The sequence below is a fragment of the Bradyrhizobium sp. I1.14.4 genome, assembly GCF_050435825.1.
GTDB lineage: Bacteria > Pseudomonadota > Alphaproteobacteria > Rhizobiales > Xanthobacteraceae > Bradyrhizobium.
On the sequence record NZ_JBNDLA010000001.1, the window covers coordinates 489,039 to 714,381 of the forward strand.

The 225,343-nt window shown below is 65.2% G+C and carries 208 protein-coding genes and 3 pseudogenes (1 of these 211 running past the window's edge); 115 read left to right on the forward strand and 96 right to left on the reverse strand.

Going from position 1 to position 225,343, the window contains the following annotated elements; all coding sequences use genetic code 11:
• The 3 genes from ABIB78_RS02295 to ABIB78_RS02305 all read left to right on the forward strand — a co-directional run.
• Positions 1–95: the end of an aldo/keto reductase gene (locus ABIB78_RS02295; protein ID WP_429020950.1), read on the forward strand. 955 nt of this gene lie to the left of the window's left edge; the window shows 95 of its 1,050 coding nt (coding positions 956–1,050); its start codon lies off the left edge, out of view; its stop codon occupies positions 93–95.
• The gene (locus ABIB78_RS02300; RefSeq protein WP_429020952.1) at positions 92–946 is read left to right on the forward strand and encodes an amidohydrolase family protein; all 855 of its coding nucleotides are present in this window, start codon (positions 92–94) and stop codon (positions 944–946) included. Before ABIB78_RS02295 ends, ABIB78_RS02300 begins: the two co-directional genes overlap by 4 nt.
• Positions 947–1,156: 210 nt before the next feature.
• On the forward strand, positions 1,157–3,496 hold the full coding sequence (locus tag ABIB78_RS02305; protein WP_429020954.1) for a Tex family protein: 2,340 nt from the start codon (positions 1,157–1,159) through the stop codon (positions 3,494–3,496).
• Positions 3,497–3,541: 45 nt separating this feature from the next.
• Here ABIB78_RS02305 and ABIB78_RS02310 read toward each other — a convergent pair whose 3' ends face one another.
• Positions 3,542–5,005: a catalase gene (locus tag ABIB78_RS02310; protein ID WP_429020956.1), complete on the reverse strand. Its 1,464-nt coding sequence runs from the start codon at positions 5,003–5,005 to the stop codon at positions 3,542–3,544.
• A 434-nt stretch (positions 5,006–5,439) separates the two neighbouring features.
• Here ABIB78_RS02310 and ABIB78_RS02315 point away from each other — a divergent pair, with 434 nt between their 5' ends.
• The 3 genes and pseudogenes from ABIB78_RS02315 to ABIB78_RS02325 form a co-directional block, all read left to right on the forward strand.
• Complete coding sequence (locus ABIB78_RS02315; RefSeq protein WP_429020959.1) at positions 5,440–5,964, forward strand: hypothetical protein; 525 nt, start codon at positions 5,440–5,442, stop codon at positions 5,962–5,964.
• Positions 5,965–6,093: 129 nt separating this feature from the next.
• Entirely contained in the window at positions 6,094–6,786 is a 693-nt protein-coding gene (locus ABIB78_RS02320; protein WP_429020962.1) for a response regulator transcription factor, read from the forward strand.
• A 424-nt stretch (positions 6,787–7,210) separates the two neighbouring features.
• Positions 7,211–8,146, forward strand: a pseudogene (locus ABIB78_RS02325) (sensor histidine kinase); the annotation flags it as partial.
• Positions 8,147–8,683: 537 nt separating this feature from the next.
• Here the strand turns inward: ABIB78_RS02325 and ABIB78_RS02330 are convergent.
• From ABIB78_RS02330 to ABIB78_RS02445, 24 genes are all read right to left on the reverse strand, one after another.
• Positions 8,684–9,310 carry an FMN-dependent NADH-azoreductase gene (locus ABIB78_RS02330; RefSeq protein WP_429020964.1) on the reverse strand — a complete coding sequence of 209 codons (627 nt, stop codon included), beginning with the start codon at positions 9,308–9,310 and terminating at the stop codon, positions 8,684–8,686.
• Positions 9,311–9,319: 9 nt separating this feature from the next.
• A complete protein-coding gene (locus ABIB78_RS02335; RefSeq protein ID WP_429020966.1) occupies positions 9,320–10,891 on the reverse strand; it encodes an isochorismatase family protein in 1,572 nt (523 codons plus the stop codon).
• 17 nt (positions 10,892–10,908) lie between these two features.
• Complete coding sequence (locus ABIB78_RS02340) at positions 10,909–11,757, reverse strand: MBL fold metallo-hydrolase (RefSeq protein WP_429020969.1); 849 nt, start codon at positions 11,755–11,757, stop codon at positions 10,909–10,911.
• A gap of 48 nt (positions 11,758–11,805) precedes the next feature.
• Positions 11,806–12,696, reverse strand: a complete 891-nt coding sequence (locus ABIB78_RS02345) for an amidohydrolase family protein (protein WP_429020970.1) — start codon at positions 12,694–12,696, stop codon at positions 11,806–11,808.
• The gene (locus tag ABIB78_RS02350; RefSeq protein ID WP_429020973.1) at positions 12,693–13,811 is read right to left on the reverse strand and encodes a vWA domain-containing protein; all 1,119 of its coding nucleotides are present in this window, start codon (positions 13,809–13,811) and stop codon (positions 12,693–12,695) included. Before ABIB78_RS02350 ends, ABIB78_RS02345 begins: the two co-directional genes overlap by 4 nt.
• Positions 13,808–14,689 (reverse strand): AAA family ATPase, encoded by an 882-nt coding sequence (locus tag ABIB78_RS02355; protein WP_429020975.1) that lies wholly within the window; start codon positions 14,687–14,689, stop codon positions 13,808–13,810. Before ABIB78_RS02355 ends, ABIB78_RS02350 begins: the two co-directional genes overlap by 4 nt.
• A 9-nt stretch (positions 14,690–14,698) precedes the next feature.
• The gene (locus tag ABIB78_RS02360; protein ID WP_429020977.1) at positions 14,699–15,721 is read right to left on the reverse strand and encodes a xanthine dehydrogenase family protein molybdopterin-binding subunit; all 1,023 of its coding nucleotides are present in this window, start codon (positions 15,719–15,721) and stop codon (positions 14,699–14,701) included.
• A 2-nt stretch (positions 15,722–15,723) separates the two neighbouring features.
• A complete protein-coding gene (locus ABIB78_RS02365; RefSeq protein ID WP_429020978.1) occupies positions 15,724–17,316 on the reverse strand; it encodes a xanthine dehydrogenase family protein molybdopterin-binding subunit in 1,593 nt (530 codons plus the stop codon).
• Between the two features lie 12 nt (positions 17,317–17,328).
• Complete coding sequence (locus ABIB78_RS02370; RefSeq protein WP_029082752.1) at positions 17,329–17,808, reverse strand: (2Fe-2S)-binding protein; 480 nt, start codon at positions 17,806–17,808, stop codon at positions 17,329–17,331.
• A 6-nt stretch (positions 17,809–17,814) separates the two neighbouring features.
• Positions 17,815–18,633: an FAD binding domain-containing protein gene (locus tag ABIB78_RS02375; protein ID WP_429020980.1), complete on the reverse strand. Its 819-nt coding sequence runs from the start codon at positions 18,631–18,633 to the stop codon at positions 17,815–17,817.
• Between the two features lie 15 nt (positions 18,634–18,648).
• A complete protein-coding gene (locus tag ABIB78_RS02380; RefSeq protein WP_429020982.1) occupies positions 18,649–19,092 on the reverse strand; it encodes an SRPBCC family protein in 444 nt (147 codons plus the stop codon).
• Positions 19,093–19,095: 3 nt separating this feature from the next.
• Positions 19,096–19,533 carry an SRPBCC family protein gene (locus ABIB78_RS02385; protein ID WP_028338488.1) on the reverse strand — a complete coding sequence of 146 codons (438 nt, stop codon included), beginning with the start codon at positions 19,531–19,533 and terminating at the stop codon, positions 19,096–19,098.
• A gap of 9 nt (positions 19,534–19,542) precedes the next feature.
• Positions 19,543–22,434, reverse strand: a complete 2,892-nt coding sequence (locus tag ABIB78_RS02390) for a flotillin domain-containing protein (protein ID WP_429020986.1) — start codon at positions 22,432–22,434, stop codon at positions 19,543–19,545.
• Positions 22,435–22,460: 26 nt separating this feature from the next.
• Positions 22,461–23,294: a phosphoenolpyruvate hydrolase family protein gene (locus ABIB78_RS02395; protein ID WP_429020988.1), complete on the reverse strand. Its 834-nt coding sequence runs from the start codon at positions 23,292–23,294 to the stop codon at positions 22,461–22,463.
• A gap of 3 nt (positions 23,295–23,297) precedes the next feature.
• Positions 23,298–25,508 carry an ABC transporter permease gene (locus ABIB78_RS02400; protein WP_429020989.1) on the reverse strand — a complete coding sequence of 737 codons (2,211 nt, stop codon included), beginning with the start codon at positions 25,506–25,508 and terminating at the stop codon, positions 23,298–23,300.
• Positions 25,501–26,283, reverse strand: coding sequence for an ABC transporter ATP-binding protein (locus ABIB78_RS02405; RefSeq protein ID WP_429020991.1), 783 nt, complete (start codon positions 26,281–26,283; stop codon positions 25,501–25,503). The genes ABIB78_RS02400 and ABIB78_RS02405 overlap by 8 nt, the downstream gene beginning before the upstream one ends.
• Positions 26,276–27,361: a branched-chain amino acid ABC transporter permease gene (locus tag ABIB78_RS02410; protein WP_429020993.1), complete on the reverse strand. Its 1,086-nt coding sequence runs from the start codon at positions 27,359–27,361 to the stop codon at positions 26,276–26,278. The genes ABIB78_RS02405 and ABIB78_RS02410 overlap by 8 nt, the downstream gene beginning before the upstream one ends.
• Position 27,362: 1 nt before the next feature.
• Positions 27,363–28,373 (reverse strand): branched-chain amino acid ABC transporter permease, encoded by a 1,011-nt coding sequence (locus ABIB78_RS02415; protein WP_429020995.1) that lies wholly within the window; start codon positions 28,371–28,373, stop codon positions 27,363–27,365.
• A 130-nt stretch (positions 28,374–28,503) separates the two neighbouring features.
• The gene (locus tag ABIB78_RS02420; RefSeq protein WP_429020998.1) at positions 28,504–29,322 is read right to left on the reverse strand and encodes a helix-turn-helix transcriptional regulator; all 819 of its coding nucleotides are present in this window, start codon (positions 29,320–29,322) and stop codon (positions 28,504–28,506) included.
• Positions 29,323–29,459: 137 nt separating this feature from the next.
• The gene (locus tag ABIB78_RS02425) at positions 29,460–30,710 is read right to left on the reverse strand and encodes an ABC transporter substrate-binding protein (protein ID WP_429021000.1); all 1,251 of its coding nucleotides are present in this window, start codon (positions 30,708–30,710) and stop codon (positions 29,460–29,462) included.
• A gap of 600 nt (positions 30,711–31,310) precedes the next feature.
• Positions 31,311–32,030 (reverse strand): SDR family NAD(P)-dependent oxidoreductase, encoded by a 720-nt coding sequence (locus ABIB78_RS02430; RefSeq protein WP_429021001.1) that lies wholly within the window; start codon positions 32,028–32,030, stop codon positions 31,311–31,313.
• A 26-nt stretch (positions 32,031–32,056) separates the two neighbouring features.
• Positions 32,057–33,301 (reverse strand): acyl-CoA dehydrogenase family protein, encoded by a 1,245-nt coding sequence (locus tag ABIB78_RS02435; RefSeq protein WP_429021003.1) that lies wholly within the window; start codon positions 33,299–33,301, stop codon positions 32,057–32,059.
• Between the two features lie 118 nt (positions 33,302–33,419).
• Positions 33,420–34,349: a helix-turn-helix domain-containing protein gene (locus tag ABIB78_RS02440; protein WP_429021005.1), complete on the reverse strand. Its 930-nt coding sequence runs from the start codon at positions 34,347–34,349 to the stop codon at positions 33,420–33,422.
• A gap of 136 nt (positions 34,350–34,485) precedes the next feature.
• On the reverse strand, positions 34,486–35,259 hold the full coding sequence (locus ABIB78_RS02445) for an SDR family oxidoreductase (protein WP_429021007.1): 774 nt from the start codon (positions 35,257–35,259) through the stop codon (positions 34,486–34,488).
• 136 nt (positions 35,260–35,395) lie between these two features.
• On the opposite strand from ABIB78_RS02445, the gene ABIB78_RS02450 reads away from it, so the two are divergent.
• From ABIB78_RS02450 to ABIB78_RS02460, 3 genes are all read left to right on the forward strand, one after another.
• Positions 35,396–36,304, forward strand: a complete 909-nt coding sequence (locus tag ABIB78_RS02450; protein WP_429021010.1) for a LysR family transcriptional regulator — start codon at positions 35,396–35,398, stop codon at positions 36,302–36,304.
• A gap of 47 nt (positions 36,305–36,351) precedes the next feature.
• Positions 36,352–36,966, forward strand: coding sequence for a TetR/AcrR family transcriptional regulator (locus ABIB78_RS02455; RefSeq protein ID WP_429021013.1), 615 nt, complete (start codon positions 36,352–36,354; stop codon positions 36,964–36,966).
• 70 nt (positions 36,967–37,036) lie between these two features.
• Positions 37,037–37,897: a DMT family transporter gene (locus ABIB78_RS02460; protein ID WP_429021015.1), complete on the forward strand. Its 861-nt coding sequence runs from the start codon at positions 37,037–37,039 to the stop codon at positions 37,895–37,897.
• Positions 37,898–37,945: 48 nt separating this feature from the next.
• On the opposite strand, the gene ABIB78_RS02465 is transcribed toward ABIB78_RS02460, so the two are convergent.
• Both ABIB78_RS02465 and ABIB78_RS02470 read right to left on the reverse strand, forming a co-directional pair.
• Entirely contained in the window at positions 37,946–40,219 is a 2,274-nt protein-coding gene (locus tag ABIB78_RS02465; RefSeq protein WP_429021017.1) for a TonB-dependent receptor, read from the reverse strand.
• Positions 40,220–40,367: 148 nt separating this feature from the next.
• The gene (locus ABIB78_RS02470; RefSeq protein WP_429021020.1) at positions 40,368–40,850 is read right to left on the reverse strand and encodes a DUF2946 family protein; all 483 of its coding nucleotides are present in this window, start codon (positions 40,848–40,850) and stop codon (positions 40,368–40,370) included.
• Between the two features lie 345 nt (positions 40,851–41,195).
• On the opposite strand from ABIB78_RS02470, the gene ABIB78_RS02475 reads away from it, so the two are divergent.
• Positions 41,196–41,819, forward strand: coding sequence for a hypothetical protein (locus ABIB78_RS02475; RefSeq protein WP_429021022.1), 624 nt, complete (start codon positions 41,196–41,198; stop codon positions 41,817–41,819).
• A gap of 124 nt (positions 41,820–41,943) precedes the next feature.
• Positions 41,944–42,717, forward strand: coding sequence for an SDR family NAD(P)-dependent oxidoreductase (locus ABIB78_RS02480; protein WP_429021024.1), 774 nt, complete (start codon positions 41,944–41,946; stop codon positions 42,715–42,717).
• Positions 42,718–42,881: 164 nt separating this feature from the next.
• Here ABIB78_RS02480 and ABIB78_RS02485 read toward each other — a convergent pair whose 3' ends face one another.
• The 4 genes from ABIB78_RS02485 to ABIB78_RS02500 form a co-directional block, all read right to left on the reverse strand.
• A complete protein-coding gene (locus ABIB78_RS02485) occupies positions 42,882–45,356 on the reverse strand; it encodes a TonB-dependent receptor (protein ID WP_429021026.1) in 2,475 nt (824 codons plus the stop codon).
• Positions 45,357–45,677: 321 nt separating this feature from the next.
• Positions 45,678–46,352, reverse strand: coding sequence for an RraA family protein (locus ABIB78_RS02490; protein ID WP_429021028.1), 675 nt, complete (start codon positions 46,350–46,352; stop codon positions 45,678–45,680).
• Positions 46,353–46,386: 34 nt separating this feature from the next.
• On the reverse strand, positions 46,387–47,412 hold the full coding sequence (locus ABIB78_RS02495) for an amidohydrolase family protein (protein ID WP_429021029.1): 1,026 nt from the start codon (positions 47,410–47,412) through the stop codon (positions 46,387–46,389).
• Between the two features lie 32 nt (positions 47,413–47,444).
• A complete protein-coding gene (locus ABIB78_RS02500) occupies positions 47,445–48,773 on the reverse strand; it encodes an MFS transporter (RefSeq protein WP_429021032.1) in 1,329 nt (442 codons plus the stop codon).
• Between the two features lie 236 nt (positions 48,774–49,009).
• Between ABIB78_RS02500 and ABIB78_RS02505 the strand changes: the two genes are divergently transcribed.
• Positions 49,010–49,945, forward strand: coding sequence for a LysR substrate-binding domain-containing protein (locus ABIB78_RS02505; protein WP_429021035.1), 936 nt, complete (start codon positions 49,010–49,012; stop codon positions 49,943–49,945).
• 250 nt (positions 49,946–50,195) lie between these two features.
• A complete protein-coding gene (locus ABIB78_RS02510; protein ID WP_429021038.1) occupies positions 50,196–50,546 on the forward strand; it encodes a hypothetical protein in 351 nt (116 codons plus the stop codon).
• Positions 50,547–50,568: 22 nt separating this feature from the next.
• On the opposite strand, the gene ABIB78_RS02515 is transcribed toward ABIB78_RS02510, so the two are convergent.
• Positions 50,569–51,462 carry a LysR family transcriptional regulator gene (locus ABIB78_RS02515; protein ID WP_429021041.1) on the reverse strand — a complete coding sequence of 298 codons (894 nt, stop codon included), beginning with the start codon at positions 51,460–51,462 and terminating at the stop codon, positions 50,569–50,571.
• A 116-nt stretch (positions 51,463–51,578) separates the two neighbouring features.
• On the opposite strand from ABIB78_RS02515, the gene ABIB78_RS02520 reads away from it, so the two are divergent.
• Positions 51,579–52,457, forward strand: a complete 879-nt coding sequence (locus ABIB78_RS02520; protein WP_429021044.1) for an NmrA/HSCARG family protein — start codon at positions 51,579–51,581, stop codon at positions 52,455–52,457.
• Here the strand turns inward: ABIB78_RS02520 and ABIB78_RS02525 are convergent.
• Together ABIB78_RS02525 and ABIB78_RS02530 are read right to left on the reverse strand one after the other, a co-directional pair.
• A complete protein-coding gene (locus tag ABIB78_RS02525) occupies positions 52,454–53,164 on the reverse strand; it encodes a type 1 glutamine amidotransferase (protein WP_429021047.1) in 711 nt (236 codons plus the stop codon). The genes ABIB78_RS02520 and ABIB78_RS02525 overlap by 4 nt on opposite strands.
• A gap of 84 nt (positions 53,165–53,248) precedes the next feature.
• Positions 53,249–54,202, reverse strand: a complete 954-nt coding sequence (locus tag ABIB78_RS02530; protein WP_429021527.1) for a hypothetical protein — start codon at positions 54,200–54,202, stop codon at positions 53,249–53,251.
• A 278-nt stretch (positions 54,203–54,480) separates the two neighbouring features.
• Here ABIB78_RS02530 and ABIB78_RS02535 point away from each other — a divergent pair.
• Positions 54,481–55,041 (forward strand): annotated as a pseudogene (locus ABIB78_RS02535) (cytochrome b).
• A 15-nt stretch (positions 55,042–55,056) separates the two neighbouring features.
• On the opposite strand, the gene ABIB78_RS02540 reads toward ABIB78_RS02535, so the two are convergent.
• Positions 55,057–55,545 (reverse strand): Lrp/AsnC family transcriptional regulator, encoded by a 489-nt coding sequence (locus ABIB78_RS02540; RefSeq protein ID WP_429021050.1) that lies wholly within the window; start codon positions 55,543–55,545, stop codon positions 55,057–55,059.
• A 126-nt stretch (positions 55,546–55,671) separates the two neighbouring features.
• Here ABIB78_RS02540 and ald point away from each other — a divergent pair, with 126 nt between their 5' ends.
• From ald to ABIB78_RS02575, 7 genes are all read left to right on the forward strand, one after another.
• A complete protein-coding gene (gene ald / locus ABIB78_RS02545) occupies positions 55,672–56,787 on the forward strand; it encodes an alanine dehydrogenase (protein WP_429021052.1) in 1,116 nt (371 codons plus the stop codon).
• Positions 56,788–57,140: 353 nt separating this feature from the next.
• On the forward strand, positions 57,141–58,532 hold the full coding sequence (gene leuC, locus ABIB78_RS02550) for a 3-isopropylmalate dehydratase large subunit (RefSeq protein ID WP_429021529.1): 1,392 nt from the start codon (positions 57,141–57,143) through the stop codon (positions 58,530–58,532).
• Positions 58,532–59,182, forward strand: coding sequence for a 3-isopropylmalate dehydratase small subunit (leuD, locus tag ABIB78_RS02555; protein WP_429021053.1), 651 nt, complete (start codon positions 58,532–58,534; stop codon positions 59,180–59,182). Before leuC ends, leuD begins: the two co-directional genes overlap by 1 nt.
• The gene (leuB, locus tag ABIB78_RS02560; RefSeq protein ID WP_429021055.1) at positions 59,179–60,327 is read left to right on the forward strand and encodes a 3-isopropylmalate dehydrogenase; all 1,149 of its coding nucleotides are present in this window, start codon (positions 59,179–59,181) and stop codon (positions 60,325–60,327) included. Before leuD ends, leuB begins: the two co-directional genes overlap by 4 nt.
• Positions 60,327–61,388 (forward strand): ABC transporter substrate-binding protein, encoded by a 1,062-nt coding sequence (locus ABIB78_RS02565; RefSeq protein ID WP_429021057.1) that lies wholly within the window; start codon positions 60,327–60,329, stop codon positions 61,386–61,388. Before leuB ends, ABIB78_RS02565 begins: the two co-directional genes overlap by 1 nt.
• Positions 61,385–62,218: an ABC transporter ATP-binding protein gene (locus tag ABIB78_RS02570; RefSeq protein ID WP_429021059.1), complete on the forward strand. Its 834-nt coding sequence runs from the start codon at positions 61,385–61,387 to the stop codon at positions 62,216–62,218. The genes ABIB78_RS02565 and ABIB78_RS02570 overlap by 4 nt, the downstream gene beginning before the upstream one ends.
• A complete protein-coding gene (locus ABIB78_RS02575; RefSeq protein ID WP_429021061.1) occupies positions 62,215–63,087 on the forward strand; it encodes an ABC transporter permease in 873 nt (290 codons plus the stop codon). The genes ABIB78_RS02570 and ABIB78_RS02575 overlap by 4 nt, the downstream gene beginning before the upstream one ends.
• Positions 63,088–63,137: 50 nt before the next feature.
• Here ABIB78_RS02575 and ABIB78_RS02580 read toward each other — a convergent pair whose 3' ends face one another.
• Entirely contained in the window at positions 63,138–63,314 is a 177-nt protein-coding gene (locus ABIB78_RS02580; RefSeq protein ID WP_429021063.1) for a hypothetical protein, read from the reverse strand.
• Between the two features lie 389 nt (positions 63,315–63,703).
• Here ABIB78_RS02580 and ABIB78_RS02585 point away from each other — a divergent pair, with 389 nt between their 5' ends.
• Positions 63,704–65,209 (forward strand): CHAD domain-containing protein, encoded by a 1,506-nt coding sequence (locus ABIB78_RS02585; protein WP_429021066.1) that lies wholly within the window; start codon positions 63,704–63,706, stop codon positions 65,207–65,209.
• A gap of 45 nt (positions 65,210–65,254) precedes the next feature.
• Here the strand turns inward: ABIB78_RS02585 and ABIB78_RS02590 are convergent, their stop codons facing one another.
• From ABIB78_RS02590 to ABIB78_RS02620, 7 genes are all read right to left on the reverse strand, one after another.
• Positions 65,255–65,434, reverse strand: a complete 180-nt coding sequence (locus tag ABIB78_RS02590) for a hypothetical protein (protein ID WP_429021068.1) — start codon at positions 65,432–65,434, stop codon at positions 65,255–65,257.
• A 98-nt stretch (positions 65,435–65,532) separates the two neighbouring features.
• A complete protein-coding gene (garD, locus tag ABIB78_RS02595) occupies positions 65,533–67,074 on the reverse strand; it encodes a galactarate dehydratase (protein ID WP_429021070.1) in 1,542 nt (513 codons plus the stop codon).
• 173 nt (positions 67,075–67,247) lie between these two features.
• Complete coding sequence (locus ABIB78_RS02600) at positions 67,248–68,696, reverse strand: aldehyde dehydrogenase family protein (protein WP_429021072.1); 1,449 nt, start codon at positions 68,694–68,696, stop codon at positions 67,248–67,250.
• 20 nt (positions 68,697–68,716) lie between these two features.
• Positions 68,717–70,072 (reverse strand): glucarate dehydratase, encoded by a 1,356-nt coding sequence (gene gudD / locus ABIB78_RS02605; RefSeq protein ID WP_429021074.1) that lies wholly within the window; start codon positions 70,070–70,072, stop codon positions 68,717–68,719.
• 44 nt (positions 70,073–70,116) lie between these two features.
• Positions 70,117–71,058 carry a 5-dehydro-4-deoxyglucarate dehydratase gene (gene kdgD, locus ABIB78_RS02610; RefSeq protein WP_429021077.1) on the reverse strand — a complete coding sequence of 314 codons (942 nt, stop codon included), beginning with the start codon at positions 71,056–71,058 and terminating at the stop codon, positions 70,117–70,119.
• 129 nt (positions 71,059–71,187) lie between these two features.
• Positions 71,188–72,093 carry a LysR substrate-binding domain-containing protein gene (locus tag ABIB78_RS02615; protein WP_429021079.1) on the reverse strand — a complete coding sequence of 302 codons (906 nt, stop codon included), beginning with the start codon at positions 72,091–72,093 and terminating at the stop codon, positions 71,188–71,190.
• Between the two features lie 247 nt (positions 72,094–72,340).
• Positions 72,341–73,678, reverse strand: coding sequence for an MFS transporter (locus ABIB78_RS02620; protein WP_429021081.1), 1,338 nt, complete (start codon positions 73,676–73,678; stop codon positions 72,341–72,343).
• 213 nt (positions 73,679–73,891) lie between these two features.
• On the opposite strand from ABIB78_RS02620, the gene ABIB78_RS02625 reads away from it, so the two are divergent.
• Complete coding sequence (locus ABIB78_RS02625) at positions 73,892–74,923, forward strand: alpha/beta fold hydrolase (protein WP_429021084.1); 1,032 nt, start codon at positions 73,892–73,894, stop codon at positions 74,921–74,923.
• Positions 74,924–74,937: 14 nt separating this feature from the next.
• Positions 74,938–75,888, forward strand: a complete 951-nt coding sequence (locus ABIB78_RS02630; protein WP_429021086.1) for a fatty acid desaturase — start codon at positions 74,938–74,940, stop codon at positions 75,886–75,888.
• On the opposite strand, the gene ABIB78_RS02635 is transcribed toward ABIB78_RS02630, so the two are convergent.
• On the reverse strand, positions 75,885–76,496 hold the full coding sequence (locus tag ABIB78_RS02635) for a TetR/AcrR family transcriptional regulator (protein ID WP_429021088.1): 612 nt from the start codon (positions 76,494–76,496) through the stop codon (positions 75,885–75,887). The two genes, ABIB78_RS02630 and ABIB78_RS02635, sit on opposite strands and share 4 nt — an antisense overlap.
• A gap of 245 nt (positions 76,497–76,741) precedes the next feature.
• Here ABIB78_RS02635 and ABIB78_RS02640 point away from each other — a divergent pair, with 245 nt between their 5' ends.
• The 6 genes from ABIB78_RS02640 to ABIB78_RS02665 all read left to right on the forward strand — a co-directional run bounded on the left by ABIB78_RS02640 (position 76,742) and on the right by ABIB78_RS02665 (position 82,215).
• The gene (locus ABIB78_RS02640) at positions 76,742–77,812 is read left to right on the forward strand and encodes an aldose epimerase family protein (RefSeq protein ID WP_429021090.1); all 1,071 of its coding nucleotides are present in this window, start codon (positions 76,742–76,744) and stop codon (positions 77,810–77,812) included.
• Positions 77,813–77,847: 35 nt separating this feature from the next.
• Positions 77,848–78,726 (forward strand): SMP-30/gluconolactonase/LRE family protein, encoded by an 879-nt coding sequence (locus ABIB78_RS02645; protein ID WP_429021531.1) that lies wholly within the window; start codon positions 77,848–77,850, stop codon positions 78,724–78,726.
• Positions 78,727–78,785: 59 nt separating this feature from the next.
• Positions 78,786–79,535 carry a TetR/AcrR family transcriptional regulator gene (locus ABIB78_RS02650; protein WP_429021092.1) on the forward strand — a complete coding sequence of 250 codons (750 nt, stop codon included), beginning with the start codon at positions 78,786–78,788 and terminating at the stop codon, positions 79,533–79,535.
• A 19-nt stretch (positions 79,536–79,554) separates the two neighbouring features.
• Positions 79,555–80,424, forward strand: a complete 870-nt coding sequence (locus tag ABIB78_RS02655) for an ABC transporter substrate-binding protein (RefSeq protein ID WP_429021094.1) — start codon at positions 79,555–79,557, stop codon at positions 80,422–80,424.
• 5 nt (positions 80,425–80,429) lie between these two features.
• Positions 80,430–81,347: a DUF1932 domain-containing protein gene (locus ABIB78_RS02660; protein ID WP_429021534.1), complete on the forward strand. Its 918-nt coding sequence runs from the start codon at positions 80,430–80,432 to the stop codon at positions 81,345–81,347.
• A gap of 85 nt (positions 81,348–81,432) precedes the next feature.
• Complete coding sequence (locus ABIB78_RS02665; protein WP_429021096.1) at positions 81,433–82,215, forward strand: SDR family NAD(P)-dependent oxidoreductase; 783 nt, start codon at positions 81,433–81,435, stop codon at positions 82,213–82,215.
• Between the two features lie 278 nt (positions 82,216–82,493).
• Here ABIB78_RS02665 and ABIB78_RS02670 read toward each other — a convergent pair whose 3' ends face one another.
• The gene (locus tag ABIB78_RS02670; protein WP_429021098.1) at positions 82,494–83,306 is read right to left on the reverse strand and encodes an enoyl-CoA hydratase; all 813 of its coding nucleotides are present in this window, start codon (positions 83,304–83,306) and stop codon (positions 82,494–82,496) included.
• Positions 83,307–83,736: 430 nt separating this feature from the next.
• Here ABIB78_RS02670 and ABIB78_RS02675 point away from each other — a divergent pair, with 430 nt between their 5' ends.
• Complete coding sequence (locus ABIB78_RS02675) at positions 83,737–84,390, forward strand: PilZ domain-containing protein (RefSeq protein ID WP_429021101.1); 654 nt, start codon at positions 83,737–83,739, stop codon at positions 84,388–84,390.
• 22 nt (positions 84,391–84,412) lie between these two features.
• On the opposite strand, the gene ABIB78_RS02680 is transcribed toward ABIB78_RS02675, so the two are convergent.
• Positions 84,413–85,117, reverse strand: a complete 705-nt coding sequence (locus ABIB78_RS02680; protein WP_429021103.1) for a hypothetical protein — start codon at positions 85,115–85,117, stop codon at positions 84,413–84,415.
• 185 nt (positions 85,118–85,302) lie between these two features.
• Here ABIB78_RS02680 and ABIB78_RS02685 point away from each other — a divergent pair, with 185 nt between their 5' ends.
• The 7 genes from ABIB78_RS02685 to ABIB78_RS02715 all read left to right on the forward strand — a co-directional run bounded on the left by ABIB78_RS02685 (position 85,303) and on the right by ABIB78_RS02715 (position 93,197).
• Positions 85,303–85,923, forward strand: coding sequence for a class I SAM-dependent methyltransferase (locus tag ABIB78_RS02685; RefSeq protein ID WP_429021106.1), 621 nt, complete (start codon positions 85,303–85,305; stop codon positions 85,921–85,923).
• 23 nt (positions 85,924–85,946) lie between these two features.
• Positions 85,947–86,357: a DOPA 4,5-dioxygenase family protein gene (locus ABIB78_RS02690; protein WP_429021109.1), complete on the forward strand. Its 411-nt coding sequence runs from the start codon at positions 85,947–85,949 to the stop codon at positions 86,355–86,357.
• A gap of 148 nt (positions 86,358–86,505) precedes the next feature.
• Entirely contained in the window at positions 86,506–88,887 is a 2,382-nt protein-coding gene (locus ABIB78_RS02695) for a putative bifunctional diguanylate cyclase/phosphodiesterase (RefSeq protein WP_429021112.1), read from the forward strand.
• A gap of 262 nt (positions 88,888–89,149) precedes the next feature.
• Positions 89,150–90,133: a DUF2778 domain-containing protein gene (locus tag ABIB78_RS02700; RefSeq protein WP_429021114.1), complete on the forward strand. Its 984-nt coding sequence runs from the start codon at positions 89,150–89,152 to the stop codon at positions 90,131–90,133.
• A 242-nt stretch (positions 90,134–90,375) separates the two neighbouring features.
• Complete coding sequence (locus ABIB78_RS02705) at positions 90,376–91,425, forward strand: Rieske 2Fe-2S domain-containing protein (RefSeq protein ID WP_429021116.1); 1,050 nt, start codon at positions 90,376–90,378, stop codon at positions 91,423–91,425.
• 14 nt (positions 91,426–91,439) lie between these two features.
• Entirely contained in the window at positions 91,440–92,192 is a 753-nt protein-coding gene (locus tag ABIB78_RS02710; RefSeq protein ID WP_429021118.1) for a GntR family transcriptional regulator, read from the forward strand.
• A 12-nt stretch (positions 92,193–92,204) separates the two neighbouring features.
• Positions 92,205–93,197, forward strand: a complete 993-nt coding sequence (locus ABIB78_RS02715) for a PDR/VanB family oxidoreductase (protein ID WP_429021120.1) — start codon at positions 92,205–92,207, stop codon at positions 93,195–93,197.
• A gap of 34 nt (positions 93,198–93,231) precedes the next feature.
• Here ABIB78_RS02715 and ABIB78_RS02720 read toward each other — a convergent pair whose 3' ends face one another.
• Positions 93,232–95,193 (reverse strand): putative bifunctional diguanylate cyclase/phosphodiesterase, encoded by a 1,962-nt coding sequence (locus tag ABIB78_RS02720; protein WP_429021122.1) that lies wholly within the window; start codon positions 95,191–95,193, stop codon positions 93,232–93,234.
• Positions 95,194–95,471: 278 nt separating this feature from the next.
• Here ABIB78_RS02720 and ABIB78_RS02725 point away from each other — a divergent pair, with 278 nt between their 5' ends.
• The 3 genes from ABIB78_RS02725 (at position 95,472) to ABIB78_RS02735 (ending at position 99,767) form a co-directional block, all read left to right on the forward strand.
• Positions 95,472–96,467 (forward strand): VOC family protein, encoded by a 996-nt coding sequence (locus ABIB78_RS02725; protein WP_429021124.1) that lies wholly within the window; start codon positions 95,472–95,474, stop codon positions 96,465–96,467.
• Between the two features lies 1 nt (position 96,468).
• Positions 96,469–98,082 carry a bifunctional 3-(3-hydroxy-phenyl)propionate/3-hydroxycinnamic acid hydroxylase gene (locus tag ABIB78_RS02730; RefSeq protein ID WP_429021126.1) on the forward strand — a complete coding sequence of 538 codons (1,614 nt, stop codon included), beginning with the start codon at positions 96,469–96,471 and terminating at the stop codon, positions 98,080–98,082.
• A 74-nt stretch (positions 98,083–98,156) separates the two neighbouring features.
• Positions 98,157–99,767 carry a GMC family oxidoreductase gene (locus ABIB78_RS02735; RefSeq protein ID WP_429021128.1) on the forward strand — a complete coding sequence of 537 codons (1,611 nt, stop codon included), beginning with the start codon at positions 98,157–98,159 and terminating at the stop codon, positions 99,765–99,767.
• Between the two features lie 186 nt (positions 99,768–99,953).
• Here the strand turns inward: ABIB78_RS02735 and hemE are convergent, their stop codons facing one another.
• Entirely contained in the window at positions 99,954–101,000 is a 1,047-nt protein-coding gene (gene hemE, locus ABIB78_RS02740; protein WP_429021131.1) for a uroporphyrinogen decarboxylase, read from the reverse strand.
• 120 nt (positions 101,001–101,120) lie between these two features.
• Between hemE and ABIB78_RS02745 the strand changes: the two genes are divergently transcribed.
• Positions 101,121–101,306 (forward strand): hypothetical protein, encoded by a 186-nt coding sequence (locus ABIB78_RS02745; protein WP_429021134.1) that lies wholly within the window; start codon positions 101,121–101,123, stop codon positions 101,304–101,306.
• 177 nt (positions 101,307–101,483) lie between these two features.
• Here the strand turns inward: ABIB78_RS02745 and ABIB78_RS02750 are convergent, their stop codons facing one another.
• From ABIB78_RS02750 to ABIB78_RS02760, 3 genes are read right to left on the reverse strand one after another with little or no spacing between them, the layout of a single operon-like run.
• Complete coding sequence (locus ABIB78_RS02750; RefSeq protein ID WP_429021136.1) at positions 101,484–101,774, reverse strand: PilZ domain-containing protein; 291 nt, start codon at positions 101,772–101,774, stop codon at positions 101,484–101,486.
• 45 nt (positions 101,775–101,819) lie between these two features.
• A complete protein-coding gene (locus tag ABIB78_RS02755) occupies positions 101,820–103,490 on the reverse strand; it encodes a pilus assembly protein TadG-related protein (RefSeq protein ID WP_429021138.1) in 1,671 nt (556 codons plus the stop codon).
• Between the two features lies 1 nt (position 103,491).
• The gene (locus ABIB78_RS02760) at positions 103,492–103,905 is read right to left on the reverse strand and encodes a TadE/TadG family type IV pilus assembly protein (protein WP_429021139.1); all 414 of its coding nucleotides are present in this window, start codon (positions 103,903–103,905) and stop codon (positions 103,492–103,494) included.
• Between the two features lie 397 nt (positions 103,906–104,302).
• Here ABIB78_RS02760 and ABIB78_RS02765 point away from each other — a divergent pair.
• Positions 104,303–104,452: pseudogene (locus tag ABIB78_RS02765) on the forward strand (helix-turn-helix domain-containing protein); the annotation flags it as partial.
• On the opposite strand, the gene ABIB78_RS02770 reads toward ABIB78_RS02765, so the two are convergent.
• Complete coding sequence (locus tag ABIB78_RS02770) at positions 104,381–104,584, reverse strand: hypothetical protein (RefSeq protein ID WP_429021565.1); 204 nt, start codon at positions 104,582–104,584, stop codon at positions 104,381–104,383. The pseudogene ABIB78_RS02765 and the gene ABIB78_RS02770 sit on opposite strands and share 72 nt — an antisense overlap.
• Before the next feature lie 15 nt (positions 104,585–104,599).
• Here ABIB78_RS02770 and ABIB78_RS02775 point away from each other — a divergent pair, with 15 nt between their 5' ends.
• Positions 104,600–105,190 (forward strand): LysR substrate-binding domain-containing protein, encoded by a 591-nt coding sequence (locus tag ABIB78_RS02775; protein WP_429021536.1) that lies wholly within the window; start codon positions 104,600–104,602, stop codon positions 105,188–105,190.
• Positions 105,191–105,220: 30 nt separating this feature from the next.
• On the opposite strand, the gene ABIB78_RS02780 is transcribed toward ABIB78_RS02775, so the two are convergent.
• Complete coding sequence (locus ABIB78_RS02780; RefSeq protein ID WP_429021141.1) at positions 105,221–105,436, reverse strand: SlyX family protein; 216 nt, start codon at positions 105,434–105,436, stop codon at positions 105,221–105,223.
• A complete protein-coding gene (locus ABIB78_RS02785; RefSeq protein ID WP_429021143.1) occupies positions 105,429–106,220 on the reverse strand; it encodes a rhodanese-related sulfurtransferase in 792 nt (263 codons plus the stop codon). The genes ABIB78_RS02780 and ABIB78_RS02785 overlap by 8 nt, the downstream gene beginning before the upstream one ends.
• Positions 106,221–106,403: 183 nt before the next feature.
• Between ABIB78_RS02785 and ggt the strand changes: the two genes are divergently transcribed.
• The 3 genes from ggt (at position 106,404) to ABIB78_RS02800 (ending at position 109,538) form a co-directional block, all read left to right on the forward strand.
• On the forward strand, positions 106,404–107,990 hold the full coding sequence (gene ggt, locus ABIB78_RS02790) for a gamma-glutamyltransferase (RefSeq protein ID WP_429021144.1): 1,587 nt from the start codon (positions 106,404–106,406) through the stop codon (positions 107,988–107,990).
• Between the two features lie 98 nt (positions 107,991–108,088).
• Positions 108,089–108,484 (forward strand): FKBP-type peptidyl-prolyl cis-trans isomerase, encoded by a 396-nt coding sequence (locus ABIB78_RS02795; RefSeq protein ID WP_429021538.1) that lies wholly within the window; start codon positions 108,089–108,091, stop codon positions 108,482–108,484.
• A 46-nt stretch (positions 108,485–108,530) separates the two neighbouring features.
• Positions 108,531–109,538, forward strand: coding sequence for a D-2-hydroxyacid dehydrogenase family protein (locus ABIB78_RS02800; protein WP_429021147.1), 1,008 nt, complete (start codon positions 108,531–108,533; stop codon positions 109,536–109,538).
• A gap of 57 nt (positions 109,539–109,595) precedes the next feature.
• On the opposite strand, the gene ABIB78_RS02805 is transcribed toward ABIB78_RS02800, so the two are convergent.
• Positions 109,596–109,811: a CsbD family protein gene (locus ABIB78_RS02805; RefSeq protein ID WP_429021150.1), complete on the reverse strand. Its 216-nt coding sequence runs from the start codon at positions 109,809–109,811 to the stop codon at positions 109,596–109,598.
• Between the two features lie 141 nt (positions 109,812–109,952).
• Here ABIB78_RS02805 and ABIB78_RS02810 point away from each other — a divergent pair, with 141 nt between their 5' ends.
• Positions 109,953–110,471 carry a cupin domain-containing protein gene (locus tag ABIB78_RS02810; RefSeq protein WP_429021152.1) on the forward strand — a complete coding sequence of 173 codons (519 nt, stop codon included), beginning with the start codon at positions 109,953–109,955 and terminating at the stop codon, positions 110,469–110,471.
• Positions 110,472–110,521: 50 nt separating this feature from the next.
• A complete protein-coding gene (locus ABIB78_RS02815; protein ID WP_429021155.1) occupies positions 110,522–111,259 on the forward strand; it encodes an enoyl-CoA hydratase/isomerase family protein in 738 nt (245 codons plus the stop codon).
• Positions 111,260–111,364: 105 nt separating this feature from the next.
• On the opposite strand, the gene ABIB78_RS02820 is transcribed toward ABIB78_RS02815, so the two are convergent.
• Positions 111,365–112,891 carry an amidohydrolase family protein gene (locus ABIB78_RS02820; RefSeq protein ID WP_429021158.1) on the reverse strand — a complete coding sequence of 509 codons (1,527 nt, stop codon included), beginning with the start codon at positions 112,889–112,891 and terminating at the stop codon, positions 111,365–111,367.
• 218 nt (positions 112,892–113,109) lie between these two features.
• Between ABIB78_RS02820 and ABIB78_RS02825 the strand changes: the two genes are divergently transcribed.
• From ABIB78_RS02825 to ABIB78_RS02840, 4 genes are all read left to right on the forward strand, one after another.
• Positions 113,110–114,126: an alpha/beta hydrolase gene (locus tag ABIB78_RS02825; RefSeq protein WP_429021161.1), complete on the forward strand. Its 1,017-nt coding sequence runs from the start codon at positions 113,110–113,112 to the stop codon at positions 114,124–114,126.
• Between the two features lie 103 nt (positions 114,127–114,229).
• Positions 114,230–114,667, forward strand: coding sequence for a VOC family protein (locus tag ABIB78_RS02830; protein ID WP_429021164.1), 438 nt, complete (start codon positions 114,230–114,232; stop codon positions 114,665–114,667).
• A 25-nt stretch (positions 114,668–114,692) separates the two neighbouring features.
• Positions 114,693–115,181 (forward strand): VOC family protein, encoded by a 489-nt coding sequence (locus tag ABIB78_RS02835; protein ID WP_429021167.1) that lies wholly within the window; start codon positions 114,693–114,695, stop codon positions 115,179–115,181.
• A 484-nt stretch (positions 115,182–115,665) separates the two neighbouring features.
• Entirely contained in the window at positions 115,666–116,871 is a 1,206-nt protein-coding gene (locus tag ABIB78_RS02840; RefSeq protein ID WP_429021541.1) for a phospholipid carrier-dependent glycosyltransferase, read from the forward strand.
• 61 nt (positions 116,872–116,932) lie between these two features.
• Here the strand turns inward: ABIB78_RS02840 and ABIB78_RS02845 are convergent, their stop codons facing one another.
• Entirely contained in the window at positions 116,933–117,565 is a 633-nt protein-coding gene (locus tag ABIB78_RS02845) for an OmpA family protein (RefSeq protein ID WP_429021170.1), read from the reverse strand.
• A gap of 160 nt (positions 117,566–117,725) precedes the next feature.
• Between ABIB78_RS02845 and ABIB78_RS02850 the strand changes: the two genes are divergently transcribed.
• From ABIB78_RS02850 to ABIB78_RS02965, 24 genes are all read left to right on the forward strand, one after another.
• Positions 117,726–117,968, forward strand: a complete 243-nt coding sequence (locus ABIB78_RS02850) for a hypothetical protein (RefSeq protein ID WP_429021173.1) — start codon at positions 117,726–117,728, stop codon at positions 117,966–117,968.
• A 104-nt stretch (positions 117,969–118,072) separates the two neighbouring features.
• Positions 118,073–119,236: a winged helix-turn-helix domain-containing protein gene (locus ABIB78_RS02855; protein ID WP_429021176.1), complete on the forward strand. Its 1,164-nt coding sequence runs from the start codon at positions 118,073–118,075 to the stop codon at positions 119,234–119,236.
• 277 nt (positions 119,237–119,513) lie between these two features.
• Positions 119,514–120,839, forward strand: a complete 1,326-nt coding sequence (locus ABIB78_RS02860; protein WP_429021179.1) for an MFS transporter — start codon at positions 119,514–119,516, stop codon at positions 120,837–120,839.
• 233 nt (positions 120,840–121,072) lie between these two features.
• On the forward strand, positions 121,073–122,179 hold the full coding sequence (locus ABIB78_RS02865; RefSeq protein WP_429021180.1) for an efflux RND transporter periplasmic adaptor subunit: 1,107 nt from the start codon (positions 121,073–121,075) through the stop codon (positions 122,177–122,179).
• A gap of 45 nt (positions 122,180–122,224) precedes the next feature.
• Positions 122,225–125,362, forward strand: a complete 3,138-nt coding sequence (locus ABIB78_RS02870) for an efflux RND transporter permease subunit (protein ID WP_429021183.1) — start codon at positions 122,225–122,227, stop codon at positions 125,360–125,362.
• A gap of 21 nt (positions 125,363–125,383) precedes the next feature.
• Positions 125,384–125,992, forward strand: coding sequence for a TetR/AcrR family transcriptional regulator (locus ABIB78_RS02875; RefSeq protein WP_429021186.1), 609 nt, complete (start codon positions 125,384–125,386; stop codon positions 125,990–125,992).
• 157 nt (positions 125,993–126,149) lie between these two features.
• Positions 126,150–126,773: a flavin reductase family protein gene (locus ABIB78_RS02880; protein ID WP_429021188.1), complete on the forward strand. Its 624-nt coding sequence runs from the start codon at positions 126,150–126,152 to the stop codon at positions 126,771–126,773.
• Between the two features lie 397 nt (positions 126,774–127,170).
• The gene (locus ABIB78_RS02885) at positions 127,171–128,412 is read left to right on the forward strand and encodes an SMP-30/gluconolactonase/LRE family protein (RefSeq protein WP_429021191.1); all 1,242 of its coding nucleotides are present in this window, start codon (positions 127,171–127,173) and stop codon (positions 128,410–128,412) included.
• Between the two features lie 215 nt (positions 128,413–128,627).
• A complete protein-coding gene (locus tag ABIB78_RS02890) occupies positions 128,628–130,895 on the forward strand; it encodes an acyl-CoA dehydrogenase (RefSeq protein ID WP_429021193.1) in 2,268 nt (755 codons plus the stop codon).
• A complete protein-coding gene (locus ABIB78_RS02895) occupies positions 130,873–132,171 on the forward strand; it encodes an acetyl-CoA C-acetyltransferase (RefSeq protein ID WP_429021195.1) in 1,299 nt (432 codons plus the stop codon). The genes ABIB78_RS02890 and ABIB78_RS02895 overlap by 23 nt, the downstream gene beginning before the upstream one ends.
• A 2-nt stretch (positions 132,172–132,173) precedes the next feature.
• A complete protein-coding gene (locus ABIB78_RS02900; RefSeq protein ID WP_429021197.1) occupies positions 132,174–134,270 on the forward strand; it encodes a 3-hydroxyacyl-CoA dehydrogenase NAD-binding domain-containing protein in 2,097 nt (698 codons plus the stop codon).
• The gene (locus ABIB78_RS02905; protein WP_429021199.1) at positions 134,267–134,713 is read left to right on the forward strand and encodes an acyl-CoA thioesterase; all 447 of its coding nucleotides are present in this window, start codon (positions 134,267–134,269) and stop codon (positions 134,711–134,713) included. Before ABIB78_RS02900 ends, ABIB78_RS02905 begins: the two co-directional genes overlap by 4 nt.
• Before the next feature lie 165 nt (positions 134,714–134,878).
• Complete coding sequence (locus ABIB78_RS02910; RefSeq protein ID WP_429021200.1) at positions 134,879–135,073, forward strand: hypothetical protein; 195 nt, start codon at positions 134,879–134,881, stop codon at positions 135,071–135,073.
• 81 nt (positions 135,074–135,154) lie between these two features.
• Positions 135,155–135,829: an HAD family hydrolase gene (locus ABIB78_RS02915; RefSeq protein WP_429021201.1), complete on the forward strand. Its 675-nt coding sequence runs from the start codon at positions 135,155–135,157 to the stop codon at positions 135,827–135,829.
• Positions 135,830–136,056: 227 nt separating this feature from the next.
• Entirely contained in the window at positions 136,057–136,887 is an 831-nt protein-coding gene (locus ABIB78_RS02920) for a DeoR/GlpR family DNA-binding transcription regulator (protein ID WP_163161530.1), read from the forward strand.
• Positions 136,888–136,993: 106 nt separating this feature from the next.
• The gene (locus ABIB78_RS02925) at positions 136,994–137,443 is read left to right on the forward strand and encodes a hypothetical protein (protein WP_429021566.1); all 450 of its coding nucleotides are present in this window, start codon (positions 136,994–136,996) and stop codon (positions 137,441–137,443) included.
• Entirely contained in the window at positions 137,338–138,882 is a 1,545-nt protein-coding gene (gene glpD / locus ABIB78_RS02930; protein WP_429021203.1) for a glycerol-3-phosphate dehydrogenase, read from the forward strand. The genes ABIB78_RS02925 and glpD overlap by 106 nt, the downstream gene beginning before the upstream one ends.
• A complete protein-coding gene (locus tag ABIB78_RS02935) occupies positions 138,879–140,018 on the forward strand; it encodes an ABC transporter ATP-binding protein (protein ID WP_429021205.1) in 1,140 nt (379 codons plus the stop codon). The genes glpD and ABIB78_RS02935 overlap by 4 nt, the downstream gene beginning before the upstream one ends.
• 12 nt (positions 140,019–140,030) lie before the next feature.
• Positions 140,031–141,116, forward strand: a complete 1,086-nt coding sequence (locus ABIB78_RS02940) for an ABC transporter ATP-binding protein (RefSeq protein WP_429021207.1) — start codon at positions 140,031–140,033, stop codon at positions 141,114–141,116.
• A complete protein-coding gene (locus ABIB78_RS02945) occupies positions 141,116–142,018 on the forward strand; it encodes a carbohydrate ABC transporter permease (RefSeq protein WP_429021208.1) in 903 nt (300 codons plus the stop codon). The genes ABIB78_RS02940 and ABIB78_RS02945 overlap by 1 nt, the downstream gene beginning before the upstream one ends.
• Entirely contained in the window at positions 142,018–142,824 is an 807-nt protein-coding gene (locus ABIB78_RS02950) for a carbohydrate ABC transporter permease (protein WP_021075985.1), read from the forward strand. The genes ABIB78_RS02945 and ABIB78_RS02950 overlap by 1 nt, the downstream gene beginning before the upstream one ends.
• A gap of 9 nt (positions 142,825–142,833) precedes the next feature.
• Positions 142,834–143,160 (forward strand): DUF2160 domain-containing protein, encoded by a 327-nt coding sequence (locus tag ABIB78_RS02955; protein ID WP_429021213.1) that lies wholly within the window; start codon positions 142,834–142,836, stop codon positions 143,158–143,160.
• Between the two features lie 109 nt (positions 143,161–143,269).
• Positions 143,270–145,012, forward strand: a complete 1,743-nt coding sequence (locus tag ABIB78_RS02960; protein WP_429021542.1) for an ABC transporter substrate-binding protein — start codon at positions 143,270–143,272, stop codon at positions 145,010–145,012.
• A gap of 171 nt (positions 145,013–145,183) precedes the next feature.
• Positions 145,184–145,894 (forward strand): hypothetical protein, encoded by a 711-nt coding sequence (locus ABIB78_RS02965; protein ID WP_429021215.1) that lies wholly within the window; start codon positions 145,184–145,186, stop codon positions 145,892–145,894.
• Here the strand turns inward: ABIB78_RS02965 and ABIB78_RS02970 are convergent.
• The 5 genes from ABIB78_RS02970 to ABIB78_RS02990 form a co-directional block, all read right to left on the reverse strand.
• Complete coding sequence (locus ABIB78_RS02970; protein WP_429021217.1) at positions 145,883–146,668, reverse strand: tetratricopeptide repeat protein; 786 nt, start codon at positions 146,666–146,668, stop codon at positions 145,883–145,885. The two genes, ABIB78_RS02965 and ABIB78_RS02970, sit on opposite strands and share 12 nt — an antisense overlap.
• A 105-nt stretch (positions 146,669–146,773) precedes the next feature.
• Positions 146,774–147,877 carry an alkene reductase gene (locus ABIB78_RS02975; protein ID WP_429021218.1) on the reverse strand — a complete coding sequence of 368 codons (1,104 nt, stop codon included), beginning with the start codon at positions 147,875–147,877 and terminating at the stop codon, positions 146,774–146,776.
• A gap of 88 nt (positions 147,878–147,965) precedes the next feature.
• Complete coding sequence (locus tag ABIB78_RS02980) at positions 147,966–148,826, reverse strand: SDR family NAD(P)-dependent oxidoreductase (RefSeq protein WP_429021220.1); 861 nt, start codon at positions 148,824–148,826, stop codon at positions 147,966–147,968.
• Between the two features lie 98 nt (positions 148,827–148,924).
• On the reverse strand, positions 148,925–149,428 hold the full coding sequence (locus tag ABIB78_RS02985) for a DUF1993 domain-containing protein (RefSeq protein WP_429021223.1): 504 nt from the start codon (positions 149,426–149,428) through the stop codon (positions 148,925–148,927).
• Positions 149,429–149,573: 145 nt separating this feature from the next.
• Positions 149,574–150,929: a lytic murein transglycosylase gene (locus ABIB78_RS02990; protein ID WP_429021224.1), complete on the reverse strand. Its 1,356-nt coding sequence runs from the start codon at positions 150,927–150,929 to the stop codon at positions 149,574–149,576.
• A gap of 184 nt (positions 150,930–151,113) precedes the next feature.
• Here ABIB78_RS02990 and ABIB78_RS02995 point away from each other — a divergent pair, with 184 nt between their 5' ends.
• Both ABIB78_RS02995 and htpX read left to right on the forward strand, forming a co-directional pair.
• Complete coding sequence (locus ABIB78_RS02995) at positions 151,114–152,772, forward strand: ATP-binding protein (protein ID WP_429021226.1); 1,659 nt, start codon at positions 151,114–151,116, stop codon at positions 152,770–152,772.
• Between the two features lie 250 nt (positions 152,773–153,022).
• Entirely contained in the window at positions 153,023–153,955 is a 933-nt protein-coding gene (htpX, locus tag ABIB78_RS03000) for a zinc metalloprotease HtpX (RefSeq protein WP_429021228.1), read from the forward strand.
• 207 nt (positions 153,956–154,162) lie between these two features.
• On the opposite strand, the gene ABIB78_RS03005 is transcribed toward htpX, so the two are convergent.
• Positions 154,163–155,113, reverse strand: a complete 951-nt coding sequence (locus tag ABIB78_RS03005; protein ID WP_429021230.1) for an aldo/keto reductase — start codon at positions 155,111–155,113, stop codon at positions 154,163–154,165.
• Between the two features lie 285 nt (positions 155,114–155,398).
• On the opposite strand from ABIB78_RS03005, the gene ABIB78_RS03010 reads away from it, so the two are divergent.
• The 3 genes from ABIB78_RS03010 (at position 155,399) to ABIB78_RS03020 (ending at position 157,633) form a co-directional block, all read left to right on the forward strand.
• Positions 155,399–155,857, forward strand: a complete 459-nt coding sequence (locus ABIB78_RS03010) for a GYD domain-containing protein (RefSeq protein WP_429021232.1) — start codon at positions 155,399–155,401, stop codon at positions 155,855–155,857.
• Positions 155,858–156,052: 195 nt separating this feature from the next.
• Positions 156,053–157,003 carry a S1 family peptidase gene (locus tag ABIB78_RS03015; RefSeq protein ID WP_429021234.1) on the forward strand — a complete coding sequence of 317 codons (951 nt, stop codon included), beginning with the start codon at positions 156,053–156,055 and terminating at the stop codon, positions 157,001–157,003.
• Positions 157,004–157,057: 54 nt separating this feature from the next.
• On the forward strand, positions 157,058–157,633 hold the full coding sequence (locus tag ABIB78_RS03020) for a hypothetical protein (protein WP_429021544.1): 576 nt from the start codon (positions 157,058–157,060) through the stop codon (positions 157,631–157,633).
• A gap of 5 nt (positions 157,634–157,638) precedes the next feature.
• On the opposite strand, the gene ABIB78_RS03025 is transcribed toward ABIB78_RS03020, so the two are convergent.
• The gene (locus ABIB78_RS03025; RefSeq protein ID WP_429021236.1) at positions 157,639–157,857 is read right to left on the reverse strand and encodes a hypothetical protein; all 219 of its coding nucleotides are present in this window, start codon (positions 157,855–157,857) and stop codon (positions 157,639–157,641) included.
• Between the two features lie 763 nt (positions 157,858–158,620).
• Between ABIB78_RS03025 and ABIB78_RS03030 the strand changes: the two genes are divergently transcribed.
• Positions 158,621–158,878: a high-potential iron-sulfur protein gene (locus ABIB78_RS03030; protein WP_429021238.1), complete on the forward strand. Its 258-nt coding sequence runs from the start codon at positions 158,621–158,623 to the stop codon at positions 158,876–158,878.
• Positions 158,879–158,910: 32 nt separating this feature from the next.
• Here the strand turns inward: ABIB78_RS03030 and ABIB78_RS03035 are convergent, their stop codons facing one another.
• Positions 158,911–160,353 (reverse strand): helix-turn-helix domain-containing protein, encoded by a 1,443-nt coding sequence (locus ABIB78_RS03035; RefSeq protein ID WP_429021240.1) that lies wholly within the window; start codon positions 160,351–160,353, stop codon positions 158,911–158,913.
• Between the two features lie 266 nt (positions 160,354–160,619).
• Between ABIB78_RS03035 and ABIB78_RS03040 the strand changes: the two genes are divergently transcribed.
• The 3 genes from ABIB78_RS03040 to ABIB78_RS03050 all read left to right on the forward strand — a co-directional run bounded on the left by ABIB78_RS03040 (position 160,620) and on the right by ABIB78_RS03050 (position 162,400).
• Positions 160,620–160,829 (forward strand): DUF4170 domain-containing protein, encoded by a 210-nt coding sequence (locus tag ABIB78_RS03040; RefSeq protein ID WP_429021546.1) that lies wholly within the window; start codon positions 160,620–160,622, stop codon positions 160,827–160,829.
• Positions 160,830–161,029: 200 nt separating this feature from the next.
• Positions 161,030–161,605 carry a hypothetical protein gene (locus ABIB78_RS03045; protein WP_429021242.1) on the forward strand — a complete coding sequence of 192 codons (576 nt, stop codon included), beginning with the start codon at positions 161,030–161,032 and terminating at the stop codon, positions 161,603–161,605.
• Positions 161,606–161,626: 21 nt separating this feature from the next.
• Positions 161,627–162,400 (forward strand): glycine-rich domain-containing protein, encoded by a 774-nt coding sequence (locus tag ABIB78_RS03050; RefSeq protein WP_429021243.1) that lies wholly within the window; start codon positions 161,627–161,629, stop codon positions 162,398–162,400.
• Here the strand turns inward: ABIB78_RS03050 and ABIB78_RS03055 are convergent.
• Positions 162,397–163,284, reverse strand: coding sequence for a metallophosphoesterase family protein (locus ABIB78_RS03055; protein WP_429021245.1), 888 nt, complete (start codon positions 163,282–163,284; stop codon positions 162,397–162,399). The two genes, ABIB78_RS03050 and ABIB78_RS03055, sit on opposite strands and share 4 nt — an antisense overlap.
• 147 nt (positions 163,285–163,431) lie before the next feature.
• Here ABIB78_RS03055 and ABIB78_RS03060 point away from each other — a divergent pair, with 147 nt between their 5' ends.
• The 3 genes from ABIB78_RS03060 to ABIB78_RS03070 all read left to right on the forward strand — a co-directional run bounded on the left by ABIB78_RS03060 (position 163,432) and on the right by ABIB78_RS03070 (position 164,903).
• On the forward strand, positions 163,432–163,920 hold the full coding sequence (locus ABIB78_RS03060) for an NUDIX domain-containing protein (RefSeq protein ID WP_429021247.1): 489 nt from the start codon (positions 163,432–163,434) through the stop codon (positions 163,918–163,920).
• A gap of 39 nt (positions 163,921–163,959) precedes the next feature.
• Entirely contained in the window at positions 163,960–164,472 is a 513-nt protein-coding gene (locus ABIB78_RS03065; protein ID WP_429021249.1) for a GNAT family N-acetyltransferase, read from the forward strand.
• A 113-nt stretch (positions 164,473–164,585) separates the two neighbouring features.
• Positions 164,586–164,903 carry an EthD family reductase gene (locus ABIB78_RS03070; RefSeq protein ID WP_429021250.1) on the forward strand — a complete coding sequence of 106 codons (318 nt, stop codon included), beginning with the start codon at positions 164,586–164,588 and terminating at the stop codon, positions 164,901–164,903.
• 61 nt (positions 164,904–164,964) lie between these two features.
• Here ABIB78_RS03070 and ABIB78_RS03075 read toward each other — a convergent pair whose 3' ends face one another.
• From ABIB78_RS03075 to ABIB78_RS03100, 6 genes are all read right to left on the reverse strand, one after another.
• A complete protein-coding gene (locus ABIB78_RS03075; protein ID WP_429021252.1) occupies positions 164,965–167,343 on the reverse strand; it encodes a TonB-dependent receptor in 2,379 nt (792 codons plus the stop codon).
• Positions 167,344–167,454: 111 nt separating this feature from the next.
• Positions 167,455–167,877: a DUF2946 family protein gene (locus ABIB78_RS03080; protein ID WP_429021254.1), complete on the reverse strand. Its 423-nt coding sequence runs from the start codon at positions 167,875–167,877 to the stop codon at positions 167,455–167,457.
• Positions 167,878–168,042: 165 nt separating this feature from the next.
• A complete protein-coding gene (locus ABIB78_RS03085) occupies positions 168,043–170,106 on the reverse strand; it encodes a hypothetical protein (RefSeq protein WP_429021257.1) in 2,064 nt (687 codons plus the stop codon).
• A 178-nt stretch (positions 170,107–170,284) separates the two neighbouring features.
• Positions 170,285–173,092 carry a DUF4159 domain-containing protein gene (locus ABIB78_RS03090; RefSeq protein ID WP_429021549.1) on the reverse strand — a complete coding sequence of 936 codons (2,808 nt, stop codon included), beginning with the start codon at positions 173,090–173,092 and terminating at the stop codon, positions 170,285–170,287.
• Positions 173,092–174,033: a DUF58 domain-containing protein gene (locus ABIB78_RS03095; protein WP_429021259.1), complete on the reverse strand. Its 942-nt coding sequence runs from the start codon at positions 174,031–174,033 to the stop codon at positions 173,092–173,094. The genes ABIB78_RS03090 and ABIB78_RS03095 overlap by 1 nt, the downstream gene beginning before the upstream one ends.
• Positions 174,033–175,037, reverse strand: coding sequence for an AAA family ATPase (locus tag ABIB78_RS03100; RefSeq protein WP_429021261.1), 1,005 nt, complete (start codon positions 175,035–175,037; stop codon positions 174,033–174,035). Before ABIB78_RS03100 ends, ABIB78_RS03095 begins: the two co-directional genes overlap by 1 nt.
• Before the next feature lie 285 nt (positions 175,038–175,322).
• Here ABIB78_RS03100 and ABIB78_RS03105 point away from each other — a divergent pair, with 285 nt between their 5' ends.
• The 5 genes from ABIB78_RS03105 to ABIB78_RS03125 are packed head-to-tail and all read left to right on the forward strand — an operon-like array spanning position 175,323 to position 178,921.
• Positions 175,323–175,979: a DUF1285 domain-containing protein gene (locus ABIB78_RS03105; protein ID WP_429021263.1), complete on the forward strand. Its 657-nt coding sequence runs from the start codon at positions 175,323–175,325 to the stop codon at positions 175,977–175,979.
• Positions 175,980–176,020: 41 nt separating this feature from the next.
• Complete coding sequence (locus ABIB78_RS03110; protein ID WP_429021551.1) at positions 176,021–176,647, forward strand: CoA pyrophosphatase; 627 nt, start codon at positions 176,021–176,023, stop codon at positions 176,645–176,647.
• Entirely contained in the window at positions 176,644–176,907 is a 264-nt protein-coding gene (locus ABIB78_RS03115) for a DUF6111 family protein (protein WP_429021265.1), read from the forward strand. Before ABIB78_RS03110 ends, ABIB78_RS03115 begins: the two co-directional genes overlap by 4 nt.
• Positions 176,904–178,160 (forward strand): CCA tRNA nucleotidyltransferase, encoded by a 1,257-nt coding sequence (locus ABIB78_RS03120; RefSeq protein ID WP_429021267.1) that lies wholly within the window; start codon positions 176,904–176,906, stop codon positions 178,158–178,160. Before ABIB78_RS03115 ends, ABIB78_RS03120 begins: the two co-directional genes overlap by 4 nt.
• Positions 178,157–178,921 carry a TSUP family transporter gene (locus ABIB78_RS03125; RefSeq protein WP_429021269.1) on the forward strand — a complete coding sequence of 255 codons (765 nt, stop codon included), beginning with the start codon at positions 178,157–178,159 and terminating at the stop codon, positions 178,919–178,921. Before ABIB78_RS03120 ends, ABIB78_RS03125 begins: the two co-directional genes overlap by 4 nt.
• 50 nt (positions 178,922–178,971) lie before the next feature.
• On the opposite strand, the gene ABIB78_RS03130 is transcribed toward ABIB78_RS03125, so the two are convergent.
• The 6 genes from ABIB78_RS03130 to ABIB78_RS03155 form a co-directional block, all read right to left on the reverse strand.
• Positions 178,972–179,232 (reverse strand): YodC family protein, encoded by a 261-nt coding sequence (locus ABIB78_RS03130; RefSeq protein WP_429021272.1) that lies wholly within the window; start codon positions 179,230–179,232, stop codon positions 178,972–178,974.
• Between the two features lie 114 nt (positions 179,233–179,346).
• Positions 179,347–180,087: an HAD family hydrolase gene (locus tag ABIB78_RS03135; protein ID WP_429021275.1), complete on the reverse strand. Its 741-nt coding sequence runs from the start codon at positions 180,085–180,087 to the stop codon at positions 179,347–179,349.
• Positions 180,078–180,974, reverse strand: coding sequence for an oxygen-dependent coproporphyrinogen oxidase (gene hemF, locus ABIB78_RS03140; protein WP_429021278.1), 897 nt, complete (start codon positions 180,972–180,974; stop codon positions 180,078–180,080). Before hemF ends, ABIB78_RS03135 begins: the two co-directional genes overlap by 10 nt.
• 2 nt (positions 180,975–180,976) lie before the next feature.
• Positions 180,977–181,342 (reverse strand): 6-pyruvoyl trahydropterin synthase family protein, encoded by a 366-nt coding sequence (locus ABIB78_RS03145; protein ID WP_429021552.1) that lies wholly within the window; start codon positions 181,340–181,342, stop codon positions 180,977–180,979.
• Positions 181,343–181,370: 28 nt separating this feature from the next.
• Positions 181,371–182,003 carry a 7-carboxy-7-deazaguanine synthase gene (gene queE, locus ABIB78_RS03150; protein ID WP_429021280.1) on the reverse strand — a complete coding sequence of 211 codons (633 nt, stop codon included), beginning with the start codon at positions 182,001–182,003 and terminating at the stop codon, positions 181,371–181,373.
• Positions 182,004–182,013: 10 nt separating this feature from the next.
• Positions 182,014–182,484 carry a tRNA (cytidine(34)-2'-O)-methyltransferase gene (locus ABIB78_RS03155; protein ID WP_429021282.1) on the reverse strand — a complete coding sequence of 157 codons (471 nt, stop codon included), beginning with the start codon at positions 182,482–182,484 and terminating at the stop codon, positions 182,014–182,016.
• Between the two features lie 278 nt (positions 182,485–182,762).
• Between ABIB78_RS03155 and petA the strand changes: the two genes are divergently transcribed.
• The 3 genes from petA to ABIB78_RS03170 all read left to right on the forward strand — a co-directional run bounded on the left by petA (position 182,763) and on the right by ABIB78_RS03170 (position 186,313).
• Entirely contained in the window at positions 182,763–183,293 is a 531-nt protein-coding gene (gene petA, locus ABIB78_RS03160) for a ubiquinol-cytochrome c reductase iron-sulfur subunit (RefSeq protein ID WP_429021284.1), read from the forward strand.
• A 71-nt stretch (positions 183,294–183,364) separates the two neighbouring features.
• Entirely contained in the window at positions 183,365–185,437 is a 2,073-nt protein-coding gene (locus tag ABIB78_RS03165) for a cytochrome c1 (RefSeq protein WP_429021286.1), read from the forward strand.
• 201 nt (positions 185,438–185,638) lie between these two features.
• Entirely contained in the window at positions 185,639–186,313 is a 675-nt protein-coding gene (locus tag ABIB78_RS03170; protein ID WP_429021289.1) for a dienelactone hydrolase family protein, read from the forward strand.
• A 131-nt stretch (positions 186,314–186,444) separates the two neighbouring features.
• Here the strand turns inward: ABIB78_RS03170 and ABIB78_RS03175 are convergent, their stop codons facing one another.
• Entirely contained in the window at positions 186,445–187,440 is a 996-nt protein-coding gene (locus ABIB78_RS03175; protein WP_429021291.1) for a VOC family protein, read from the reverse strand.
• 356 nt (positions 187,441–187,796) lie between these two features.
• Between ABIB78_RS03175 and ABIB78_RS03180 the strand changes: the two genes are divergently transcribed.
• Together ABIB78_RS03180 and ABIB78_RS03185 are read left to right on the forward strand one after the other, a co-directional pair.
• Positions 187,797–189,962: an anthranilate synthase component I gene (locus ABIB78_RS03180; protein WP_429021293.1), complete on the forward strand. Its 2,166-nt coding sequence runs from the start codon at positions 187,797–187,799 to the stop codon at positions 189,960–189,962.
• Positions 189,963–190,077: 115 nt separating this feature from the next.
• On the forward strand, positions 190,078–190,617 hold the full coding sequence (locus tag ABIB78_RS03185) for an adenine phosphoribosyltransferase (RefSeq protein WP_429021295.1): 540 nt from the start codon (positions 190,078–190,080) through the stop codon (positions 190,615–190,617).
• Between the two features lie 236 nt (positions 190,618–190,853).
• Here ABIB78_RS03185 and ABIB78_RS03190 read toward each other — a convergent pair whose 3' ends face one another.
• The 8 genes from ABIB78_RS03190 to ABIB78_RS03225 all read right to left on the reverse strand — a co-directional run bounded on the left by ABIB78_RS03190 (position 190,854) and on the right by ABIB78_RS03225 (position 200,768).
• Positions 190,854–191,522 carry a hypothetical protein gene (locus tag ABIB78_RS03190; RefSeq protein ID WP_429021298.1) on the reverse strand — a complete coding sequence of 223 codons (669 nt, stop codon included), beginning with the start codon at positions 191,520–191,522 and terminating at the stop codon, positions 190,854–190,856.
• Positions 191,523–191,629: 107 nt separating this feature from the next.
• Positions 191,630–192,373 (reverse strand): hypothetical protein, encoded by a 744-nt coding sequence (locus ABIB78_RS03195; RefSeq protein ID WP_429021300.1) that lies wholly within the window; start codon positions 192,371–192,373, stop codon positions 191,630–191,632.
• A 239-nt stretch (positions 192,374–192,612) separates the two neighbouring features.
• Complete coding sequence (locus tag ABIB78_RS03200; RefSeq protein WP_429021302.1) at positions 192,613–193,875, reverse strand: M48 family metallopeptidase; 1,263 nt, start codon at positions 193,873–193,875, stop codon at positions 192,613–192,615.
• Positions 193,876–193,909: 34 nt separating this feature from the next.
• Positions 193,910–194,470: a LemA family protein gene (locus tag ABIB78_RS03205; protein ID WP_092124555.1), complete on the reverse strand. Its 561-nt coding sequence runs from the start codon at positions 194,468–194,470 to the stop codon at positions 193,910–193,912.
• A gap of 165 nt (positions 194,471–194,635) precedes the next feature.
• Positions 194,636–195,601 (reverse strand): small ribosomal subunit Rsm22 family protein, encoded by a 966-nt coding sequence (locus ABIB78_RS03210; protein WP_429021304.1) that lies wholly within the window; start codon positions 195,599–195,601, stop codon positions 194,636–194,638.
• A 108-nt stretch (positions 195,602–195,709) separates the two neighbouring features.
• On the reverse strand, positions 195,710–199,174 hold the full coding sequence (gene smc / locus ABIB78_RS03215; RefSeq protein ID WP_429021306.1) for a chromosome segregation protein SMC: 3,465 nt from the start codon (positions 199,172–199,174) through the stop codon (positions 195,710–195,712).
• A gap of 335 nt (positions 199,175–199,509) precedes the next feature.
• Positions 199,510–200,166 carry a DsbA family protein gene (locus ABIB78_RS03220; RefSeq protein ID WP_429021308.1) on the reverse strand — a complete coding sequence of 219 codons (657 nt, stop codon included), beginning with the start codon at positions 200,164–200,166 and terminating at the stop codon, positions 199,510–199,512.
• 122 nt (positions 200,167–200,288) lie between these two features.
• On the reverse strand, positions 200,289–200,768 hold the full coding sequence (locus ABIB78_RS03225) for a DUF721 domain-containing protein (protein ID WP_429021310.1): 480 nt from the start codon (positions 200,766–200,768) through the stop codon (positions 200,289–200,291).
• 141 nt (positions 200,769–200,909) lie between these two features.
• Between ABIB78_RS03225 and mutY the strand changes: the two genes are divergently transcribed.
• Both mutY and ABIB78_RS03235 read left to right on the forward strand, forming a co-directional pair.
• Positions 200,910–202,022, forward strand: coding sequence for an A/G-specific adenine glycosylase (gene mutY, locus ABIB78_RS03230; RefSeq protein ID WP_429021312.1), 1,113 nt, complete (start codon positions 200,910–200,912; stop codon positions 202,020–202,022).
• A gap of 71 nt (positions 202,023–202,093) precedes the next feature.
• Positions 202,094–202,513: a PaaI family thioesterase gene (locus tag ABIB78_RS03235; protein ID WP_429021314.1), complete on the forward strand. Its 420-nt coding sequence runs from the start codon at positions 202,094–202,096 to the stop codon at positions 202,511–202,513.
• A 1-nt stretch (position 202,514) separates the two neighbouring features.
• Here ABIB78_RS03235 and ABIB78_RS03240 read toward each other — a convergent pair whose 3' ends face one another.
• Positions 202,515–203,786 (reverse strand): flavin-dependent oxidoreductase, encoded by a 1,272-nt coding sequence (locus ABIB78_RS03240; protein WP_429021316.1) that lies wholly within the window; start codon positions 203,784–203,786, stop codon positions 202,515–202,517.
• Positions 203,787–203,956: 170 nt separating this feature from the next.
• Here ABIB78_RS03240 and ABIB78_RS03245 point away from each other — a divergent pair, with 170 nt between their 5' ends.
• Positions 203,957–204,577, forward strand: a complete 621-nt coding sequence (locus tag ABIB78_RS03245) for a glutathione S-transferase family protein (RefSeq protein WP_429021319.1) — start codon at positions 203,957–203,959, stop codon at positions 204,575–204,577.
• A gap of 53 nt (positions 204,578–204,630) precedes the next feature.
• Here ABIB78_RS03245 and ABIB78_RS03250 read toward each other — a convergent pair whose 3' ends face one another.
• Positions 204,631–205,545 (reverse strand): LysR family transcriptional regulator, encoded by a 915-nt coding sequence (locus tag ABIB78_RS03250; protein ID WP_429021321.1) that lies wholly within the window; start codon positions 205,543–205,545, stop codon positions 204,631–204,633.
• 152 nt (positions 205,546–205,697) lie between these two features.
• Between ABIB78_RS03250 and ABIB78_RS03255 the strand changes: the two genes are divergently transcribed.
• Together ABIB78_RS03255 and ABIB78_RS03260 are read left to right on the forward strand one after the other, a co-directional pair.
• Entirely contained in the window at positions 205,698–206,141 is a 444-nt protein-coding gene (locus tag ABIB78_RS03255) for a nuclear transport factor 2 family protein (RefSeq protein WP_429021324.1), read from the forward strand.
• A 28-nt stretch (positions 206,142–206,169) separates the two neighbouring features.
• On the forward strand, positions 206,170–206,322 hold the full coding sequence (locus tag ABIB78_RS03260) for a DUF1127 domain-containing protein (RefSeq protein ID WP_429021554.1): 153 nt from the start codon (positions 206,170–206,172) through the stop codon (positions 206,320–206,322).
• 71 nt (positions 206,323–206,393) lie between these two features.
• On the opposite strand, the gene ABIB78_RS03265 is transcribed toward ABIB78_RS03260, so the two are convergent.
• The 3 genes from ABIB78_RS03265 to ABIB78_RS03275 form a co-directional block, all read right to left on the reverse strand.
• Positions 206,394–207,080, reverse strand: a complete 687-nt coding sequence (locus tag ABIB78_RS03265) for a glutathione S-transferase family protein (protein WP_429021326.1) — start codon at positions 207,078–207,080, stop codon at positions 206,394–206,396.
• A gap of 134 nt (positions 207,081–207,214) precedes the next feature.
• On the reverse strand, positions 207,215–207,541 hold the full coding sequence (locus ABIB78_RS03270) for a hypothetical protein (RefSeq protein WP_429021327.1): 327 nt from the start codon (positions 207,539–207,541) through the stop codon (positions 207,215–207,217).
• A gap of 166 nt (positions 207,542–207,707) precedes the next feature.
• Positions 207,708–208,841: a site-specific DNA-methyltransferase gene (locus ABIB78_RS03275; RefSeq protein WP_429021329.1), complete on the reverse strand. Its 1,134-nt coding sequence runs from the start codon at positions 208,839–208,841 to the stop codon at positions 207,708–207,710.
• Between the two features lie 383 nt (positions 208,842–209,224).
• Here ABIB78_RS03275 and ypfJ point away from each other — a divergent pair, with 383 nt between their 5' ends.
• Both ypfJ and moaB read left to right on the forward strand, forming a co-directional pair.
• On the forward strand, positions 209,225–210,160 hold the full coding sequence (gene ypfJ, locus ABIB78_RS03280) for a KPN_02809 family neutral zinc metallopeptidase (RefSeq protein ID WP_429021331.1): 936 nt from the start codon (positions 209,225–209,227) through the stop codon (positions 210,158–210,160).
• 178 nt (positions 210,161–210,338) lie between these two features.
• Positions 210,339–210,902: a molybdenum cofactor biosynthesis protein B gene (moaB, locus tag ABIB78_RS03285; RefSeq protein ID WP_429021333.1), complete on the forward strand. Its 564-nt coding sequence runs from the start codon at positions 210,339–210,341 to the stop codon at positions 210,900–210,902.
• 88 nt (positions 210,903–210,990) lie between these two features.
• Here the strand turns inward: moaB and ABIB78_RS03290 are convergent, their stop codons facing one another.
• Positions 210,991–211,932 carry a bifunctional helix-turn-helix transcriptional regulator/GNAT family N-acetyltransferase gene (locus ABIB78_RS03290; protein WP_429021334.1) on the reverse strand — a complete coding sequence of 314 codons (942 nt, stop codon included), beginning with the start codon at positions 211,930–211,932 and terminating at the stop codon, positions 210,991–210,993.
• A 66-nt stretch (positions 211,933–211,998) separates the two neighbouring features.
• A complete protein-coding gene (locus ABIB78_RS03295) occupies positions 211,999–212,568 on the reverse strand; it encodes a glycosyl transferase (RefSeq protein ID WP_429021336.1) in 570 nt (189 codons plus the stop codon).
• A 163-nt stretch (positions 212,569–212,731) separates the two neighbouring features.
• Between ABIB78_RS03295 and ABIB78_RS03300 the strand changes: the two genes are divergently transcribed.
• From ABIB78_RS03300 to ABIB78_RS03315, 4 genes are all read left to right on the forward strand, one after another.
• Positions 212,732–213,898, forward strand: a complete 1,167-nt coding sequence (locus ABIB78_RS03300) for a PA0069 family radical SAM protein (RefSeq protein ID WP_429021338.1) — start codon at positions 212,732–212,734, stop codon at positions 213,896–213,898.
• A gap of 155 nt (positions 213,899–214,053) precedes the next feature.
• Positions 214,054–214,500, forward strand: a complete 447-nt coding sequence (locus tag ABIB78_RS03305) for a VOC family protein (RefSeq protein WP_429021341.1) — start codon at positions 214,054–214,056, stop codon at positions 214,498–214,500.
• Between the two features lie 78 nt (positions 214,501–214,578).
• Entirely contained in the window at positions 214,579–215,331 is a 753-nt protein-coding gene (locus ABIB78_RS03310) for a ribonuclease HII (RefSeq protein WP_429021342.1), read from the forward strand.
• A gap of 249 nt (positions 215,332–215,580) precedes the next feature.
• Complete coding sequence (locus ABIB78_RS03315) at positions 215,581–217,089, forward strand: glycosyltransferase family 39 protein (protein ID WP_429021343.1); 1,509 nt, start codon at positions 215,581–215,583, stop codon at positions 217,087–217,089.
• 100 nt (positions 217,090–217,189) lie between these two features.
• Here the strand turns inward: ABIB78_RS03315 and ABIB78_RS03320 are convergent, their stop codons facing one another.
• Positions 217,190–218,014, reverse strand: a complete 825-nt coding sequence (locus tag ABIB78_RS03320) for a uracil-DNA glycosylase (protein ID WP_429021556.1) — start codon at positions 218,012–218,014, stop codon at positions 217,190–217,192.
• Positions 218,015–218,032: 18 nt separating this feature from the next.
• Positions 218,033–218,212 (reverse strand): hypothetical protein, encoded by a 180-nt coding sequence (locus tag ABIB78_RS03325; protein ID WP_429021346.1) that lies wholly within the window; start codon positions 218,210–218,212, stop codon positions 218,033–218,035.
• Positions 218,213–218,308: 96 nt separating this feature from the next.
• On the opposite strand from ABIB78_RS03325, the gene ABIB78_RS03330 reads away from it, so the two are divergent.
• The 4 genes from ABIB78_RS03330 (at position 218,309) to ABIB78_RS03345 (ending at position 225,215) form a co-directional block, all read left to right on the forward strand.
• Positions 218,309–219,970 carry an electron transfer flavoprotein-ubiquinone oxidoreductase gene (locus tag ABIB78_RS03330; protein WP_429021348.1) on the forward strand — a complete coding sequence of 554 codons (1,662 nt, stop codon included), beginning with the start codon at positions 218,309–218,311 and terminating at the stop codon, positions 219,968–219,970.
• 448 nt (positions 219,971–220,418) lie between these two features.
• The gene (locus tag ABIB78_RS03335) at positions 220,419–222,215 is read left to right on the forward strand and encodes a tetratricopeptide repeat protein (protein WP_429021349.1); all 1,797 of its coding nucleotides are present in this window, start codon (positions 220,419–220,421) and stop codon (positions 222,213–222,215) included.
• A 209-nt stretch (positions 222,216–222,424) separates the two neighbouring features.
• Positions 222,425–223,312 (forward strand): 4-(cytidine 5'-diphospho)-2-C-methyl-D-erythritol kinase, encoded by an 888-nt coding sequence (locus ABIB78_RS03340; RefSeq protein ID WP_429021351.1) that lies wholly within the window; start codon positions 222,425–222,427, stop codon positions 223,310–223,312.
• 976 nt (positions 223,313–224,288) lie between these two features.
• Positions 224,289–225,215, forward strand: a complete 927-nt coding sequence (locus tag ABIB78_RS03345; RefSeq protein ID WP_429021353.1) for an SMP-30/gluconolactonase/LRE family protein — start codon at positions 224,289–224,291, stop codon at positions 225,213–225,215.
• Positions 225,216–225,343: the final 128 nt, after the last annotated feature.

Consider the following 225,343-nt stretch of genomic DNA (forward strand, 5'->3'; position numbering starts at 1 on the left):
ACGTCGCTGCCTTGGCTACGCCTGTTCCGGCCGCGCTGTGGCGTGATTTGAAAGCCGAGGGGCTGCTCGATCAGCACGCGCCGGTGCCGGCATGATGCGGATCGACGCTCACCACCATGTGTGGACCTTGGCGCGCGCCGATTACGGTTGGCTGACGCCCGAGCGCGGGCCGATCTATCGCGACTTCGGCCTGGCCGATCTCGCGCCACATCTCGCCGCAGCCGGGATCGAAGGCACCATTCTGGTGCAGGCCGCACCAACCGAAGCCGAGACCGCTTTCCTGCTCGATATCGCCAAGGGAGCCGAGCAGGTCCGCGGCGTCGTCGGCTGGATCGACTTCGATGCCGGCGATGCCGTGGCGCGCATCGATGCGATCGCCGCGCGCGAGCTGCTGGTCGGCCTGCGGCCGATGGTGCAGGACATCGCCGACGACGACTGGCTGCTGCGGCCGGAACTGGCGGCAGCGCTCGAGGCCGTGGCGCGGCACGATCTTGTATTCGACGCGCTGGCGCTGCCGCGCCATTTGCCGCGGCTCGTCCAGGTGGTCGATCGTCATCCGGACCTGCAATTCGTGCTCGATCATTTCGGCAAGCCGCGGCTCGCAACCGGCGACATCGCGGCGTGGAAGGACGATATTGCAAGCCTGGCCGCACGGTCCAACGTCGTCTGCAAGCTGTCCGGCTTGGCGACGGAGGCGGCGCCGAACTGGCAGGTCGCTGACTTGCGCGAGGCCGTGGATCATGCACTGGCATGTTTCGGACCGCAGCGGATGCTGTGGGGGAGCGACTGGCCCGTCGTCAATCTCGCCGGCGGTTATGCGCATTGGCTTGCAGCCGCGGAGAGCCTGCTTGCCGATTTGTCAAGTGAGGCGAGAGCTGCGATTTTCGGCGGCAATGCGGCGCGGGTCTATTTGTCAAGCCGCGGACGGCCAACATCCCAGAAATAGAATATGATCCGGAAAAGTGCGAAGCGGTTTTCCGAAAAGATCATGCTTAAACAAGGCGCTAAAGCGCGGATTCAAATTCATCGAGCTTTGGCGCACGCGGCGCGCCAAATTTGATCCACAGCGCGCCTTGATGAATCATTCCGGGATGGTCCATAAGCGGCGTCCGCGTCACCATTGGACAGGCGGCGCAATGGGGCTAGAGAGACGAGCGTGGCAAAGATTCATCATCAGATTGCGCAGGAGCTGGGGGTTCGCGACGAGCAGGTCGAGGCGGCGGTGACGCTGCTCGACGGCGGCGCCACGGTGCCGTTCATCGCTCGCTACCGCAAGGAGCTCACCGGCGCGCTCGATGACGCGCAGCTGCGCACGTTGGAAGAGCGGCTGACCTATCTGCGCGAGCTCGAGGAGCGCCGCACCGCGGTGCTCAATTCGATCCGCGAGCAGGGCAAGCTCGATGCCGCGCTCGAGGCCCAGATCATGGCCGCCGACAGCAAGGGCCGGCTCGAGGACATCTATCTGCCGTACAAGCCAAAGCGCCGCACCAAGGCCGAGATCGCCAAGGAGGCCGGGCTCGAGCCGCTCGCCGATCTTTTGCTGACACAGCCCGAGAGCGACCCGAACGAGGCCGCCGTTCCCTTCGTCGATGCCGAGAAGCAGGTCGCCGACGTCGCGGCAGCGCTGGACGGCGCGCGCGCGATCCTGGTCGAGCGTTTCGCCGAGGATGCCGATTTGATCGGTGCGCTGCGCGAGGAGATGTGGTCGAACGGCATCATGGCCTCGACCGTCCGCACCGGCAAGAAGACCGAAGGCGAGAAGTTCAAGGACTATTTCGATTTCTCTGAGCCGCTGCCGAAGCTGCCGTCGCACCGCATCCTGGCGCTGTTCCGCGGCGAGAAGGAGGAGATCCTCGACCTCGCGATCAAGCCGGAGGCCGAGGCACCGGCCGTCGGCGTGCCCGGCCTCTACGAGCTCAAGATCATGAATCGCTTTGCGATCTCCAGCCAGGGCCGCAAGGGCGACAAGTGGCTGACGGAGACGGTGCGCTGGGCCTGGCGCACCAAGATCCAGATCCATCTCAATATCGACCTGCGGATGCGGCTGTGGGCCGCGGCCGAGACCGAGGCGGTGCGCGTGTTCGCCTCGAATTTGCGCGATCTCTTGCTTGCCGCGCCGGCCGGCGCGCGCGCCACCATGGGGCTCGACCCCGGCTATCGCACCGGCGTCAAGGTCGCGGTCATCGATGCGACGGGCAAGGTCGTGGCGCATACGGCGGTCTTCCCGCACGAGCCGCAGCGGCGCTGGGACGAGGCGCTCGCCATTCTCGGCAAGCTCGCGATCGAGCACGGCGTCGAGCTGATCGCGATCGGCAACGGCACCGCCTCGCGCGAGACCGACAAGCTCGCCGCCGAGCTCGTGAAGCGGCTGCCCGAGCGCAAGATGACCAAGATCGTGGTCTCCGAGGCCGGCGCGTCGGTCTATTCGGCCTCGGCTTTCGCCTCGAACGAATTGCCCGACCTCGACGTCACCATTCGCGGCGCGGTCTCGATCGCGCGGCGCCTGCAGGATCCCTTGGCCGAACTCGTCAAGATCGATCCCAAGGCGATCGGCGTCGGCCAGTACCAGCACGATCTCGGCGAGGCCAAGCTCGCGCGCTCGCTCGATGCCGTGGTGGAAGACTGCGTGAACGCGGTCGGCGTCGATGCCAATACCGCCTCGGTGCCGCTTCTCTCGCGTGTGTCGGGCATCGGGCAGGGGCTGGCGCAGAGCATCGTGCAGCATCGCGACGCCAACGGCCCGTTCAAGTCGCGCAAGGCGCTGAAGGAGGTGCCGCGGCTCGGGCCGAAGGCGTTCGAGCAATGCGCCGGCTTCCTGCGCATCAGCAACGGCGAGGACCCGCTCGATTCATCCGGTGTGCATCCGGAAGCCTATCCGGTGGTGCGGCGCATCCTCGAGGCCACCAAGAGCGACATCAAGGCGCTGATCGGCAACGCCGACATGGTGCGCGGGCTGAGGCCGCAATCCTTCGTCGACGACACTTTTGGTTTGCCGACCGTCACCGACATTCTGCGCGAACTGGAGAAGCCCGGCCGCGACCCGCGTCCGGCGTTCAAGGCGGCGGTGTTCAAGGACGGCGTCGAGGAGGTCAAGCACCTCAAGAAGGGCATGATCCTCGAAGGTACCGTGACCAACGTCGCGGCCTTCGGCGCCTTCGTCGACATCGGCGTGCACCAGGACGGCCTGGTGCACATCTCGGCGATGTCGCGGAATTTCATCAAGGACCCGCGCGAGGTGGTGAAGCCGGGTGACATCGTCAAGGTGAAGGTCCTGGACGTCGAGGTCGCGCGCAAGCGCATCGCGCTGACGCTGCGGCTCGATGACGAGATCGGACCGAAGAAGGACAATGCCGGATCGTCGCGCGATTTCTCGCGCGGCTCCGGCAAGATGACGTCGTCCGCGCCGCGTCGTGCGCAGGAGCAGTCCGGCGGCGGCGCCCTCGCGGAGGCGCTGCGCCGCGCCGCCGAGAAGAACGGCCGCGGCAAGCCGACCTGAGCCGCAAAGGAGGGCGGCAAGCCGAGCTCGCCGCCCTCATCTTCGTTACAGCTTGCCGGCCGCGAACCTGGCTAGCGCGTCGGCGACGCCCTTGCCGTAGGCCGGGTCGGCCTTGCTGCAATTCGCGACGTGCCGTTCCTGGATGTGCTTCGACGCATTGCCGACCTGGCGGGCGGTGTTGTCGAACAGCGCCTGCTTTTGTGCGGCGCCCATCTTGCGGAACAGATCGCCGGGCTGCTGCCAGTGGTCGTCATCCACGCGGTGGTCCCAATGCGCGGCCGCGCCTGACAGCTCCAGCGGCGGCTCGTTCAGCTGCGGCTGGTCGGTCCACTCGTCATGGCTGTTCGGCCAGTAGGTCAGTGTGCCGCCCAGATTGCCGTCGGTGCGCATCGCGCCGTCGCGGTGATAGCTGTGGAACGGGCATTTCGGCGCGTTGACCGGGATCTGGTGGTGGTTGACGCCGAGCCGGTAGCGCTGCGCGTCGCCATAGGAGAACAGGCGGGCCTGCAGCATCTTGTCCGGCGAATAGCCGATGCCGGGCACCACATTCGCGGGCGCGAACGCCGCCTGCTCGACCTCGGCGAAAAAATTCTCCGGATTTCGGTTGAGCTCAAAAGTGCCGGCCTCGATCAGGGGATAATCGCCTTTCGGCCATACCTTGGTCAGGTCGAACGGGTTGAACGGGAATGCATTGGCCTGCGCATCCGTCATCACCTGGATGAACAGTGTCCAGCGCGGGAAATCGCCACACTCGATGCTGTTGAACAGGTCGCGCTGGTGGCTCTCGCGGTCCTTTCCGACCAGCGCCTCCGCCTCGGCGTCGGTCAGGTTCTGGACACCTTGCTGGGTGCGGAAATGGAATTTCACCCAGACGCGCTCATTGTCGGCGTTGATCATGCTGTAGGTGTGGCTGCCGAAGCCGTGCTGGTGACGGAAGCTCTTGGGGATGCCGCGCTCGCTCATGACGATGGTGACCTGGTGCAGCGCTTCCGGCAGCAGCGTCCAGAAATCCCAGTTCATGTCGGGGTCACGCACGCCTGTGCGCGGATGCCGTTTGATCGCGTGGTTGAGGTCGATGAAGCGCAGGGGATCGCGGAAGAAGAACACCGGCGTGTTGTTGCCCACCACGTCCCAATTGCCTTGATCGGTGTAGAATTTCAGCGCAAAGCCGCGGATGTCGCGCTCGGCATCGGCCGCGCCGCGCTCGCCGGCGACAGTCGAGAACCGCGCGAACATCGGCGTCTGCTTGCCGATCTCGGAGAAGATGCTGGCCTTGGTGTAGCGCGTGATGTCGTGGGTGACGGTGAAGGTGCCGTGCGCGCCGGCGCCCTTGGCGTGCATGCGCCGTTCCGGGATCACTTCGCGGTGAAAGTGCGCCAGCTTCTCGATCAGCCAGACGTCCTGCAGCAGCGCCGGCCCGCGCGGCCCCGCAGTCATGATGTTCACATTGTCGGCAACGGGGGCGCCGGAAGCGTGGGTCAGAAACGGTCTTTTTATCTCGTCGCTCATCGAAAGCTCCTTGCTGGAAGTCAGCGCTGGTCGACCCGGCTCTGCAGAGAGGTCAGGTAACGGGCGATTGCATCGCGGATCGGGTTACGGCCGGCGCGGAGGGAAGGCCCGGTGATCGACAAATTGTGAGCCGGATCTACGATCTCGCCACGACGACGTCGCTTCTTGGATAGGCCGAGAATTAAGAAACCAGGTGCGTCGATTCAACGCGCGCTATCCGCTGATTCCAGCCAAATCTCCGTCGATCTCGGCCAGCCTGGTCGTGGCGTCCGATCCAGGCATTTGCTGCGCGTGCTGGCTCGCTCGCCAATCCTAAATCCGGTGTCAGAATCTGGCGCATTTGTCAGTTGAAGTTGGGCGTCGGCTTGCGTCTTCTGATCATCCTCTGCGTGCGGCGATACGAGGTCGCCGCGGTCCCAATCAGGGAGGATCTCATGAAGAACAGGCTTCTCACGTGTTTCACGGCGGCGACGCTCGCTGTCAGCGTTGCGCTCGCACCCGCTGCCCTCGCCAGAGGCGGCGGAGGCGGAGGCGGTGGCGGCGGACATGGCGGCGGCGGTGGCTTCGGTGGCGGCCACGGCGGTGGCTTTGCTGGCGCCATGGGTGGCGGCATGCATGGTGGCGCCTTTGGCGGCGGCATGCATGGCGGTGGTTTCGGCGGCGGCATGCGTGGTGGAGGCGCGGCGTTCGCGGCCATGGGCGGTGGCGGGCATTTTGCCGGCGGGCACTTCGGCGGCCCCCGCTTCGTCGGTGCACCGGCTATTGGCCCGCGGTTTGCCGGCGCCGGATTCCACGGCTCGCGCTTCTTCCATCACGGCGGCTTCTTCCGCCACCACCGCTTCCATCGCTTCGCGTTCTTCGGCGCGCCCTATCTCTATGCCGGCTATGACTACGGCTGCTGGCGCCGGGTATGGACGTCCTACGGCCTGCAATGGGTCAATGTGTGCGGGGACTATTGATCGCCCAACCAACCGCACCGTTGTCGCGGTCGTCGCCAGGCGTTCCATCCCGCCCCGGAATGGGATAGTCTGGCGGCGATCGTCGCGGGGCGCTCGGAGAGTTCAAGACGCCTCGGAGAGTTCAAGAATATGACCGGAGCTCACCGCCGCATTCTCGTCGTCGAGGATGATCCTGAAACCGCGGGTCAGCTCGTCGAGGAGCTCACCACCAGCGGCTATGACGTGGATCTGGCTGCGAACGGCCGCGAGGCGCTGAGCCAGGGCGCGGCGCGCGACTATGCCGTGATCACGATCGATCGCATGCTGCCCGACATCGACGGCATCGCGGTGATGCGTCAGATGCGCGACGACGGCATCGCGGTGCCGTTCCTGATCATCAGCGCGCTCGGCGAGGTCGACGATCGCGTGCGGGGTCTGCGTGCCGGTGGCGACGACTATCTGGTCAAGCCGTTCTCCTTTGTCGAACTGTTGGCGCGGCTGGAGGCGCTCGGCCGCCGCAGCGAGACCGTTGCCAAGGAGACCATCCTGCGGGTCGGCGATCTCGCGGTCGATCTGATCGCGCGGACGGCGAGCCGCCGCGGCCGGAAGATTCCGCTGCTGCCGAAGGAATTCCAGCTGCTCGAATATCTCGCGCGCAGCGAGGGCCGCGTGGTGTCGCGCGCCATGCTGCTGCAGCACGTGTGGGACCTGCATTTCGATCCCTCGACCAACATCATCGACGTCTATGTCGGTCGGGTGCGCCGCAAGGTCGACGATCAGCAGGCCTATCCGCTGATCCACACGATCCGCGGCATCGGATACTGCCTCCGTGCTCCTGGCTAAAACCCTCAAGTCGTCGACGTTCCGCCTGGCGTTGATCGCCATCGGCGTTTTCGGCCTGATCGTGTCGGCGATCTTCGCTTATGTGTACTGGTCGACGCTGTCCTATGTGCGGGACAGGTCCGATCGCACGATCATGACCGAGCAAGCGAGCCTGGATGATGCCTATGCGCGCTCCGGCCGCGATGGCCTGAGCGCGTTGATCGCGCAACGGATCGCGGACAAGGGCTTTGCCGATCATGTTTACCTCCTGCTTGGCCCCGGGTCGGCGGTGCTCGCCGGAAATCTCGGGCAGTGGCCGGAGAGCGCCGCGAAGCAGGGATGGGTCGAACTTCGCGCGCCGTTGCCGCGTTCTCCGTCGGCAGCGTCGCTGGTGCGAGGCGTGACGGAGACCTTATCAAACGGCGATCGGTTGCTGGTCGGCCGCGATATCAGCGATCTCGACGGCTTCATGGCGCAGATCAGGGCCGCGGGCATTGCCGTTGTCGTGCTGATCATCGTGCTTGCGGCTGCTGCCAGCATCGGCGTCACGCGGCGAACGGTCGGCCGGATCGAGTCGATCAATGCGACCAGTCGCGCCATCATGCTCTCCGGCCTCGACCAGCGCATCCCGCTCCATGGCAGCCACGATGAATGGGATCGGGTCGCGGAAAATCTCAATCTGATGCTGGATCGCATCCAGACCCTGATGGGGGACGTCAAGCAGGTCGGCGAAAATATTGCCCACGACCTGCGCACGCCGCTGACCCGGATGCGCGGCCGGCTCGAGAAGGCCTATCACGCCCCGCGCAGCGGCGAGGGCGATGCCGCGCTGATCGGCGACACCATCGCCGATCTCGATGCGGTGCTCGGGATGTTCGCGTCGATCACGCGGATTTCCGAGATCGAGACGCGTGCCCGCAAGGATGCATTCCGGATCGTCAATCTCGTCGAGATCGCGGGCGAGGTGGTCGAGCTCTACGACGCCGCCGCCGAAGAAGTCACCACCCGACTCGATCTAGCCGGCGACGCCGAGGTGCTTGTGACGGGCGATCGCGACCTGCTGTTCGACGCCATTGCCAATCTCGTCGACAACGCCATCAAGCATGGTCGCCCGGGCGGACGGGTGACCGTGACGTGCGACAACGACGAGGGTGGTGCGGTGATTTCGGTCGCTGATGACGGCCCCGGCATTCCCGCCGAGCAGCACGACCGCGTCTTCAAGCGCTTCTACCGGCTCGAGCAGAGCCGCTACACGCCCGGAAACGGCCTCGGCCTCAGCCTGGTCGCGGCGGTCGCGAGCCTGCACGGCGCGCGGATCGAATTGCACGACAACGCACCGGGTTTGTTGTGCAGGCTCGTCTTTCCGCCGATGGAAACGTAGGAACGTAGGGTGGGTTGGTCCAATGGGTCCGCGCGTAGCGCGGCCCGATGACAAGCTTCGGCGTAACCAACCGATTCCTTCGCGGCACTTCGGCGGGTTGCTCCCTCTGCCTTCTTTCGCCCGACGTAAGTGCGCTCCGCCAAAATATCGAAAACAACCCCATGCAAAGGAGCTGGCGGCTGCCGGTGTTCGACTAGACTAGGCAACTTGACACGTCGGGCAAATCAGGGGTAATTTTCCAATATTCCGAAATCGTGCAAGCGCCGCCGTGTAAGCGCGCAAGCGGGTCCAGCGCGTTGCGAGACTGCGGAAGCACGAGTCAGAGGCCGTGCAACACATTCGATGTCGTCCTGACGAAAGCCAGGACCCATTACCCCGAAAGCTCGTTGCTGTGCGAAGCTGGGACCACGATCCGTTTCGCAGCAAACGCCTGTGGTTATGGGTCCTGGCTTTCGCCAGGACGACGAACGGCGGGGCCCGCCTAACATCCGCCGGAGTCCCTGCTTTCGCAGGGACGACGGCGGAGAGCTGCGAGCGTCAAAACCTCGCCGCCATCTCCGCGAGTCTCCGGTGCGCGGCCTCGCGCGCGGCGCGGATCGGCTCAGTGGGTCCGGTGGTCGGACCGATCGGCACGAAGCGCACGTCGCTGAGGCCGATGAAGCGCAGCGCCTCGCGCAGATAGGGCGTCGCCATGTCGATGCGGCCGCGGTTCATGCCGGTGACGAAATCGCTGCCGCTCGCCAGGATCACGATGGTCGGCCGGTCCCTGAGCAGCGGCAGATAGCCCTGCGCCGGATCGAACCGGAAGGTCAGCCCAGGCTGGATGATGACGTCGAGCCACTGCTTGAGCTTGTAGGGAATGCCAAAATTCCACATCGGGGTCGAGATCAGCACGCGGTCCGCCAGCGACAGCCGCAGCGCGAGGCGTTCCGCGGTTGCGAAAGCATCGTGCTGCGAATTGGTGAAGGCCTTGCCACCGATCCGGGCGTATTTGGCTTCAAGCAGATACCCCTCGAACTCCGGCAACGGATCGTGCCACAGGTTCATCGCGTCGATCTCCCAGTCCGGCCGCGCCTGGCGGAAGCGGTCGAGAAAGACGCGCGCACCGGCCGCCGATTCCGAATCGGCGCGAGGAGAGCAGGCGAGATGCAGCAGCTTCGGCACCGCGCCTCCTTAGCCGAGCGCCTTGATGACGGTGTCGGCGTTGGTCACGACGGAGACGTTCTGCAGCGCGAAATTGATCGCGGCGTTGTGCCAGCCGGCGTTCATGGTCGAGCAGCAATCCTCCGGCACGATCATGAAATAGCCCTTGTCGGCGCCGGTGCGCGCGGTGTGCTCGACCGACATGTTGGTCCAGGCGCCGGTGTTGATGATCATGTCGCGGCCGGTGGCCTTCAGGATGGTCTCGAGCCGGGTGCCCTCCCAGGCGCTCATGCGCATCTTCTCGACCACGAAGTCGCCCGGGCGCGGCTCGAGCCCGGAGACCGGCGCCGCGCCCCAGCTGCCGCGCACCATCGCTTTGCTGTCGACCAGCCCCTCGAACAGCGGTGCGTTCAAGGTTACGCCGGGCGCGCCCGGCTCGACGACGAACCAGACATGGATGATGGCGACGCCGCGCGCACGGGCGGCTTTGGCCACACGGCGAATATTCTCGACGACGTGCTGCTGGCGCGCATGCGCGGGCGCGCCGGAATCGGCGAACGCGCCGCCATCCATGATGACATCGTTCTGCATGTCCTGGATGATCATCGCGCAGCGCTGCGGATCGAGCTGCATCTCGCCGGCGGTCAGGTTCGGCGCGGGCGCAGACGTCGCGGCACTCGCCCCGCCGCGCTTGCCGCTCATATAGGGTTCATGGCGCGGCCCGACCTTGGTCGGGATCGCGTAGACCGAATGGGTTGCAGTCAGATAGAGCGTGCGGAGATCGGCGCCGCCCCAGGCGAGATTGGCGACGAGCTCGGGCAGGCGGACCTTGCCGAGCAGGTCGCCACCTTGCGAATAGACCCAGACGCCGCCGGGCGCGGTGACCCAGACATTGCCGCGCTGGTCGCATTTCATGCCGTCGGGAAGGCCGGGCTCGAGCTCGGAGCGAATGCCGGAGGCGAAAACACGCGGATTGCCGAGCGCGCCGTCGGCGGTGACGTCGAAGGCGCGGATCAGCGCCTGCATGGTGTCGTTGACATAGAGGATGCGCTCGTCAGGCGAAAAACACAGCCCGTTCGGCTGCTCGAACAGATAGCGGTCGACCAGCAGCTTCGGCGCGCCGCCCCCGGGCGGGACACGGTAGACACCCTGGAAGCCGAGCTGGCGCGGCCGTTCGACGCCATAGACCGGCATCCGGCCGTACCAGGGATCGGAGAAATAGATCGCGCCCGAGGAATGGACGCAGACGTCGTTCGGACTGTTGAGCTCCTGGTTCTCGTAATGCGAGGCCAGCACCTCGCGCCGCCCGTCGGGCCATTCGCGGATCAGCGAGGATGTCGCGTGCTCGCAGACGATCAGGTTGAGGTCGGCGTCATAGGTCATGCCGTTGCACTTGTTCGACGGACGCTTGACCTCGACCACGCCGCGCCGCGCATCCCAGCGCCGTCGCACATCGCCCGGCATGTCGGAGAACAGCAGGAAGTGATCGACCGGGTGCCAGATCGGTCCTTCCGTGAAATCGAAGCCCGTCCCGACCTGGCCGACCGGCGCATAGGGGTCGATCAGGTCTTCGAACTCAGGCCGCAGCGTGACATGCGTCATCGCGTTCGTCCTCGCTGTTATGCCGGGAACCAGTTGCGTTGCGGCATGCTCTGCACGACCGGCCCGGGCACCTGGTCGTGCAGCCGGCCGACCACCATGCCGCCCTCGATCTTGGCCGGACGATCATGCACCGGCAGCAGGTAGCGCGAGCTGGAGAGCAGCTTCTTGATCGCGGCCTTCTCGGCGCGCTTGCTGGTGCCGTGGTTGCCGGTGGTGCGCGGCTCCCAATCATGGATCTCGTTGAAGGGGGTGACGATCTGATCGTTGATATCGTAGATCACGTCGCCGCAGATCGTCGCGATGCCGTCGGCGGTGTGGACGTGGATGTTCATCGAGCCTTCGGTATGGGCGTTGGCGGCGTCGCAATAGACGCCCGGCATCAGCTCGACTGGTCCCGTGATTTCGAGGTCGAGGAAGCGCAGTGCGCTCTTGGTGTGCAACCGGTCGATCAGGTGCTTGATGTCGGGCGCGGGATATTGCGGGTGCATCAGGCCGGACACGGAGTATTCCAGCTCCTTGCGGTTGAGCACGACGGTCGTGTTCATCGGAAACAGATCGTCCTTGCCGGCATGATCGATGTGCAGATGGGTGTGGCAGACGAAACGGACATCGCCCATGCGCACGCCGTGGCGGGCGAGCTGGTTCTCGATCATGTTCTCGTGGAACTGGAGACCGCGCATGCCGAGCGTCTCCATGATCTGGTTGGAGCGGTAGCCGGTATCGACCAGCACGGGGTAGGGGCCGCCGAGGATCAGGAAACCGAGCGTCAGCACGCGGCGGGTGCGGCCGCAATTGTGCCCGAGCACGAGGAAGCTCGATTCCAGCTCGATATCGCCATAGTCCAGGATCTTGATCTCCAACGGCATCGCTCTCCCTCCCGATTCGTATTCGTTGTCGTATTCGTCGCCGCGTGGCTAGGGCCCCAGCCGATAGACCCGTGCCGCTGTCGCGCCGAAGATCGCCTCGCGCTGTTCAGCGCTGAGCTTTGCTGTGCCCGTCTTGAAGGCGTCGATCAGATCGCGATAGCTGGTCCACAGCTTCTCGATCGGAAAGTTCGAGCCGAACAGGCAGCGTTCCGCGCCGAAGATCGCGACCGTATCGGTCACGACGCCGGTGATATGCTCGGCATCGTTGCGGTGGATGAAGGTGCCGAGCCCGGACAGTTTCGACACCACATTGGGGCATTGTGCGAGCCGCGCCATGCCGGCGCGCCAGGCAGCGCGGCCTTGCGGCGACAGATCCTCGAGCATGCCGGCATGCTGCAGGATGAAGGTCACGCCGGGACAGGCTGCAGCGAGACCGGCGGCATCGGCCATCTGCGGCGCGAACACCTGCAGGTCGAAGCTCCAGCCATAGTCGGCCAGGCGGCCGACATTGCGCCGGATCACGGGATCGGCGCAAAGGTCCGGACGCGCCGCGTAGCGATAGAGCGGGTTTTCGTGCCAGTGCAGCTGCATGCGCACCCCGCGCACCAGCGGGTAACGCTTCAACCGATCGAGCTGTGGCCGGACGTCGTCGACGGAGAAATCGGCATAGGCAACGAGTGCGTGCGGCCAGCCGTGCTGGTCGGCGGTCTGCTGCACCCAGGCTGCCTCATCCTCGAACTTGCCGCTCGGCCAGTTGGTCTGGACATAGACCGAGCGGGTGACACCGGTGTCCTTGAGGTCCTCGAGATATTCCTGGATCGGATAGTCGCGGCGGATCGGCTCGTAGGGGCCGAAAATGCGCGGCTGCATCGGGCCGGACAGCCAGGCGAGATCGGCCTGACGCCAGATGTGATGATGTCCGTCGACAATACCAGTCACGCAGCTCTCCTTGTTCCAAGCGACAGCAGATGCGCGACCATTGCCGCGCTCGATCCGCCGTCCACGAGATCATCGACAAAGCGCTGGATCGCGATCAGCGCCTCGGTTTGCGGCTTGAAGCCGGGCGCGGTTGCCAGCGGCGTCAGCCAGCTCACGCGCCAGGCCCGGCGCGACAGCTTTGCAACGGCATCGCGGAGCGCGGCCGGATCGCCGCGCTCGAGACCATCGGAGACGATCACCACCGCAGCGCCGCGGGCATATCCGCCGAACCGCGGCACGGCCAGGAAGGCCTGCAGCGCATCGCCGATGCGGGTACCGCCGTCCCAGTCGCTGACCAGGAACGAGGCGGCGTTGAGCGCCTGCTCGCGGCGTTTCAGCCGCAGCGCCGGGGTGACGCGGGTCAGCCGCGTGCCGAAGGTGAACACCTCGACATTGCCGGCCGACTGCATCAGTACATGCGCGAGCCTCATGTTCTCCTCGGTGCGCGCCTTCATCGAGCCGGAGACGTCGATCAGGAACAGGATCTTGCGCGGCCGCTGGCGTCGGCGCATCCGTCCGAGCCGCAGCACTTCGCCGTCATTGCGCACGCTGTCGCGCAAGGTGCGGCGGAGATCGGCGAATGGGCCGCTCTTCGCGCGGCGCCGTCGGTGGCCACGCCGTCGCGGCAATCGCCGGGCCGCCTCGCGCGACAATTGCCGTAGCGGATCGCTGGTTGCAGTCTGCGCAAATCTTCGCTCGACCAGCGCCTCGGCCCGCGCCGCGGCGAGGCCGGATTCATTGGCCTCGTCGGCGAGCGGCGGCTCGTCCTTGCCGCGGCCTTCCTCCTGCATACGGACGGTCTCCTCGTCCTCGCCGTCGGCCTGCTCGATCGCTTCAGAGCCGCGGAAATGGATGTCGAACAACCGATCATAGGTCGCGCGGCGCTCCGGCGGCGGCGCCAGCGTCGCAAGCCCGGCCTGGCGGATGTGCTCCAAACTCCGCGGGCCGAGCAGCTCGATCGCAGCCAGAAAGCTGGTCGTCTGGTCCGGCGCGACCGAGAATCCGTTGGCGCGCAGCAGCGCGACAAAGGACACGAATATCTGCGCGGCGCGCGGCAGCTTGAGATCGTCGCTCACGCGGCTGCCTCCGCGATGATCGCATCGAGCCGCGGCGAGATGAAATGAAGGTCCTCCTCGTCCTTCAGCGCGACGCCGATCGAGCGCTTGAAGGCGTCCGGCCAGCGCGCGCCGCCCTTGTGCAGCAAGGTCGCGGCCTCCGCCCAGTCGACCGCCTCGGCAATGCCCGGCGCCTTGCTCAGTGGCTCGCGGCGCAGCCGGCCGACGGCGGCGACGACGGCGCGGGCGGTGGCTTCGGCGACGCTGGAGGCGCGCATCATCACGATGCGGGCCTCGCGCTCGGCATTCGGATAGTCGATCCAGTGATAGACGCAGCGTCGCCGCAGCGCCTCGTGCAGGTCGCGCGTGCGGTTCGAGGTCAGCACGACAACGGGGTGCTCGGCGGCGCGCACGGTGCCGCGCTCGGGGATCGAGATCTGGAAGTCGGAGAGGAATTCGAGCAGAAAGGCTTCGAACTCCTGGTCGGCGCGGTCGATTTCGTCGATCAGCAGCACGGTCGCGTCCGGCGCGCGCAGCGCGGCCAGCATGGGGCGCTCGATCAGGAACGACTCGCCATAGATGTCGATGCTCTCTTCGCCGGCCTGCCGGATCGCCAGCATCTGGCGCGGATAGTTCCACTCATAGAGCGCCGCCGAAGCGTCGATGCCTTCATAGCATTGCAGCCGGATCAGCCTGCGGCCGAGCACGGCGGCGATCGCCTTCGCAGCCTCGGTCTTGCCGACGCCCGGCGCGCCCTCGAGCAGCAGCGGCTTGCCCAGCGCGAGCGAGAGATAGGCGGCGGTCGCGATGCCGTCGTCGGCGAGGTAATAGGCCGCGCGCAGCGCCTTCTCCAGCGCCTCGGGGCTGTCGATGCCGACGATGTTGCTGCGGACCGGCATGGAAAGACCTCAGCGCCGCGGCTGCGGCCGCGCGCCGCCCTGCGCCTTGATCGCGCGCAACACTTTCTCCGGCGTGATCGGCAGGTCGTCGATCCGGACGCCGACGGCATTGAAGATCGCGTTGGCGACGGCAGGCAGCACCGGATTGGCGCACATCTCGCCCGGTCCCTTGGCGCCGAACGGGCCGTCGGGCGCCGGGCGTTCCAGCACCGCGATGTCGTGCGGGCAGATGTCGCCCGGTCCGGGCATCAGATATTCGACGAAATCGCGCGGTCCGTGCACCGGGTCCGGATAATAAGGCTCCGGCGTCTCGTAGAGCGCGTGGCTCACGCCCATCCAGGCGCCGCCGACCAATTGCTGCTCGACCAGCCTGGGATTGAGCGCGCGGCCGAGCTCGTAGGCAGAGTCCATCCTGACCATGTCGACCTCGCCGGTCTCGTCGTCGACCTCGACCTCGGCGACCAGGCAGGCATGCGCGTAGCATGTCGCCGGCGACATCTCGCCGGTTTCCGGATCGACGTCGGACAGCGGCACCAGGAAGATGCCGCGGCCGGAAATCGTCTTGCCTTGCTTGAACTGCGCGGCGATCGCGACGTCCTTGGTCGAGATCGAGCGATGCGGCGCGCCCTTGACGTGGATGTTGCCGCGGCCGTCGGTTTCGAGATCGGCGGCGTTCACTTCCAGCTCCTCGGCGGCGGCTTCCATCATCACGCCGCGGGCCTCGTGCGCAGCCGCCATCACGGCGTTGCCGACGCGATGCGTGCCGCGCGAGGCAAACGAGCCCATGCAGTGCGGGCCGGTGTCGGAATCCGCGGTGTCGACATAGACGTCCTCGACCGGCACGCCGAGCGTCTCGGCGCAGATCTGCCGCGTCACCGACTTCATGCCCTGGCCGAGATCGATCGAGGACAGCGCCACGGTGAACTTGCCGCTCGGGTTGGAGTGCACCAGTGCCTGGCTCGGGTCGCCGCCGAGATTCATGCCGATGGGATAATTGACCGACGCGATGCCGCGTCCGCGATGCCGGGTCATGGTCAGCGCCTCCTGGTGCCGAAGACGGAAGAGAAGCGGGCGGCGCCATGCGACGGCGCGTTCGGACGTGATGGCGGAGGTGACGGTGGCGGCGAAGAGGGCGGCGGTGGCGGCGGCTCGCGGGTCGCGGCCGGCGCGCGGTCATACGTCGTGCGCTGCTGCGACGGTGCGGCCAGCGGCGCATGCGATTCTCGCGGCGTCAGCGTCACGGCGGCGCGCGCGCCGCCACCATCCTTGCGCGACGACATCCGCTTGAAATCCTCGCGGATCGGCCATTTGGCTTTTTCCGCGGCAACCTGCACGCATTCGATCAGTGCCGTGTTCTTGGCCTCGCGCCGATGCGCCTTCATGTCGCCGTCGCGATACGCGTTGAGGATCCGGAACTCCATGGGATCCATGCCGACGAGATGAGCAAGCTTGTCCATCTGGCATTCGATGGCGAAATCCATCGCCGTGACGCCGAAGCCGCGCATCGCGGTCGCGGGCGTCCGGTTGGTGAAGACGCAGTAGACGTCGCCATGGACGTTCGGGATCGTGTAGGGGCCGGGCAGGTGCGCGGCGCATTTCACCGCCGCATAGCTCGACAGCCGCGTATAGGCGCCGCTGTCGAAATAGGCACGCACCTTGCGGGCGACGACGCGGCCGTCGCGCATCACGCCGTCCTTGATGTAGATGCGCTCGGCGCCGCGCGGCGGGCCGTACTGCATCTCCTCCTCGCGCCCGAACACGTAGCGCACCGGGCGTCCGGTCAGCATCGCGCCGAGAATGCAAAGCGGTTCGGTCAGCGTATCGACCTTGCCGCCGAAGCCGCCGCCGACCGTGCCGCCGATGAAATGGAAGGTGTTGGAGGGCACGTCGAGGATCTTGGCGCAGGTGTCGACCGAGAAGAACAGCGCCTGCGTCGAAGTGTAGACGATGTAGCGGCCGTTGGTGTCGGGCGCTGCGATCGAGCCGTTGGTCTCGGTCGGCGCGTGCTCGATCGGCGACATCTGGTAGCGCTGCTCCAGCACATGATCGGCCGTGGCGAGCACCCGGTCGGCGTCGCCGAAGCGCAGCTGCTGGCGATCGTAGGTCTCGTGATAGGTGAAGGTGTTCTTAGGATAGACCTCGTTGACCACGGGTGCACCCGGCTTCAGCGCCTCCTCGACATCGAACACCGCCGGCAGCGGCTCATAGTCGATCTTGACCTTGGCAATGGCCTCATAGGCCTCGCGTGGACTGTCGGCGACGATGGCAACGATCGGTTCGCCCTTGTAGCGCACCTTGTCGACCGCCAGCGATGGCTCGTCATCCTTGCCGAAATTGATCAGGCTGAGCAGCGTGTTCAGGTTACGCGGCACGTCGGAGGCGCGGATCACGCGCCGCACGCCCTGCGATCGCTCCGCTTCGGAGGTGTCGATGCGCCGGAGTCTTGCATGAGAATGGGCGCTGCGGATCACCTTCAGGTGCAGCATGCCCTGCAGCTTGTGGTCGTCGAAATAGGGCGAGGTGCCGGTGACATGGCCGAGCATGTCCTGGCGCTGCGTGCCCTTGCCGATTTCCTTGAGATTGTCGTCGCGCTCGTCGGCGAAGAGATCCTTGCGCAATTCCAGCATGACACTGTTCCTTTACGCGCGCGCCCGGCCGCCGGAAGCGGCAGCCAGCACGGCGTTGATGATCGGCTCATAACCGGTGCAGCGGCAGATATTGCCGGAGATCGCCTCGACCACTTCGGCGCGGCTCGGCTGCGGATTGCGGTCGAGCAGCGCCTTCGCGGCCATCAGCATACCCGGCGTGCAGTAGCCGCACTGCGCGGCGAAATTGTCGGCGAAGGCGCGCTGCAGCGGGTGCAGATTGGGACCGTCCTTGATGCCGTCGAGCGTCTCGACGGAGCGGCCGGCGACCGTTTCGGCGAGCGTTAGGCAGGAGAGATGCAGTTCGCCGTCGATCAGCACACTGCAGGTGCCGCAGCCACCCTGGCCGCAGCCGAATTTCGGCGTCATGTCACCGATCAGCTCGCGCAGCGCGACCAAAAGGTTGGTGCCGCCATCGACGAAGATCGCGACGTCACGGCCGTTGTGCTGAAATTGGAGAGGGGTCTTGGCCATGGCGATCTATTCCTGACCGGACAACAGGCGCCTGAGATGCACGCCGACGATCTCGCGGCGATACCAGGCGCTGGCGAGCGCATTGTCGCCGGGCGAAGCTCCTTCGACGGCCGCCGCGGCAGCTGCATTGATCGTGGACGTGTCGAGCGCGCGGCCTTCCAGCGCGCGCTCGGCGGCCCGCGCACGGATTGGCGTCGGCGCCATCGAGCCGAGTGCGACGCGGGCGCCGATGATGCGGCTGCCGTTGACCGGCAGATGCGCCGCAAGCGTCATCACCGCGCCGCCCTTCGGCTTGATCCGCGCGATCTTGCGGTAGCGGAAGGCATCGGCGCTGCCGGGTTTGGCAAAGGAGATCGCCAGCACCAGCACGCCGGTCTGCCGGTCGCGCGACTGCAAAAACTCCTCGATCGGGATGTCGCGGCCGCCGAGGCCGCCTTGCACCGATACCATGGCGTCGAGCGCGAGCATCGCGACTGTGAAGTCGCCATACGGCACTGGCGCGAAGAGGTTGCCGCCGACCGTGCCCATGTTGCGGACCGCCGGTCCGCCGATCGAGCGGGCAGGGGCATGCAGGAAAGCGAGATCGCGCTCGGCCAGGATACGCGCGAAGGTGACGCCGGCGCCGAGCGTGATGCGCGAGCCGGTGGCGTCGATCCGCGTCATGGCATGGTCGCTGGCGCGGATAACGGTCGAAATCGAGATGTCGCCCTCGTTCAGTGCCCGCATCACCAGCGTGCCGCCGCCGAGATAGCGGGCGCTGCGATCCGACGACAGCGCTGCCGCCGCGTCATGGGTGTTGGTGAAGGTCTTCACCGTGACTGGCATGATGTTCTTTCCCGCTTACGCGGCCTCCTTCAGATGCCGGCGAACGGCTTCGAAGCCGGCCTGGTAGATGTCTTCCGAAACCATCTGCGTGATGCGGTCCTTGTCCTCGGTCCGGGTCGTGAAGCGCGACTCCCAGTGCCAGAAGGTGCGGTCGCCGTCGGTGACCGGCAGCAGGCGGACATGCGCCACGTAATTGAACATCGGGATCGGCGTATCGAGCAGGCAGTAGCTGAACGATTGTTCGAGATCGGACAGCGCCAGCAGCTGCTCGCGCAGTTCGGCGCCGTCCTTCAGCTTGAAACGCCTGACGCAGCCGATCTTGTCGGAGGGCTGCGCCCGCTCGATGCCGCTGGTCGCGACCGCCGGGTGCCAGCGGTCATGGCCGTTGAAATCGCGCAGCACGGCCCACACTGCATCGGTCGGTGCATCCAGGATCGTGCTTTTGACGATATGCGGCACGGCCTATCCTCCGAACGCCCGCTTCAGCGCGTCGAATCCGCCCTGGAATACGCCGCCGCCGATATTGTTGACGAGCTCCGTCTCGCGCTCCGGCGCGCAATCAAATTCGGCGGTCCATTCCAGGAAGGTCTGGTCGCCATCGGTGACCGGCGTGAGCCGCAGGGTCGCGACGTAGTTCTCGACGCCCATCGGCGATTCAAGGATCGAGTAGGTGCAGAACATGTCATAGTCGGACAACCCGAGCAGCTTCTCGCGGATGCGATCGCCATTGCGCAGACGAAAATCCCTGACGCAGCCGATCTTGTCGGAGGGTTCACCGCCCTCGATCCGGCTTTCCGCGATCGCGGGATGCCAGTTCGGCAACCCGTTGAAGTCGCGCACGCGGGCCCAGACCCGGTCGTTGCGGGCGTTGACGACGGTGGAGACGTAAACCCGTGCCATGGCGTGAGCTCAGTCCTTCTTGCGCGGCGTGCGCTCGGGGCGCGGCTCGCCACCGCCCTCGGGCGGTGCCGGCTTGGCGTCGCCGCCGCTCTTGCGCGCGGAGTCCTTGATGCCCTGCATGTCTCGCGCCTCGCGGATCAGGCCGGGCATCTTGGCGAGACTCCCGCCCTCGACGCCGATGTCCGAGAGGATCGAGTCGATCAGCGGCGCCTGCACGCGGTAGCGCAGCGCCGAGTCGATCACCTCGTCGGTGGCGCTGCGGCCGGAACCACTGCCATTGCCATTTCCGTTGAGACCGTCGACTTGAAGGATGCGAATGCCCTCGATCTTCTCCATCGGCTTGACGCTCTCGCGCACGATGCCCTCGATCCGGTCGAGCAGCTTGCGACGGAACAGCGAGTAGCGGGCCTGGTCGGTCAGCACGTTCTCGGCCTCGTTGAGCAGGCGCTGCGCCTCGGCCTCGACCGTCGCACGCACCCGTTCGGCCCCGGCGGCGATCCTGGTCTCCTCGGCCTGCTTCTCGGCGAGCAGCACCTCGACGGTCTTGCGCCGCTTGGCGATTTCGCTCTCGCGCGCGGTGACGACGCGCTCGGCAGCCTCAGTGGCGTGGACCCTCGCGTCCTCGGCAGCGGCGCGCGCCGCCGATTCCTCCAGCGACTTCTGGTGCAGCGCGATGGCCTTCTCCATCAAGGCGGTTTCGACGTCCCTCTCCCTGTTCACCTCGAGCTTGCGCAGCTCGCGCTCACGGCCGATCCGGGCCTCGTCGAGGCCGCGGTCTGACGAAATGCGCGCGCGCTCGACCTCCTCGCGCGCAGCGATCTCGGCTTCCTGCAGCGATTGGTTGCGGGCGACCTCGAGCTGCTCGATCGAGCGGCGCCGTGCGATCCGCGCAGCCTCCAGCGCCTGCTCGCGGGTTACGTCCGTGGTCTCGACTTCCTTGCGCGCGATGATTTCGGCCTGCTTGACCTGCCGGTCGGCATCGATGCGTTCCGAACGCTTGGCGGCGAGTGCGATCACGCGCTCCTCGTCGGCGAGCTCGATCGCCCGCTTCTGGTCGATGTTGAGCACCTCGCGGGTCTTGGAGGAGCTGATCCGCTCGCTCTCCAGCGCCAGCTCGACATCGATCCGCTGCCGCTCGACGGCGTCGCGGCGCTTCAGCTCGGCGGCCTCGATTGCCCCGGTGCGCTCGATCTCGAGCGCGCGCGTCTCGCGTTCGGCACGGATGCGCTGCGCGGCGACCGACTTCTCCTGCGAAATGCGCGCCGCCTCGATCGATTCGCGCGAGGCGATGTCCGCTTCCTCGATCGCACGGGTGCGCGCGATCTCGAGTGCCCGGACGTGCTCCTCCTGGGCGATCCGCGACGCCTCCGTGGCCTCGCGCGCGGTGATTCCGGCGATCTCGATCGCCTGGTTGCGCTCGATCTCGAGCTTGCGGGTGGCGTGGTCGGCGGCGATGCGCTCGGCCGCAAGGGTCTTCTCGCGGGCGATGCGGGCGGCTTCGACCGCCCTCTGCGCTTCGATCTCGGCCTCCTGGATGGTGCAGATCTGCTGGATCTCCAGCGCGCGGGTCCGCTCATCCGAGGAGATGCGCTCGACATTGACCGCCATGGTCTGGGCGATGCGGGCCTTTTCGGTGGCCTCGCGGGCCGCGATCTCGGCCTCGTCGACCGCCCGGGTGCGCTCGATCTCGCGCCGGCGGGTCTCTTCCTCATTGGCGATGCGGGCATCGGTGACGACGCGGTCCTGCTGGATGCGGGCCTTCTCGATCGCCTCGCGGGCGGCGATCTCGGCTTCCTCGACGGTACGCATCCGCTCGATCTCGCGCTGGCGGACCTCGCGCTCGGAGGCGATGCGCGTGGTGTCGACCGAGCGCTGGTTGGCAATACGCGCCTTCTCGATCTCCTCACGCGCCAGCAACTCCCTTTCTTCCACCGCGCGGGTACGTTCGATCTCCCGGTGCCGGGTCTCGCGCTCGGAGGCGATCCGGGCTTCGGTGATGGCCTGCTCATTGGCGATGCGGGCCTTTTCGATGGCTTCGCGTGCCGCGATCTGAGCCTGCTCGGACTCGGTCTCGCGCAAGGCACGTTCACGCGCCACTTCGGTGCGCTGCTGGGCGCGGCGCATCTCGATGTCGCGCTCCTGCTCGAGGCGGGCGGTCTCGCTCTCGCGCTCGATGTCCAGTGCCTGCCGCTCGGCTTCGAGGTTGCGGGAACGGATCTTGATCATCGAGTCCTGCTCGATGTCGTTGCGCAACTTGCGCTTGGACTCGATGTCCTCCATCAGGCGGGTCAGGCCTTCGGCGTCGAAGCGGTTCGACGGGTTGAAATATTCGAGGTCGGTCTGATCGAGATCGGTGATCGCGACCGATTCCAGTTCGAGGCCGTTTTGCGCCAGCGCTTCCGCTGCATTGGCCTTGACGCGGGCGACATATTCGCCGCGCTGCTCGTGCATCTGCTCCATCGTCATCTCGGAAGCAACGGAGCGGATTGCGGAGATGAACTTGCCGGAGAGCAGGGTGTGCAGCTGTTCGGGTTCCATAGTGCGGCGGCCGAGCGTGGCGGCGGCGATCGAGACGGCCTCGCGGGTCGCCTGCACCCGGACGTAGAAATCGGCCTCGATGTCGACGCGCATGCGGTCGCGGGTGATGACGGCATCCTGCCGGGAGCGCACGATCCCCATCGGCAGCACGTTCATGTTGACCGGCGTGTAGTCGTGGATGAAGGGCAGCACGAAGGCACCGCCGTTGATCACCACGCGTTCTCCGAGGAAGCCGGTGCGGACGAAGGAGGTTTCCTTCGATGAGCGGTGGTAGAGCCAGTTCACCACGTAGACGATGATGACGATCGCGACGATCGCGACGATGAGCCAGAGGATCAATTCACCGACCAGCATCCCCGACATCTCTTCCTCCCTTGGTCACGGCGGCTCTAGCGCGCGCCGATCGCCTTGAACTTGCGAACCTGATCCGTCAGCGCCCGCTCGACCGGCAAGCGCTCCATCGAGGAGGCGCCATAGAAGCCGTGGCAGTTGCGGGTCTGCTTCATGATGAAATCGGCATCCGCGGGGTCCGCGATCGGACCGCCATGCGCGAGCACGATGATGTTCGAATTGACGCTGAGCGCGGCCTCGGCCCAGACTTCGATCCGGGCAGGGCAGTCCGCAAGCTTCAGGGCGGTGTGCGCGCCGATCGTGCCGCCGGTGGTCAGCCCCATATGGCAGACGATGATGTCCGCGCCCGCAATCGCCATCGCGGTCGCTTCCTGCTCGCTGAACACATAGGGCGTGGTCAGCATGTTCTTGTCGTGCGCCTTCGCGATCATGTCGATCTCGAGCGCGTAGGACATTCCGGTCTCTTCGAGATTGGCGCGAAAGGTCCCGTCGATCAGTCCGACGGTCGGGAAATTCTGCACCCCGGAGAAGCCGAGCGCCTTGAGCTGGTCGAGGAACACCTCCATGTCGCGGAATGGATCGGTGCCGTTGACGCCGGCGAGCACCGGCGTCTTGGTCACGACCGGCAGCACCTCGCCGGCCATCTCGACGACGATGGCGTTGGCATCGCCATAGGGCATCAGTCCGGCGAGCGAGCCGCGGCCGGCCATGCGGTAGCGGCCAGAATTGTAGATCACGATCAGGTCGACGCCGCCGGCTTCCTCGCATTTCGCCGACAGCCCGGTGCCGGCGCCGCCGCCGACGATCGGCTCGCCGCGCGCGATCATGGCGTGAAACTTCTTCAACAGCGCCGCGCGTTCAAACCTGGGCATGGGTCACCTCGCCATCCTTCGCCGGCCACCGGCGCGTCCGAGCAGCGGACGGAACGCGCTGACGATGGCGGCGGTGAACTCGGGATCGTTGATGTTGCGCTTGATGCGGATGATCTGCCGGTTGCCGGTCTGACGCACGGTGTGCTCCAGCGCGCGAAACAGCGCAGCGTCAGCATCCGGGTCCCAGAACGGCTGGCCGGGTGCATCGAGCGCGGAGACGCCGCCTTCGGCCAGGAAGAAGCGCACCGGCCCGTCCATCTGGTTGAGACGTTCGCCGATCCAGCGGCCGATCCGCTCGTTCTCTTCCGGCGTGGTCCGCATCAAGGTGACCTGCGGATTGTGGACATGGAATTTGCGCTGCCGGTAGCGCTCCGGAATCGTGTCGGGCGCGTCGAAGTTCACCATATCCAGCGCGCCGACCGAGCCGACATAGGGCACGCGGCTGCGGATGATGGCGCCGAAACGATCCTCGGTCGCCGGGAACACGCCGCCCATCAGGAGGTCGCAGACCTCGGTGGTGGTGAGGTCGATGACCCCGGCGAGCTGTCCGGACTCGACCAGCTTCTCCATCGAGCGGCCGCCGACGCCGGTGGCGTGGAAGACGAGGCACTCGAAATCTTCACGGAGATCGGCTGCAATCTTCTGCACGGCCGGCGTGGTGACGCCGAACATGGTGATGCCGATGGCGGGAAGATGAGCGCTCGTATCGCGTTGTTTGCTGGCCTGTTCGTCGAGCCGCGCCTTGACCATGCCGACCAGGGCATGGGCGCCGTTGCCGAGCACCGTGCGCGAGATCGAGTTGAGGCCCTGCACGTCGGTCACCGAATACATCATGGTGATATCTGCGGGCCCGACATAAGGACCGACGTCGCCGGAGGCGACCGACGAGATGATGAGTTTTGGCACGCCGACCGGAAGCGCGCGCATCCCGGGGGCGACCAGCGACGCGCCGCCGGAGCCGCCGGCCGAAATGATGCCGGCGATGTTGCCCTGGCGGCGCAGCCATCGCTCGAATGCTTCCGCCATCGCCGTCACCGAGGCGCCGCGATCGGCGCCGAACACGCTTGCGCCGCCGCGGCCGTGGTTCAGCGCGATCTCCTGCGCGGTCACGTCGCAGCTCGCCGCCTTGCCGCTGGTCGAGACGTCGACAAGCCGGGTGCGCAGGCCGCTGCCGGCAAGGATGTCGCGAATGAAGCGCAGCTCCGCACCCTTGGTGTCGAGCGTGCCAACGACCAGCACCACGGGAGGCCCGGATGTTCTCGACGTTGCCGGTTCGCGCCGCGTGCGGGTTGCCTCTTCGAGACGCCTGACGGCGGCGGACTGCGTCCGTGCGGCGGCCTCGATACGGGCGATCGGCACCGGTTGCGACCAGCGCGTCGGCAGCACGGGATTGGAGACGTAGATGCGGGCCGGCCCTTTGCGTTCCGGCTGCGGCGTGGCGGCCGCTTCGACCTTTGCCGGCGCGGTCTCGGCGTCGGTCCCGTCAGCGCCATGAGTGCCGACGCCGAGCAACCGCTGCTGCAGCTCGCGGTCGGTCGCGAGGCGGGCGGAGTCGATGATGCGGTTGATCCGGCCATTGACCATGATGGCGACGTTTTGGGAGACCGCCGTCGCCACGCCGATATTCTGTTCGATGACCAGGACGGAGATGCCGCCCTCATCGCCGAGGCGCAGCAGCATGTCCTCGACCTGGGCGACGATCACAGGCGCGAGGCCTTCGGTCGGCTCGTCCATGATCAGCAGCTGCGGGTTGGTCAGCAGGGCGCGCGAGATCGCGAGCATCTGCTGCTCGCCGCCGGAGAGCTGGTTGCCGCCGTTGTTCTTGCGCTCGGCGAGGCGAGGGAAGGTGTCGTAGATCCGCTCGATGGTCCAGGCGCCGCGCCGCAGTCCACCGGCAAGCGCAAGGTGTTCGTCGACGGTCAGCGAGCGCCACAGGCGCCGGCCCTGCGGTACGTAGCCGACGCCGAGCCGGGCGATGCGCGCCGGGTTCAGTCGGGTGACCTCCTCGCCGCGAATCCGGATCGAGCCGCCGCTGACGCGCACCAGGCCCATGATCGCCTTGCACAGTGTGGTCTTGCCCATGCCGTTGCGGCCGACCACCGAGAACACGCCGGAATCGAGCGTGAGGTCGACGCCTTGCAGCGCATGCGAATGGCCGTAATAGACGTCGAGGCCCTTCACCTCGAGCGCGGGGGCGGCGCGGCGGTCACTCATGGCCGGCTCCAAGATAGAGCTCCTGCACCTCGGGATCGGACTCGATCTCGCGCGGCAGGCCTTCCTTGAAGATGCGGCCGTTGTGCATCATCGTCACGCTCTCGACCACGCGCAGCGCAACATCCATGTCGTGCTCGATGATGATGTAGCCGATATGCGCCGGCAGCGAGGTCAGGATCTCGATCAGCTCGCGCCGCTCGGTTGGCGACAGTCCCGCCGCCGGCTCGTCGAACAGGATGAAGCGCGGCGCGCCGGCCAGCGCCAGCGCGATCTCGAGCTGACGCTGCTGGCCATGCGCCAGCTCGGCGACGCGCTGGTCCTTGACGCCGGCAAGGTGTACGGCCTGCACCAGCGTTTCGGTCGCGTGCATCAGTGCATCGTTCTGCCCCGGGCGCAGAAACGAGAAGCGGCCGCGCGAGACGCCGCGGCAGGCGAGATAGACGTTGTCCTGCACCGTGAGGCCGGGGAATAGCGCCGAGATCTGGTAGGTGCGGCGCAGGCCCCTGCGGATGCGCTCATAGGGCGGGAATTGGGTGATGTCCTCGCCGAAGAAGCGGATCGTGCCGGAGGAGGGCGGGAAGTCGCCGGTGATGCAGTTGAACAGCGTCGTTTTGCCGGCGCCATTCGAGCCGAGCACCGCGCGCCGCTCGCCGGGACGCACGGTGATGGTGACGTCGGTCAGTGCCGCCAGCGCGCCGAACAGCCGGGTGACGCCGCGCAGCTCCAGGGCCGCGCCGGCGCCGACCACAGACAGTCGCTGCGCGACGCTATCCATGGCGGCCTCCGCCTGAACGTTGTGTCGAGGATGTGTTGCTGCGCCGCCAGCGGTCCCAGAGGCCGATCACGCCGTCGGACGACCAGAACACGATGGCGAGGAAGCCGAGCCCGATCAAGAGCCGGAAGCGGTTGCCGTCGAGCCCGAACTTGATCAACACGTCGAGCGCGAAAGTGCGCAGCAGGACGAAGATCAGCGCGCCGATGAACGGGCCGATCGGCCGCGTGATGCCGCCGACTATGGCGATGATCAAGACGTCGATGCAGGCGCCGACGCTGACCGAGCCGGGCGAGATCTGCCGGTAGTTCCAGACTTGCAGCACGCCGCCGAGCGCCGCGATGAAGGCGGCGAAGGCGTAGGCCGCGATGCGGTGCGCATTGGGGTTGAAGCCCAGCGCCGCCATGCGGCGGGAATTGTCGCGGACGCCCTGCAGCGCGAGGCCGAACGGCGCGCGCGAGACATATTGGACGACGAAATAGCAGATCGCTGCGACGCCGAGTGTCACGTAGTAGAAGGCGATATCGCCGCGCCAGTCGACGCCCAAGAAATGCGGCGTCGCGACGGTGTTGATGCCGGTATGGCCGTTGAAGATCGCCCAGTTCTGGTTGGTGAAATAGTAGAAGGCTGCACCGATCGCGAGCGTGATCATGATGGTGTAGATGCCCTCGGTGCGGACCGCGAGCGCGCCGCCGAGCGTGCCGAACAGCGTCGCCAGCGCCAACGCCATCGGGGTTGCGAGCCACCACGGCCAGCCGAGGCTGATATTGGCGTTGCCGCTGACCCCGAACACCGCGACCATGTAGCCGGCGAAGCCCGCGATCGTGAGCTGCATCAAGCTGACCATGCCGCCATAGCCGGCAAGGAACATCAGGCTGAGCGCGATGATGCCGAGGATCAGCGTGGTAGCGAAGATCTCGATCAGGAAGAAGCCGTTGGCGATCAGCGGCATGATCACCAGGATCAGCGCGACCAGCCAGGCCACCGGATTCTGGAATTCCGGCCAGGCGCGGATCAGGGCGCCGCGGGTCGCGTTGGCAGACGGGTCGGGACGAAGCTGGGTGCTCTGGAGCAACGACATCTCATCGCCTCGCGAGCAGGCCCTGCGGCCGCAGCGCCAGCACCAGCACCATGATCAGGAAGGTGACGACGATGGCGTAGGTCGGGATGTAGACCGAGCCGAGCTGCTCGGCGAGCCCGATGATGACGGCGCCAAGCGCGGCCCCCGGGATCGAGCCCATGCCGCCGACGATCACGACGACGAGGGAGGCGAGCAGGAAGCGCGTGTCCTCGCCCGGCGACAGCGACTGGAAGGTGCCGCCGACCACGCCGGCGATGCCGGCGAGCCCTGCGCCGAGCGCGAACACCAGCACGAACACGAGCTGGATCCGCACCCCGGTCGCGGCCAGAATGTCGCGGTCGTCGACCCCGGCGCGCACGATCATGCCGATCCGCGTGCGGTTGAGTGCCAGCCACATCGCAATCCCGATCACGACGGAGGCCAGGAAGATCACGAGCCGGACCAGCGGATACTGCAGATAGACCGGCTCGCCCGATGATTTCACCGCGGTCAGCAGCGGCAGCTGCACTGGGCCGATCAGCCAGCTCGGGGTCTGGACCTGGTAGAAGTCGCCGCCGAACACCCACAGCATCAAATCGGCGAACACGATCGAGAGCCCGATCGTCACCATGGTCTGCCGCAGGTCCTGTCCCTCCATGCGGCGGAACACGGCAAGTTGCAGGATCACGCCGACCAGCGCCACCGCGATGAAGGCTATGATGAAGCTGAGCAGCCAGGACCCGGTCCAGGTGCTGATCGCATAGCCGACATAGCCGCCGAACAGATAGAGCGAGCCGTGCGCAAGGTTGACATTTCGCATCAGGCCGAAGATCAGCGTGAAGCCGCTGGCCACCAGGAAATACAGCCCGCCGAGCGTGATGCCGTTCAAGACAGCGTTGAGGAACACCCGCTTGCGGCCGATCGCGGCTTCCAGCCCCGGCGGCCAGATCGCGAACACCAGCCACAGCAGCACCGCGACCGCGATGATCACGATCAGCGCCCAGGCCGGATGGCGTTCGATGAACCTGGCCATCTCCGTCGCGTTCCCTCCGTCGGTCGCGACCGTCTGCCGGGTCGCGTGTCCTGCATCCTACCGAGAGCGAAGGCGTCGGATTTGATCGAGAGTATCTTTTATCGCTGCTCCATCGTTGTGCGGAACTTCTTTACGGCCGCAACACCTTGGCGGCGCGGCGATAGTCGGTCGGGGCCATGCCGACATTGGCGGCGAAGAAACGGGTGAAGCCGCTCTGCGAGGAGAAGCCCAGATCGAAGCCGATATCGGCGATCGGCGTTTCGGTCGCCACCAGCGCATCCAGCGCCTGCTCCATGATCAGCGTGTTCATGTAGAGGTGAGGGGTGACGCCGGTCTGGGTTCGGAACAGCCGGTAGAAATGCGGCCGCGACAACCCCGCCTCCCGCGCGATCGCATCGAGCTCGATTTCGGCGCCGGGGCTTTCCGACATCAGCTTGATCGATTTGCGGACCCGGAAATCGGTCACGGCGGCGGCCGCGCGCGCATCCTGCGCGGCCTGCCAGCTCTCCTCGTAGCAGGAGTCGATCAACTGCCGGAGCTCGCTATCGAGGCTGCGCAGCGACGGCGCGCCGCATACCAGTGCTGCGGTGCGGCGGATCAGCCGGTCGAGCGCCTCCGTGCGCGGAAAGAAGGTGCGGCCGAACCGCAGGCCCTGTGTGCTGGCGGGCTGCGGCGTGAACCATTCGGCGTTGACATAGAGCACGAAGAAGATCGCGCCGTGGTCCATGTCGGTCGGCAGAAAATTGTGCGGCTCCCACGGGTTGACCGCGACCACGGTGTCGTCCTTGAGCAGCAGGCGCTGCTCGGAGACGTCGATCTGGGCCGGCGTGCCGCCGACATGAAAGATCAGGTGCCCTTCGCGGTGCGCATGCACGTTGAAGGGACGGTTCAACTGATAGACCGTCGCGCGACCGAACCGGCCGTGGAAGACGGCAAGCGCCCTGCTCATGCCTCCCCTCCCGCGGGATGTTCTTGTCTTTTCGACAAGCGTTCAACATCCGCCCGCGGAAAGCAAGGGCGAGCAGGGCTCTCGATGCAACCGCGCGCCTTGGTCACGGCTGGCTTGCCTGCACTGCAACAAATACGTCAGTACTTCTTGCACTCCGGAACCGTGCGGCCCGGCAGGCCGATCTTGGCGAACACCGCCGGATCGTAGCCCAGCGTCTGGTTGACGTTCGGGATCACCTTGACGACCTTGCTGAACAGCGCGCCCTTGCCGTCATCGACCACCTCGGTGACGAAATTGGTGCCGATTGCCTGGCGGTTGGCGTCGAGCTTGATCTTGCCGTTCGGCGCGTCGATCTCGATCTTCGCCAGCGCGTCCTTGAGCTTGGCCTGGTTGTTGGAGAGGTCGCCGTTGACCTGCCGCAGCGCCAGGATCAGCGCCATCGTCGAACCATAGTAGTTGGTGGCGAGCAGCGACGGGCTCGGGAAGCGTTTGCTCTCCGGGAAGGAGTCCTGATAGGCCTTGACGAATTTCTGCCAGCCCGGATCCTCCCAGGTATCGGCCTGGCCGCTCGCCGCGATGGTGCCGACCAGCGCGTTCTTGGCGCTGCCCTTCGACGACAGGATGGTCTGGTCGATCATGATCGAGCCGCCCATCAGATGCGCCTTGCCGCCGGCCTGCTGATACTGGTTGAGGAAGTTGACGGCGTCGGCGCCGCCGAGGCCGAGATAGATTGCATCGACATCGTCAGGCAGCGCGGCGATCACGGACGCGAAGTCCTTGGTGCCGAGCGGCACCCATTGCCGGTTGGTGACCTGGCCGCCGGCGCCGCAGAACTCGAGCACCAGGCCGAACACCTGGGTGTAGATGAAGGAGTAGTCCTCGCCGACGGTCGCGATCTTGCGATAGCCCTTGGTCTCATAGGCGTATTTGCCGAGGCCGACCTGCCACTGCGCGCCGTCCATGTTGTAGCGGAAGAAGTTCGGCGCCGGATCGACATAGGTCGTCTCCTGGGCGCCGGAGGCGGCGTTGACGAAGGTCAGTTCCGGATGCGTCTTGGCAAAGTTCTTCACCGCGATGCCTTCGTCGCCGGACAGCGGCGACAGCAGGATCTGCACCTTGTCCTGCTCGATCAGCTTGCGCACCGCGCGCACCGCGGAGTCCGGCGTCGCGTCGGTCGAGGCGACGACGAATTCGAGCTCCTTGTCGCCGATCTTCTTGCCCAGCACGTTGAGCGCGGTCTGGAAGCCGCGCATGCCGTCCTCGCCGAGCACCGTGTAGGTGCCTTCGAGCGTTGCGGTGACGCCGACCTTGATCTTCTCCTGAGCGAACGCCGTGCCCGAAAGCAACAGGCTGCCCAACGCAATCAGTCCCAAACTGCCTTTCAACATCGCGCTCCTCCCTGGTGTTGTCGCCGGCGTCCACATGGCCTGACGAAGGCTGATGGGCGTCCGGTTGTTGCTGATAAAGCTAGCCGAAGGCAGGCGCGGCGCGGATGTCGTCGACGCGGGGTAGCTTAACGGGCAGTCTCATTTTGATTGTTGCGCCGCAACGAGGTTCGCGGCGCAATGTCGCGGTCGCGTGTTCGGTGTCATCACCCGCGCATGCGGGTGATCCGGTATTCCAGGCGTTCGTGCTTAAGCTGAGAGGCTGCGGCGTACTGGATCGCCCGGTCGAGCCGGGCGATGACGGTGTGGGTGAGGCTTTGCCTATCCTGGAGTCCGATGCAGCGCCGCATACGCAATCGTCGTCCCGGCGAAGGCCGGGACCCATACGCCGCAGCGGATCTGTGAACGGGACTCGTCGTTCCAGCATCGCGCAACAAGCAGTATTTGGGGTTATGAGTCCCGGTCTTCGCCGGGACGACACTAAACTTGTTGCGCCACTTATGAGTCACACATCCGCATTCCCGCGACATGATTTGTCCGAACTAGCGCTGCCGCGACGCCCGAAGCAGCGCGGAGCGGCAACACGGTCCGGGCATCGCTTTGCTACGGCATGTGGTGGCCGGCAGCCTGTCCGCCGTCGACGTGGAGCACTTCTCCGGTCACAAATCCTGCGCCATCGAGGTAGAGCACCGCGTCGACAATGTCGGAGATCTCTCCCATCCTGCCGACCGGGTGAAGTGCCGCCAGCGCCTGATGCGCCTCCGCCGGGTGCATCGGGGTCTTGATGATTCCGGGCGACACCGCGTTGACGCGGATTCCACTCCTTGCGTATTCGATGGCGAGCGCGCGAGTTGCGGCGCTCAAGGCTCCCTTTGTCAGCGAGGTGAGGGCGGCCGGGACGCTGCTCATCGGCTGGTCGACGAGACTCGTCGTGATCGTGACGATGTGACCGTTGCCCTGCTTGCTCATCAGCTCCAGCGCGCGCCGGGTCATGTTGAAAAAGCCGGTCACGTTGGTCGAGATGTAGCTGGCGTAGTCATCCTGGGTGTAAGCCGTGAACGGTTTCGCCATGAACATGCCGGCGTTGTTGACCAGCGTGTCGACGCGGCCGAAGCGCTCCAGCGCCGTTTTGAACACGTCCTCCGCCGTGTCAGGCGCGCCGACGTCGCCCGCCACCGTGACGATATCCGCATCGGCGGCCGGCTTGATCGAGCGTGACGTCGCAACGACCCGGTAGTTGCGATCCCTGAAGGCCTGAACGATACCGGCGCCGATCCCCTGAGATGCGCCGGTGACGACTGCCACTTTCCGCTCTGTGCTCATGATTGTGCCCTCTAAAAACTCCGCGCTTATGCCGCTCCGCTTGCGGCGAGCGGGCTGTAGTCGCGGCTCTTGAACATCGTGTGCAGCTGCCGGCGCCGGATGCCAAGATTGCCGCCGTCGAAAATCGGCAGCGCGAGCGCGTCCTGGAGCAGGCCACCGAACGGAGCTTCATGGTCGTAGCTGTCGATGCCGACCACCCGCATCAGATCGGTGATGACGCGCACGGCAGCCTCGGAGCCGAAGATCTTGGCCTGCACCGCAAGCTCCTCGGCCGCCGGCGACTGGGTGTCCAGGGCATGGCAGGCACGCCAGCTGAGAGTGCGCGCCGCTTCGATCGTGGTCTTGGCATCGGCGAGCGCGTATCCGACCGCCTGATGCTCGATAATGGGGTGAACGCCGCCGCGCTTTTCGCTGCGGGCAAAATCAAGCGCGAACGCGAAGGCCGCCCGCATCAGCGCGACGCCGAAGATTCCGACCAGTGCCGCCGTGCCGGTGAACGCCGCCGCCGTCAGCGCGAGACCTGAGCCCGGCTGTCCGAGCAGATTGTGGTGCGGTGCCGAGACATTCTGAAAACCAAACTGCGGGACGAGGTGCGCGCGATGACCGATGCTGTCGATTGCGCGTTCGAACACAAGGCCGGTCACCGGACCTTGCACGGCAATGATCGAGATGGCGGTGTCCGCTGTTGCCACCGGATCGGTCCGGCACACAATGGTCAGAAGATCGGCACCCTCGCGATTCCAGCCGGTGGCCGAGGACACCCATTTCTTGCGGCCGTTGATCAGCCAGTTGTCGCCCTCTCGCCGGGCGGTGGTGCGGACGCCCTCGCCGGGCGGCGGTGAGGCGGCGTTGGCGCTGCCGCCCGGTTCGCTGGAGCAGAAGGCGGCGAGCGGCGCGCCGCTGGTCTTCAGAAAGGGCGGAAGCAGCCGCTGGCATTGCTCCGGCGTGCCGCCGAGCAGCAGCGGCAGCAGGCCGAGCACGCTGCCAAGCATGGTGAGCGTCACGCTGGGGTTCACGCTGTAGAATTCCTCGGCCAGGATCGCCATATCGATCATACCGGCATTGTCGCCGCCCGCCGGCGCCGGAATGCACTTGCGCAAATAGCCTGCCGCCACCATCGCCTCGTACGTCGGCTTGGTGGCGAGAAAGCGCTGCTCCGGCGTTGCCAGCTTTTCGGCGGCTCTGGCTTCGGCCAGCAGCGCCCTGGCAAATTTGCGGGAGGCGAGTTGCAGCTCGCGCTGCTGCGCCGTGAGCGTGAAATCGATCGCCATGCCGATGCCCTCCGTGTCGGGCTTATCGCTATCGCGTCATGGTCAGGAAATCTTGGACGGCAGTGCCCGATTTCTTGGCGCGGACTGAACCGGGTCGTGAACCCGGTCTCGTCGCGCTTCAGTGCGCGGCGGCGCGGCGGAACTCGCGCGGGGCGAGGCCATTGTGGCGCTTGAACCGGCGGTTGAAATGCGAGATGTCGCGGAAGCCCGCGGCAAAGGCGATCTCGGCAATCGTCCTGTGGGCAGAGGTGAGCAGGGCGCGCGTGCAAGAGGCGATCCGCTGCTCGTTGACATGTTCGCCCACGGAGCGGCCGGTGGTTGCAAACAGGCGGTGCACGTAGCGCTCGGAGCAGCGGAATTTCGTGGCCAGCGCCGGTGCACCGAGCTCGGGGTCGTCGCTGTGACGCGCGATATGGTCAAGCATCATCGACAGCAGCACCGGCGTATGCACGCGCTCTGCCGCCGTGTCGGCGAGGATGTCGGGGGCGTGCGCGATCAGCTCGGCGATATGCGTGCCGAGCATCGCCGAGGTTGTTGCGAGTTGACCGCCGCTCAGGCAGAGCTCGGCGTAGCTCGCGAGCGTCCGCGAGAGCGCGCGGCCGGTTTCGGTCGCAGACAGGCCGAGCCGCGGGTGGTCGAACAGCGCATCCGGCAACAGACGCCGGGGCACGGCAAAGCAGAACAGCTTGAAATTATGCCGGTGGGCGATCTCGAACGGCTGCGTCGTATCGGCAACCGCGAGATCGCCGGGGGCGCTGATCTGCTCGTGGCCGCGCTGCGAGGTGCGTCCTAGCCCTTCGAGCTGGAGGTTGACGAAGCAAAGGTCGTCGGTGCTCGCAGCGATGTGCGAGGCGAGCCGGTGCACGATGTGCCCGCTCGCCGTGACCCGCGATATCTGCAGCGGCGCGGCGTCGACCTTGCAGATCGCGCCCGCAAACGATTCCTCGGCAATCCTGCGCGGTTCCAGTCGCACGAAGGCAGCTGCGAGGTCGTCTGCCCAACTGCCGAAGGGTTGATCCGGACGGGCCGGCCTGGTCGACCATTCCATGTGCGCCTCGAATAGACCGTCACTGCGAAGGGCCCAGCAGGGCGAAAGATATCGCCGGCCAAACCGGCGGTCAAATTCCGCCGGCGGCCTGTTTTCCGCTGCAAAGCACGGCGCGTGCACGCAGAGAACGGCGATCTCACTTCGTGGTGTAGCCGCCGTTGACGAGGATGGTCTGGCCGGTCATCCACCAGCCGTCCGACACCAGGAGGCGAATCCAGGGCACGATGTCCTTGATGTCGGTGAGACCGGTCTTCGAGAAGCCGGACAGCGCCGCTGCCGATTTGTGATAGGCGACCGCATCCGTACCCTCGGCCGGATAGAAGAACGGCGTGTCCATCGGGCCGGGGCCAATCGCGGTAACCGAGATGCCGCGTGCGCCGAACTCCTTAGAGGCCGCGCGCGTAAAGTGCTCGACCGGCGCCTTGGTGCCGGCATAGGCCGCATAGAACGGGGTGTAGGCGCCGAGCAGCGACGTCACCAGCGTGCAGATCTTGCCGTTGTCGTTCACATGGCGACCGGCTTCCTTGAGGAAGAAGAACGCCGACTTGGTGTTGACCGCGCTCATCGCGTCGTATTCGGCCTCCGAGATCTCGACCATCGGCTTCTTCAACACTTTGCCGACGGTGTTGATCGCGACGTCGGGACGGCCGATCGCGGCGACGGCGTCGGTGAACAGCTTCTCCATCGCGCCCGATGTCGTGAGGTTGGCCTGAAAAGCGACCGCGTTGGCGCCGGCCGCCTTGATCGCAGCGACGGTCGCGTCGGCGTCGGCTTTGGTCGCGGCGCTGTTGTAGTGGATCGCGATCGCCTTCGCGCCGTGGGCCGCGAGATCGCGTGCGATCAGGCCGCCTAGGTTCTTGGCGCCGCCGGCGATGATGACGGTTTTGCCCTTGATGCTGTGGTCGGTCATGGCGTTTGCCTCTCCGGATCATGCGGCCGCGCGTGCGGCCGCTTCCTGGAGGCAACGATATCGTCTAGGATTTGCCGATAAAGCCATGCATTCTGACCTCACTTGTCAGAAATAGCGAACAATCGGGGCGTTAGTCGTGGACCGCATCGATCTCTTCCGCGTTTTCGCCCGCGTCGTCGAGTGCGCGAGCTTTACGCGGGCGGCCGACACGCTCGGGCTGCCGCGCTCGTCGGCGTCCTCGGCGGTCGCGGAGCTGGAGCAGCGCATCGGCGCCCGGCTACTGCACCGGACGACGCGAAAAGTGTCGCTGACCCATGATGGCGCGGCCTTCTACGAACGGTGCCTGCGCGTCGTCGCCGATGTCGAGGAGGCCGAGACCCTGTTCCGCCATGCCGCCGCCGAGCCGTCTGGTCGACTCAGGGTCGACGTGCCCGGGCGGATCGGACGCCTGATTATCGCGCCGGCGCTGCCCGCGTTCCTCGACCGCTACCCGCAGATCGACATCGATCTCGGCGTCACCGATCGCGCCATCAATCTGATCGCGGACTCCGCCGATTGCGTCGTGCGCGTTGGCCCGCTCGGTGATTCCGGTCTGATCGCGCGGCCGCTCTGCAATCTGACGCTGATCAATGTCGCGAGCGCGGGATATCTCGCGCGCCACGGCACGCCGCAGACGCCGGACGATCTCGGCGCGCATTGGGCGGTCAACTACGCCTCGCCCTCCACCGGCCGCATCGCGGAATGGGAATGGCGCGAGCAGGGCGCGGCGCGCACCATCGCGATGCGCGGCCGCGTCACCGTCAACAGCGCCGAGGCCTATATCGCCTGCTGCCTCGCCGGCCTCGGCCTGATCCAGATTCCTGCTTACGACGTGAAGCGGCACCTCGATGCGGGCGAACTCGTCGAGGTGATGCCGCGGCATCGCGCGACGCCGATGCCGATGACCTTGCTCTATCCGCACCGCCAGCACCTGTCGCGGCGGCTGCAGGTGTTTGCCGATTGGCTGGCGGACCTGTTGAAAGGACACCTGCTCATCGCACTTTAGGGCGCGGACTGGCTTGATATATGGACCGAATGGTCTATATATGACCTATGCGCCACCAGACCCCCGTGCAGTTGCCCCGTGGCCGCCCCCGAAGTTTCGACACGGAGGCCGCCGTCGAGCGCGCGATGGATGTGTTCTGGTCGCGCGGCTACCACGCGACTGCGCTTCCGGACCTGCTTCGTGCGACAAAGCTCTCGCGTGGCAGCCTTTACGCCGCATTCGGTGACAAGCACTCGCTCTTCCTGCGTGCGCTTGACCGCTACATTGCCGATGCCCTGACACGGATGGATATCGAACTCGCCCCCGGCAGAGAGCCGGTCGACGGCCTGCGGGCCTACCTTGCCGGCTACGTTGATCGCACCAGCGGCGCCAATGGCCGGCGCGGATGCCTGCTGGTGGCCACCGTCATGGAACTGGCCGGCCATGATGCTGAAGTTGATCGTCGCATCGCGAGCTTTTTCAAAGCCATGGAGGCCAGGGTGGCGGATGCGCTTTCCGGTGCAAGGGCGGCGGGCAAGCTAGCAGACGGTGTTGAGCCTTCAAGTGCCGCGCGAATTCTCGTCTGTTTCCTTTGGGGGCTGCGAGTGGTCGCCAAAACGGCACCGACACGGATCACGTCGCAAGCTACCGTTGACGCTCTTCTCGACCGCTTCATCAGGTAAACAACCCATGGACGCCTCCGCTGTTGGCGCACCTATATCTGGACCAAATGGTCTTGAAAGGAAGGATGCCATGTCTGCCATCCAGATCGTCTGCGCGGTGGCCGTTCCCTTGCTCTGGGGTTATCAGTTCGTGGCCATCAAAGTGGGCGTCACGGAGTTTCCGCCGCTCTTCTTCCTCGCACTGCGGTTCATGGCCATCGCACTGCTGCTTGTTCCGTTCGTCAAAAAGCCCACGCGTCAGCAGTTCGGCCCCGTCGCCGCTATTTCGATTTTCCTTGGTGGACTGAACTTCGGGCTCTTCTACGTTGGCCTTGGGCTCGGCTCGGGAAGCATGTCGGCCGTCGCCTATCAACTCGCGCCGCCCTTCACCGTCCTGTTGGCTTGGCCGCTGCTCGCGGAGAGGCCGTCTCTCACCACGTCCGCCGGAGTGGTGATTGCATTCGTCGGCGTGGTCGTGGTGGCAGCAGGGCCCGGCCTGTCGGCAAATGCACTTCCGCTGCTGCTTGTGGTCGGGGCAGCATTCGCGTTCGCGGTGTCCAGCGTCTTGACGAAGCGCTACGGCCCTTTTGATCCTTTGATGTTGATGGGGTGGTCGTCGCTGCTCACGGTGCCGCAGGTCTTGTTGATGTCATTGCTCCTTGAATATGGACAACTGACGAGCCTTGCCACGGCGGACGGACGTGGTTGGCTGGCACTTGCCTACACGATTTTCATCGGAGGAATTGTCGGGTTTGGCCTTTGGTTCTGGCTGATCGCCCGATGCTCCCTGAACCGCGTCGCACCATTCGGCCTGCTGATTCCGCTGTTTGCCTTGATTTCGAGCGTGTTGTTCCTCGGCGACCGCATGACCCCGAAGTTGATGGTCGGTGGGCTGCTTGCGATCTCCGGCGTCGCCATTACACAAGTAAGACCGAGCGCTCGATCAATTTGAATCCGGAAGTCACGCCCTGGCGACTTCCGGATTTGGCCTTATGTCTCGCTAGAATTTCTGCGTGATGCCCGCATAGACGCCGCGGCGCGGGCCGTATTGCGGGGCGAATACGCCGATGCCGGAGCCGTCGCGGATCTGGTAGACGGTGTCGAACAGGTTGACGACGTCGAGGCGCAGCGTGGTGGGTTTGTTCGGCGCGACAATGTTGAAGTCGTGCGAGACGCCGAGGTTGACCTGCGTATAGGGCGGCACCGTGCCGGTATTGGCAAAGCCGTCGCGCAAGCCTGAGCCGTAGATCAGCGAGGCGCTGAACTTGGTGTCGCGCCACTGGTACCAGCCGCCCACCGACGCGGTCAGCGTCTGGGCATGGTCGGTGTTGACGTAATTGTTGGCGATGTAGGCCAGTTCGTCCGGATCGAACAGATACTGGTTCGAGACGACGGTGGTCGCGACCTGCTTCGCGATGGCGACATTGCCGTAGAGATGCAAATTGTCGTGGTCGTATCGCGCCGTCAGCTCGACGCCTTCGTTGGTGCCTTTCGCGTAGTTGAAGGCGGTCAGGACGTAGGCCTGGCCGAACTGGCCGTCGTCGAGCAGGTCGGTCGCGATCTTGTAATAGGCGTCCATGCCGACTTCGAGGCCCTGGATCGCATCAACCTTTTGGGTGACGCCGACGTCGAACACGTGCGAGCGCTCCGGCAGCACGGGGTCATTGGCAGTGGTCGCAGGCTGCGCCGTCGTGTTCTGTACCAGCGCAAGGTTGGTCGGTGCCGCCAGCACCTGCTCGGGCGGCGTGAAGTTGCGGGCATAGCCGGCATGGAAGGTCGTGCCGTCATAGGGCTTCCATGTCAGGCTGATCCGCGGGCTCAGCTGGTTGGCGTCGACATATTGCCACATCTGGTCGAAGCGCAGACCGGCGTTGAGCGTAAGCTGGTTCGTGATCTTCCACTCGTCGGCGATGTAGGTCGAGAACAGGTATCCGGTCTTGGCGCTGGAGTCGAACACGGAGAGCGGCGCATCGATCGGGTTGCCGGCGTCGTCCAGCGGCAGCACGGTCGAGCCGTTGTTGACGAGCGAGCGCTCGGCGCTGAACGCGACGCCGAACTTCAGCGTGTGCGCGAAGCCCAGCCTGTAGGACGTATCCTCCTGGATCCCGTTGATGGTGCTCTGACGATACACGTCCGAAGCAACGCCGTTGAACACGAGATCGCCGACCGGATCGGGCATGAAGTGCAGCTGGCTGTAGCGGTTGAAATAGGCGATCTGGTAGTCGAATCCGTCGCCCGATTTCTGATAGGCCACGACGTTGAACTGGTTGAACTCCTGCTGCCGCTCGGCCAATAGCGCGGAATCGAAATTCGAGACGCCGAAGGCAGTGAAGGCCGGAGTCTGGCCGGGATTGTTGGGGATCTGATAGGCGCCGTTGGAGACGCCGCCGATATAGGTCAGCCGGCTGGTCGGATCGATTGCCGTCGAGACATAGGCAAAGCCCTTCTCCTGATCCGTCCTGTCGTGGATGGCATTGTAGGCCGGCGTCGGGTTCTCGATGCCGACATCGCTGCCGAAATAGCGTCCTGAGACGTAATACTGGGTCTGTCCGATCGTGCCGCCATAGTCGACGCTGGTCGTGAACATGCCGTGGCTGCCGCCATAGACGCCGATACTGCCGGAATTGTTGAAGGCGTCGGCCTTGGTCTGGATGTCGAGCACGCCGGCGGTGCGCAGGCCGTACTGCGCGGGCAGCGCGCCGGTGATCAGCGCCATGCTGCCGACGATGCCGGTGTCGATGATCTGGCCGAAGGCGCCGACGCCGTCCGGCAGCATGATCCCGTTGATGCGGTATTGCAGGTTGGCGTGCTCGTTCCGCACGTGCAGTTCGCCGCTTGCGGCCGAGTCCTGCGAAACCCCGGGCGCCTGCAGCAGTGCCTTGTCCAGGGTGGTGTTGGTCCCCTGTGGAAGTGACTCGAGGCGCTGCTGGCTCATCTGGTAGGTGTTGGCGCCGGTCGGCGCCAGCAGGGCGGCGCGGGCCTGGTCGAGCCGCGCATTCTGGCCTGCTATTCCCCGAGCCTCGCTCTGTTCGGCGGATTCGGGCGCCGTCGATACCGCACCGGCTCTTCGCGCGCGTCGACCGCTTCCGGTCGCAATGCGCGTCTTCGGCTTTTTCGGCCCGGACGGCGCGGTGTGGCGCTGCGGCGCCGTCACCGTGACGTCCGGAAGCTCGGTGGTCGGCGCGGCGGTCTGCGCCAGTCCCGCGCCATTCATCCCGCAGAACAAGAGAGATGCCGCACCGGCGGCGGCGTATCGTCTGATATTTCCTGACATGTTGGTTCCCGATCCCGTGAGGCCGCGATCCGGATCCTTCCGAACAGGACGCGGTCGAGCCCGCCGTCGAGGCGCGACGGCGACATTCCCCATTGATCAAACGGCAGCCGGCATGTGGCTGCGTTCGCAGTTCAGTTGTGCTGGGATGTCAGGAGATCGGAGGCGCGCGCGGCTGATAGTGAAGCCGGCTGATGTCGACCGGGGCCGCATAATTGTCGATGTGCCAGGAAAGCAGACCGGCGGCATCCGGCAGCTGTAGCGGCGGCAGCGCCGGCATTGCCGCGTTGACCATCGCCACGACGGCGCAGATGGCGCAAAGATCTGCGGCCTGATCGGAGTCAGGATTCGAACGCGGCTCGTCGCGCGATGTGTTCTCGACATGCACCGCGAGCGACGCGAGGGCGGCTTCGATCGAAGCTTGCGACCGCTGCAACGACGAGTTGGCCGTCGCCTGTGCCGGCGCAATGGCATGAAAATGGCCGAACGACAGCACGAACTGGACCGCCAGCGCCAAAAGCGCCAGCCGAGTCCCGTGCCTGATGTTCGAACGAAACCACTTCATGACGACGCCATTCCGCGCCGAGAGGGTCACAAGACCGACGGAGGGCGCCTGCGACGCGGTGTCGCACATTTTCGAAAACGTGCCGGCCTGTCAATCCGCATTGCCGAGCGATGCGATCGATTTCCGGCCGTCCGGACGATCTTGCAACACTGCGATGTCGGCGGCGACATCGGTCCACGACCGGGTCTCGGTGTGATCGAGCGATGTGTCAGATGATCGTCAGGTTCACGATGATGACTGAGGTGCTCTGGCCTCGTCTGGCAAAGCCAAATGCTTCCCTGGTGCTCGGCCGTTCGCCGGCGCGGCTTCGGTGTTCCTTGTGACCGGGCCAGACGAGCTACTTCTGACCGGGCGGCACCGCTGGCATTGCCAGCGCCCGAAGGGTATAGTTTGCGGGCACGTGACGGTAACCTGATGTCCTCTTTCGCAAGCAAGCTCGGCCTCGCAATCCCATTATTGGCGCTGTTCCTGAGCAGCCCGCAGGCCAACGCCCAGGCCGGACCCGTACGCTACTGGACGCCGGGCTCGCTGTTCGGCTTCGGCGGCAGCCTGGCCGATGGCCAGAAGGTGGACACTTACGGAAACTTTCCGGGTTTTGACGCCGCCGGCGCGCAGGGTGGCGACTTCTCGTATCTGAACGGCAATCAGCCGGACGGCTGGTTTGTCGGCAGTGAAGGCGGCCGCGTCGGCTGGAACACGCTCGGCCAATCGGCCGCGTTCGGCTCGCTCGAATATCAGGGCGCGCAGTTCGGCTACAATTTCAAGGGCGTCGGCGGATCGCCCGTGACCTTCTTCGCCGGTTTCGACACCTTGAAATACAATCCGCCCGGCGCCGGCGGGCCGCTGGCGCCGTTCAGCGGCAATCCCGCCGTCAACGCTGGATATGCGGCGCGTGCAGGACTTGAGTTTCGCCCGAGTTCGAATGTCAGCCTGTCGTTCGGGGTTGGCTTCGCTCAGCAGGGGGCCGAGCGCATGGACAGCGACATTCATTCGCAGTTGCTGCCCGGCCAGTCTCCGGTTCTGTTCGGCGGCCGCTAGCGCGACGCAAGCGGCGTGAAGATAGCGCGTCAGCGCAAGACGGCAGAGCTGCGGTCCTGATTCAACCAGACCTTCAACCAGAACCAAGAAGGCTCGGGGTCACGAGCACAGTCAGGATCGAAACATGGACATGCAGGGCAAGATCGCACTCGTCACCGCCGCGGCGTCGGGCGCCGGCCGAGCCGGGGCGCTCATCCTCGCGCGCGAGGGCGCGGCGGTCGCGGTCGTCGATCAGAACGAGCCCGGCGCGAAGGCGGTGGTCGAGGAGATCAAAAAGGGCGGCGGACGCGCGCTGGCGCTGACCGGCGATCTCCGCGACGACGGTTTTTCGCGCGATATCGTAACAGCGACCGTCAAGGAGTTCGGCGCGCTGGACTGCGTGTGGAATCATCTCGGCATTCCCGGTCCGTCCGTGATCGACGATCTGGAGGGCTGGGATCTCAGCGTCGATCTCAATCTGCGCTCGCAGCTGATCACCACCAATGCGGCGCTCGGACAGATGACGGCGCGGCGCAAGGGCAGCATCCTGTTCACCGCATCGACCTCGGGCCTGGTCGGCTCACCGTGGAGCCCGACCTATTCGGCGGCCAAGGCCGGCGTGATCGGCCTGGCGCGGGCGCTCGCCAAGCGCCACGCCAAGGATGGCGTGCGCGTCAATGCGATCTGCCCCGGCGCGATCGACACGCCGATGCTGCGGGTGTTCGTCAACCGGCCGGACCAGCCCGGTCACAATGAGGCCGATCCCGAGGAGCTGATCAAGGCCGCGGTCACCCGCAATCCGATGGGCCGCGCCGCGCGCCCGGAGGAGATCGCGGAGGTCGCGGTGTTCCTGCTGTCGGACAAGGCGTCGTTCGTCACCGGCATCGCGATGCCGGTCGACGGCGGGACGGTGGCGTAGGATCCAGCATCGTCATGGCCGGGCTTGTCACGGCCATCCACGTCTTTGCCTGCTCAAGCGGAGAAAAAAAGGCGTGGATGCCCGGCACAAGGCCGGGCATGACGAGTTTCGTGGAAAGCCAGGCTCGTCGGCTGCCCTCTGAGCCAGACTCTCAGGACACTCGCCTAGAATTTCGCCCTGATGCCGGCATAGGCGGCGAGCGGCATGCCGGGCACGAAGGTGCGGGGATCGGAGAGTTGCGCCATCAGGTTGGTGACGCTCGGTGTGGCGCTGGCAAAGCCGCCGGTCTGGAAGAACGCACCGCTCAGATAGTAGTGCTGGTTGAACACATTGTTGATCAGGCCGAACACCTCGATGTTCTTCGTGAGCTGGTATGACGTGTGCAAATTGACGACGGCATACGCCGGGATTTTCGGGCTCTCGTTGGTGTAGTCATGGATGATCCACTGGCTGCCCACGACGTTGACGTCGGCGCCGACCTTCCACGCTTCGGTGACGTTGTAGTCCACGCCGGCCTTGAAGCGGTGCGCGGGAATGCCCGGGATGTGGTCGCCCGGCTTGACGTTGACGAATTCGGCGCCGGCGTCGTTGGTCAGGGCGTTCGGATTGTTCGGCGACGACAACGTAATCGCGCTCTGGTAGGTGGCGTCGACATAGGTGTAGTTGGCGTAGGCGTTCCAGCGATCGTAGCGGTAGTCGAGCTTGGCCTCGATGCCCTGCCGCAGGGTCTGCCCGGCATTCTGGAAGAAGCCGAAATTGTTGACGCCGAGCGGGCTTGCCACCTGGATGATGTCGTCGTCGGATAAGGTGCGGAACGCGCCCAGGCCCCAGGTCAGCACGCCGGTCCTGGCGTCGCGGCCCCAGCCGCCCCGCAGGCCGGCCTCGACGGTGTGTGCCACCACCTGCTTGAGCGGCGGATCGGCCACCAGGAAGCTGTCGATCATGCAGGGATGGTTGGGATCGGAGCAGCCGAGCTCCAGCGGTGTCGGTGCGCGGTTGGCTTCCGAATAGCCGGCATAGGCGGTGAGGTTCGCCGTGATCTTGTAGGTACCGCCGATCACCGGGTTCAAGCGCTGGAAGCGGTTGCTGCTGTTGAGCAGGTCGTTTGTCCCGGTCTGGTCCTGCAGGTCGATCTGAGCATAGTTGAAACGTCCACCGGCAGTGACCGAGAACCTGTTCGTCACATCGAATGTATCGGTGAGGTAGACGCCGGTGTAGGTGTTGGTGGCGCGCAGATCGACCGGGCTGAGGCCGGCGTCGGGCTGGTTGATGAAGATGCCGGTGCCCGTCACGAACAGGTTATTCGGATCGATCGTTCCGAGTTCGCTGGTCGCCGTGAATTTTGTGTTGCCGTGGTCGACGCTGACGCCCATCACGATGTGGTTGTCGTGCCCGAACAACTTGTCCGAGTTGGTCAATTGGGCTGTGCCGCCGTAGCTGTTGGTTGCGGCGCTGTTACGGTCGACTTCGCCGAGAAAAGCGTTGCCCAACGTGTTCGGAACCGACGGACCTCCAGCCGGACCGAAAATCGGAAGGCCGTCGCCGATGCACAGACTATCCCCCCCATCGCATGGCTGTACATTGGTGCCATTGCCGTCGACATGGGACTGCCGGAAGCCACGGAAATAGGCGTTGCCCTGGAACGACCAGGTGTCCGAGAAATTGTGGTTCAGTGTCGCGTTGACGAAGGCGAGCTGCAGCAGCGTCGACTGCGGCCAGGTGTAGACGCTCGACCAGCGCTGATTGAGCATCTGGACCGGCGTTGCCACGACATTGCCGAGCAGATTGCTGGCGCCGGTGAAATTGACGTGGAATTCGGTCTGATCGTTGCGCGCGCCGACGTCGACATACATGCGGTTGATGTGCGACGAATTCGCGTAGTCGCGCCAGCCGCGGTCATAGGCGGATTCGAACGCCGCGTAGGCGGAGACGTTGTCCTTCTGGCCGCCGGCCTGCACGCTGCCTTGCACGCGGCCATAGGAGCCGCCGAACGCTTCAGCCTCGACGCCCTGATAGGTGAAGCCGTTCTTCATCTGGATGCTGAGCGCGCCGCCGATCGCGTTGAGGCCGAACACTGGGTTGTTGGGAAACAATGCAACGCTGTCGATGGCCTTTTCCGGGATGAAGTCCCAGTTGACCACGTCGCCCCAGGATTCGTTGACGCGGACGCCGTTCTGATAGACCGCGATGCCCTGTGGCGTTCCTTGAACCGGCGAGGCGACGAAGCCGCGGTAGTCGAGATTGCGCTGGAACGGATTGCCGGTCTGATCCGTGAGGGTGACGCCGGGCAGCTTGCGATTCGCCGAGTCCAGAAAATTGGTCGAGTAGTTGCGGCTGAAATCCGCCGAGGTGAGCACCTCGGTGTTGGACGGGACCTTGTCGCGATCGATCAGGCTCGCGTCGCGGTCGGAGGGGCCGGGGACCCCGGCGCCGCCCTCAGGCGCGGCGGCGGTCTGGGCCGGCGCGGCCCGTGGCCTTGTGGTTCGCGAGGTCCGCACCGCCGGCCGTGCCGCGGGCTTGATGCTCCGCGTGCCTGAAAGCGGCGAGGGGGCAATCACATTGACGGGCGGCAGCTCGGTCGGGGCAGGGGTCTGGGCGCCCGCGGTCAGCGGCGCTGCGGCTCCGATGGCGGTGAGCATGGCCGCAGCGCTGCGCGTATAGACCGAACAAGACAAAAATCGTGTTGCCGTACGCAACAACGCACCGGCCATGACGCCCACCCCTAAGTCGCGGTTCGACTTTTTCCCCGACGAACCTTGGCTTTGAGACTGCGGGAGCGCTGCGGGTTTGGCAAACAAGATCGGTCCCGGCGGGCCGGGATTCTTTTCCATCTGTAATCGGGAAAAATTCCCGATGCCGGGGCCGAATGCGCAAACCCGACGCCAGGCGGTGTCTCCGGTCGGTTTTGCGCAGGTTTATGCCTAAGAGGTGGCATCCCCACCCTCTTAGGCGGTGGCACGTCAGTCCTTGAACTCGCAGCCGAGCCGCTGCAGGGCCTCATCGACCCAGCGGCGGTCGCTGGTGCCGGCGAGGATCTGCTGGATGGCCTTTTCCTCGGTTGCCTTCTTGGCCTCGGTCAGCTTGCAGACAGCCTCGGCGTCGTCATGCGGCACGCAGAGCACGCCGTCGTCGTCGGCCAGGATGAGATCGCCGGGCTCGACGATCATGCCGTCGACCGAGATGGTGCAATTGATCTCGCCCGGGCCGTCCTTGTAGGGGCCGCGATGGGCGACGCCGGCGGCGAACACCGGGAACGATCCGACGCGGATCGCGCCGGCATCGCGGATCGAGCCGTCGATCACGAAGCCCGCCACGCCCTTCTTTTCGGCCAGCGTCGACATGATCTCGCCGATGATGGCGTTGACCAGGACACCGCCGGCGTCGACCACGATCACGTCGCCCGGCTGGGCCAGGTCGATCGCCTTGTGAACCATCAGATTGTCGCCGGGCCGGGTCTTCACCGTCAGCGCCGGGCCGCCGAGCCAGCCGCCCGCATGCATCGGCCGCAGCCGGTTGGTGCCCGCGATCCGCGACATCACATCGCTGATATTGGCGACTGGCAGGGTGCGGTAGCGCGCGACCAGGTCGGGCGACACTTTGCGCTTCGCCTTGTGAATTGCAAATCCTATGGCCATCGGTTTTCTCCGGGATTGTTGTTGGCGTGGTCGCCTAGTGCGCGCGGCGGTCGAGATGGGTGTTGAGGCGGGGATAGACGCGGCGGGCATTTCCTTCAAAGATCCTGGCCTTGTCCTCCGCGCTCAACGGCAGCGCGTCGACGTAGCGGCGGGTGTCGTCGAAGTGATGGCCGGTCTCGGGATCGATGCCGCGCACCGCGCCGACCATCTCGGACGCGAACAGGATGTTCTCGATCGGGATCACCCTGGTCAGCAGCTCGATGCCGGGCAGGTGGTAGACGCAGGTGTCGAAGAACACGTTCTTCAACAGATGCTCCGACAGCGGCGGCAGCTTCATGTCCTGCGCGAGGCCACGGTAGCGGCCCCAGTGATAGGGCACCGCGCCGCCGCCATGCGGGATGATGAATCGCAGGGTCGGGAAGCGCTTGAACAGGTCCGAGGTCAGGAACTGCATGAAGGCGGTGGTGTCGCCGTTGAGGTAATGCGCGCCGGTGCCGTGGAAGCACGGATTGCAGGACGAGCTGACGTGGACCATCGCCGGCACATCGAGCTCGACCATCTTCTCATACAGCGGATACCACCATTCGTCGGTCAGCGGCGGATCGCACCAATAGCCGCCGGCGGGATCGGGGTTGAGGTTGCAGCCGACGAAACCGAGCTGCGTCACGCAGCGCTCCAGCTCCTCGATGCAGTTCGCAGGCTTGACGCCCGGGCTCTGCGGCAACTGGCACACGGGGACGAAGTTCTGCGGGAACAGCGTGCAGACGCGGTGCACGAGGTCGTTGCAGATCGTGGTCCATTCGCGGCTGGTCGCTTCCTTGCCGACATGATGCGCCATGCCGGCGGCGCGCGGCGAGAAGATCGTGACGTCGGTGCCGCGCTCCTTCTGCAGGCGAAGCTGCGCGCCTTCGACGCTAGTACGGATCTCGTCGTCGGTGATGCCGAGATTGGTGGTGAGTGGCCGGCGCGATCTGTCGGCGAGGCCGGCGAGCTGCTTGTCGCGAAAGATTTGCAGCTTGGCGGGCTCGGTGGTGTAGTGGCCGTGACAATCGATGATCATGGTTGCTTCCTGTTGCTCCCTTGGCAGGGTTGTCAGTGGGCGACGGATGACGGGATCGCTCCCGCAAGCTCCGTCTCGCGCGGTTTGACGCGCATGGTGGCGGCGATGGCGGATGCGACGAGCAGGAAGCCGGCGATGCCGACCAGCGCCCAGGAGAAGCTTCCGGTGGAGTCCTTGATCAGGCCGATGCACCACGGCCCGATCAGCCCGCCGAACTGCGCCAGCGTATTGACCATGGCGATCGAGGCGGCGCCGGCCGCGCCCGTCAGCAGCGAGGCGTTGATGCTCCAGAACAGCGGGTTGCCGGCATTCAGGCTGAAGCCGACGATGCAGAGGAACACGAACGCCAGCACCGGGCTCGAGACATAGGCACTGCCGAGCATCGCGATGGCGGCGAGCAGATAGACGGCTGCGAGATGAAACTTGCGATCGCCGGTCTTGTCCGAACTGCGGCTGACCACGATGGTGCCGATGACGCCGAGCAGTGGCGGGATCGCCGAGAGGAAGCCGACCTCGATGTTGCTGAGATTGCCCATGCCCTTGATGATCTGCGGCAGCCACAACAGCAGGCCATAGATGCCGACCAGCGCGCAGCCGAACAGCGCCGCCAGCAGCCAGACCCTGATATCGAGGACGCATTCGATCAACCTGTGCTGTCCCTGTTGTTCGATCTCGGCCCGCTCGGCGGCGAGCTCGCCCTCCAGCCAGGCGGCCTGCTCCTTGGTCAGCCAGCTCGCCTTGGCCGGGCGGTCGGTGAGATAATAGAGCGTGAAGAGGCCGAGCAGAATGGTCGGGACGCCCTCGGCGAGGAACATCCATTGCCAGCCATGCAGGCCAGCGGCGCCGTCGAACCAGGTCATGATGCTGGTCGAGATCGGTCCGCCGAGCACCGCCGAGAACGAGCCGGCGATGATGTAGCCAGCCACAGCGCGGGCGCGATAGCGCGAGGGGAACCAGTAGGTGAGGTAGAGCACCACGCCGGGCATGAAGCCGGCTTCCGCGATGCCGAGGCCGAACCGCATGACATAGAGACTGAGCGGATTCCAGACAAAGGCGGTGAGCGTGGCGACGAGGCCCCAGGTGATCAGGATCCGCGCCAGCCAGATCCGGGCCCCGAGCCAGTGCAGCATCAGGTTGCTCGGCACCTCGAGCACCATATAGCCGAGGAAGAAGATGCTGGCGGCAAAGCCGAAGATCGCGGGGCTAAGGCCGAGATCCTTGTTCATCGTCAGCCCGGCATAGCCGAGATTGATGCGATCGAGATAGTTGAAGAACATCATGACGAACAGGATCGGGATCAGCCGCCAATAGACGCGGCGGATGGTTTGGCTCTCCAGTTCGCGTGCGGCCGGTTGGGCCATTGGAATCCTCCCTGTCATGCCTTCTTGTCTTATTTCTCGGATGTTCCGAGCGGAGCGTCGGCCGCGATATCGCATGGCAGACCGGCCATGCGCGCTACGCCGCAAAGCCCGATCGTGATGCATAATCTCGCGGGACTTCTCTTGGAGCACCGGCATTTTGGCGCCAAGATCGGGAAACGGCTCGATGAGGTCAAATACCTTGTTGAACCCTCACTTATAGGGAATCGGAATAAGCGATGGATTACAGGCAGCTTCGCTACTTCATCGCTGTTGCCGAGGAGCTCAGCTTCAGCCGCGCCGCGAAGCGGCTGCATGTCAGCCAGCCGCCGCTGAGCACGCAGATCAAGGCGATGGAGGAGGAGCTCGGCACCCAGCTCCTGTCGCGGACGCGCCGTGCCGTCGAGCTCACCCAGGCCGGGCAATTGCTGCTGGAACATGCGCGGCGCGCTGTCAGCGAACTCGACCTCGCGTCGGAAACCGTGCGCCGCGCAGCACGCGGCGAAGCCGGTGCGGTCCGTGTCGGCTTTACCGACTCGGTGCCGATGCTCGACATGTTTGCCGAACTGTTCCGCAGTTTCCGCGCCAGCTATCCGCGGGTGAAGATAGAACTCAGGCACATGTCGACTGCAAAGCAGCTCCAGGCGCTTGCCGACGCCGAGCTCGATGTCGCGATCATGCGGCCTCCGCTCGATTTCCGGCCGGCGGCCGATCTGCAGGCGCATGTTGTCTGGCGCGACCGGCTGATGGTGTTTCTGCCGGTCGATCATCCGCTCGCCGCCGCGCCCGGCAAACTGAACGTCGCCGATCTTGCCGAGCATGAATTCGTCGGCATGGTCGAGAGCGGTTGCGGCGTCGGCGACCAGGCCGCGATGCTGTGCCGGCGGGCCGGCTTTGCCCCGCGCATCGCGCAGGAGGCGCATGAACTGCGCACGGTGCTCAGCCTTGTCGCGGCGGGCATCGGCCTTTCGATCCTGCCGTCGTGCTACCAGCAGGCCGGCGTCATGAACGTCGTCGCGAAGACGCTGGACACACCGGACGCGGAAAGCCGCATGCTGGTGGCGATGCGCTCGACCGCCTCGCTGCTGCCGCGCCGGTTCGTCGAATGCGCGCTGCAGGCGGCGTCGCGCAGTGCGCCGGCGCTCGTTCCCGACGTTGCGGCGGTGGGCGGTTGATTGAGCTGCGAAGAGAGCGCGCCTCTTCGCACGCGAGGCAGGGGCGTGTCGCGAACGGTACGTGACGGCGTGCGTACCCCAACTTTCGTCGGCAGTAATCTCCCGGAAGCCAGTCTGGCGCTCTCCTTGCATACGTGAATGCCAGGTGCTGGGGCGTCGATGTGTCGTGTCCTCGTCTGCCGCGGCAACGCGGCGGATGGACGATGACGCGCGTGCCCGCGGCCGGATCGAGACTTATGGAGACGACAACATGCACGCCATTACGCGTGCGGCACTGCTGCTTGGGACGATGTGGCTGACATCGCCGACCCTGGCGCGCGACGACGGCCGCTACGCCAATTCACCGCTCAAACCATGGTTCGAAAGCCTGCACAGCGGCTACGGACAATGTTGTTCAGACGCCGACGGCTATGTGGTCGCCGATCCCGATTGGGAGTCGGATCGCGGGCACTATCGCGTGCACATCGACGACGAATGGGTGGTGGTGCCGAACGAGGCCGTGATCACCGAGCCGAACAAGATCGGGCGAACCATGGTGTGGAAGCACTATATCGACGGCCATCCGCGCGTGCGCTGCTTCATGCCGGGCAGCATGACCTGAGGCGCGCCGTCCGGGCTGCAACTCAGGCGGGCGGGACGAAGACCCGGTTCGGGAACGCCTGCTCGACGACGTCGAGAAACGCGCGAACCTTTGCACCGACCAGTCGTCGCGAGCTCTGTAGTGCCCAGATCTCGACCGCAGGTCTGGCATCCGTTCCCCAACAGGCAAGCCGGCCCGCGGCAATATCGTCGTCGACGAGCAGCTTGGGCAGCAGGGCGGCGCCTGCGCCCGCCAGCACTGCATCACGTATCATCTGCATCGATGAAAGACGCAACACCGGCCGCGGCCTGAGCGCGATCTCATCGTGCTTCCGGATGCGCCAGATCGTGTCTGGAGCCGTTGGCGACATGACAACGGCATCGACCGTGATGTCGCCTGCACCGCGAGCGGCGGTCATCGGTTGTGGCAAATCGGGATGCGCCACGACCAGCAGCTCATCGCGGAGGAAGCGGCGGCCGACGAGACGTTCGTCCGGTGACGGATTGATGCGGATGACGAGGTCGTAGCCGTCCTCCACCGGATCGACTACGCGATCCTCGGCGACGATCTCAAGCTGCACCTCGGGGAACGCGCGCGCAAAACGCGCGCCGATCCGGCCGAACGCGACATGGGCGAGCAAAACCGGCGCGCTGACCCGCAACCGGCCACGTGGCGTCGACGCGCCGAGCACCACGGCTTCGCCGGCTTCGGCGATGTCGGACAATGGACCGCTGGTGCGCTCGTGCAGCGCGCGGCCTTCGTCCGTTAATCGAAGACTCTGCGAACCCCGCTCGATCAAGCGGACGCCAAGACTCTGTTCGAGTTCGGCGACGCGGCGGGACAGCGTTGCCTTCGCCCGCCCGGAAGCGCGACTGGCGCGGCCGAACCCGCCATGCGCGGCAACCAGATTGAAATCGGTGAGCGCCTGAAGGTCCATCGAGACTGTTCCATATTCGAGACGGTGTGTCCAATTACTGGCATCTCCAAAGCAAAATTGGAACGGATAGTTTCTCCCCAACGGCAGACGGTCTGCCCCAAAGAGGAGAATCCAACATGACTATTCTGGTAACAGGCAGCACGGGCACCATCGGCACCCAGGTTCTGAACCATCTCGCCGGTCACGGCGTCGAGATTCGCGCCCTGACGCGCTCGCCCGGCAAGGCTCAGTTCCCGCAGCACGTGACGCCGGTTCGCGGCGATCTGGCCGACGCAGATTCGGTCCGCGCGGCGCTCGACGGCGTCAGCACGCTTTTCCTGCTGGTGCCGAACGTCGCCGACGAACTGACGCAGGCGATGCTGACGCTGACCGCCGCGCGCGAGGCCGGCGTCAAAGGCATCGTCTATCTCTCGGTGTTCAAGGGCGAGGCCTATGCCGACGTGCCGCATTTCGCCGGCAAGCACACGGTCGAGCGGATGATCGAAGCGCTCGATCTTCCCGCGACCATCCTGCGTCCCGCCTATTTCATTCAGAACGATCTTCGGCTGAAGGAGCCGCTGCTCAATTTCGGCGTCTATGGCATGCCGATCGGCGCGAAGGGCATTTCGATGGTCGATATCCGAGACATCGGTGAGGGCGCCGCGATCGAACTGGTGCGCCGCGAGCGCGCGTCCGCACCGCTGGCCCGCGAAACCTACGCGCTGGTCGGGCCCGATCCCCTGACCGGTGAAGACATCGCCACGATTTGGCGCGATGCGCTTGGCCGTGCCGTCAGCTATGGTGGCGACGATCTCGTGGTGATGGAAGAGCGTCTCAAGGCCGCGATACCGGCCTGGCTCGCGCTCGATATGCGTCTGATGATGGGCCGGTACCAGAGCGACGGCGCCGTCGCGACGGCCGATGAGGTGGCGCGTCTGACGCGGCTGCTTGGCCGCTCGCCGCGGGCCTATCGCAACTTTGCCCGCGATGCTGCCGCGCAGTGGCGCAAGGGTTAAGTGCGGCGGCTTGTGAGGAAGCGCGTGACCACGCCGCCGAGTGTGGCGTGGTCGAGCGGCTCGGCGAGCGATGCCTTGGCGGTTTCGACCACGGCATCGGGCGCGAGGCTGCGGCGCAGGTCGCAAAGTGCGTCGGCATAGTCGGCGGTGAATTCCGGATGCGGCTGCACCGACAGCGTGGTGCCGGTGGCATAGAGCAGCCCGGCATGCGGCGTGAAGTCGGACGACATGATGGTGCGTGCGGACGCGGGCGGGGTGATCACCTGGTCCTGATGCGAGCAGGCGGCGGCGATCGCCTCGCCCTCGATCAGCCCGTTGTCCGGCGCTATCTGATAGACGTGGCGGCCGATGCCCCAGCCTTTCTCGGATTTGCGCACCGTGCCGCCGAGCGCCTGCGCGATCAACTGGTGGCCGAAGCAGACGCCGACCATCGGAATGCGCTGGTCATGGGCCGCGCGCACGAAGGTTTCGAGCGGCGCGATCCAGCCGACATCGTCGTAGACGCCGGCCGGTGATCCCGTGATCAGGATCGCGTCCAATGTCGTGGGATCCGGAAGTGCCTCGCCCTTGGCGACGCTCACGACGTCGCAGGCAACGGACGGATCGGCTGTGGCCAGCATCCGCTGAAACATCTGCGGATAGCTGCCGTGGCGCTCGCGGAATTGCGGGCTGACGAGCCCGGTTTCGATGATGGTGATGCGGGGCATGGGACGCGCTGAGGGATGAGCGAGGATGACCCAGCCTTACTCCGAAAGCGCTGACGGCCACAAGCCGCGCGTGGCGGCCCTCGATCAATTCTGCGACGGTGCCGCCGCCTCGATGGTTGCGGTGTGCTGTGCCGCCGGCGTCGCGGTTGTGATCGCAGGCGTGGTCGCGGCGATCGCCGGTTCGGTGCGGTAGCGCGGCAGCTGATCCTCGAGCGAATAGCCGACGCAGAGCGCGAGGCTCGACCACACCGCCATGCTGAAATACAGCGACATCCAGGCGATCTCCTCGCGCCACTCGGCGATGTCGTGGGTCACGACCCAGCGCCTGCTGACGTCGCGCAGGCCCTCGAGCGGATGCAGCAGCGTGCCGCCGGCGGCGAGGTTGGCGCGCCAGCGGTTCAGGTACATCGGGACGTCGACGGTCATCAGGAAGGCGAGGAAGCCGGCGATGCCGAGGATCGCGACGACGAAGGCCCAGCGCACCGGGCCTTGAAACTCCGGCAGCAGCCGGCAGAGCGCAATCCCGACCAGGAAGAACACCACGGCCCAGATCGAGTTCTCGATCGCGTTGCACAGATAATGAGTGGTCAGCACCGCATACCAGGAGAAGCATTCCGCGATCACGATCAGCGGCACGATGATCCAGGCGATGGTTACGGTGGTCTCGGCGCCGGTCATGGTGCCGAGCTGATGCAGAATGATCGCCCATTGCGCGGCGAAGCAGACCTCGGCGACGGTGGCGACGGTGCGGCCGACCACGACGCTCGACAGCCAGGTGTCGAACAGGCAGATGCGCTGCACGTCGGCGCGCGGCAGCACCGAGCGGAAGGCACAGCCGAACACATAGGCGGCGCAAAGCAGCAGCATCAGGCCGATGCCGGACGTGTTGCTGAAGCTGCCATTGGCCTGTTCATGGAACTGACGGTAGAGCGCGAACCAGACCGCGATGTTGGCTGCGCTGACGAGGCTCAGGAAGCCCCACCACCGGACCACTGGATTCGACCAAGCCAGCGAAACCGGCCGCGCCCGCCACTCCATGCTCATTCACCGCTCCGCGTGTAACCGAATTGATATTGAATTGTAGTAATTCTGTCATAGAAGACGGCGAATCACGACTAAAAAATACGTGTGGCGCGGGCGGCTCCGATTGTGACAGTGCGCGCCCCGGAATGACGAGGGGCGCCAGGCCTCGGCCTTCGCGATCGTGATCGAAGGTGAGGCCCGCGCCGGTAGGCAGGCTCCGCGCCATCATCTATTGGACGGGCTTCCTTTTTCGGGCCGTACCCGCTCGGGCTGGCTTCAAGCGAAGGCACCTCGTGACGACGGACAAGACGGTCAGCTACGATCCGCTGCTGCGCAGAATCCACTGGGCGACGGCGGTGCTGTTCATCGCGGCCATGCTGATCGGGCTTTATTGCGGGCTGCAGCCGGCGGGGACGTCGCCGCGGCGCGAACTGCTCGAGGTGCACAAGTCGCTCGGCATCACGCTGTTCCTGCTGGCGATCCTGCGGCTGATCGTGCGGGCCGCAACCACGGCGCCGCCGCAGCCGGGCTCCTTCTCGCCGCTGGTCAGGATCGCCGCGCGGCTCAATCACTGGGCGCTCTACGCCATCCTCTTCGTGATGCCGGTGACGGGATATGTGTTCTCGTCGGCGGGTGGCTATTCGCTGCGCTATTTCTGAACTTTCAGCTGGCCGCGCCTGTTCACCGACAACAAGGCGGTCGCGCAGGCCGGCGAGCTTGCGCATGGCGCGCTCGCCTACCTGGTTTATGCCGTGGTCGCGCTGCACATCGCCGCGACGCTCTGGCATGTCGTCGTCAAGAAGGACGAGACGCTGGCGCGGATGTGGCCGCGCGCGAGCCGCAATCCATCCTGACGCAGCGTTGGGCCGTCAGCCGCGCAGCGCGGTTTCCGGAATGGTGCGGCGGACCACCTCGCGCATCGCGAAGCTCGAGTGAATGCGGGCGACGCCCGGCATCCGCGACAGATGCTGCTTGTGGATGCGCTCGAAGTCGGCGATGTCGCGGGCGATCACCTGCAAATGATAGTCGTCGCTGCCCGACATCAGATGGCAGGACACGACGTCGGGGCAGCGCGCGATCGCGGCCTCGAAGGCTGCGAGATAATCCTCGCTCTGCCTCTCCAGCGTGATGGTGACGACGACGGTTGTGACGAGGCCGAGCGCGGTCGGTTCGAGGTCGACGCGGTAGCCGCGGATCACGCCGACCTCCTCGAGATGACGGATGCGCCGCGCGCACGCGGTCGGTGACAGCCCGACCTTCTCGGCAAGCTCGATCTGGCTCGCGCGGGCATCGGTGACCAGCTCGGCGAGGATTCTGAGATCGATACGATCGAGACCGTCCACGCAGTTTTCCTTCAAAGGCTGAGCCGGTAGCGAAGGATATGGGCGCTTTTGGCTGTGAGCAAGCCGGAAATCGCTGAGAAACGCCGTGTGACGGGGAATAGCCTTGGGTCTGGCGGAAGCGAATCTTTCAAGGAGCGGACCATGCGCATCGGCGTGCCCAAGGAGATCAAGGTCGAGGAATATCGGGTCGGGCTGACGCCCGCCTCGGTGCGGGAATATGTGGCGCACGGGCACGAAGTCGTGGTCCAGCGCGGCGCCGGTGACGGCATCGGTGCCGGCGATGACGTCTACACCCAGGCCGGCGCACGGATTGCCGACACCGCTGAAGAGGTGTTCTCCGTCGCCGAGATGATTGTGAAGGTGAAGGAGCCGCAGCCGTCCGAATGGATCAGGCTGCGCGAGGGACAGATCCTCTTCACGTATTTGCATCTCGCGCCCGACGTTCCCCAGACCGCGGGGTTGATCGCCTCCGGCTGCACCGCGGTCGCCTATGAGACCGTGACCGATGCGCATGGCGGGCTGCCGCTGCTGGCGCCGATGAGCGAAGTCGCCGGCCGGCTTGCGATCGAGGCTGCGGGAGCCGCGCTGCGCAAATCCGCCGACGGCATGGGCAAACTGCTCGGCGGCGTGCCGGGGGTTCCGCCGGCGCGCGTCGCGATCATTGGCGGCGGCGTGGTTGGTACTCATGCGGCGCGGATGGCGGCCGGGCTCGGCAGCGACGTCACGATCCTCGACCGCTCATTGCCGCGGCTCCGCGCGCTCGACGATCTGTTCCTCGGCCGCGTTCGCACGCGCTACGCGACCTTGGAGGCGATCGAGCAGGAAATCGTCGCCGCCGATGTCGTGATCGGCGCGGTGCTGGTCCCGGGCGCCAGCGCTCCGAAACTGGTCTCGCGCGCGCAGCTTGCCAGCATGAAGCGCCGCGCGGTGCTGGTCGACGTCGCGATCGACCAGGGCGGCTGCTTCGAGACCTCGAAGCCGACCACCCATCAGGCGCCGACCTATCTGGTCGACGACATCGTGCATTACTGCGTCGCCAACATGCCGGGCGCGGTGCCGGTCACCTCGAGCCACGCGCTCAACCACGCCACGCTGCCGTTCGGTCTTGCGCTGGCGTCGAAGGGGCTGCGCGCGCTGGTCGAGGATCCGCATCTGCGCGCCGGCCTTAATGTGCATCGCGGCCGCATCACCAACCGCGCCGTCGCCGAGAGCCAGCATCTGTCCGCCGTGATGCCGGAGGAGGCGCTGGCGTCGTGAGGCGGTTGAAGCCACGCTCGTCCATCTAGCGCCGTCATCCCCGGCCTCGTGCCGGGCATCCACGTCTTTGCTTCCATGCACCAGAAAGACGTGGATGGCCGGGACAAGCCCGGCCATGACGATATTGAGACGCGTTCGTCGAACTGCGCGCTTCGGACCGTCGTCCGATCTTGTCAAGCCGCGCAAGCGCAGCCCTCCTTCCAGATCATATCGGTCACTCGGCTCTGGCCGGGCGGTCGCCTGCGTGATTTGATGCGCGCAACGCAAGCCGTGCAAAGCGGCGATCAGCGGCGCGCGCCGCTGGCCTCAAGAAGCCCAAAGGGAGGACTGTCTTGGAAAAGACCGGTCGTACGATGCTGGCCAAGATCTGGGACCAGCATGTCATTGCCCGCCTCAGCGAGGACACCGATCTCCTTCATATCGACCGCCATCTGCTGCACGATCTCGGCGGCTCGCGCGGCCTGCTCGATCTCAAGAGCCGTGGCCTCAAGGTTCACAATCCCGAACTGACGTTCGCGACGCCGGATCACGCGATTTCAACGGCGCCCGGCCGCGTCGGAACCAGCAAGATCGGAACGGAATTGCTGGCGGCGCTTCGGGTCGAAACGTCGGCGAGCGGCATCACGCTGTTCGATGTCGATCAACCCGGCCAGGGCATCGTCCACGTCATCGGACCGGAACTCGGCTTGAGCCTGCCGGGCGCCACGATCGTCTGCGGCGACAGCCACACCTGCACCCATGGCGGCCTCGGCGCGCTCGCCTTCGGCATCGGGTCGAGCGAGCTCACTCATGTGCTGGCGACGCAGGCGCTGATCCAGCGCCGTCCGAAGACGTTGCGCGCGCGTTTCGAGGGCAAGCTGCCGCTCGGCGTCACCGCCAAGGACATGATCTTGGCGCTGATCGGACATATCGGCGCCGCCGGCGGCACCGGCTGTGCCGTCGAATATGCCGGCAGCGCGATCCGCGCGCTGCCGATCGAAGGCCGGCTCACGATCTGCAACCTCTCGATCGAGCTCGGCGCCAAGATCGGCATGGTGGCGCCGGACGAAAAGACATTCGAATTCCTGCGCGGCCGTCCCTATGCGCCGCAAGGCGAGATGTGGGATCTCGCGGTCAAGGCATGGCGCGACCTGCCGAGCGATCCGGACGCGGTGTTCGACCGCGAGGTCGTGATCGATGTCGAAAAGATCATCCCGCAGGTGACCTGGGGCATCAGCCCCGAGCATGTCGTGGGCGTCGATGGCGTCATTCCCGATCCAAAGTGGGTCGACGATCCGGCACGGCGCGCCGCGATCGAGACCGCGCTTGAGTATATGGGTCTGCAAGGCGGTGCGCCGATTGCCGGCACACCGGTCGATTGGGTGTTCATCGGCTCCTGCACCAACAGCCGGCTGAGCGATCTCCGCGCCGCGGCCGAGGTCGCGCGCGGCCGCAAGGTCGCGGCCGGGGTCCGCGCATGGGTGGTGCCGGGATCGGAGAACGTCAAGCGCGAGGCGGTCGCCGAAGGGCTCGACAAGATCTTCATCGATGCCGGCTTCGAGTGGCGCGAGCCGGGCTGCTCGATGTGCCTTGCCGCCAATGGCGAGGTGGTGGCGCCCGGGCAGCGCTCGGTCTCGACCTCGAACCGCAATTTTGTCGGCCGGCAAGGGCCGCGGGCACGAACGCATCTGGCGAGCCCCGCGAGTGCCGCAGCATCGGCGATTGCCGGCGCGATCGCCGATGTCAGGATGATGGGACGCCAGTGATGCCAAAACCGTTCGACAAGCTCACCGCGACCGCTGCGCCGATCATGCGCAGCAATATCGATACCGACGTGATCATCCGCATCGAGCGCCTGGTCGGCAACTCGATCCGCGGCACGCTCGGCAAATGGGCATTCGGCTCGCTGCGCTATCTGGCCGACGGCTCGGAGAACCCGGATTTCATCCTCAACCGCGAGCCGTTCCGCGAGGCCGAGATCCTGGTGACGGGGCCGAATTTCGGCTGCGGCTCGTCGCGCGAGGGCGCGGTGTGGTCGCTGCAGGAGAGGGGGATCCGCGCCATCATCGGCTCGGGCTTCGGCGACATCTTCTTCGCCAACTGCTTCCAGAACGGAATCCTGCCCGTCATCGTCGACAAGGCGGTGGTCGATTCTCTCGCCGCCGATATCGAGGCGACGCAGGGGGCGGGCAAGGTCTCGATCGATCTCGAGGCGCAGGCCATCGTCTCGCCGTCAGGCGCGCGCCATTCCTTCGAGATCGATCCACGTCGGCGCGAGGGGCTTCTGCAGGGGCTCGATGAGGTCGCGCTGACGCTGCAGCGCGACGACGAGATCCACACCTTCCAGGCTTCCGATCGCGCGGCGCGGCCCTGGATTCATTTTGCAAGGACACCGGCTTCAAGGACACCCGCATGAGCACGCAATCCAACATGGTCCAATCCAACATGGTCAAGGTTGCCGTCGTCGGCGGCGAGGGCATCGGTCCCGAGGTCACCGCGCAGTCGCGCCGCGTGCTCGACTGGTTCGCGGCGAAACGTAACGTGCCGATGACGCTGCGTGAGGCGCAGTACGGCCTGATCCCGTATCTGGCGACCGGCAAGGTGCTGCCCAAGGACACCGCCGAAGCGATGGACGAGGCCGACGCGATCCTGTGGGGCGCGACCGGCGGTCCGGAGACCACCGAAGTGCCGGCAGCGGCGCGCAAGGCCGGCAGCCTGCTCGGCCTGCGCAGCAAATACGATCTCTACGCCAACCTAAGGCCGATCGTGGCGAGCCCGGCGCTGTCGGCCTCCGCGCCGCTCAAGCCCGAGGTGCTCGACGGCGTCGACTTCGTCATCATCCGCGAACTGACCAGCGGCATCTATTTCGGCGAGCCGCGCGGCATCGAGACATTGCCCGATGGCCAGCGCCGCGGCTTCAACACCGAGCAGTACACCACCAACCAGATTCGCCGCGTCGCGCGCTCGGCCTTCGAGCTGGCGCGGACACGGCGCAACCAGGTCTGCTCGGTCGACAAGGCCAATGTGCTGGAGACCAGCGTGGTCTGGCGCGAGGAAGTGATCAAGCTGCACAAGGAAGAGTTCTCCGACGTCGAGCTGACCCATCTCTATGTCGATAACGCCGCGATGCAGATCGTGCGCGAGCCGCGGCAGTTCGACGTGATGGTAACGGGCAATATCTTCGGCGACATCCTGTCCGACTGCGCGGCGATGGCCTCGGGTTCGCTCGGCATGCTGCCGTCGGCCTCGCTCGGTCCGGTGGATCGCTTCGGCCGGCGCAAGGCGCTCTATGAGCCGGTGCATGGCAGCGCGCCCGATATTGCCGGCAAGGGCATAGCCAATCCGCTCGGCTCGATCCTCAGCGTCGCGATGCTGCTGCGCCTGACGCTGAACCGCCCTGAGGATGCCGACCTGCTGGAGCAGGCGGTGCACGCCGCGCTGGCGTCCGGCGCGCGCACGGCGGATATCGCGGAAGCCGGGGCGAAAAGGCTCTCGACCGTTGAAATGGGCGATGCGGTGCTGCGTGCGCTCGACAAGGTTTCCGCCAAGGAGCACGCGTGATGGCTGATGTCGCCATGCCCCATGTTTCAAGGCGATCGGCACTGACGGTGATCGCCGCCGGTGGCGCGGCACTGGCGACCGGGCGTGGATGGGCGCAGGCGACCACGGGCCGGGTGATCTATCCGGTCGCGGTGCCGGTCTATCAGACGCAATTCGTCGCGGACCGCAACGGCTACTTCAAGGAAGCCGGCCTCGACTGCAAGCTGCTGCAGGGCGGTAGCGGCGTGAAGACCCGCGAGATCATCGCCTCGTCGCAGGGCGATATCGGCATCGGCGATGTCACCCATCCGATGCAACTCACTAATCACGGCCGTGCCGCACGCGTGCTGTTGCCGGTCGACACAAGATCGAACTCGGTGATGTTCATCCTCCGCAAGGACCTGAAGGACCAGGGCATCAACACGCTGGAGGCGTTCACGCAATGGAAGCGGCCCGACGGCCGCAAGCCGATCGTCTCGGTCTCCTCGCTCGGCGGCACCAACCATGTCTGGGCGTCCTACTACATGGAAACCATGGGGCTCGACGACAAGGTGACCTGGATCGGCACCGGCAATGTCGACACCATGCTGGGATCATTGAAGTCGAAGCAGGTCGATATCCTCGTCAGCTCGCTGTCGCTGTTGAACGAGGCGCAGCAACAGGGCTGGGGCGAACTGCTGTTCGACGGCACCGACGAGGCGATCTGGAACGAGCACATCGGCGGCAAGGTGCCGGTGACGGCGCATTTCACGCTGCAGGCCACCATCGACAAGGATCCGGCCAAGATGCAGGCCTTCGTCACCGCGCTGTGGCGCGCGTCACAATGGATCAAGACGCACAAGCCGACAGAGGTCTACGACGCCATCGAGCCCTACGTCGGCAGTACCTCCCGCGAGGCCAATCTGCTCGAGATCACGGCTATTCAGAAGGTCGCGGATTATGAGGGCATCATCGACGCGGCGAGCTTCGCGCGCGGCGAGAAGGTCTGGTTCCGCGAGATGACCGGCATCAAGCCGCTCAAGATCACTGATATGGTGAGCCCCAATTTCATCGACGCGGCGCGAAAGGCCTATCCGGGTTGAGCGCGCTCGAGACAAGCGCAACCTTGTCGCCGCGCGCCTCGGCCGACCGACGCGTCGAGGTCAAGGGCCTGAGCAAGTCGTTCCAGCTTGCCAGGACCACGATCGAGGCCGTCCGCGACGTCACCTTCGACGTGCGCCGTGGCGAGTTCGTCGCGCTGCTCGGGCCGTCGGGCTCCGGCAAGAGCACCGTGCTCAACATGATCGCCTCGCTGATCCGGCCGACCGGCGGCGAGATCCTGATCGACGGCAAGCGTGTCGTGCCCGGCAAGGCGACGCCCAATGTCGGCTATGTCTTCCAGCGCGACACGCTGTTTCCCTGGCGGACCGTCGCCGACAATATCGGCTATGGGCTGGAGCTATCAGGCGTGCCGGCGTCGGAGCGGAAGGAGCGCATCGCGGAATGCGTCGCGCAGGCCGGCCTGAAGGGATTCGAGCACGCCTACCCGTCGGCTCTGTCGGGCGGCATGCGGCAGCGCGCGGCGCTGATGCGGACCCTGATCGTCGAGCCGCAGATCCTGCTGATGGACGAGCCGTTCGGCGCGCTCGATACCCACACCAAGATCGACATGCACGAGGTGCTGCTCAGGATCTGGGAGCGCGAGCAGCAGACTGTGCTGTTCGTGACCCACGATCTCGGCGAGGCGCTGACGCTGGCCGACCGCATCATCCTGTTCTCGGCCCGGCCGGGCCGCATCAAGGACATGTTCGAGGTCGATTTCGCGCGCCCACGCGATGCGGTGAAGGTGCGCGAGACCACGCATTATTCCGAGCTGTTCCAGCACATCTGGCACTCGCTCGGCGAGGAATTCGTCAAAGGCCGCGGCGCATGAGAAGGTACGGCACGCTCAGCACGGTCGGCTGGCAGGTCCTGATCTGCGCCGTCGTGCTGTCGGTGTGGCAGTGGGGCTACGACCTCCGCGCCAAACTGCCGTGGCTGGTGCCCGACCTGCTCGATCCCTACTTCATCTCGAAGCCGTCGATGATCTTCGACAACTTCCTGATCCAGAGCTGCCTGACCTCGAAGCTCGGCGCATTCAACAGCTGGTTCAACGGCGACTTCGCAAAGTGCCTGGCGCGCAACGAGAACAATCTCTGGGCCGCGACCGCCGTCACGCTGAAGAACACCTTTTTCGGTTTCGTCACCGGCGTGGTCAGCGGCTTCGTCGCGGGACTGATCCTCGGGCGATCCGACCGCCTCAGCGCGATATTCCAGCCCTTCATCACCGCGGTCAATTCGATCCCGCGGATCGCGTTGGCGCCGATCATCGTGCTGGCGTTCGGGATCGGCGACATGTCGAAGATCGTGACCTCCTGGATCGTCGTCGTCTTCCTGGTGTTCTTCAACACGTTCGAGGGCGCACGCTCGATCGACGAAGGCTTTACCCATGCCGCGCGGCTGCTCGGCGCCAGCGAGTGGCAGATCACCCGGACGGTGGTGATCCCCTCGACCATGGCCTGGGTGTTCGCTTCGCTGACCCCTGCGATCTCCTTCGCCCTGATCGGCGTCATCGTCGGCGAGTTCATCGGCGCCGAGCGGGGCATCGGCCGTCTCATCATCGAGTCGGAGGCACGGGGCGAGGCCTCGGGCATGATGGTTGCCGTCGTGGTGCTGATGCTGGTCGGCGTCGTCCTGTCGGCGATCATCTGGCGGCTGCAGGCCTATCTCTTGCGCTGGCAGCGGCAGCGCAGCGCCGAATAGAAGGCGGCCCGCGGCGACATTCAGATGTTGCGCACGGGCCACCTTCGAGCTCACGCAGCGTTTTCCGACGGCGAGGTCTCGCCGTCGAGCCAATCCTGCTCCTTTGCCAGCGCGCGCCAGGCCGCTTCCATTCGCTTGTAGCGATTGTAGGCCGGCTCGTCGTCAGCGCGCTCGGCAAGCTGCGCGCAGTTCTCCGCATTGTCGAGAAAATGCTGCGATTGCTTCATGGAACGTCCTCCTGTTGATAAGGACGTGGGACATCAATTTAGGCCATTCAACATGCGAAATATGAGCATTTCGCCACACAGGTGAATGCCTGTTCAGCAAGTTCCGCAACGCGAGAGCGTTTTGAGCACGTGCAGCACAGTTGCTGTGGGAACCGTTTGTCGTACCCGACGTTCCTCCGACAACACGTCGTCAACCACCAATCAGGGAGCGCGAGGCTGACGAAACCATCGTGATCAAGAAGCAAGACGAATTCTGCAATCGCAGCAAGTCCATCATTCATCACGACGACGACCAGCGGTTGAATGGCCGTGCGATCTATAGTCCGCCGGAGTCCGGTCGCGGCAGATTTTTGCTCGTCTGATCCCGAGGCGTTATTCGTGGAGAGGCAATGGCCGCCGAGACAGAGCTCAAATTTCGTGTTCCCGGGCGCAAGCTGAAGGCGCTGGAAAAGCCGCGGATCGCGGGCGCCAAGAGCGGTGAACCGTCTGCGAGCGATCTCGTCTCGACCTATTTTGATATCGCGAAGCACAAGCTGAAGCGGCATGGGCTCACGCTGCGCGTGCGCCGGGACGGCCGCGACTATGTTCAGACGATCAAGTCCGGGGCGGGTCCACAGTTTGAGCGGGGTGAATGGGAGACCGAACTCGAGGATGACGGGCTCGACCTCGACAAGGCCGAAGGTACACCGCTCGAGGAGCTCGCGTCCGGCAAGCTGCGCCGCAAGCTGAAGCCCGTGTTCGAGACGTCGGTGCGGCGCATCACGGTGCCGCTACGCATGAAGCGGAGTGAAATCGAGCTCGCCATCGATCGCGGACACACAACAGCCGGCCATCGGTCCCGTCCGATCCAGGAGATCGAGCTCGAACTGAAGGCCGGGCGGGTGCTCGATCTGTTCCGCATTGCCAGGGCGCTGGAGCGGCGGTCGGGCGCCGAACTCGATCTCTGTTCGAAGGCCGAGCGTGGGTATGAACTCGCCGGCAATGATGAGCATGGCATCGTCTCCGCCGAAAAGGTCGTGCTTGATTCCGAGTTCACGGCGGGCGCGGCGTTTCGGGTGATCGCGCGCGCCGCGCTTCGTCACTTCTCATCGAATGCCGACGCCGTCCGCGAGGGCGAGGCGGAGGGCATTCACCAAATGCGGGTCGGCTTGCGGCGGCTGCGCGCCGCGATCTCGCTGTTCTCGAAGATCCTGACCGTGGCCTCGACGGAAGACATCAAGACGCAGCTGAAGTGGCTCACCAATGCGCTCGCGCCGGCTCGCGAGCTTGATGTATTCGTCAAGGAGGATATCGAGCCTGCATCGCATGACGCGCTGCTGCGGCGAAGCGGCAAAGCGATCCGGCAGGAATTTTCCGGCCGCCGTGATCGGGCCTTCGCGCGGGCGCGGCACGCGGTCAGTTCGCAGCGCTACCGGTCCATGCTGATCGATACGTTGCAGTGGATCGAGGCAAAGCAGACGATTGCCGCGGAGGACGAAGGCGGCCCGATCGGAAAATTCGCCAGCGCGCTGCTGCATCGGCGTATCAAGAAGCTACGCAAGGATGGCCGGCGTCTCGACGAGCTGTCAGCCCGCGAGCGGCACAAGGTGCGCATCAGGGCCAAGAAGATCAGATACGCGATCGACTTCTTCGAAAGTCTGTTTCCGGGCAGGCACGAACGGAAGCGGCTCGCGCGGCTGTCCCGGCATCTGAAGCAGGTCCAGGACGCGCTTGGCTCGCTCAATGATTTCGTCGCGCACCGCAAGCTGGCCGTTGACGCGGCGCTGAAGGCCCCGCATCGAAAGGAGCGCGCTCGTGCCTTTACTTCGGGCGTTGTGCTTGGCCGCGAGGAGCAGGCGGTCAAGCCGTTGATCCAGGTCGCCGCGAAGGAAGTGCGGGGACTGCGGCCGTTTTGATGCATGTGCCGCCGTGTGCCGGCAAGCTTTTCGCACGACAGGAACTTACGCGGTGTGCGAGGTGGCGAAGGGCCTGTCGCATCCGTTATCGGCCGCCGCAATTTGCCTGCGGCACTCCTCGGCGAACGTGCGCAGGCGCTCGATCGTCAGCGGATCCAAACCGGTGCGTGCCAGCCGCTCAGCGCGGTCGGCCTCGTCCTTGAGATCGTTGATTGTCCGGCTCATGGCTGCCTCCATGTCCAGACAATTTGAATCGAACTGCGACGTTCCACGGTCAGTGGAGGCGTGGCTAACGGGCGGTTAAGCCGCAATGTGAGCGTGCTTTAGGTCACCGGCGCCGGGTTGAACAACGTGAGATCGTTGTGGATGCCCCAACGGTCCGACCACGGCTTGGTCCGCCCGCTTGCGACGTCGAGGATCAGGCGGAACAGGTCCCAGCCGGTCTCCTCGATCGTCTTTTCGCCGGTTGCGATGCAGCCGGCGTCGAAATCGATCAGGTCCTTCCAGCGCCGTGCCAGTTCGCTGCGGGTCGCGACCTTGATGACGGGGGCAGCGGCCAGGCCGTAGGGCGTGCCGCGGCCGGTGGTGAACACCTGCAGCGTCATGCCGGAAGCGAGCTGCAGCGTGCCGCAGATGAAGTCGCTGGCAGGAGTAGCCGCAAACAGCATGCCCTTCTGCCGCGCCTTCTCGCCCGGCGACAGCACGCCGGCGATCGGGCCGGAGCCCGACTTGACGATCGAGCCGAGCGATTTCTCGACGATGTTGGCGAGCCCGCCCTTCTTGTTGCCCGGCGTGGTGTTGGCGCTGCGGTCGGCGCCGCCGCGGGCGAGATAGGCGTCATACCATGCCATCTCGCGGATCAGCGCGCGGCCGACATCCTCGTTGACGGCGCGGCGGGTCAGGAGCTGGATCGCATCGCGCACCTCGGTCACTTCCGAGAACATCACGGTCGCGCCGGCGCGCACCAGCAGGTCCGCGGCGAAGCCGACCGCGGGGTTGGCCGTGACGCCGGAGAACGCATCGCTGCCGCCGCATTGCAGGCCGATCACGAGATCGCCGGCCGGGCAGGTCTCGCGCGTGCGGGCGTTGAGCACCTTCAGCCGGGCCTCGGCCTGGCTTATGATCGCCTCGACGATGGCGCCGAAGCCGTCAAAGGCTTCGTCCTGCATGCGCACGATGGCGTCACTGATACCTTCCGGAACCAGCCGCTCGGGCGCGAGCTTCTCGCAGCCGAGCCCGATGACCAGGATCTCGCCGCCGAAATTCGGATTGAGCGCCAGGTTCTGCAGGGTGCGGATCGGCACCACGGCGTCGGGCGCTGATATCGCGACGCCGCAGCCATAGGCGTGCGTCAGCGGCACGACGTCATCGACATTGGGATATTTCGGCAGCAGCTCGGCGCGAATCCGCTTGACTGCGTATTCCATCGTGCCCTTGACGCATTGCACCGACGAAGAGATGCCGAGGATGTTCTTGGTGCCGACCGAGCCGTCGGGATTGCGGTAGCCTTCGAAGGTGAATCCTTCGAGCGGCGGCAGCGCCGGCGGCACCGCGGTCGCGATCTCGAGCTGATCGAGCGGCGGCGCGTCGGGCATGCGGATGCGGGCCTCATCGACCCATTCGCCAGCCAGGATCGGCGACAGCGCATGGCCGATCACCTCGCCATAGCGGAGGATCGGCGCGCCCTCGGCGATGTCGTCCAGCGCGGTCTTGTGGCCCTGCGGCACGAAGGCGCGCAGCGTCAGGCCGCAGGCAAAGCGGGAGCCGGCGGGCAGGCCGAAATCATTCACGACGATCGCGACATTGTCGCGCTCGTTGAGCTTGATGTAGCGGGGCTGCTCCTTCGTACCGATCGACTGGTCCATGCCGCATTCCTCCTGGCTTGGCTTCACCTCTCCCGCTTGCGGGGGAGGTCGGATCGCATCGAATGATGCGATCCGGGTGGGGGCTCTTTCCACAGTATGACTCTTGGAGAGAGCCCCCACCCCAACCCTCCCCCGCAAGCGGGAGAGGTGGCGCACGTCCCGTGCGGTAAGTCTCAACCCGGGAAGGTGTAAGCCGTCTTCACCATGGTGTAGAACTCGCGGGCATAGGCGCCCTGTTCGCGCGCGCCGTAGCTCGAGCCTTTGCGGCCGCCGAACGGCACGTGGTAATCGACGCCGGCGGTCGGCAGATTGACCATCACCATGCCGGCCTCGCTGTTGCGCTTGTAATGCGAGGCGTATTTGAGGCTGGTGGTGCAGATGCCCGAGGCGAGGCCGAACTCGGTGTCGTTGGAGATCGCCAGCGCTTCTTCATAATCCTTGGCGCGGATCACGCAGGCGACCGGGCCGAAGATCTCCTCGCGGGCGATCCGCATCTGGTTGGTCGCTTCGGTGAACAATGCCGGTTGCAGGTAGAAGCCGGGCGTCTCGCGGTTCAACAACTCGCCGCCCCAGTGCAGGCGGGCGCCTTCGTCCTGGCCGATCTTGAGGTAGCGGAGATCCTGGTCGAGCTGGCTCTGGTCGACCACAGGGCCGACATGCACGCCGCTCTTCAGGGCGTCGTCCACCGAAAGTCCCTTCATCCGCTCGGTCATCGCGTCGACGAAGCGATCGTGAATTCCCGCCGTGACGATCAGGCGCGACGACGCTGTGCAGCGCTGGCCGGTCGAGAAATAGGCGCCATTGACGGCGACCTCGACCGCGACCTTGAGGTCGGCGTCGTCGAGCACGACCAGCGGGTTTTTGCCGCCCATCTCGAGCTGGAACTTCTTCATGGGATTGGAGAGCACACAGGCCTGGGCGATCTTGCGGCCGGTCTGAACCGAGCCGGTGAAGGAGATCGCGGCGACGTCGGGATGTTCGAGCAGGGTCTGGCCGACCACCGAGCCCGAGCCGACCACGAGGTTGAAGACCCCTGCGGGAATCCCGGAGCGGGCGATGATTTCGGACAGCGCATGCGCGGAGCCCGGCACCAGTTCGGCCGGCTTGAACACCACGGTGTTGCCGTAGCAGAGCGCCGGGGCGATCTTCCAGGCCGGGATCGCGATCGGGAAATTCCACGGTGTGATCAGGCCGACGACGCCGACCGGCTCGCGGGTGATCTCGACGTCGAGGCCCGGGCGAACCGATGCACCCTTCTCGCCCATCAGCCGAAGCGCTTCGCCGGCGAAGAATGCAAAGATCTGCCCGGCGCGCGCCACCTCGCCGATGCCTTCCGGCAGCGTCTTGCCTTCCTCGCGCGCGAGCAGGCGTCCGAACTCCTCCTTGCGGGCGAGGATTTCGACCGAGATCTTGTTCAGCGCGTCAAAACGCTCCTGCGGCGTCGAGCGCGCCCAGGCCGGGAAGGCGGCCTTCGCCGCGGCGATCGCCTTTTCGGTCTGCGCCTTGTCGGCCTTGGCGTATTCGCCGACCACGTCGGTCGTGTTGGAGGGGTTGATGTCACGCGTGATGCTTGTTCCGTCGACCCATTCGCCGGCGATGAAGTTCTTCTGGTGAGCGGTCATGTTTTCCAACCTTTCTTTTTTTAGCGCACGAGGCAGGGACGCTTGTCGTCGAAGCTCCAGCCGGGGATCAGGAACTGCATGGCCAGCGCGTCGTCGCGGGCGCCGAGGCCATGCTGCTTGTATAGCGCGTTCGCCGCCTCGATGGCACCGCGATCGAGCTCGATGCCGAGGCCCGGCCGATCCGGAATTGCGATCTTGCCGCCCTTGATCTGCAGCGGCTGGCGGGTCAACGCCTGGCCGTCCTGCCAGATCCAGTGGGTGTCGATCGCGGTCACCTTGCCGGGCGCGGCGGCGCCGACATGGGTGAACATCGCCAGCGAAATGTCGAAATGGTTGTTGGAGTGCGAGCCCCAGGTCAGGCCGTTGTCGCGGCAGGTCTGTGCCACCCGCACCGAGCCCTGCATGGTCCAGAAATGCGGATCGGCCAGCGGGATGTCGACGGCTCCTAACCGCAGCGCGTGGGAGAGCTGGCGCCAGTCGGTCGCGATCATGTTGGTTGCGGTCGGCAGCCCGGTGGCGCGGCGGAACTCGGCCATGATCTCGCGGCCGGAGAAACCGGCCTCCGCGCCGCAGGGGTCCTCGGCATAGGCGAGCACGCCATGCATGTTGCTGCAAAGGTGGATCGCCTCATCGAGCGACCATGCGCCGTTCGGGTCGAGCGTGACGCGCGCGTTCGGAAAGCGCCTGGCGATCGCGGTGACGGCCTCGATCTCCTGCTCGCCCTTGAGCACGCCGCCCTTGAGCTTGAAATCGGCAAAGCCGTAATGCGCCTGCGTCGCTTCGGCGAGGCGCACGATCGCGTCCGGCGTCATCGCAACCTGATGGCGCAGGTTGAACCAGTCGGGCTTGCCGCTCTCGCCCTCGACATAGGGCAGGCTAGTCTTCCTGCGGTCGCCGACGAAGAAGAGATAGCCGAGCGTCTCGACACTGGCGCGCTGCTGGCCTTCACCGAGCAGCGCTGCGACCGGAAGATTGAGATGCTGGCCGAGCAAATCGAGTAGCGCGGCTTCCACGGCTGTCACCGCATGGATGGTGACGCGCAGGTCAAATGTCTGCTTGCCGCGGCCGCCGGCGTCGCGGTCGGCAAACGTCCGGCGCATCGACGCCAGGATGTTGTTGCACCCACCGATGGTCTGGCCGACGACGAGGTCGCGGGCGTCCTCGAGCGTCTTTCGGATCTTCTCGCCGCCCGGCACCTCGCCGACGCCGGTGTGGCCGGAATTGTCTGACAGGATGACGAGGTTGCGGGTGAAGAACGGCGCATGCGCGCCGCTCAGATTGAGGAGCATGCCGTCGCGGCCGGCAACCGGGATCACCTCCATCGCCGTGACGACGGGGGCGCCGGCAAAGCCGGTGCGGATCGTGTCTTGAATCATCTGCTGCTCCCTTGGTCGTTCGCCGTTTTCTTGCGCCGTTCGGTTTATTCGGCCGCCTGCCGGGTCGCCGCCTGCGGCAGCTTCGCCACCAGTGCCGCGAGCTCGGCGATCTCCTGCTCGGTGAGATCGGTGAGTGGGGGCCGCACCGGGCCGGAATCGCGGCCGATCACCTTCATGCCGGCCTTGATGATCGATACCGCGTAACCCTTCTTGCGGTTGCGTATCGCGATCAGCGGCAGGATGAAATCCTTCAGACCTGCATGGATGGTCTGATGATCGCGCCGGCGCACCGCGGCATAGAAATTGGTGGCGAATTCCGGCACGAAGTTGAACACCGCTGACGAATAGGTGGTCACGCCCATGTCGAGATAGGGCAGCGCAAAGGTTTCCGCCGTGGGGAGCCCGCCGATATAGGTCAGGCGGTCGCCGAGCCTGGTGTAGACGCGGGTCATCAGCTCGATGTCGCCGATGCCGTCCTTGTAGCCGACCAGGTTCGGGCAGCGCTCACAGAGCCGCGCCAGCGTATCGGGCTGCAGGATCGCATTGTCGCGGTTGTAGACGATGACGCCGATCTTCACCGACGCGCATACCGCCTCGACATGCGCGGCAAGGCCGTCCTGCTCGGCATGCGTGAGATAGGGCGGCAGCAGCAGCAGGCCGTCGGCGCCGGCCTTCTCGGCGCCGATCGCGATCTCGCGCGCGATCGCGGTGCCGTAGCCTGTGCCGGCCAGCACGGGAACGCGGCCCTTGGTCTCGTCGACCGCGATCTTCACGACGTGGGGAACTTCAGCCGGCGTCAGCGAAAAGAACTCGCCGGTGCCGCCGGCGGCGAACAGACCGGCGACGTCATAGCCGCACAGCCAGTCCATGTTGGCGCGATAGGTCGCCTCGTCGAACGAATAGTCCGCCTTGAACGGGGTCACGGGGAAGGACAGGAGGCCGCCACCGATTCTCGCGGCCATCTCCTGAGGGGTCATCTTGCTCATGGCGCCACTCCTTGAATGTTGCTGGGGGAACGGGATGCGCGAGCAGCGCGCGTCCATGGCGGGATTATCTAAGGAATGGTTCGATACGCGTCCAAGCCAAACGCGGTATCGAGCGATGCACAATCTGCATCAATCGCCGCGCAGATGCGGCGCTGCGATTTCGGTTGCGATCTCGATCAAGGACGGCAGCAACTGGTTCTCGTGGTCGCGCCGCCACACCATGAACAATTCGACCGGCACCGGCGCGCGCAGCTTCAGCGGCTTCAGCCGGACATCGGCGATCTTCAGGCTGGCGGCGGCCTCCGGCACGATCGCGATGCCGAGCCCGGCGCGCACCATGGCGAGGATCGAGTGGATCTGGCTGAGATGCTGCACGTAGCGCGGCAGCACGTCGGCGCGGGTGAACATCGACACCAGGAGGTCGTGGAAGTAGCGCGCCTCATAAGGCGAATACATCACGAAGGGCTGGTCGTCGAAATCCTTGATGCCGACGGTCTCGGCCGCGGCCAGCGGATGCTTCTTCGGGATCGCGGCGAGCAGCGGCTCGGCCACGACGCGCCGGCTGGCGAATTCGGGCCGCGCGATCGGCGGGCGCAGCAGGCCGGCATCGATCTGGCCGGTGGTCAGCGCCTCGAACTGGTCGCCGGACACCATCTCCTTCAGGGAAAAATCGACCTCGGGCAGGCGGGAACGGGCGGCTGCGATCAAGTCGGGCAGGAAGCCATAGGCAGCCGCGGCCGTGAAGCCGATCTTGAGCGAGCCGGTCTTGCCGAGTGCGATGCGGCGGGCGACTTGCGAAGCGGATTCCGCGAGCTTGAGGATGCGCCGCGCCTCGGGCAGGAAGCTGCGTCCTGCCGGGGTCAGCCGCACCGAACGGCTGGTGCGCTCCAGCAGCGGCGCGTCGATGATGTGCTCGAGCACCTGGATTTGCCGGCTCAGCGGCGGCTGCGTCATGTTGAGCCGCGCCGCTGCACGGCCGAAGTGCAATTCCTCGGCCACCGTGACGAAGCAGCGGAGCTGGTTCAGGTCGAACATTGATGCTAGCCCGGAATGGATCGCGCGAGGATTTGTACGTTCTAGCATCGATGCCTCCCACTGGCCAAGAAGACAAAGACGGCGGCCGAAGCCGCCGTTTGAGTTCGTTTGCTACCCCCTCATGGTGAGGAGCGCGGAACGCGCGTCTCGAACCATGAAGGCCCGGTCTGTGGCCTGCATCCTTCGAGACGCCCGCTGCGCGGGCTCCTCGAGATGAGGGGATAGTATCTCCGTATGACCTGCCAACTCAGACCGCCTTCAGCTGCACCCGCTTGATTTCGCCGACGATGAACAAATAGGCGATCGCCGCGACCAGCGCATTGGCGCCGACGAACACCAGCGCGCCGTTGAACGAGCCGGTGGCGGCGAGGATGTAGCCGATGATGATCGGCGTGGTGATCGAGGACAAATTTCCGAAGGTGTTGAACAACCCGCCGGAGACGCCGCCGGCCTCCTTCGGCGAGGTGTCCGAGACGACAGCCCAGCCGAGTGCGCCGATACCCTTGCCGAAGAAGGCGAGCGCCATGAAGCCGACCACCAGCGCCTGGCTGTCGACATAGTTGCAAGCGATGATCGCCATCGACAGCAGCATGCCGCCGACGATCGGGATCTTGCGCGCCATGGTCAGCGAGCCGGTGCGGCGCAGGAGATAGTCCGAGATCACGCCGCCGAGCACGCCGCCGATGAAGCCGCACAGCGCCGGCAACGTCGCGACGAAGCCGGCCTGCAGGATCGAGAGCCCGCGTTCCTTCACGAGGTAGACCGGGAACCAGGTCAGGAAGAAGTAAGTCAGCGTGTTGATGCAGTACTGGCCGATATAGACGCCGAGCATCATGCGATTGGCGAGCAACTGCCGGATATGATCCCAGGTGGGGCCGCTGTCGTGTGTCTTGCCAGCCTTCGCCGCATCCATGTCGACCAGCGCGCCACCCTGCTTGATGTAGTCGAACTCGGTCTCGTTGATCGCGGGATGGTCCTTCGGCTCATAGATCGTCTTGATCCAGGCGATCCCCATGACGATGCCGAGCCCGCCCATCACGTAGAACACGTGGCGCCAGCCGTACTCGTGCGCGATCCAGCCCATCAGCGGCGCGAAGATCACGGTCGCGAAATACTGTCCGGAGTTGAAGAACGCCGACGCGGTGCCGCGCTCATTGCCAGGGAACCAGGCCGCGACGATCCGGGCATTGGCCGGGAACGACGGCGCCTCGGCGAAGCCGACCAGGAAGCGCAGCCCGAACAGTAGGACCACGGCCGCGCCCGCGGAGAGGAACCCGACCAGGCCCTGCATCGCGGTGAAGATCGACCAGACGGTGATGCTGATCGCATAGACCCATTTGGAGCCGTAGCGGTCGAGCAGCCAGCCGCACGGCACCTGGGCAATCACATAGGACCAGCCGAAGGCCGAGAACACGTAACCCATCGCGACGGGATCGAGATGCAGTTCCTTGGAAAGGGCGGGGCCGGCGATCGAGAGCGTGGCGCGATCGGCGTAGTTCACGGTGGTGACGAGAAACAGCATCGTCACGATCAACAGCCGGACGCGGGATCGCCGCGCGTCCGTGGCGGACACAATTGCGCTCATTCGCGCCTCCTCGAAATTTTCCTCGGGGTCTGTCCTAGAGAGATGACGACAATGGGTCCAAGCCGAAACGGGTATTGATCCATACCGATTTTGAATGGATCGGCCTGGTGTCATGCCACCTTCGCCGCTGTTGCCTCGGTTCCTTAATTAGTGTACGTATAGTACAGTTATTGAGGGCGCAGCGTCGCGCCCTCCGTTCGAGGTCGAATGCGCATGACCACGTCACGCGACTATGAGGTGTTCGAGGCAGGCAGGGTGAGCCTGCAGGGCGGTGGCGTGTTTCCGGAGCTCAGGCTCGCCTACCAGACCTATGGCACGCTGAACGCCGCCAGGGACAACGTCATTCTCTATCAGACGTCGTTCGCCGCACAGCACTCTGACATCGAATGGCTGGTGCAGCCGGGCGGCGCGCTCGATCCCGATCGCTACTTCATCATCATCGTGAACCTGTTCGGCAACGGCCTGTCATCCTCGCCCTCGAATTCGAGCGAGTTGCTCGGCGGTGCGCCGTTTCCTGCCTTCACCTGCCATGACGCGATTGCAGTCCAGCGGCGGCTGCTGGCCGAGCGGTTCGGCGTGACCAAGCTCGCGCTGGTCTATGGCTGGTCGATGGGCGGCATGCAGGCCTATCACTGGGCCGCGCGCTACCCCGACATGGTGGAGCGCGCGGCGGTGGTCTGCGGCAGCGCGCGATGCTCGCCGTATAATCATGTCTTCCTCGAAGGCGTGAAGGCCGCGCTGACCGCCGACCCGGCCTACCGGGATGGCCGCTTCGTCGCCAAGCCTGCAGCGGGCCTTCGCGCGATGGGGCGCGTCTATGCCGGCTGGGCGATGTCGCATGAATTCTACCGCGAGGAAATCTGGCGCGCGGCCGGCTTCAACTCGTTGGAAGACTACCTCGCGGGATCGTGGGACGGTGCCTTCGCGCGGCGCGATGCGAATGATCTGCTGGCGCAAGTCGCGATCTGGCAGGCCGGCGACATCAGCCGCTGCGATGAGTTCGGCGGCGACTTCGACCGGGCGATGGGCGCGATCAAGGCACACGTCCTGCTGATGCCGGGGCGTACCGACCGCTATTTCGACCCGCGCGACAACGAGGATGAACTCGGCCGCCTGGTCAATGCGCGCTCGGCGGCGCTGCACGCGATCCCCTCGATCCATGGGCACCGGGCCGGCAATCCGGTCAACAACGCCGAAGACCGCGCCTTCATCAACGCCGAAATCTCGGCGCTCCTGCAACGCTGACAGGTGAGACGACGATGAGCACCGCCGAGACCAGTGACGCCGGACCTCGCCTGAAGCCGCTCAGCCCGCTGACCTTGCGCGACCTGTCGACCAAGTCGAACCTTGCCGGCGCGGTGCGCGCGGCAAGCCATTACGGGATGATCGTTGTTGTCGGCGCGCTGATCTTCTCGATCTCATCGCGCTATGGTCTCGCGTGGGCGCTGCCGCTGATTGCCATCCAGGGGTATTTCGTCGCGTTCCTGTTCATGGTGGTGCACGAGACCGCGCACAAGACGGCGTTCCGCAGTCACGTGCTCAATCTTGTCGTCGGCAATCTGTCCGCTTTCATGATCGGATTGCCTTACCAATATTACTGCCTGTTTCACTGGGACCATCATCGCTACACCCAGGATCCGGAGAAGGATCCGGAGCTGATCGTCGGTCCCAAGCCGGCGTCGGACGCCCAGCTCGCGATCGCCTATTCGGGACTGCTGCAGGTACTGGTCCGGATCCGGCTGATGTTTCGGCATGCGCTCACCGGACATGTGATCGTGCCGTGGATTCCGGAGCACAGGCGCCCGTCGATCGTGCTGGAAGCAAGGCTCTATCTCGCCGGCTACCTGCTGTTGCTGGTGGTGTCGGTCGCGCTGCATAGCGCGATCCTGCTCTGGGCGTGGATCGTGCCGCTGCTGGCCGGTCAGCTCATCCTGCGTCCGTATCTCTATGCCGAGCACACCGGTTGCGAGCGGACCCGAAGTGCATTCGAGAACACGCGCACCACGATGACCGGCCGGATCATGAAATGGTTCGCCTGGAACATGCCGTACCATGTCGAGCACCATGCCTATCCGACGGTGCCGTTCCATGCGTTGACGAAGCTGAATGCCATCGTCGATGGCCACATTGTCTACCGTGGTCGTAGCTACCGCGCGGTGACGCGCGAGACCTGGGCCTGGTTTCGCCGTCAGCGGCAGCGCTCGGCCTAAGTGTCGGCGCGGGGCCGTAGCGCCAGGTTGACGAGATTGCGGGCGTAGGCTGGTGTCAGCGGCTTGATGCCGAAGACATAGCGATAGAACAGGCTGCCATAGATCACGTCATAGATGTCGCCGGGTACGCCCGGTGCGCCGATGCTGCCGTCCTTCTGGCCGGCCGTGATGATCTCAAGCATCTTGCTGCGGCGCAGGCCAAGGTAACGCTCGTAGAACAATTCCGCGGTGCCGGTCTTTGAGATGCATTCCGAGATCACTGCGAGTTGCACCCGCCCGAACTCGCCCTGCAGCGCCTCGACATAGGTCGCGACATGGCGGCGGATGCGGGCCACCGGATTGCCCGCCTCAGGCAGCGGCACGGCACGAGAGGCCTGGTCGAGGAAGGCGTCGATCAGCAAGGCCTCGCGCGACGGCCACCATTTGTAGATCGTCATCTTCGAGACGTTGGAGTGTCTGGCGATCGCGTCGATGGTGGTGGCGGCGAGGTCGGTGGTCGCCATCAGCGTATAGGCGCTTTGCAGGATCGCGGCCGTGGTCGCGGCGGAGCGCGGCCGGCCGCGCCGCCCGGTTGCCGCATCCTCCGTCTCCGCCTTGCCGCTCGCCATGGTCGGAATTCGCTTGCCTGCGTGCCTGAATCATTGCTTGGCGCCGGGCTTAGCACGGAATCGGACTCCGTTTGAGACCATTGCCGGCGATCCAGCGAAGTGCTGACCGGTTCGTGCGAAGAAATTGCGTCAGAACAACACCCCGGAGCATTGGACTCCGACGTCGACCTCACGCCCTTGCGGCTCGTCGCCGATAGCTTCATGCTGGGGCGAGGGCGCCTCGTCGGGGCGTTCGAGGACTGGAGATGACATCAGCCAGAATTGGTCGCGCCCCCTTCGGCACGTTGCACGACGGCACCGTCGTCGAGCGCGTGACGCTGTGCGGCGCGCACGGCTTTGAGGCTGCCATCCTTCCCTTCGGCGCCACGCTGCAAGCGCTGCTCACGCCCGATCGTGACGGGCAATGCGACGACATCGTGCTCGGCCATGATGAGTTCGATGGCTATCTTGCGCAGCGCAAATTCTTCGGCGCGACGATCGGGCGCTACGCCAACCGGATTGCCGACGCGCGCTTCGTGCTCGATGGGGAGACGATGAAGCTGGACGCCAACAACGGTCCCAACGCGCTGCATGGCGGCGCGCAGGGCTTTGATCGCAAGCTGTGGCGGATCGTCGAACTATCAGATGATCCGGGGCCGACGCTGGTTCTGGAGCGCGAGAGCCCGCATGGCGAGGAGGGCTATCCGGGCAATCTCGCGACGCGCGTGACCTATCGCGTGCGCAGTCCGATGGAACTCGCGGTCACCTACGAGGCGACGACCGATCGGTCGACATACCTCAACCTCACCAATCACAGCTTCTTCAATCTCGAGGGCGCGCGCGCCGGCACGCAGATCCTCGATCATCGTTTGACGATCGCCTCGGACCATTTCCTCGCGGTGGACGCCACCGCGATCCCGCTACAGGGCCCGCCGCGGCCGGTCGACGGCACGCCGTTCGACTTCCGCAAGCCGACGGCCGTCGGCGCGCGGATCAGGATGAATGACGAGCAGCTGCGGCTCGGGCGCGGCTATGACCACAATTTCTGTCTGGCCAAAGGGACAGCCCTTCGCCTGGCCGCGCGCCTCGAGGCGCCGCACAGCGGCCGGGTGATGGAGCTGTTCACCGATCAGCCGGGACTGCAGTTCTATTCCGGCAATTTCCTCGACGGTTCGATCGCCGGCAAGGGCGATCGGCTGTACCGGCAATCCGACGCGCTCTGTCTCGAGCCGCATGCCTGGCCGGATACGCCGAACCGGCCGGACTTTCCGTCGGCGCGGCTCGATCCCGGGCAGATCTATCGGCGCAGCATCGTCTACCGCTTTTCAACCGTGTGAGTGACGCAATGACGTACCGTGCCGCCCAGTCGCCGATCGAAGAGGTGCCGACATCCGTGCTGTCGGCCGAGCGCTGTCATCTCGGCGAGGGCCCGACCTACGACGCGGCGACCGACACCGCCTGGTGGTTCGATATCCGCGAGCGGCGTCTGTTCGAGCATCGCTTTGCAAGCGGCCGCACTGTCATTCACGAGTTGCCGAAAATGGCGAGCGCATTGGCGCGGATCGACGGCGAGCGGCAGCTGATCCTAGCCGAGGATGGGCTTTACGTCCGGCAGGTCACCGGCGGCCGCCTGGAGCTGTTCGCCGCGCTGGAGGCCGACAATCCGTTGACGCGCTCCAATGATGCGCGCGTGCATCCGTCCGGCGCCTTCTGGCTCGGGACGATGGGACGCCATGCCGAGCAGGGCGCCGGCGCGATCTACGCACTGCATCAGGGCCGCATCACGCGGCTCTATCGCGGGATCACGATCCCGAATGCGATCTGCTTTTCGCCCGCGGGCGATATCGGCTATTTCGCCGATACCGCGACCAACGTCCTGCATCGCGTGCCGCTCGATCCATCAACGGGACTGCCGGTTGGCGAGCCCACCGTATTGATCAGACATCAGGGCGCCGGCGGGCTCGACGGCGCGATCGTCGATGCCGACGGGATGATCTGGAACGCGCGCTGGGGCGGCGGCTGCGTCGATATCTACGATCCTGCCGGCCGACACCTGCGTTCGCTTCTTGTGCCGGCGAAGCAGTCGAGTTGCCCGGCCTTTGTCGGCCGCGGTTTCTCGCGCGTGCTGGTTACCTCGGCCTGGCAGGACATGGATGAGGCGCAACGCGCTGCCGATCCCGGGCACGGCCAAACCTTTCTGCTCGATGCTGCGGCGCGCGGGCGTGGCGAGCCTGACGTCAAACTATCCTGACCGTTCAGCCTGCCGTCGCCTTGTTGACGCGACCTGATTATTTGGACGATAGTACAAATATGGTCCGCAAACCTGCCAAGGCCGACGTGAATGCCGACGTGAAGGCCGCCGCCAGCACCCGCAAGCCGAACATGCGCGAGGCGATCCTCGTTGCGGCGGAGGAGTTGTTCTCGACCAACGGCTTCAATGCCGTCTCGGTGCGTGACATCGCGCAGGCCGCCGGCGCCAATCCCGGCAGCGTGACCTATCACTTCAAGACCAAGGATGGCCTGCTACTCGAGATCTATCGGCGCCATTGCGGCCCGATGAACCGGCGGCGCTCGGAGCTTTTGGCGGCGGCCCGGCGGGTGCGCGACCTGCAGGACCGGCTGGAGGCGATCGTGCGCGCCTATGTGCTGCCGGCCTTCACCTCGGGCAGCGACCTTGCCGGCGGCGGGACGCGGTTCACGCGATTGCGCGCGATCATGTCGGCCGAGGGCAACGAGGTGGTGCGCAAGATCATCGCGCAGACCTTCGACGACACCAGCCATGCCTTCATCGACGCGATTCACGAAAGCTTGCCGCATATTCCGCGCACCGACCTGGTCTGGCGCGGCCACTTCCTGCTCGGCGCGCTCTACTACACGCTGGTGACGCCGGAGCGCGTCTCGCGCCTGTCGCGCGGCAGCGCTGACGGCACCGACCCCGGTCACGCCATCGAGGAACTGGTGCGCGCGACCGTTGCCGCGCTGCAGGCCGCGCCGCTCGACCAAGGGGCGCTGGCGCCGCGCAAGGCGCCGGGCGCAAGTCCCGGACGAGCGCTGACCTGATCCCGCGGAGTTCGTCGCCATGGAGAAACTTCGGCTGCGCACCGTGCTTGGCAATCACCCGCACATCCAAGCGGTGAAGAGCGGTGAGCTGCGCTCGGACCTGTTTGATCTCGACTTCACCGAATTCACGCCGACCAACGCCGCGTTCAAGCCGATGGTGCGCGAGCAGGCGTTCGACATCTGCGAAATGGCCATTGTGACCTATCTGATGGCGCGCGCGCATGGCAAGCCGCTGGTGTTGCTGCCGGCCGCGATGGTCGGCCGCTTCCAGCATGGTCACGCGCTCTATCGCAGGGATCGCGGCACGCTGGTACCCGCCGATCTCGCAGGCAAGCGGGTCGGCATACGCTCGTTCACGACCACGACGGGGGCATGGATGCGCGGCATCCTTGCCAACGACCATGGCGTGAACCTCGACAGCATCAACTGGATCACCTTCGAGGATCCACATGTCGCCGAATATACCGACAGCACCGAACGTGCGCCGAAGGGCAAGACCATCATCCAGATGCTCAAGGACGGCGAACTCGATGCCGTGCTGGGCGAGACCTCGAGCGATCCGGCGCTCAAGCCGTTGTTCGCCGATCCGGCCGCAGAGGCGGCGCGGTGGTACGCGCGGCATGGCGTCGTGCCGGTCAATCATCTGTTGGTGGTGACGGAGCAGCTTGCGACATCGCGGCCGGACGTGGTGCGCAGCCTCTACGATCTCCTGAAGCGCAGCAAGGCAGGAGCTGGTCCGCCGGGCGTGCCGGACCCGGTGCCGTTCGGCGTCGAGGCGAATCGCAAGCCGCTCGAACTGATGATCGACTATTGCGTGGAGCAGGCGTTGATCCCCCGGCGCGTCACGGTGGACGAGTTGTTCGACGACACAACACGGGCCTTGAACTGATGACAATCTCCGGCGATCCGCGGCAATGGCAGGTCGGCATGCTCGGCTATGGCGAGGTCGGCCGCATCCTGGCCGAAGATCTGCGCCAGCGGGGCGTGAAGGTTGTTGCCTACGATATCAAGCTCGACCGCGAGCAGGATGCCCCGCTGCGCACACACGCGGCGGAGATCGGCGTCGAGCTCGCGCAATCCCATGCCGATCTCGCGGCGCGGGGTGATTTCATCATCTCGGCGGTGACGGCGAGCCAGGCGGTGCCGGTGGCCGAGGCCTGCGCGCCCGCGATCCGGAAAGGCGCCTGGTTTCTCGATTTCAACTCGGCGTCGCCCGGCGCCAAGCGGCGCGCAGCGGCCCATATCGATGGCGCCGGTGGCCGCTACGTCGAGGGCGCGGTGATGACGTCGCTGCCGCCGTACCGGATCAAGGTGCCGCTGCTGCTCGGCGGCCTCGGCGCGCGGGAACTGGCGCCGCTGCTGGTCGCGCTTGGCTTCGTGGCGAAGGTCGCGAGTGACGAGCTTGGCGTGTCCTCGGCGGTCAAGATGTGCCGCAGCATCATGATCAAGGGCCTGGAGGCCATGGTGATCGAGAGCTTCACCACGGCACGCGCCTATGGCGTCGAGGATGCGGTGGTCGCCTCGCTCAAGGAGACCTTTCCGGGCATCGATTGGGAGAAGCAGGGCGCCTATGTCTTCCAGCGGGTGATCGAGCACGGCCGCCGGCGTGCCGAGGAGGTGCGCGAGGTGGCGGAGACCGTGCGCGAGGCCGGGCTGACGCCATGGTCCGCGTCTGCCACCGCCGAGCGGCAGGGCTGGATCGCCGATCTTGCCGACGAGGGCGTGTTCGGACCCAGGGGAACGCCGGACTTCGCCCGCAGCGCCGACTGGCGTACCGAGGCCGACCGGATTCTCGCACGCATCAAGTCCTGAGCTCTCGCGGGGAGAATCCGCCGCGTTCCCTGCCGCCGCGCAATGCGCTATTGCTCCGTGAACGGTTTGTTCTGGAGGCACTCCCATGAAGAATTCCGGCAAGGTCGTCGCCATCACCGGCGCGGCGCGCGGCATCGGCAAGGCCTGCGCGGCGCGCTTCCTGTCCGATGGCGCCAGGGTCGTCATCTCGGATGTCGACGCTGTTGGGCTCGTCCACACCGCCCAGGAACTCGGACATATCGATCAGTTGCGGGCCGTCGAAGCCGACGTCAGCAAGCGCGCGGATGTCGATCGCATCGTCGCGACCGCGGTGAAGGAATTCGGCCGGCTCGACGTCATGGTCAACAATGCCGGCGTCGCGCGCAACCGCGACTTGCTCGACATCAGCGAGGCCGAGTTCGACGACGTCATGGGGATCAACCTCAAGGGCGCATTCTTCGGCGTCCAGGCCGCGGCGCGCCAGATGATCGCGCAGGGCGGCGGCGGCGTCATCGTCAACATGTCTTCGGTCAACGCGCTGCTCGCGATCCCCTCGCTTGCGACCTACGCGATGTCCAAGGGCGCGATGAAGCAGCTCACCTCGGTGGCCGCCGTGGCGCTGGCGCCGCACGGCATTCGCGTCGTGGCGGTCGGCCCCGGCACGATCCTGACCGAGATGGTGGCGACGGCGATCTTCTCGTCGGAGGACGCGCGACGCAGCGTGCTGTCGCGCACCCCGGCCGGCCGCTGCGGCGAGCCGAGCGAGGTCGCCTCCGTCGTGGCATTCCTCGCCAGCGACGATGCCTCCTACATCACCGGCCAGACCATCTATCCGGACGGCGGGCGGTTGATCCTCAACTACACGGTGCCGGTCAACGAGAAGAAGTAGTGGGCAGGTTCAATCGCGAGCACACTGCCAAAATATCGAAAACAACCCCATGCAAAGTAGCCGGCGGCTGCCGGCGTTCGTCACGGCAACTTGACATGTCGGGCAAATCGGCGGTACTATTCTATTATACAGAAAACCGTGCAATAGCCATCCGGTGTCATCGCCCCGCGCATGCGGGTGATCCAGTATTCCAGAGGCGGTCGTGCTTGAGCCGAGGGGCCGCGCCGTACTGGATCGCCCGGTCGAGCGGGCGATGACAGGTGAGGATGAGGACGCCGCTACCGGCCCTTGAACTGCGGCTTGCGCTTTTCCATGAAGGCGCTGCGGCCTTCGCGGAAATCCGCGCTGTCCATGCATTCGATGCCGATCTGCTTGATCGCGGCCGTGTCGCGATCGGCGGGATCCTTCAGCACCTGCGCGATGGTGATCTTGGCGGCCTTGATCGCCAGCGGTGCATTGCCCGAAATGGTGCGCGCGATCTCCATGGTCGCGTCCCAGAGCTCGGCATCCGGTAGCACGCGATCGACGAGGCCAATCCGCAGCGCTTCGGCGGAGTCGACCCGCATGCCCGTATACATGATCAGCCGCGCCCAGGACGGGCCGATCAGCGACACCAGATGGCGCAAGCCCTCATAGCCATAGGCGATGCCGAGCTTGGCGGCGGGAATGCCGAACTGGCCGCTGGCGCCGGAGATGCGGATATCGGTCAGCATCGCGACCTGCATGCCGCCGCCAAGACAGAAGCCGCGGATGCAGGCGATGGTCGGCTTTGGGTAATCGGCGAGCAAGGCGCGCTGAGCGGCGCTGCGCCGTGAATATTCCTCGGAGGCCTCGGCATTGTGCCTGACCTGCTCGAACTGGCTGATATCGGCGCCCGACACGAAGGCCTTGTCGCCGGCGCCGACCAGGATCACGACACGGACGGCCGGATCATCGCGCAAGGCGGTCAGCGCTTCGCCGAGCCCCTCCCACATCTCCAGCGACATCGCATTGCGCTTGTCGGGATTGTTGAAGGTGATGACGCCGACGCCATCGACCACGCTTTGCAGGATCTTGCCGTCGGCAAGCGATTTATCTGAGATGTTTGGCATATGAGGGTCCGGTCTGATTTTCGGCCAATGCTAGCTTTCGGCCAACGCTAGCTTTCGGCCAAGGCTAGCTTTCGGCCAAGGCTAGCACCCGGTTGCGAGCCGAGGCAGGCGGTCCAGGGCACGGCGCGATTGCATTGGAGTGCAGCAACTCTCCCGGTAGTTGTACGGCTCGCAAAATAAACTGACGCGAAAGGGTTGCACCATAGAGTGCGCCGCCCGCGCCCCGTCCCGGTTTAACTTTTTCCTAGTTTTTCGACGGTACGACTGTATGCACCTGCGCGCCAGCACCATCCCGCGGCGCGCTGGGACGCATACCGCAGCCTTCCCGCTGCTATCGCGTCGGTAGCGGATGTCCCACCACCAGACCGACCGGGGATGTCGGTCAATCCCGACCTCCGTGCACTCACATCGCCTCGGGCGAGGTCCAGTCGTGTCTGTCGAAAAGTTTCTCAAGCAACGCGCTGTCAGGATCATGGTCAACGGCAGCTACACGCTGCCGAACTGGTACGACGCGCAGGGCAGGCTGCGCACCTTCGCCTGCCGCACCACGCGCGTCTCGCCGTTTCGCATGATCGTGGACGTGCCGGTCGTCGGCAAGGTCGGCGACCGGCTGACCTCGTATTTCGAGGAGTTCGGCAAGTTCGAGGGCTGCATCACCGACACGATGAGCGGCAGCTTCCTGCTCGAGCTCGAGATGACGCATGCGATGCGCGAGAAGTTCGCCGACAAGCTGACCTGGATCGAGAAGAAGCAAAAGGATCCGAGCCTCCGCGAGACGCGTAACAACCCGCGCTTCGTCCCCGTCGCGCCGCATGCCATGCTGACGCTGGCGGACGGCACCATGCAGAGCTGCTTCATCATCGACATGTCGCTGTCGGGCGCGGCGGTGTCCTCCGAGGCGCAGCCGCCGATCGGCATGCCGCTGGCGATCGGTGCCTGCGTTGGGCGCGTCGTCCGGCATCTGCCGAACGGATTTGCCATCAAATTCGTCGAGACCTACAAGCAGAGCGAGCTGGCTCGCTTGATCGCGCGCAAGTCAAGGGAATTGCAGGTGGTGTCCGCCGACGCGGAGCCGGTTGCCTGAGGGCCGGACTCCGCCGGCTTTGCTACGACAGCTGTTCCGGATCTTCGGCTGCGCGCACGCGCGCGATGCTGTCTTCGGTCGCTGCCGTACCGGCCGACGCGATCGCGATCTCGCGCGCCCGGTTGGTGCATTCGGCCCACAGCAGGAAGAACACCAGCGGCGGCCGCTCGCGCGCCTCCAGCAGCTGCCGGCACCGCTCCGCGGCGCCGTCGATCGCCCACCACTGTCGGGCGACGACCATGACCCTGCGGAAACTTCGCAGCGTGCCGGAGAACTTTTGCGGATCGGCACTCACGATGGCGCCGCAATGGTTCAGCCAGTTCAGCGCAGCGTAGATCGCAATCCCGTAATCCTCGATCGCGGTTCCCGTGAAGTCGACGACGGTGTTGTCGTGCGCGCGCTGGCGCAGGAAAGCGTCGATCATCTCCGCCTGGCGGGACGGATCGACCAGCAGCGAGGTGTCCTGCCGCGGCAGCATCGGCACATAGCGCATCGCTTCGAGCCGCGTGTGCTCCCAGATCGCTCTGATATCGCCGAGCAGGTCGCCGGGCTTGCGCTTGCAGGCCGGATAGACCAGCACGCCGTTGTCGGCGAGATCGAGATAGCGCGGCACCACCTTGTCGAGCGCGGCGAGAAACGCCAATGGATCGGTGAGGCCGCGCAAGTCGCTGGCGGCGTCCTCCGCTTGTGCAGGCTTGTTGACGCGTGTCCAGCCGAAATTGGCCATCCCGGGCGCCCCGTTCTCAACCTGTCGGTCAGGTTAGATGGAAAATGCGGCGGTGCAAATGCGGCAATTGCGGTTGCGCGGCCACGCTTGTCTGCTGCCGCCGGTTGACGTGGGAAGCCGTCGCGCCTAGCTCATGGTTAATCGTGCGCCACGCAGGTTTGCTGCCGCCTTCGGGATCTACCGCCATGACTGCTTCTGACCGCCAATCGCATTGGCAGACCGTCTATCTGACCAAGGGCGAGCAGCAGGTGAGCTGGTCGCAGGCCGATCCGCAGCCATCGCTGCGCCTGATCGAATCCGTCGCGCCGGGCCGCGACGCGTCGATCATCGACGTCGGCGGCGGGGCCTCGCGCCTCGTCGATGCGCTGCTGGCGAGCGGCTTCCACGATCTGACCGTGCTCGATGTCTCCGAAGCCGCGCTGGCGAGCGCGCGGGAGCGGATCGGCGCTGCAGGCGAAGCGGTGCGCTGGGTCGCCGATGATGCGACGGTCTGGCAGCCGCAGCAGGCCTTCGACGTCTGGCACGATCGGGCGGCGTTTCACTTTCTCGTCGAGGAGAGCGATCGCGCGGCCTATCTCGACCGGCTGCATCGCGGCGTCAGGGCAGGCGGCCACGCCGTGATCGGCACCTTCGCGCTGGACGGCCCGGAAAAATGCAGCGGCCTGCCGGTGCAGCGTTATGATTCCGCAACGCTCAGCCGGACCATCGGTCCGGCATTCGAGTTGATCGCGCACGAGGCGCACCGGCACGTCACGCCGTGGGGCGCGACGCAGTCGTTCCAGTTCAGCGTGCTGCGGCGCAAATGACCGGCTGCAGAGGGAGTGGTGAGATGATCGACGCGCCACGGACGATCGGCGAGATCGCGAGCTACCACGCCCATGTCTATTACGACCCCGCGGCCAGCCGGGGCGAGGCGGAACGGCTGCGCAACTGGATCAGCGACCGCTTCCTGGTCACCCTCGGGCGCTGGCACGACGTCAAGGTCGGCCCGCACGATCAGGCGATGTACCAGGTGGCGTTCGCGGCCGAGCTGTTTCCGACCCTGGTGCCATGGCTGATGCTGAATCATGGCAGCCTGAGCATCCTGGTCCATCCCAACACGACGAACCCGCGCCGCGATCATCGCGACGATCCGCTCTGGATCGGCGCGCCGCTTGCCGTCCATGCCGACAGGCTGCCCGAAGAGGCCGAGATGGAGCAGGCGCCGGCGCCGAACACGTCGCCGACATTGCGTCCCTGAGCCTCGCCGGCCGAATTGCCGGGATGAATAAAGTTTGACGCAATTATGCCATGGCCAAGTCGTTTCAAACTCGTCGCGTTTTGCAACGTGAGGTTAAGTCGCCATTTCTAGGCTTGCCCGGCAAATTTCAGGGTCGGGCGCATTGGGCATGTTCTTTTCGTTTCGAAGCCGGTCGCTGTGGCGGGTGGTGGGGCCTCTGCTGGCGATCGTGTTGCTGCTCGCCGGCCTGTCGGCCGGCAGCCTGCAGGTGATGTCCGCGGTGCGGGCTTATGTGGCAGGCGAGAGCCTCTGGTCCAAGGGCCAGAAGGACGCCATTCACTACCTTCAGATCTATGTCAGCACCGGCGCGCCGCTCTATCTGCAGAAGTTCGACGCCGCGATCGCGGTGCCGCTGGCCGATCGCACCGCGCGCCTCGCGCTCGAAGCGCCGGGCAACAGTGACGCCATGGCCCGGGACGGATTCGCCCGGGCCGGCAATCATGATGACGACATCGGCGGCCTGATCTGGCTGTTCAAATATTTCCGCAAGATGCACCACGTCGCCGGCGCGGTGGCGGCATGGCGCAACTCGGATGCGTTGCTCGATCAGCTGATCGAGATCAGGAACGAGGCCGCGAACGACGTCGCTCTGCATGATCCCTCGGCTGCGACCATCAGGCACTGGGCCGAGCGGATCGGCGCGGTCGACGCCGCGCTGAGCACGCTCGCCGTCGATTTCTCCGATCATCTGGGGAAGGCGTCGCGCCAGGTTTCCGCGCTGCTGCTGCTGGCCAACCTCGTGATCGCGGCCTGCCTTGCCGGCATCGTGCTGTTCCACACGAGGCGGATGCTGTGGCGGCGCTGGCTTGCGGAGACTGCGCTCGCCGTCGAGAAGGAGCGCGCCCAGCTCACGCTGGCCTCGATCGGCGACGCTGTCATCGTGACCACGCAGGACGATCGCGTCGATTACATGAACGCCGCTGCGCAACGGCTGATCACGTCGGGTCAGGACGTGTCCGGCTGGCAGCTTTCGTCGCTGTTCAGCATCGCCGAGCAGCCGGTGCGGGGATCGTTCCAGAGCGCAGATGTCGATGCTGAAAGCCGGCCGCCGCAGCGGCTGCTGGTGCGGCCGGATCATTCCAGCGTGCCGGTCTCGGTGGTCGAGACCCCGATCGTGCATGCCGGCGAACCGGCGGGCCGGGTCATGATCATTCACGACATGACCGCCGAGCGGCGGTTGGTCGAGGAATTGGCATGGGCCGCCTCTCATGACGCGCTCACCGGCCTTGCGAACCGGCGGCAATTCGAGTTCGAACTGCACAAGGCGATGTCGGGCTCGCCAGCCATGGACGCCGATCTGATGCTGATCGACCTCGACCAGTTCAAGATCGTCAACGACACCTGCGGCCACATGGCGGGCGACCGGCTGCTGAAGCAGGTGGCGAGGCTGCTCGCTGCCGAGGTCGGCGACAGCGGGCTGGTGGCGCGTCTCGGCGGCGACGAGTTCGGCATTCTCCTGCACGACGATGCCTCCGCCGCGCACGACGTCGCCGCGGACGTCGCGGAGCGGATCAGGGCGGTGATCGAGCAATCGAGTTTCGTCCATGAGAGCTCGAGCTTCCGGACCAGCGCGAGCATTGGCCTCGTTGCATTGGCCGACAGCGCCGGCGTGCAGGACGCGCTGCGGCTCGCCGACGTCGCCTGTTTCCTCGCCAAGGACAAGGGACGCAACCGCGTCCAGGAGCACCGTCCGTCCGATACCGGCATGGCGGTGCGTGTCGCCGAGATGAGCTGGGTCAATCGCATCCGCAAGGGATTGGACGAGGGGCGCTTCTGCCTTTACGAGCAGGAGATTCGCCCGCTGAACGGTGCGCTGAAGGGCAACGACCGGCGCGAGCTGCTGCTGCGTCTGCGCGACGAGAGCGGTGCCCTGGTGCCGCCGGGCAGCTTCCTGCCAGCGGCAGAACGCTACGGGCTGATGCCGCTGATCGACCGCTGGGTGGTCCGCCGCGCCTTCGAGATCATCGCCGAGCGCAAGCATCACCCGCGCAAGGTTGCGAGCTACGCCATCAACCTTTCAGGCGCCACCATCGGCGACAGCGACTTCGTCGACTTCGTGGCCGGGCTGTTCGCGCAGCATGATTTTTCGCCGGCACTGGTGTGTTTCGAGATCACCGAGACGAGCGCAATCTCCAATCTCGACGAGGCGCAGAAATTCATCGCGCGGCTGCGCGAAATCGGCTGCAGCTTCTCGCTCGACGATTTTGGCACCGGCATGTCATCAATCGCCTATCTGAAGCACTTGCCGGTCGATATCATCAAGATCGACGGTTCGTTCGTGAAGGAGATCCTGAACAGCAAGGTCGATCGTGCGATGGTCGAGATGATCACCAAGACCGCGAAGATCATGCACAAGCAGGTGGTCGCGGAATTCGTCGAGAGCCTCGCGATCCTGGACGAGCTGCGCCAGATCGGGGTCGACTACGCCCAGGGCTACGCGATCGGGAAGCCGGTCCCGGTCCTTACCCTCTGGGAAGAAAAGATCGCTTGAGTCGCCAAAATTGTCCCGAATCGAGACTTTTTCGGCCGTTTCAGCCCGCCCGGAGCTGATTCCCTGGCACTTTCCATCCGAAAAACGTTTAAAAATCCTGTCGTTGCCCGCTTCGTCTCGATTATGCCTTACTCTAATTCCCTGATATGATGAGTGATCGGTGAATCCCGCGTGGGTCGGGTAACAGGCCCCAGAGCACCGAACTTGGGGACGGATGGGTCAACGTACGACGAAAGCTGCCGCGCGTAAGTCGAAGCGCGGCATGTCTCTGGTGGGCAGCACGGCGTTTGCCGTGAGCGCGCTCGTCCTGTCGTCTGGCCTTGCCGCCTGGATGGTCGGCATCGACCCTACCGCATGGCTGCATGGACCGGCGCTCGCCAATACCGCCGCCTCGCTGAATTTCGACGATCGCTTCGGCTCTCGCTCCACGATCAATTCGGCCTCGCTCTATTATCCGCTGCGTCGCGGATTCCGTTCGAGCCGCGGCGATTTCAATTCCGAGTTCGGTCAGATCGAGGACGCGCTGGCCGGCCAGCTGCGTGACACGCAGACCGAACTGCCGGTCAGCCAGCCGGCGACGGCGTCCGTCGCCGCGACGACCACGACATCCACAGTGCCGATGCCGCGGTCGCGGCCTGCCGAGGCCAATCTGCTAGCGCGGAACGATCAGCCGGTACTGCCGCCACAGGCGCCGGTGCAGCGGGCCGACAACCGGACATTCCTGCAGAAGATCGCGGACATGATGCCGGGCAAGCTGCAACTGGCTTCGCTCGATCCCAGCGACGGATTGTCCGGACCGAGCCCCGATCTCGGCGCGCTCGGCTATGACAGCGCCACGGCGGTCTACGACATCACAGGCCGCATCGTGTACATGCCCGACGGCACCAAGTTCGAAGCGCATTCAGGCCTCGGCAATCTGCTCGACGATCCGTCGCATGTGACCGCCCGCAACGCCGGTGCGACGCCGCCCGGCGTCTATGAGATGAAGCCCCGCGAGAAGCTGTTCCACGGAGTGCCCGCGCTGCGCATGACCCCGGTCGATGGCAGCGACACATTCGGGCGTGTCGGCCTGCTCGTGCACAGCTACATGCTCGGGCCGAACGGCGACTCGAACGGCTGCATCTCGGTCAAGCATTACGACAAATTCCTGCAGGCCTATCGCAGCGGCACGATCAAGCGCATCGCCGTCGTGGTCAGCATCAAGGACGTCAAGTCGGCCTCGACCCGCGCGGCGTCGAACTCGTAGGCCGTGCACCGGCATGGCCGGTTCAGCGAACTCGTCAATCCTCAGTGAGTCTCCTCTCCTCCGGCGCGAAAGCGCCGGGCAATGCGCCATAGGCGCGGCAGAAGCGCGGGCAAAACTCCCATGGGTGCCGCGAACGATGTATACGTAAATATCCGATGGAGGTACTATACTACTTCAATTTGCCACGCTATAGGGATTTATGTATACATAGGGTATCCGAACGGATCCCAACACGGTGACCGATGCCAAAATCCTTTCCAATGAACGCGTGGTACGCGGCCGGCTGGGACGCCGAGATCAAGCACGCGCTGTTGCCGCGGACGATCTGCGGCAGGCATGTCGTATTGTACCGGAAGGGCGACGGCGAGGTCGTGGCACTCGAGGATGCCTGCTGGCATCGCCTCGTGCCGCTCTCCAAGGGCCGGCTCGACGGCGATACCGTGGTCTGCGGCTATCACGGCCTGAAATACAATGCGCAGGGCCGCTGCACCTTCATGCCCTCGCAGGAGACGATCAATCCGTCGGCTTGCGTCCGCGCCTATCCCGTCGTCGAGCGCCATCGCTTCATCTGGCTCTGGATGGGCGATCCCGCGCTCGCCGATCCCGCGCTGGTGCCCGACATGCACTGGAACCACGATCCGGCCTGGGCCGGTGACGGCAAGACCATTCACGTCAAATGCGACTATCGCCTCGTCGTCGACAATCTCATGGACCTCACGCACGAGACCTTCGTGCATGGTTCGAGCATCGGCAATGATGCGGTCGCCGAAGCGCCGTTCGACGTCACCCATGGCGAGAAGACCGTGACCGTGACGCGCTGGATGAAGGGCATCGAGGCGCCGCCGTTCTGGGCCAAGCAGTTGCAGAAGCCGGGCCCTGTCGATCGATGGCAGATCATCCGCTTCGAGGCGCCGTGCACCGTCAACATCGACGTCGGCGTTGCGCCGGCCGGGTCGGGTGCGCCCGAAGGCGATCGATCGCAGGGCGTCAACGGCTATGTGCTCAACACCATCACGCCGGAGACCGAGAAGACCTGCCATTACTTCTGGGCCTTCGTTCGCAATCACCGCATCACCGAGCAGCGCCTGACCACGGAAATCCGCGACGGCGTCGCCGGCATCTTCCACGAGGACGAGATCATCCTGGAAGCGCAGCAGCGCGCGATGGATGAGAATCCGGACCGCGTGTTCTACAATCTCAACATCGATGCCGGCGCGATGTGGGCACGGCGCGTCATCGACCGCATGGTGGCGAGCGAAAATGCGCCGCAGCAGCTGCAGGCTGCCGAGTAGGCGAGGAGCAAGCCATGGCGGAACGCGAGACCGATCGCGCCGTGTCGCAGACCGTGCGGGCACAGCTCGCGCTGCGCGACCTCGTTCTCTCGGGCGGGCTGCGGGCGGGCGAGCGCATCTCGGAGCTGCAGGCGGTGGAGTTCACCGGGGTGTCGCGTACGCCGGTGCGGATGGCGCTGGTCCGGCTGGAGGAGGAAGGCCTTCTGGAGGCGATCCCTTCCGGCGGCTTCATGGTCAAGGCATTTTCCGAGCGCGACATCCTCGATTCGATCGAGCTGCGCGGCACGCTGGAAGGGCTGGCCGCGCGCTTTGCCGCCGAGCGCGGCGTCTCGTCGCGCGATCTCGAGCCGCTGAAAGAATGTCTCAATGAGATCGACGGGCTGGTGCGCCGGGATCCGATCTCCGTCGAAGCCTTCTCGTCCTATGTCGCGCTCAACGCACGCTTCCATGCGCTGCTCACCGAGCTGTCACGCAGCCCGCCGCTGATCCGGCAGATCGACCGCGCCTCGGCGCTGCCGTTCGCCTCGCCGAGCGCCTTCGTGATGGCGCAGTCGGCCTTGCCCGAGGCGCGCCAGATCCTGCTGATCGCGCAGGACCATCATCGCGTCGTCGTCGACGCCATCGAGAACCGCGAGGGCGCGCGCGCCGAGGCGATCATGCGCGAGCATGCCCGGCTTGCGGCACGCAATCTGCGGTTGGCGCTGCGCAACCGCACCCATCTCGATCTGCTGCCGGCGCTGGCGCTGATCAATTCGACGGCTGGCTGAGCGGAGTGCGTCATGCGATTCATTCAAACCTGGACGTCCGCCACGCTGCTGGCGACGCGCGACCTTACACCCGGCATCCGCGAATTCCTGCTGCGGCCCGACAATTTCACGGGTGCGCCTTATCCCGTCGGCAGCCATATCGATGTCGGCGTCACCATCGAAGGCCGCCCGTCCATCCGATCCTATTCGTTGGTCGGCGAAGCCGATCCGCAGGGCTACCGGATCGCGGTGCGGCGCGCGCCGGATTCCCGCGGCGGCTCGCGCTATATGTGGTCGCTCGCGCCGGGGGCGCGGCTCAACATCACGCTGCCGACCTCGCTGGTTCAACTCGACTGGACGCGGCGGCAGTTCTGCCTGATCGCGGGCGGCATCGGCATCACGCCGATCGTCGGTGCGGCACAGGCGCTGGCCCGCCGCGACGCCGGCGTGACGCTGCATTATGCCGTGCGCACGCGCCGCGATGCGGCCTACCTCGATATGCTTGAGCATCTGCTTGGCGACCGCCTCATCGTCCATGCCGGCGACGAGGGTAAGCGGCTCGACCTCGACAGTGTCTTCGCAGGCTTACCGCAGGATACCATGACATTGTTCTGCGGCCCGATGCGGATGCTGGATGCGGCGCGGCGCGCCTGGGAAGCGTCAGGTCGCCCGATGCCCGACCTGCGCTACGAGACCTTTGGATCGAGCGGGCTGCTGCCGACCGAGGCGTTCCGCGTGCGGCTCAGGGGCCAAGGGACCGAGCTGGGGACCGAGTTCGTGATTCCGCGCGATCGATCGATGCTGGATGTGCTCAACGAAGCCGGCCATGAGGTGATGAGCGACTGCCGGCGCGGCGAATGCGGCGTCTGCGCGCTCGACGTGATCGACGTCGACGGCGAAATCGACCATCGCGACGTCTTCTTCAGCGATCATCAGAAGCAGGAGAGCCGCAAGATTTGCGCATGCGTCTCGCGTGCCCGCGGCACCATCACGGTGGACACCTTGCATCGGGTCGACGCGCTCTGACGCGCCCGGCAGCCGCGCGGACGTTCAATCAGGGTTACGCCGCGTGTACCGAGAGCTGCGGATTGTGATCGAGCAGCGCGGAAATCTCGCTGCCCGACATCGGCCGGCCGATCAAATAGCCCTGGACCTCATCGCAGCTGGTCTGGCGCAGATATTCGAGCTGATCCGCGGTCTCGACGCCTTCGGCCACGACCCCGATCTGCAGGTCCTGCGCGAGGCCGATCACCGACTTGACGATCGCGGCGCAATCCGGCTGGGTCAGCATGTCCCGGATGAAGGATTGATCGATCTTGATACGGCTGAATGGCAGCTTGCGCAGATAGGTCAGCGAGGAGAAGCCGGTGCCGAAATCGTCGAGCGCGACCGTCAGGCCGAGCTCGAGCAGCGCGTTGAGGATCGCGGGGGCCGATCCGTATTTCGAGATCAGCATCGACTCGGTGATTTCGATCTCGAGCCTGTTGGGCGCGACGTTCGCCTCGCCGAGCGCCTCGACGATCGTCTGCAGGATGCCAACGTTCTGGAACTGGACCGCGGAGAAATTGACGGCGATCCTGATGTCGTCCGGCCAGCGCGACAGCATCGCGCAGGCACGGCGGATCACCCACTCACCGAGCTGGTGGATCAGTCCGCTCTCCTCGGCGATCGGGATGAAGACGGTCGGCGGGATCAGGCCACGCGTCGGATGCTGCCAGCGCAACAGCGCCTCGAAGCCGGTGACGCGGCCTTTGCGGATGTCGAGGAACGGCTGGTAGACGAGAAACAGCTGGTCCGCCTCGATGGCCTGTTCCAGATCTTGCTGCAGGGCGCGGCGGTCGCGCGCCGACCTGTCGTCGCTGGCCTCGAAAAAGCTGATCGTGCCGGGGCCGGATTTCTTCGCCCGATAGAGCGCGATGTCGACATGCTTGAGTAGATCATGGGAGAGGCTGCCGTCCCTGGGCGCGAGCACGATGCCGATGCTGATCGCGCTGGTGATCTCGAACCCGTCGATCGGGAACGGATCGGCGAAGGCCGCGACGAACCGTTCGGCGATCGCGAGCGCATCCTCGGGCCTCGTCAAATTGGACATGATCAGCGCGAACTCGTCGCCGCCGATTCGGGCCACATGCTCGGCCGCGCGCGTGCAGCGCTGCAGCCGGGCCGCGACCTGCACCAGGCACTCGTCGCCTGCCGGATGGCCGAACCTGTCGTTGATCTCCTTGAAGCGGTCGAGATCGAGCAGCAGCACGGCGAATTCCTCGCCGGAGCGCGCCAGCCGGCTCAGCGCGCCGTTGAGCGCCTCATTGAAGGCGATGCGGTTCGGCAGATGCGTCAGCGGATCCTGCCGCACCGTTCGTTCGGCCTCGTGCTGGGCGATGATGCGCCGCCTGAACTCGAATGCGTTGACGAAGACGCCGCGCAGCAGGACCGAGCCGTAGACCACGACGAGGACGGCCATCAGGAGATAGATGAGGTCGCCGTCCCTGCCGAGGCAGATCGCCGTGCCGGCGAAGATCGGCGCGGTGAAAGCAATCGCGGCGATCGGGACGGTGGAGAAAGCGAAGGCGCCGCCGGCCAGCATTCCGGCGCACAGGCAGGTGATCACCAACTGCGCACCGCTCGATGCGTTCGCGAAGAAGGCGACCGGAACGACGCCCCAGGCCGCCCCGAGCGCCAACGCATTGCGCACCAGCCGGTACATGGTTCGGCGCGAGACGAATTGTGGCTTGGCGATGCGGCGCGACGCGCGCGCCTGCAGGCCGAAGAACAGCGCCGCGCTGCTCACGGCGGCCGCCCACACCAGCGCAAAGGCCCAGTCCGGCGATCGCCAAAGTGCAACCGCGAGCACCAGCGCGTTGCAGGCGTTGGCCAGCATGATGCCAAAGGAGTATCCGAGCACGAGCGAAACCTGCTCGGCGCGGACGTGGCCCGCAAGCGCTTCATCCGTCGGTGGCGCACCGAAGGCCGCAAGGTCACCCGCGAACAAGGTCGCGAAATATGATCTGAGATTGGTACGCATCTCACTACGTTGCTTGCGCGGTTTGGCGATGGCGCAGTGGCGAAGAATTCTCTGCAAACCTTTGACAAACTATGAACTATTGGAACGAACCGTGCCACGGCGGGCGCGCCTTTCGGTTCCACCGGCGGGCATTGCTAACAAATCGATACAAATGCGTGACGCGACGTCACGGACCGGCAAAAGGTTGCCCAACGCCACGCTGCTTGATCCTCCGCCGGTTTTTCGCAATGACTTGAGTTCCCGCGAACCGGCAAAACCAGCAAAACCAGAAGGTGCGCATGAGCCTCCCGACCACGAACCACGATCCCGGGTTTCGTATCACGCGGGCCAGCCATGTCGTCCTGACCGTCCGCGATCTCGCGGCGAGCCGGCAATTCTACGAAAAGGTGATCGGGCTGATCCTGACCGCGGAGGAGGGCGACGCGCTCTACTTCCGCGGCGTCGAGGAGGCCTGTCATCACAGCCTTGTGTTGCGCAAGGGCGAGGGCGCCGTCTGCGCGCGGCTCGGCCTGCGGGTGTTTCAAGACGAGGACCTCGACCGGCTCAAGGCCTTCTTCGAGGCACATGGATGCCGGGCCGCCTGGGCCGAGGCGCCGCATCAGGGCCGCACCCTGCATGCAGCCGATCCGGCCGGCACGCCGCTTGAGTTCTGCGCGACCATGCCGGTGGTGCCGCGCATGATCACCCAATTCACCCGCCATGCCGGCGGCTCGGCGCTGCGGCTCGATCATTATCAGGTGCTGACGCCGGAGGTGCGCAAGGTGTGCGAGTTCTACACGGCGGCAGGCTTTCGGCTCAGCGAATACATCGCGCCCGCTGATACCTTCGATCTGCGCGGCGTGTTCCTGCAGCGCAAGGGCAATCCGCACGACATCGTGTTCTTCAACGGCGCGGGACCGCGGCTGCATCATTTCGCCTTCCTCGCGCCCGAGGTTCATCATTTGCTGAACGCCTGCGATCTCGCCGGCGAGCTCGGCTATGGCGCGGCGGTCGAACGCGGTCCGGGGCGGCATGGGCCGGGACACGCAATGTATGTCTACATGCGCGATCCCGACGGACACCGCGTCGAGCTGTTCAACACGCACTACCAGATCATGGACATCGAGAACGAGCCGATCAGCTGGGATCCGTCCGACCACAAAATCTCGTTTCCCTGGGGTCTGCCGGCACGGCAGGCCTGGTTCGAGGAGGCGACGCCGTTCGAAGGTGTCGCGATCCGCGAGCCGCAGGTGAAGCCGAAGCCGCTGACGCTCGAGAGCTACCTCGCGAGGTAGCATGTCGTTGTCCGTCGCGAACCCCGAGCATAATCCCATCCATGACGTGGCAATCGTCGGCCTCGGGCCGGTCGGTGCCATCTTCGCCAACCTGCTCGCGAAAGCCGGCTTGAGGGTCGCCATCGTCGAGCGTGTTGCCGACATCTACGACAAGCCGCGTGCGATCACGCTCGATCACGAGGCGCTGCGCGTGCTGCAGGCGATCGGGCTCGGCGATTTCATGGAGCAGGCGATCGCTCCGCACAACGGCTCGCACTATCTCGGCGTCGACGGCGAGATCATCAAGATCTTCGACCCGATGCCGCCGCCGTTCCCGCTCGGCTGGATTCCGAACGTGACCTTCGTGCAGCCGGACGTCGAGCGGGCGCTGCGTGACAAGCTCGCCGAATACCCTCATGTCGACGTTTTCCTTGCGGCCACCGGCGTGGCGTTGCGGCAGGACGACGGCGCGGTGACACTGACCGCGCGGCGCGAACCAGGTGAGGAGTTCTTGATCCGCGCGCGCTATCTGGTCGGCTGCGACGGCGCCAACAGCTTTGTGCGCAAGCAGGTCGGCGTCGACCTGGACGACCTCGCCTTCGACGAGTGGTGGATGGTTGTGGACGCGCTGACCAGCGATCCCGCCAAGCGGCCGGCCAAGCGGCCGGCCAAGAGTTTTCAGTATTGCTGGCCGTCGCGTCCCGGCACCTTCATACCGGATCCGCGCAACCTGCGGCGCTGGGAGATCAAGCTGCTGCCGGGCGAGGATCCCGAGGCGGCCGGCGCGCCCGACAACGTGGTGAAGCTGCTCAAAGGCTTCACCGACATTTCCGACCTCACGATCTGGCGCTCGGCGGTCTATCGCTTCCACGCGCTGCTCGGGCAGCGCTGGCGCGATCGCCGCGTGCTCCTGATGGGCGATGCCGTGCACCAGACGCCGCCGTTCCTTGGGCAGGGTCTGTGCGCCGGCATCCGCGATGCCGTGAATCTGGCCTGGAAGCTCCGCATGGTGCTGCGCGGCGACGCCGACCAGGCGCTGCTCGACAGCTACGAGATCGAGCGCAAGCCGCACGTCCGCGCCGTCGTCGCCAGCGCCAAGGAGTTCGGCAAGATCATCGGCGAACTCGATCCCGTGGCGGCCACTGAGCGCGACATACGGCTGCGCGCCGACCTGAAGGCCGGCAAGGCCGAAACCATCAGGCAGAAATTCATCCCCGATCTCGTCTCCGGTCTGATCGCGCGCGACGCTGCGCTCGCCGGACGGTTGTTCGTGCAGCCGCATGTGCGTGCGCCGGACGGGCGGACATACCGGCTCGACGATCTGCTGAAACCGGAATTTGCGATCGTGACGGTGGCAACAGAGCCGATGGCGTGGCTGTCGGAGACGTCTGGTGCCGCCTGGCAGCGTCTGTCCGGTGAGCGCGTCGTCATCACCGCATCCGGCGAAAGCAGCAATGCCAACGGTATTTTGACCGTGGTCGAGCGCGATGGGTTGTTCGCCGAATGGATGCGGCAACATGGCGCCGCGGCAGTCATCGTGCGGCCCGACCGGTACGTATTCGGCGCCGCCGGCAGTGCCGACGAGCTCAATATGCTTGTCGGGCAACTGCTCCAGAACCTCAGCGCAGGGCGCTAGGCTTTTCAAGGCGGCGCTTTGTCTGTACCACCGGAAGAAAGACATTCTGGAAAAAGACTTGCCGGGGGAAACCAGTGAACAACAATGATGCGGCCGAGCATGATTACGTCATCGTCGGCGCCGGGTCGGCCGGCTGCGTGCTCGCCAACCGCCTGAGCGCCGACGGCAAGCATTCAGTGCTGCTGCTCGAGGCCGGGCCGAAGGACACCAACATCTGGATCCATGTCCCGCTCGGCTACGGCAAGCTGTTCAAGGAAAAATCCGTCAACTGGATGTACCAGACCGAGCCCGAGCCCGGCCTGAACGGGCGGCAGGTGTTCCAGCCGCGCGGCAAGGTGCTCGGCGGCTCCAGCTCGATCAACGGCCTGCTCTATGTGCGCGGCCAGCACGAGGACTATGACCGCTGGCGGCAGCGCGGCAATGCCGGCTGGGGTTATGACGACGTCTTGCCCTATTTCAAGAAGGCGGAGGACCAGCAGCGCGGCTCCGACAAGTATCACGGCGCTGATGGACCGCTGCCGGTGTCGGACTGGCGGCATCACGATCCGCTGTCGGAAGCCTTCGTTCACGCCGCGGCCGAAGTCGGCATTCCCACCAATCCGGATTTCAACGGCGCGAGCCAGGAGGGCGCGGGCTTCTTCCAGACCACGACGCGGCGCGGCCGGCGCGCCAGCACGGCGCGGTCCTATCTGCGGCCGGCGCTGACGCGCGGCAACCTGCATGTCGAGACCTCGGCGCTGGCGCAGCGCGTCGTGTTCGACGGCAAGCGTGCGAGCGGCGTCGCGTACCAGCAGAACGGGCAATCGCGCGAGGCCAAGGCGCGCAAGGAGGTGCTGGTGTCGAGCGGCGCGTACAATTCGCCGCAATTGCTGCAGCTCTCCGGCGTCGGCCCGGCCGATCTGTTGAAGCAGCACGGCATCGAAATCGTGCTCGATGCGCCTGGCGTCGGCAATGACCTGCAGGATCACATGCAGGTGCGCATCGTCACGCGCTGCGCGCAAACCGTCACGCTGAACGACGTCATCAATCATCCCGTGCGCCGCGTGATGGCAGGCTTGCGCTACGCGGCGTTGCGCAAGGGGCCGCTGACGATCGCCGCCGGTACCTCGGGCGCGTTCTTCAAGACCAGCCCGCGGCTGGCGTCGCCCGACATCCAGATCCACTTCCTGCCGTTCTCGACCGACAAGATGGGCGAGAAGCTGCATCCGTTCTCGGGCTTCACGGCTTCGGTCTGCCAGCTGAGGCCGGAGAGCCGCGGCTCGCTGAAGATCAGGAGCGCGGATCCGAGCGTACCGCCGGAAATTCGCATCAACTATCTGGCGACCGAGACCGATCGCCGCGCCTTCATCGAGGGCATCCGCATCCTGCGCAAGATCCTGGCGGCACCGGCGCTGAAGTCATACTCCGTCGGCGAAGTCGATCCCGGCGCCAAGGTGGTCAGCGACGACGACCTGCTCGATTTCTGCCGCCGCACCGGCAGCACGGTCTATCACCCGACCTCGACCTGCCGGATGGGCAACGATCCGCTCGCGGTCGTCGACCAGCGGCTCAAGGTGCGCGGCATCGACGGTCTGCGCGTGGTCGATGCCTCGATCATGCCGGACCTGATGTCGGGCAATACCAACGCGCCGACGATCATGATCGCGGAAAAGGCGTCGGATATGATTTTGGAGGACGCAAGGTAGGAGTCCTCAGTTCCGTCATCCTGAGGCGCGAGCGGAGCGAGCCTCGAAGGATGCGCGGCCCAACTCCATCCGCTCAGAGAAATCCGGGCCGTCGACCCTTCGAGACGCGCGCAAGAGCGCGCTCCTCCAGCGACAAAGGCGAAGCCTTTGCGCGGGGATGACGGTGAGAGGGCAGTGCCGTGGACCTCAGCCCTTATGCGCACGCACCCGCGCGACCATCTGCTCGACATGGGCGATCGGCGTTTCCGGCAGGATGCCGTGGCCGAGATTGAAGATCAGCCGCCCCTTGCCGAAATTCTCCAGCACGTCGTCCACCGCGCGGTCGAGCGCGGCGCCGCCGACAATCAGAGCCAGCGGATCGAGATTGCCCTGCACGGCGACGCGGCTTTGCACGCGCTCGCGGATCATTGCCGGCTCGGCTGCCCAATCGATCGAGACGGCGTCGACGCCGGTTTGCTCGACATAGGCCGGCAGCATGCCTGCCGCGCCGCGCGGAAAGCCGATGATCCGGGCATCGGGGACCTGCTTGCGCACCCCGGCCACGATGCGCCGGGTCGGCTCGATCGACCAGCGGACGAATTCGCGCGGCGGCAGCACGCCGGCCCAGGTGTCGAAGATCTGGAGGCAATCGGCGCCGGCCTTCAACTGGCCGACGAGATAGTGGATCGAGTTCTCGACCAGGACGTCGATGATCGCAGCGAACGCGTCCGGATGGCGGTAGGCGAGCATCCGCGCGGGCGCCTGGTCCGGCGTGCCCTGTCCGGCCACCATGTAGGTCGCAACCGTCCATGGCGCGCCGCAGAAGCCGATCAGCGCGATGTCAGGCGCAAGCTCGCGCCGGACGCGGCGCAGGGCTTCAAAGACCGGCTCGAGCTTGTCGAAATCGGCCCGCGTCGCCAGCGTCGCGATCTCGCCGGGCGTTGCCAGCGGATCGAGCCGTGGCCCTTCGCCGGCCTCGAAGCGCACCGAACGGCCGAGCGCGTAGGGGATCACCAGGATGTCGGAGAAGATGACCGCGGCGTCGAAGTTGAACCTGCGGATCGGCTGCAGCGTGATCTCGGTTGCGAATTCGGGCGTAAAGCAGAGATCCAGAAAGCCGCCGGCCTTGGCGCGCAGCTCGCGATATTCCGGCAGATAGCGGCCGGCCTGCCGCATCATCCAGACCGGCGGCACGGCCTGCCGGTGGCCCGACAGGACGTCGATGAGCGGCTTTCTGGTGGGATCCTGGGGCACGGACGGTTCCTGATCACGGTCAAAATTCGCGCCCCTGATACACGCTGCGGCGCAATGGGCCAAGCGGTTCTGGAACCCTCCTTTGCGCGGCCGCGTTGTCCCCGGGTATGGAGGAACGATATGGCCGAGAAATTCGATCCTGCCCCGCATGACAAGCATGCCGAGAAGCCGCACGAGGCACGGGCCGCAGACCGCAAGGCTCGCACCCGGCTGAAGGAGGGATTGGAAGATACCTTTCCGGCCTCCGATCCGGTCAGCGCCACGCAGCCCGCGCCATCGAAGCACGACGGCAATCGGGACAATTAGCTGGTATATCCCAGCGGTCGCTAACCACGATGCGACATGAGTTCAACCATGCCGCAAACGATTAGCCGCGCAGCGGCGGTTGGAAGCGTGCGCCCGTGTCTGGAACGTGATTGTCGCAGCCGGGATTGGCGACCTCGATCAGCGAAGCTGCCCGCATGTTGTGATCGGCGGGGCAGACTAGATCGGGCCAACCTCGGGGCGCTGCATCCGGTCAAACTCGAAGGTCACGCCGAGCCGGCGTTCGAGGCGCCAGACCAGAATGCAGTGGCGTCGGATCGGCTCACTCTCGATTTCGAGGTCGAACGCGAACGGAACGGCCACGTCGCTTTCCACCGCAAGCCCCGCCCCGCCGGTCGAGATGTTGAGCACAAGACATCCGATGCTGGTGTTGCGGAAGAAGATCGTTCCGCGCTTCATCAGGACCGTTCGCTGGCTGTCGGTCTTGTATCTTCTTATTGTTGCGCTCACGGCAGTCTCCGTACCCCTGATGTGATGGCCGTCGCGATCGTTCCCCTAGTTCACCAGCACCGCGCCGTCGCAGCGGATGCCCAGCACCCAGACGTCGACCTGGCCGAGTCCGATGCCGAGTGTCGCGAGCAGGGACGCCAGCACCTGATCGATTGAGCTCGTTACGCCGTTCAGGATGCTCATGACGAGCGCGCCCAATCCCGGGATCGGTAGCCCGAGCGGGCCGACATTGATGGTGAGCGAAAGGTCACCGAGCAGACTTCCTGTCAGCGATGAAAGGAAGTTGGTCGTCGTCACCGTCTTCTTGGTCCCCGACTGGATGTCGCTGTAGCTGAAATTGACGTTGGTCGGTGTGGTATTGCCCATGCCGGCATGGGCGAGGCCGGTGACGGTGATGAGGCCGAGATTGACCAGCGTCGCCGGCGGCGGATTGGGCTTGGTCGTGAAGTTGGTCATGTCGGCGACCGTGACGTTGCCGATCCAGGCATCCACGATCCCCGGCGTCACGCCGATCGTGACCTGCGAGGTGTTGATATTCGGATGGCCGCAGGACACCGCGTTGAGCGTCGCGGTACCCGAGGCGACCTCGACATAGACCGGGAGGTTGACCGCGGAAACGCTGCCGGAGCCGAGCACGTTGACCGTCGCCAGAATCCTGGTCTGCGCGGTGTGGACGCTCACGCCCTGGGTGCCCATCGCGATCCAGCTCGAGCCGACCGGGCGCTCGCCGATCGTTGCGATCACGGATACGTTGGCAATGCCGGGCAGGCCGAGATTGATCGACGTCGCGATCTGATGGCTGCCGTTGGCGATCTGTGCCACCGTATTGATGAGGTCGAACACCGAAACACTGGCGCCGATCTTGGGTTTCTGCCCCACCGTGAGGTTGGCGAAGGGACCGAGATCGACCAGGGTGCCCGGCGAAATCTTGGTTGAGGAGCCGGTGACGGCCTGGGAGATCGTCGACAGCGCGGTCGTCGCCGCGTTCGCGCCGTTGGTGATCTGCTGTGTGGTCAGTGCGGCCGCCATGATATCGCCGACCTTGAGATTGCTGCTCAGCAGGTCGCTGTAGGTGACGCCGGTCAGGTTGACCCGGGTTGCCAGCGCCGACAGGAAGTCCAGCGCGTCGATTTTCGCGCTGATCAGCGAGTTGTAGTCCATCACCGAGAGCGACAGCGTGGTGCCGAGCATGGACCCGAGCAGCGCGTTGAGCGCCCCGCCATTGACGGAGAGCAACCTCGACCCGATCGCGAACGAAGCCATTTCCGTCGATGTCGCGGTGGCGGTCGTCGTGATGGCGAAGCTGCTCGCACCAGTCAGGTAGCGCGCGAAGTAGAGCGGAGTCTTGGTGTTCAGCGTGACGCGCGCGGCGTTCGCAATGCCGACCGCCGGAGTCACGAAACGGGCCTTCGGCGCGATGGCGCTGTTTGCGGTGTAGGTCCCGGTCTCAACCTTGACCAGTGCGCTGGCCGGATAGTTGTTCTGCGTCACCGTCGCGGTGGCGGCGTTGACCGGATTGCTCAGGTTGGCGGCGGCGACGATCGCGGCGAGGTCGGCGGTGCTCTGGGTCTTGCGCCGGTCGGCGAAGATCGAGCCGAGATCGATTGCAAGCCCGGCGCACCCGATCACGAGCGTCATCAGGCCGGCCGTGATCATCGCGAAGTTTCCGCGTTCGTCGGCGCCGAAGCGCCGCATCAGCATGAGGATGCCCGTCATCCTAGAACCCCCCGTACTGGATAGCGGCCGAGCGGACGATGGTGCTCGCCGGCGCCGGGACGAAAGGCAGCTTGTAGATGAAGTTTCCGGCCGCGTTGTAGTTGACCGTCACGACGTAGACGTTGGCATTCGATGGCGATGGCGCGGCATTGACCGTGAGGTTGCCGGGAACCAGCAACGGATAGGTCGATGCATTGGCGGTGACGTAATTCGTCGCGAGGCTGTTGCGTTCGGGGTCGGTCATTCCCGCGATAGATGACCGCGCCGCTTCGGCGGCGAGCTGCTGAACGCCATGCACCATCGCGAGGTACGAGCCGAATACGATGATGCCGAAAATGAAGGCAAGAAACAGCGGTAGTATCATCGCAAATTCGACAGCAGAAGCGCCGCTTCGACAGCGAAAGAACCTGGTCATGGCACACCTCGAAACGCAAACGACGGCTGCACGTTGCGAGGCTTTGATTAAGGAAAACTATGAAAACGCTTCCGCGAATCAGTGGCGCCAATTCAAATGAATGGCTGCACTAGAACTTATCGGATGCGCGATGCCTTATGGGGCGATCAAAATCTTTGATGGCATGTCCGCAGAATTCCGGGGTCGATGGTGTTGAGGTGCCGCGTGCGTGTGCAGGCACGGCCGTGCGATACCGTAGCACTACGTAGCAATGCACGTAACAATACATATGGACTGCAATTGCGGTAGAGTCGCAGCAAATTGAAGCTAAACGAAAATGCAACCAAATGTTAGTATAGCTGAACCACATACTATGGAGATCGCAATTGCGTCCCGTGCTGAGATTGGAGGGCTCGCGATGCACAGACCACGTCAGCATTTGAATATTCCTACTGAGATCGTTCGCACCGTCGTTGCGATTGCAGAGACGGGAAGTCTATCGAAGGCCGGGGAGCGCCTCGGCCTCAGTCAGCCGGCGATCAGTTCGCAGGTCAAGCGACTGCAAAGCCTGATTGGTGGCGCGCTCTTCGTCAGGACGGCAAACGGCACCACAACCACTGACCTCGGCAAAGTCGCCGTGCAGCAGGCAAGGCGTATCCTCGAAGCCAACGATCAATTGCTTCGACTCGGCGGCAATCATGAAGGACCCCAGCCGTTGCGGCTGGGAATCAGCACGATGCTCGCCGAGGAATTCCTCAAGGTCCATCCATCCGACGCACTCGCCGATGTGCTGGTTCACGCCGACATGTCGCCGATCGTCATCAGAGGATTGATCGACGGCTACATCGACATCGCGTTCGTCTACAGCAACCCTTCGCTGCAGAACGACGACGAGGTGACGATCGCCGCCGAGGCCGAGGAGCGGTCGGTCTGGGTGCGATCACGCGATTTTGTGCTTCGGCCCGGTGCACCGATCCCGATCCTGGCCTGGCCCGGTGATGATTGGATGATCCGGACGCTGACCAAGCACAACATCTCGTTCAAAATCGTGTTCAGGAGCCCGAACCACCAATTGCGACTGGAAGCCGCGCGGGCCGGATACGGACTGACGGCGTTTCCCGAGCGGATGATCCCGTCCTCGCTGGTTTCGGCGAAGGACTATTATCTGCCGGAACTCCCGCTGCAGAAGCGGTTGCTGTGCGTTCGTCCGGGCCTCGAAGGAAGCCGGGCGACGGCGATGGTGCAGCGATTGTCGAGCCTGTTCTTCAGCGGCGCGAAGCCGATGCGTCAGGTGAGCAACATGTAGATCAGTGCCGCCGCGTTCCGGCGGCATTGATCAGTAGTGCGGTGGGCGCTCGTTGGCGGGCCCCGGCGCTTGTCGTTCGGTCTCCTGAAGCCGATCGCGCAACTCCACGATCTGACGCGTCAGCGCGTCGATCTGCTTCCATTGCGCGGTGATGGTCTGGTTCAGCGTTTCGATGGTTTCGTCCTGGTAGGTCAGCCGGACCTCCAGCGCATCGATTCGCTCGCTCAGTTTCGCTGTATCATTCATGGTCGGCAGCCTCGCAGCAGCCACGCTCACTCTCCGCTTCGATCGCAAGCGCTCTTGCACGCTCGCGCAGGCCGTGGCCGAGCGCGACACGTTCGTCGAACACAAAACAGTCGCCGCGCCAGCGGCTGTCCTGCTGCGGCGTTTCCTCGAGATATTTCAGGATGCCGCCCTTGAGGTGATAGACCTCGGCAAAGCCTTGCGCGAGCAGATAGGCACTCGCCTTCTCGCAGCGGATGCCCCCGGTGCAGAACATCGCGATCCTGCGGTGCTTCGTGGGATCAAGGTGCCGCGCGGCAAATTCCTTGAATTGCCCGAAGCTCGCGAGCCTGGGATCGACCGCGCCTTCGAAAGTGCCCATCGCGACCTCGAAGGCGTTGCGGGTGTCGAGCACCATGATATCTGGTGCGGCAATGAGTTCGTTCCAGTCGGCGGCATCGACATAGGTGCCGGCCTGTCGCGTCGGATCGACCGTGATGTCGCCGAGCGTGACGATCTCCTTCTTCAGCCGCACCTTGAGCCGCTGGAACGGCGTCTGCGCCGCTTCGGAGAATTTCAGCTCGAGATTGTCGAGGCGGCCGCCGACCAGCGGCCCGTGCCTGAGCTCCGCGACGAAGACGTCGATGGCTTCATCGGTGCCGGCAATGGTGCCGTTGATGCCTTCATGGGCGAGCAGCACGCTGCCCTTGAGATCGAGCTTAGTGCAGAACGCGCGCAGCGGCTCGCGCAGCGCACGGAAGTCGGGCAGCGCGGCGAATTGGTAGAAGGCGGCGACCTTGAAGGGCATGGCCGGGGTTTATCAGGCCGGTCAGGCCTGCGAAACCCCGCAAAGCCATGCATTATCGGGATAATTCCTCTGGCATGCCAAGCATTGCCCTGCCGGGGATGAATGTGCCATGTACTTCGTATTCCCCTGGCATCCATCCGCCGCAGCAGCATCCGACCATCACGATCAAGCGAGCACTCCGATATGAGGAATTTCCATTTCGCCGGCCGTTCCACGGTCCACGCCCAGAACGCGATGGTGGCGACGTCGCATCCGGAGGCGGCGCTGGTGGCCATCGAGGTGATGCGCGATGGCGGCACGGCCGCCGACGCGGCAGTCGCGGCCTGCGCGCTGCTCGGCGTCATCGAGCCGCAATCGACCGGCATCGGCGGCGACTGCTTCGCGCTGATCCAGCCGAGGGGCGAGGGCAAGATCACGGCCTACAACGGCAGCGGCCGGGCGCCGATGGCGGCCACTGCCGAGTGGTACCTCGAACGCAAGATCCATTCGGTGCCGCTGACCTCGGCGCATGCGGTCAGCATTCCCGGCGCAATCGATGCCTGGGACGTGATCCTGAAGGATCACGGCAAGTTCGGCTTCGACCGGCTGCTGCAGCCCGCGATCAAGGCCGCCGAAGAGGGCTATGTCGTCGCCCCGCGTATCGCGTTCGACTGGAAGAACGGCTTCGAGAAGCTGAAGAACGGCACCAACACCGAGCGTTATCTGTTGCCGCACGGCAAGCCTGCGGTCGCCGGCGACGTGATCCGCCAGTCCGAGCTCGGCAAGACGCTGCGCGCGATCGCGCAAAATGGCCGCGACGCCTTCTATGGCGGCGATATCGCCGCCGACATGGTCGAGACGCTGCGCGGCATCGGCGGTCTGCACACGCTGGAGGACTTTGCCGCGCATTCGACCGAGGCGACTTCGCCGATCGGAACGATGTACAAGGGCCACGACGTCTGGCAATGCCCGCCGAACGGCCCGGGCATCACCATGCTGGTGATGCTCAACATCCTGTCGCGCTTCGACCTGACCAAGTTCAAGCCGCTCAGCGTGGAGCGTTTCCACCTCGAGGCGGAAGCTGCGCGCATCGCCTACATGATGCGCGAGCAGCATATCGGCGATCCCCAGCACGTGCATGTCGACGTTGCCGGCATCCTTGCCCGCGAATTCGCCGACGAGCACATCAAGAACATCCGGATGGACCGGCTGCTCGACCTCCCGAACGTTGCGCCGCCGATGAACCCGTCGACGGTCTACATCACGGTGGTCGACAAGGATCGCAACGTCTGCTCCTTCATCAACTCGATCGCGCATTCATTCGGCTCGGCGATCGTCTCCAACAAGACCGGCGTGCTGTTGCAGAATCGCGCCGGCGGCTTCCGCATCCAGCCCGGACATCCGAACTGCATCGCGCCGGGCAAGCGTCCGCTGCACACCATCATTCCGGCGCTCGCCACCAGGAACGGCCGTGCGGTGATGCCGTTCGGAGTGATGGGCGGGCAGTATCAGCCGGTCGGCCAGACCCGTGTGCTGACCAACATGCTCGACTATGGCTGCGACATGCAGGAGGCGATCGACATGCCGCGCGGCCTGCACTACGAGGGCGTCTACCAGCTCGAGGACAGCGTGCCGGCGGAGATCGTCGAGGGCCTGAAGAAGATCGGCCACAAGACCACCAGCGTGGTCGCGCCGCTCGGCGGCGGCCAGGGCATCTGGATCGATTGGGACAAGGGTACGCTGACCGGCAGCTCCGATCCGCGCAAGGACGGCTGCGCGCTCGGCTACTGATCGGGATCAATATCAATCAAGGAAGGACGTCCGGGATGCAATCTTCACGACGCACGATCATCAGGACTGCGTTCGCCGGCCTTGCGGCGGCAGTCTCCATGTCCGTTGCCGGCGGAACGGCAACGGCCCAAACTGCAGGAAAGCCCATGACCACAGCTTCAGGCCTCCAGATCATCGACAGCAAGGCCGGCACCGGCGCTTCGCCGAAGCCCGGCCAGACCTGCGTCATGCACTACACCGGCTGGCTCTACGAGAACGGCCAGAAGGGCAAGAAATTCGACTCCTCGGTCGATCGCAACGAGCCGTTCGAATTTCCGATCGGCCAGGGTCACGTGATCAAGGGCTGGGACGAGGGCGTCGCCACCATGAAGGTCGGCGGCAAGCGCACGCTGATCATCCCGCCGAACCTCGGCTACGGCGCGCGTGGCGCCGGCGGCGTGATCCCGCCGAATGCCACGCTGATGTTCGACGTCGAACTGCTTGGTGTAAAGTAAGCTCCTGGCGGTCAAGTAACCGGCCCACAAGACGAGGGGCGCAGCGATGAAGATCTCGATCCTCGACGATTATTTCGACACGCTGCGCACCCTCGATTGCTACCGCAAGCTCGACGGCAACGACGTCAAGATCTGGAACGATCACGTCCAGGACGTCGATGCGCTCGCGGAACGGTTGCGCGACACCGACGCGCTGGTCCTGATCCGCGAACGCACCCAGATCCGCACGCCGCTGCTCGAACGTCTGCCGAAGCTGAAGCTGATCAGCCAGCGCAGTGTCTATCCGCATATCGACATCGACACCTGCACGCGGCTCGGCATCATCGTGTCGTCGAGCCAGCACGCCGACACGCCGTCCTACGCCACCGCCGAGTTCACGTGGGGCATGATCCTCGCGGCGATGCGCGCGATCCCGCAACAGATGGCGGCGCTCAAGGCGGGGAAGTGGCAGATCGGCGTCGGCCATACGTTGCGCGGCAAAACGCTCGGCATCTACGGCTACGGCCGCATCGGCGCCGTGGTCGCTGGCTACGGCAGGGCGTTCGGCATGAACGTGCTGGTGTGGGCGCGCGAGCCGGCGATGGCGAAGGCGCGCGCCGACGGCTACGAGACCGCGGCCAGCAAGGCAGACTTCTTTGCCCGCTGCGACGTGCTGTCGCTGCATATGCGGCTGGTTGACGCAACGCGCGGCATCGTCGAGGCGGAAGATCTTGCGCGGATGAAAGAGACCGCGCTGATCGTCAACACCAGCCGCGCGCCATTGATCGCGCCGGGCGCGCTGGTCAATGCGCTGCGGGCCGGCCGGCCCGGCATGGCCGCGATCGACGTCTACGAGAAGGAGCCGCTGCGCGACACCGCGGATCCGCTGCTCAACATGGACAATGTGGTCTGCACGCCGCATCTCGGCTACGTCTCGCGCGACGAATACGAAATCCAGTTCACCGATATTTTCGATCAGATCGTGGCCTACGCCGCCGGCACGCCGACGAACGTGGTCAATCCGGATGTGCTGGCACATCCGGATGTGCTGGCACATCCGCGCCGGCGCGGCTGACCACCGACGCAAATGCTCGAACGGCCGGCTTGATAGGCCGGCCGTCTCATCTCTCGTTCAGCGAGGCCAGTGAGCCGCTGCGGTCACCCTGTTGACGGCGTGTCTGACGATGCTCTTGACGCCGCCGAGTGCCCTCTGTCCCTTGCCCTTGGCTTCCAGGATCGCACCTCTGCCCTGCATCGCCGGAGAACCGGTGACCTTGCCAAGACGCCGCTTGAACCTGCCGATCGCCTCATTGGCCGTGCCCTTGATCTTGTCGGTCGTGCTACCCATGAAATTACTCCTTCGGAATGCGTTCGGAATACGCTGATGCAACGCGCCGGCACATGGCGATGTTCCGATTTTGCGCTCGCCTGCAGGGGCGCTTTTCGCTAGCGTTCCACGCACGAAACCTGACCAACGAAAGCAAGAACGATGAGCGGTTCCCACGATCACACCCATCCCCACGACCATCATGATCACGACGACGAGCGCTGGAAGCACGACGGCGTCCGCGTGATTCCCGGCAACCAGCTCGATCCGAATGTACCGTCGACCGCCGGCATGGACCGCAAGGCCGCGATCAATTTCGCCCGCGTCGGTGCGCAGAAATTGTGGGCGGGCACCGTCAGCATCAAGCCGGACGCCAAGACCGGCGCGCATCATCACGGTCACCTCGAAAGCATCATCTATGTCGTGAAGGGCAAGGCGCGGATGCGCTGGGGCGAGAAGCTGCAGTTCACCGCCGAAGCCGGTCCCGGCGATTTCATCTTCGTGCCGCCCTACGTGCCGCATCAGGAGATCAACGCCAGCCGCGACGAGGTGCTGGAATGTGTGCTGGTGCGGTCCGACGGCGAGGCGGTCGCGATCAATCTCGACATCGAGCCGATCGAGAAGCCGGAGACCGTGCTGTGGGTCGACCCGGTGCACCGGCATCCCGACGAGAAGAAATAGCGCCGCGGCAACGCCGCGTCGACAAACAACAACAGATCAGGGAGGCCAGCATGACGCTCGTTCGTTACGAGAGCGCCGACCACGTCGCGACCATCACGATGGACCGTGTCTCGTCGCACAACGCGCTCAACAACGCGCTGTGCGATGAGTTGCAGAACGCCTGGCGGCGCTTTCGCGACAGCGACGACCGCGTCGCGGTGCTGGCCTCGGCCGAGGAGAAGTATTTCTGCGTCGGCGCCGACGTCAGGGATTTTCCCGCTAACATGTGGCAAGCGGTGCCCGGGCTCGGTGTCGAGCTCGACAAGCCGGTGATCGCGGCGACGTCGGGCTGGGTGGTCGGTGGCGGCTTCGTGCTGGTGCAGATGGCCGACATCTGCGTCGCCTCGGAGACGACGCGGTTCGTCTATCCGGAGGCCAAGATCGGCACCACCGGCGGCGGCGTCTCCTCGGTGCTGGCGCGCATGCCGCACAAGATCGCGATGGAGTTTCTGCTCGTCGGTGAGGAACTGTCGGCCGAGCGTGCCTACCAGATCGGCTTCGTCAACCGCATCACGCCGCCGGGACGGCACCTCGCGGCGGCGCAGGAGGTGGCGGCCAAGATCGCCGACAATGCGCCGCTGGTGGTGCAGGCGCTGAAGAAACTCGCCCGCGATGCGATGCCGAAGGGGCCGCTGGAGACGGTCGCCGAGGTGCGCCGGATTCTCGACGCCATCAAGGACAGCGCGGACATCAAGGAAGGCGCCAAGGCATTCAGCGAGAAGCGCAAGCCGAGGTTTACGGGGAGATGACGTAGTCATTCCGGAGCGATGCGTAAGCGTAGAACCCGGAATCTCGCGCCACAATATCGAGATTCCGGGTTCTCGCTTCGCGAGCCCCGGAATGACGAGCGAGGGTTACGCAAACACCCGATGATCGATCAGGCCGTTCGGCACTACATAGCCGTAGCGCGTATTCGACGGCTCGGGGCCGGCCTTCTCATACTGCGCCTTCATCATCGCGAAGCGATCGCCCCTGATTTCCAGCATCGCGCGCTTCGGCTGGATGTTGTAAAGCCGGGCATTGTTGTCGCCGAAGATCGCCGTCTTCACCGGGCCATCGGCGGGGCCGAGCGGCGCGTAGCCGAACTTCTTCTGCATCATTTCGGGGATTTCCAGACGCCGCAGCCCCTCGATCTGCCATTGCGGCGCGCCGGTCCATAGCGCATCGGTACCCCAGCAGACGTGGTCGACACCGAGCCCCTTGATCAGCGTGCCCATCAGCGCGGCGCATACATTGGGCTCGGCGACCAGCGTGGTCGCGAACAATTGCCCGACATCGCCATAGACATTGTTGACGCCATACTGCGCCGGGATGTCGGCGAGATCGGAGGTCCAGGCGATGCGGCCGGTGCGTTCGAACTCGGCGAGCGCCACCTTCGGATCGCCGCCGACATGGCGATAAGCCGAGTGATAGATGATGAAGTTGAGCTGCGGCCAGTCCTTCGCCGCCCGGCCGACATCGGCCACGTCGGCGAAGCCGCGCAGATTCGGATACTGCTTCTCGATCCCGGGCGGGAACAGTCCCTTGTGGACGCAGACATTCTTGATGCCCGCCTTCACCATCTTCTCATAGCCCTTGTAGGCGACCTTCTCGTCGTCCAGCCGCCAGGGGTAGCGGCTGATCTCCTTGTGGGTGTTGTCGCCGATCGTGTAGCCCTTGCAGGATTCCGGCTTTAGCGCCAACGCGGCGTCGAGCTTGTCGAGCCAGCCGGGTTGCCCGGGCGTGAAGATGGCGTGGCAGAACACCCGCCGCGAGCCGGCCTCGTCGTTCATCTTCTTGCGCGCGTCGGCCATCTGCTCGTTGGTCAGGAACCAGTCCTGCTCGATATCCGACGGCGCCGAGGAGATCAGCGCGATCTTGGTGTCGGAATCGAGAAACATCTCTTTCTTGTAGTTATTGAACTTGAGATCTTCGATGGTCTGCTCGTGATCGCTGAGCTCCTTGTTCCAGCCGGCCTTGCCGACCGCCTTGCGCATTTCCACGAAGCCCATGATGCGGGTGTCGTCGCGCAGGAAATGCGTGTGCATGTCCATGATGAACTGGTCCTTCAACCCGTTGGCGCGCCCCTCGGCCATCGCGGGCGTCGCGGCCTCCGCCGGAGTCACGTCGAACAACTCCCCGTAGACCTGGTTCATGGCGACGAAGGAGGCGGCCATGCCGGCCGCGGTCTGGAAGAATCTGCGGCGGTCGAGGCCGTGCTTGCCGCCGAGATCGTCGGCCATCGCGAGCAGCCGCGCCTCGACCTCGCGCTGCCGTTCGTTCTGTGGGTCGGGATAAAACTCGTCGCTGGAGACGATTTGGGTCGGAATCGGCGTCTGGTACTGGCACAGTTCCGAGGGCATCAACGCGGCAAGTTCTTCGTCGGTGAGATTGCTGCTCATTCTTCGCTCCCGCTTCTCGCCGGATTTTTTCCGGTCGGATCGCCATCGAGACTAGGACCAAGCCCGTCCGTCGTCCGCGCCGATTGCCGCAAAGCGTGTTCACAAAATCGTGCATTTCGTATCCGCGGTCGCGAGATGCCGGCGTCGCGCAACCAGGCATGCGCGCTGCTATGCTCGATCGCGCCGGATCGGCCGAAGAACTCCGGAGGGAGCGAACGATGATGCTGTCAGACCATTCGCGGCGCACCATTATCAGAGGCATCGGCATTGCGACGGCAGCCGGTGTGCTCGGCGAAGCGCCGACACAGGCCGCGACCGCCGTTCCTGCCGACGGAGAAATATGGAGCAACGAATACTGGGCGAAGAAGGGTGACATTCCCTTGTGGATGTTCCGCAAGCGGATCGGTGTGCCGAAGCCGGGCGAACCGGCGCGGCCCGTGGTTTTCTTCGTGCACGGCTCGTCGGTGACATCAAGGGTGTTCGATCTCACGGTGCCCGGCAGGGGTGAATATTCGTTGCTCAATGTCTTTGCGCGCTACGGCTTCGATTGCTGGACGATGGACCATGAGAATTACGGCAAGTCGGGCCGCACCTCGGGCAATGCGGACATCGCGAGCGGCGTCGAGGACCTGAAAGCGGCGGTCGAGGTGATCGCGCGTGAGACCGGGCAGACGAGATATCACTTCGTCGGCGAATCCTCGGGCGCGCTGCGGGCGGGCGCTTTCGCGATGGCCGCCCCCGAGCGCGTCGACAGGCTGGTGTGCGCGGCCTTCACCTACAAGGGCGAGGGCTCGCCGACGCTGGCAAGGCGTGCCGAGCAGCTTGCCTATTATCGCAGCCACAACATGCGCAAGCGCGACCGCGACATGATCCGCTCGATCGCGACCCGCGACAAGCCCGGCACGTCGGACCCCGCTGTGGTCGAGGTGCTGGCCGATGTCGAGATGCAGTTCGGTGACCAGATCCCGACCGGCACCTATCTCGACATGACGGCCAACCTGCCGGTGGTGCATCCGGAGAAGGTGCTGGCGCCGGTGCTGCTGGTCCGCGGCGAGTATGACGGGATCGCGGCGGTGCCGGACCTCGAGGAGTTCTTCAACAAACTGCCGAACGGCGACCGGCAGTTCATCATCCTGCCCGGCACGGCACATTCGGTGGCGCTTGCCACCAATCGTGAGCTGTTCTGGCATGTGACGCGGGCATTTCTGACCATGCCGACGCCGATCGCGACCTGAGGCTGCCTGCGGCACGACGCCGCAAGAAAAATTGGGGTGGTGATGTCGGGAGCCGGCCAACCGGTTCGTCCTCGGGGCACAACCCCGCGAAAAGGAGCCTTTCATGGCCAAGCCGACAATGATCTTCGTCAACCTGCCGGTCAGCAACCTCGCCCGCGCCACCGCCTTCTACGAGGCGATCGGCGCGGCCAAGAACCCGCAATTTTCGGACGATACCGCCTCCTGCATGGTGATCTCCGACACCATTCACGTCATGCTGCTGACGCACGACAAGTTCCGGCAGTTCACCCCGAAGAAGATTGCCGATGCCAGCGCCACCAGCGAGGTGCTGATCTGCCTCTCCGCCGACAGCCGCGACGCAGTCGATGGTTACGTGACCAAGGCGAAGGGCGCGGGCGGTACTGGCGATCCGTCGCCGCAGCAGGATTACGGCTTCATGTACGGCCGCAGCTTCGAGGATCCCGACGGACATATCTGGGAAGTGATGTGGATGGATGTCGAGGCCGCGATGAAGGCGCAGTCCGCCGCAGCCACCGCCTGATCGCCCGCCGACAAGGAGTTCATCGATGTCAAAGGTGTCACCCTGCCTGTGGTTCGACGGCGAGGCCGAGGAGGCCGCGAACTTCTATGTCTCGCTGCTGCCCGGTTCTCGGATCGAGGCGGTCCAGAAAAATGTCATCGATAGCCCCGGCGGGAAGGCCGGCACGGTGCTGCTGGTCGAGTTCACGCTCGCGGGTCAGCGCTTCATGGCGCTGAACGGTGGAATGAGGATGGAACACACTCACGCGATCTCGTTCTCGATCGACTGCGTCGATCAGGCCGAGGTCGATCGGCTCTGGGCCGCGCTGCTGGCGGATGGTGGCAAGGAGGAGCAGTGCGGCTGGCTGCGCGATCGCTACGGCGTGGCTTGGCAGATCGTGCCGACGGCGGTCCGCCAATATCTCGGCGGGTCCGACGCCGCTGGCGCGGCGCGCGTTATGCAAGCCGTGCTCGGTATGATCAAGCTCGACGTCGAAGGTTTGCGCCGGGCCTATGAGGGCGAGGCGGCGGCGTAAGGTCGGTGCGTTCACTGTCATCGCCCGGCTCGTCGTCCGGGCGATCCAGTATTCCAGAGACGTCTGTGCTCGACGGACGGGCCGCGGCGTACTGGATGCCCCGCATGGAGCGGGGCATGACAGTATGCCTCATAATGAATTCGCAGCCCCACGCCACCGTGAACCCAGTTGCCGACCGGCTGCGGCCCGGCGGTGCCGTCCAGGAACAAGTCGGCGATCCAGCCCTTGTGATGCGGAAGCCAAGTCGGCCGCCACATTCGAACCAGCCCTGGTTGCGGATTGTCGGCACGATGGTTCCGTCACATGACCGTGGCGACGGATCGCGGATGCAGCTGATATCGTATAGTTGTCGCAAGCTGCGTTCCCCTCGCACCGTGCTCGCCCTTTGAACATCGCATCCGAATCTTCTTTTGTTCCGCGGCGTCCCACCGCGCGCACGGCGATCGTCGCGGCAATCGTCTTCATCGTCAGCCACGTCGTGCTGATGATCGGGATCACCGCGCCGGACAAGCTCTATTTCGATGAGGTGCATTACGTGCCGGCGGCGCGGCAGATGCTGTTGCCGGTGGTTGAGGGCCCGATGCTCAACCCGATGCATCCGCCGCTCGCCAAGGAGATCATCGCGCTCTCGATCAAGGTGTTTGGCGACGTGCCGTTGGGGTGGCGCTATCCCGCGGCGCTGTTCGGTGCGCTGGCGCTGGTCGGCGTCTATCTCGGCGGGCTTGCGCTGTTCGCCTCGCAGGAGCGCGCGGTCGCGGCCGTGCTGCTCGCCTTCTTCAACCAGATGCTGTTCGTGCAGTCACGGATTGCGATGCTGGATATTTTTGCGCTCGCCTTCTGCCTGTTCGCGATCGCGGCGTTCATCCACGGCTTCAAGCAGGCGCGGCCGCAATCGGCCTTTGCCCTGGCGGGATTGGCCGCGGGGCTTGCGAGTGGCTGCAAATGGAGTGGGCTGTTCGTGCTCGCGACCTGCATCGCGATCATCGTGGCGATCCGCCTGATGCAAGGCTGGCGCACGCGTTTTGCCGACGCCAATGCGGAAGATTGGTACCGGCCGGACCTGTGGCCGGATTTCCGTCTTCCGCACCTCCTTGTCTGTTTCGTGCTGATCCCATCGGCGGTCTATCTTGCGGCCTTCGTGCCGCTGTACGGCCTCTCATTCACGGATATCATGGAGGCCCAACGCCGCATCTTTGCCGACAACACCACGACCGCTATCGCGGGCCACACCTATATGAGTTCGTGGCCGTCCTGGCCGTTTCTGGTGCGCCCGGTCTGGTACCTGTTCGAGAAGGTCGGCGATGACAGGTTCGCCGCGATCGTGTTGCTCGGCAATCCGCTGGTGCTGTGGCCGGCGTTGATCGCGCTGATCATCGCGCTGCGCGATTGGATCGTGACTCGCGGCCGCGACGCGTTTCTCGTGCTTGCGTTCTATCTCGGCCCGTATCTCGCCTGGGCGCTGCTGCCGCGCACGCTCGGCTTCATCTATTACTACCTGCCGGCGGCGACCACCGCGAGCTTCGTGCTGGTCTACGCCTTGACGCGCAAGGGCGCGCCGCGCTGGCTGCTGTGGGCTTTCGTGGCGGTCGGATGCGCGGGCTTCATCGCGATGCTGCCGGTCACGGTGGCCGCCATCGAGACGTCAATGACGACCTTCAATCGGCTGATGCTGTTCCAGAACTGGATTTGAATCGTTCGGGACCAAGCGATCCGCCTGCCGGGCGTGGCAGACGGATCGAGTTTGCGGGAGATTACTGCGACGCCGTCTTGGTATCCATGTTGACGACCTGTACGCGGCGATTGGTCGGGTCCATCGGCGCAGTCGGATCCTTCGGCCGGGTCTTGCCGTAGCCGACGGTCACAAGGTCCGAGCCGTTCAGGCCGTAATGCTCGACCAGATACTTCTTGATGGTATCGGCGCGGCGCTCCGACAGGTCCTGGTTGTAGGCCTTGCCGCCGATCGCGTCGGTGTGGCCGGCGACGACGAAGGTCGAGCCCTTCATGCTGGCATCTGACAGCGCCTTGCCGAGTTCCTGCACCGCCTGGGTCGAGCCCTTGCTGATGTCAGCCGAGTTGTAGTCGAAGTGAATCTCCAGATCGATCTTCGGCTTGTTGGCGGCGATGTCGGCGATCTCCTGGCGTTCGCCGAGCGAGAGCGAGCGGGTCTGCCGGTTGCGAACCGTGTTGAGGAAGCTCGTCTCCTTGGCTGTTGCGGCCGGGTCGACCTGTGTGCCGGCGGAGAGGCTGCGGGTGGCTTGCTTCGGCTTCAGCGCATGGAGGATCTGGGCGGCCGGAACGGTGTCGCCGCCGGCCAGTGCAACGCCCGCCGTCATCGACAGCGCAGCGCCGATTGTCAAAAGAGACAGAGAAAGAGAGCGGGTCATGGTTTCGTCCTTAAAATGTCGAGCCAGCCAATCCGGCTGCTGTCGTTTTGATGCTGGGAATCTAGGACCGGTTCAAAGCCGGGAATGTGATCTAGATCACAGATGGATGTTCCGAGCCCTTTTTGCGGCAAGCAAGGGGCAGCTGAAAGGGAGAGCCAACATGGCTCACGTCAATCGCGTCCTGCGCTCGATCAATGACGAAGATGCCGCGCGCTGCGTCGATATCTTCGTGCGTCGGGAAGGGACCATCGGCTTCGAGGAATATCGGCGGGACGTCGAAGATGGCCGCGGCTGGTTTCCGGTTGGCGGTCATTCGTCCCGGGTCTTCCATGAGGAAAGCGCCGCACTCGCGGCGGCGATGCGGGACGTCCCGTGGTTGCGGCGGGCCGTCGGGTTGGCGTAGCTGCGCCGAATCGCCCGCACGCCGAAACGTGCATGATGACGCCGAGCTGATTTCCCTCGCGCGGCTCTCCACAGCCGCGCGAATCTCACTACATTGCTGAGGCAATGCCCCGCGCCGCCGAACCCTTGTCCTTGAACAACGCCGCCGCCCGCCACATCTGGCTGCGCGCGCAGCGGCTCGATACAAAGGCGCCGTTCGGGGAGGGGGCGTCAGCCGTGGCGGCCGCCGTCGACCATCTCGGCTATGTGCAGATCGACACCATCAACGTGATCGAGCGCTGCCACCACCACATCCTGTTCACCCGCATTCCGGACTATCGCCGCGCCGACCTCAGGCAGGCGCAGAGCCAGGACAAGAGCGTGTTCGAATACTGGACGCACGCGCTGTCGTACATTCCGTCCAAGGACATCGGCATCTTCCTGCCGGTGATGAAGGCGCACAAGCGCGACGGACATAAATGGTTCTCGTCGGTGACGCCGGCGGATACGCGCAAGGTCATGCGGCTGCTGCGTGCCGGTCCGCTGACTATCCGCGATATCGACGACGACGTGCTGACCGAGAAGGAGCATCTCTGGCAGAGCCGAAAGCCCTCCAAGCGCGCGCTGCAGCTCGCCTTCTATGGCGGCGTGGTCACGATCAGCGAGCGCGCCGGCATGCTGAAGACCTACGAGCTGATAAGTAGGCATTTCGGCTGGGACAAGCCGCCGAAACCCGCGCCGGCCTCGGCCCGGATCGCCTACCTGCTCGACCGCGCGCTGCGCTCGCAGGGCATCGTCAGCCTGGACTCGATCTGCCATCTCGATGCGCCGAGCAAGAAGGCGGTGCGCAGCCTGATCGAGGCGCGCCTGCGCCGCAAGGAGCTGGTCCGGATCGCGCTCGACGGCGCCGGCAAGCAGGAGCATTGGGCGCGGCCCGAGGTGCTGGAAGCGACCGGCGAGGGCGATCCCGCCCTCGTTCATATCCTCTCGCCGTTCGATCCCCTGATTATCCAGCGCAAGCGCACCGAGCTGTTCTTCGGCTATGGCCACAGGTTCGAGGCCTACGTGCCGAAGCAGAAGCGCCTGTTCGGCTATTTCGCGCTCCCGGTGCTGGTCGGTGACGACATCGTCGCCGCGCTCGACCTGAAGACCGACCGGCAGAACAAGAAGCTCCTGATGCAGAAATGGAGCTGGGTCGGCAACGGCAAGAAGCAGGCGGCACGCAAGGAGCTGAAGCGCCGCATCGAGGAGGAGCTCGAGCGCTTCGAGCGCTTCCAGCTCGCGGATTGAACGACCGCACGACAACCACCACCGTCATGCCCCGCGCAGGCGGGGCATCCAGTAACGACAGGCTTGCGTAGTGATGCGGAGAGGCCGCGGCGTACTGTCATCGTCCGCATTCGCGGACGATGACAGCCGGTTTATAGCCGATCCGTAGGCTGCCACGGACCATCGCGCCCGGGACGGCAAGGGTCCCCGTTCGGGCTGTGCGCTATGAGTTTTTTGCCATTGCTCAATCCGGGGCCACCCAATAATCCTCAGGCAAGCAATAGCTTTGGGGGAACTGATGAGCCAGACCGCAACCCTTGCGCCCGATGGCGGCGCCCGCAGCGAGATCGAGACATCCACGATCCGCGCGATCTCCTGGCGGCTGATCCCGTTCCTGATCCTGGCGTACTTCTTCTCCTATCTCGACCGCGTCAATCTCGGCTTTGCCGCGCTGACCATGAACTCCGAGCTGAAGTTCTCGCCGGTGGTGTTCTCCTTTGGCGCCGGCATCTTCTTCGTCGGCTATTTCATCTTCGAGGTGCCGAGCAATCTGGCGCTGGAGAGGTTCGGCGCCAGCAAATGGATCGCCCGTATCATGGTGAGCTGGGGCATCCTCTCGGCGTTGATGGCGGCGGTCTACGACGAGCACAGCTTCTACGCGCTGCGCTTCTTCCTCGGCGTGGCCGAGGCCGGCTTCTTCCCCGGCATCATCCTCTATCTCACTTACTGGTATCCGGCCGAGTATCGCGCGCGCTTCCTCGCCGCCTTCGCGCTTGCCGTGCCGATCTCGACCGTGATCGGCGCGCCGATCTCCGGCCTGTTGCTCGGCCTCGACGGCGCGATGGGGCTGAAGGGCTGGCAGTGGCTGTTCGTCATCGAGGGTATTCCCTCGGTGCTGCTCGGCATCGTCACCTGGTTCTATCTGACCGACCGGCCGGAGAAGGCCGACTGGCTCTCGGCCGAGCAGAAGGCGTGGCTGAAGGCGAAGCTCGATGCCGAGGTCGCGGCCAAGCAGGCGGCCCGGCACTTCACGCTGTTCGAGGCGTTGTCCTCGCCGAAGGTGCTGGCGCTCAGCGCGATCTATTTCGGCTTCGTCGGCGCGCTCTACGGCATGCAGTTCTGGCTGCCGCAGATCGTCAAGGCGTTCGGCCTCACCAATGCGCAGACTGGCTTCGTCACCGCGATCCCCTATCTGTTCGGCACGATCGCAATGATCCTGTGGGCGCGCCGTTCGGACGCCGTGCGCGAGCGGGTCTTCCATGTCGGCGCGCCGCTGCTGCTGACCGCGCTCGCGCTCGGCGTCTCGAGCTACATTTCGAATCCGATCATGACGATGGTCGTGCTGACGGTCGCCGCGATCGGCATCTTTTGCACCTTCGCGGTGTTCTGGACGCTGCCGACAGCCTGGCTGTCCGGCACCGCTGCGGCCGGCGCGATCGCGCTGATCAACTCGATCGGCAACCTCGCCGGTTTCGGCGGGCCCTATCTGATCGGCTGGGTCAAGGAAGCGACCGGCAGCACGTCGACCGGCCTGCTGGTGCTGTCGCTGCTGCCGCTGATCGGCGGCCTGCTGGTGTTCCTCGGCAGCCACGAGACCAAGGCCGAGTTTGCGGGAGCGAAATAGCGCACCCGGAGGATGGGTAGAGTGAAAGCGAAATCCGGGGTCGCCGTACTTGCTGCGCAGACCGCCCCGGATTTCGCTGCGCTCCTTCCGGGCTACGCGGTTTCCAAAAGTTCCCGCTTAACCTCGCGTTAAATAACGTCGGGCTCACGAATTGGTGTTCACTGACGAATATTGACATTCATCAGTGATAAATCGATACTCTTCATCAGTGGTCAGCCCGATGGAGATTTCAGATGTTCGTTCGTTCCGTTTTGTCGAGCTATTACAGGCTCTTGACCGGAGCGTCGCTGGCTTTTGCGGTGTTCGCCCTGGCCGGCTGCAACGAGAAGGCCGCCGAAAACACCGATCCGGGACGTCCCGTTTTGGTGGCGACCGTCCATTACGAAGCCGAAACCCCTGAGCGCAGCTTTGTCGGCACCATCAAGCCCCGGATCGAAGCCGATATGGGCTTTCGGGTTGCCGGCAAGGTGGCCAAGCGGCTAGTCGAGGTCGGACAGACAGTCGACGTCGACCAGCCCTTGGCCACCCTCGACGAGATCGATCTGAAGCTGCAGGCCGAGCAGGCGGAGGCCGAATTCCGCGCCGCCACCGGCGTGCTGGCGCAGGCTGCGGCCGCCGAGCAGCGCGCCAAGGACCTGAAGGCCAAGGGCTGGACCACCGATGCGGCACTCGATTCCGCCAAGGCCGCCGGCGACGAGGCGCGGGCGCGGCTGAACCGCGCCGAGCGTTCGGTCGAGCTGACCAGGAACTCCCTCTCTTATGCAACGCTGGTGGCTGACATCCGGGGTGTAGTCACAGCGACCATGATCGAGCCCGGCCAGGTGGTTGCCGCGGGCCAGGCATCGATCCGTGTCGCCCGACTTGGCGAGAAGGAAGCTGTCGTCGCGGTCCCAGAGACGCTTCTTGCTCGTGCCAGGTCGGGCGTTGCCACGGTGACGCTGTGGTCGGATGCGAAGAAGACCTACGCCGCCAAGCTGCGCGAGGTTGCGCCGTCGGCGGATCCCGCCACCCGCACCTATCTCGCCAAATTTTCGCTGCCGGACGCCGACGAGGCCGTCTCGCTCGGCATGACCGCGACGCTGACGCTGGCCGACAAGGCGAGCGAGCGGGTGGCAAAACTGCCGCTGTCGGCGCTGTACAGCCAGGGCGGCGATCCCTCGCTCTACATCGTGGATGACAAGGGCGACATCGCGCTGAAGCCGGTCAAGGTGAAGGCCTATGAGAGCAACAACGTCGTCATCTCCGGCGGCGTCGACGATGGCGCCAAGGTGGTCGCCCTCGGTGTGCAGAAACTCGATCCCAGCCAGAAGGTGCGGGTCGTATCGTCGCTGTCGTTCTAACCCCCGCAATAGCAGCGGAAACGGTTCTGGGACCTGGAGAGTTCGATGAAGCGCTTCAACCTTTCGGCCTGGGCGGTCAGCCATCCGACGCTGGTGCTGTTCCTGATGATCATCCTCGGCGCCGCCGGCTTCTTCTCCTACGAGAAGCTCGGCCGCGCCGAGGATCCGTTCTTCACGGTGAAGGTGGTGAACGTCTCGGTGATGTGGCCGGGTGCGACCTCGCAGGAAATGCAGATGCAGGTCGCCGATCCGATCGAGAAGAAGCTGCAGGAACTGCCGTTCTTCGACAAGGTGCAGACCTATTCCAAGCCGGGCTTCACGGCGATGCAGGTCTCCTTCAAGGATTCGACCTCGCCGAAGGACGTGCCCTATCTCTTCTACCTCTTGCGCAAGAAGCTGGTCGACGTGCAGGGCGAGCTGCCATCCGGCATCCTCGGTCCCGTGGTCAACGACGAATTCTCCGACGTCGATTCGATCCTCTATATGATGACCGGCGACGGCGCCAATTATGCGCAGCTCAAGAAGGTCGCCGAGGGCTTCCGCCAGCGCCTGCTAAAGGTGCCAGGGGTGACCAAGATCGACCTCTATGGCATCCAGGACGAGCGCATCTTCGTTGAATTCTCGCATGCCAAGCTTGCGACGCTTGGCATCACGCCGCAGGCGCTGTTCGATTCGCTCGCCAAGCAGAACAATGTCACCCCGGCCGGCACCGTCGAGAGCTCCTCGCAGCGCGTGCCACTGCGCGTCACCGGCGCACTCGACGGCGTCAAGGCGGTTGCGGAGACGCCGGTCGAGAGCAATGGCCGCGTGTTCCGGCTCGGCGATATCGCGACCGTCAGCCACGGCTATGTCGATCCGCCGAGCTTCGTGGTGCGCCAGGAAGGCAAGCCGGCGCTCGGCATCGGCATCGTCACCGCCAAGGGCGCCAACATCCTGGATCTCGGCAAGGAGGTCCAGAAGGCGACCGCCGAGTTCATGAAGGCGGTGCCGCAGGGCGTCGATATCCAGCAGATCGCCGACCAGCCCAAGGTGGTCGAGCATGCCGTCGGCGAATTCGTGCACTCCTTCGTCGAGGCGCTCGCGATCGTGCTGTTCGTCTCGTTTGTCGCGCTCGGCTGGCGCACCGGCATCGTGGTGGCGCTGTCGGTGCCGCTGGTGCTCGGCATCGTGTTCATCGTGATGAATGCGATGTCGCTCGACCTGCACCGCATCACGCTCGGCGCGCTGATCATCGCGCTCGGCCTCCTGGTCGACGACGCCATCATCGCGGTCGAGATGATGGTGGTGAAGATGGAACAGGGCTGGGACCGCATGAAGGCGGCGTCCTTTGCCTGGGAATCTACCGCGTTTCCGATGCTCACGGGAACGCTGGTCACGGCCGCTGGCTTCCTCCCCATCGGCTTTGCCAATTCGGCGGTCGGCGAATATGCCGGCGGCATCTTCTGGATCGTGGCGATCGCGCTGGTCGCCTCATGGTTCGTCGCGGTGATCTTCACGCCCTATATCGGCGTCAAGCTGTTGCCGAACATCAAGGTGCACCAGAACCACGATCCGCACGCGATCTACGAGACGCGGATGTATCGCGGCCTGCGCAGCGTGGTGCAGTGGTGCGTCGATCACCGCATCAAGGTGGTGGTGGCGACCGTCGGCGTCTTCGTCGCCTCGATCGTGGCCTTCGGCCACGTCCAGCAGCAGTTCTTCCCGCTGTCGGAACGGCCGGAACTGTTCCTGCAGCTCCGTCTGCCCGAAGGCACCGCCTTCAACGTTACCGAGAAGGCTGTGAAGAAGGCCGAAGGGCTGTTGAAGGACGACCAGGACATTCAGACCTATACCGCCTATGTCGGCCAGGGTTCGCCGCGCTTCTGGCTCGGCCTCAACCCGCAGCTGCCGAACGAGGCCTTCGCCGAGATCGTGATCCTCGCCAAGAACGTCGAGGCACGCGAGCGCGTCAAGGCGAAGATCGAGCAGGCCGCCGCCGACGGCGCGCTGAACGAGGCGCGGGTCCGGGTCGACCGCTTCAACTTTGGTCCGCCGGTCGGCTTCCCGGTCCAGTTCCGCGTGATCGGGCCCGACGCCAACAAGGTGCGCGATATCGCCTACCAGGTCCGCGACGTCATGCGCCAGAACCCGAACGTCAAGGACGTCCAGCTCGACTGGAACGAGCAGTCGCCCTACCTGAAGCTCGCCGTCGACCAGGACAGGGCGCGCGCGCTCGGCCTGACCCCGCAGGATGTTTCGCAGGCGCTGGCAATGCTGATCTCGGGCGCGCCGGTCACCACGATCCGCGACGGCATCGAGAAGGTCGGCGTGGTCGCCCGTGCGGTGCCGTCCGAGCGGCTCGATCTCGGCCGCGTCGGCGATCTCACCATCACCTCGCGCAATGGTGTCGTCGTGCCGCTGCAGCAGATTGCAAAAATCGAATATGCGCATGAGGAGCCGATCCTGTGGCGGCGCAACCGCGACATGGCGATCACCGTGCGCTCCGACGTCGTCGACGGCGTGCAGGCGCCCGACGTCACCAACCAGATCTCGCCGAAGCTGAAGGACATCCAGGCCCATCTCGAGCCGGCCTACCGGATCGAGCCGGGCGGAGCCTTCGAGGAGTCGGCCAAGGGCAATGCGTCGATCTTCATCCTCTTCCCGGTGATGGTGATGGTGATGCTGACGCTCCTGATGATCCAGCTGCAGAGCTTCTCGCGCCTGTTCCTGGTGTTCCTGACGGCGCCGCTCGGCATCGTCGGCGCCTCGCTCGGCCTGAATGTCGCCAACCAGCCGTTCGGCTTCGTGGCGCTGCTCGGTCTGATCGCGCTCGCCGGCATGATCATGCGCAACGCCGTGATCCTGGTCGATCAGATCGAGAGCGACGTGTCGTCCGGCCTGACGCGGCGCGAGGCGATCGTGGAAGCCACCGTCCGGCGCGCCCGGCCGGTGGTGCTGACCGCGCTCGCGGCGATCCTCGCCATGATCCCGCTGTCGCGCTCGGCGTTCTGGGGCCCGATGGCAATCACCATCATGGGTGGTTTGTTTGTTGCGACTTTCCTGACCTTGCTGTATCTGCCGGGCCTTTACGCCCTCTGGTTCCGCAAGACCCTCGAGGAGAGCGGCCCCGAGCAAACCAATACTGCGCCGCAGCATGCGGGTAAGGGAGAACTCGCATTTCCGCTTGCTGAGGCTGCCGAATAATTGAAGATTGAGCAGGCCAACATGACACTGATCTCGGAACATAGCGAAACCGACACCCGCGAGCGGATTCTCGTGGTGGCGGAGCGCCTGTTCCGGCAGATCGGCTACCAGAAGACCACGGTCGCCGACATCGCCAAAGAGCTGCGGATGAGCCCCGCCAACGTGTACCGCTTCTTCGATTCGAAGAAATCGATCCATGAAGGCGTGGCGCGCACCCTGATGGGCGGGGTCGAGATCGAGGCGCAGCGGATTGCGGCGTCGGATGGGCCGGCCGCGACCCGTTTGCGGCAGATGATGACGACCATCAATCGCATGAACACCGAGCGCTATGTCGGCGATTCCAAGCTGCACGAGATGGTCGAGATCGCGATGCAGGAGGACTGGGAGGTCTGCACCGCGCATATGGAGCTGATCGCCATGACCATCGGCCAGGTGATCGCGCAAGGCGCGGCCTCGGGCGAGTTCGAGGTCAAGGACCTTCAGGTCGCCGCGCTCTGCGCCTGCACGGCGATGATGCGGTTCTTCCACCCGCAGATGATCGCCCAGTGCGCCACCAAGCCGGGCCCGACCATCGACGAGATGATCGATTTCGTCCTTGCCGGCCTGTCGCCGCGCGCCCGCGCCAATTGAGCTGCCAGCACTGACATTTTCGTCAGTTGACTCTCCCGTCATTGCGAGCGAAGCGACGTTGTAGACCGGATGGAGCGCGGCGTGATCCGGGTTGCTTCCGCTTGTGAGACGAGTCCCGGATTGCGCTTCTTCCGGGCTACCGTGAGAGGGGCCGGCCGTGACCGCCAAAGACCTGCATTTCTACGAGCCGAAGAATGGCCACGGCCTGAAGCACGACCCGTTCAACGCCATTGTCGCGCCACGGCCGATCGGCTGGATTTCCTCACGCGACAAGGGCGGCAACGTCAACCTCGCGCCCTACAGCTTCTTCAACGCCTTCTGCTACGTGCCGCCGATCATCGGTTTCTCCTCCACCAACTGGAAGGATAGCGTCGCCAACATCGAGGACACCGGCGAGTTCGTCTGGAATCTGGCAACGATGGATCTCGCCAAGCACATGAATGCGACGGCGGCGCATGTCGCGCGCGATGTCGACGAGTTCAAGCTCGCAGGGCTGACGCAGGTCGCCGGCAAGCTCGTCAACGTGCCGCGCGTCGCCGAAAGCCCGGTGTCGTTCGAATGCAAGGTGAGCCAGATCGTCCAGTTGCAGGGCGCCGACGGCAAGAAGGCGGAGGCCTGGCTGACGCTCGGCGAGGTCGTCGCCGTCCACATCGATAAGGCCTTCATCAAGGACGGCGTCTACCAGACCGGATTGGCCCACCCGATCGTCCGGGCCGGCCGGCGCGGCGATTATTTCGAGATCAAGCCGGAGAACCTGTTCGAGATGATCCGGCCGGATTAGTTCTTTCTTCTCCCTCGCCCCGCTCTTGCGGGGTCGAGACGAGCGAAGCTCGCTCCTAGAGGGTCGGGGTGCGGGGCTGTCTCCACGCGTTGCGAACGCGGTGAGACCTGTACCCCTCACCCGGAACGCATCTTGCGATGCGTCATAGCCGAAGCTCTGCTTCGGCGTTCTTTAGAACGGCCGCCGACAGCGGCCTATGCCTCTCCCCGCAAGCGGGGCGAGGTAGGGAACGTCGATGTACTGCTACTCGCACGCGTCGCGATGACGACCTCACCACAACAATGTGAAATATCCGCGCGCTGTGATGAAAAACCGTCACTCGCAACCTTGACGCGAGCAGTCTAACCTCCCACGGCCAGGCCGGATCAACGGCCGGCCAACAGAGTGGGAGGATGCGATGACACGCCAACAGCGGAGCGATCAAAAAGAACCGCGGCGCGATCCGAACGTTTCACGACGAACGCTTGTCCAGGGGCTGGCGGTTTCCGCTGCCGCCGCAACGGGTATTGGCAAGGCGCTGGCCCAGAACGCGCCCGCGCCGGTCGGGCCACCGACCACGATCACCAGCCCGCCGCGCGACTTCAGTCCCCGCGGTGCGCCGACCACCTATTTCTGGGACCCCGACATCATCGCGGTCGATCCGTCCTTCAACGACCTTGCCCAGCCCAACACCTCGATCATGCGCCTCCATACCGGTCTGTTGTGGGCGGAAGGCCCGGCCTGGAGCTCGCAGGGCCGCTATCTCCTGTGGAGCGACATCCCGAACAACCGGCAGATGCGTTGGTCGGAGGATGACGGCCATGTCAGCGTCTTCCGCATGCCGTCGAACTACTCGAACGGCAATTCGTTCGACTTCCAGGGCCGCCAGCTGTCCTGCGAACATCTCACCCGCCGCGTGACGCGTTACGAGAATGACGGCACCGCGACCGTGCTTGCCGATTCCTATCAAGGCAAGCGGCTGAACTCGCCGAACGACGTCGTCGCGCATCCCGATGGCAGCTACTGGTTCACCGATCCGCCCTATGGCGGCCAGCTCTATGAGGGCGAGCCTGACGCGGCCGGTGGCCCGAGCAATTCCGCCGGCAAGCTCAATCCGCGGATCGGCCAACCGGCTGGCTTCGCGCCGGCCAAGCGCGAGCTGCCGACCAATTGCTATCGCATCGATCCCTCGGGGCGGGTCGATCTCGTCGTGAGCGAGGACCAGGTGCCCGACCCGAACGGCCTCAGCTTCTCGCCTGATTACAAGAAGCTCTACGTGGTCTCGACCGGCAAGGGACCCGGCGACACAGGCCCCGGCGGCAAGGGCGACGTCTTCGTGTTCGATGTCGGCGCCGACAACAAGCTCTCCAACGGCAAGCGGTTCAGCGATTTCACGATCGACGGCGTGAAGTGCGGGCCGGACGGCATCCGCTGCGACGTCAACGGCAATGTCTGGTGCTCGAGCAATGCCGGCCGCGCGGTTGGCTACAACGGCGTGACGGTGTGGTCACCCGAAGGCAAGCTGCTCGGCCGCATCCGGCTACCCGAGGTCTGCGGCAACATCACTTTCGGTGGCCCCAAGCGCAACCGACTGTTCATGGCCGCAAGCCAGTCGCTTTACGCGGTCTATACCGCCACCCAAGGCGCCGGGCCGGCCTAAGGCGCGGGAGCGGGGCGCCGGCACGAGCTGTCGGCGTCCCCCTGCTACCTGATTGTCGCAGCTCGGCTTTCGGAACTGAACGCGCGGCCTGCCGTTAACAAACGGCGGCTCGGCCGCGTCAATTTCGCTTTATTTGCAGGGCGAAGTGTTCACCCGTGACCGGCACTTTCCGTTAGGATCATCCCGGCGCTGCGCCGATCCATGAGGACCCCGCCATGAGCTTCCGCCGCGACTACATTACAAAACCGATCTTCTCCTGGGCGCGTGGCGTGCTGCCGACCATGTCGGATACCGAGCGCGAGGCGCTGGAAGCCGGCGACGTCTGGTGGGACGCCGATCTGTTCACCGGCAACCCCGACTGGTCGAAATTGCTGGCGTTCGCGCCGGCCAGGTTGACCGAAGAGGAGAATGCCTTCCTGCACGGTCCGGTCGACGAACTCTGCAAGATGCTCGACGAGTGGAAGATCAATTGGGAATGGCGCGATCTGCCGCCGGAGGTCTGGGCCTTCATCAAGGCGAAGAAATTCTTCGGCATGATCATCCCGAAGGAATTCGGCGGCCTCGGCTTCTCGCCCTATGCGCATTCCGAAGTGGTGCGCAAGATATCGTCGCGCTCGCTGACCGCGGCCGTCACCGTGATGGTGCCGAACTCGCTTGGGCCCGGCGAACTGCTGATGCGCTTCGGCACCCGGGAGCAGCAGGACAAATGGCTGCCGCGCCTGGCCTCGGGCCAGGACATTCCCTGCTTCGGCCTGACCAGCCCCGAGGCCGGCTCCGATGCCGCCTCGATGATCGACAGCGGCATCATCTGCAAGGGCAATTTCGAGGGCCGCGAAGTGCTTGGGCTCAGGCTGAACTGGCACAAGCGCTACATCACGCTCGGTCCGGTCGCGACGCTGCTCGGCCTCGCCTTCAAGGCCTATGATCCCGATCACCTCGTCGGCAGCGAGGAAGACCTCGGCATCACGGTCGCGCTGATCCCGACCCATCTGCCCGGCGTATCGATCGGCCAGCGCCATCTGCCGGCGATGCAGGTGTTCCAGAACGGTCCGAACTGGGGCCGCGATGTCATCATCCCGTTGGACTACATCATCGGTGGCCAAGAGCGGCTCGGCCAGGGCTGGAAGATGCTGATGACGGCGCTCGCCGCCGGCCGCGGCATCTCGTTGCCGTCGCTGTCGGCCGCCGGCGCTGCCTATGCCGCGCGCACCACCGGCGCCTATGCGCGCATCCGCGAGCAGTTCGGTATCTCGATCTCGAAATTCGAGGGCATTGAGGAGCCGCTGGCGCGCATCGCCGGCACGGCCTACCTGCTCGACGCCGCGCGACGGCTGACCTGCGCCGCGCTGAACGAGGGACATCACCCCGCCGTCATCTCCGGCATCATGAAGCTGCACGCCACCGAGCGGATGCGGATCGCGATCGATGACGCCATGGACATCCATGGCGGCAAGGCCGTGATCGACGGGCCGCAGAATTATCTCGGCGGGCTCTACCGTTCGGTGCCGGTCGGCATCACGGTCGAGGGCGCGAACATCCTGACCCGCAATCTGATCGTGTTCGGGCAGGGCGCGATCCGCGCGCATCCCTATCTCCTGCAGGAGATGAAAGCGCTGGGCGAGGCCGATCGCGACAAGGGGCTCACCGCGTTCGACACCGCCTTCTGGCAGCATGTCGGCCACAGCTTTGCGACCATGTTCCGCGCCTGGGGCCGCAGCTGGACTTTCGGCCTGTTCGCTCCGGCGCCGGATGCCGGCGATGCCACGGAGTTCTATCGCCAGCTGTCCCGCTATTCGTCGGCATTCGCGCTGTGCGCCGACATGGCGCTGCTCACGCTCGGCGGCGCGCTGAAGCGCAAGGAAATGCTCTCCGCGCGCTTCGGCGACATCCTCTCCGAGCTGTACCTGCTCTCGGCCGCGCTGAAGCGTTGGCAGGACGAGGGCCGCCAGAAGGAGGATCTTCCCGCGCTCGATTGGTGCATGGCATCCGGCTTCAAGACCATCGAGAACCGCTTTGCGGAAATCCTTGCCAATTTGCCGAACCGCCCCGTGGCGTGGGTACTGAAATTCCTGATCCAGCCGTTCGGCGCGCGCGTCACGGGCCCGTCGGACCGCGTCGTGCATCTGTGTGCGCAGCTCGTGCTGTCGCCGTCGACGGCGCGCGACCGCCTGACACCGGATCTCGCCTTTGTCGAGGATGACGGCGGCATCGCGCGGCTGGAGAAGGCCTTCCGCCTCGTTGCCGAGGCCGAGGACGCCGCCAAACAGCTGCGTGCGGCGCGGCTGCATGACTGGAAGGATGCCGTCAAGAAGGGCGTCATCACCCAGGCCGACGGCGAGAAGCTCGCGGCTGCGCATGAGGCCGTCGCAAAGGTCATCGAGGTCGATGATTTTGCGCCGGAGGCGCTGTCGCCGATTTACAAGAAATCCGCCGGTGTGCATCAGTTCTTCCAGGAGCTGGGTGAGCAGAGGGCGGCGAGCTGATGGCGCGACCATCGTCGACGGCAGCCGGACGCCGTTCCTGAAGGCGCGCTCTGGTCCCGGCCCGTTCACCCCGGTCGATCTCGCCGTGCAATGCGGCCGGCCGCTGTTGGCGCGCCAGCCCTTCGCGCCCACCGCCTTCGACCAGGTCATCCTCGGCTGCGTCAACGTGATCGCCGACGAGATGAACCCGGCGCGGGTCGCGGCGCTCAGGCTCGGCATGGGCGAGCAGATGGTCGCCTTCACCGTGCAGATTAATTGCGGTTCCGGCATGCAGTCGATCGACACCGGCTATCGCTATATCCGGGAGGGTATCTCCGATCTGATCCTCGCCGGCGGCGCCGAGGCCTTGAGCCACGCGCCGCTGGTCTGGCCCAATTCCGGCGTGCGCTGGTTTGCCGGCTTTGCCGGCGCCAAGGGGTTGGGTGCCAAGATTGCCGCGGCGCTGAAGGTGAAGCCGAGTTACTTCAAGCCGATCATCGGCCTCGAGCGCGGTCTGACCGATCCGATCACCGAGCTCAACATGGGGCAAACAGCCGAGAAGGTCGGCCATCTCTTCGGCATCACGCGCGCTCAGTCCGACGCCTACGCCGCCGAGAGCCACCAACGGCTGGCCAACGCGCAGAAGCAAGGCTTTCTGAAGGGCGAGGTCGAGACCGCATTCTCCCGCGACGGCAAGTTTTATGACCATGACGACGGCGTCCGCCCGGACTCGACGCCCGAGACCCTCGCAAAGCTGAGGCCAGTGTTCGAGCGCCCGTGGGGCCAGGTCACCGCCGGCAATTCCTCGCAGATCACCGACGGCGCCTCCTGGGTGATCCTGGCGTCCGAGACGGCGGTGGCAAAGCACGGGCTGACGCCGAAGGCCGTCATCCTCGACAGCCAGTGGTCGGCGCTCGATCCCTCGATCATGGGCCTCGGGCCGGTGTTGTCGGCGAATGCGCTGCTCAAGCGCAACGGGCTGACCTTGCAGGATGTCGAGACCTGGGAGCTGAACGAGGCCTTTGCCACGCAGGTGCTCGGCTGCCTCGCGGCGTGGAACGACGACAAATTCTGCCGCGAGATTTTGGGACTTGACGACGCCGCCGGTCAGATCGATCGCGCAAAACTCAATGTCGACGGCGGCGCGATCAGCCTCGGCCATCCCGTCGGCACCAGCGGCAACCGCATCGTGCTGCATCTGGTCAATGCGATGAAGCGGCTCGGCACCAGGCGCGGCGTCGCCACCGAATGCATCGGTGGCGGGCAGGGCGGCGCGATGTTGATAGAGACGGTGTGATCATGGATTCACGGATCATGGACGTTCTCGCCGATCGCGTGCTCGAGCTCGGGCCGAAGCCGGCCGCCGACAGCCCGTACAAGAACTTCAAGCTGACCCGTGACGAGGACGGCATTGCGTGGTTGCTGTTCGACCGCGCCGGCACCAGCGCCAACACACTGTCCGCCGATCTGCTCGAGGAGCTCGATGCGATCGTCGCGGCGCTGGAGAACCAGCGGCCGACCGGCCTCGTGGTGCGTTCGGCCAAGACGAGCGGCTTCATCGCCGGCGCCGACGTCAACGAATTCCGCGGCGCCGACGACCCGCGCGCGGTCGAGACCGAGATCGGCCGTGCGCATGCGGTGATCGATCGGCTCGAGGCGCTGCGCGTGCCCTCGGTCGCCGTCATCCACGGTTTCTGCCTCGGCGGCGGCCTCGAGGTCGCGCTGGCCTGCCAGATGCGGATCGCGATCGACGATGCGCGGTTCGGCTTCCCCGAGGTGATGCTCGGCCTGCATCCCGGCCTCGGCGGCACTGTGCGCTTCACCGAGCTGGTCAACCCGATGCAGGCGATGACCTTGATGCTGACCGGCAAGACGATCGACGCGCGCCGCGCCAAGTCGCTCGGCCTGGTCGACACCGTGACGCAGGAGCGCCACGTCCGCAACGCGGTGAAGGACGCGGTGTTCGGCCGGTTGAAGCGTGCCAAGCCGGGCGCGCTCAACGCGATCCTCAATCTTGGTCCGGTCCGGGGCATCCTCGCCTCGCGGATGCGCGGCGAGGCCGAGAAGGCGGCGCCGCGCAAGCATTATCCGGCGCCCTCAGCGCTGATCGATCTCTGGGAAAAGCACGCCGGCAACCGCGCGGCAATGCTGAATGCGGAGAAGGCGTCGTTTGCCAATCTGATGGTGACGCCGACCGCGCAGAACCTGATCCGCGTCTTCTTTCTGCGCGAGCAGATGAAGAGGGCGGCCGGCAGCGGCAACAAGGTTCGGCACGTCCACGTCATCGGCGCCGGCGCGATGGGCGGCGATATCGCGGCCTGGTGCGCCAACCAGGATATGCGCGTCACCCTCGCTGATATGAAGGCCGAGCCGATCGCGGGCGCCATGAAGCGTGCCGCGGAGCTGTTCGGCAAGATCATGCGCAGGCGGATCGACCAGCGCGACGCGCTGGACCGGCTGATCCCCGACATGGACGGCGAGGGCGTCCGCAATGCCGATTTGATCATCGAGGCGGTGCCGGAAAAGCTCGAGCTGAAGCAGAAGGTCTATGCCTCCCTCGAGCCGAAGATGAAGCAAGGCGCGATCCTCGCCACCAATACGTCGAGCATCCCGCTGCAGGATTTGCGCACCACGCTGGCAAGGCCGGAGCGGCTGCTCGGCCTGCATTTCTTCAATCCGGTGTCGCGGCTGCAGCTCGTTGAGGTCGTCAGTCATGACGGCACCGATGCCGCGATGCTCACGGAGGCGCTCGCCTTTGTCGGCGCCATCGACCGCCTGCCGCTGCCGGTGAAGAGCTCGCCGGGCTTCCTCGTCAACCGCGCGCTGACGCCCTACATGCTGGAAGCGATGATGATGCTGGACGAGAAGACCGACCAGCGCCTGATCGACGCGGCCGCGGTCGAGTTCGGCATGCCGATGGGACCGATCGAGCTCGCCGACCAGGTCGGCCTCGATATCTGCCTCGATGTCGGCGACATGCTGCGCTCGAAGTTCGGCGACACCTTGCCGCCGACGCCGGCCTGGCTGCGCGAGAAGGTCGCCAAGGGCGAGCTCGGCCGCAAGACCGGCAAGGGCTTCTACATCTGGAAGGACGGCAAGGCGGAGAAGGCGCCGCTGCCGGAAACCGGCCCGCGCGTGAGCGACGAAATGATCGACCGCCTGGTGCTGCCGATTTCGAATGTCTGCGTCGCCGCCTTGCGCGAAGGCATCGTCGACGACCCGGATATGGTCGACGGCGCGATGATCTTCGGCACCGGTTATGCCCCGTTCCGCGGCGGCCCGCTCAACTATGCGCGCACCCGCGGCATCGACGGGGTCGTATCCGCGCTGCGCGCGCTGGCGCAGAAGTTCGGCGATCGTTTCGCACCGGACGCAGGCTGGGAGACATTCAAATGACCGACACCCAAGCACCTGAAACTCATGTTCACGCGCCGCCGATCAGCGGCAACGAGCCGCAGGGCGATCTCTGCATCCGCACGCTGGCGATGCCGGCCGACACCAATGCCAATGGCGATATCTTCGGCGGCTGGCTGCTCAGCCAGATGGATGTCGGCGGCGGCGTGTTCGCCTCGAAGGTGGCGAAGTCCCGCACCGTGACGGTCGCGATCGAGGCGATGAATTTCCGCAAAGCGGTCTATGTCGGCGATCTCGTCTCGGTGCACGCAAATCTCGTGCGCTTGGGCCGGACCTCGGTCACGGTGCATCTTGAAGCCTGGGTGCTGCGCCGCCGCGAGCAGCAGTCGATCCTCGTGACCGACGGCAACTTCACCTATGTGTCGATCGACGAGCAGGGCCATCCGCAACCGATCCAGCGCGAGAGCACGACGATTTCGACCTGACATCTTTCGCGCGAAAAGTGCCGCTGATTCGGCACGGGAAAAACGCGTCGAAACTGAGACCGGAGCGCCGCTTGATTGCAAAAGCTGCGCTTCGCTTCGCAAATAAACTGAGGAACAAACGGTCAGCAACACCGTTGTCGGCCCGGAATCAAACCGAGGCCGATAATGTCAGACTGCTACGTCATCGAGGTAAGTTCAGAGACCGCGGGTATCGTGGTGCGCGATACCGGCGGTTACGCGTTTTTCGCGGCGTCGCACCGGTTCCAAGTCCTTGAGGGCCAAATCTTTCGCAATGCACGCGAGGCCGAGCGCGCGGCGCGTCGGCTTGTTACCGGCCAGGATCTGCAAATGGCCTCCTGATCAGGAACCACGCGGCGCGCCGTTTGCGCGCGCCGCAAGAGTCTGTATTGATGCATCCGAACTCACGGAAACGTTTTTCGGATGCCGCAGACACAAGGCAAAGCGCTGCTGTTCGATATCGACGGCACGCTGGCCGACACCGATCCGCTGCATCTGGCAGCGTTCAACCGGGTGCTTGGCCCTCATGGACACGCGTTCGATCACGCGCGGTTCGGCAAGGAGCTGCAAGGCTTCTCCAACGCGTCGATCGGAGAACGCTTCCTCGCAAACGAGCCGCCCGAACGCCGCGCTAGCATCCTTGGCGAGAAGGAGCGGATCTTTCGCGAACTGGTCTCTGGCCAGATCGTGCCGGTGCCGGGATTGATGCCGTTGCTCGACCGGGCCGATAGCGCCGGCGTGCCCATGGTGGCGGTGACCAACGCGCCGCGCGCGAACGCCGAACTGCTGCTCTCGGGACTGGGCATCGCCCATCGCTTCAGGGCGGTCGTGATCGGCGATGAATTGGCGCACGGCAAGCCGCATCCATTGCCCTATCTTGAGGGACTGCGCCTCGCGGGCGCGGCGGCGTCAGCTTCGCTGGCGTTCGAGGACTCGCGCTCCGGCATTCAGTCCGCGACGGCGGCGGGCATCGCGACGGTCGGGATGCGAACCGGGCTCAGTCATGCCGATCTGCTCGCGGCCGGCGCGGTCGCCAGCGTGCGGGCGTTCGACGATCCGGAATTGATCCGCCTCGTTGCATCGGCCATGGCTTGGTAAGGATATGGCCTGGTAAAGATATGGCCTGGTAAAGATACGGCGTGGTGAGGCGTTGTGCCGGAATGCAACTGGCATTGCTGCAACGCAGTTCTTGACCCGCCGATGCTTGCTCGTTGACCTCCGTGCCGAACGGTCGCACCATGGGCTGGAGCATGATCCGGAAAAGTGGAAAACCGGTTTTCCGAAAGGTTCATGCTCAAACCGATTGCCGTTTCAAGGGGGCCGCCGTGGCCGGACTCTCCCATCGCCAGACTGAAATCCTCAACATCGCACGCGCGTTTGGCCGGGTCATGGTCGAAGACCTTGCCAAGCGATTCGAGGTGTCGGCGCAAACCATCCGCAAGGACCTCAACGATCTCTGCGATGAGCGGTCGCTGACCCGCATCCATGGCGGCGCCATCATCGCCTCCGGCGTCGAGAACCTCGCCTATGAGGCGCGCCGCTTCGTCGCCGCCGAGGAGAAAAAGGCGATCGGCGCCGCCGCGGCCGCGCGGATTCCGAACGGCTGCTCGCTGTTCATCAATATCGGCACCACCACGGAAGAGGTCGCGAGCGCGCTGACCTCGCACGAGGATCTGCTTGTTATCACCAACAACCTCAACGTTGCGATGCTGCTGTACCGTCATCCGCGCATCGAGGTGGTGGTGGCCGGCGGCACGGTGCGCCGCGCCGACGGTGCCGTGGTCGGCTCCACCGCAACCCAGCTGATCGGCCAGTTCAAGGTCGATTATGCCATCATCGGCGCGTCCGCGATCGACGAGGAGGGCGCGCTGCTCGACTTCGACTATCGCGAGGTGCAGGTAGCGCAGGCGATCATTGCCAATGCGCGCAACGTCATGCTGGTGTCGGATGCGACCAAGCTCCGCCGCAGCGCGCCGGTGCGCATCGCCCATATGAGTCAGATCCAGACCTTCGTCACCGATTCGCCCCTGCCTGCGGGCCTCGCCAACATCTGTCACAGCCGCGGCATCGAGGTGGTGGTCGCGATGGACAAGCCGGCAGTCGATATCGACGACAACGGCGCCGACGCCGCACCCGCGACGCTGCGCAGCGCGTGACTTCAGAGCCTCTCGCTGTCATCGCCCCGGGCGATCCAGTATTCCAGAGACATTGACGCTGGAGCCGCGACGTCGCGGCGGACTGGATGCCCCGCTTGAAGCGGGCATGACAGCGGAATGCGACGAGCGCACAATTCCCTCACCGTCACTGCCGCGCAACGGCTTTGCCGTCGTCGCTGGAGGTGGCCGCTTCTTCAGCGGCTCTCGAAGGACTGACGGCCCGACCGAGCCCGCGCACCCCTTCGAGGCTCGCTCCGCTCGCACCTCTGGGCGACGGGTCTGCTACCGGATGTGCCGAACGGGGAGTCTGCTCCTGCCGCACTCATTCCGCCCAAAAAATCCCCAGCTAAAGTTCCCTATTTTCACTTTGCTTTCGTTTTTGGTTGTGATCTACTCCAATCCGAAAGTAAAAATCGTCAAAGCGAAGACGGTTGCCGGGGGAAGCGTTCTTTGGATCGAATTTACGACCTCGCCATCATCGGAGGCGGCGTTAATGGCTGCGGCATCGCGCGCGATGCGGCGGGCCGGGGAAATTCTGTTTTCCTCTGCGAAATGAATGACTTGGCTAGCGGGACGTCGTCCTGGTCGACCAAGCTCGTGCACGGCGGTCTGCGCTATCTCGAATATTACGAGTTTCGTTTGGTGCGCGAGGCGCTGATCGAGCGCGAGATCCTCTGGCAGATCGCGCCGCATATCATTCGCCCGTTGCGTTTCGTTTTGCCGCACCACGCCGGCCTGCGGCCGGCTTGGCTGCTGCGGCTCGGCCTCTTCCTCTACGACCACATCGGCGGCCGGCACCTGCTGCCGGCGACGCGCTCGGTGGATCTGACACGCGACGTGGTCGGCAAGCCGCTGATCCCGGGCCGCTACACCAAGGGCTTTGAATATTCCGACTGCTTCGTCGACGACGCGCGGCTGGTTGCGCTGACTGCGCGCGACGCGGCCGATCGCGGCGCCGAGATCCGCACCCGCACCCGCGCGGTCGAGATCCGGCAGGTCGACGGCGTCTGGCACGTCACCGTCGAGGACGGCGTGAGCGGCGCCCGCGACACGATCAAGGCGCGCGTGCTGGTCAATGCCGGCGGTCCCTGGGTCGAGCAGGTGCTGGCGTCGGGCGCCGGCGTCAACGCGCGGGCCAAGGTGCGGCTGGTGCAGGGCTCGCACATCGTGGTGCCCAAACTCTACGACCACGACCGCGCCTACATCTTCCAGAACGCCGACGGCCGCATCATCTTCGTGATTCCCTATCAGAACGATTTCTCGCTGATCGGCACCACCGATCGCGACTATGACGGTGATCCGGCCAAGGTGAAGGCGACGCGGGAGGAGATCGAGTATCTCTGCGCCTCCGCCAGCGCGTATCTGGCCAAGCCTGTGAAGCCCGAGGACGTGGTCTGGAATTACTCCGGTGTGCGTCCGCTCTATGACGACGGCGCGAGCGAAGCCAAGGCCGCGACCCGCGACTATGTGTTCGAGCTCGATACGCCCGGCGGTGCACCGCTGCTGTCGATCTATGGCGGCAAGATCACGACCTATCGCCGCCTCTCCGAAGAGGCGCTGGAGCGGCTGTCGCCCTATCTTCGCGGCACCAAAGCGCAGGAGGGCTGGACCGGCAAGACGCCGCTGCCCGGCGGCGACATGGACGTGTCCGCGGTCGCGGCGCTGAGCGCCGAGCTGGTTCGCAATCACCCGTTCCTCACGCAGCCGCACGCCAACCGTCTCGCGCATGCTTACGGCACGCGCGCCGGCAAAGTCTTGGGCAACGCAGCATCGGCTGATGATCTCGGCCGCTCCTTCGGCGCCACCTTGACGGAGAGTGAAGTCCGGTACCTGATGGCGTCCGAATGGGCACGGACTGCGGAAGATGTCGTCTGGCGACGATCCAAGCTGGGCTTGCGGATGACGGCGGGTGAAATCGCCGCGCTCGACGAGTGGATGCTCGCCAACCGCGTGTCCGGTGAACGTCCCCTCCGCGAAGCGGGAGGACGGGCATGAGCGTTACACTGCAGAATGTCACGCGAACCGTGGATGGCATTGCGACCATCCGCGATGTTTCGCTGACGCTGGAGCGTGGCACGCTCAGCGTGCTGCTCGGGCCGACGCTATCGGGCAAGACCTCGATCATGCGGCTGCTGGCCGGCCTCGACAAGCCGACCACCGGCCGCGTGCTGGTCGACGGCAAGGACGTCACCGGCGCCGACGTGCGCCAGCGCTCGGTCGCGATGGTCTATCAGCAGTTCATCAACTATCCCTCGTTCACGGTCTACGAGAACATTGCCTCGCCGCTGCGGGTGCAGGGCAAGCCGCGCGCCGAGATCGAGCAGCGGGTGACGGAGGCGGCCAGCCTGTTGCGGCTCGAGCCGTATCTCAAGCGCACCCCGCTGCAGCTCTCCGGCGGCCAGCAGCAGCGCACCGCGATCGCGCGCGCGCTGGTCAAGGGCGCCGACCTCGTGCTGCTCGACGAACCGCTCGCCAACCTCGACTACAAGCTGCGCGAGGAGTTGCGCACCGAGCTGCCCCGCATCTTCGAGGCCTCCGGCGCGATCTTCGTCTACGCCACCACCGAACCGTCGGAAGCGCTGCTGCTCGGCGGCGACACGGTGTGCATGTGGGAAGGTCGGGCGCTGCAGATCGGTGCAACGCCGAGGGTCTATCGCCATCCCGACACGCTGCGCGTCGCGCAGGTGTTCTCCGATCCGCCGCTCAACATCATCGGCATCGAGAAGAAGGGCGCGCAAGTGACTTATGCCGGCGGCGAGCAGGCGCCCGCGGCCGGCCTCTATGCCAATTTGCCTGACGGCGCCTACCGGATCGGCTTCCGCGCGCACCAGCTCGAGGTCGGAAGCGCCGCGACCGGCCGCCACAAATTCTCCGCTGCCGTGACGGTGACCGAGATCACCGGCTCTGAGAGCTTCGTCCACGTCCATGTCCACGGCTCGAACTGGGTCGCGGTGCTGCACGGCGTGCACGAATATGAACCCGGGCAGGTGCTCGCCGCCGCGCTCGATCCCGAAAATATCTTTGTGTTTGACGCAGCCGACCGCCTGGTCGCGTCGCCCGCGACCGCGTTTGCAAGCGAACTATATGGCAGTTCGCTTGCGGCAAGCGCGTCAGCCAGCAAGAGCAATTGAGGGAGATGCCCGATGGCCCGCATTGACCTCGTCGATCTCGCGCAATCCTACAGCGGCAACGATGCGCCGCCGGAATCCTTTGCGCTGAAGCCGGTGACGATGACCTGGCGGCAGGGCGGCGCCTATGCGCTGCTCGGGCCGTCCGGCTGCGGCAAGACCACGCTGCTCAACCTGATTTCCGGCATCGTGACGCCGTCGCGCGGCAAGATCCTGTTCGACGGCAAGGACATCACCCCGCTGTCGACGCAGAAGCGCAACATCGCGCAAGTGTTCCAGTTCCCGGTGATCTACGACACCATGACGGTCGGCCAGAACCTGGCCTTCCCGCTGAAGAACCGCGGCATCGCGAAGGCCGTAGTCGATGCGCGGGTCAAGCAGATCGCCGACCTGCTCGACCTCACACCGTATCTGAAACGCAAGGCGACGCGGCTCACCGCCGACGCCAAGCAGAAGATCTCGCTCGGCCGCGGCCTGGTGCGCTCCGACGTCGCCGCCGTCCTGTTCGACGAGCCGCTGACGGTGATCGATCCCGAGCTGAAGTGGCAGCTGCGTTCCAAGCTGAAGGCGCTGCATCGCGAGCTCGACCTCACGATGATCTACGTCACCCACGACCAGACCGAGGCGCTGACCTTCGCCGATACCGTCGTCGTCATGCATGACGGCCGCGTGGTGCAGAGCGGTACGCCGGCCGAGCTGTTCGACAAGCCGGCGCACACCTTCGTCGGCTATTTCATCGGCTCGCCCGGCATGAACATCGTGCCCGCCGAGGTCAGTGGCCACGAGGCGCGGATCGACGGCCACGTCATCGGCCTGCGTCGCAACTACGGCGTTCTGCCGGCCGGCAAGAAGATCGAGATCGGCGTGCGGCCGGAATTCGTCGACATCGCGGCGCCCGCGTCGGGGCTGCTGTCGGCCACCATCGAGCGGATCGACGATCTCGGCCGCATCCAGTTCGCCCGCGTTCGTGTCGGCAACACCAAGCTCGCGGCGCGCGTGCCGCCGGGCTTCTCGGTCTCCGGCGATACCGCCGGCCTGATCTTCAATCCCGCCTACGTCCACGTCTATGCCGACAGTGCTTTGGTCGAAGGGGTCGCGTGATGGACAAGACCATCAACCAGAAGGCCTGGTTCCTGGTGCTGCCGGTGTTCCTGGTGGTCGCATTCTCGGCGGTGCTGCCGCTGATGACCGTCGTGAATTATTCGATGCAGGACACGTTCGGCAACAACCAGTTCTTCTGGAACGGCGTCGGCTGGTTCAAGGAGCTGCTCGATCCCTCGACCGATCTCGGTGGTCGCTTCCTGGCTTCGCTTGGCCGCAACCTGTTCTTCTCCGCCGTGATCCTTGCGATCGAGGTGCCGCTCGGCATCATCGTCGCGCTGTCGATGCCGCGCGAGGGCTGGAGCGTCGCGGTCTGTCTCGTCATCCTCGCATTGCCGCTTTTGATTCCGTGGAACGTGGTCGGCACCATCTGGCAGATCTTCGGCCGGCCCGATATCGGCCTGCTCGGCTATGTGCTGAACCACCTCGGCTTCAACTACAACTACGTCTCCAACGAGGTCGATGCCTGGGTCACCGTGATCGTGATGGACGTCTGGCATTGGACCAGCCTCGTCGCGCTGCTGTGCTACGCCGGCCTGAAGTCGATCCCCGATGCCTATTACCAGGCGGCGCAGATCGACGGCGCTTCGCGCTGGGCGGTGTTCAAGGCGATCCAGCTGCCGAAGATGAACCGCGTGCTGCTGATCGCGGTGCTGCTGCGCTTCATGGACTCTTTCATGATCTACACCGAGCCGTTCGTGGTCACCGGCGGCGGTCCCGGCAACTCGACGACCTTCGTCTCGATCGAGCTCGTCAAGATCGCGCTCGGCCAGTTCGACCTCGGCAAGGCCGCGGCGCTGTCGCTGGTCTACAATTTGATCATCCTGATCGTGTGCTGGGTATTCTACACCGTGATGACCAATGCCGGCTCCGAGCGTCCGGTCAAGGGAGGAGCGGCGTGATGCATTCGATCCCTGGCCGCCGCCTGATCATGGCGTTGTTCCTGATCTTCCTGCTGTTGCCGATCTACTGGCTCGTCAACATGAGCTTCAAGACCAACGCCGAGATCGTCTCGACGATGACGCTGTGGCCGCACACGCCGACGCTGCAGCATTACCGGCGCATCTTCACCGACGAGAGCTGGTATTCCGGCTACATCAATTCGCTGGAATATGTCGTCATCAACACCGTGATCTCGATCGCGGTGGCGTTGCCGGCGGCCTATGCGTTCTCGCGCTACCGCTTCCTCGGCGACAAGCATCTGTTCTTCTGGCTGCTGTCGAACCGCATGGCGCCGGCGGCGGTCTACGCGCTGCCGTTCTTCAACCTGTACTCGGCGATCGGCCTGTTCGATACGCCGTGGGCGGTCGCGCTCGCGCACTGCATCTTCAACGTGCCGCTGGCGGTGTGGATTCTCGAAGGGTTCGTCTCCGGCGTGCCGCGCGAGATCGACGAGACCGCCTTCCTCGACGGTTATTCGTTTCCGCGCTTCTTCATCAAGATCCTGGTACCGTTGATCGCGAGCGGCATTGGCGTCGCCGCCTTCTTCTGCTTCATGTTCTCATGGGTCGAGCTGCTGCTGGCGCGCACGCTGACCTCGGTGCAGGCCAAGCCCATCGCAGCGATCATGACGCGTACGGTCTCGGCTGCCGGCATGGACTGGGGCCTGCTTGCCGCGGCCGGTGTGCTCACCATCATTCCGGGCGCGCTCGTGATCTGGTTCGTCCGCAACTACATCGCGCGCGGCTTCGCGCTCGGCCGGGTCTAGGAGGCACTCATGGAATCCATCGCATGGATGGCCTGGACGCTGCCGACCGCGATCTTCTTCGTGCTGCTCGCCTCGACGCTCGGCGTGATGACCTGGCTCGCCGCGGTCTATCCCGAGGCCGAGCGGGTCGGCGTGCTGCGGATTCCGACCACCCGCGGCGACCGTCTGTTCGTTTCGCTGGTGCTGGCGGCGGTGATCCACCTGCTGTGGATCGGCCTCGTCGGCACCGATCCGATTTTCACCCTCCCGATCGGGGAGGGCGTCGAGATTTCGAGCCTGTGGCTCGGAACGGTAATTTCGCTTCTTTCAGCCGTGGTGATTTTTCGCACCGTCTGAAGAACGCGAAGAAGAGCAGATCCGGGGTCTACCCGGGCCTGGATTTAGTCGCTGCAACCGGAGGAATCACATGCGACATTTACCAATGACTAAAGATAAGCTTTTGACGATGACCAGCGCGGTCGCGCTCGTCGCAGCATCGGTCACTCTTGTCGCGCCGGCCCGCGCCGACGAGGCGGCCGCGAAGAAGTGGATCGACAGCGAATTCCAGCCGTCGACCCTCTCCAAGGACGACCAGATGAAGGAGATGCAGTGGTTCATCAAGGCCGCTGTCCCCTTCAAGGGCATGGAGATCAACGTCGTCTCCGAAACCCTGACCACCCACGAATATGAATCCCGCACGCTCGCCAAGGCGTTCGAGGAGATCACCGGCATCAAGGTCAAGCACGACATCATCCAGGAAGGTGACGTCGTCGAAAAGATCCAGACCCAGATGCAGTCCGGCAAGAACGTCTATGACGGCTGGATCAACGACTCCGACTTTATCGGCACCCACTTCCGTTACGGCCAGGCCGTCGACCTGACGGAGTGGATGAAGGGCGAAGCCAAGGACGTCACCGATCCGATGCTCGACGTCGACGACTTCATCGGCAAGTCGTTTACGACCGCACCGAACGGTCACCTCTATCAGCTGCCCGACCAGCAGTTCGCGAACCTCTACTGGTTCCGCTACGACTGGTTCACCAACCCGGACTACAAGGCCAAGTTCAAGGCCAAGTATGGCTACGATCTCGGCGTGCCCGTGAACTGGTCGGCTTATGAGGATATCGCCGAGTTCTTCACCAACGACGTCAAGGAGATCAACGGCGTCAAGGTCTACGGCCATATGGATTATGGCAAGAAGGACCCCTCGCTCGGCTGGCGTTTCACCGATGCCTGGCTGTCGATGGCCGGCAACGGCGACAAGGGCCTCCCGAACGGCCTACCGGTCGACGAGTGGGGCATCCGCATGGAAGGCTGCCGTCCGGTCGGCTCGTCGGTCGAGCGCGGCGGCGACGTCAACGGACCGGCGTCGGTCTACTCGATCGTCAAGTACCTCGACTGGATGAAGAAGTATGCTCCGCCGCAGGCGCAGGGCATGACCTTCTCCGAGTCGGGCCCGGTGCCCTCGCAGGGCAACATCGCGCAGCAGATCTTCTGGTACACCGCCTTCACCGCCGACATGGTGAAGCCGGGGATTGCCGTGATGAACGCGGACGGTACGCCGAAGTGGCGTATGGCTCCGTCGCCGCACGGCTCATACTGGAAGGACGGCATGAAGCTCGGCTACCAGGACGTCGGTTCGGCGACGCTTCTGAAGTCGACCCCGGTTGACCGCCGCAAGGCGGCCTGGCTCTATCTGCAGTTCATCGTCTCCAAGACGACGTCCTTGAAGAAGAGCCAGGTCGGTCTCACCTTCATCCGTGAATCCGACATCTGGGACAAGTCGTTCACCGAGCGTGCTCCGAAGCTCGGCGGCCTGATCGAGTTCTATCGCTCGCCCGCGCGCGTGCAGTGGACCCCGACCGGCAACAACGTGCCCGACTATCCGAAGCTGGCCCAGCTCTGGTGGCAGAACATCGGCGATGCGTCGTCCGGTGCGAAGACGCCGCAAGCTGCGATGGACGCGCTCGCCTCGGCCCAGGATTCGGTGATGGAGCGTCTTGAGAAGTCCGGTGTGCAGGGTGCCTGCGGACCGAAGCTGAACAAGAAGGAAACGGCCGAGTTCTGGTACAAGAAGGCCGAGAAGGACGGCACCATCGCTCCGCAGCGCAAGCTCGCGAACGAGAAGCCGAAGGGCGAAACGATCGACTACGACACGCTGATCAAGTCGTGGCCGGCGAGCCCGCCCAAGCGCGCCGAAGCGAAGTAAGGCGGTAAGGCGTACCAGCCCACGCCATCCGCAAACTGCAAAGGCCGGGAGCAATCCCGGCCTTTTTGCTGGATCGGTGTCTGTGGAGGCCGGTTCAGGATTGTGCTCAAATGCAACGATGAGATCATCATGCGTCTCCTGTCATCGCATCATGATCAGGGGAGTTTCGCCATGCGCATGATTTTTCGCTGCGACCCGCGGCTTGCCGATCATCTGCCCCGGCCGTTTCCGGCCCGCACTGCTTTGCCGGATTGGCTGCGCGCGATGCCGGCGAAGGCGCATTCCGACATCCACGACCGCGAGATCCGTACCGTCAAGCAATGCCCACCCTTTGTCGATGCGATGGCCCATGGGGTCATGATCCCGCTGCCTTGCGATATCAGGATCGAGCGCGGTGCATTCGCCTGGGACTGGGACATTCCGGAGCCCGCAACGCGGGGCCATCCGCGCGCGCCGCTGAGCTTCCATCCCGCCGCGCAATTCGCCGGCGCGCCGTTCGGCGACGGGCAGGCTGCGCTGAAATTCAACAGCTTCTGGACCATCGAGCTCGAGTCGGGCTGGTCGCTGTTCGCGACCCATCCGGTCAATCGCGACGACCTGCCGTTCCGCATGATCTCGGGGCTGGTCGATGCCGACCGGTTTCACGACGGCGGGATCAATTTCCCGGCGGTCTGGACGCAGCCTGATTTCGCCGGCGTGCTGCCAAAGGGAACGCCGGTCGTGCAATGCTTCGCGGTGCCGCGCGAGGCTCCCGAACTGGTGTTCGAAGCCTTCGACGACGCGCATCGCGAAGCCTATTCCAAAGTCGTCGGTGAAGTGCTGGCTGCGCCGAATGTCTATCGCAAGCATTTCCGCGCCAAGCGCGGCCGGCTAGTTACCTAGCGCTGCACGCAGCGCGCGTTCATCGAGCCACAGCCGGCCGTGCGAGGCCGAGGTCAGTGCCATCGCGATCGATCCGAACAGGTGTGGACGCAAGGCATAGGCTTGCCCGAAGGCCTGCATCGCCGCGTCGAGCTCGCCGCTCTCCTGCAGCGTGATCCCCAGATTGAGCGCGGCTTCGGCGTAATCCGGCTTGATCTCGAGCGCCTTGCGATAGGCGCGTGCGGCGCCGTCGTGGTCCCGCAAATCCTGCTTTGCCACGCCGAGATCGAACCACACTGAGGCCGGCGCCGCGCTCGCAACAGCGCGCTCGAGCAGGCTCACCGCAGCGGCGAGGTCACCAGCCTCCCAGGCCAGCCGGCCGAGCCGCGCGTTGGCTTCCTGATGCTCCGGAATAGCCTCGAGGATCGCCTCCCAGGCCTCCCGTGCCTGCGTCTTGCGGGCGGCCAATTCCAGCGTGCGTGCCTTCTCGACGAAGGCATCGCGTTGCGGCTTGAGCGCGATGGCGCGGTCGAGATGCGTCAGTGCCGCATCGAATTCACCGCCGCTGCGGGCAAGGCGGGCCGCAAGCAACCGCGCTGCGGCATTGTCGGGGCGCCGCGCCAGGCTGGTCTCGACATGGGTGCGGGCCGGCGCGATCTCGCCTTTGGCGAACAGCACGGCGGCGAGCAGATGGCTCAGCATCGGCTCGCCGGGCTGGCGCAAAAGGCCGCGCTCGCAGAGCGTTTGCGCTTCGTCCGGTCGGCCCGCATTGAACGCAGCGGTCGCGCGTCGCACCAAATCTTGGGCGGTCTCCTTCATGGTTGCATTAGAGCAAAGGATATGCCGCCCAGCAATCCGGAGCGCTGATGCGCCCCGGATCGCCTGCTGCTTCAGATGATGTTACTCCGCCGCCTCGGTCGCCTTCAGCGTTGGATAGTCGGTGTACCCCTTGGCGCCGCCGCCGTAGAAGGTCGCCTTGTCCCACTCGTTGAGCGGCGCGCCGGTCTTCAGCCGCTCGACCAGATCGGGGTTGGAGATGAACGGCTTGCCGAACGCGATCAGGTCGGCAGCACCTGCCTCCAGCACCGTCTCCGCCAGCGCGAAGTCGTAGCCGTTGTTGGCGACGTAGGCCTGCTTGAAGCGCTTGCGCAGCGAGGCGTAGTCGAACGGTGCGACGTCGCGCGGGCCGCCGGTCGCGCCCTCGATGACGTGGATATAGGTCAGCTTCAGCGCGTTGAGCTGGTCGACGATGTAGTCGAACAGCGGTTGCGGGTTGCTGTCGGAGACGTCGTTGGCCGGTGTCACTGGCGAGATGCGGATGCCGGTGCGGTTGGCGCCGGCCTCGATGGCGACCGCCTTGGAGACCTCCAGCATCAGCTGGGCGCGGTTCTCGATTCCGCCGCCATAGACGTCGGTGCGCTTGTTGGAACTGTCCCTGGCGAACTGGTCGAGCAGATAGCCGTTGGCGCCGTGGATCTCGACGCCGTCGAAGCCGGCGGCCAGCGCGTTCGCGGTGCCGCGCTTGAAGTCCTCGATGATCCCGGGGATTTCAGACAGCTCGAGCGCGCGCGGCTCGGACACGTCGGCGAAGGTGCCGTTCACGAAGGTCTTGGTCTTGGCACGGATCGCGCTCGGCGCCACCGGCGCGCCGCCGTTCGGCTGCAGCGAGGTGTGCGAGATGCGGCCGACGTGCCAGAGCTGGATGAAGATGCGGCCACCGCGCGCATGCACGCGATCGGTGACCTTGCGCCAGGCCTCGACCTGCTCCTTCGAATAGATACCGGGCGTGTCCTGATAGCCCTGACCCTGCTGCGAGACCTGGCTCGCTTCTGTGATCAGAAGACCGGCGGAGGCGCGCTGGCCGTAATAATCAACCGCGAGCGGGCTTGGCACCATGCCGGGCGGCACCGCGCGGTTGCGCGTCAGCGGCGCCATCACGAAGCGGTTCGGCAGCGTCAGCGCGCCAAGCTTGTAGGGCTCGAGAAGTTTGGTCGATTGGCTCATGTGAACTGGTTCCAGACAATGATGGATGAGAGACAGTTGTGCATTGCCGCGACGAGCGCAATGGCCCGGGATATGCCCGGCTTGCAGGCTAGCCACGCACGATTCCGCCCATGTGGCCGGCGTCGAGGAACAAGGTGTGCGCGTTCACGTAGGAGGATTCATTCGAGATCAGGAACAGCGCAGCATAGGCGACCTCCCAGCCGGTGCCCTGGCGGCCGAAAGGCACTGTCACGGCGCGGTCCGATCGCCTGCGGCTGGCATCGCGGCCCATCGGCGTATCCATGAAGCCGGGCGCGATCACATTGCAGCGAATGCCCTTGTCCTCGCCGGCCCGCGCGATCGCCCGGCCCAGCGCGATCTGCGCCGCCTTGGAGGATTCATAGGCCGGGTTGCGGCCGCCGGCGCGCTGGCTCGCCATCGACGAGATCAGGATGATCGCACCGCCCGGCGCCATCACCTCCAGCGCTTTCTGCGCGAACAGCATGTGGCTGCGGACGTTGACGGCGTAGTCGCGGTCCCAGGCTTCCGCAGTCATCCCGGGCAGTGACAGGCCGGAGGAAATGCCGACATTCAGCGCCAGCCCGTCGAGCCCGCCGAGCTTTTGTGCGCAGCGTTCGACCGCGGGCGCGATCGCCGCGACGTCTGAGACATCGACCACGTCGGTGAAGGCCTTGCCGCCTTCATTGCTGATCTGCGCGACGGTGTCGTCGGCGGCGTCCTTGTTGACGTCGAGGCACGCGACCGAGGCGCCCTCGCGCGCGAACAGCACGCTCATGGCGCGGCCGTTGCCGATCGGCGGCGCTTCATCCACGGTTGTGCGCTGTCCCGCACCGACCACGATGATGCGCCGGCCGGCGAGGCGGCCGTGGTTCTTCGCCAGTCCCAGCGCTTCGGCATGTAGCGAGGCGGACGGATCGATGGCTTTCGGTGCGTGGGTTGTGGTCGACATGGCGTGCTCCCTGACGTCTTGTTGTTGTCAGGGAGCAGTAGCACGGCCGCGCGCGTGAGGCTAAAATCCCGCGGCGGGGAATATGGATCGCGAGCGCGTCAGCTCACGCCGAGAAAGTCGCGCTTGCCGATCTCGACACCGTTGTGGCGCAGGATGCCGTGCCCGGTGACGGCGTGGAAGTAGAAGTTCGGGAACGAGAAGGCGCTGAGGAATTGCTGACCCTTCAAGGTCATGGTGCGATCGCCGCCAATCGGGAAGGTGACGTCCTTGGCGTCGGCGCCGTCGAACTGCTCCGGCTTGAACGACTTCACATAGTCGACCGTCCTGGCCAGCCGCTGCTTCAATTCGGCAAAGCTGGTCTCGGTGTCGGGCGTCGACGGCACCTCGCTATGCGTCAGCCGCGCGCAGCCTCTTGCGGCGTGGTCGCAGACCAGCTGCACCTGCTTGGTCAGCGGCAGCATGTCCGGATAGAGCCGCGATCCCAGCAGTACCTCGGGCGCGATCTTCTTGGCCTCGCAATGCGCCTCGGCCTTGGTCAGCAGGCCGGTGAGGCTGTTGAGGATCTGCAGATAGGCGGGGACGACGGCGTCATAAAAGGACATGTGATGCTCCCTGTTCTGATGAAAATCCGGATGGACCGAACGGTGTTGCTGCAAGTGGGGCTGCGCTGGAAGAATACAACTGCGGGAAGCCGTAACACTTGGTCAAATATTTCCCGCGCTTGTCCTGGACCCTGATTGGGAGGTCCTACCGCGTCGCCGGCATCGCGGCGTCCGCGGCCGGCTGGGTGCGGCCGCCGCGCATCCGCACCAAGAGCTCCGCGGTCGGCCAGGAATCCGCAGGCAGGCCGTATTTCATCTGCATCGCCTTCACCGCGCTGCGGCTCGCCTGGCCGAGCACGCCGTCGATCTTGCCGACGTCATAGCCGGCGCGCGCCAGCAGGGACTGCAGCTCCCTGATCTCGTTGAACGGCAGTTGCGCGACCGGCGCGTGCGGCCGCTGCATCGGCGGGCTGCCTGCGATGCGGCCGGCGAGATAGCCGGCGGTGGTCGAATAGATCAGCGAGTTGTTCCACTCGGTGTAGGCGGCGAAGTTTGGGTAAGCGAGGAACGCCGGACCCATCCGGCCCATCGGCAGCAGCAGCGAGGCCGGCATCTCGTCATTGGCGAGCGGCTTGCCGTCGGTGGCAGTGACGCCAAGCGCGACCCATTTCGATCGCGGCAGCTTGATGGTGAGGTCGGCCTGGTCCCACGGGAAGGTCGCGACCTGCGGCACGCGCACCTCCTGCAGCCACGGCTCGCCGCGCCGCCACTTCAATCCGTTGGCGATGTAATTCGCCGTCGAGCCGATCACGTCGGGGCCGCTCTGCAGGAGATTGCGATGGCCGTCGCCGTCGTAGTCGACCGCGTAGTTGAAATAATGCGTCGGCAAAAATTGCGTCTGGCCGAGCTCGCCGGCCCATGAGCCGATCATCTCGTCGGGCGTCAGGTCGCCGCGCTCGATGATCTTCAGCGCCGCGATGGTCTCGCCCTGGAACATTTCCGAGCGGCGGCAGTCATAGGCCAGCGATACCAGCGATTTCAACGTCGGCAGATTGCCCATCTGGACGCCGAAATCGCTCTCCAGTCCCCAGAACGCGGCGATCACCGCCGGCGGCACGCTATATTCCTTCTCGGCGCGGGCGAACGCAGCCGCATAGGTCCGGATGTATTGCTGGCCCTGCTGCATGCGATAGTTCGCGGCCATGCGGCCGGCGAACTGGGTGAAGATCTGCCCGAACACGCGCTGGCCGCGGTCGCGGTTGACGATGCCCTGGTCGTAAACCAGGTAGGGCGCGGCCTCCGCGATCGTGCGTAGCGAGACGCCGGCGGCGACCGCCTTCTGCTTCAGCTCGGCGAGGAAGCGATCGAAGCTCTGGCCGTTGTGGCAGGACGCCGCCCTCGGCGACGCTGCGGCGGCCGGGCGCGCCCTGACCGGGGCGGCGCCTGCGGGATTGGGCAGCGGCTGCTGCGCCAAAGCAAGCGAGGAGGCAAGCGAGGAGAGCGCCAGCACCCCCGCGATCGCTGCGATCATGATCGGGGCGCGAAGGGGAGATGCTGGCATCGATGTCACCGGCTGGGAGAAGGGGATTTAAGGCCCGTCCTGCATACACCAGCCCGATACCGGGCAACAACGGGGGTGCCGGTCTTAGACCAATTGGGCTTCGGCAGGTTGAACAGCCGCCGCTATGATCGACCGTGATTCGCGGGCAGGGGTGTCGGCGGATCGATCACGCCCGGAGGGACCCATGTGGAGTTTTCTCGAGCGTCTTTTGGATTCGTCGACGTTTTCGCCACACGGCATCTGCCTGTTGTGGGAGCCGGAGCTGATCTGGCTCCACGTGATTTCAGACGCAATCATTGCCGCTTCGTATTTTTCGATCCCGTTTGCGCTGGCGATCCTCGTCTCCAAGCGGCGCGATTTCCAGTTCGGCTGGATGGCCTGGCCGTTCGCCGCCTTCATCCTCGCCTGCGGCCTCACACATGTGTTCTCGATCACCACGCTCTGGGTGCCGATCTACGGCCTCGAAGGCCTGCTCAAGGCGCTGACCGCAATCGCCTCGATCTTCACCGCGGTCCTGCTCTGGCCGCTGATCCCGCGGATCTTGGCGATCCCGACCGAGGCGCAGCTGCGCGAGGCGCATGTCGCGCTCGCCGAGGAAGGACGGCAGCGTCAGCGCTCGGAATTCCTGCTCGAGCGTTTCCGCGAGGCCGAGGCCAATGAGAGCAAGATCCGCCAGGCGCAGAAGATGGAAGCCGTCGGGCAGCTCACCGGCGGCATCGCGCACGACTTCAACAACATCCTCACCGTCATCACCGGCACCATCGACATCCTGTCCGAGGCGGTCACCCACAACCGCCAGCTGGTCGAGATCACCTCGCTGATCCGCGACGCCGCCGAGCGCGGCGCGTCGCTGACGCGGCATCTGCTCGCCTTCGCGCGCAAGCAGCCGCTGCAGCCGAGCGATGTCGACGTCAATGCGCTGATGGTCGACACCATCGAGCTGCTGCGGCCGACCATCGGCGACCATGTCGATATCGATTTTCGCCCGATGCCCAGTCTGCCGCGCGCGCTGGTCGATTCCAACCAGCTCGTCACCGCGATCATCAACCTCGCGCTGAACGCGCGCGACGCGATGCCGAAGGGCGGCCGGCTCCGGATCGAGACCCGCACAGTCGAGCTGAAGCCTTCAGACGTGCACGGCCATGATGGGCTTGCGGCCGGCGACTACGTCGCGATCGCGCTGATCGACAACGGCCAAGGCATTGCGGAAGCCGATCTGGCCAAGGTGTTCGAGCCGTTCTTCACCACCAAGGACGTCGGCAAGGGCACCGGCCTCGGGCTGAGCATGGTCTACGGCTTCGTCAAGCAGTCCAACGGCCACATCGTGCTCGATAGCCAGGTCAGCCGCGGCACCAGGGTCATGCTCTATCTGCCGTGCGCGGCGGTGGTCTCGCCGGCCGTAGTGCCCGAGCGGCGGCAGCCGGATGTGCGCGGCGCGCAGGAAATCGTGCTCGTCGTCGAGGACGACAGGCTGGTGCGCTCCTATGTCCTGACCCAGATCGAGAGTCTCGGCTACACGACGCTGTCGGCCAACAATGGCGGCGAAGCGCTAGCCGTGTTCGACAGCGGCACGCCGGTCGATCTGCTGTTCACCGACGTCATCATGCCCGGTGCGATGAACGGGCGCGACCTCGCCACCGAGGCGCAGAAGCGGCGGCCCGGCCTGCGCGTGCTGTTCACGTCGGGCTACACCGATGACGCCATCGGCCAGGACGGCAAGCTCGAGCAGGGCATCCTGTTCCTGGCAAAGCCCTACAGCCGCGCCCAGCTCGCGCGCATGCTGCGGGTCGCGCTGCGCGAGGAGGAACTGGCCGCGGCCACGCAGCAGGAGCCGGCGGAGTAGCAGCTCGACAATAGGCGCAATCCCGTAGCCCGGATCAGCGCAAGCGATATCCGAGGCGGTGTCCCCGCATGTCCCTGCGCTCGTGCGGGCTACAGGCTCATCGGGGCTACGAGTAGCTGTTTGATGACCGATTGTTAATCCGCGCCGCGTCGCTGCGACGCACTGGTTTCCCCTTGCGACATCAGCGGCAAAATCCCTACCTCAGCCGCGTCAGTTGTGGCAGCATTTCGCCTGCCGTCAGGGAACCACGATGAACTACGTTCGCACCGCGCTCCTGCTTGCCGGCCTCACCGCCCTGTTCATGGGGGTCGGCTATCTGATCGGCGGCGGCACCGGCGCCGTGATCGCGCTGGTCATCGCGGCTGCGACAAATCTGTTCACCTACTGGAACTCCGATCGCATGGTGCTGTCGATGTACGGCGCCCATCAGGTCGATGCGCGCTCGGCGCCCGAGCTGTATAGTCTCATCGCCGAGCTCGCGCAGCGCGCAAGCTTGCCGATGCCGCGCGTGTTCGTGATGGACGAGGCGCAGCCCAATGCGTTCGCGACCGGCCGCAATCCGGAGAACGCCGCCGTCGCCGTCACGTCAGGATTAATGCAGCAGCTGAGCCGTGAGGAGCTCGCCGGCGTAATCGCGCACGAGCTCGCGCATATCAAGCATCACGACACGCTGACCATGACGATCACGGCGACGATCGCCGGCGCGATCTCGATGCTGGCGCAGTTCGGCATGTTCTTCGGCGGCAATCGCAACAACAACGGTCCCGGCATCATAGGCTCGATCGCGATGATGATCCTGGCGCCGCTCGGCGCCATGCTGGTGCAGATGGCAATCAGCCGCACCCGCGAATACGCCGCCGACAATTATGGTGCGCGCATCGTCGGCCAGCCGATGTGGCTTGCGTCCGCGCTCGCGAAAATCGAGAACGCCGCGCATCAGGTGCCGAACACGGAAGCCGAGCGCAATCCGGCCACCGCGCACATGTTCATCGTCAACCCGCTGTCGGGCCACGGCGTCGACAATCTGTTCGCCACCCATCCCTCGACCGCGAACCGCATCGCCGCGCTCCAGCAGCTCGCCGCCGAGCTCGGCACCCAGACCGCGCCGCGCCCCGCCGGCGCCAGCTATCCGCCGCGCAGCCCGTGGGGCGGTGCCTCAGGCCAGCGTGGTCCGTGGGACTAGGGCGAGGTGAGATTAGCTTGAACTGTAGCCGCGAAGGCGGTGTGCTCCCTCGCCCCGTTCTTACGGGGAGAGGGTTGGGGTGAGGGGCCGGCTCCGCTGATTGCGTTGACAGCTGCATTCGCGGAGACTCCCCCTCACCCGGAACGCATCTAACGATGCGTTCCGACCTCTCCCCGCACGCGGGGCGAGGTGAAGTGGAGCCCTCCACTACGCGCTCGCGGCGTCCAGCCGCTCGACCTGACCCTTGCTCAGCTCGAGCTGGGCCGCCGCAACCAGCGTTGCGACCTGCTCGGGCCTGGTGGCGCTGGCGATCGGCGCGGTGATGGACGGCTTCGCCATCAGCCAGGCGAGCGCGACCGCGGCAGGCTCGGCGCGGGTTTCGGCGGCGACCTCGTCGAGGCCCGCGAGGATGCGCATGCCGCGCGGATTCATGTATTTCGGAATGCTGCGCGCACCGCGCGGGCTCTTGGCGAAGTCGCTCTCCGAGCGATATTTGCCGGTCAGGAATCCGGCGGCGAGGGAGAAGAACGTGATCACGCCGACGTCGTTCTCTTCGCAGACGCGTTGCAGCGCGCCCTCGTAGCTCGACCGCTCCGCCAGGCTGTATTCGGGCTGCATGCATTCGTAGCGGGGAAGCCCGTTGGCCTTGGAAATATCGAGCGCACTCTTGAGCCGCTCGGCCGAAAAGTTCGAGGCGCCGATCGCCCTGATCTTGCCTGCCTTGATCAGTTTGTCGTAGGCCGCGAGTGTCTCTTCCTGCGCCGTCGTCTCATCGTCCTTGTGGGATTGGTAGAGGTCGATGGTGTCGGTCTGCAGCCGTCGCAGCGAGTCTTCGACCGCGCGCGCGATATAGTCCGGCTTCAGCCCGACATTGCCGCCTCCCATGTCCATGCCGACCTTGGTGGCCAGGATGATGCGGTTGCGGCTGCCGCGCGCCTTCATCCATTTGCCGATGATCGTCTCGGACTCGCCGCCGGTATGGCCCGGCACCCAGCGTGAATAGACATCCGCCGTATCCAGGAACGTCAGCCCCTGATCGAGCACGGTGTCGAGCAATCGGAAAGACGATGTCTCGTCCACCGTCCAGCCGAACACATTGCAGCCGAAGCACAGGGGAGGAACGGTGAGGCCGGAGCGGCCAAGCGGGCGATGCTTCATGAGTTTTTTCGCTTGTTCTTGATGGCAGGCGCCGGACACTGCGGCAGATCGACCTTGTTTGCAAGCCGCCGTGCCGGTCGCATGATGTGATGCAATGGTGCGGCTGAGGTCGGTTCGGGTTGGTCGTCGACACGCCATGCTCGCTCGTGTGTCAGGCGCGCTGCCGTACAGTACCGCGTCGATCATCGAGCGATTTTATCGCGGCGCAGGAATGCGATTTCATTTGCCGGGCATCTGATGTAGATTGCGAGGCGAGCTGCCACCGGTCACGCCGAATTCCGGAGAATGAGCGGCAGCGCAACGGGCCATCGGCAGGCCACTTCTTCTCATTTTTCAGTACGTAATGCTCTGCCTGGGCCGCGCGTCCGGGTGAATGTTTTTTCATTCCAGCAAATGGGAGCGATTGTCATGCATTTCTGCCTCTCAGGGGAATACACGCCACGTTCCATCAACAACATCATAGAGAACCCGACAACCAATCGCTATGAGGCCGCCAAGAAGTTGATCGAGGCGGCCGGCGGCAAATTGATTTCGATGTACAGCATGGCGGCCGATGGCCCCGGACTGATGGTGATCTTCGATGTGCCTGATCCGACGGTCGCACCCGCCATCACCGGCGTGGTCGTGGCGGCCGGCGCCGTACAGAATGTGAAACTGATCCGGCTGTTCACCCAGGACGAGATCAAGGTGGTGCGGCAGCACGCGAGCAAGCTCAAGGCTGCCTACACGCCGCCCGGCGGTTAGTAGGCGGACGATCAAGAACTCAGATCGATCTGACGCTGTTGCCTCTCTTGCGCGGCGGCGCTTCCAGGCGTCCCGCGCGAAGGCGGGGGCCGTTGCGCGCCGCTGATCCGGGGCGCGTTCAATGGTGGGCAGTAGCTCGGGCGGATGTCGCGCGCGCATGCCGGCTCGTAAAGCCCCGGCCGGTTGTGCGGTCGCATGACGTCCGCCACCTCGCTCGGCATGTCGTCGGGCAAGGATCGCCACCATGCGCGAAATGAAGTAGAGAGTGCGGTGTATGTGCAGATGTTGCCGGCAAGCGACTTGCGCGGCGTCGGGCGGGCGGGCTTGGGTCTGAAGGTGCATCACACGGTTTCGGTTTCAGGCCGCGGGTCGTCGGCGCGCGCGGGGTTGGCTGTCCGCATTGTCCGGCTGGCCTGTGGTATCGCGGTCGGCTGCGCCGTCAATGACTTCACGCCGCAACAGGCGGCGGCGCAGGTGCCGTTCTCCCTGTTTCAACCGGTGCGACAGACGGAGGCTGCGAAGCCGCTGGCGCGCGATGTCACCGGCCCGCCGGCCATTAGCCAGCGGCTCGACGGCACCGCGTTCTTTGTGGACGATCTCGGCCACATGCTGACCGCGCGCCATGCGGTCGCGGAGTGCGCCCGCATTGTTGTCAGCAAGGAGGGCCGGGCCGTCGCGGCCCGCGTGGTAGCGCTGGCAACGACCGACATTGCATTGATCAAGGTCCCGCGCACGCTGGGCCTTGCAGCGGTATTCCCGCGCGCCAATGCGTCGGTCGCCAACGACATGGTGTTTGCCGAGGCGTATGACCGCCTGAAGCCGATGCTTGCGCGTGGCGGCGCGCTCGGCAATGCGTTCGTCGACACCACCCAGCGCGATCCCGAGCACCTCGTGCTGCGTTCGAATGTCACCTTCGGCGCCAGCGGTGCGCCGGTGCTGGATTCGCGTGGCCTGGTCGAAGGCGTGGTGAGCCGCAGGGCCACGATCGATCGCGTGCTGGCGGTCGATGCCGCGCACGCCAAATCCTTTCTCGCCGCGCATGGTGTGCGCTTCCAGGAAGACGACCGGCCGCAGATGAGCGGCACCGCATCACGCGCGCACCGCGCCGCCAGCATCTCGGCGCGCGTCACATGCCTGCAACAATGAGCGACTAAAGCGCGGTGAGATTGTATCGTCATCGCGCTTAGCTTCCCGTTGAGCATGATCTCCGCGCAAACACTTCGCGCTTGTCGCGACGGAAAACCGCTTCACGCTTTTCCGGATCATGCTTTGGTTGCTGCCGGCGTTGATGCTCTTGCGTCGTCCTGTCAGCCTGCTGTTTGCGGTCAACCCTTGTCCAGAACCATGCTCATCTTGCGGGGCACGCTCGTGCTCTCGTTCGGCCTGCTGATCCTCTCGACAGCGCCGGGCCACGCCCAAGACCTCAACTTTCGCAATCCCGAACAGGCGCCGCCGTCCTGGGCGCAGTTTGCCAAGCTGGTCAAATACCGGTTCGAGGAATGGATTGCGGCCGACGAGGCGGTTGCCAATCGCTTCCGCAACTGGGTCATCGAGCATTCCGGCAAGGAGAACGGGCCGCCGCCGACGCTCGTGGTGCGCGCCTGGCTCAACCCGGACGGCACCGTCGAGCGCGTCACGTTTCCCGCGTTCAATGATGCGGGCGCGACCGATGATCTGCGCACGGTCCTGAAGCGCGGCAATGTCGGCGAGGCACCGCCGCCGGAAATGTTGCAGCCGCTCAACCTGCGATTCTCGCTCAATCTGCGCAAACCCTGAGCGTTTCAATCGCGCGGAGCCAGTGCGAGTTCCGGCAGCGCAACCCGTTGCAAGGCGACGACCTCGCGCTCGCCGTCGTTTGCGGTGCGCAGGATCGACTCTGCGATCAGGTTGATGTGGGACGTGTTGACCGGATCGGGCAGCGTTGCAACCGACGATTCCAGCGCCCGTGTCATCAACTCGATGACTTCGGGCGAAAACACCGCATTGGAAAAATTCTTCATTGATCGGGATGTCGTGCATCTCTTCATGAGATCGCCCGCAAAATGGCAACGCGGGATGCATGCAACGGTTCCGGTTCCGCGGCCCCCTAGCGCTGATTTGCCCGACGGCGCAAGCCCCCGCAGCAAAAATATTTCGGTTTATCGGAACGAAAACTCAGTGTATGGTCTGCCCGTCTCACCCGATCGAGGGGCGCTTCGCGATCGTCACGAACGTGGGTCGAGATGCGGTGGACACCGAGCGTGCAACTGACGAGAACACGCAAGGCGGACGGTGAAGTCGTGTGGTCCTGACGCCCTAGTGGTAGGTGTCTTTTCGCATTGCGCGATGCGCGTTGTGAAGGCGGTGACAAACAAGCCCAGTCTCGCCGGGGAGAGCACGAAGGAAGCCGTAAGCCATCGCGCAGGGAAAGCCGGATTGCTCCGGTTACACCTGTGGTCCTACCCCCGAGCTTTCTACCCTTTGCTCGGGGCCCATGGGTGCGATCGGCACCCGGCTTTCCCTGCGCCCTCTGCTCAAGAGAGGGTGAAGCGAAGAGCAAAACTCGGGCAATTCATGTCGCGAGAATGCGGATTTATGGTTCACAGACCTCATTTATGGTTCACAGACCTCGCAGTAGATACGATGTCGTCCCGGGCTTGACCCGGGACCCATAACCACAAATGCTGATTGTTGCGCGATGCTGTGACGACAAGTCCCGTCCGCAATCTCCTTCACGGAGTATGGGTCCCTGCTTCCGCAGGGACGACGCATGGGGTGAACACCATGGCCAAACAACAACCCGGACGTTCCCGGCGCGCCTTCATTGGCGCCGCCATCGCAGGAATTCCCGCGGCACTTCTGCCGCGACCTGCCGCAGCCTCCGACAAAATGACAAAACCGCAGGCCGAATATCAGGACACGCCGAACGGCATCTATTCGTGCGGCCTGTGCACGCTGTTCGTTGCGCCCGACGGCTGCAAGGTGGTCGAGGGCGCCATCAGCAAGGACGGTTGGTGCAAGGCGTTTGCCGCGGTGGATTAGGCTTCACGCTCGCAACCAGGGCAGAGGGCGGGCTACAACTCCCGTGCATTCGAGAATGCAAACGACGACACCCGTCGCGTGGTCTCATCCAGGATCAGGGTGCGGGTGATCGGCGGCTCGGCGCGCTGGCTGCAATTCTCGCGCTCGCAGAGCCGGCAGTTGACGCCGATCGGGGTGCCCTCGACCTTTTCCAGATCCATGCCGGTCGCGTAGACGAGCTTTGCCGCGTGACGGATCTCGCAGCCGAGCCCGATCGCAAAGCGCGGCTGCGGCTGCGGATAGGGCGCCACCGGCCGGCGCACCATCTGCGCGATCGAGAAATAGCGCGTGCCGTCCGGCAGCTCGATCACTTGGCTGAGCAGGCGGTCGGGCATGTCGAAGGTCGAATGCACGTTCCAGAGCGGGCAGGTGCCGCCGAATTTGGAGAACGGGAAGGTGCCGGAGGAAAACCGCTTCGAGACGTTGCCGGCATTGTCGACGCGCAGCAGGAAGAACGGCACGCCGCGCGCGTTCGGCCGTTGCAGCGTGGTGAGGCGGTGGCAGACCTGCTCGAAGCCGGCATTGAAGCGCTGCGCCAGCACGTGGACGTCGTAGCTCAAGGCTTCCGCCGCGGAATGAAATGCCTGGTAGGGCATCATCGCGGCCGCCGCGAAATAATTGGCGAGCGTGATGCGATAGAGCCTGCGCGCGGTGTCGTCGAGCGGGCCGGCGCGGCTGACGATGGCGTCGATCGCGGCGCCGCATTCGACAAAGCCGATCTGCAGCGCGAGCTGGAAGCTGCGGCCGGAACTGTCGACGAGTTCGGAGATCAGCAGCTGCCGGCGATGCCGGTCGAAACGCCGCAGCGTCTCGCGCATCACGTCGACAGGCATGACGCGGGTGACGATCGAATGCTTTTCGCGCAACCGCGTCGCGAGAGCCGTGAACAGACCTTCGGTCGGCACGTTGAGCTCGTCGCGCAGATTTTCCGCCGCAGTCTCGAGCTCCGGAAAATAGTTGCGGTTGGCCTCGATCAGGTCGCGCACCCGCTCGATCGGGTTGGCGTCGAACTGCGAGCCCTCGCGGTCGGCCATCTGCGCTGCCACCAGCGTTTCGCCGCGGCGCGCCTCGGTATAGGCGGCATAGAGCCGCTGCAGCGCATGCGTCACGCCGGGGCAGAGCTCGGCGAGGTCGCGCAGTTCCTGCTTCGGCAGGTCGATCTGGCGAAACAAGGGATCGGAGAAGATCTCGTTGAGTTCCGCGAAGAAGCGGTCTTCGTCGGCGGTGGCAAGATCGCGCAAATCGAGGTCGTAGGTTTCGGCCAGCCGCAGCAGGATCTGCGCCGTCACCGGACGCTGGTTGCGTTCGATCAGGTTGATGTAGGAGGGCGAGATGCCGAGCCCCTCGGCGATCTGGGTCTGCGACAGCCCCAATTGCTGGCGCATCCGCCGGAAGCGCGGACCGACGAACAGCTTCTTTCCGGACTCACCGGGCATGGCAGTCTTCCTGACCTATTTTGTGACAAAATTTACAAATCGACATTTATTACAAGTTCATATGTTACATGACATCACCAATAAAAGACAAGGTACCTGTACGAACTTCGCCTTTTCGCGTTTAGCTCCTGACACGCACTTCGCGATGCGCTGTCAAGAATGTCGATCGAGCAAGGGTGCGTGCCGGCGATCGGTCTCCGCGGCAGGCAGGTTGCGAAGACCGAGGTTCAGGCGGCTGAGCAGGCAGCCCGATTTTTCAAAGGAGACTGACGATGAGCAGCAATTTCTGGGTGATCGGCGGCGAGTTCGGCTCGATGAACTTCCACAAGCTCGTCGAAGGCTCGGCCCAGGTCCGCGGTCCGTTCAAGACCCGCAAGGAGGCCGAGGAGTGCTGGAAAGAAGTCTCGGAAGAAAGCCGCCACAAGGCCGGCGTGCGCTTCTCCATCGTCGAGGAGCCGTCGCGGGTTTCGGCCTGACGTCATCAGCTAAGAAACGTCCAAGGACGGCGGCCCCATCCGGTTCATCCGGGTGGGGCCGACCGCTTTTGGGACAGCGTCAGGCCCTTCAACTGGGGATAAGTGGCGGCCTAAGTGCTTGGGAACCAACGCCCTTTGCGGACGTCATGGTTGCTGATAGGTTAATGCATAGGAAACCCGTCAGTACGAGACCGCAAGGCATGTCCGATCCGCAGAACACCGGCAGCGAGGCGCGCGAGATGCGGCCGACGCTGCGAGAGGCGCTGCGGCGGGCGCGGATCGAGGCGGCAGATCGCACCGGCGTCGTCGTCGAGTTGCGTGATGCCGAAGTGGCGCGGCTCGAGATCCTCAACGACGCGCTCGATCCGCTGTTCGCGCAGGTGCCGGAGAAAGTCGACCTGTTCGACCGCGGCATCAGCCAGGGCGAGACGCCGCGGCTGTGGATCGACGTCGTCGCGCATGTGCTGATGGGCCGCGACAAGCGGATCTACCGCTTCGTGCAGGACACGAGGTTCGGCCGCATCGTGCTCGCCGAATCGCACGACGTGCCGGTGCTCGTCGATGCCGTCACCGACTATGTCGCGCGCCGCCTGATCGAGCGCGAGCATGCGATGGTGGCGACGCCGCTTCCGGTGGCCGAGCCGCCGGCACCGCCGCCCGTACCGGTGGTGGCGCCGAAGCGCCGCGGCGGGGTCGGCATGTTCGTGCTCGGCTTCGTCATGGGCGCGCTGGCGCTGTTCGGCCTCGCGCTGCTCGCGAGCTTGCAGAACTTCTAGCCGCTGAGGGGCGGGGGCATCGTGGTCGTAACACCCGCCTCGGCATTCATGGGCATCCTGGCGGCCGCCGCGGTGGTCGGCAGCGCGGTGCTGTTCGGCAAATGGCAGACGCTGCGGCGCGCCGAATATATCCGCACCTTCAGCTGGCCGGCGGGCCTGTTGGCGCGGCTCGAAAAACGTCACCCGGGCTTCACGCGCAAGGACAGCGCGCTGGTCTCACGCGGCCTGCGCCAGTTCTTCCTCGCCTATCTGATGAGCGGCAAACGTTACGTCTCGATGCCATCGCAGGCCGCCGACGATCTCTGGCACGAATTCATTCTCTACACCCGCGAATACGATGCGTTCTGCCGCCGCGCCTTCGGTGGCTTCCTGCATCACACGCCGGCCGTCGTGCTGGTGAAGGAGCGGCGCAGGAGCAATGAGGGGCTGCGGCGGGTCTGGTGGTACTGCTGCAAATACGAGAACATCGATCCCGTCAGGCCGACCCGGCTGCCGCTGCTGTTCGCGCTCGATGCCAAGCTCAACATTGCCAACGGCTTCATCTATCACACCGATTGCGAGGCGCTGCGCCGCAGCGGCATCGGCGGCAGCAGCCCTTATTGCGGCGGCGATTTCTCGGACTCATCGATCGACGGATCGTCAGCCGGTTTCGGCGATGCCGGCAGCGATGGAAGTGGCGGGGATGGTGGCCACGGTGGCGACGGGGGTGGCCACGGCGGCGGCGATGGCGGAGGCAGCGACAGCGGAGGAGGCTGCGGCGGTGGTTGTGGCGGCGGGGGCGGGGGCGGGGATTAGGACAACCGCACCTGCTTCAGCTCGCGAATGCCGTCGCGATCGCCGAGGCCGCGCACGGTCTGCTCGCAGCGCCAGCCATTGCCGTCACGTTCGATCGAGAACAGATTGTAGGCCGCCGCCGGATAGTGCTTGCGCGCCAGCGCCGACGCGGATGGCACGCCGATCGCTGGAATCTTCCGCTCGGGCCCGTCGAACCACATGGTCGAATGGATGTGGTCGTGGCCATGCAGCACCAGCTCGACGCCGTGCCGCTTGAGCAGCGCCAGCAGCTGATGCGAATCGGTGAGCCGCTTGGCGTGTCCATCGGAGTGCAGCGGGTGATGCACCAAAAGGACGCGGAAGGCGTCCTCCCGCGACATCCGCGCGAGGATGGTATCCAGCGCGCCGAGCTGCGCATGGCCGAGCCAGCCGGTCGCCATCAGCGGCGGCGTCGGCACCGCCGAGGAGACGCCGATCAGCGCCACCGGGCCGCGGCGGCGCACGAATGGAAAATGAGTCGCCGCGCGATCGGTGTCGCCGCGCAGATAGTCGCCGAACATGCTGACGAAGCGATGCCGGGTCGCGCGCACATAGGCGTCGTGATTGCCGGGGACGACGGTGACGTCGGCAGCGCCGCCGACGCCCTCCAGCCATTGCCGGGCCGGATTGAACTCGGCATCCAGCGCCAGATTGACGAGATCGCCGGTCACTGCGACATGGTCCGGCTGCTGCGCCTGCATGTCCGACACCAGCGCGTCAAGCACGTCGCGGCGATGATATTTGTGACGGTTGCGCGTCCAGTTCAGGTAGCCGAAGGCGCGCTTGCCGGCGAGATCGCGCAGCCGCGCCGCCGGCAGCGGCGGCAGATGCGGGTCCGACAGATGCGCGAGGCGGAACGCCGCCATCATGCAATTCCCTTCGGATTGTCCGTGAAAAGTGGCCGGCAGCCGGTCATGTCGTGCTATCCCGAACGTCCTAGCCTGTATTGGCAAGAGCTGCGCAGGCGCGCAAGGATCAAAGCACGGATCAAACACCATGATGTCGAGGGGTCAGTGACGGTCCTGCTGGATTTACGCAAGCGCTACGAGCCGCAGATCAGGTGGGTGTTTCATTTCTACTGGCGGTTGGTCCGCAGCATGACGCTCGGGGTCCGCGCCGTCGTGCTCGACGCCGACAACAAGGTGTTCCTGGTCAAGCACAGCTACGTCCATGGCTGGTATCTGCCCGGCGGCGGGGTCGAGGTCGGCGAGAGCTTTCTCGAGTCGCTGCGGCGCGAGCTGGAGGAAGAGGGGCGGATCGAGCTTGCCGGCGATCCGGTGCTGCATGGCATCTTCCACAACAGCCACGTCTCGCCGCGCGATCATGTCGCGGTCTATGTCGTCAGGAACTACCGGCAGGACCGCCTGCCGGAGCCGAATCGCGAGATCGTGGCCTGCGGCTTCTTCGATCCGGCTGATCTGCCTGATGAGACAACCCCCGGTACGCGGCTGCGGATCGCGGAGGTGCTCGAGGGCAAGCCGCCGACGGCGACATGGCGGTGATGGACCGCGCCCGCGCCAGATGCTATCCCGCGCTCCACAATGACCGAACTGTCCCTGACCATCCTGCCCGAGACCCCGAAAGACGCCCAGGCGATCGAGCGCCTGCACGAACGCACCTTCGGACCCGGCCGCTTCGTGCTCAGCGCCTACCGGCTGCGCGAGCATGTCGATCATCTGCTCGATGTTTCCTTCACCGCGCGGATCGGCACGCTGCTGGTCGGTTCGGTGCGCCAGCTGCCGATTTGCATTGGCGATACGCCGGCCCTGATGCTCGGGCCGTTGACGGTCGAGCCGCCGTTCCGCAGCCGCGGTGTCGGCCGTGCGCTGCTCGAGCGCGCGATCGATGATGCTCGTGCCAAGGGCCACCGGCTCATCGTGCTGGTCGGCGACGAGCCGTACTATTCGCGGGTCGGCTTCAAGCCGGTCCCGAAGGGGCGGATGACGATGCCCGGCCCGGTCGACTACAGTCGTCTGCTTGTCATGGAACTGGTCGACGGCGCGTTCGAGGGCGTATCCGGGCCGATCCAGCCGGACTGGAGCAAGGCGATCTGACATCCGCGCGAGCGTCGCCGGAACGGTTGCGCGCTATCGGAAACTGAAGCACAGTTGAGGCAAGCGCCGGGACAAGACCGGCGCATGTCATATCAACAGGGAGAGTGCGCGCCATGATCAAGGTCAGTGTGATGTATCCGAACAACCCCGGCGCGCGCTTTGACCACGATTATTATCGCGACAAGCACATGCCGCTGGTGAAGGCGCGGCTGGGCGACAAGTGCAAATATTACACCATCGACAAGGGCCTGGCCGGCGGCGCACCCGGCGCACCCGCCACCTATGTCGGGATGTGCCACATCTTCTGCGAGACGGTCGAGGACTTCCAGACCGGTTTCGGGCCGCATGTCCAGGAGATCATGGGCGACATCCCGAATTACACCGATCTACAGCCGGTGATTCAGATCAGCGACGTCGTCGTCGGTCACTGACAGCGCGCAGGCACTTGAGGCGTGCTCCCTCTGCCGCGAACGGCAGAGGGATACGCTTGGCTCAGAACTTCAGATTGGCGAAGGCCCGCACGCCGAGGCCCGGCATCAGCACCTCGTCCTTGGTGTAGGAGACGGAGTTGCGAATGTTCTGGTTGAGCAGATTATTGCCGACCAGACCAAGCGTCATCTCGCGCGCGCCGATCCACGACTGACTGAGCTTGGTGTTGTAGGTGACCTCCGCGTTCAGGAGATTGTAGCCTGCCGTCGGGGTCTCGCCGATCACCGCAATGTCGTTCTGCCCGAAGGCGTGCACCAGATTGATCCGCGTGAACCAGTTGCTGTCGCGCCAGTAGAAGCCGCCGCCGACCCGCACCGGTGGAATCCGCGGCACGTTGGTGCCGTCGGTGAAGGTGGCGCGGACGACGTCGAACTGATCCTCGACGCCCCAGATGCCGCCGTTGAGCGGGCCGATGTCGAGCTGACTCTGGAACTCGGCGCCGCGGAAGGTGGCGTCGCGCTGCGCGTATCTTGCCTGGTTCAGCTCAAGCTGGTCCGGATTGGCTATGTCCACGCAAGCCGCACTGTCGCACGTGTTGCCAGTCAATTGGCGGTAGATGAAGCCGTTGAACTTCGTGTAGTAGCCGGTGAGTTCGAATCGCAACGGCCCCGTCGCCCGCCGTAATCCCACCTCGATCGATTTTGCCGTCTCGATGCCGAGATTCGGATTGCCGATGTCGAAGGTGGCGGTCGCATCATGGGCGCCGCGCGAAAACAGCTCTGCCGGTTTGGGCGCGCGTTCGACGTATTGACCGGTAATGCTCGCGACCAGATCCCACGGCAGGTTCTGGATCAGGCCAATGCTCGCACTTTTCGGCGTGAAGTGCGGATTGCGCGGCGTGGCAGGACCAACACTGGCAGGGTCGATGTTGACGTCGAACACGTCAGGTATGAATGCCGGCGTTGTCCCGGAGAGGTTGACGTGCTCGATGCGTCCGGCGATCTGCGCCTTGGTGGTCTCGCTGAATTTCAGCTCGTTGAAGACGTAACCGGCGACCCTGTTGTTGTTATTAGGGTCCCACAATCCGTTGAGCGGGCTGCCCGGATCATCCGGACTTGGGGCCGTCAATTCCTGATGGCCGGCCTGCAGGCCGAACGCCGTCGTCACGGCCGCGAAGCGCGCGTTGAACGGCATCATTTGCACTTCGAGCCGGGCTTCCTGCTCCTTGTTGGTGAAGGTCTGGCGCACGCCGTCGCTGGACAGGTCGGCCGGATCGGCAAGGCCGAGCTCGTTGTGGCGATAATCGGTCGCGCCGACCCAGAACCGCACCGCGTCGATCGCCGCGGCATCGGGCCGGTACTCGCCCTTGACCGCGATCTTGGTCTGGTGCGCGTCGATCCGGGTCTGGTGATCGGCGCCGTCGATGCCGGGGATGTGGTAGAGCGAGTCGTTCTGGGTGATCGCCGCGCCGATATAGCCGCCCTGGAAGAAATAGGACGCGCCGACCGAGGCGCCATCGGACTGCGTCGCGGAGTTTGGCTGGCGGCCGTTCACCGGCCGGGTCTGGTCGAACAGGTACGGATAGCTCGGGATGCTGTAGTCGCTGGTGGTGCGGCCATAGACATCGGCATGCACGGCGACATTGTTGCCACCGGCGTCCAGCAGCATGCCGCCCTCGACGCCGCGATTGACCGAGCTCACGGACGTGCGGGTCTCGACATTGAGGCAACCCAGACCGCCGGCGTCCGCCGGCGGCGCCTTCACCGGCAGCCCGTAGGTCTGGAACGGCGCCGCCGCGCAGGTCGGCATCGCATCGGGGATCCGATTGTTGGTGGCGCTGACGACGCCGCCGATCGAGGTCGAGCCGTAGCGCAGCGCGGCCGGGCCGCGCACCACTTCGATCTGGTTGGTCGAGAACGGGTCGATCGGGACGAAGTGATCTTCGCCGAGATCCGAGGCGCCGCCGCCGGCGAGACCGTTTTCGACAATGCCGACGCGGTTGACGTCGAGGCCGCGGATGATCGGCCGGCTCGACGCGCCGGGCGCGAAGCTCGAACCGGTGATGCCGGGCTTGGAGAACAGGACATCGCCGAGCGTGGCGCCGCCGGAGCGCCGCAGTTCCTCGTTCGGTATCACGGTGACGGTGGCGAACTGGTCGGTGACGACGGGCAGCACGCCTTGTTGCGGTACCGGCGCCGGTGCCGCCTGCGCCGGTTGAACTGCTGCGGCGCGTTCGCGGTTGCGGCTCGGCGCGGCCCGGACGACGTGAACCGGCGCGCGCGTCGGCGCGGCGCGGTGCCGCTGGATCGGGCTTGGCGCGGTCACCGTGATGTCAGGAAGTTGCGTCGGCGGGTCATCGGCCAGCGCGCCGCTATGCATTGCGCCAAGCAATAGCCAGCTCGCGCCTCCGATGTGGAGTGCTCGTATCTTCTGAAGTGTCATTGTCCCGATCCAGGTGCCGTCGAAATGACGGATCGATCCCGATTTGCCCCACTGGAGCAGGCCGCAATTTGACGCGGCCGTCCGCTCAGGGCGTGCAGCAATCAGTCGATGTCAGGACAGCGGAGGTGCGCGAGAGTGGAAGGCCGCAGGTGCCGACTTCAGATGGATGAATTCGGCATGGGCAGTGCGGAACAGAAGCTCGACGGCTTCCGGCAGCAACAGCACCGGCGGCGCCGTGAACAGCATGCTGCTCGCGAGCGAGATGACGGTGCAGATCGCGCAATAGTCGGCCGGATGCCGGTCGTTGTCACGCCTGGCGGGCGGCTCGGTCCCGGTCACCTGGACCGCGAGGTCCGGTGTTGCCGAGGTCCCGATATAGGCGAGATCGACGAGCGACAGGCCGCTCTGGACAGCAGGCGCAGCCTGCGCGGCGGCAATCGGATGGAAATGCCCGAACGACAGCACGAACTGGACAGTGAGCGCGAACAGCGCCAGCCGCGAGCCAGTCTTGATGTGTCTCCGGAACCAGTCCATGCCTGACAACGCCCACCCAGTCGGGAGCGCGCCAATACCCCAGCGGTCCCGATGTTACATTATAACATCGGATGGCATGCACGATGTCAACCAACGTTCAGACACACTGTGTCGATGTGTTGCCTGTGTGTGATTGAGGCAACGGAGCTGTGAGCCCGGCCGCGCTCAGCGCCCCTCACGCAGCCAGGTCGCCGCAAACGCGCCGAGCAACAGCAGCAGGCCGACCAGGCCGGCGAACATCGGCAGTACGCCGACGCCCTTGACCACGCTGGCGTCGCGCATCTTGACGCCGAGCCAGCCGTCGCCGCGGAAGATCGAGGACGCGCGCACCGGCACGATGCGCGGCATGTCGAGGCTCGATCCGTCGACGATGCGCCGTGCGTCGCCGCCGGTCGCCTGCGCCAGCGGCTTCAGCATGTCGGTGGTCGAGGTGACTTCCGAGAATTCCTTCGGGTTGGTCGGGCCGACATTGATCAGCGCCTTCAGCGTGCCGTCGGTGGCCTGCCACAGGCCGAGCTCGCTCGCCGGCAGCGTGGCGCGCCACTCGCCGGGATCGCCGGCAGTCAAAGTCAGTTCATGCGTGGCGCCGCTCGGCGACGTCACGGTGACGGGTGCGACGGTGTCGGCCATGGTCTGGCGCACCACCATGAGGTCCTTGCCCTGCACCTGCATGCGCAGCGCCTCTTCGTCGAGGTCGGGCTGCTTCATCAGCCAGTGCGAAACCCGCCGCAACAGATCGAGATGCGGTCCGCCGCCTTCATAGCCGCGCGCCCACAGCCAGATCTGGTCCGACAGCAGCAGCGCGACGCGGCCTTCGCCGAAGCGCGACAGCAGCAGTAGCGGCTTGCCGTCGGCGCCGGTCATCACGGGCGGGTTGATCGCGTTGCGGGTGTCGACGGTGCGGAAGAACCGGCTCCAATGCGGCGGCTCGGCATTCGAGCCTTCCAGCCCGCGCGTCACCGGATGGCGTTTCCCGGCATCGCTCAAATGCGCGTAGAACGGCTTCTCGGTCACGCCGACCGGCTCGGCCGGCAGCACCGAATCCAGCGGCGTGCGCCAGATGCTGGTGGTCGAGGCGTAGTCGGGGCCGGCAGAGACCAGTACGGCGCCACCGGAGCGGACATAGCGCGCGATGTTGTCGAAATAAGCGATCGGCAGCACGCCCTGGCGGGCATAGCGGTCGAAGATGATCAGCTGGAATTCGTTGATCTTCTGCTGGAACAGCTCGCGGGTCGGAAACGCGATCAGCGACAGCTCGTTGATCGGCGTGCCGTCCTGCTTCTCCGGTGGACGCAGGATGGTGAAGTGAACGAGATCGACGCTAGGGTCGGACTTCAGGAGGTTGCGCCACGTGCGCTCGCCGGCATGCGGCTCGCCGGAGACCAGCAGCACGCGCAGCTTGTCGCGCACGCCGTCGATCGCGACCACGGCGCGGTTGTTGACTGGCGTCAGCTCGTTCTCGAGCGGCGAGGCCTCGATCTCGACGATATTGGGACCGGCATGCTTGATGTCGATGTCGACACTTGAGGTCTGGCCGCTGGTCAGCGTGCGCTCGTTGATCACCTCGCCATCGCGGCGGATCGTGACCTTGGCGCGCTCGCCGGTGACGCCCTGGTCGTCGAGCCTGAAGGTGATGGTCTGGGTCTGGCCGACGATGCCGAAGCGCGGCGCGGCGGTGATCGCGATGCGGCGGTCGCGCTCGTCCTTGCGGCCGGTGACGAGGGCGTGCACCGGCGCCTGGAAGCCGAACGCCTGCGCGTTGGCGGGAATATCGTGCACGCGCCCGTCGGTGATCATGAACGCGCCCGCGACGCGCTCGACCGGAACGTCCGACAGCGCCGACGTCAGCGCGCCGAACAACTTGGTGCCGTCGGTCTCGCCGTCGGCCTGGCCGGCCTCGACGACGCGGACCTCGAGGCCCTTGATCTGCTTCAGGCTATCGACCAGCGCCTGCCGCGCCTTGTCGGTCTCCTGGTTGCGCGTGCCGAAATTCTGGCTCGGGCTCTTGTCGACCACGACGGCTGCGACCGAGGACAACGGCTCGCGGTCCTCGCGGGTGAAGGAGGGATTGGCCAGCGCGAGCAGGATCAGCGCCAGCGCGGCGACACGCACCGCGGCGCCGCGTGCGCGCGACAGCAACAGCAGCGCCGCGATGACCACGATCGCGCCGAGCCCGATCCACAGCACGAGCGAAGGAACCAGCGGTGTGAACGCGATACCGTAGTTCATGGCGCAAACCTACCCGTATCGTCATGCCCGGGCTTGACCCGGGCATCCACGTCTTCGGTGCCAAGCGTCAAGTCGTGGATGGCCGGGCATAGGCGAGCGGAAGCGATGCCGTCCCTCGGACGGCTATGCCCGGCCATGACGGCGTTGGTGCGGAGGGCGTTGATGTCCATCATCTGAATCACTGTCCGAGCCGCTCGATCAAAGCAGGTGCATGCACCTGGTCGGCCTTGTAGTTGCCGGTCAGCGTGTACATCACGATGTTGACGCCGGCGCGGAAGGCGAATTCGCGCTGGCGCGGCTCGCCCGGTGTCAGCGGCAGCGTCGGTTGGCCGTCGGGGCGGATCGCCCAGGCGCCGGCAAGATCGTTGGACGTGATGATGATCGGCGAGACGCCGTCGCCGCCGCGTGCCGGCCGCTGCGCGGCCTCCTCATCGTCCTCGCGCGGCAGCGCCTCGACCCAGGTCTGGCCCGAGTTGAAGCGACCGGGGAAGTCACGCAGCAAATAAAAGGTCTTGGTCAGCACGTGCTCGCGCGGCACCGGCTCGAGCTCGGGCACGTCGAGGGTCGACAGCAATTCGCGCAGCGTCTGCATGCCCGGCGTCTGCGACGCGCCATTGTCGCCCGGCGGCGCCTCGACGGCGTCGCGGGTGTCGAACAGCACGGTGCCGCCCTGCTTCATGTAGGCGTCGATCTTGTTGATGGCGTCCTGCGGCGGCTTCGGCGCGCCCGGCACGATCGGCCAGTAGATCAGCGGAAAGAACGCCAGCTCGTCGCGCGCGGGATCGATGCCGACGGGATCGCCGGCTTCCAGCGCGGTGCGCTGCCCGAGGAACAGCGTCAGTCCGGACATCCCGGCCTTGACGATGGAATCGACATCGGCATTGCCGGTGACGACATAGGCCAGCCGCGTCTGCGACACCGCCTTGATGGCGAAGTCGTCGCTGATGCCGTTCTGCGCGCGCGTCGGCGAGGGCACCATCGTCGCGAGTATCAAGGCCAACGCAAGCACTGCGGGCGCGGCGCGCCTTCGGATCAGCGCGGCGAGGCCGCCGCCGAGCATCGCCACCACGATCGCATCGAGCAGGAACAGCGCCAGCGCCGCCGACAGCATGATGCCGCGCAGGTCACGCGGCTCGGCGTTGGTGTAGCTCGCATGCTTTGCGCGCAGGCCGGAGGTGTCGAGCGGCGCGATGCGATCGGCTGAGGCGAGCGTGTTGACCGCGATCGGGCTCTCGGCGGTGCCGTAGAAGCCCGGCGGATGCTCCGCGGTGCCGCGGTCGCGATAGTCCGCCGACATCGGCCTGGCGGTCGACGGTGGCGGACCGAAGGCGCCGAAGCCATCGAGCATGCGCAGCGGCGCGACCGTCTCCGCATTGGGATCGCTGGCGACGCCGGGACCGGGCTTCGAGGTGTAGCCGGACATGTCGATCAGCCGCCGCAGCATCTCGACGAAGGTGCCCGACATCGGCAGATCCGACCAACGCATGTCGGCGCCGACATGGAACAGGCTGACCACGCCCTTGCCGCGATGCTCGCCGGTGACGAGCGGCGTGCCGTCCTCGAGCGATGCCCAGCTCCTGGTCGCGAGCACGGCGTCGGGCTCGGCCAGCACCTGCCGGCTCACGGTGATGTCCTTCGGCACGGTGAGGCCCGCGAACGGACCATCGGCTGCAAATGAAGCCATATGCTGCGGCTTCTCCCAGGTCAGGCTGCCGCCGAGCGTGCGTCCGCCGCGGCGTAGCTTGACGGGAACCAGGTCGTCATCGGCCTGGGCGAGACGGGGACCGGCGAAGCGCACCAGCACGCCGCCTTGCTCGATCCAGGCGTTGAGCCGGTCGCGAATCTCCGGCGACAGCGTGCCGACATCGGCCATCACAATCATCGGCAGCCGCTGATCGAGGAATTGCCCGATCACCTGCTGCGGCGCGCCGCGATCGCCGAGCCTGATGTCGGCGAACGGCGACAGCGCGCGGGAGAGATAGAAGGTCGAAGCCAGCAGCGGCTGTGCAGTGTCGTTGCTCGCGCCCGAGACCACGCCGATGGCGCGGCGGCGCCAGCGCCGGTCGAGCAGCTGCACGGCGCCAGCCGAACGCTCGCCGGATATTTCGAGCCGGGAGATGTCATTGCGCAGTTCGACCGGAAGATCGAAGGCGGCTTCGGTCTCGCGCTCCTGCGGGCCGAATGTGTAGCGGGCCTCGCCGATCGGCGAGCCTTTGGCGTCGACCGCGCGCACCGTTCCGGCCGCGATGCCGCTCTCGGTGCGCAGCACCTTCACGGTCATCTTTGCGGCGGCGTTCTCGGCCGCGACCAGCGCCTGCGCAGACTGCGCGCCGCCCGCATAGATCGTCAGATTGCGGCTCTCGATCACCTTGCCGAGACCTTCGGTGAATTCGCTGCCGCGGCCGGTGTCGACGCCGTCGGACAGCCAGGCGATGTCGCAGTCGCCGGTGGATTTGAGGAAACGTTCAAGCGTGGCGAGGGTTTCAACGCGATCGATCGAGAAAGGCTTTGGCGCGAGCTGGCGCAGCGCGACGCGCGCGGCGCCGGCCGGCATCAGCGTGATGTCGCGCGTCGGCTCGGACAGCGGCACCAGCGCGACGCCGCGGCGGTCGCTGTCGGCGTTGGCGATCAGTTCGTCGGCGGCCTTGATCCGCGCATCCCAGCTTGAAGCCGCGCTCCAGCCGTCGTCGAGCAGGATCACCAGCGGCTGCTTGCCCGCGGCAACGCCGGTCTGCGGATTCCAGATCGGCCCGGCGGCGGCGAAGATGACCAGCGCGGCGGCGGCGAGCCGCAGCAGCGTCAGCCACCACGGCGTGCGCGACGGTGTCTCCTCCTTGGGTGCGATGTCGAACAACAGCCGCGTCGGCGGGAATTCGACCCGGCGCGGCCGCGGCGGCATCACGCGCAGCAGCCACCACAGCACCGGCAGGCTGACCAGCCCCAGCAGCAGCAACGGTTCGGCAAAGGAGAGCGGGAGCCCTGCGATCATGCGCTGCGTCCCGCCTTGACGGTTGAGCGGCCGCCGCCCTTGCTCACCATCATGCCGGCATGCAGGAACAGCAGCAGTTCGGCCGCGGAGCGGCTGGTGGTGTGGGTCGAGAACAGCCAGTCGAGCCGGTTGGTCTCGCTGCGGATCTGCTCGCGATGCAGCGCGACGCGCGCGACATAGTCGCTCGCCCAGCTCTCGGCGCGGCCCGCGGTGATGACGCTGCCGGCCTCGGGCTCGACGAATTCGACGCGGCCTGAATAGGGGAAGGTCTCTTCGGCCGGATCGACGACCTGGATCATGGTGCCGTGTGCGCCGGAGGAGGAAAGCCCGGCCAGCATCGCCGTGATCTCTGCTATTGGCGACCAGAAATCTGACAGCACGACGACTTCGGCCAGCGACGACGGCACGAAGGACGGCGGCAGGCTGGCGCGCGCCTTGTCGTCGTGCAACATCGCTTCCGCCATCTTGTCGATCACGTTGAGGCTCGCGGTCGGGTTCATCAGGCCGGGAATGCCGACGCGTTCTCCGCCCGCAACGAGCAACTCGGCCAGCGCGAAGGCGACGATCAGTCCGCGCTCAAGCTTGCTGTCGCGCGCCTCGCGTGAGGCGAAGGCCATCGACGGCGAGCGGTCGGGCCAGATCCACACGGTGTGCGCGGCCTCCCACTCCTGCTCGCGGACATAAAGATGTTCGTCGCGCCCGGAGCGGCGCCAGTCGACGCGCTGCGCCGGCTCGCCGGAGACGAAGCGGCGGTATTGCCAAAAATTCTCGCCCGAGCCGGCGCGGCGGCGGCCGTGCAGGCCATGGATGACGTTGGCGGCGACACGGCGGGCCTCAAGCACCAGACGCGGCAGCGATGCGGCGAGCGTTCGGCTTTCGCCATCTGCACGTCGAACCGCAAGAAGCTCCTCGTTCTGGTGCCTGTTGTCAGCCGCCATCAACCGATCCGGGTCTTCAATTGCTTGATCACGTCGGGAATGGTGCGGCCCTCGGCGCGCGCCGAGAAGGTCAGCGCCATGCGGTGCTTGAGCACGGGCTCGGCGAGATCGAGCACGTCGTCGATCGACGGTGCGAGCCTCCCGTCGAGCAGCGCGCGGGCGCGGACCGCGAGCATCAGCGACTGGCTGGCGCGGGGACCGGGCCCCCAGGCGATCAGCTTGCCGGCCTCGCCGCCTTCGGGGCCGGGACGCGCGGCGCGGACCAGCGTCAGGATCGCCTCGACCACGGAATCGCCGACCGGCAGGCGCCGCACCAGCCGTTGCGCAGTGATCAGCGTCTCGGCGTCCATCGACGCCTTGGCAAGCGTCTCCTCGGCGCCGGTGGTTTCGAACAGGATGCGCCGCTCGGCGTCGCGATCGGGATAGTCGACGTCGATTTCCATCAGGAAGCGGTCGAGCTGCGCCTCGGGCAGCGGATAGGTGCCTTCCTGCTCGAGCGGGTTCTGCGTCGCGAGCACGTGGAACGGCTTCGGCAGATCATGCCGTGCGCCGGCAATGGTGATGTGCTGCTCCTGCATGGCTTGCAGCAGCGCCGACTGGGTGCGCGGACTGGCGCGGTTGATCTCGTCGGCCATCAAGAGCTGCGCGAAGACCGGACCCGAGATAAAGCGGAACGAACGCTTGCCGGAGGAGCTCTCGTCGAGCACTTCGGCGCCGAGAATGTCCGACGGCATCAGGTCGGGCGTGAACTGGATGCGCTTGGCATCGAGCCCGAGCGTGACGCCGAGCGTCTCGACCAGCTTGGTCTTGGCGAGCCCGGGGACGCCGATCAGCAGCGCGTGGCCGCCGGAGAGGATCGTGACCAGGGTGTTTTCGATCACCTGGTCCTGGCCGAAGATGACTGTGGAGACCGCTTCCTTGGCGGCCTTGATCTGGCCCGCGACCTGCTCGGCCGAACGGACGATCACATCCTCCAGTTTCTCGACGCTGTCTGCACCAGCCATTCGATCCGCTCCTTTTTGACGGTGCGCACATTCCTGCATCGTCATCTGTCGTCATCACTTGTGTCGTCATCACTTGTGTCGTCGTCACTTGGTGTCGTCGTCACTTGGCCCGCATGCTAAACCTGTGCGAAGGCCATGTATTCGTTGAATTAAACTATCCCCACCTTATCGGCATTTCAGGGTATGAACGGCATCACGATGTGGCGAGAATGACATTCCGACCACATCTGAAGGATACGTGCACCAAACGTGCCAGATTGAGTGTGGGAAACTTCAAGGCAAACAATGGCGAAGCAAGGGCAGAGCGATTCCGGCAGTGAAACTACGGGCCATGAAACCAGGGACCTTGGAGGCAAGGGTCTCGAAGGGCTGACCACTGCTGCCAATCAAGCTGCGACATCCAGTGCGGCCGGACGCAAGGGCCTGCCGCCGGTTCACCTGTGGAATCCGCCATTCTGCGGCGATCTCGACATGCGAATCGCCTCCGACGGCACCTGGTTCTACATGGGAACGCCGATCGGCCGCCCCGCGCTGGTGCGGCTGTTCTCCACCATCCTGAAGCGCGAGGACGGCAAGCACTTTCTCGTGACACCGGTGGAGAAAGTCGGTATCCGCGTCGATGACGCGCCGTTCCTCGCTGTCGAAATGCAAAAGCAGGAAGACAACCGCGGCCGGCTGCTCAGGTTCCGCACCAATGTCGACGATTGGGTCGATTGCGAGAAAGGCCACGGCCTCAGATTCGAGGCTGCCGAGGATGGCGGATTGACACCCTATCTGCATGTCCGCGCCGACCTGTGGGCCAAGGTCACCCGTGCGCTCTACTACGATCTGGTTGACATGGGCGAGCAGCGGATGGTCGATGGTCAGGAGATGTTCGGCATCGAGTCCGGCGGCGAATTTTTCGCGATGGCCGATGCCAGCCAGGTGAGGGACGCACTTTGAACGAGCCGTTGCTGAAGGTGAAGCCGGCGACGATCAGCTCGATGGAATTCTTCGCGCGGGCCCACACGCGGCTCAATTTCGAAGTGCCGCCGGGCCTGGTCGATCCGCATATCATTCCGCGCACCGGAGATTCCGGCAACGACCGCATGCTCGAGATCGTCGCACAGGAGCAGCCGGTGCGGCCGGCCGCGGTGCTGATCCCGGTGGTCGATCATCCCGAGCCGACCGTGCTCTTGACACAGCGCTCGCCCAATCTGTCGAGCCACGCCGGCCAGATCTCGTTTCCGGGCGGCAAGATCGACGCCACCGATGCCTCGCCGCTCGATGCCGCGCTGCGCGAAGCCTGCGAAGAAGTCGGACTGAAGCGGGAATTCATCGACCCGGTCGGCTATCTCGACCTCTATGGCACCGCGTTCGGCTTCCGCATCCTGCCGACGGTCGCCAAGGTGAAGCCGGGATTCACGCTTGCGATCAATGAGGCCGAGGTCGTCGATGCCTTCGAGGTGCCGCTCGCTTTCCTGATGAATCCCGAGAATCATCAGATCCACACCAAGGAATTCCGCGGCATGGACCGGTCCTACTATGCGATGCCGTTCGCCGAGCGCTACATCTGGGGGGCGACCGCGGGCATCCTGCGTGTGCTGTATGAGCGGATCTATCTGTCATGATCCGCACGGTATTGACCGAGATCGGAGTCTTTCTGGTCCCTTTCGCGGTCTATGCCATCTTCCTCATCGCGACGCGGTCCGGCGTGACGCTGCCGGCGTCCTGGCCGCTCGACAGAATCGCGAAGCTGACGCTGGCGGCGCTGGTGATGGTCATCGTGAGCTTCGTGATGCTCGCCGAATTGACCGGCGCGCCGCCGAACTCGACCTACGTTCCCGCTCATATCGAGAACGGCAGGCTGGTGCCTGGAGCTGAGAGATGAGCGAGGTGCGCCTGCTGTCCGACGCGCCATGGCTCGCTTCGGGGCCTGCGGCGCGCGTGCTCGGCCTGCTCAATGCCGACGGCGAGGAAGCGCGGGTGATCGGCGGCGCCGTGCGCAACGCGTTGATGCAGATTCCGCTCGCCGACATCGACATCGCCACCACGGCGCTGCCGGAGGAGGTGATCCGCCGCGCCAAGCGGGCGAGCATCAAGAGCGTGCCGACCGGCATCGAGCACGGCACGGTGACCCTGGTGGTCGACGGCCAGCCCTTCGAGGTGACGACGCTGCGCGAGGACACCGAGACCTATGGCCGCAAAGCCAGGGTGGCGTTCGGGCGCGACTGGGTACGCGACGCCGAGCGGCGCGACTTCACCATCAACGGCCTGTCGGTCGACGCCGATGGTGTCGTGCACGATCACGTCGGCGGCCTCGCTGATATCGAGGCAAGGCGCGTGCGCTTCATCGGCGATCCCGCGCAGCGGATTGCCGAGGATTACTTGCGCATCCTGCGCTTCTTCCGCTTCCACGCCGCCTATGGCGCCGGCGAGGTCGATCGCGCCGGCTATCTCGCCTGCGTCAGTGGGCGCGCCGGACTTGCCGGCCTCTCGGCCGAGCGCATCCGCATGGAGATGCTCAAGCTCGTGGTCGCGAACGGCGCCGCGGGCGCTGTGATCGCGATGAGCGATGGCGGGTTGCTGCAGCCGCTGTTCGGCGGCGTCGCCTATACCGGGCCGTTCGCGGCGATGATCGAGATCGAGAAGCTGATGGGGCTCGCGCCGAGCGCAACGCGCCGCCTCGCGGCGCTGACGGTCGCCGTGACCGAGGACGCGCGGCGCATCGCAGGCCGGCTGCGGCTCTCCAACGCCGAAGCCAAGGCGCTCGACTCGATGGGCCATCGCTGGTGGCGCTTGCCCGGCATGGACGAGGCGCGAGCCAGGCGCAGGCTCTACCGGCTCGACGAGGAGCCCTATCGCGACCGGCTGCTGCTCGCCTGGGCACGAACCGGCGTGGGCCGCGATGTCGATCAGTGGCGCGCGCTCGCCACGCTGCCGCAGCGCTGGCGCGCGCCTCACTTTCCCTTGCGGGCGTCGGATTTCATCGCGCGCGGCATTGCCGAGGGACCGGCATTGGGGCATGTCCTGACGCTGGCCGAGGATGCCTGGCTTGCCGCGGATTTCCCGCTGGATCCGCAAGTGTTGTCGGGCATCGCCGACCAGACCGTTTCCCGTTTCACCCGCGACCATCGGCTGTGAATTTTCTCTCCGGCTTCCAAGACATCTCGCTCCTTCAAATTCTTCTTGTTGCAGGCGTTGCGCTGTTCGCTTCCGTGATTGGCGGTCTTGCCGGCTATGGCACCGGCGCCTTGATGCCGCTGGTGCTGGTGCCGCTGGTCGGCGCCGAGCCGGTGGTGCCGATCATCGCGATCTCGTCGATCTTCACCAATTCCAGCCGCTTCATCGCCTTCGTCGGATATGCGGACCGCCGCAAGGCGATCATCGTGATCGCGGCAGCGCTGCTCACGACGGCGCTCGGCGCCTACGGCTACACCCGGCTGACCAGTGCCGGCGCGTCGCTGGTGATTGGAAGCATGCTGATTGCGAGCGTGCCGCTACGGCGACTGTTGCGCAAGCACAGCGTCAGGATCGGCGAGCGGGGACTCGCGGCAGGTGCGGTCGGCTACGGTGTCGTGGTCGGCGGGACCGCGGGCTCCGGTGTCATTCTTCTGTCGCTGCTGATGGCGACGGGCCTCGAAGGCGCGGCCGTGGTTGCAACTGATGCAGTCATTTCGCTCGCAAGTGCCGCAGTCAAGGTGTCGGTGTTCGGCCTTGCCGGCGTCGTCACCGCGCAGGTGCTGGCCCTTGCGCTGCTGATCGGCCTGGTTGCCATTCCCGGCGCGTTCCTGGCCAAGGCCTTTGTCGCGCGGATGCCGGTGCATGTCCACACCGCGATTCTCGATGCCGCGGTGATCACCGGCGGCGCGGTGATGATCTCGAGCGTGCTGCGCGCATTCTGACGGCAAGCGATGCTGCCGGCGGCTTGCCGGGCAGCATCGCTTGAGAAGTCTTACGCAGCCTTGCGCTTCTTCTTGCGGTCGCCGTCCTCGTCGTCGTCCTCTTCCTCGTCATCCCCTTCTTCGTCGTCTTCCTCGTCATCTTCCGGATCGATCTCGGTCGATTCGAGTGCGACGAGCGGCAAGGTTTCGCGAAACAGGTCGCCGTCCGTTCCCATCCACAGGCACTCGACCTTGTCCTCGTCGACTTCGACGACCGTGATCGGATGGCCGCCGGACTTCAGCATGACAACATCGCCTGGTTTCAGTTCCATGATTTTCCCTCCGCGCTGGATGACGCGGACGGCAAGCTATCGACCGGTGATGACAGTCAAATCACGGCCGGCCGCAGCTTCGATGGAATTGCCGTGGAAAACGACCGCGATGCGCTATTTTTGCGCGACAGGAACCAGCTCGCTCAGCGAGCGGATGATGCGGTCCGGCCTGATCGTCGATCCCGGCGGCAAACCGACGCCGTGCACGTCCATCCAGATCGCATAGATACCAAGCCGCTGTGGTGCCACGACTTCCCACTCCAGATTGTCGCCGATCATCCAGGTGTCGGATGCGGTGACGCCGAGCGCTTCCATCGCGTGCAGATAGGCGCGCTCCTCCGGCTTGCCGAAGCCGTGCTCGCCCTCGATCTGGATGTGATCGAAGCGATGGCCGAGCGCGAAGCGCTCGACCTTGGCGCGCTGCATGTCGGCGGCGCCGTTGGTGACCAGCGCGAGCTTGATGCCGAGCGCCTTGAGCGCGTCGATCGCCTCGTGCGCCCCGGGGAAGACGAACATCTCTTCCTCGCGATAGGCGGTGAAGCGATCGGCGATACGGATCGCGAGATCGTCAGGCAGCGCGCGGTGGCCGGCCGCCGCCAGCGCCGCGAAGCCGCCCTTCACGGTCAGCCGCCGCGCCTCGCCGAGCTTGATCCGCCAGATCGGCTCGGCGGTCGACCAGAATTGCCGTGCATAGGCCAGCAGCGCGGTCGCGACCTGATCCGGGGGCAGGGGAGCGAGCTCCTCGGCGAATTCGGTGGTGATCGTGTTCCAGGCGATCTCGGGGCGTCCGTAGGCCGACAGGATGGTGTCATCCATGTCGATCAGCATCGCGCGCGGCAGGTTCATTACGGCCATTTCACCTCCGGCGGCAGCGACGACAGGATCGAATCCACATTGCCACCGGTCTTCAGGCCGAAGATGGTGCCGCGGTCATAGAGCAGATTGAATTCGACGTAGCGCCCGCGGCGGATGAGCTGCTCGTCGCGATCCTCAGCGCTCCAGGCGGCCTCGAAATTGCGCCGTACCAGGTCGGGATAGATTTTCAGGAAGCTGCGCCCGACGTCCTGGGTGAAGGCGAGATCGGCCTCCCAGTCGCCGCTGTCGTGCCAGTCATAGAAGATGCCGCCGATGCCGCGGGCTTCCTTGCGGTGTGGCAAATAGAAATATTCGTCGCACCATTTCTTGTACTTGTCGTAGTCGGCGACCCCGTTTGGCCCGGTGCACGCCGCCTTCATCGCGGCATGGAAGGCGACCGTATCGGGGTCCTCCTGGGTGCGCCGCCGGTTCAGCACCGGCGTCAGGTCGGCGCCGCCGCCGAACCAGGCCTTGGTGGTGACGACGAAGCGGGTGTTCAGGTGCACGGCGGGCACGTTCGGATTGCGCAAGTGCGCGATCAACGAAATGCCCGACGCCCAGAACCTGGGATCGTCGGCGGCACCCGGAATCTGCGCGCGGAATTCGGGCGCGAACTCGCCATGCACCGTCGAGCAATGCACACCGACCTTTTCGAACAGCCGGCCCTTCATGATCGACATCACGCCGCCGCCGCCGGGCTTGCCGGTATGGTCGGTGCGATCCCAGGGGGTTCGCACGAACCGGCCGGCATTGCCGGGATAGAGTGCCGAGGGGGCATCGTCCTCGAGCTGCTCGAAGGCCGCGCAAATGTCGTTGCGCAGCGCCTCGAACCAGCCGCGCGCACGCGCCTTGCGGTCCTCGATGATGGCGGGGTCTGTTGGCAGCATGACTAACCTTGCGGGCCGAAATAGGTGCAGCTCTCGCTGCAGCTGTCGCGATGGACGCTGACGCGGGTCAGTTGGCCTGCGTGCTGCAGCCGCTCCCAGATGAAGCGCGAGAGATTCTCCAGCGTCGGCACGCCGAGCGCCTCGATCCTGTTGAGGAGCTTGTGGTCCAGCATCTTCTGCACCTCGGCCATCGCGCGTTCGAGCAGGCCGAGATCGACCACCATCCCGGTTGCCGGATCGGGCGTGCCGCGCACCGTGACTTCGGCGCGGAAGGAGTGACCGTGAATCTCCTCGCTGGCAGTACCAAAGGTCGTTCCGGACAGCGCATGCGCAGCCTCGAACCGAAACGCTTTCGTCAATTCCCACATCTCTTTCAACGATCCAGTTTCTGTTAGCTCATCTGATGCCGAGCGACTTGTGCGTCTGCACGCTGAGCCGCCATTGCGGGTGCTTCAGGCAATATGCGATCGCCCGCTCGGTGTTCTCGATCACATCGGGCCCGTCCATCGGCTGCAGCGAGAAGCGTTCGAAGGCAAGCCCCGCAAAATCCTCCGGTGCGTTCTCCGGCTGCGGATAGACCAGCTTGAGCTCGTGCCCCTTGCGCACCACGAGCTCGGATGCGGCCTTGGGGCTGACGCAGATCCAGTCGAGCCCGTCGGGCGGGGCGATGGTGCCGTTGGTCTCGATCGCGATCGCGAAGCTGTGGCCGTGCAGGGCCTCGATCAGGGCCGTATCGACCTGCAGCAGCGGCTCGCCGCCGGTCAGGACCACGTAGCGATCGGCTTCGCCTCCGGTCCATTGCGCGGCAATGGTGCCGGCGAGCTCTGCCGCGTCGGCATAGCGGCCGCCGAGCGTGCCGTCGGTGCCGACGAAATCGGTGTCACAGAACCGGCAGACTGCGCCGGCGCGATCCTGCTCGCGGCCACTCCAGAGATTGCAGCCGGCGAATCGACAGAACACGGAAACGCGGCCCGCATGGGCGCCTTCGCCCTGCAGGGTGAGAAAGATCTCCTTGACCGCGTAGCTCACCAAAAATCCCTTAAGTTATCGAACCGGCAGTTGCCAAACCGGTTTGCCGTAGCGCTTCTCCGACGGCGATCGCCGCCGTGACGGCCACATTGAGCGAGCGCAGGGACGGCTTGATCGGAATCACCAGCCGTGCATCCGCGGCGGCCACCACCGCGTCGGTAACCCCTGCCGTTTCGCGCCCGAACAACAGGACATCGGAGGCCGTATACTCGAAATCAAGATAGGATTTCGCCGCCTTGGTCGTGAACAGGACCAGCCGGCATCCGGCCTCGGCCCGCCATTCCTCGAATTTCGACCATGAGTCGTGACGCTTCAACCGCACATGGTCGAGATAGTCCATACCCGCCCTGCGGAAATTCCGGTCCGAGGTGTCGAACCCCGCTGGTTCGATGATATGGGCTGACACGTCCAGGCAGGCGCAGAGGCGCAGAATCGTCCCTGTATTCTGAGGAATGTCGGGCTGGAACAGCGCGATCTGCATGGTGCTGACGACCTGTGAAATCCGGATGAAATTGTCTCAATCGAACGTCGCTCGGCGCGGATTTCGTGCATTGCACGTTTGCGAGCCGATAGCGGGCTTGCGCTCGTCCGGCAAGGGTGCCAATAGAACGATTCTGGACTGCTGTTCCGCCTGTTTGGGGTGCGGAATGGCGGTTTTCTGCCGCCGCGGGGGCCGCGGGCGCCGGCAGCCTTTCTTGAGGCGCGTCCTGCGTCTCCGGGGCGGTTCCACCGGCTGCAGAAAAGAAAGGGCTAGGAATCGTGACGACAGCGTCTTCGGCGGACCATCCGACACGCCGTGATTTTCTTTTTGTTGCAACCGGAGCTGCTGCCGTGGTCGGCGCAGCCGCCACCGTGTGGCCGCTGGTTGCCCAGATGAACCCGGATGCCGCGACGATCGCGGCCGGCGCGCCGATCCAGGTCGATCTGGCGCCGATCGCCGAGGGCCAGGACATCAAGGTCTTCTGGCGCGGCAAGCCGATCTACATCAGCCATCGCACCAAGAAGCAGATCCAGGAGGCCCAGAGCGTGGCGCTCTCGAGCCTGCCCGATCCGCAGCCCGACTCGGCCCGCGTCAAGGAAGGCCATGACCAGTGGCTGGTCGTGATCGGCATCTGCACCCATCTCGGCTGTATCCCGATCGCCCATGAGGGCAATTACGACGGCTTCTTCTGCCCATGCCACGGCTCGCAGTACGACTCCTCCGGCCGTATCCGCCAGGGGCCCGCGCCCGCCAATCTGGCGGTGCCGCCCTATGCCTTCCTTTCCGACTCCAAAATCCAGATCGGCTAAGTCCCGGACCCTCCGGGACTTCGGCTTCCACTTGGACCCATCGCGTCGTTTTCTTCCTCAGGATCGCATCAATGAGCGGACCATCTGATTTCCAACCGAGCAACCCCGCCTTGAAGTGGATCGAACGGCGCCTTCCGATCTTCGGCCTGATCCATTCCTCATTCGTGGCCTATCCGACGCCGCGCAACCTGAACTATTGGTGGACCTTCGGCGCCATCCTTTCGATGATGCTGGCGCTGCAGATCCTGACCGGCGTGATCCTGGCGATGCACTACACGCCGCACGCCGACTTCGCCTTCAAGTCGGTCGAACTGATCGTCCGCGACGTCAATTACGGCTGGCTGCTGCGCAACATGCATGCCAGCGGCGCGTCGATGTTCTTCTTCGCGGTCTACATCCACATGTTCCGCGGCATGTATTACGGGTCGTTCAAGGAGCCGCGCGAGGTGCTGTGGATCCTCGGCGTCATCATCTACCTCTTGATGATGGCGACCGGCTTCATGGGCTACGTGCTGCCGTGGGGCCAGATGAGCTTCTGGGGCGCCACCGTCATCACCAATTTGTTCTCGGCCGTGCCGTATTTCGGCGAGAGCATCGTGACGCTGCTGTGGGGCGGCTATTCGGTCGGCAACCCGACGCTGAACCGCTTCTTCTCGTTGCACTATCTGCTGCCGTTCGTGATCGCCGGCGTGGTCGTGCTTCACATCTGGGCGCTGCATGTTGCGGGTCAGAACAACCCGGCGGGCGTCGAGGCCAAGACCGAGAAGGACACCGTTCCGTTCACGCCCTATGCGACGATCAAGGACGCGTTCGGCGTGTCGTGTTTCCTGATCTTCTTCGCCTGGTTCATTTTCTACATGCCGAACTATCTCGGCGACGCCGACAACTACATCCCGGCGAACCCGGGCGTGACGCCGGCGCACATCGTGCCCGAATGGTACTACCTGCCGTTCTACGCGATCCTGCGTTCGATCCCGAACAAGCTCGCCGGCGTCGTGGCGATGTTCTCGGCGATCATCATCCTGTGCTTCCTGCCCTGGCTCGACAGCGCACGGACCCGTTCGTCGAAGTATCGTCCGCTGGCCAAGCAGTTCTTCTGGATCTTCGTGGTGGTCTGCATCCTGCTCGGCTACCTCGGCTCGCAGCCGCCGGAAGGCATCTATGTGATCGCCGGCCGCATCCTGACGTTCTGCTACTTCGCCTACTTCCTGATCGTGCTGCCGCTGCTCGCCCGCATCGAGACGCCGCGCCCGGTGCCGAACTCAATCGCCGACGATGTGCTGGCGAAGAGCAAGGGCAGGGTTGCGACCGCAGCGTCGGTGATGCTCGCGCTGGTGGTGGCCGGCAGCCTGCTCGTGGGCGGCACCCAGAACGCCAAGGCTGAGGAGGGTGGCGATGCGCCGCCGGCCCAGAAGTGGTCGTTCTCCGGCCCTTTCGGCACGTATGACCGCGGCTCGCTGCAGCGTGGCCTGAAGGTCTACAAGGAAGTCTGCTCGGCCTGCCACGGCCTGTCCTATGTCGCATTCCGCAACCTCGCCGATCCCGGCGGGCCCGGCTATTCGGAGGCGCAGGCGGTAGCTTTCGCGGCCGACTACAAGATCAAGGACGGTCCGAACGACCAGGGTGAAATGTTCGAGCGTCCGGGCCGCCCGGCGGACTACTTCCCGGCACCGTTCCCGAACGAGCAGGCCGCAGCCGCGGCCAACGGTGGCAAAGCGCCTCCGGACCTCTCGCTGATGACCAAGGCGCGGTCCTACAAGCGCGGCTTCCCGCAGTTCGTGTTCGACTTTTTCAGCCAGTACCAGGAGCAGGGACCGGACTACGTCGACGCCATCCTGCAAGGCTTTGAAGACAAGCCGCCGGCGGGTGCCACCGTCCCGGAGGGTACCTACTACAACAAGTACTTCCCCGGCCACGCCATCAAGATGCCGAAGCCGCTGTCCGACGGTCAGGTGACCTTCGACGACGGTTCGCCGGCGACGGTCAAGCAATATGCGCACGACGTCACCACCTTCCTGATGTGGGCCGCCGAGCCGCACATGGAAGCGCGCAAGCGGATCGGCATGCAGGTGTTCACCTTCCTGATCATCTTCGCGCTGCTGATGTATTTCACCAAGCGCAAGGTCTGGGCCGACGCCCACTGATCTCGGGCATCGTCGCGAGTTTGAAAAAGCCCCTTCGGGGGCTTTTTTGTTTTGCGCATGGACTATACGTGCCTTGCGAGAAACACGTTTTCGTTTCCGCAGTTATGACGAGTGCGCGAGCGTGCAGCGGGGCGATTGCGTCCGTCATCGAGTGCGGACACAATGCCGGCCAATCAGCCGGCAAACATTGCGGAGGAACTCATGGGTACCAGCATCAGCTTCAAGCGTCCGGACGGCAAGGAAGCGTCAGGCTATCTCGCCAACGCCGCGCGCGGCAATGCGCCTGGGGTCGTCGTGATCCAGGAGTGGTGGGGGCTGCAGGACCAGATCAAGGGAATGTGCGACCGCTTCGCGCGGGCCGGTTTCGATGCACTGGCGCCCGACCTCTACAAGGGCAAGGTGGTGCCGTATCACGACACCGACGCGGCGGGCAAAGAGATGAACTCGCTGGACTTCATGGACGCCACCACGCAGACGGTGCGCGGCGGCGCGCAGTATCTCGCCAAGAACGGCGCCAAGGTCGGCCTGACCGGCTTCTGTCTCGGCGGCGCGGTGACCATCATCGGCGCCACCAAGATCCCGGAACTGACGGCCGGTGTGGTGTTCTACGGCATTCCGCCCGAGCAGGCGGCCAAGCCGGCGGAGGTCAAGATTCCGCTGCAGGCACATTTCGCCACCAAGGACGACTGGTGCACGCCGGCACTGGTCGATGGTTTTGAGAAAGCGATGAAGGCCGCCGGCAAATCGCTGGAGTTGTACCGCTATGACGCCGAGCACGGTTTCGGCAACGAGCAGCGCCTGTCGGTGCACGACCGGCAGTGTGCCGAATTGGCCTGGGGCCGGGCGACGGACTTCTTCAAGAAGCATCTCGGGTAGTTGCGTCCTCAAGCGAACTGTCGTCCCTGCGAAAGCAGGGACCATACGCCGCGGCCGCGGCAATGGGCACGCTGGCGGTCGTCCCGCCAAGTAACTACGGGTCCCTGCTTTCGCAGGGACCCCTCGGTTTGCTATGCGTTCTTCACCCCGTCCCACCACGGGCAGGTCCCCGACATCAGCTTGAAATTGCCTTCCAGCACCTGCACCGGCGCGCGCTTGCCCTCGGCGGCGGCGCGCATCCGCATCTCGCGCGCAATCGCGCGGTCCTCTGGCGACAGCCAGACGCGCTCGTGGCCCCACAGGCTCGGGCCGTCATGCATCTCGAACGGCGTCCAGTTCGCCGGATCGATCTCGCGGCCGCCCCAGCCGCACTCGACCATGAAGGCCGACGGCGACTTGGCGTAGAACGACGTCATCAGGTCATTGGTGTGACGGCCGAGCGTGACGTTGACCCGGTCCTCCTGCTGCGCGACGTCATAGGCTTGGCCGACATCGTCGAGCGAGAACAGCTCCACCATCAGGTGGTGCATGCCGTTCGTGCCGGTCTCGATCAGCGCCAGCGAGTGATGGCGCGCATTGACGTGGAAGAAATAGGCGCGGAAAGGCTTTTCGATGTAGTCGCTGAGGCCGAAGCCGAGCACGTCGACATAGAAGCTCATCACGGGTGCAATGTTCTCGACCGTCAGTACGGCGTGGCCGAGCCCGAGCGGCCCGGTGCGGAAGCCGGAGATCGATCGCCCCGGCCGGAACGGTGTGTCGTCGATCTCGGCGCCGTGAAACGCCTCGAGCCGGTTGCCGGCGGGATCCCGGAACGAGATCAGGCCGCGCACCCGCCGCGCATCGGCGAGCGCCTGCGGCTCGGCGGTCACGGCGACGCCGGCATGCTCCAGCCGTGCCGCCAGCGCGTCGACGGCCGTGGCGTCCGCCACTTCCCAGCCGAAGAACCTCGTGCCTTCGCCCTGCGCGCGGTCGATCACGATGCGCTGCTTGCGGTCGTCCATCCGGAAGGCGAGCAGCGAATTGCCGCGCTCGATCGCCTGCAGCCCGACCAGGCCGGTGCCGAATTGCCGCCAGTCGTCGAGCGCGTCGGAGCCGAAGCCGGCATATCCGAGACCCAAGATCGCCATCTGCGCCTCCGCTATCTGTCTGTTTTTTGGGCGGCCGATCGACCGCCATTTCGACAAATCCTACGCGGATTCCCGTCCCGTCAAACCCCGAAAATGGTGTCCAGAAGGGCGTCCAGGATTGGGGCAGGGGTGTCGGGCCATCCCTTGACAGGGCCCGCGCCGGGTGGTGTGTAACGCCCATGAGCACCGTTGCCAGTCCATCCCGTCTTTGGTGGCCCACCTTCTCATAGGTGGCCGGTGCGTTTTCATTTCCCAAAAACGTCGAAGGTCGCCATCGCAGTGCGACCGATGGTTGGTATATTGCCCTTCGTTTGTCCTGTGTGGCGCTCTCTCGGCAAGTCTCGTAAGAGGATCACATGAACAGGACAGTCTTCTCCCTGCCGGCCAAGAGCGAATACCTGACCAATGGCGGCCTCGCGGTCGCGCGCGTGGTCGAGCAGTTCACCGGCGGCGCCAACCGTCTCGACGATTTGATCGCGCTGCTGGACCGCCGCCGCGGCGTGGTGCTGTCCTCGGGCACCACCGTGCCGGGCCGCTACGAGAGCTTTGACCTCGGCTTTGCCGATCCACCGCTGGCGCTGGAGACGTCAGGCACCGATTTCTCGCTGCAGGCGCTGAACTCGCGCGGCGAGGTGCTGATCGCCTTCCTCGGCGACGTGCTGCGCGAACCCTGTGTCGTGATCACCGAGCGGAGCGCCGCGCGGCTCGCCGGTCATATCATCCGCGGCGCCGCGCCGGTCGAGGAAGACCAGCGCACCCGCCGCGCCAGCGTGATGTCGCTGGTGCGCGACATGGTCGCCGCGTTCACCTCCAATGCCGATCCGCTGCTCGGCCTGTTCGGCGCCTTCGCCTATGATCTCGTGTTCCAGATCGAGGACCTCGTGCAGAAGCGTGCGCGCGAGGCCGACCAGCGCGACATCGTGCTCTACGTACCGGACCGGCTGCTGGCCTATGACCGCGCCACCGGCCGCGGCGTGGCGCTGAATTACGAGTTCGCGTGGAAGGGTAAGTCCACCGCCGGCCAGTCGCACGAGACCGCGCCGAGCCTCTATGCCAAGACCGGGCGGCAGGGTTTTGCGGATCACGCTCCGGGCGAATATCAGGCGACGGTTGAAGTCGCGCGCGCGGCGTTCGCCCGCGGCGACCTGTTCGAGGCGGTGCCCGGGCAGCTGTTCGCCGAGCCCTGCGAGCGCTCGCCGGCGGAGGTGTTCCAGCGGCTCTGCCGTATCAATCCCTCGCCCTATGGCGCGCTGATGAATCTCGGCGACGGCGAATTCCTGGTCTCCGCGTCGCCGGAGATGTTCGTGCGCTCCGACGGCCGCCGGGTCGAGACCTGCCCGATCTCGGGCACCATCGCGCGCGGCTCTGACTCGATCGGCGATGCCGAGCAGATACGCAAGCTCCTGAACTCGGAAAAGGACGAGTTCGAGCTCAACATGTGCACCGACGTCGACCGCAACGACAAGGCGCGCGTCTGCGTGCCCGGCACCATCAAGGTGCTGGCGCGGCGCCAGATCGAGACTTACTCGAAGTTGTTCCACACCGTCGACCATGTCGAGGGCATGCTGCGGCCAGGCTTCGATTCGCTCGACGCCTTCCTGACCCATGCCTGGGCGGTGACCGTGACCGGCGCGCCGAAATTGTGGGCGATGCAGTTCGTCGAGGACCACGAGCGGTCGCCGCGGCGCTGGTACGCCGGTGCGATCGGCTGCGTCAATTTCGACGGCAGCATCAACACCGGGCTGACCATCCGCACCATCCGCATGAAGGATGGTCTCGCCGAGGTGCGCGTCGGCGCAACCTGCCTGTTCGACTCGGATCCGGCGGCCGAGGATCGCGAATGTCAGGTTAAGGCGGCGGCGCTGTTCCAGGCGCTGCGCGGCGATCCGCCGAAGCCGCTGTCCGACTTCGCGCCTGACGCCACCGGCTCGGGCAAGAACGTGCTGCTGATCGATCACGACGACAGCTTCGTGCACATGTTGGCCGATTACTTCCGTCAGGTCGGCGCCAACGTCACCGTGGTCAGGCACATCCATGCGCAGGACATGCTGAAGCAGCGGGGCTGGGACCTCCTGGTGCTGTCGCCGGGGCCGGGCCGCCCGGAGGATTTCGGCATCGCGAAAACCATCGACACCGCGCTCGAGAAGAAGCTGCCGATCTTCGGCGTCTGCCTCGGCGTGCAGGCGATCGGCGAGTATTTCGGCGGGCAGCTCGGCCAGCTCGGCCAGCCCGCGCACGGCCGTCCGTCGCGCGTCCAGGTGCGCGGCGGCAGGCTGATGCACAACCTGCCGAATGAGATCGTGATCGGCCGCTACCATTCGCTCTATGTCGAGCGCGACAGCGTGCCCGAGGTGCTGGCGGTGACCGCGACCACCGAAGACGGCGTCGCGATGGTGATCGAGCACAAGACCCTGCCGGTCGGCGGCGTGCAATTCCATCCGGAATCGCTGATGTCGCTCGGCAATGAGGTGGGCCTGCGCATTGTCGAGAATGCATTCCGGCTTAATGTGAGTACGAAGTGAAGGCAAAGTTTAACCATCGTCATTCCGGGATGGTGCGTTAGCACCAGACCCGGAATCTCGAGATTCCGGGTTCGATGCTTCGCACCGCCCCGAAATGACAGTCAGAGCGAGACCAATGACCTTCGACCATGACATTAAGGCGACCGTTCGCACCATCTCGGACTACCCGAAGAAGGGCATCCTGTTTCGCGACATCACGACGCTGCTCGCGGATGCCCGCGCCTTCCGCCGCGCGGTCGATGAGCTGGTGCATCCCTGGGCAGGGGCGAAGGTCGACAAGGTCGCGGGCATCGAGGCCCGCGGCTTCATCCTCGGCGGCGCGGTCGCGCACCAGCTCTCGGCCGGCTTCGTGCCGATCCGCAAGAAGGGCAAGCTGCCGCACACCACGGTGCGGATCGCCTACTCGCTGGAATACGGCATCGACGAGATGGAGATGCATGCCGACGCCGTTCAGCCCGGCGAGCGCGTGATCCTGGTCGACGATCTGATCGCGACCGGCGGCACCGCGGAGGGCGCGGTGAAGCTGCTGCGCCAGATCGGCGCCAATGTGGTCGCGGCCTGCTTCATCATCGACCTGCCCGATCTCGGCGGCGCAGCAAAACTGCGCGCGATGGACGTTCCGGTGCGCACGCTGATGGCGTTCGAGGGGCATTGATCTTTTCTTCGCCTCGCCCCGCGTGCGGGGAGAGGCGTAGGCCGCCCGCGGCGGCCGTCCTCTGGAAACGCCGAAGCGGAGCTTCGGCTATGTCGCATGACAATGCGATCTGGGTGAGGGGGAGTCTCCGCGCACTCCAATCCCAACCGAATTTGCGGAGCTAGCCCCTCACCCCAACCCTCTAAGAGAGAGCTACGCCCGTCTCGACCCCGCAAGGGCGGGGCGAGGGAGCAGAGCTACGACCTTTGCAGCAGCATGCTGAGCTCGAGATCGCGGAAGGTGGTGTAATTCCGCCGGATCCATTGATGCAGCTCGGTCGATGAATCCTTCTCCTGGCGCAGATAGCCGGTGAAGGAGAAGGTCAGCCGGTCGATATAGGTCTTCAGGAACACCGGCAGCGCGCGGAAGCGCAGAACCCGGCTGCCGGTCATGACGGGCGGCAGCTCGCCGCGCACCACGAACTCGTTGTCGATGACGACGAGCGCGTTCGGCGGGATCAAGCCTTGCAGCGTCTGGTAGCCGCGCACCGAGGCGCGGTCGGCGTCGGCGACATACAGGATCACAGGCGCGACGCGGCGGCGCAGCGCCTCCTTCATCAGCCCGATCTCTCCGCACATTTTGAAGAATTCGTCGAAGGCGTGGTAGCCGAGGTCGATCACCTTGGCGATGCCGTCATTGACGATGACGCGATCCATCAGCTGCATCTTGCCGTAGGTGTCGATCACATCGGCGGTTTCCGTGATCCTCGGCAGATAGTCGAGCAGCGACGGCTCTTTCAGATTGATGTCGTAGCAGACCACATCGCCGTTCTTGAGCAGCAGGAATTCGCCGAGCAGCCGCGCGATCAGCGTCTTGCCGACCTGAGGGCGGGGCGAGCAGATGATGTAAACGGGCGTGGACGACATCGCCCGCTATATCAGGCCAAATTTTCGCCTAATCCAGCCCCATCGCCGCCCCGGCGCGACTTTTTTCGCTAGCCCGGGCGCGACTCTTTCGCTGCCCTTGCGCGCGACTATTTTTCGCCCTTGGCCGACTTGGCGCCGACCAGGTCGGTCAGCTTGATGCGGTCGTACTCGCTCCAGACATTGGCGAGCCAGTGCCGGACATAGCCGCGCAGCACGAAGGAGTAGTTGGCGGCGTCGTCGTTGATGCCCTTGTTGGCGACGAATTTCAGGAACGGAACCGAGGAGACCTCAACCTGCTCATAAGCCATTTCGTTGAGCTTCGGGATGGTGAGGTCCACGGCATCCTTGATGCGGTGGAAGTAGGAATTGTAGGTTGCCTGGTCCCACTGGAAGAACTGGGTGTCGTTGATGAAGTTCTTCACCAGGAAATACTTCGCACCGTTCATGAAGTTGGCGGTCTCGGCGATTTCGTCCAGCGAGGCGATCGAGGGGCCGAGGATATGGAACACGGCGAAGGTGATCTGGCCGGAGCGCGCGGCGTCGAGGAAGCCGATATCGCGCAGCGAGGCCAGCGCGGGCGACAACAGGCCGGCGCGGACGTCGATCACGGTGACCGAGGAACCGGCGTTCAGCGTATCGAAGATCTTCATCTGGTCCGCGGTCGTCGTCATGTCGACGATCTCGGTGATGTCCGGATGGAAACGCTTCAGCGTGCCGCGCGGGGATTCGGTGTCGAACGCCCGGGTCTGCACATTATTGGCGCTGAAATAGTCCAGGAGCGTCCGCGAAACGGTGGTCTTGCCGACCCCGCCCTTGTCAGCGCCCACCACGATCACAACCGGCTTTGCCATGGAAGTCCCTTAAAGCGCGCTCCCGATCGCGATGGCGATCGGCAAGTCCCCACACTGCTTTGGGCGCGAACATGGCAGAAACGAGGGAGAATTCAATTCCTTAAGGCGCCCACAATCGGTTTGGTGGGAATTTCCTTAATGGACTGAGTAGGCTAGGGCATGATCCGGAAAAGTGCGTCCCCGCGACGAACGCGAAGCGTTTGCGCGGTGACCATGCCCAAATCAAAGAGCTAGCGCGATCAGCGGCGTCGGCCCCAAGGACCCTGAAGAGGACCCTGAAGAGGACCCAGCGGTCCCTGTGTGGGACTGGTGCCCGGCAGCGGCGTTGGACTGTTCGGCTGTGCGGGCGGCGTAGCGCCCCACGGGCTATGGGTGACAGGCGGAGGCTGGTCGCCTGCGGCAGATGGCTGGTTCTGTGTGTCCGCCTCGTCCGAGGTCTCATCCGGCAGCGCCAGCGGTCCGGGATCGTGACCGCCGGCAAATTTCACCAGGGCATCGACCCGGGACTTCACCGACGGGTGGGTGGCGAACAGGTCGGCAAAGCCCTCGCGCGGATTGTCGACGCAGAGTTCCATCACCGCCGAAGTGGCGTCCGGCAGTTCGCCGCGGTTCTCGATCTTGCGCAGCGCCGAGATCATCGCATCGGGGTTCTTGGTGAGCTCGACCGATCCGGCATCGGCCAGAAATTCGCGCGAGCGCGACAGCGCGAGCTTGACCACCTGCGACAGCAGCCAGGCCAGCATGATCAGCGCGACCGCGATGATGATCACGACGATCGCGCCGCCGCCCGAACCCTTGCTGTCGCGGTCCGAGGAGGATGACGACGATCGAGCGGATGACGACGATCGAGCGGATGACGAAGACGACCATCCGCCTCCGCCGCCGCTCGAATTCCACGACAGATTCGTGAACAGGCGGAAGAACAGCTCGCCGAAGAAGCCGACCACGCCGGCGATGATCACGGCGACCACCATCAGCTGCACGTCGCCGTTCTTGATATGGGTGAGCTCGTGGCCGAGCACGGACTCGATCTCCTGGTCGTTAAGTGCTTTCAAGAGCCCCGTGGTGACCGTGATGGCGTATTGGCGCGGGTTCAGTCCGGTCGCGAACGCATTCAGCGCCGGGCTGTCCATCACCTTCAGCTTCGGCATCGGGATGCCGCGCGAGATACAGAGGTTTTCCAGCAGATTGTAGAGCCGCGGCTGCTGCTGGCGCGTCACGCTTTCGCTGCCGGTGACGGCGTCGATCATCTTCTGGTGGCAGAAATAGGCGATCACGATCCAGGCCGCCGCCGCGATCGTCGCCCACGGCAAGGCAGAGACGAGATCGCGCGAGGCGTGCGTCAGGTAATAGTCGACCGAACGGCCGCTATCGATCATCACCTCCGCGACCAGCGCGCCGGCATAGACCAGCACGTAGATCAGCAGGAACAGCCCGCCAAGCAGCAGCATCGAACGAAACTTGTTCGATGCGATATGCGTGTAGAGACCATAGGCGGCCATGACGGAGCGGCCTCTCGCGGGCGCGCGTTGCGCCTCAGAACTTCACGCTCGGTGCCGCCTCGACCTCCGTACGGCTGGCGCCGAGGTCGAAGAAATCCTTGCGGGTGAAGCCGAACATGCCGGCGAACAGTGCGGCCGGCATCTGCTGGATGCCGGTGTTGTATTCCTGGACCGCGTTGTTGAAGAAGCGGCGGCTGGCGGCGATCTTGTTCTCGAGATCGGAAAGCTCCGATGCGAGCTGCTGGAAATTGGCGTTGGCCTTGAGGTCGGGATAGGCCTCCGACAGTGCAATCAGCCGGCCGAGTGCGCCGGAGAGCTGGTTCTCCGCCGCCGAGACCTGGGCCGGCCCCTGCGCCGAGATCGCCGAATTGCGCGCCTTGATGACGTCGTCGAGCGTGCCGCGCTCGTGCGCTGCATAGCCCTTCACGGTCTCGACCAGGTTCGGGATCAGGTCGTGGCGCTGCTTGAGCTGCACGTCGATGTCGGCAAAGGCCTGGCTGACCCGCTGGCCGAGTGCGACGAGGCGGTTGTAGGCGCCGAACGCAAACAGCACGAGAAGGACGATGACGCCGATAACGATCCAGCTGGTCGACATGACAGGGCAGCTCCTGATGGACGAGACGGCGGCACCGTAGCCCAGGATTAGGGCGCAGGGCAGCCCGCCGCGAAAAGGTGGGCACTGTCTTGGTCGGGGCTGGCCGGGATTGGTTCAATTCGTCGCATGGCTCGGCACGCGCCAGACCGATGCGCAGGCGGACGCCTAAATCCCATTGCCCCAGCGCCAGCGCCGGGCGCGGGCGTAATCGGCCTTGGCGCGGCGGGGCACCCTGGCGACGACGATGCCCTTGGGCGTGCAGAGCTTGGCCGCAACCTCGACCTTGCCGACATCCGGCTGCGCCAGCACGCGGGACGGACGCGACGCGACCTTCGCGCGGCTCAAGGCGACGTAGGCGAAGCGCTCGTCTTCGAATGGTGCGTCGGCGCCCTTGACTTGCTTGTGCGCGCGCGAGCGCTGCAGGCGCTGCGAGAAATGGCACCAGTCGGGCGCCACCAGCGGGCAGCCGCCGTCATGCGCGCAGGGCGCGGCGACATGCGCGCCGGCGGCGATCAAGCGTGCGCGGAGCGCGATGATCCGCGCGTAGCCCGCGGGCGTGCCGGGTTCGACGACCAATAGCGTATCGCCGGTTTTGGACCACAGCGCATCGGCCAGTGCCGTACGCTCGGCTTCGCTGAGTTCGCCGATGATGTAGCTGGCGACGACGAAGTCGGCGGGGTCGGCCTTGTCCAGCAAGGCGCGGGCCTGGCCGAGTTCATAGCGGGTATCGTGCAAACGAATGCTGCCGCGAAACAGCTCCTGCGCCAACGTCCGTAACGCGCCATTGGCGTCAAGCAGGGTGAATCCCTGTAGCGACGTGAATGCCTCGGCGGCCGCCCAGGTCGCGGTCCCGGGCCCGGCGCCGACATCGAGCAGGCTTGCCGGTGCGAAGTCCGGCCGGATTTCCGTTAGCGCCTTGAGGCTCGCCACGACGGCCGCATAGGTCGCCGGCATCCGCGCCAGCGCATAGGCCAGCGCATCGGTCTCCGTCCTGATCGTCCCGGAACCGCCGCCCTCGCGATAGGTCTGCGAGATCAGCGCCGCACGGCCCGCGGCATCGCTGCGCGACAGGCCTTCGAGCCTGGCGTTGAGTGCGGCTTTGAGCTCAGCAGGCAGGTCAGGTGAGGTCATTGTTCGCCGTCATTTACACGTCGTTCCGGGCCGATGCGCAATCGAACCCGGAATCTCGAGATGCCGGGTTCGGTGCTCCGCACCGCCCCGGAATGACGGCAAGGTACCCTACGCCACGTTCTGGTCGAGGATATCGACCGCGCCCTGCAGATCGACCGACACCAGCTGCGACACGCCGCGTTCGGCCATGGTGACGCCGAACAGCCGGTTCATCCGCGCCATCGTGATCGGATTATGCGTGATGATGATGAAGCGGGTTTCGGTCGACGCCGTCATCTCGTTCAGCAGGGTGCAGAACCGCTCGACGTTGTGGTCGTCGAGCGGCGCGTCGACTTCGTCCAGCACGCAGATCGGCGACGGGTTGGTCAGGAACACCGCGAAGATCAAGGCGAGCGCGGTCAGTGCCTGCTCGCCTCCCGACAGCAGCGACAGCGTCTGCGGCTTCTTGCCGGGCGGCTTGGCGATGATCTCGAGGCCGGCTTCGAGCGGATCGTCGCTCTCGATCAGATGCAGCGCGGCTTCGCCGCCGCCGAACAGCTCGGTGAACAGCCGCTTGAAGTGGGCGTTGACGGTCTCGAACGAGGTCAGCAGACGCTCGCGCGCTTCGCGGTTGAGGCTCTGGATGCCCTGCCGCAGCCGCTTGATCGCCTCGACGAGATCGTCGCGTTCGGTGGTCAGCGCCGTGTGCTGGGTCTCGACTTCCTTGAATTCTTCCTCGGCGCGCAGGTTGACGGCGCCGAGCCGCTCGCGGTCGCGGCGAAGCTTGTCGAGCTCTTCCTCGACCTGCGCGACCGGCGGCAGCTCGGCGCCGGGCTCGATCTCGGCCATCCCGACCACCGCGCTCGGCTCGACCTCGAGCATGTCGTGGATTTCGCGCTCGATGTCGGTGAGGCGGCGGCGGGTACCTTCCATGCGCTCTTCGGCGCGCGCGGTGGCTTCGCGGGACGACGAGAGCGCTTCGAGCGAGGCCTTCGCGAGGCGATCGGTTTCCGCCATCGCGGCTTCCGCCGTCGCCAGCGCATCGGCGGCGATGCGGCGGTCACCCTCGGCGTGCTCGATCTCCGTGATCAGCGCGCTGCGCTTCTCGGCGAACACTTCCGGCGCATTGGCGAGTTCCTCGCGCTCGATCGACACCTCGGCGATGCGCGCCTCGATGGTCTCGACCTGGGAGGCGGCGCTGGTCTTGCGGTTCTGCCACTCGCTGCGTTCGGCGAGGATCGCCTGCACGCGGCGGTCGGCGAGTTCGGCCTCGCGGGCGAGCGCCTGCGCCTCGGCGCGGACCTGGGCCGCGGCACGGCGCTGGTTGTCGATCTCGGCGCGCACCGCGGCGAGCTGGGTCTCGGTCTCGACGCCCGGCGGCAGTTCGGCAAGCGCCGCAGCGGCGCTCTCATGCGCGGCCTCGGCCTCGGCGCGGTCGGCGGCGACGCGGCTGTGCGCCTCGGTCAGTGCCGATTTGCGCGCGGCATGGCGGTTGATCTCGCGCTCGGTGGCGGCATGGCGCTCGCGCGCGGCGTCGGTCTCGCGGCGGGCGGCGCGCACGGCTTCGCGGGAGGCGGCTTCGGCGGCCGACGCCGAGCGCAGTTCTTCTTCAGCTGTCTCCAGCGCCTGGCGCTTGGCGGTGGCATCGACCCGGGCCTGCTCCAGCTCATGCTCGATATCGACCAGGCGGGCGCGTTCGGCGAGGCGGCGCGCCGCGCCGGTCGGGGCATGCGCGTCGGCGACAAAGCCGTCCCAGCGCCAGACGTCGCCTTCGAGCGACACCAGCCGCTGGCCGGTCTTCAGCTGCGACACCAGCGCGGCGCCGCGTTCCTTCGCCACCACGCCGATTTGGGCGAGACGGCGCGCGAGTTCCGGCGGCGCCTGGACGTGGTCGGCCAGCCGTTCGACGCCGTCGGGCAGCGCAGGATCATCAGCGGCTTCACCGACATTGGTCCAGCGCATCGGCGCGGACGAATCCACGGGAGCGTCGAGATCGTCGCCGAGCACGGCGCCGATCGCCTTCTCGTAGCCCTTGGCGACCGTGATGCCGTCGATGATCGGTGGCCACAGATTCTTGGTCTCGCTGGTCACCAGCTTGGCGATGGTGCGGGCTTCAGTCTCGAGCCGCTGTACGCGCTTCTCGGCTTCGGTGAGTGGATTGCGCGAGGATTCCAGCGTCTGCCGCGCCGCGGCGTGATGGGCCTCGCTGGATTGCACGGCCGCCTCGGATTCGGCGAGCGTCTGCTGCGCCATCTCCATGGCGGCGGCGAGTGCCTCGATGTCGCCGAGATTGCCGGTTTCCTGCGCGAGCTTGGATTCCTCGGCCTGGACGTTGGCGATCTCCTGGTCGAGCCGCGCCAGCCGGTCGCGATGCGTGCGCACGCCGGCCTCGAGCTGGTTGCGCTTGGCGGTCAGATCGGCGAGCTGCGTGGTCAGTTCGGCGAACTGGCGCTCGGTCGCGGCCAGGATTTCTTCTGCGTCGGAGACGCGCTCGTCGACGCCGGAGCGCTTCTCGACGCGCGACTTGATCTCTTCCTTCAGCTCGGCGTCTTCGGTGTCGAGCCGCTGCAATGCGATGTCGGCGTCCGAAGTCTGCTGCTGCTCGCGCGCGATGTCGGCGGCGAACTGGGTCAGACGCCGATCAAGCTCGCCGACGCGCTCCTTGGCGCGCTGTTCCTCGCGGTCGAGCATCTCGCGCGCATTGGTCAGGCGTTGCAGGCCGGCGGCGGCGCGGGCCTCGGCATCGCGCAGCGCTGGCAATTCGGCGGCGCGGATCGCCTGGATGCGCGCAGATTCGGCCTGCTCGCGGGTGCGCTCGGCCATCTCGCGCACCGAGATATCATGATTGTGCGCGGCGTCGTTGACGTCGGCATTGGCCTCGATCCAGCGCAGATGGAACAGCATGGCCTCGGACTTGCGCACCTTGGCCGCGACCTCGCGGTAGCGGATCGCCTGGCGCGCCTGCTTCTTCAGGCCTTCCATCTGGCCGCTGAGCTGGCCGATCACGTCCTCGACGCGGGTGAGGTTGGTTTCGGCTGCCTTCAGCCGCAGTTCCGCCTCGTGACGGCGGGCATGCAGGCCAGCAACACCCGCGGCATCTTCCAGCACGCGGCGGCGCTGCTCGGGCTTGGCCTGGATGATTTCGCCGATCTTGCCCTGGTGGACCAGCGCCGGCGAGCGCGCGCCGGTGGCGGCGTCGGCGAACAGGATCTGGACGTCGCGGGCGCGCACGTCGCGGCCGTTGATGCGGTAGACCGAGCCGGCCTCGCGCTCGATGCGGCGAGAGATTTCCAGCAATTGGCTGTCGTTCACCGCGGCCGGTGCCGAGCGATCGGAATTGTCGATCGTCATCACGACTTCGGCGTGGTTGCGCGCCGGGCGGTTGCCGGAACCGGCGAAGATCACCGCGTCCATGTCGGCGGCGCGCAGCGACTTGTGCGAGGTCTCGCCCATCGCCCAGCGCAGCGCTTCGACGAGATTGGATTTGCCGCAGCCGTTCGGTCCGACGACGCCGGTCAGGCCCGGCTCGATCATGAAATCGGTGGGTTCAACGAACGACTTGAAACCGTGAAGGCGGAGGCGCGTGAGCTTCATGTACACAAATCTCGTTTGGCCGGGCGCGAATCTCCCTGCCGTGACAATACCATGGAAGGCAATGTCGTGTTTGACGTGAATAGCTGCGTGCAGCTCTCATGAGCGGCGACAATGGCGATGCCCGCGCATCAGGGCAACTGCTTGACCAAGCTTTTCCCAAGGGATTTGCAGGGGTTTACGCTCCCTGCATGTCGTCGAAATCGACGTTGTGCGCGAATCAGGTTTTCAACAACGAAATGATGCGCCGGATGCGTGACGTGATTGCAATGTCATCCACAACTATCGTGTCCAGCTGCGAATCGGACACGACGACAAGCGATTCGCGGCGCTGCCGATCAGCTCTTCAGCAGCGGATCGATGTGCTTGCTGAACTCCTCGAACGAGGTCTCGCCCTTCAGCATCTCGCCATTGATGAAGAAGGTCGGCGTCGAATTCACCTTCAGCACTTCGTTGGCGTATTTCTGGTCGGCCGCGATCTTGTCGAGCAGCTTCTGATCCTTCAGGCACTCCTCGACCTGCTGCTGGCTGAGGCCGGCCTGCTTGCCGATCCGGGTCAGCGTCTCGGTGGTGTTCTTGACCACCCAGTCGTTTTGCTGGCGGAACAAGAGGTCGATGACGGCGAAGAACTTCGGTGCGTCGTCCTTGGCGATGCAGCGCGCCAGCATCGAGCCGGCGGCGGCCTTGATGTCGAGCGGGAATTCGCGAAACACGTAGCGGACCTTGCCGGAGTCGATGTAGGTCGACTTGATCTTCGGGAACACGGTCTCGTTGAAATTGGCGCAGTGCGGGCAGGTCATCGAGGCGTATTCGATGATGGTCACCTTGGCGTCCTGCGGGCCGAGCCCCATGTCCGGCAGCGACTGCGGCTTGGCGACCTCGGCGGCGGTCTGCGCGAGCGCGTCCGTGATCAGGCGCAGCGGCGACAGGCCGGCGAGGGCGGCGAGCCCCGTCAGCGAGAGAGCGGTGGTGAAAGCGCGGCGCGTGATGATCAAGGTCAGCTCCCGGATTGGCGCATTCACGCCAGAATGAAGGGGTCCCGAAAAGGAAGCCTTCGCTAGCTTGAAACGACCATTGTGGCAATGCCGGGGTCCCGCGGACGAGCCGCGGAAAAGCGTCAATTTCGCTTGATCGCGGCGCCCAGCCGGGCCAGTGCCGCGCGCAGATCGTCGTCCTCGACGGCGGCGAGGTTCGCCGCCTCCCGCGCCACGGTTTTGGGATCGGGCGGGCCCGGCCGCGTAGGGCGATTGCGACGCGAAAGCGGCGCTTGCCGGATCGTCAGGCGGCCGACCGCATGCCAGCCGAAGAAGCGGTTCACGCGTTCCAGGATCACGTCGGAGGAATGCTGGATCTCCAGCGCCATCGGCCCCTCGACCCGCAGCACCAGCGTCGCCGGCTCCTGCGGCTGCCCCTCCACCGGGCGCGGCCACTGCATCTTCAGCGGCTCGCAATAGGCCGCGATCCGCTCGCCCGCGATCTCGGTCCAGCGCGTCACCAATTCGCGCGCGGCAAAGCCCTGCTTGGCATAGGCGTCGGTGAAGACGTCGCTGAGCAGGATCGACAGGGGCTTTGCGCTGATCGGGCCGGGTTTGGACATCAGGACACTATAGCAGCGGTGTCGATGCAGCTGAAACCGTGTTCATCGTTGCGGCAGCGTATCCGTGCCGGGAGAAGAAAGACGTGGATGCCCGGGTCAGGCCGGGGCATGACATGGCGGGATTTGCCTTAAGATATGTCCATGATCTCTCGCGCGGCCGCCAAAACCAAATCGACCGATCACCAAACCGCCCGCCCGGCGCGGCTGCTCGCCTGGTATGACCGGCATCGCCGGCGGCTGCCGTGGCGCGCGGCGGCGGGGGAGCGGGCGGATCCATACTGTGTGTGGCTGTCGGAGATCATGCTGCAGCAGACCACGGTGCGGGCGGTCGGACCGTATTTCGAGAAATTCGTGTCGCGCTGGCCTGACGTGACCGCGCTCGGCCGCGCCTCGCTCGACGATGTCTTGAGGATGTGGGCCGGGCTCGGCTACTATTCGCGGGCGCGCAACCTGCACGCCTGCGCGGTTGCGGTGCTGGACAACCATGGCGGGGTGTTTCCGGACACCGAGGAGGGCCTGCGCGGGCTGCCCGGCATCGGGCCCTACACCGCGGCCGCGATCGCCGCCATCGCTTTCGACCGCCGCACCATGCCTGTCGACGGCAATATCGAGCGCGTGGTCACCCGGCTCTACGTCATCGAGGAGGCACTGCCGCAGGCCAAGCCGCTGATCAAGGAGATGGCTGCGACATTGCTCGGCCCCTCCCGCGCCGGCGACGAGAACTCTCGCGCCGGCGACAGCGCACAAGCCTTGATGGATCTCGGCGCCACGATCTGCACGCCGAAGAAGCCGGCCTGCGCATTGTGTCCGCTGAATGACGATTGCGCGGCCCGCAGCCGCGGCGACCAGGAGACGTTCCCGCGCAAGGCGCCGAAGAAGAGCGGCACGCTGCGCCGCGGCGCCGCCTTCGTGGTGAGGCGCGGCAGCGAGCTCTTGGTGCGCTCGCGCCCGGAAAAGGGCCTGCTCGGCGGCATGACCGAGGTGCCGGGGTCGCAATGGCTTGCCGGGCAGGAGGATGCGGCCGCGCTTGCTCAGGCGCCGGAACTCAAGGGCGTCACGCGCTGGCGCCGCAAGGCCGGCGTCGTCACCCACGTGTTCACGCACTTTCCGCTCGAACTCGTCGTCTATGCCGCCAGTGTTCCGCCACGTACCCGCGCGCCGGAGGACATGCGCTGGGTGCCGGTGGCGACGCTGGACGACGAGGCGTTTCCCAATGTGATGCGCAAGGTCATCGCGCACGGGCTGGACGGCTGAAAGATGACGACCTGCTGACACCATGCTGGCAGCAGCGCTCCGCTACGACCTCCGGGACAATGGAGGCCGCCATGATCGCAACCGCGCTCGACCAGATTCCGAAACCGCCCTGCGCAAACCTGCTCGGCTGGCATCTCGTTGATGCACGCCCGCTGGATGGCTGGATCAAGATCGTGTTCGACGGCAAGCCGGACTTTTGCAATCCGGCCGGCTTCGTCCAGGGCGGCATGCTCTCGGCGATGCTCGACGACACGATGGGTCCGGCGGTGTTCGTGATGACCGAGGGCAGGCTCTACACCACGACCATCACGATGAATGTGAACTTCCTCGCGCCGGCAAAGCCCGGGCCGATCACCGGCGAGGCGACGGTGACGCAGCTCGGCAAGACCATCGCCTTCGTCGAGGGCCGGCTGACCGCCGCCGACGGCACGCTGCTTGCTACCGCGAGCAGCAGCATCCGCCTGGTGGAATCGGCGCGGGCGCTGAGATAGGTCAGACCGCTCTCGCGCGCTGCACGATCGGCGGCTTGGCGTTCAGTCCCTCGACCTGAAAGCCGGCGACGCGCTTGTAGTTGGCGGCGATGTCTTCCAGCTCCTGCCGCGACAGCACCTCGGTGACGACGCCAAAGCCGCTGGGTGCGCGCTCCTCGACCAGCTGCATCACCTGTTCCGGGCCGTTGCGGCGATTCAGCATCACAAGATCCGTGGTCGCCGGCCGTCGCTCCGCCTCATAGGCCGCGAGCGCGGCCTGCGTCGGGCCATGCGCCAAAATCTCGCGCGTCAGCGTGCGCGCATCCAGGATCGCCTGCGAGGCGCCGTTGGAGCCGATCGGGTACATCGGATGCGCCGCGTCGCCCATCAGCGTGACGCGGCCGAACGTCCATTGCGGGATCGGGTCGCGATCGACCAGCGGATATTCGTAGGCATGCGGACAGTTCCGGATCAGGCCCGGCACGTCGAGCCAGTCGAAATCCCAGCTCTCGAACCACGGCAGGAACTCGTCGAGTTTTGCCGTGCGGTTATAGTCCTCGCGGCGCCACTGATAGGTCGGCGGCATGTGACGCTCGGCGACCCAGTTGATGTCAAACTTGCCGTCGGGTCCGGCCTCCTTCGAGATCGGATAGCAGACGAATTTCAGGATCTCGTGGCCGGCCATGATCATGGTGCGGCCGGTCAGGAAGGCATTGCCGCGGGTGATGCCGCGCCACAGGATGCGGCCGTTCCAGATCGGTGGCCCCTCCTGCGGATAAAGCTTCTCGCGTACCGCCGAATGGATGCCGTCGGCGGCGATCAGCACCGTGCCGTCATAGCTGCCGGCGGGCTTGCCGGTCGCCTTGTCGATGAAGTCGGCGCGGACGCCGTCGGCGGTCTCGGTCCAGCCGGTGAGGTGATGGCTGGTGAGGATGTTCGCGGCTCCCAGCCGCTCGGTCGCGGCATCGAGCAGCAGTTGCTGCAACCGGCCGCGATGGATCGAGAATTGCGGCCATTTATAGCCGGCCTCGAGCCCGCGCGGTTCGCTCCAGATCGGCTTGCCGTGCTTGGAGAAATAGGCGAGCTCGCTCGTGCGCACCGCGGTCGCGTCGAGCACGTCGTGCAGGCCGAGCTCGATCAATTCGCGCACCGCATGCGGCAGCACGTTGATGCCGACCCCGAGCGGCCTCAGCTCGGGCACGCTCTCGAACACGCAGGCCGGCACGCCGATCTGGTGCAGGCTGAGCGCCAGCGTCAGCCCGCCAATTCCGCCACCTGCAATGAGTACAGTCATGAAAGCCCTCTCGATTGGCATGGTCTTCGCACGGCGGCACCGCCACGGGCAAGGTCCGCGGCACCGCACGGGGTGGACGGCAAGGGACGCCGCCGCTAACCTCCGCTGCATCTCATAAAAAGCCAGGGCCGGGTTCGCAACGAGCCGCAAGGCCCGTAGAGGACGTCGACATGCTCAAGCTCTATTCCGCCCCCGGCACCTGTGCGCTCGCCTCGCACATCGCGCTGGCCGAGACCGGCACGCCCTATACGATCGAGCGGCTCGACTTCAAGGCCAACCAGCAGAACAGCCCGGAGTATCTGAAGATCAATCCGAAGGGCCGCGTGCCCACGCTGGTGACCGATCGCGGCGTGCTCACCGAGACCCCGGCGATGCTGGCCTACATCGCGCAGACCTTTCCGCAGGCGAGGCTCGCGCCGCTCGATGACGCCTTCGCGTTCGCCAAGTTGCAGGCCTTCAATTCCTATCTGTGCTCGACGGTGCATGTCTGCCACGCGCACAAGATGCGCGGCGCACGCTGGGCGACGCAGGAGAGCTCGTTCGCCGACATGAAGACCATGGTTCCGAAGACCATGGGCGCCTGCTTCAACCTGATCGAACGCGACATGCTGAAGGGCCCCTGGGTGATGGGCGACAGCTATACGGTCGGCGACGCCTATCTCTACACGCTGACCCTCTGGCTCGACGGCGACGGGGTCGACATCGCGACCTTGCCCAAGGTGAAGGCGCATCGCGCCGCGATGGAGCAGCGGCCTGCGGTGCAGAAGGTGCTGGCCGAGCAGAAGGTGTAAGCGCGGAGAAATTGGGCGTCGTCCCGGCCTTCGCCGGGACGACGCGGGCATCGCTACACCTTCCGCGTCTCCAGTTCCCGTCCGGTCTCCAGCATCAGCTTGCGCAGCCAGACCGAGCCCGGATCCATCTGAGCACGCGTCGGATAGAACATGTGCTGCTCGTCGATGCCGGGATCGAGCGGCGGGGCCACCGTCACCAGCGATAATTGTCTTGACAGCGCCGAGATCAGGCGGCGCGGCACGAAGGCGACGAGGTCGGTGCGCGCGGTGACGTGCAGCGCCTCGATATAACCCGGCACCACCAGCGCGATCCGCCGCTCGATGCCCTTGGCGCGCAGCCAGGTGTCGATCAGATCCTCGTTGTGGCCGCGGATGATCACGGCGACATGCCGGGCGGCAAGGAACGCCTCGCGTTTCCTGAGCTTCGTGCCGACGGGGTGGCCGCACCGCACCGCTAGCGCATCGATGTCGGTGTAGAGCCGCTGGCGGTGAAAGCCTTTGAAGGAGTCGCCGATTGAGATCACGAGATCGATGGTGCGGGCGAACTCCGGCGTGAAGATCGTGGAGCTCCGCCACGGCACCACGTCGATGGTGACGTTCGGCGCTATCAGTGTCACCTTCTCCATCAGCGCCGGCATCAGCAGCTCGACGGCGAGGTCGGGCATCATCAGGCGGAAATGCCGCTCGCTGCGCGCGGGGTCGAAATCATCGGATACGAACAGCGTGCGCACCTGATCGAGCGCCTGTGCCAGCGGCGAGCGTAGCGCCTGTGCCCGCGGCGTGAGCTCCATCCGGGCGCCGTTGCGCACCAAAAGCGGATCGCCGATCAGATCGCGCAGCCGCTGCAGCGCATGGCTGGTCGCCGGCTGCGATAGATGTAGCCGCATCGCGGCGCGGCTGACATTGGCTTCGCGCAGCAGGGCGTCGAGCGCGACCAGCAGATTGAGGTCAAGCGAATTCAAATTCATCAAATGAATATATATCATATCACCTATCGATTGGAAGAATGCACACCGGCGCCGCAGGATTGTGGGGCAGGGCGTTCTCACGCGAAGCGGATACTCCGGTTCGCGCGAAGGGACGCCTCACGTCAGATCAACCAATCGCAAGGAGACGCGCCATGAGCGCAGCTGACAACAAGAAACTGGTGCAGGAGATGTTCGTGATCGCCGGCAGTCCCGATCCCGCGGTGCGCGAGAAATCGCTGTTCATGGCAACCCTCGCCGACGACGCGATCTGGACCGTGACCGGGCAATATTCTTGGTCGCGCAGCTTCACCGGCAAGCAATCGATCATGACCGACTTGCACGGCCATGTGCGCTCAAGACTGGTCGAGCGCGGCCGCACCGTCGCCCATCGCATCATCGCCGATGGCGACATCGTCGTGGTCGAGGCCAAGGGCAACAACCTGACCAAGGAAGGTCAGCGCTACGACAACGACTATTGCCTGGTGTTCCGCTTCGACGGCGGCAGGATCAAGGAGGTGCGGGAATATTGCGACTCGGTTTTGACCGAGAAGGCCCTCGGTCCGTTTCCGGCCGCCGCAATTCGCGCGGCGGGTTGAAGCCCTGACTGCCGCGCTCGCGGCTGCGCTGGTCTGGTTCGGGCAATGGCGTGAGAGCCGGCGCTCGTGGCGGCAGCTCGCCGCCATGAGCGAACGCGAGCTGCAGGACATCGGCGTCTGCCGCGCCGACATCTGCCATCATGGCCGGTACGACAACGGCGGTCTGTACTGGCCGCCTTAAGATGCGATGCGAAAATGCGCAGGGTGGGCAACGCGCAAGCGCGCCCGCCCTGCGTAGCGTTTAGGGACGGCTTACGCCACCTTGGACTTGAGGTGGCCGAACATGATGTCGCGGGCCGCGTCGTCCATCTCGGCCTTGAAGGTGTGCTTGTCCTTCAGCGCGATCGCGCGCGCCGCTGCCGGCCGCGCCGAGATCTCGTCGACCAGCCGCTTCACGTTTGGATATTTCGCGTAGCCTTCCTCACCAAGAATGAACGGCGCCATCCGCGCCCAGCCCCAGAACGCCATGTCGACGATCGTATAGCTATCGCCGACCATGTAGCGCTGTTTCGCCAAATGATCGTCGAGGATCTTGTAGTGGCGATGCGCCTCGTACTGGTAGCGGTTATTGGCGTAGTCGAGATCCTTCGGCGCGAAATGCTTGAAGTGCACCGCCTGGCCGGAATAGGGGCCGAGGCCGGTCGCGATGAACATCAGCCAGGACAGCGTCGCGGCGCGGTTGGCCGGGGTGTTGGCGGGCAGGAACTTGCCGTGCTCCTCGGCGAGGTAAAGCAGGATGGCATTAGAGTCGAACACCAGCACGCCGTCGTCGTCGATCGCCGGCACCTTGCCGTTCGGGTTGACCTTCAGGTATTCCGGCGCGAACTGCTCGCCCTTGCGGGTGTCGACCGGGATCGCCTCGAACGGCAGGCCGGACTCTTCCAGGAACAGTGCAACCTTGTTCGGGTTCGGCGCGCCGTTGAAATAGAATTTGATCATGAGGGGACTCCCTTGGTTCTTGTGACCGGCGAGATCGGGATGCGGCGGGGCAAGGCCGCAGCGCCCCTCATGCGCAAATTTCGCTGCAATGCGCAAGCGACGAGTTTGTGAATCAGGGTCGCGTGGTGCGCTGGTCAGCCGGCCAGGAGGAAGCCCAGGATACCCGCGACGGCCAGCGCAATTCCCGCGACTTCCAGCACGGCGGCGGAGCGCGTCGCAGCATGCAGGTTTGAGACCTGCGTCGCGCGTTCAGAGCCGCGGGCATAGCCGTGCACGATGATCTCTTCGTTGAATTCGCCATGCGCCTCGAGCCCGAGCGTCAGTCCGACACAGACGAGCAGGATGCCGAAAATGATCAGGCCGAGGAATCCGAGCAGGCCGATCAGCAGCATCGGAAACATGCCGAGCAGGAAGACCGGCAACAGCGGCACCAGCAGCAATGTCTCGGATTGTCTTCGCATCGGGCGACCGATCGAAACGGCAAGTGACGGAAGCCAATCTAGGCTCGCCGCGGTGGCGCAACAAGGCGGCCCGCGTTCAAGACGGCGTCATTTGCCTCCGCTCGTCATTCCGGGCTCGCCGCTTTGCGGCGCCCCGGAATGACGAGCGAGGTGAATTCGACGGGCCTCAGCCCACCACCATCCCGGAGCGGATCTCGGCGCGCAGCTCGTCGATCAGCCGCAGGCCGGTCTTGGTCTCGACGTGCCAGAAGGTCCAGCCGTTGCAGGCGCCGGAGCCCTGCGCGACCGCTCCGATACGGTGGATCGAGCCGACCTTGTCGCCGAGCATGATGGCGCCGTCGGCGCGCACCAGCGCGCCATGGCGCTTCTTGGCATCGACCAGCTTGGCGCCGGGCACGATCATGCCGCGCTCGATCAGTTCGGAGAACGCCACCCGCGGCGCCTCGCGCGCGGTCATGAACGGCGCCAGCGTGGCTTCCGGCAGCGGCTCGATCGCGGCGATGCGGGCCTCGGCGGCGGCGGCGTAGGTCCGGTCGCGCTCGAAGCCTATATAGCTGCGGCCGAGGCGCTTGGCGACGGCGCCGGTGGTGCCGGTGCCGTTGAACGGATCGATCACGAGATCGCCGGGCTTCGACGACGATAGCAGCACGCGGGCGAGCAGCTGCTCGGGCTTCTGCGTCGGATGGACCTTCTTGCCGTCGCCATCCTTGAGGCGCTCCTCGCCGGTGCACAGCGGGATCAGCCAGTCGGAGCGCGCCTGCACGTCCTCGTTGGACGCCTTCAGTGCTTCGTAATTGAACGTGTAGCCCTTGGCCTTCTCGTCGCGCGCGGCCCAGATCATCGTCTCGTGCGCGTTGGTGAAGCGGCGGCCGCGGAAGTTCGGCATCGGGTTCGACTTGCGCCACACGATGTCGTTCAGGAGCCAGAAGCCGAGGTCCTGCATGATCGCGCCGACGCGGAAGATATTGTGATAGGAGCCGATCACCCACAGCGTTGCCGACGGCTTCATCACGCGGCGGCAGGCGAGCAGCCAGGCGCGGGTGAAATCGTCATAGGCAGCGAACGACGAGAACTTGTCCCAGTCGTCGTTGACGGCATCGACATGCGACTCATCGGGGCGCTTGAGGTCGCCCTTGAGCTGCAGATTGTAGGGAGGATCAGCGAACACCAGGTCGACCGAGCCGGCCTGAAGCTTCGACAATTCGGCCACGCAATCGCCAATGACGATCTGGCTCGACGGGGCACTCTCAAATTTAGTGCGGGGCGCCCTTGCAGACGCCCCGCGACGCGACACTACCATGACTCAAGAACTCTGACTCAGGCGACGCTGTCGGCGACGCGGGACTAAACAACCGACTGGCGCCACATTGACCCGGCAAAGTAAAAATCGACTTAATTGGAAATCTTCACGCAAAAGATTGCAGCATCTTTTGCGCGGCATGGCGCGTGGTGGTTCGCGTTGTGCTGCAACACCAGCGCGTTCGGTGAAAAACTTTTGCGGATCATCAAACCGGCACGATTCGCGCGGTAGATTCGCCCACATTCGCACTCGTTTGCACCGCAAGGGATGCGCGTCTTCCGGACTAGGCAATTATTGCCGGGCAGGATATTGATTAACAGAATGGAAATTTTAAGTTGGTGTGTCCCGCGTTGGGTCGCCGACTGGAATGAAGGGAAACCGCCATGCGCTATGATGATTTCCGCCGCAGCGACGACGTCGAAGACCGTCGCGATGAAGGCGGGATGGGCGGAGGCGGCGGTGGCGGCTTCGGCATTCCGATGGGCGGCGGCGGGCTTGGCATCGGCACCATCATCGTGCTCGGCCTGCTCGGCTATGCCTTCGGTATCGACCCGCGCATCCTGATCGGCGGCGCCGAGATTCTCACCGGCGGCGGCCAGGCGCCGACCTACCAGACCGACAGGCAGGCGTCGGGCGGGCAAGCCAAGCGCGGCGCCCCGACCGACGAAATGGGCAGCATGATCGCGGGCATCCTGGGTGAAATCGACGATCGCTGGAGCGAAATCTTCCAGGCCAGCGGCCAGACCTACACCGGTCCGAAGATCGTGCTGTTCCGCAATGCCACCAATGGCGGCCGCTGCGGCATGGCGCAGTCGGCGATGGGACCGTTCTACTGCCCGCCGGACAAGACCATCTTCCTCGACACCGGCTTCTTCCGCGAGGTCGAGACACGCTTCCGCGGCTGCTCGGGCAACGCCTGCAAGTTCACCGCGGCCTATATCATCGCGCATGAGGCCGGCCATCACATCCAGAACCTGCTCGGCATCATCCCGCGCGTGAACCGGCTGCAGCAGCAGGCCGGCAGCAAGGCCGAGGCCAATGCGCTGCAGGTCAAGGTCGAGTTGCAGGCCGATTGCCTCTCCGGCGTCTGGGTCAACCGCGAGGAGAAGAAGCGGCCGGGCTTCCTCGAGTCCGGCGATATCGACGCCGCGCTGACCACGGCGAATGCGATCGGCGACGACACGCTGCAACGGCAGGCCACGGGCAGGGTGGTGCCCGACTCCTTCACCCACGGCTCCGCCGCGCAGCGCAAGCAATGGTTCATGACCGGCTACCAGCAGGGCACCGTGCAGGCCTGTAATACGTTCGGTGGGGCCTAGCTAACCTGGTTCAACATCGGGCGAAGCCGCGAGCTCGGTTCACCTCTCCCGCCAGCGGGGGAGGTCGCATCGCGTCGTTAGATGCGATGCGGGTGGGGGCTCTCTCCACCATGCGACTCGCGGTGGAACCCACCCCAGCCCTCCCCCGCAAGCGGAAGAGGGAGCGAGAGAGCAAGCCATGTCCTCGATCGACGAATCCAAATCCTTCATCCCGCTCAACATCGCGGTGCTGACGATTTCCGACACCCGCTCGCTGGCGGACGACAAGTCGGGCACCACGCTGGCCGACCGTCTCACCGCGGCCGGTCACACGCTCGCGGCGCGCGAGATCGTCACCGACGATGTCGAGGCGATCCGCGCAGTGATCCGACGCTGGATCGCGGATCCCGCTGTCGATGCAGTGATTACCACCGGCGGCACCGGCTTTACCGGCCGCGACGTAACGCCGGAGGCGGTCGAGCCGCTGTTCGAGAAGCGAATGGACGGCTTTTCGATTGCCTTCCACATGCTGAGCCATGCCAAGATCGGGGCGTCGACGATCCAGAGCCGCGCCACCGCGGGCGTGGCGGGCGCGACATATATCTTCTGCCTGCCCGGTTCGCCCGGCGCCTGCCGCGACGGCTGGGACGGCATTTTGGCCGCGCAGCTCGACTACCGCACGCGCCCCTGCAATTTCGTCGAGATCATGCCGCGGCTGGACGAACATTTGCGTCGCCCGAAGGCGAAAGGAGCAACAACTTAAAGCGTAATGTGGTGTGCCGAATCGAGCCATGACGAGACTGCGCCCCCTCTGCCGCAAGCGGGGGAGGTGAAGTGAATCTGCGGATCAGCTAAAGTTCCAGCTCCCAGGTCTCGCCGACCAGGTCGACGCCGAAGCTGTGGTGCTTTTCTTCCCTGACACGCTGGAAACCGGCACGGGCATAGATGCCGCGCGCGGCGACCAGGATGCTCTGGGTCCACAGCGTCATCTTCCTGTAGCCCATCTCGCGTGCGGAGCGGACGCATTGCTCCACCAGGGCGCGGCCGACGCCGAGCCCGCGGGCCTTCTCCTCCACCAGCAACAGGCGCAGTTTCGCGATCCCGTCACCGCCGTTGACCAGGAAGATCGAGCCGACCGGTTCGCCGTTGACCTCCGCGATCCAGCAATGCTCGCGGGCCGGATCGAACGATCGCAGAAACTGCGCACAGATCTCGGCCACCAATGCCTCGTAGCTGATGTCCCAGCCATATTCCTCGGCGTAGGCTTGTCCCTGTCGCGAGACGACCCAGCCCATGTCGCCGCCGCGATGGCTGCGCAGCAGGAAGCCGACCGGCTTTTCGGTCGGCGGCTCCAGCGATTGCTCGATCGTGCCCATCGCGCGCACCACCGCGGCGCGGCGGCTGCCATCGATCTGCTTCAGCAGCGCCGCGACCTCGCTGCGCGAGCGGCTTTCGAGGTCGGCAGACGCGGCGCGGCCCTTGGCGGTGAGGGTGATCTCATTGATGCGTTTGTCGACTTTCGACGGCTTGCGCGTCACGATCTGGCGGCGCTGTAAGGCCTGTAGCGTGCGGCTGACGAAGCCGGCATCGAGGTCGAGATCGCGCACCAGATCGGTCGCGGTGCAATCCGCACGATGCGCGAGCTCGTAGATAATGCGCGCTTCCTGCAGCGTGAATGTCGAGTGCAAGAGCTTCGGCTCGATGATGCCGAGCTTGCGGGTGTAGAACCGGCTGAAGCCGCGGACCGCGGCGACCTGGCTCTCGAGCGAGGTGTCATTGGAAGTTGATTTCATCAAACATATTATTTGACGGAATCAAATAAATGGCAAGGGCTCCCCCACGTTTTCTGCGAGCGGGGCTTACGCCACCATGATCCGGCTGCGCAGCATGGTGCGGGAGGAGCGGCCGAGCCGGCGCAGCAGGCGCGCCTCGGAGCGGCGGGCGTCGGGCCGGTAGCCGCCGATCCGTTCGTAATGCTCGCGTGCGATCAGAAGGCCCTGTTCGGCCGATGGCCCGGTGATCATCCGGGCGACGAATTTGAGGCCGTCGCGCAGGCCGGGGTCGGAGTAGGGCGCGCGGGCGTAGCGGAAGACGCCGGCGCGGTCCTTGCCGCTGGCCGCCACCATCTGGATGAACTGGGTGGTCTCCTCGATCCAGCCGGCGTCGAGCACCGCGCCCGGATGCAGGAACATCAGCCAGGGCGAACGCGCCTGCCGTGCGCCAGCGGCAAGAGCTGCGGCACGCGTGCCCTCGAAGCGCAGGAAGCCGCAGCCGGCGACGTCGGCGACGCGCTCCATGATGTCTGTATTGGTGCGGTCGACCAGCAGCACCTCGCGAACGACGCCCGCAGCCGCGCCCGGCACCAGCGCCGCCAATGTTGCGACCGCGGTGCGCTCGACCCCGTCGGTTGGAATGATCACGCTCAGCATGATTTGAGGCTTCGGTGGCTCAGACGGTGGAGAAACTCCGGCCGTGTTATCACCTTGTCATATTCAAAGCAGCCTGTTCGCCTGCAGATTTTTACGCCATCACTTTGTGGAATTTCTTGGTTCATGTTCTTGATTTGTTCTCAAGCTGTGCTAGCTTCAGAACATGAGCCGAGCATCCTCTCATGCCCTCAAGCACCCGCCGGTAACGGCGCCCTCCGATAACCCGGCGGGTGCACCCACCCCTTTTCCCGAACTTGCGGTCGCGATCGAGCGCGAGCGGCGGCGTGGCCGCGGCGCGCAGTCCAATACCAGCGGCCGCTACGAGGCCGAGGCGCGGACGGCCTTCGATGACGGCTGGCAGAGCCTTGAAGACCTGCCGCCGTTCCAGACCACCGTGGCGCTGGACACCTCGCGCAAGGTGATTACCCGCAACGACTCGCCGGACATCGGCTTCGACCGGTCGATCAATCCCTATCGCGGCTGCGAGCATGGCTGCGTCTATTGCTTCGCGCGGCCAACCCACGCCTATCTCGGCCTGTCGCCGGGGCTGGACTTCGAATCGAAGCTGTTCGCCAAGCCGGACGCGCCCGCGCTGCTCGAGAAGGAGCTGGCGGCGCCGGACTACGAGGCGCGGATGATCGCGATCGGCACCAACACCGATCCCTATCAGCCGATCGAGCGCGAACGCAAAATCATGCGCGGCATCCTCGAGGTGCTGGAGCGCGCCGGCCACCCGGTCGGCATCGTCACCAAGTCGGCGCTCGTGACGCGCGACATCGACATCCTGGCGCGGATGGCCAAGCGCAATCTCGCCAAGGTCGCGCTCTCGGTGACGGCGCTCGACCCGAAGCTCGCCCGCACCATGGAGCCGCGCGCTTCGACCCCGCCGAAGCGGCTCGAGGCGATCAAGCGGCTCGCTGACGCCGGTATCCCGACCACGGTGATGGTCGCGCCGGTGATCCCGGCGCTGAACGATTCCGAGATCGAGCGCATCCTCGATGCCGCCGCGCATGCCGGCGCCAGGGAGGCGAGCTATGTGCTGCTGCGGCTGCCGCTCGAGGTGCGCGATCTGTTCCGCGAATGGTTGATGGCGAACTATCCCGACCGCTATCGTCACGTCTTCACGCTGATCCGCGACATGCGCGGCGGCCGCGACTACGACTCGCAATGGGGCACCCGGATGAAGGGCACCGGCCCGATGGCCTGGATGATCGGCCGCCGCTTCGAGATCGCCTGCGAGAAGCTCGGCCTCAACAAGCGGCGCACCAAGCTGACCACCGATCACTTCGCCAAGCCGAAGCGCAACGGGCAGCAGCTGAGCCTGTTCTAGGTGCTAAAAATCCGTGATGATCGTCATTGCGAGGAGCGAAGCGACGAAGCAATCCATGTCTCGGCAGATGCGGCACAATGGATTGCTTCGCGGAGCCTGTCATCGGGCGCGCATTCGCGCGACCCGGTGGCTCGCAATGACGGGAAAGGTAAAACATGAGTAACGCTCCGACCGCCCGCTTCACCGTCCTCACGCTCGGCGTCAGCGAGATGCGCGCCAGCATCGCCTTCTACGAATCGCTCGGCTTCGTCCGAAAGATGAGCGCGACCGGCGAGGAGGTCGCCTTCTTCGACACCGGCGGCACCGTGCTCGGGCTGTTCCCGTGGCATTTGCTTGCCGCCGATGCCGGGCTGCCCGATCAGCCGCGGCCTTCAGCGTTCCGCGGCGTCGCGATTGCCTGGAACTGCAACGATGATTCGGAGGTCGATCGTGTGATGGCGTTCGCACTGTCGAAAGGCGCCGCATTGCTGAAACCCGCGCAGCCGACCAGCTATGGCGGCTATTGCGGCTATTTCGGCGATCCCGACGGTCACGCCTGGGAGGTGGTGCGCGCACCGGGCTTTGAGGTCGGCGGCAATGGGCGGGTGTCGATGCCCGATTAGAACCGGCGCAATTGAATAACGGGGAAGGGCGCCCGGTTCCCGGTTGCGCCGCGGGCCTTGCTTGATCACCATCCCCGCATGATTCGGGACAAAGCCAAAAAGACGCCGGCCAAACCAACCAAGCCGGACAAGCGCGTCATCGCCGTGACGCGGCCGAGCTTCCGGCGCGAGCGTGCGCTGATCAAGCAGGGCGTCTGGCCGGTCGCCGGCTGCGACGAGGCCGGGCGCGGTCCGCTGGCCGGACCCGTGGTCGCCGCCGCCGTGGTGCTGGACCCTGCGCGCGTTCCCAAGGGCCTCGACGATTCCAAGCGGTTGACCGCCGAGCGCCGCGAGGAACTGTTCGAGGAGATTTGCGCCACGGCCGCGTTCTCCGTCGCGGTGGCCTCGCCGGCGCGAATCGACCGCGACAATATCCTGCGCGCCTCGCTGTGGGCGCTGGCGCGCGCGGTGCACGCGTTGCCGGAAATGCCGAAGCACGTCTTCGTCGACGGCCGCGACAAGCTTGCCACGTCCTGCGACTGCGACGCCGTGATCGGCGGCGACGGCATCGTGGCCTCGATCGCGGCGGCCTCGATCATCGCCAAGGTGACGCGCGACCGCCTGATGTGCGCGCTGGCGCTGGATTGCCCCGGCTACGGGTTTGAGCAGCACAAGGGCTACGCGGTCCCGGAGCACCTCGAGGCGCTGGACCGGCTCGGCCCCAGCACCCATCACCGCAGCTTCTTCGCTCCCGTCGTCGCCGCGCGGCTGAAGCATTTTCCGGAGCTGGTCGAGCGCGACCTGTTCACGGTGGACGCGGAAAGCGACGCCGCGGCATCCGAGGCGGCGTAGCGCGGCTGCGCCAACATCCCACGCGTCATCCCCGCGCATGCGGGGATCCAGTATTCCAGAGGCCGTTGTGCTTGGGCCAACCGCCGCGGCGTACTGGATGCCCCGCCTTCGCGGGGCATGACGTCCGTGTTTGACGTCGTACAGCGGACTCACCCAATACCGTTGCCTCCACTGCCGCCGACCGTTATCAAACCCTTGGGACCAGATGGCGCCGCTGGATGCGGGTGGCTGGGGCATTTCAGGCGTTTCATGCGGTTTACCTCCCTGGTTGTCGAACTGATCCGCGCCCGGCCGCGCCTCGTGGTCTGGGTCGTCGTGCTCGTGCAGGCGGCGATCTGGCTGTTCCTGCCTGTGATCTTCTACGGCAGCCCGCCCGGCAATCTCGCCACCATCCTCGCCTTCGGCCGCGAATATCTGGTCGGCACCGACATGGGGCCGCCGCTCGCGTTCTGGCTCGCCGACATCGCCTTCCGCGCCGCCGGCAATCACGTGTTCGGCGTCTACCTCTTGGCGCAGGTCTGCGAGATCGCCACCTTCATCACCTTCTACCAGCTGGCGCGCGCCATCGTCGGCGGCCCGCAGGGCGTGCTGGCGGTGCTGCTGTCGATGACGGTCGTGGTGTTCTCCTCGCCGGGTGTCGAGTTCGGCCCGCTGATCCTGGCGCGTCCGCTGTGGGCGCTGTTGCTGCTGCATTCCTGGCAGTTGATCGGGCAGAATCGGCGCGCCGCCTGGTTCGCCTGGTCGATCGATTGCGGCTTGCTGCTGCTGGCGACGCCGGCGGCGATCGGCATGATCCTGCTCGTGATCGGCTTCGCCCTTGCAACCGAGCGCGGGCGGCGCACGCTCAAGTCGGTCGATCCGCTCTATGCGGTGCTGGTCATCATCGTGCTGGCGCTGCCCTATCTGATCTGGCTGGTCCGTGCCGACGTGCTGGCGCTACCGGCATTGCCTGCGCTCGCCGATCTCAAGGCGCGCGCGCTGCATTGGGGCGTCGTGCTCGGCGGGCTGATCGTGGCGACCGCCGCGATCGCGCTGCTGGCGGTCCTCAATTCGCGCTGGTTCGCGCGCGATGCCGAGGACGCGCCGATCATCTACCGTCCACCGGTCAGTCCGCTGGCGCAGCAATTCGTGTATTTCTTCGCGTTCGCGCCTGCGATTGCGGGTAGCTTCGTCTCTGGCCTGTTCAATCTCGACCGCGCCTTCGGCGGCGCCGGCCCGGCGCTCCTGATGTCGGGGCTCGCCGTCGTCGTCGCGACCGGCGATCTCATCCCGCTCAGGCGGCAGCGGCTGTTGCGCTCGGTCTGGGCCTTCGCCGTCGCCGCGCCCGCGGCCGTGGCGTTGGCGGTAGCGCTGTTCCTGCCCTGGACCAGCACCACCGAGGCGCCGACCTCGCTGCCGGCCGCCGCGATGGGGCGCTTCTTCGACGACAGCTATGAGCGCCGCACCAACCGGCGCCTGCGCGCGGTCGCCGGCGATCCCGAAATCGCCAGCCTGGTTGCGATGAACGGGCGCCGTCCGCATCTCCTGCTCGACGCCGCGCCGCAGCGGACGCCGTGGCTGTCGGTCGCAAAATTCAACGAGACCGGCGGCGTCGTGGTCTGGCGCGCGCAGGACACCGCCGGCACGCCGCCGCCTGAACTCGCGCAGCGCTTCCCCGGCCTCGTGCCGGAAGTGCCGCGCTCGTTCGACCGGCTGGTCAATGGGCGGCAGCCGGTGCTGCGGATCGGCTGGGCGATCGTGCGGCCGAACGGGTCGTAATTTTATGCGGAGCAGTAGCCCGGATGAAGCGGAAGTGAAATCCGGGGTCGCTTCCTCAATCTCCGTGGTCAGACCCGGATTGCGCTGCGCTGCATCCGGGCTACGAAGCGCTCGCCTGCTGCAGCACCTTCGCGATCGCGCGCAGGTCCTGCCACGACAGCCGCTTGTAGGACGGCGAGCGCAGCAGATAGGCCGGGTGGAAGGTCGCGACGGCGCGGATCGTGCGCGTGCCGGTGTCGTAGTCGATCCATTTGCCGCGCGTGCGCATGATGCCCTCGCGCGTTCCGAGCAGCGCCTGCGTCGAGGGATTGCCGAGCGTCACCAGCACGTCGGGATTCACCAGCTCGATATGGCGCTGGATGAAGGGCAGGCACACCTGCGTCTCCTGCGGCGTTGGCGTGCGGTTGCCCGGCGGACGCCACGGGATCACGTTGGCGATATAGGCCTTGCTCCGATCGAGCCCGATCGCCGCGATCATGCGGTCGAGCAGCTTGCCGGAGCGGCCGACGAACGGCAGGCCCTCGATATCCTCGTCGCGGCCCGGCGCCTCGCCGACGAACATCACGCGCGCTTCCGGATTGCCGTCGGCGAACACCAGCCTGGTCGCGGTGTGCTTCAGCGCGCAGCCGTCGAACGTCTCCATCAGCGTGCGCAAGGCTTCAAGCGTCGGCGCGGTCCGCGCGGCCTCGCGCGCGGAGGCGATCGCGGCATCCGGCGCGACGGCGATTTCGCTGCGCGGAACTGCTGGCATCGGCGGGGGACGCAGCGGATTGAGTGCAGCGAGCGGCCGCGGCGCGGCCGGTGCGGGAACTGGCTCGGGCTCCTCGAGCCGGTTGATCGGCTCATCGCCGAGCGCGCAATCGACCCCGGCCTCGAGGTAAAAGGCCAGCAATTGCTGCAGTGTAGGGGTGGGCTCGGGCGTCAGGGCCATGATGGCTGCAATCTAGAGCATGATCCGGAAAAGTGTGAAGCGGTTTTCCGAAAAGATCATGCTTAAACAAGGAGCTAAAGCGCGATGGCGATTCAGACCAATCGCATCGCCCTTTAGCGCATGATCCGGAAAAGTGGAGACCGGTTTTCGGAAAAGATTATTTTCTGCGGTATCCGGGCCGTGCAAATCCATGGAAGCGCAATTCCGTGGTTGTCCTTCGGTCAAAAATCGGAAACAACGACTTTTGAAAAGCTTAGAAGCGTTCTCAATGGGCTGAGACCAGAGATCATGAGTGCTGAAGACCTCCCTCCGCGCGAGTCTATGGAATTCGACGTCGTCATCGTCGGCGCCGGCCCATCGGGCCTGTCGGCCGCGATCCGGCTGAAGCAGCTCAATCCGGAGCTCTCGATCGTCGTGGTGGAGAAGGGCTCCGAGGTCGGCGCGCACATCCTGTCGGGTGCCGTGATCGATCCGGTGTCGCTCGACAAGCTCGTTCCGGACTGGCGCGACGACGCCGATTGTCCGCTGAAGACGCAGGTGAAGGACGACCGCTTCTACTGGGCGACGTCGCAAGGCTGGTTCCGTCTGCCGAACTTCATGATGCCGCCGTTGATGGACAATCATCACTGCTACATCGGCTCGCTCGGCAATGTCTGCCGCTGGCTGGCGCCGAAGGCGGAAGCGCTCGGCGTCGAGATCTATCCGGGCTTCGCCGCCACTGAGGTGCTCTATGACGACAAGGGCGCGGTGCGGGGCATCGCCACCGGCGACATGGGCATCGCCAAGGACGGCAGCCACAAGGATTCCTACACCCGCGGCATGGAACTCGTCGGCAAGTACACGCTGTTCGCCGAAGGCGCACGCGGCTCGCTGTCGAAGCAGCTGATCGCGAAATATCAGCTCGACGCCAAGAGTGAGCCGCCGAAGTTCGGTATCGGCTTGAAGGAAGTCTGGCAGATCGACCCGGCGAAACATCAGAACGGACTGGTTCAGCATACGCTGGGATGGCCGCTGAACGACAGGACCGGCGGCGGCTCGTTCCTTTATCACTACGACGGCAACCGCGTCGCGGTCGGCTTCGTCGTGCATCTGAACTACGACGATCCCTATCTGTCGCCGTTCGATGAATTCCAGCGCTTCAAGACCCATCCGTCGGTCCGCGGCGTGTTCGAGGGCGGCAAACGCCTTGCCTATGGCGCGCGCGCCATCACCGAAGGCGGCTACCAGTCGGTGCCGCGGCTCTCGTTCCCGGGCGGCGCGCTGATCGGCTGCGCCGCGGGCTTCGTCAACGTGCCGCGCATCAAGGGCGTCCACAACGCAATGGGCTCGGGCATGCTGGCCGCCGAGCACGTCGCAGCCGCGCTCGGCGCCGGCCGTGCCAATGACGAGCTCGTCGACTATGAGAACGCCTGGCGCTCGTCCGCGATCGGTCAGGATCTCTACAAGGTCCGCAATGCCAAGCCGCTGTTGTCGAAGTTCGGCACCATGTTCGGAATGGTGCTCTCCGGCTTTGACATGTGGACCAACACGCTGTTCGGCCTCTCGCTGTTCGGCACCCAGTCGCACGCCAAGCCGGACCGCAAGACGCTCGACCCGGCCAAGCAGCACCAGCCGATCGCCTATCCGAAGCCGGACGGCAAGATCTCGTTCGACAAGCTGTCGTCGGTGTTCCTGTCCAACACCAACCATGAGGAAGACCAGCCGGTCCATCTCAAGGTCGCCGACATGAACCTGCAGAAGACGTCGGAGCACGACGTGTTCGCAGGTCCCTCCAACCGCTATTGCCCGGCCGGCGTTTATGAGTGGGTCGAGGAGTCCGCAGGTCCGCGCTTCCAGATCAACGCCCAGAATTGCGTCCACTGCAAAACCTGCGACGTGAAGGATCCCAACGGCAACATCACCTGGGTTCCTCCAGAGGGTGGCGGCGGTCCGAACTACGAGGCGATGTGAAGCCAAGGCGTAAGGCTAGGGCGGCCGACCACATTTGCGTGAGGCAACAGCGCCGCCTGCCGCAATCTCCGCTTGGCCTCCTCTCGTGTGGAGCGGCCGGATTGCACGTCGGATACAATTGGAGACGCGGAACAGGGGGCGGCGCGCCAGTATCCGGCGCTTTTTGCGACCGCACGCGAATATGCCGGGCCTGGTCACGATACCGCCATAGTGGGAGCGTCTTGCGGTGGGGCTGGCTGGATCGGCGGGCCTAAAGGCCTAATCTGCCAATTGATTCGTCATGGGTTGCCTTTGGGCGATCCTTGCGGATAAACGCCAAAAGCGGCATTGTCCCTCGCCGTGATGCCGCCGCTTGGGTTCGCATTTTGAGACTGATCGCAAGACCTGTCGCGAAGATCTTGGCCGTAAATCCTTCGTGGCCTTAAACCCCTGGAGCAAGGCGACCGTGATGCTGTCCACCCGTTTCAACCGCCTGACGATTGCCGTTCTTGCTGCCGCGGCGCTTGCCGTGCCTGCGCAGCTGTCGGCACAGACGCCCGACCATCCGACCGACAATACCGCGCAATTTCCGAGCAGGACCGATCTGAAGTCGCTGACCACAGCCGGCAGCTATCTCGCCGCCCGCCACGCCAGCGTCGAGCGCGATGCGTCCTCGGCCGCGGCGTTCTACCGCTCGGCGCTGCGCACCGACCCTAAGAATTCCGAGCTGCTCGACCGCGCCTTCATCTCCTCGCTCGCCGACGGCGACATCGAGGAGTCGGTCAAGCTCGCCGACCGCATCCTGACCCAGGACAAGGCCAACCGCGTCGCGCGCCTGGTCGTCGGCGTGCGCGACCTCAAGCTGAAGAAATACGCTGCCGCGCAGTCCAACATCAACCAGTCGGTCCGCGGCCCGATCACCGATCTGGTGGCGACGCTGCTGTCGGCCTGGGCGGCCTATGGCGCCGGCGACAGCAAGGCTGCGGTCGCCAGCATCGACAAGCTGACCGGGCCCGAGTGGTATCCGATCTTCAAGGATCTGCATGCCGGCATGATCTACGAGCTCGCCGGCAAGGAGAAGGATGCCGGCGCCCGCTTCGAGCGCGTCTACAAGCTCGACGATTCGATGCTGCGCACGGTCGACGAATATGCGCGCTGGACCTCGCGCAACAAGGATGCCGCCGCAGCGACCGCGATGTACGAGGCCTTCGACAAGAAGCTGCCGCGTCATCCGCTGGTGCTTGAAGGCATCAAGGAGACCAAGGCCGGCAAGAAGCTGCCGCCGCTGGTCGATAGCCCGCAGGCCGGCGCTGCGGAAGCGCTGTACGGCATCGGTGCGACGCTGACCCGCCGTGGCGGCGAGGACCTCGCGCTGGTCTACCTGCAGCTCGCGCTCTATCTGCAGCCGAACCATCCGCTGGCGCTGCTGTCGCTCGCCGATCTCTATGAATCGGTGAAAAAGCCGCAGATGGCGATCAAGGTCTATGAGCGGATGCCGGCGTCGTCGCCGCTGAAGCGCAACGCGCAGATCCAGCTCGCGACCAATCTCGACGCCGCCGACCGTAGCGACGAGGCGATCAAGATCCTGAAGGAAGTCACCGCCGATCAGCCGAAGGACATCGAGGCGATCCTGGCGCTCGGCAATATCGAGCGCGGCCGCAAGAAGTTCGGCGACTGCGCCACCACCTATTCTCTGGCGATCGACGCGCTGCCGGCCGCCGGCGGCGACAAGAACGCCTGGGTCACCTATTACTACCGCGGTATCTGCGAGGAACGCTCCAAGCAGTGGAACAAGGCCGAGGCCGACATGCGCAAGGCGCTCGAGCTGCAGCCCGAGCAGCCGCATGTGCTGAACTATCTCGGCTATTCCTGGATCGACCAGGGCATCAACCTCGACGAAGGCATGAAGATGATCAAGCGTGCCGTCGATCAGCGCCCTGACGACGGCTACATCGTGGACTCCCTTGGTTGGGCTTACTATCGGATCGGCAATTACGACGAGGCGGTGAAGAACCTCGAGCGCGCGATCGATCTGAAGCCGGAAGATCCGACCATCAACGACCATCTCGGCGATGCCTATTGGCGCGTTGGCCGCACGCTGGAAGCCAAGTTCCAGTGGGCGCATGCGCGCGACCTCAAGCCCGAGCCGGAAGAGCTGCCGAAGATCCAGGCCAAGATCGACAACGGCCTGCCCGACGACACCTCGAACGCCGCCTCCGCCGACAAGAACGACAAGAAGAAGGACGACGACGGCAAGGGCGGCTGATCCGGTAAGGATCTGGGCTCGCGTCCTCGCGCGGCATTCTTCGATAGGACGTCATGCCCGGGTTTGTCCCGGGCATCTACGTCTTGGCCATGACGGCGCTGAAGCGTCAGCCATGCCGAAACTCGGAATTTCCATCCAAACAAAGGGATAGGATCGTGCGGCGATTTACGCTAATCGCATCACGATGTTTTTTTTAGGGGTTTATCGCCGTGCCGGCGCTGATTGAAGAAGGGCGTGCCAAGGTCAACCTGACACTGAAGGTTGTCGGGCGGCGCGTCGATGGGTTTCACGACCTGGAGAGCGTCGTCGCGTTTGCCGATTGCGCCGATCGTCTCACGCTCGAGCCGGGCGGCGAGCTGTCGCTCTCGATGGCGGGGCCGCTGGCCGATGCCTGCGGCGATATGTCAGACAATCTGGTGCTCAAGGCCGCGCGCCTGCTCGGCGAGCGCGTCGCCGATCTCGAAGTCGGCCACTTCACGCTGGAGAAGGTGCTGCCGGTTGCGGCCGGCATCGGCGGCGGCTCGGCGGATGCCGCGGCCGCGCTGCGGCTTTTGGCGCGGCTCAACGAGCTTTCGATCGACGATAGCAGGATCATGGAGGTCGCGCTGCAGACCGGCGCCGACGTGCCGGCGTGCGTGGCCTCGCGCGCCTGTGACATGACAGGCGTCGGCGAAGGCCTGCTGCCGCTCGACCTGCCGAAATTGCCCTGCGTGCTGGTCAATCCGCGCCTGCCGGTTGCGACCAAGGATGTCTTCAATGCGCTCGGCCTGCGCAATGGCGAACTGCTGATCGGCGCCACCGACGTCATGATGCAGGCATCATCCTGGCCGGAGGCCGGCCGCGCGCTCGACGATTGGATCGCAGCGCTTTCGCGCGGCACCAACGATCTGGAAGCCCCCGCCGCGCGCATCGAGCCCGTCATCAGCGATGTGCTGTCTGCCTTGCGTGACACCAGGGGCGTTCGTCTGGTGCGGATGTCGGGCTCCGGTGCGACCTGCTTTGCGATCTTCGCCACCGATGCCGACGCTCGGTCCGCCGGCGAACGGCTCCGCACCGATTATCCGGGCTGGTGGGTGCATGCGGGCACGCTGAGCTGAGCTTTTTCCCCTCGTCATTCCGGGGCTCGCCGTAGGCGAGAACCCGGAATCCATTTCTCTACGAGTTCTGCGGCTTCGCGATGCCCTCAGGTGCGCAATTGCGCACCGGGGAATGAGAGAGGGTGCGACAAAACAACCCGACGGGCAACACAGCAAAAACCTGTCAATCCTCCCGCGCGAAAACATTTCGCTTTATCAGAAGCGCAACTCAGTGTATGGTCCGCCCGTCTCACCCGATTGAGGGGCGCTGCGCATCGTCACGGGTGTTGTGGTGAGATGCGGTGGACGCCGATTGCGCAACTGACGAGTGCGCATGAGGCGGACGGTGAAGTCGTGTGGTCCTGACGCCCTAGTGGTAGGTGTCTCCCCGCAAAACGCGAAAGCGTTTTTGCGGAGACGGTGACAAGCAAGCCCAGTCTCGCCGGGGAGAGCACGTATAAGCCGTAACCCATCGCGCAGGGAAAGCCGGATTGCTCCGGTTACACCTGTGGTCCTACCCCCGAGCTTTCTACCTTTTGCTCGGGGCCCATGGGTGCGATCGGCACCCGGCTTTCCCTGCGCCCTCTGCGAGAGGAGGGTGAAACGAAATCCAAAGCTCGGACAATCCATGTCGCGAGAACGCGAATGTATGTGTGACAACTCCACACACTCGCCGTCGTCCCGGCTCAGGCCGGGGCCCATAACCCCAAATACAGCTTGTTGCGCGATGCTGGAACGACGAGTCCCGTTCACAGTATCCGCTGCGGCGTATGGGTCCCGGCCTGCGCCGGGACGACACTAGTGGATGTCGCGACATCGGCGCCTCGCCAGGACAACTCTGTCATTAACGGCATCGCCCCACCTCAACGCCGGGCAGCGTTGCGCCCCTGATTGCTTGGCAAGCCAAACCCCGTTTGCCATAACAGGATGAAACAACAACGTTGCGCGCGCGGGGTCGTTCGGAATCCGCGTGCAGCCAAAGAGCCGGGAGGATGCCATGGCCAATATCCGAGTTCTCGCCACCGATCTGGAGTTTCCCGAAGGTCCGGTCGTCATGCCCGACGGTTCGGTCGTGCTGGTCGAAATCCGCGGCCAGCGGCTGACCCGGGTCTATCCCGACGGGCGCAAGGAGATCGTCGCCAAGGTGCCGGGCGGCCCGAATGGCGCGGCACTCGGTCCCGACGGCAAGATGTACATCTGCAACAATGGCGGCTTCTCCTGGATCCCGACCCGCAACATGATCATGCCGGGGCCGCAGCCGGAGGATTATCTCGGCGGCTCGATCCAGCGCGTCGATCTGCAATCCGGCAAGGTCGAGACTGTGGTGATGAAGTGCGGCGAGCACGAGTTGCGCGGACCGAACGACCTGGTGTTCGACAGGCAGGGCGGCCTGTGGTTCTCCGATCTCGGCAAGCGCCGCGCCCGCGATATGGATGTCGGCGCGTTCTATTATCTGAAGCCCGGCATGAACGAGATCGTCGAGGCCGTGCACGGCATCCTGCCGGCCAACGGCATCGGCCTGTCGCCGGACGAAAAGACCGTCTACATCGCGGAGACGCCGACGGCTCGGCTGTGGGCCTACGAGGTCTCCGAGCCCGGCACCATCAAGCCGCGCGACGTGATCTATCGCGGCGAGCGCGGTAAGCCGATCGCCGGCCTCGGCGGCTACCAGATGTTCGACTCGCTCGCGGTCGAAGCGTCAGGCAATATCTGCGTCGCGACCCTGATCTCGGGCTGCATTTCGGTGATCACGCCCGATGGCACGGTGGTCGAGCAGGTGCCGACCGGCGACCGTGTCACCACCAACATCGCGTTCGGCGGGCCTGATCTGAAGACCGCCTACATCACACTGTCGGGCAAGGGCGAGCTGATCGCGATGGACTGGTCGCGGCCGGGATTGCCGCTGAATTTTCTGAATAAATGATCGGCTACCGTCATTGCGAGGAGCGAAGCGACGAAGCAATCCATCGATCCGCATGTGCGGATAAATGGATTGCTTCGCTTCGCTCGCAATGACGATTAGAGTGAGATCCGCTTCTACGTAGAGGATGT

What these genes read in the sequence shown, in the direction of transcription:
- ABIB78_RS02300 (WP_429020952.1), top strand. Translation starts at nt 92, where the DNA reads ATGATGCGGATCGACGCTCACCACCATGTGTGGACCTTGGCGCGCGCC.
- ABIB78_RS02310 (WP_429020956.1), bottom strand. Translation starts at nt 5,005, where the DNA reads ATGAGCGACGAGATAAAAAGACCGTTTCTGACCCACGCTTCCGGCGCC.
- ABIB78_RS02315 (WP_429020959.1), top strand. Translation starts at nt 5,440, where the DNA reads ATGAAGAACAGGCTTCTCACGTGTTTCACGGCGGCGACGCTCGCTGTC.
- ABIB78_RS02320 (WP_429020962.1), top strand. Translation starts at nt 6,094, where the DNA reads ATGACCGGAGCTCACCGCCGCATTCTCGTCGTCGAGGATGATCCTGAA.
- ABIB78_RS02335 (WP_429020966.1), bottom strand. Translation starts at nt 10,891, where the DNA reads ATGACGCATGTCACGCTGCGGCCTGAGTTCGAAGACCTGATCGACCCC.
- ABIB78_RS02340 (WP_429020969.1), bottom strand. Translation starts at nt 11,757, where the DNA reads ATGCCGTTGGAGATCAAGATCCTGGACTATGGCGATATCGAGCTGGAA.
- ABIB78_RS02355 (WP_429020975.1), bottom strand. Translation starts at nt 14,689, where the DNA reads ATGCCGGTCCGCAGCAACATCGTCGGCATCGACAGCCCCGAGGCGCTG.
- ABIB78_RS02360 (WP_429020977.1), bottom strand. Translation starts at nt 15,721, where the DNA reads ATGACCCGGCATCGCGGACGCGGCATCGCGTCGGTCAATTATCCCATC.
- ABIB78_RS02365 (WP_429020978.1), bottom strand. Translation starts at nt 17,316, where the DNA reads ATGCTGGAATTGCGCAAGGATCTCTTCGCCGACGAGCGCGACGACAAT.
- ABIB78_RS02370 (WP_029082752.1), bottom strand. Translation starts at nt 17,808, where the DNA reads ATGGCCAAGACCCCTCTCCAATTTCAGCACAACGGCCGTGACGTCGCG.
- ABIB78_RS02375 (WP_429020980.1), bottom strand. Translation starts at nt 18,633, where the DNA reads ATGCCAGTCACGGTGAAGACCTTCACCAACACCCATGACGCGGCGGCA.
- ABIB78_RS02385 (WP_028338488.1), bottom strand. Translation starts at nt 19,533, where the DNA reads ATGGCACGGGTTTACGTCTCCACCGTCGTCAACGCCCGCAACGACCGG.
- ABIB78_RS02390 (WP_429020986.1), bottom strand. Translation starts at nt 22,434, where the DNA reads ATGTCGGGGATGCTGGTCGGTGAATTGATCCTCTGGCTCATCGTCGCG.
- ABIB78_RS02395 (WP_429020988.1), bottom strand. Translation starts at nt 23,294, where the DNA reads ATGCCCAGGTTTGAACGCGCGGCGCTGTTGAAGAAGTTTCACGCCATG.
- ABIB78_RS02400 (WP_429020989.1), bottom strand. Translation starts at nt 25,508, where the DNA reads ATGAGTGACCGCCGCGCCGCCCCCGCGCTCGAGGTGAAGGGCCTCGAC.
- ABIB78_RS02405 (WP_429020991.1), bottom strand. Translation starts at nt 26,283, where the DNA reads ATGGATAGCGTCGCGCAGCGACTGTCTGTGGTCGGCGCCGGCGCGGCC.
- ABIB78_RS02410 (WP_429020993.1), bottom strand. Translation starts at nt 27,361, where the DNA reads ATGTCGTTGCTCCAGAGCACCCAGCTTCGTCCCGACCCGTCTGCCAAC.
- ABIB78_RS02415 (WP_429020995.1), bottom strand. Translation starts at nt 28,373, where the DNA reads ATGGCCAGGTTCATCGAACGCCATCCGGCCTGGGCGCTGATCGTGATC.
- ABIB78_RS02420 (WP_429020998.1), bottom strand. Translation starts at nt 29,322, where the DNA reads ATGAGCAGGGCGCTTGCCGTCTTCCACGGCCGGTTCGGTCGCGCGACG.
- ABIB78_RS02425 (WP_429021000.1), bottom strand. Translation starts at nt 30,710, where the DNA reads ATGTTGAAAGGCAGTTTGGGACTGATTGCGTTGGGCAGCCTGTTGCTT.
- ABIB78_RS02430 (WP_429021001.1), bottom strand. Translation starts at nt 32,030, where the DNA reads ATGAGCACAGAGCGGAAAGTGGCAGTCGTCACCGGCGCATCTCAGGGG.
- ABIB78_RS02435 (WP_429021003.1), bottom strand. Translation starts at nt 33,301, where the DNA reads ATGGCGATCGATTTCACGCTCACGGCGCAGCAGCGCGAGCTGCAACTC.
- ABIB78_RS02440 (WP_429021005.1), bottom strand. Translation starts at nt 34,349, where the DNA reads ATGGAATGGTCGACCAGGCCGGCCCGTCCGGATCAACCCTTCGGCAGT.
- ABIB78_RS02445 (WP_429021007.1), bottom strand. Translation starts at nt 35,259, where the DNA reads ATGACCGACCACAGCATCAAGGGCAAAACCGTCATCATCGCCGGCGGC.
- ABIB78_RS02455 (WP_429021013.1), top strand. Translation starts at nt 36,352, where the DNA reads ATGCGCCACCAGACCCCCGTGCAGTTGCCCCGTGGCCGCCCCCGAAGT.
- ABIB78_RS02460 (WP_429021015.1), top strand. Translation starts at nt 37,037, where the DNA reads ATGTCTGCCATCCAGATCGTCTGCGCGGTGGCCGTTCCCTTGCTCTGG.
- ABIB78_RS02465 (WP_429021017.1), bottom strand. Translation starts at nt 40,219, where the DNA reads ATGTCAGGAAATATCAGACGATACGCCGCCGCCGGTGCGGCATCTCTC.
- ABIB78_RS02470 (WP_429021020.1), bottom strand. Translation starts at nt 40,850, where the DNA reads ATGTGCGACACCGCGTCGCAGGCGCCCTCCGTCGGTCTTGTGACCCTC.
- ABIB78_RS02475 (WP_429021022.1), top strand. Translation starts at nt 41,196, where the DNA reads ATGTCCTCTTTCGCAAGCAAGCTCGGCCTCGCAATCCCATTATTGGCG.
- ABIB78_RS02480 (WP_429021024.1), top strand. Translation starts at nt 41,944, where the DNA reads ATGGACATGCAGGGCAAGATCGCACTCGTCACCGCCGCGGCGTCGGGC.
- ABIB78_RS02485 (WP_429021026.1), bottom strand. Translation starts at nt 45,356, where the DNA reads ATGCTCACCGCCATCGGAGCCGCAGCGCCGCTGACCGCGGGCGCCCAG.
- ABIB78_RS02490 (WP_429021028.1), bottom strand. Translation starts at nt 46,352, where the DNA reads ATGGCCATAGGATTTGCAATTCACAAGGCGAAGCGCAAAGTGTCGCCC.
- ABIB78_RS02495 (WP_429021029.1), bottom strand. Translation starts at nt 47,412, where the DNA reads ATGATCATCGATTGTCACGGCCACTACACCACCGAGCCCGCCAAGCTG.
- ABIB78_RS02500 (WP_429021032.1), bottom strand. Translation starts at nt 48,773, where the DNA reads ATGGCCCAACCGGCCGCACGCGAACTGGAGAGCCAAACCATCCGCCGC.
- ABIB78_RS02505 (WP_429021035.1), top strand. Translation starts at nt 49,010, where the DNA reads ATGGATTACAGGCAGCTTCGCTACTTCATCGCTGTTGCCGAGGAGCTC.
- ABIB78_RS02510 (WP_429021038.1), top strand. Translation starts at nt 50,196, where the DNA reads ATGCACGCCATTACGCGTGCGGCACTGCTGCTTGGGACGATGTGGCTG.
- ABIB78_RS02515 (WP_429021041.1), bottom strand. Translation starts at nt 51,462, where the DNA reads ATGGACCTTCAGGCGCTCACCGATTTCAATCTGGTTGCCGCGCATGGC.
- ABIB78_RS02520 (WP_429021044.1), top strand. Translation starts at nt 51,579, where the DNA reads ATGACTATTCTGGTAACAGGCAGCACGGGCACCATCGGCACCCAGGTT.
- ABIB78_RS02525 (WP_429021047.1), bottom strand. Translation starts at nt 53,164, where the DNA reads ATGCCCCGCATCACCATCATCGAAACCGGGCTCGTCAGCCCGCAATTC.
- ABIB78_RS02530 (WP_429021527.1), bottom strand. Translation starts at nt 54,202, where the DNA reads ATGGAGTGGCGGGCGCGGCCGGTTTCGCTGGCTTGGTCGAATCCAGTG.
- ald (WP_429021052.1), top strand. Translation starts at nt 55,672, where the DNA reads ATGCGCATCGGCGTGCCCAAGGAGATCAAGGTCGAGGAATATCGGGTC.
- leuC (WP_429021529.1), top strand. Translation starts at nt 57,141, where the DNA reads ATGCTGGCCAAGATCTGGGACCAGCATGTCATTGCCCGCCTCAGCGAG.
- leuD (WP_429021053.1), top strand. Translation starts at nt 58,532, where the DNA reads ATGCCAAAACCGTTCGACAAGCTCACCGCGACCGCTGCGCCGATCATG.
- leuB (WP_429021055.1), top strand. Translation starts at nt 59,179, where the DNA reads ATGAGCACGCAATCCAACATGGTCCAATCCAACATGGTCAAGGTTGCC.
- ABIB78_RS02565 (WP_429021057.1), top strand. Translation starts at nt 60,327, where the DNA reads ATGGCTGATGTCGCCATGCCCCATGTTTCAAGGCGATCGGCACTGACG.
- ABIB78_RS02575 (WP_429021061.1), top strand. Translation starts at nt 62,215, where the DNA reads ATGAGAAGGTACGGCACGCTCAGCACGGTCGGCTGGCAGGTCCTGATC.
- ABIB78_RS02580 (WP_429021063.1), bottom strand. Translation starts at nt 63,314, where the DNA reads ATGAAGCAATCGCAGCATTTTCTCGACAATGCGGAGAACTGCGCGCAG.
- ABIB78_RS02585 (WP_429021066.1), top strand. Translation starts at nt 63,704, where the DNA reads ATGGCCGCCGAGACAGAGCTCAAATTTCGTGTTCCCGGGCGCAAGCTG.
- ABIB78_RS02590 (WP_429021068.1), bottom strand. Translation starts at nt 65,434, where the DNA reads ATGAGCCGGACAATCAACGATCTCAAGGACGAGGCCGACCGCGCTGAG.
- garD (WP_429021070.1), bottom strand. Translation starts at nt 67,074, where the DNA reads ATGGACCAGTCGATCGGTACGAAGGAGCAGCCCCGCTACATCAAGCTC.
- ABIB78_RS02600 (WP_429021072.1), bottom strand. Translation starts at nt 68,696, where the DNA reads ATGACCGCTCACCAGAAGAACTTCATCGCCGGCGAATGGGTCGACGGA.
- gudD (WP_429021074.1), bottom strand. Translation starts at nt 70,072, where the DNA reads ATGATTCAAGACACGATCCGCACCGGCTTTGCCGGCGCCCCCGTCGTC.
- kdgD (WP_429021077.1), bottom strand. Translation starts at nt 71,058, where the DNA reads ATGAGCAAGATGACCCCTCAGGAGATGGCCGCGAGAATCGGTGGCGGC.
- ABIB78_RS02615 (WP_429021079.1), bottom strand. Translation starts at nt 72,093, where the DNA reads ATGTTCGACCTGAACCAGCTCCGCTGCTTCGTCACGGTGGCCGAGGAA.
- ABIB78_RS02620 (WP_429021081.1), bottom strand. Translation starts at nt 73,678, where the DNA reads ATGAGCGCAATTGTGTCCGCCACGGACGCGCGGCGATCCCGCGTCCGG.
- ABIB78_RS02625 (WP_429021084.1), top strand. Translation starts at nt 73,892, where the DNA reads ATGACCACGTCACGCGACTATGAGGTGTTCGAGGCAGGCAGGGTGAGC.
- ABIB78_RS02630 (WP_429021086.1), top strand. Translation starts at nt 74,938, where the DNA reads ATGAGCACCGCCGAGACCAGTGACGCCGGACCTCGCCTGAAGCCGCTC.
- ABIB78_RS02635 (WP_429021088.1), bottom strand. Translation starts at nt 76,496, where the DNA reads ATGGCGAGCGGCAAGGCGGAGACGGAGGATGCGGCAACCGGGCGGCGC.
- ABIB78_RS02640 (WP_429021090.1), top strand. Translation starts at nt 76,742, where the DNA reads ATGACATCAGCCAGAATTGGTCGCGCCCCCTTCGGCACGTTGCACGAC.
- ABIB78_RS02650 (WP_429021092.1), top strand. Translation starts at nt 78,786, where the DNA reads ATGGTCCGCAAACCTGCCAAGGCCGACGTGAATGCCGACGTGAAGGCC.
- ABIB78_RS02655 (WP_429021094.1), top strand. Translation starts at nt 79,555, where the DNA reads ATGGAGAAACTTCGGCTGCGCACCGTGCTTGGCAATCACCCGCACATC.
- ABIB78_RS02665 (WP_429021096.1), top strand. Translation starts at nt 81,433, where the DNA reads ATGAAGAATTCCGGCAAGGTCGTCGCCATCACCGGCGCGGCGCGCGGC.
- ABIB78_RS02670 (WP_429021098.1), bottom strand. Translation starts at nt 83,306, where the DNA reads ATGCCAAACATCTCAGATAAATCGCTTGCCGACGGCAAGATCCTGCAA.
- ABIB78_RS02680 (WP_429021103.1), bottom strand. Translation starts at nt 85,117, where the DNA reads ATGGCCAATTTCGGCTGGACACGCGTCAACAAGCCTGCACAAGCGGAG.
- ABIB78_RS02685 (WP_429021106.1), top strand. Translation starts at nt 85,303, where the DNA reads ATGACTGCTTCTGACCGCCAATCGCATTGGCAGACCGTCTATCTGACC.
- ABIB78_RS02690 (WP_429021109.1), top strand. Translation starts at nt 85,947, where the DNA reads ATGATCGACGCGCCACGGACGATCGGCGAGATCGCGAGCTACCACGCC.
- ABIB78_RS02695 (WP_429021112.1), top strand. Translation starts at nt 86,506, where the DNA reads ATGTTCTTTTCGTTTCGAAGCCGGTCGCTGTGGCGGGTGGTGGGGCCT.
- ABIB78_RS02700 (WP_429021114.1), top strand. Translation starts at nt 89,150, where the DNA reads ATGTCTCTGGTGGGCAGCACGGCGTTTGCCGTGAGCGCGCTCGTCCTG.
- ABIB78_RS02705 (WP_429021116.1), top strand. Translation starts at nt 90,376, where the DNA reads ATGCCAAAATCCTTTCCAATGAACGCGTGGTACGCGGCCGGCTGGGAC.
- ABIB78_RS02710 (WP_429021118.1), top strand. Translation starts at nt 91,440, where the DNA reads ATGGCGGAACGCGAGACCGATCGCGCCGTGTCGCAGACCGTGCGGGCA.
- ABIB78_RS02715 (WP_429021120.1), top strand. Translation starts at nt 92,205, where the DNA reads ATGCGATTCATTCAAACCTGGACGTCCGCCACGCTGCTGGCGACGCGC.
- ABIB78_RS02720 (WP_429021122.1), bottom strand. Translation starts at nt 95,193, where the DNA reads ATGCGTACCAATCTCAGATCATATTTCGCGACCTTGTTCGCGGGTGAC.
- ABIB78_RS02725 (WP_429021124.1), top strand. Translation starts at nt 95,472, where the DNA reads ATGAGCCTCCCGACCACGAACCACGATCCCGGGTTTCGTATCACGCGG.
- ABIB78_RS02730 (WP_429021126.1), top strand. Translation starts at nt 96,469, where the DNA reads ATGTCGTTGTCCGTCGCGAACCCCGAGCATAATCCCATCCATGACGTG.
- ABIB78_RS02745 (WP_429021134.1), top strand. Translation starts at nt 101,121, where the DNA reads ATGGCCGAGAAATTCGATCCTGCCCCGCATGACAAGCATGCCGAGAAG.
- ABIB78_RS02755 (WP_429021138.1), bottom strand. Translation starts at nt 103,490, where the DNA reads ATGACGGGCATCCTCATGCTGATGCGGCGCTTCGGCGCCGACGAACGC.
- ABIB78_RS02760 (WP_429021139.1), bottom strand. Translation starts at nt 103,905, where the DNA reads ATGACCAGGTTCTTTCGCTGTCGAAGCGGCGCTTCTGCTGTCGAATTT.
- ABIB78_RS02770 (WP_429021565.1), bottom strand. Translation starts at nt 104,584, where the DNA reads ATGATTGCCGCCGAGTCGAAGCAATTGATCGTTGGCTTCGAGGATACG.
- ABIB78_RS02780 (WP_429021141.1), bottom strand. Translation starts at nt 105,436, where the DNA reads ATGAATGATACAGCGAAACTGAGCGAGCGAATCGATGCGCTGGAGGTC.
- ABIB78_RS02785 (WP_429021143.1), bottom strand. Translation starts at nt 106,220, where the DNA reads ATGCCCTTCAAGGTCGCCGCCTTCTACCAATTCGCCGCGCTGCCCGAC.
- ggt (WP_429021144.1), top strand. Translation starts at nt 106,404, where the DNA reads ATGAGGAATTTCCATTTCGCCGGCCGTTCCACGGTCCACGCCCAGAAC.
- ABIB78_RS02795 (WP_429021538.1), top strand. Translation starts at nt 108,089, where the DNA reads ATGTCCGTTGCCGGCGGAACGGCAACGGCCCAAACTGCAGGAAAGCCC.
- ABIB78_RS02800 (WP_429021147.1), top strand. Translation starts at nt 108,531, where the DNA reads ATGAAGATCTCGATCCTCGACGATTATTTCGACACGCTGCGCACCCTC.
- ABIB78_RS02805 (WP_429021150.1), bottom strand. Translation starts at nt 109,811, where the DNA reads ATGGGTAGCACGACCGACAAGATCAAGGGCACGGCCAATGAGGCGATC.
- ABIB78_RS02810 (WP_429021152.1), top strand. Translation starts at nt 109,953, where the DNA reads ATGAGCGGTTCCCACGATCACACCCATCCCCACGACCATCATGATCAC.
- ABIB78_RS02815 (WP_429021155.1), top strand. Translation starts at nt 110,522, where the DNA reads ATGACGCTCGTTCGTTACGAGAGCGCCGACCACGTCGCGACCATCACG.
- ABIB78_RS02820 (WP_429021158.1), bottom strand. Translation starts at nt 112,891, where the DNA reads ATGAGCAGCAATCTCACCGACGAAGAACTTGCCGCGTTGATGCCCTCG.
- ABIB78_RS02825 (WP_429021161.1), top strand. Translation starts at nt 113,110, where the DNA reads ATGATGCTGTCAGACCATTCGCGGCGCACCATTATCAGAGGCATCGGC.
- ABIB78_RS02830 (WP_429021164.1), top strand. Translation starts at nt 114,230, where the DNA reads ATGGCCAAGCCGACAATGATCTTCGTCAACCTGCCGGTCAGCAACCTC.
- ABIB78_RS02835 (WP_429021167.1), top strand. Translation starts at nt 114,693, where the DNA reads ATGTCAAAGGTGTCACCCTGCCTGTGGTTCGACGGCGAGGCCGAGGAG.
- ABIB78_RS02840 (WP_429021541.1), top strand. Translation starts at nt 115,666, where the DNA reads ATGATCGGGATCACCGCGCCGGACAAGCTCTATTTCGATGAGGTGCAT.
- ABIB78_RS02845 (WP_429021170.1), bottom strand. Translation starts at nt 117,565, where the DNA reads ATGACCCGCTCTCTTTCTCTGTCTCTTTTGACAATCGGCGCTGCGCTG.
- ABIB78_RS02850 (WP_429021173.1), top strand. Translation starts at nt 117,726, where the DNA reads ATGGCTCACGTCAATCGCGTCCTGCGCTCGATCAATGACGAAGATGCC.
- ABIB78_RS02855 (WP_429021176.1), top strand. Translation starts at nt 118,073, where the DNA reads ATGCCCCGCGCCGCCGAACCCTTGTCCTTGAACAACGCCGCCGCCCGC.
- ABIB78_RS02860 (WP_429021179.1), top strand. Translation starts at nt 119,514, where the DNA reads ATGAGCCAGACCGCAACCCTTGCGCCCGATGGCGGCGCCCGCAGCGAG.
- ABIB78_RS02865 (WP_429021180.1), top strand. Translation starts at nt 121,073, where the DNA reads ATGTTCGTTCGTTCCGTTTTGTCGAGCTATTACAGGCTCTTGACCGGA.
- ABIB78_RS02870 (WP_429021183.1), top strand. Translation starts at nt 122,225, where the DNA reads ATGAAGCGCTTCAACCTTTCGGCCTGGGCGGTCAGCCATCCGACGCTG.
- ABIB78_RS02875 (WP_429021186.1), top strand. Translation starts at nt 125,384, where the DNA reads ATGACACTGATCTCGGAACATAGCGAAACCGACACCCGCGAGCGGATT.
- ABIB78_RS02885 (WP_429021191.1), top strand. Translation starts at nt 127,171, where the DNA reads ATGACACGCCAACAGCGGAGCGATCAAAAAGAACCGCGGCGCGATCCG.
- ABIB78_RS02890 (WP_429021193.1), top strand. Translation starts at nt 128,628, where the DNA reads ATGAGCTTCCGCCGCGACTACATTACAAAACCGATCTTCTCCTGGGCG.
- ABIB78_RS02900 (WP_429021197.1), top strand. Translation starts at nt 132,174, where the DNA reads ATGGATTCACGGATCATGGACGTTCTCGCCGATCGCGTGCTCGAGCTC.
- ABIB78_RS02905 (WP_429021199.1), top strand. Translation starts at nt 134,267, where the DNA reads ATGACCGACACCCAAGCACCTGAAACTCATGTTCACGCGCCGCCGATC.
- ABIB78_RS02910 (WP_429021200.1), top strand. Translation starts at nt 134,879, where the DNA reads ATGTCAGACTGCTACGTCATCGAGGTAAGTTCAGAGACCGCGGGTATC.
- ABIB78_RS02915 (WP_429021201.1), top strand. Translation starts at nt 135,155, where the DNA reads ATGCCGCAGACACAAGGCAAAGCGCTGCTGTTCGATATCGACGGCACG.
- ABIB78_RS02925 (WP_429021566.1), top strand. Translation starts at nt 136,994, where the DNA reads ATGACAGCGGAATGCGACGAGCGCACAATTCCCTCACCGTCACTGCCG.
- ABIB78_RS02935 (WP_429021205.1), top strand. Translation starts at nt 138,879, where the DNA reads ATGAGCGTTACACTGCAGAATGTCACGCGAACCGTGGATGGCATTGCG.
- ABIB78_RS02940 (WP_429021207.1), top strand. Translation starts at nt 140,031, where the DNA reads ATGGCCCGCATTGACCTCGTCGATCTCGCGCAATCCTACAGCGGCAAC.
- ABIB78_RS02945 (WP_429021208.1), top strand. Translation starts at nt 141,116, where the DNA reads ATGGACAAGACCATCAACCAGAAGGCCTGGTTCCTGGTGCTGCCGGTG.
- ABIB78_RS02950 (WP_021075985.1), top strand. Translation starts at nt 142,018, where the DNA reads ATGCATTCGATCCCTGGCCGCCGCCTGATCATGGCGTTGTTCCTGATC.
- ABIB78_RS02955 (WP_429021213.1), top strand. Translation starts at nt 142,834, where the DNA reads ATGGAATCCATCGCATGGATGGCCTGGACGCTGCCGACCGCGATCTTC.
- ABIB78_RS02960 (WP_429021542.1), top strand. Translation starts at nt 143,270, where the DNA reads ATGACCAGCGCGGTCGCGCTCGTCGCAGCATCGGTCACTCTTGTCGCG.
- ABIB78_RS02965 (WP_429021215.1), top strand. Translation starts at nt 145,184, where the DNA reads ATGCGCATGATTTTTCGCTGCGACCCGCGGCTTGCCGATCATCTGCCC.
- ABIB78_RS02975 (WP_429021218.1), bottom strand. Translation starts at nt 147,877, where the DNA reads ATGAGCCAATCGACCAAACTTCTCGAGCCCTACAAGCTTGGCGCGCTG.
- ABIB78_RS02980 (WP_429021220.1), bottom strand. Translation starts at nt 148,826, where the DNA reads ATGTCGACCACAACCCACGCACCGAAAGCCATCGATCCGTCCGCCTCG.
- ABIB78_RS02985 (WP_429021223.1), bottom strand. Translation starts at nt 149,428, where the DNA reads ATGTCCTTTTATGACGCCGTCGTCCCCGCCTATCTGCAGATCCTCAAC.
- ABIB78_RS02990 (WP_429021224.1), bottom strand. Translation starts at nt 150,929, where the DNA reads ATGCCAGCATCTCCCCTTCGCGCCCCGATCATGATCGCAGCGATCGCG.
- ABIB78_RS02995 (WP_429021226.1), top strand. Translation starts at nt 151,114, where the DNA reads ATGTGGAGTTTTCTCGAGCGTCTTTTGGATTCGTCGACGTTTTCGCCA.
- htpX (WP_429021228.1), top strand. Translation starts at nt 153,023, where the DNA reads ATGAACTACGTTCGCACCGCGCTCCTGCTTGCCGGCCTCACCGCCCTG.
- ABIB78_RS03005 (WP_429021230.1), bottom strand. Translation starts at nt 155,113, where the DNA reads ATGAAGCATCGCCCGCTTGGCCGCTCCGGCCTCACCGTTCCTCCCCTG.
- ABIB78_RS03010 (WP_429021232.1), top strand. Translation starts at nt 155,399, where the DNA reads ATGAGCGGCAGCGCAACGGGCCATCGGCAGGCCACTTCTTCTCATTTT.
- ABIB78_RS03015 (WP_429021234.1), top strand. Translation starts at nt 156,053, where the DNA reads ATGACGTCCGCCACCTCGCTCGGCATGTCGTCGGGCAAGGATCGCCAC.
- ABIB78_RS03020 (WP_429021544.1), top strand. Translation starts at nt 157,058, where the DNA reads ATGATCTCCGCGCAAACACTTCGCGCTTGTCGCGACGGAAAACCGCTT.
- ABIB78_RS03025 (WP_429021236.1), bottom strand. Translation starts at nt 157,857, where the DNA reads ATGAAGAATTTTTCCAATGCGGTGTTTTCGCCCGAAGTCATCGAGTTG.
- ABIB78_RS03030 (WP_429021238.1), top strand. Translation starts at nt 158,621, where the DNA reads ATGGCCAAACAACAACCCGGACGTTCCCGGCGCGCCTTCATTGGCGCC.
- ABIB78_RS03035 (WP_429021240.1), bottom strand. Translation starts at nt 160,353, where the DNA reads ATGCCCGGTGAGTCCGGAAAGAAGCTGTTCGTCGGTCCGCGCTTCCGG.
- ABIB78_RS03045 (WP_429021242.1), top strand. Translation starts at nt 161,030, where the DNA reads ATGTCCGATCCGCAGAACACCGGCAGCGAGGCGCGCGAGATGCGGCCG.
- ABIB78_RS03055 (WP_429021245.1), bottom strand. Translation starts at nt 163,284, where the DNA reads ATGGCGGCGTTCCGCCTCGCGCATCTGTCGGACCCGCATCTGCCGCCG.
- ABIB78_RS03065 (WP_429021249.1), top strand. Translation starts at nt 163,960, where the DNA reads ATGACCGAACTGTCCCTGACCATCCTGCCCGAGACCCCGAAAGACGCC.
- ABIB78_RS03070 (WP_429021250.1), top strand. Translation starts at nt 164,586, where the DNA reads ATGATCAAGGTCAGTGTGATGTATCCGAACAACCCCGGCGCGCGCTTT.
- ABIB78_RS03075 (WP_429021252.1), bottom strand. Translation starts at nt 167,343, where the DNA reads ATGACACTTCAGAAGATACGAGCACTCCACATCGGAGGCGCGAGCTGG.
- ABIB78_RS03080 (WP_429021254.1), bottom strand. Translation starts at nt 167,877, where the DNA reads ATGGACTGGTTCCGGAGACACATCAAGACTGGCTCGCGGCTGGCGCTG.
- ABIB78_RS03085 (WP_429021257.1), bottom strand. Translation starts at nt 170,106, where the DNA reads ATGAACTACGGTATCGCGTTCACACCGCTGGTTCCTTCGCTCGTGCTG.
- ABIB78_RS03095 (WP_429021259.1), bottom strand. Translation starts at nt 174,033, where the DNA reads ATGGCGGCTGACAACAGGCACCAGAACGAGGAGCTTCTTGCGGTTCGA.
- ABIB78_RS03100 (WP_429021261.1), bottom strand. Translation starts at nt 175,037, where the DNA reads ATGGCTGGTGCAGACAGCGTCGAGAAACTGGAGGATGTGATCGTCCGT.
- ABIB78_RS03105 (WP_429021263.1), top strand. Translation starts at nt 175,323, where the DNA reads ATGGCGAAGCAAGGGCAGAGCGATTCCGGCAGTGAAACTACGGGCCAT.
- ABIB78_RS03110 (WP_429021551.1), top strand. Translation starts at nt 176,021, where the DNA reads ATGGAATTCTTCGCGCGGGCCCACACGCGGCTCAATTTCGAAGTGCCG.
- ABIB78_RS03115 (WP_429021265.1), top strand. Translation starts at nt 176,644, where the DNA reads ATGATCCGCACGGTATTGACCGAGATCGGAGTCTTTCTGGTCCCTTTC.
- ABIB78_RS03120 (WP_429021267.1), top strand. Translation starts at nt 176,904, where the DNA reads ATGAGCGAGGTGCGCCTGCTGTCCGACGCGCCATGGCTCGCTTCGGGG.
- ABIB78_RS03130 (WP_429021272.1), bottom strand. Translation starts at nt 179,232, where the DNA reads ATGGAACTGAAACCAGGCGATGTTGTCATGCTGAAGTCCGGCGGCCAT.
- ABIB78_RS03135 (WP_429021275.1), bottom strand. Translation starts at nt 180,087, where the DNA reads ATGGCCGTAATGAACCTGCCGCGCGCGATGCTGATCGACATGGATGAC.
- hemF (WP_429021278.1), bottom strand. Translation starts at nt 180,974, where the DNA reads ATGCTGCCAACAGACCCCGCCATCATCGAGGACCGCAAGGCGCGTGCG.
- ABIB78_RS03145 (WP_429021552.1), bottom strand. Translation starts at nt 181,342, where the DNA reads ATGTGGGAATTGACGAAAGCGTTTCGGTTCGAGGCTGCGCATGCGCTG.
- ABIB78_RS03155 (WP_429021282.1), bottom strand. Translation starts at nt 182,484, where the DNA reads ATGCAGATCGCGCTGTTCCAGCCCGACATTCCTCAGAATACAGGGACG.
- ABIB78_RS03165 (WP_429021286.1), top strand. Translation starts at nt 183,365, where the DNA reads ATGAGCGGACCATCTGATTTCCAACCGAGCAACCCCGCCTTGAAGTGG.
- ABIB78_RS03170 (WP_429021289.1), top strand. Translation starts at nt 185,639, where the DNA reads ATGGGTACCAGCATCAGCTTCAAGCGTCCGGACGGCAAGGAAGCGTCA.
- ABIB78_RS03175 (WP_429021291.1), bottom strand. Translation starts at nt 187,440, where the DNA reads ATGGCGATCTTGGGTCTCGGATATGCCGGCTTCGGCTCCGACGCGCTC.
- ABIB78_RS03180 (WP_429021293.1), top strand. Translation starts at nt 187,797, where the DNA reads ATGAACAGGACAGTCTTCTCCCTGCCGGCCAAGAGCGAATACCTGACC.
- ABIB78_RS03185 (WP_429021295.1), top strand. Translation starts at nt 190,078, where the DNA reads ATGACCTTCGACCATGACATTAAGGCGACCGTTCGCACCATCTCGGAC.
- ABIB78_RS03190 (WP_429021298.1), bottom strand. Translation starts at nt 191,522, where the DNA reads ATGTCGTCCACGCCCGTTTACATCATCTGCTCGCCCCGCCCTCAGGTC.
- ABIB78_RS03195 (WP_429021300.1), bottom strand. Translation starts at nt 192,373, where the DNA reads ATGGCAAAGCCGGTTGTGATCGTGGTGGGCGCTGACAAGGGCGGGGTC.
- ABIB78_RS03200 (WP_429021302.1), bottom strand. Translation starts at nt 193,875, where the DNA reads ATGGCCGCCTATGGTCTCTACACGCATATCGCATCGAACAAGTTTCGT.
- ABIB78_RS03205 (WP_092124555.1), bottom strand. Translation starts at nt 194,470, where the DNA reads ATGTCGACCAGCTGGATCGTTATCGGCGTCATCGTCCTTCTCGTGCTG.
- ABIB78_RS03210 (WP_429021304.1), bottom strand. Translation starts at nt 195,601, where the DNA reads ATGACCTCACCTGACCTGCCTGCTGAGCTCAAAGCCGCACTCAACGCC.
- smc (WP_429021306.1), bottom strand. Translation starts at nt 199,174, where the DNA reads ATGAAGCTCACGCGCCTCCGCCTTCACGGTTTCAAGTCGTTCGTTGAA.
- ABIB78_RS03225 (WP_429021310.1), bottom strand. Translation starts at nt 200,768, where the DNA reads ATGTCCAAACCCGGCCCGATCAGCGCAAAGCCCCTGTCGATCCTGCTC.
- mutY (WP_429021312.1), top strand. Translation starts at nt 200,910, where the DNA reads ATGATCTCTCGCGCGGCCGCCAAAACCAAATCGACCGATCACCAAACC.
- ABIB78_RS03235 (WP_429021314.1), top strand. Translation starts at nt 202,094, where the DNA reads ATGATCGCAACCGCGCTCGACCAGATTCCGAAACCGCCCTGCGCAAAC.
- ABIB78_RS03240 (WP_429021316.1), bottom strand. Translation starts at nt 203,786, where the DNA reads ATGACTGTACTCATTGCAGGTGGCGGAATTGGCGGGCTGACGCTGGCG.
- ABIB78_RS03245 (WP_429021319.1), top strand. Translation starts at nt 203,957, where the DNA reads ATGCTCAAGCTCTATTCCGCCCCCGGCACCTGTGCGCTCGCCTCGCAC.
- ABIB78_RS03250 (WP_429021321.1), bottom strand. Translation starts at nt 205,545, where the DNA reads ATGAATTTGAATTCGCTTGACCTCAATCTGCTGGTCGCGCTCGACGCC.
- ABIB78_RS03255 (WP_429021324.1), top strand. Translation starts at nt 205,698, where the DNA reads ATGAGCGCAGCTGACAACAAGAAACTGGTGCAGGAGATGTTCGTGATC.
- ABIB78_RS03265 (WP_429021326.1), bottom strand. Translation starts at nt 207,080, where the DNA reads ATGATCAAATTCTATTTCAACGGCGCGCCGAACCCGAACAAGGTTGCA.
- ABIB78_RS03270 (WP_429021327.1), bottom strand. Translation starts at nt 207,541, where the DNA reads ATGCGAAGACAATCCGAGACATTGCTGCTGGTGCCGCTGTTGCCGGTC.
- ABIB78_RS03275 (WP_429021329.1), bottom strand. Translation starts at nt 208,841, where the DNA reads ATGGTAGTGTCGCGTCGCGGGGCGTCTGCAAGGGCGCCCCGCACTAAA.
- ypfJ (WP_429021331.1), top strand. Translation starts at nt 209,225, where the DNA reads ATGCGCTATGATGATTTCCGCCGCAGCGACGACGTCGAAGACCGTCGC.
- moaB (WP_429021333.1), top strand. Translation starts at nt 210,339, where the DNA reads ATGTCCTCGATCGACGAATCCAAATCCTTCATCCCGCTCAACATCGCG.
- ABIB78_RS03290 (WP_429021334.1), bottom strand. Translation starts at nt 211,932, where the DNA reads ATGAAATCAACTTCCAATGACACCTCGCTCGAGAGCCAGGTCGCCGCG.
- ABIB78_RS03295 (WP_429021336.1), bottom strand. Translation starts at nt 212,568, where the DNA reads ATGCTGAGCGTGATCATTCCAACCGACGGGGTCGAGCGCACCGCGGTC.
- ABIB78_RS03300 (WP_429021338.1), top strand. Translation starts at nt 212,732, where the DNA reads ATGAGCCGAGCATCCTCTCATGCCCTCAAGCACCCGCCGGTAACGGCG.
- ABIB78_RS03305 (WP_429021341.1), top strand. Translation starts at nt 214,054, where the DNA reads ATGAGTAACGCTCCGACCGCCCGCTTCACCGTCCTCACGCTCGGCGTC.
- ABIB78_RS03310 (WP_429021342.1), top strand. Translation starts at nt 214,579, where the DNA reads ATGATTCGGGACAAAGCCAAAAAGACGCCGGCCAAACCAACCAAGCCG.
- ABIB78_RS03315 (WP_429021343.1), top strand. Translation starts at nt 215,581, where the DNA reads ATGCGGTTTACCTCCCTGGTTGTCGAACTGATCCGCGCCCGGCCGCGC.
- ABIB78_RS03325 (WP_429021346.1), bottom strand. Translation starts at nt 218,212, where the DNA reads ATGGATTTGCACGGCCCGGATACCGCAGAAAATAATCTTTTCCGAAAA.
- ABIB78_RS03330 (WP_429021348.1), top strand. Translation starts at nt 218,309, where the DNA reads ATGAGTGCTGAAGACCTCCCTCCGCGCGAGTCTATGGAATTCGACGTC.
- ABIB78_RS03335 (WP_429021349.1), top strand. Translation starts at nt 220,419, where the DNA reads ATGCTGTCCACCCGTTTCAACCGCCTGACGATTGCCGTTCTTGCTGCC.
- ABIB78_RS03345 (WP_429021353.1), top strand. Translation starts at nt 224,289, where the DNA reads ATGGCCAATATCCGAGTTCTCGCCACCGATCTGGAGTTTCCCGAAGGT.